At 38.1% G+C, this 163,689-nt stretch carries 163 protein-coding genes and 2 pseudogenes; 58 read left to right on the top strand and 107 right to left on the bottom strand.

Annotation, left to right across the window (positions count from 1 at the left end; translation table 11 throughout):
• Positions 1–665 precede the first annotated feature (665 nt).
• Together FCJ93_RS12370 and bshB2 are read left to right on the top strand one after the other, a co-directional pair.
• Positions 666–1,013 (top strand): YojF family protein, encoded by a 348-nt coding sequence (locus FCJ93_RS12370; protein WP_095312533.1) that lies wholly within the window; start codon positions 666–668, stop codon positions 1,011–1,013.
• A gap of 81 nt (positions 1,014–1,094) precedes the next feature.
• Complete coding sequence (bshB2, locus tag FCJ93_RS12365) at positions 1,095–1,763, top strand: bacillithiol biosynthesis deacetylase BshB2 (RefSeq protein WP_095312529.1); 669 nt, start codon at positions 1,095–1,097, stop codon at positions 1,761–1,763.
• 42 nt (positions 1,764–1,805) lie between these two features.
• On the opposite strand, the gene FCJ93_RS12360 is transcribed toward bshB2, so the two are convergent.
• From FCJ93_RS12360 to FCJ93_RS12310, 11 genes are all read right to left on the bottom strand, one after another.
• On the bottom strand, positions 1,806–2,258 hold the full coding sequence (locus FCJ93_RS12360) for an SRPBCC family protein (protein ID WP_095312526.1): 453 nt from the start codon (positions 2,256–2,258) through the stop codon (positions 1,806–1,808).
• A 235-nt stretch (positions 2,259–2,493) separates the two neighbouring features.
• Positions 2,494–3,117: a pyridoxamine 5'-phosphate oxidase family protein gene (locus FCJ93_RS12355; RefSeq protein WP_137743813.1), complete on the bottom strand. Its 624-nt coding sequence runs from the start codon at positions 3,115–3,117 to the stop codon at positions 2,494–2,496.
• Positions 3,118–3,139: 22 nt separating this feature from the next.
• A complete protein-coding gene (locus tag FCJ93_RS12350; RefSeq protein ID WP_170211298.1) occupies positions 3,140–4,762 on the bottom strand; it encodes an amidohydrolase in 1,623 nt (540 codons plus the stop codon).
• A gap of 132 nt (positions 4,763–4,894) precedes the next feature.
• The gene (locus FCJ93_RS12345) at positions 4,895–6,289 is read right to left on the bottom strand and encodes a M14 family zinc carboxypeptidase (RefSeq protein WP_235879470.1); all 1,395 of its coding nucleotides are present in this window, start codon (positions 6,287–6,289) and stop codon (positions 4,895–4,897) included.
• Between the two features lie 28 nt (positions 6,290–6,317).
• Positions 6,318–7,907 (bottom strand): ABC transporter substrate-binding protein, encoded by a 1,590-nt coding sequence (locus FCJ93_RS12340; protein ID WP_137743811.1) that lies wholly within the window; start codon positions 7,905–7,907, stop codon positions 6,318–6,320.
• A 126-nt stretch (positions 7,908–8,033) separates the two neighbouring features.
• Positions 8,034–9,026, bottom strand: a complete 993-nt coding sequence (locus FCJ93_RS12335; RefSeq protein WP_137743810.1) for an oligopeptide/dipeptide ABC transporter ATP-binding protein — start codon at positions 9,024–9,026, stop codon at positions 8,034–8,036.
• On the bottom strand, positions 9,004–9,990 hold the full coding sequence (locus FCJ93_RS12330) for an ABC transporter ATP-binding protein (RefSeq protein WP_137743809.1): 987 nt from the start codon (positions 9,988–9,990) through the stop codon (positions 9,004–9,006). The genes FCJ93_RS12335 and FCJ93_RS12330 overlap by 23 nt, the downstream gene beginning before the upstream one ends.
• A 12-nt stretch (positions 9,991–10,002) precedes the next feature.
• The gene (locus tag FCJ93_RS12325) at positions 10,003–10,863 is read right to left on the bottom strand and encodes an ABC transporter permease (protein WP_211344115.1); all 861 of its coding nucleotides are present in this window, start codon (positions 10,861–10,863) and stop codon (positions 10,003–10,005) included.
• A gap of 10 nt (positions 10,864–10,873) precedes the next feature.
• Positions 10,874–11,842 (bottom strand): ABC transporter permease, encoded by a 969-nt coding sequence (locus FCJ93_RS12320; RefSeq protein WP_137743808.1) that lies wholly within the window; start codon positions 11,840–11,842, stop codon positions 10,874–10,876.
• An 87-nt stretch (positions 11,843–11,929) separates the two neighbouring features.
• Positions 11,930–12,664, bottom strand: coding sequence for an IclR family transcriptional regulator (locus tag FCJ93_RS12315; protein WP_095312505.1), 735 nt, complete (start codon positions 12,662–12,664; stop codon positions 11,930–11,932).
• 570 nt (positions 12,665–13,234) lie between these two features.
• Entirely contained in the window at positions 13,235–13,957 is a 723-nt protein-coding gene (locus FCJ93_RS12310) for a Crp/Fnr family transcriptional regulator (protein ID WP_095312502.1), read from the bottom strand.
• A gap of 232 nt (positions 13,958–14,189) precedes the next feature.
• On the opposite strand from FCJ93_RS12310, the gene FCJ93_RS12305 reads away from it, so the two are divergent.
• The 10 genes from FCJ93_RS12305 (at position 14,190) to FCJ93_RS12260 (ending at position 23,704) form a co-directional block, all read left to right on the top strand.
• Positions 14,190–14,639 carry a c-type cytochrome gene (locus FCJ93_RS12305; RefSeq protein ID WP_137743807.1) on the top strand — a complete coding sequence of 150 codons (450 nt, stop codon included), beginning with the start codon at positions 14,190–14,192 and terminating at the stop codon, positions 14,637–14,639.
• Positions 14,640–14,755: 116 nt separating this feature from the next.
• Positions 14,756–16,630: a Sec-dependent nitrous-oxide reductase gene (gene nosZ / locus FCJ93_RS12300; RefSeq protein ID WP_095312496.1), complete on the top strand. Its 1,875-nt coding sequence runs from the start codon at positions 14,756–14,758 to the stop codon at positions 16,628–16,630.
• Positions 16,631–16,875: 245 nt separating this feature from the next.
• Complete coding sequence (locus tag FCJ93_RS12295) at positions 16,876–17,442, top strand: hypothetical protein (RefSeq protein WP_095312493.1); 567 nt, start codon at positions 16,876–16,878, stop codon at positions 17,440–17,442.
• The gene (gene nosD, locus FCJ93_RS12290; protein WP_137743806.1) at positions 17,439–18,755 is read left to right on the top strand and encodes a nitrous oxide reductase family maturation protein NosD; all 1,317 of its coding nucleotides are present in this window, start codon (positions 17,439–17,441) and stop codon (positions 18,753–18,755) included. The genes FCJ93_RS12295 and nosD overlap by 4 nt, the downstream gene beginning before the upstream one ends.
• A gap of 14 nt (positions 18,756–18,769) precedes the next feature.
• Positions 18,770–19,567, top strand: a complete 798-nt coding sequence (locus FCJ93_RS12285; protein WP_095312487.1) for an ABC transporter permease — start codon at positions 18,770–18,772, stop codon at positions 19,565–19,567.
• Complete coding sequence (locus FCJ93_RS12280) at positions 19,564–20,229, top strand: ABC transporter ATP-binding protein (RefSeq protein ID WP_137743805.1); 666 nt, start codon at positions 19,564–19,566, stop codon at positions 20,227–20,229. The genes FCJ93_RS12285 and FCJ93_RS12280 overlap by 4 nt, the downstream gene beginning before the upstream one ends.
• A complete protein-coding gene (locus FCJ93_RS12275; RefSeq protein ID WP_235879469.1) occupies positions 20,226–21,122 on the top strand; it encodes a FixH family protein in 897 nt (298 codons plus the stop codon). The genes FCJ93_RS12280 and FCJ93_RS12275 overlap by 4 nt, the downstream gene beginning before the upstream one ends.
• A 122-nt stretch (positions 21,123–21,244) precedes the next feature.
• Positions 21,245–21,976 carry an ABC transporter ATP-binding protein gene (locus tag FCJ93_RS12270; RefSeq protein WP_095312478.1) on the top strand — a complete coding sequence of 244 codons (732 nt, stop codon included), beginning with the start codon at positions 21,245–21,247 and terminating at the stop codon, positions 21,974–21,976.
• A complete protein-coding gene (locus tag FCJ93_RS12265) occupies positions 21,973–22,998 on the top strand; it encodes an ABC transporter permease (protein ID WP_095312476.1) in 1,026 nt (341 codons plus the stop codon). Before FCJ93_RS12270 ends, FCJ93_RS12265 begins: the two co-directional genes overlap by 4 nt.
• A 55-nt stretch (positions 22,999–23,053) precedes the next feature.
• A complete protein-coding gene (locus tag FCJ93_RS12260) occupies positions 23,054–23,704 on the top strand; it encodes a TetR/AcrR family transcriptional regulator (RefSeq protein WP_095312474.1) in 651 nt (216 codons plus the stop codon).
• 281 nt (positions 23,705–23,985) lie between these two features.
• Here FCJ93_RS12260 and FCJ93_RS12255 read toward each other — a convergent pair whose 3' ends face one another.
• From FCJ93_RS12255 to FCJ93_RS12245, 3 genes are all read right to left on the bottom strand, one after another.
• The gene (locus tag FCJ93_RS12255; RefSeq protein WP_137743803.1) at positions 23,986–25,062 is read right to left on the bottom strand and encodes a PQQ-dependent sugar dehydrogenase; all 1,077 of its coding nucleotides are present in this window, start codon (positions 25,060–25,062) and stop codon (positions 23,986–23,988) included.
• Positions 25,063–25,195: 133 nt separating this feature from the next.
• Positions 25,196–26,047, bottom strand: a complete 852-nt coding sequence (locus FCJ93_RS12250) for a Cof-type HAD-IIB family hydrolase (RefSeq protein WP_095312468.1) — start codon at positions 26,045–26,047, stop codon at positions 25,196–25,198.
• A 20-nt stretch (positions 26,048–26,067) separates the two neighbouring features.
• Positions 26,068–26,730: a DNA alkylation repair protein gene (locus FCJ93_RS12245; protein WP_095312465.1), complete on the bottom strand. Its 663-nt coding sequence runs from the start codon at positions 26,728–26,730 to the stop codon at positions 26,068–26,070.
• 142 nt (positions 26,731–26,872) lie between these two features.
• On the opposite strand from FCJ93_RS12245, the gene FCJ93_RS12240 reads away from it, so the two are divergent.
• Genes FCJ93_RS12240 through FCJ93_RS12230 form a run of 3 tightly spaced genes read left to right on the top strand, consistent with a single transcriptional unit; the run spans position 26,873 to position 30,145 of the window.
• On the top strand, positions 26,873–27,649 hold the full coding sequence (locus tag FCJ93_RS12240; RefSeq protein ID WP_170211297.1) for a MerR family transcriptional regulator: 777 nt from the start codon (positions 26,873–26,875) through the stop codon (positions 27,647–27,649).
• The gene (locus tag FCJ93_RS12235; protein WP_095312459.1) at positions 27,618–29,411 is read left to right on the top strand and encodes an ABC transporter ATP-binding protein; all 1,794 of its coding nucleotides are present in this window, start codon (positions 27,618–27,620) and stop codon (positions 29,409–29,411) included. The genes FCJ93_RS12240 and FCJ93_RS12235 overlap by 32 nt, the downstream gene beginning before the upstream one ends.
• Entirely contained in the window at positions 29,411–30,145 is a 735-nt protein-coding gene (locus FCJ93_RS12230) for a CPBP family intramembrane glutamic endopeptidase (RefSeq protein WP_095312456.1), read from the top strand. The genes FCJ93_RS12235 and FCJ93_RS12230 overlap by 1 nt, the downstream gene beginning before the upstream one ends.
• Positions 30,146–30,194: 49 nt before the next feature.
• Here the strand turns inward: FCJ93_RS12230 and FCJ93_RS12225 are convergent, their stop codons facing one another.
• From FCJ93_RS12225 to FCJ93_RS12185, 9 genes are all read right to left on the bottom strand, one after another.
• Positions 30,195–31,199, bottom strand: a complete 1,005-nt coding sequence (locus FCJ93_RS12225) for an ABC transporter ATP-binding protein (RefSeq protein WP_095312453.1) — start codon at positions 31,197–31,199, stop codon at positions 30,195–30,197.
• A gap of 14 nt (positions 31,200–31,213) precedes the next feature.
• Positions 31,214–32,020 carry an ABC transporter permease gene (locus FCJ93_RS12220; protein ID WP_095312449.1) on the bottom strand — a complete coding sequence of 269 codons (807 nt, stop codon included), beginning with the start codon at positions 32,018–32,020 and terminating at the stop codon, positions 31,214–31,216.
• A gap of 4 nt (positions 32,021–32,024) precedes the next feature.
• Complete coding sequence (locus FCJ93_RS12215) at positions 32,025–32,828, bottom strand: ABC transporter permease (protein WP_095312567.1); 804 nt, start codon at positions 32,826–32,828, stop codon at positions 32,025–32,027.
• A 158-nt stretch (positions 32,829–32,986) separates the two neighbouring features.
• Positions 32,987–34,078, bottom strand: a complete 1,092-nt coding sequence (locus tag FCJ93_RS12210) for a PRK06851 family protein (protein ID WP_137743802.1) — start codon at positions 34,076–34,078, stop codon at positions 32,987–32,989.
• Positions 34,079–34,155: 77 nt separating this feature from the next.
• Entirely contained in the window at positions 34,156–34,635 is a 480-nt protein-coding gene (gene ybaK / locus FCJ93_RS12205; protein WP_137743801.1) for a Cys-tRNA(Pro) deacylase, read from the bottom strand.
• 38 nt (positions 34,636–34,673) lie between these two features.
• On the bottom strand, positions 34,674–35,570 hold the full coding sequence (locus FCJ93_RS12200) for an NAD(P)/FAD-dependent oxidoreductase (RefSeq protein WP_095312443.1): 897 nt from the start codon (positions 35,568–35,570) through the stop codon (positions 34,674–34,676).
• 65 nt (positions 35,571–35,635) lie between these two features.
• Positions 35,636–37,369: an ABC transporter ATP-binding protein gene (locus FCJ93_RS12195; RefSeq protein ID WP_137743820.1), complete on the bottom strand. Its 1,734-nt coding sequence runs from the start codon at positions 37,367–37,369 to the stop codon at positions 35,636–35,638.
• Positions 37,370–37,382: 13 nt separating this feature from the next.
• On the bottom strand, positions 37,383–39,104 hold the full coding sequence (locus FCJ93_RS12190) for an ABC transporter ATP-binding protein (RefSeq protein WP_137743800.1): 1,722 nt from the start codon (positions 39,102–39,104) through the stop codon (positions 37,383–37,385).
• Between the two features lie 405 nt (positions 39,105–39,509).
• Complete coding sequence (locus FCJ93_RS12185; RefSeq protein WP_095312435.1) at positions 39,510–39,839, bottom strand: MerR family transcriptional regulator; 330 nt, start codon at positions 39,837–39,839, stop codon at positions 39,510–39,512.
• 243 nt (positions 39,840–40,082) lie between these two features.
• Here FCJ93_RS12185 and fbpA point away from each other — a divergent pair, with 243 nt between their 5' ends.
• The 5 genes from fbpA (at position 40,083) to FCJ93_RS12165 (ending at position 45,688) form a co-directional block, all read left to right on the top strand.
• Positions 40,083–40,256 carry a Fur-regulated basic protein FbpA gene (fbpA, locus tag FCJ93_RS12180; RefSeq protein ID WP_137743799.1) on the top strand — a complete coding sequence of 58 codons (174 nt, stop codon included), beginning with the start codon at positions 40,083–40,085 and terminating at the stop codon, positions 40,254–40,256.
• Complete coding sequence (locus FCJ93_RS24995; protein WP_170211296.1) at positions 40,246–40,398, top strand: hypothetical protein; 153 nt, start codon at positions 40,246–40,248, stop codon at positions 40,396–40,398. The genes fbpA and FCJ93_RS24995 overlap by 11 nt, the downstream gene beginning before the upstream one ends.
• Before the next feature lie 924 nt (positions 40,399–41,322).
• The gene (locus FCJ93_RS12175; protein WP_095312561.1) at positions 41,323–42,498 is read left to right on the top strand and encodes an MFS transporter; all 1,176 of its coding nucleotides are present in this window, start codon (positions 41,323–41,325) and stop codon (positions 42,496–42,498) included.
• Positions 42,499–42,754: 256 nt separating this feature from the next.
• The gene (locus FCJ93_RS12170; RefSeq protein ID WP_095312432.1) at positions 42,755–43,330 is read left to right on the top strand and encodes a TetR/AcrR family transcriptional regulator; all 576 of its coding nucleotides are present in this window, start codon (positions 42,755–42,757) and stop codon (positions 43,328–43,330) included.
• Positions 43,331–43,567: 237 nt separating this feature from the next.
• Positions 43,568–45,688, top strand: coding sequence for an MMPL family transporter (locus FCJ93_RS12165; RefSeq protein WP_137743798.1), 2,121 nt, complete (start codon positions 43,568–43,570; stop codon positions 45,686–45,688).
• A 56-nt stretch (positions 45,689–45,744) separates the two neighbouring features.
• On the opposite strand, the gene msrA is transcribed toward FCJ93_RS12165, so the two are convergent.
• From msrA to FCJ93_RS12150, 3 genes are read right to left on the bottom strand one after another with little or no spacing between them, the layout of a single operon-like run.
• On the bottom strand, positions 45,745–46,701 hold the full coding sequence (msrA, locus tag FCJ93_RS12160; protein ID WP_137743797.1) for a peptide-methionine (S)-S-oxide reductase MsrA: 957 nt from the start codon (positions 46,699–46,701) through the stop codon (positions 45,745–45,747).
• Positions 46,702–46,712: 11 nt separating this feature from the next.
• Positions 46,713–47,618 (bottom strand): aminoglycoside phosphotransferase family protein, encoded by a 906-nt coding sequence (locus FCJ93_RS12155; RefSeq protein WP_137743796.1) that lies wholly within the window; start codon positions 47,616–47,618, stop codon positions 46,713–46,715.
• A 13-nt stretch (positions 47,619–47,631) separates the two neighbouring features.
• Positions 47,632–49,011 (bottom strand): sigma-54 interaction domain-containing protein, encoded by a 1,380-nt coding sequence (locus FCJ93_RS12150; protein ID WP_137743795.1) that lies wholly within the window; start codon positions 49,009–49,011, stop codon positions 47,632–47,634.
• Between the two features lie 597 nt (positions 49,012–49,608).
• Between FCJ93_RS12150 and FCJ93_RS12145 the strand changes: the two genes are divergently transcribed.
• Both FCJ93_RS12145 and putP read left to right on the top strand, forming a co-directional pair.
• Positions 49,609–50,532 carry a proline dehydrogenase family protein gene (locus FCJ93_RS12145; protein ID WP_095312415.1) on the top strand — a complete coding sequence of 308 codons (924 nt, stop codon included), beginning with the start codon at positions 49,609–49,611 and terminating at the stop codon, positions 50,530–50,532.
• A gap of 278 nt (positions 50,533–50,810) precedes the next feature.
• Positions 50,811–52,292: a sodium/proline symporter PutP gene (gene putP / locus FCJ93_RS12140; RefSeq protein ID WP_095312412.1), complete on the top strand. Its 1,482-nt coding sequence runs from the start codon at positions 50,811–50,813 to the stop codon at positions 52,290–52,292.
• A 565-nt stretch (positions 52,293–52,857) separates the two neighbouring features.
• On the opposite strand, the gene FCJ93_RS12135 is transcribed toward putP, so the two are convergent.
• From FCJ93_RS12135 to FCJ93_RS12095, 9 genes are all read right to left on the bottom strand, one after another.
• Positions 52,858–54,606: a methyl-accepting chemotaxis protein gene (locus tag FCJ93_RS12135; RefSeq protein WP_211344114.1), complete on the bottom strand. Its 1,749-nt coding sequence runs from the start codon at positions 54,604–54,606 to the stop codon at positions 52,858–52,860.
• Positions 54,607–54,942: 336 nt separating this feature from the next.
• Positions 54,943–55,239, bottom strand: a complete 297-nt coding sequence (locus FCJ93_RS12130; protein WP_170943631.1) for a ferredoxin family protein — start codon at positions 55,237–55,239, stop codon at positions 54,943–54,945.
• Complete coding sequence (locus tag FCJ93_RS12125) at positions 55,239–56,534, bottom strand: FAD-dependent oxidoreductase (RefSeq protein ID WP_095312407.1); 1,296 nt, start codon at positions 56,532–56,534, stop codon at positions 55,239–55,241. The genes FCJ93_RS12130 and FCJ93_RS12125 overlap by 1 nt, the downstream gene beginning before the upstream one ends.
• On the bottom strand, positions 56,527–57,552 hold the full coding sequence (locus FCJ93_RS12120) for an electron transfer flavoprotein subunit alpha/FixB family protein (RefSeq protein ID WP_137743794.1): 1,026 nt from the start codon (positions 57,550–57,552) through the stop codon (positions 56,527–56,529). The genes FCJ93_RS12125 and FCJ93_RS12120 overlap by 8 nt, the downstream gene beginning before the upstream one ends.
• Positions 57,552–58,379 carry an electron transfer flavoprotein subunit beta/FixA family protein gene (locus FCJ93_RS12115; RefSeq protein WP_137743793.1) on the bottom strand — a complete coding sequence of 276 codons (828 nt, stop codon included), beginning with the start codon at positions 58,377–58,379 and terminating at the stop codon, positions 57,552–57,554. The genes FCJ93_RS12120 and FCJ93_RS12115 overlap by 1 nt, the downstream gene beginning before the upstream one ends.
• 257 nt (positions 58,380–58,636) lie before the next feature.
• Positions 58,637–59,353, bottom strand: coding sequence for a trehalose operon repressor (gene treR, locus FCJ93_RS12110; RefSeq protein WP_095312398.1), 717 nt, complete (start codon positions 59,351–59,353; stop codon positions 58,637–58,639).
• Between the two features lie 16 nt (positions 59,354–59,369).
• Positions 59,370–61,088: an alpha,alpha-phosphotrehalase gene (gene treC, locus FCJ93_RS12105; RefSeq protein WP_328592002.1), complete on the bottom strand. Its 1,719-nt coding sequence runs from the start codon at positions 61,086–61,088 to the stop codon at positions 59,370–59,372.
• 126 nt (positions 61,089–61,214) lie between these two features.
• The gene (treP, locus tag FCJ93_RS12100; protein WP_095312395.1) at positions 61,215–62,642 is read right to left on the bottom strand and encodes a PTS system trehalose-specific EIIBC component; all 1,428 of its coding nucleotides are present in this window, start codon (positions 62,640–62,642) and stop codon (positions 61,215–61,217) included.
• Positions 62,643–62,775: 133 nt separating this feature from the next.
• Complete coding sequence (locus FCJ93_RS12095; RefSeq protein WP_235879468.1) at positions 62,776–63,561, bottom strand: SDR family oxidoreductase; 786 nt, start codon at positions 63,559–63,561, stop codon at positions 62,776–62,778.
• 349 nt (positions 63,562–63,910) lie between these two features.
• On the opposite strand from FCJ93_RS12095, the gene FCJ93_RS12090 reads away from it, so the two are divergent.
• On the top strand, positions 63,911–64,303 hold the full coding sequence (locus FCJ93_RS12090; RefSeq protein ID WP_095312380.1) for a winged helix-turn-helix domain-containing protein: 393 nt from the start codon (positions 63,911–63,913) through the stop codon (positions 64,301–64,303).
• A 38-nt stretch (positions 64,304–64,341) separates the two neighbouring features.
• Here the strand turns inward: FCJ93_RS12090 and FCJ93_RS12085 are convergent, their stop codons facing one another.
• Positions 64,342–65,790 carry an aminotransferase class V-fold PLP-dependent enzyme gene (locus tag FCJ93_RS12085; protein WP_095312377.1) on the bottom strand — a complete coding sequence of 483 codons (1,449 nt, stop codon included), beginning with the start codon at positions 65,788–65,790 and terminating at the stop codon, positions 64,342–64,344.
• 74 nt (positions 65,791–65,864) lie between these two features.
• The gene (locus FCJ93_RS12080; protein WP_137743792.1) at positions 65,865–66,089 is read right to left on the bottom strand and encodes a cytochrome b family protein; all 225 of its coding nucleotides are present in this window, start codon (positions 66,087–66,089) and stop codon (positions 65,865–65,867) included.
• Positions 66,090–66,234: 145 nt separating this feature from the next.
• On the opposite strand from FCJ93_RS12080, the gene FCJ93_RS25255 reads away from it, so the two are divergent.
• On the top strand, positions 66,235–66,675 hold the full coding sequence (locus FCJ93_RS25255; protein ID WP_211344113.1) for a hypothetical protein: 441 nt from the start codon (positions 66,235–66,237) through the stop codon (positions 66,673–66,675).
• 259 nt (positions 66,676–66,934) lie between these two features.
• Positions 66,935–67,399 (top strand): hypothetical protein, encoded by a 465-nt coding sequence (locus FCJ93_RS12070; RefSeq protein WP_137743791.1) that lies wholly within the window; start codon positions 66,935–66,937, stop codon positions 67,397–67,399.
• A 6-nt stretch (positions 67,400–67,405) separates the two neighbouring features.
• On the opposite strand, the gene FCJ93_RS12065 is transcribed toward FCJ93_RS12070, so the two are convergent.
• Entirely contained in the window at positions 67,406–68,311 is a 906-nt protein-coding gene (locus FCJ93_RS12065) for a helix-turn-helix transcriptional regulator (protein WP_095312362.1), read from the bottom strand.
• A 76-nt stretch (positions 68,312–68,387) separates the two neighbouring features.
• Between FCJ93_RS12065 and FCJ93_RS12060 the strand changes: the two genes are divergently transcribed.
• From FCJ93_RS12060 to FCJ93_RS12040, 5 genes and pseudogenes are all read left to right on the top strand, one after another.
• Positions 68,388–68,843, top strand: a complete 456-nt coding sequence (locus FCJ93_RS12060) for a VOC family protein (protein WP_095312386.1) — start codon at positions 68,388–68,390, stop codon at positions 68,841–68,843.
• Positions 68,844–69,038: 195 nt separating this feature from the next.
• Positions 69,039–69,359, top strand: a complete 321-nt coding sequence (locus tag FCJ93_RS12055) for an ArsR/SmtB family transcription factor (RefSeq protein WP_095312359.1) — start codon at positions 69,039–69,041, stop codon at positions 69,357–69,359.
• Positions 69,360–69,363: 4 nt separating this feature from the next.
• Positions 69,364–69,754, top strand: a pseudogene (locus FCJ93_RS12050) (SRPBCC family protein).
• A 74-nt stretch (positions 69,755–69,828) separates the two neighbouring features.
• Positions 69,829–70,194 (top strand): iron chaperone, encoded by a 366-nt coding sequence (locus FCJ93_RS12045; protein WP_095312357.1) that lies wholly within the window; start codon positions 69,829–69,831, stop codon positions 70,192–70,194.
• Between the two features lie 33 nt (positions 70,195–70,227).
• Positions 70,228–70,938, top strand: a complete 711-nt coding sequence (locus tag FCJ93_RS12040; RefSeq protein ID WP_095312355.1) for an FAD-dependent oxidoreductase — start codon at positions 70,228–70,230, stop codon at positions 70,936–70,938.
• Between the two features lie 218 nt (positions 70,939–71,156).
• Here the strand turns inward: FCJ93_RS12040 and rpmG are convergent, their stop codons facing one another.
• Positions 71,157–71,306 (bottom strand): 50S ribosomal protein L33, encoded by a 150-nt coding sequence (gene rpmG, locus FCJ93_RS12035; RefSeq protein WP_095312352.1) that lies wholly within the window; start codon positions 71,304–71,306, stop codon positions 71,157–71,159.
• 16 nt (positions 71,307–71,322) lie between these two features.
• Entirely contained in the window at positions 71,323–72,507 is a 1,185-nt protein-coding gene (locus FCJ93_RS12030; protein ID WP_095312350.1) for a GTP-binding protein, read from the bottom strand.
• Between the two features lie 317 nt (positions 72,508–72,824).
• On the opposite strand from FCJ93_RS12030, the gene FCJ93_RS12025 reads away from it, so the two are divergent.
• The gene (locus tag FCJ93_RS12025; RefSeq protein WP_095312348.1) at positions 72,825–73,541 is read left to right on the top strand and encodes a 3-ketoacyl-ACP reductase; all 717 of its coding nucleotides are present in this window, start codon (positions 72,825–72,827) and stop codon (positions 73,539–73,541) included.
• Positions 73,542–73,619: 78 nt separating this feature from the next.
• Here the strand turns inward: FCJ93_RS12025 and ytvI are convergent, their stop codons facing one another.
• The 7 genes from ytvI to FCJ93_RS11990 all read right to left on the bottom strand — a co-directional run bounded on the left by ytvI (position 73,620) and on the right by FCJ93_RS11990 (position 80,309).
• A complete protein-coding gene (gene ytvI, locus FCJ93_RS12020; RefSeq protein WP_225310645.1) occupies positions 73,620–74,699 on the bottom strand; it encodes a sporulation integral membrane protein YtvI in 1,080 nt (359 codons plus the stop codon).
• Between the two features lie 616 nt (positions 74,700–75,315).
• Positions 75,316–76,605 carry an NCS2 family permease gene (locus tag FCJ93_RS12015; protein WP_095312345.1) on the bottom strand — a complete coding sequence of 430 codons (1,290 nt, stop codon included), beginning with the start codon at positions 76,603–76,605 and terminating at the stop codon, positions 75,316–75,318.
• Positions 76,606–76,801: 196 nt separating this feature from the next.
• Complete coding sequence (locus FCJ93_RS12010) at positions 76,802–77,296, bottom strand: PTS sugar transporter subunit IIA (RefSeq protein ID WP_095312342.1); 495 nt, start codon at positions 77,294–77,296, stop codon at positions 76,802–76,804.
• 41 nt (positions 77,297–77,337) lie between these two features.
• On the bottom strand, positions 77,338–77,790 hold the full coding sequence (locus FCJ93_RS12005) for a hypothetical protein (RefSeq protein ID WP_137743790.1): 453 nt from the start codon (positions 77,788–77,790) through the stop codon (positions 77,338–77,340).
• Positions 77,791–77,867: 77 nt separating this feature from the next.
• Positions 77,868–78,200 carry a zinc ribbon domain-containing protein YjdM gene (locus tag FCJ93_RS12000; RefSeq protein WP_137743789.1) on the bottom strand — a complete coding sequence of 111 codons (333 nt, stop codon included), beginning with the start codon at positions 78,198–78,200 and terminating at the stop codon, positions 77,868–77,870.
• A gap of 110 nt (positions 78,201–78,310) precedes the next feature.
• The gene (locus FCJ93_RS11995; protein ID WP_137743788.1) at positions 78,311–79,627 is read right to left on the bottom strand and encodes a sensor histidine kinase; all 1,317 of its coding nucleotides are present in this window, start codon (positions 79,625–79,627) and stop codon (positions 78,311–78,313) included.
• Position 79,628: 1 nt separating this feature from the next.
• Positions 79,629–80,309, bottom strand: a complete 681-nt coding sequence (locus FCJ93_RS11990; protein WP_095312331.1) for a response regulator transcription factor — start codon at positions 80,307–80,309, stop codon at positions 79,629–79,631.
• Between the two features lie 178 nt (positions 80,310–80,487).
• Here FCJ93_RS11990 and FCJ93_RS11985 point away from each other — a divergent pair, with 178 nt between their 5' ends.
• Genes FCJ93_RS11985 through FCJ93_RS11975 form a run of 3 tightly spaced genes read left to right on the top strand, consistent with a single transcriptional unit; the run spans position 80,488 to position 82,575 of the window.
• Complete coding sequence (locus FCJ93_RS11985) at positions 80,488–81,492, top strand: DJ-1/PfpI family protein (protein WP_137743787.1); 1,005 nt, start codon at positions 80,488–80,490, stop codon at positions 81,490–81,492.
• Between the two features lie 12 nt (positions 81,493–81,504).
• Complete coding sequence (locus FCJ93_RS11980) at positions 81,505–81,939, top strand: hypothetical protein (RefSeq protein ID WP_095312326.1); 435 nt, start codon at positions 81,505–81,507, stop codon at positions 81,937–81,939.
• Between the two features lie 21 nt (positions 81,940–81,960).
• Positions 81,961–82,575, top strand: a complete 615-nt coding sequence (locus FCJ93_RS11975) for a DUF2306 domain-containing protein (RefSeq protein WP_095312323.1) — start codon at positions 81,961–81,963, stop codon at positions 82,573–82,575.
• 133 nt (positions 82,576–82,708) lie between these two features.
• Here the strand turns inward: FCJ93_RS11975 and FCJ93_RS11970 are convergent, their stop codons facing one another.
• Together FCJ93_RS11970 and sda are read right to left on the bottom strand one after the other, a co-directional pair.
• The gene (locus FCJ93_RS11970; protein ID WP_137743786.1) at positions 82,709–83,119 is read right to left on the bottom strand and encodes a hypothetical protein; all 411 of its coding nucleotides are present in this window, start codon (positions 83,117–83,119) and stop codon (positions 82,709–82,711) included.
• Between the two features lie 263 nt (positions 83,120–83,382).
• Positions 83,383–83,529, bottom strand: a complete 147-nt coding sequence (gene sda / locus FCJ93_RS11965; protein ID WP_095312317.1) for a sporulation histidine kinase inhibitor Sda — start codon at positions 83,527–83,529, stop codon at positions 83,383–83,385.
• 181 nt (positions 83,530–83,710) lie between these two features.
• Between sda and FCJ93_RS11960 the strand changes: the two genes are divergently transcribed.
• Positions 83,711–83,950, top strand: coding sequence for a helix-turn-helix domain-containing protein (locus tag FCJ93_RS11960; RefSeq protein WP_095312314.1), 240 nt, complete (start codon positions 83,711–83,713; stop codon positions 83,948–83,950).
• Positions 83,951–84,026: 76 nt separating this feature from the next.
• Here the strand turns inward: FCJ93_RS11960 and FCJ93_RS11955 are convergent, their stop codons facing one another.
• The 11 genes from FCJ93_RS11955 to FCJ93_RS11905 all read right to left on the bottom strand — a co-directional run bounded on the left by FCJ93_RS11955 (position 84,027) and on the right by FCJ93_RS11905 (position 94,073).
• The gene (locus FCJ93_RS11955; RefSeq protein ID WP_095312311.1) at positions 84,027–84,812 is read right to left on the bottom strand and encodes an HAD-IIA family hydrolase; all 786 of its coding nucleotides are present in this window, start codon (positions 84,810–84,812) and stop codon (positions 84,027–84,029) included.
• Between the two features lie 18 nt (positions 84,813–84,830).
• Positions 84,831–85,628, bottom strand: coding sequence for a sugar phosphate isomerase/epimerase family protein (locus FCJ93_RS11950; RefSeq protein ID WP_137743785.1), 798 nt, complete (start codon positions 85,626–85,628; stop codon positions 84,831–84,833).
• On the bottom strand, positions 85,621–86,751 hold the full coding sequence (locus FCJ93_RS11945) for an ABC transporter ATP-binding protein (RefSeq protein WP_137743784.1): 1,131 nt from the start codon (positions 86,749–86,751) through the stop codon (positions 85,621–85,623). Before FCJ93_RS11945 ends, FCJ93_RS11950 begins: the two co-directional genes overlap by 8 nt.
• Before the next feature lie 12 nt (positions 86,752–86,763).
• Positions 86,764–87,588, bottom strand: a complete 825-nt coding sequence (locus FCJ93_RS11940; RefSeq protein ID WP_137743783.1) for a carbohydrate ABC transporter permease — start codon at positions 87,586–87,588, stop codon at positions 86,764–86,766.
• Positions 87,578–88,486, bottom strand: coding sequence for a carbohydrate ABC transporter permease (locus tag FCJ93_RS11935; protein WP_095312300.1), 909 nt, complete (start codon positions 88,484–88,486; stop codon positions 87,578–87,580). The genes FCJ93_RS11940 and FCJ93_RS11935 overlap by 11 nt, the downstream gene beginning before the upstream one ends.
• Before the next feature lie 64 nt (positions 88,487–88,550).
• Positions 88,551–89,852 carry an ABC transporter substrate-binding protein gene (locus FCJ93_RS11930; protein ID WP_095312297.1) on the bottom strand — a complete coding sequence of 434 codons (1,302 nt, stop codon included), beginning with the start codon at positions 89,850–89,852 and terminating at the stop codon, positions 88,551–88,553.
• Between the two features lie 234 nt (positions 89,853–90,086).
• Complete coding sequence (locus FCJ93_RS11925; protein WP_235879467.1) at positions 90,087–90,701, bottom strand: glycerol-3-phosphate responsive antiterminator; 615 nt, start codon at positions 90,699–90,701, stop codon at positions 90,087–90,089.
• A gap of 247 nt (positions 90,702–90,948) precedes the next feature.
• Entirely contained in the window at positions 90,949–91,680 is a 732-nt protein-coding gene (locus FCJ93_RS11920) for an ABC transporter permease (protein ID WP_095312294.1), read from the bottom strand.
• Complete coding sequence (locus tag FCJ93_RS11915) at positions 91,677–92,612, bottom strand: ABC transporter ATP-binding protein (RefSeq protein ID WP_137743782.1); 936 nt, start codon at positions 92,610–92,612, stop codon at positions 91,677–91,679. Before FCJ93_RS11915 ends, FCJ93_RS11920 begins: the two co-directional genes overlap by 4 nt.
• A complete protein-coding gene (locus FCJ93_RS11910; RefSeq protein WP_095312288.1) occupies positions 92,602–93,354 on the bottom strand; it encodes a MerR family transcriptional regulator in 753 nt (250 codons plus the stop codon). The genes FCJ93_RS11915 and FCJ93_RS11910 overlap by 11 nt, the downstream gene beginning before the upstream one ends.
• A 113-nt stretch (positions 93,355–93,467) precedes the next feature.
• Positions 93,468–94,073, bottom strand: a complete 606-nt coding sequence (locus FCJ93_RS11905; RefSeq protein ID WP_137743781.1) for a LysE/ArgO family amino acid transporter — start codon at positions 94,071–94,073, stop codon at positions 93,468–93,470.
• 125 nt (positions 94,074–94,198) lie between these two features.
• Here FCJ93_RS11905 and pdxR point away from each other — a divergent pair, with 125 nt between their 5' ends.
• Positions 94,199–95,659, top strand: a complete 1,461-nt coding sequence (gene pdxR / locus FCJ93_RS11900; RefSeq protein WP_137743780.1) for a MocR-like pyridoxine biosynthesis transcription factor PdxR — start codon at positions 94,199–94,201, stop codon at positions 95,657–95,659.
• A gap of 107 nt (positions 95,660–95,766) precedes the next feature.
• Here the strand turns inward: pdxR and FCJ93_RS11895 are convergent, their stop codons facing one another.
• The 3 genes from FCJ93_RS11895 to FCJ93_RS11885 are packed head-to-tail and all read right to left on the bottom strand — an operon-like array spanning position 95,767 to position 97,688.
• Positions 95,767–96,249 carry a methylated-DNA--[protein]-cysteine S-methyltransferase gene (locus FCJ93_RS11895; RefSeq protein ID WP_137743779.1) on the bottom strand — a complete coding sequence of 161 codons (483 nt, stop codon included), beginning with the start codon at positions 96,247–96,249 and terminating at the stop codon, positions 95,767–95,769.
• On the bottom strand, positions 96,242–97,150 hold the full coding sequence (locus tag FCJ93_RS11890) for a DNA-3-methyladenine glycosylase family protein (RefSeq protein WP_095312277.1): 909 nt from the start codon (positions 97,148–97,150) through the stop codon (positions 96,242–96,244). Before FCJ93_RS11890 ends, FCJ93_RS11895 begins: the two co-directional genes overlap by 8 nt.
• Complete coding sequence (locus tag FCJ93_RS11885) at positions 97,134–97,688, bottom strand: bifunctional transcriptional activator/DNA repair enzyme AdaA (protein ID WP_170943627.1); 555 nt, start codon at positions 97,686–97,688, stop codon at positions 97,134–97,136. Before FCJ93_RS11885 ends, FCJ93_RS11890 begins: the two co-directional genes overlap by 17 nt.
• Positions 97,689–98,264: 576 nt before the next feature.
• Here FCJ93_RS11885 and FCJ93_RS11880 point away from each other — a divergent pair.
• Both FCJ93_RS11880 and FCJ93_RS11875 read left to right on the top strand, forming a co-directional pair.
• Positions 98,265–98,519 carry a hypothetical protein gene (locus FCJ93_RS11880; protein ID WP_095312272.1) on the top strand — a complete coding sequence of 85 codons (255 nt, stop codon included), beginning with the start codon at positions 98,265–98,267 and terminating at the stop codon, positions 98,517–98,519.
• On the top strand, positions 98,512–98,922 hold the full coding sequence (locus FCJ93_RS11875) for a hypothetical protein (RefSeq protein ID WP_095312269.1): 411 nt from the start codon (positions 98,512–98,514) through the stop codon (positions 98,920–98,922). Before FCJ93_RS11880 ends, FCJ93_RS11875 begins: the two co-directional genes overlap by 8 nt.
• A gap of 91 nt (positions 98,923–99,013) precedes the next feature.
• On the opposite strand, the gene yeiL is transcribed toward FCJ93_RS11875, so the two are convergent.
• The gene (yeiL, locus tag FCJ93_RS11870) at positions 99,014–99,685 is read right to left on the bottom strand and encodes a transcriptional regulator YeiL (protein ID WP_095312266.1); all 672 of its coding nucleotides are present in this window, start codon (positions 99,683–99,685) and stop codon (positions 99,014–99,016) included.
• A gap of 81 nt (positions 99,686–99,766) precedes the next feature.
• Here yeiL and FCJ93_RS11865 point away from each other — a divergent pair, with 81 nt between their 5' ends.
• Positions 99,767–100,939, top strand: a complete 1,173-nt coding sequence (locus tag FCJ93_RS11865) for an MFS transporter (RefSeq protein ID WP_095312264.1) — start codon at positions 99,767–99,769, stop codon at positions 100,937–100,939.
• 1,734 nt (positions 100,940–102,673) lie between these two features.
• Here the strand turns inward: FCJ93_RS11865 and FCJ93_RS11860 are convergent.
• The 4 genes from FCJ93_RS11860 to FCJ93_RS11845 form a co-directional block, all read right to left on the bottom strand.
• The gene (locus tag FCJ93_RS11860; RefSeq protein ID WP_095314017.1) at positions 102,674–103,309 is read right to left on the bottom strand and encodes an ABC transporter permease; all 636 of its coding nucleotides are present in this window, start codon (positions 103,307–103,309) and stop codon (positions 102,674–102,676) included.
• Position 103,310: 1 nt separating this feature from the next.
• On the bottom strand, positions 103,311–104,444 hold the full coding sequence (locus FCJ93_RS11855; RefSeq protein ID WP_137743778.1) for an ABC transporter ATP-binding protein: 1,134 nt from the start codon (positions 104,442–104,444) through the stop codon (positions 103,311–103,313).
• Between the two features lie 95 nt (positions 104,445–104,539).
• On the bottom strand, positions 104,540–105,445 hold the full coding sequence (locus tag FCJ93_RS11850; protein WP_137743777.1) for a glycine betaine ABC transporter substrate-binding protein: 906 nt from the start codon (positions 105,443–105,445) through the stop codon (positions 104,540–104,542).
• A 66-nt stretch (positions 105,446–105,511) separates the two neighbouring features.
• Entirely contained in the window at positions 105,512–106,351 is an 840-nt protein-coding gene (locus FCJ93_RS11845) for a tyrosine-type recombinase/integrase (RefSeq protein ID WP_137743776.1), read from the bottom strand.
• Positions 106,352–106,800: 449 nt separating this feature from the next.
• Here FCJ93_RS11845 and FCJ93_RS11840 point away from each other — a divergent pair, with 449 nt between their 5' ends.
• The 6 genes from FCJ93_RS11840 to FCJ93_RS11815 all read left to right on the top strand — a co-directional run bounded on the left by FCJ93_RS11840 (position 106,801) and on the right by FCJ93_RS11815 (position 112,218).
• Positions 106,801–107,871 carry an iron-siderophore ABC transporter substrate-binding protein gene (locus FCJ93_RS11840; protein ID WP_137743775.1) on the top strand — a complete coding sequence of 357 codons (1,071 nt, stop codon included), beginning with the start codon at positions 106,801–106,803 and terminating at the stop codon, positions 107,869–107,871.
• Positions 107,864–108,904: a FecCD family ABC transporter permease gene (locus FCJ93_RS11835; protein ID WP_137743774.1), complete on the top strand. Its 1,041-nt coding sequence runs from the start codon at positions 107,864–107,866 to the stop codon at positions 108,902–108,904. The genes FCJ93_RS11840 and FCJ93_RS11835 overlap by 8 nt, the downstream gene beginning before the upstream one ends.
• On the top strand, positions 108,901–109,932 hold the full coding sequence (locus FCJ93_RS11830; RefSeq protein ID WP_137743773.1) for a FecCD family ABC transporter permease: 1,032 nt from the start codon (positions 108,901–108,903) through the stop codon (positions 109,930–109,932). Before FCJ93_RS11835 ends, FCJ93_RS11830 begins: the two co-directional genes overlap by 4 nt.
• Positions 109,932–110,741: an ABC transporter ATP-binding protein gene (locus tag FCJ93_RS11825; RefSeq protein ID WP_137743772.1), complete on the top strand. Its 810-nt coding sequence runs from the start codon at positions 109,932–109,934 to the stop codon at positions 110,739–110,741. The genes FCJ93_RS11830 and FCJ93_RS11825 overlap by 1 nt, the downstream gene beginning before the upstream one ends.
• A gap of 391 nt (positions 110,742–111,132) precedes the next feature.
• Positions 111,133–111,717 carry a DedA family protein gene (locus FCJ93_RS11820; protein WP_095313997.1) on the top strand — a complete coding sequence of 195 codons (585 nt, stop codon included), beginning with the start codon at positions 111,133–111,135 and terminating at the stop codon, positions 111,715–111,717.
• A gap of 120 nt (positions 111,718–111,837) precedes the next feature.
• Positions 111,838–112,218 carry a VOC family protein gene (locus FCJ93_RS11815; protein WP_095313994.1) on the top strand — a complete coding sequence of 127 codons (381 nt, stop codon included), beginning with the start codon at positions 111,838–111,840 and terminating at the stop codon, positions 112,216–112,218.
• Between the two features lie 101 nt (positions 112,219–112,319).
• On the opposite strand, the gene FCJ93_RS11810 is transcribed toward FCJ93_RS11815, so the two are convergent.
• From FCJ93_RS11810 to nagA, 3 genes are read right to left on the bottom strand one after another with little or no spacing between them, the layout of a single operon-like run.
• Positions 112,320–112,955 (bottom strand): copper homeostasis protein CutC, encoded by a 636-nt coding sequence (locus tag FCJ93_RS11810; RefSeq protein ID WP_456238954.1) that lies wholly within the window; start codon positions 112,953–112,955, stop codon positions 112,320–112,322.
• Between the two features lie 9 nt (positions 112,956–112,964).
• Positions 112,965–113,693, bottom strand: coding sequence for a glucosamine-6-phosphate deaminase (gene nagB, locus FCJ93_RS11805; protein WP_095314028.1), 729 nt, complete (start codon positions 113,691–113,693; stop codon positions 112,965–112,967).
• Between the two features lie 2 nt (positions 113,694–113,695).
• Positions 113,696–114,862, bottom strand: coding sequence for an N-acetylglucosamine-6-phosphate deacetylase (gene nagA / locus FCJ93_RS11800; protein WP_137743815.1), 1,167 nt, complete (start codon positions 114,860–114,862; stop codon positions 113,696–113,698).
• Positions 114,863–114,986: 124 nt separating this feature from the next.
• On the opposite strand from nagA, the gene FCJ93_RS11795 reads away from it, so the two are divergent.
• Entirely contained in the window at positions 114,987–115,718 is a 732-nt protein-coding gene (locus FCJ93_RS11795; protein ID WP_095313988.1) for a GntR family transcriptional regulator, read from the top strand.
• Between the two features lie 56 nt (positions 115,719–115,774).
• Here FCJ93_RS11795 and nagE read toward each other — a convergent pair whose 3' ends face one another.
• The 3 genes from nagE to FCJ93_RS11780 form a co-directional block, all read right to left on the bottom strand.
• A complete protein-coding gene (gene nagE, locus FCJ93_RS11790) occupies positions 115,775–117,226 on the bottom strand; it encodes an N-acetylglucosamine-specific PTS transporter subunit IIBC (RefSeq protein WP_095313986.1) in 1,452 nt (483 codons plus the stop codon).
• 684 nt (positions 117,227–117,910) lie between these two features.
• Complete coding sequence (locus FCJ93_RS11785; RefSeq protein WP_095313984.1) at positions 117,911–118,780, bottom strand: hypothetical protein; 870 nt, start codon at positions 118,778–118,780, stop codon at positions 117,911–117,913.
• Between the two features lie 128 nt (positions 118,781–118,908).
• Positions 118,909–119,871 carry a helix-turn-helix transcriptional regulator gene (locus FCJ93_RS11780; RefSeq protein WP_137743771.1) on the bottom strand — a complete coding sequence of 321 codons (963 nt, stop codon included), beginning with the start codon at positions 119,869–119,871 and terminating at the stop codon, positions 118,909–118,911.
• A gap of 107 nt (positions 119,872–119,978) precedes the next feature.
• On the opposite strand from FCJ93_RS11780, the gene FCJ93_RS11775 reads away from it, so the two are divergent.
• Complete coding sequence (locus FCJ93_RS11775) at positions 119,979–120,461, top strand: GyrI-like domain-containing protein (protein WP_095313978.1); 483 nt, start codon at positions 119,979–119,981, stop codon at positions 120,459–120,461.
• A 14-nt stretch (positions 120,462–120,475) separates the two neighbouring features.
• The gene (locus tag FCJ93_RS11770) at positions 120,476–120,940 is read left to right on the top strand and encodes a phage tail protein (RefSeq protein ID WP_137743770.1); all 465 of its coding nucleotides are present in this window, start codon (positions 120,476–120,478) and stop codon (positions 120,938–120,940) included.
• A gap of 63 nt (positions 120,941–121,003) precedes the next feature.
• Here FCJ93_RS11770 and hmpA read toward each other — a convergent pair whose 3' ends face one another.
• Complete coding sequence (hmpA, locus tag FCJ93_RS11765) at positions 121,004–122,221, bottom strand: NO-inducible flavohemoprotein (protein ID WP_137743769.1); 1,218 nt, start codon at positions 122,219–122,221, stop codon at positions 121,004–121,006.
• 250 nt (positions 122,222–122,471) lie between these two features.
• Here hmpA and FCJ93_RS11760 point away from each other — a divergent pair, with 250 nt between their 5' ends.
• Entirely contained in the window at positions 122,472–122,906 is a 435-nt protein-coding gene (locus FCJ93_RS11760) for an RrF2 family transcriptional regulator (protein ID WP_095313970.1), read from the top strand.
• 210 nt (positions 122,907–123,116) lie between these two features.
• Entirely contained in the window at positions 123,117–123,947 is an 831-nt protein-coding gene (locus tag FCJ93_RS11755) for a helix-turn-helix domain-containing protein (RefSeq protein WP_235879466.1), read from the top strand.
• 17 nt (positions 123,948–123,964) lie between these two features.
• On the opposite strand, the gene FCJ93_RS11750 is transcribed toward FCJ93_RS11755, so the two are convergent.
• From FCJ93_RS11750 to FCJ93_RS11730, 5 genes are all read right to left on the bottom strand, one after another.
• A complete protein-coding gene (locus FCJ93_RS11750) occupies positions 123,965–125,275 on the bottom strand; it encodes an NtaA/DmoA family FMN-dependent monooxygenase (RefSeq protein ID WP_137743768.1) in 1,311 nt (436 codons plus the stop codon).
• Positions 125,276–125,283: 8 nt separating this feature from the next.
• A complete protein-coding gene (locus tag FCJ93_RS11745) occupies positions 125,284–126,072 on the bottom strand; it encodes an ABC transporter ATP-binding protein (protein WP_095313964.1) in 789 nt (262 codons plus the stop codon).
• 15 nt (positions 126,073–126,087) lie between these two features.
• Positions 126,088–127,116 carry a FecCD family ABC transporter permease gene (locus tag FCJ93_RS11740; protein WP_137743767.1) on the bottom strand — a complete coding sequence of 343 codons (1,029 nt, stop codon included), beginning with the start codon at positions 127,114–127,116 and terminating at the stop codon, positions 126,088–126,090.
• Positions 127,109–128,116 (bottom strand): FecCD family ABC transporter permease, encoded by a 1,008-nt coding sequence (locus FCJ93_RS11735; RefSeq protein ID WP_408014796.1) that lies wholly within the window; start codon positions 128,114–128,116, stop codon positions 127,109–127,111. The genes FCJ93_RS11740 and FCJ93_RS11735 overlap by 8 nt, the downstream gene beginning before the upstream one ends.
• Positions 128,117–128,188: 72 nt before the next feature.
• On the bottom strand, positions 128,189–129,166 hold the full coding sequence (locus tag FCJ93_RS11730; protein WP_137743766.1) for an ABC transporter substrate-binding protein: 978 nt from the start codon (positions 129,164–129,166) through the stop codon (positions 128,189–128,191).
• A 316-nt stretch (positions 129,167–129,482) separates the two neighbouring features.
• Between FCJ93_RS11730 and FCJ93_RS11725 the strand changes: the two genes are divergently transcribed.
• Positions 129,483–130,241 carry an alpha/beta hydrolase gene (locus FCJ93_RS11725; protein WP_095313956.1) on the top strand — a complete coding sequence of 253 codons (759 nt, stop codon included), beginning with the start codon at positions 129,483–129,485 and terminating at the stop codon, positions 130,239–130,241.
• 436 nt (positions 130,242–130,677) lie between these two features.
• Here FCJ93_RS11725 and FCJ93_RS11720 read toward each other — a convergent pair whose 3' ends face one another.
• From FCJ93_RS11720 to FCJ93_RS11710, 3 genes are read right to left on the bottom strand one after another with little or no spacing between them, the layout of a single operon-like run.
• Positions 130,678–131,523 (bottom strand): PRD domain-containing protein, encoded by an 846-nt coding sequence (locus FCJ93_RS11720; protein WP_095313954.1) that lies wholly within the window; start codon positions 131,521–131,523, stop codon positions 130,678–130,680.
• 21 nt (positions 131,524–131,544) lie between these two features.
• Positions 131,545–132,948, bottom strand: coding sequence for a glycoside hydrolase family 1 protein (locus tag FCJ93_RS11715; RefSeq protein WP_095313952.1), 1,404 nt, complete (start codon positions 132,946–132,948; stop codon positions 131,545–131,547).
• 11 nt (positions 132,949–132,959) lie between these two features.
• Positions 132,960–134,843: a beta-glucoside-specific PTS transporter subunit IIABC gene (locus FCJ93_RS11710; protein WP_095313950.1), complete on the bottom strand. Its 1,884-nt coding sequence runs from the start codon at positions 134,841–134,843 to the stop codon at positions 132,960–132,962.
• 522 nt (positions 134,844–135,365) lie between these two features.
• Here FCJ93_RS11710 and FCJ93_RS11705 point away from each other — a divergent pair.
• Together FCJ93_RS11705 and FCJ93_RS11695 are read left to right on the top strand one after the other, a co-directional pair.
• Positions 135,366–136,550, top strand: a complete 1,185-nt coding sequence (locus FCJ93_RS11705) for an MFS transporter (protein ID WP_095313948.1) — start codon at positions 135,366–135,368, stop codon at positions 136,548–136,550.
• A gap of 533 nt (positions 136,551–137,083) precedes the next feature.
• On the top strand, positions 137,084–137,707 hold the full coding sequence (locus FCJ93_RS11695; protein ID WP_095313945.1) for an alpha/beta fold hydrolase: 624 nt from the start codon (positions 137,084–137,086) through the stop codon (positions 137,705–137,707).
• An 887-nt stretch (positions 137,708–138,594) separates the two neighbouring features.
• Here the strand turns inward: FCJ93_RS11695 and FCJ93_RS11690 are convergent.
• Together FCJ93_RS11690 and FCJ93_RS11685 are read right to left on the bottom strand one after the other, a co-directional pair.
• Complete coding sequence (locus tag FCJ93_RS11690; protein WP_137743765.1) at positions 138,595–138,774, bottom strand: hypothetical protein; 180 nt, start codon at positions 138,772–138,774, stop codon at positions 138,595–138,597.
• A 220-nt stretch (positions 138,775–138,994) separates the two neighbouring features.
• Complete coding sequence (locus tag FCJ93_RS11685) at positions 138,995–140,056, bottom strand: saccharopine dehydrogenase NADP-binding domain-containing protein (RefSeq protein ID WP_137743764.1); 1,062 nt, start codon at positions 140,054–140,056, stop codon at positions 138,995–138,997.
• Positions 140,057–140,200: 144 nt separating this feature from the next.
• Between FCJ93_RS11685 and FCJ93_RS25890 the strand changes: the two are divergent.
• Positions 140,201–140,475, top strand: a pseudogene (locus tag FCJ93_RS25890) (IS3 family transposase); the annotation flags it as partial.
• Positions 140,476–140,481: 6 nt separating this feature from the next.
• Here FCJ93_RS25890 and FCJ93_RS11680 read toward each other — a convergent pair.
• Positions 140,482–141,090: a hypothetical protein gene (locus FCJ93_RS11680; protein WP_137743763.1), complete on the bottom strand. Its 609-nt coding sequence runs from the start codon at positions 141,088–141,090 to the stop codon at positions 140,482–140,484.
• Complete coding sequence (locus tag FCJ93_RS11675) at positions 141,080–141,934, bottom strand: hypothetical protein (protein ID WP_137743762.1); 855 nt, start codon at positions 141,932–141,934, stop codon at positions 141,080–141,082. The genes FCJ93_RS11680 and FCJ93_RS11675 overlap by 11 nt, the downstream gene beginning before the upstream one ends.
• Before the next feature lie 292 nt (positions 141,935–142,226).
• On the opposite strand from FCJ93_RS11675, the gene FCJ93_RS25660 reads away from it, so the two are divergent.
• From FCJ93_RS25660 to FCJ93_RS11660, 4 genes are all read left to right on the top strand, one after another.
• Positions 142,227–142,469, top strand: coding sequence for a ParA family protein (locus FCJ93_RS25660; RefSeq protein ID WP_211344112.1), 243 nt, complete (start codon positions 142,227–142,229; stop codon positions 142,467–142,469).
• On the top strand, positions 142,447–143,268 hold the full coding sequence (locus FCJ93_RS11670; RefSeq protein WP_211344111.1) for a ParA family protein: 822 nt from the start codon (positions 142,447–142,449) through the stop codon (positions 143,266–143,268). The genes FCJ93_RS25660 and FCJ93_RS11670 overlap by 23 nt, the downstream gene beginning before the upstream one ends.
• Positions 143,265–143,897 (top strand): HEPN domain-containing protein, encoded by a 633-nt coding sequence (locus FCJ93_RS11665; protein ID WP_137743761.1) that lies wholly within the window; start codon positions 143,265–143,267, stop codon positions 143,895–143,897. The genes FCJ93_RS11670 and FCJ93_RS11665 overlap by 4 nt, the downstream gene beginning before the upstream one ends.
• 359 nt (positions 143,898–144,256) lie before the next feature.
• Positions 144,257–145,377 (top strand): IS3 family transposase gene (locus tag FCJ93_RS11660; protein ID WP_137743760.1). Its coding sequence is split into 2 segments (ribosomal slippage): positions 144,257–144,506 and positions 144,506–145,377, totalling 1,122 coding nucleotides; the frame shifts between segments, so codons are not numbered across the junction.
• 151 nt (positions 145,378–145,528) lie between these two features.
• On the opposite strand, the gene FCJ93_RS11655 is transcribed toward FCJ93_RS11660, so the two are convergent.
• The 20 genes from FCJ93_RS11655 to FCJ93_RS11565 all read right to left on the bottom strand — a co-directional run.
• Positions 145,529–146,452 carry a hypothetical protein gene (locus FCJ93_RS11655; protein ID WP_137743759.1) on the bottom strand — a complete coding sequence of 308 codons (924 nt, stop codon included), beginning with the start codon at positions 146,450–146,452 and terminating at the stop codon, positions 145,529–145,531.
• A 146-nt stretch (positions 146,453–146,598) separates the two neighbouring features.
• On the bottom strand, positions 146,599–147,222 hold the full coding sequence (locus FCJ93_RS11650; RefSeq protein ID WP_137743758.1) for an EcsC family protein: 624 nt from the start codon (positions 147,220–147,222) through the stop codon (positions 146,599–146,601).
• A 201-nt stretch (positions 147,223–147,423) separates the two neighbouring features.
• Positions 147,424–147,783, bottom strand: coding sequence for a hypothetical protein (locus FCJ93_RS11645; RefSeq protein ID WP_137743757.1), 360 nt, complete (start codon positions 147,781–147,783; stop codon positions 147,424–147,426).
• 296 nt (positions 147,784–148,079) lie between these two features.
• Entirely contained in the window at positions 148,080–148,364 is a 285-nt protein-coding gene (locus FCJ93_RS11640; RefSeq protein ID WP_137743756.1) for a hypothetical protein, read from the bottom strand.
• A gap of 652 nt (positions 148,365–149,016) precedes the next feature.
• Entirely contained in the window at positions 149,017–149,307 is a 291-nt protein-coding gene (locus FCJ93_RS11635) for a hypothetical protein (protein ID WP_137743755.1), read from the bottom strand.
• Between the two features lie 106 nt (positions 149,308–149,413).
• Entirely contained in the window at positions 149,414–151,099 is a 1,686-nt protein-coding gene (locus FCJ93_RS11630) for a recombinase family protein (protein ID WP_137743754.1), read from the bottom strand.
• On the bottom strand, positions 151,062–151,211 hold the full coding sequence (locus FCJ93_RS24990; RefSeq protein ID WP_170211295.1) for a hypothetical protein: 150 nt from the start codon (positions 151,209–151,211) through the stop codon (positions 151,062–151,064). The genes FCJ93_RS11630 and FCJ93_RS24990 overlap by 38 nt, the downstream gene beginning before the upstream one ends.
• A 164-nt stretch (positions 151,212–151,375) precedes the next feature.
• Positions 151,376–153,250 (bottom strand): DNA primase family protein, encoded by a 1,875-nt coding sequence (locus FCJ93_RS11625; protein WP_235879465.1) that lies wholly within the window; start codon positions 153,248–153,250, stop codon positions 151,376–151,378.
• The gene (locus tag FCJ93_RS11620; protein WP_137743753.1) at positions 153,250–153,768 is read right to left on the bottom strand and encodes a hypothetical protein; all 519 of its coding nucleotides are present in this window, start codon (positions 153,766–153,768) and stop codon (positions 153,250–153,252) included. The genes FCJ93_RS11625 and FCJ93_RS11620 overlap by 1 nt, the downstream gene beginning before the upstream one ends.
• Before the next feature lie 119 nt (positions 153,769–153,887).
• Positions 153,888–154,805, bottom strand: a complete 918-nt coding sequence (locus FCJ93_RS11615; protein WP_137743752.1) for a hypothetical protein — start codon at positions 154,803–154,805, stop codon at positions 153,888–153,890.
• Between the two features lie 105 nt (positions 154,806–154,910).
• Positions 154,911–155,219 carry a DUF960 family protein gene (locus tag FCJ93_RS11610; protein WP_170211294.1) on the bottom strand — a complete coding sequence of 103 codons (309 nt, stop codon included), beginning with the start codon at positions 155,217–155,219 and terminating at the stop codon, positions 154,911–154,913.
• 1 nt (position 155,220) lies between these two features.
• Positions 155,221–155,526, bottom strand: a complete 306-nt coding sequence (locus FCJ93_RS11605; RefSeq protein ID WP_137743750.1) for a hypothetical protein — start codon at positions 155,524–155,526, stop codon at positions 155,221–155,223.
• Between the two features lie 33 nt (positions 155,527–155,559).
• Entirely contained in the window at positions 155,560–156,069 is a 510-nt protein-coding gene (locus FCJ93_RS11600) for a DUF1643 domain-containing protein (protein WP_137743749.1), read from the bottom strand.
• Between the two features lie 15 nt (positions 156,070–156,084).
• A complete protein-coding gene (radC, locus tag FCJ93_RS11595) occupies positions 156,085–156,534 on the bottom strand; it encodes a RadC family protein (protein ID WP_137743748.1) in 450 nt (149 codons plus the stop codon).
• 77 nt (positions 156,535–156,611) lie between these two features.
• On the bottom strand, positions 156,612–157,019 hold the full coding sequence (locus FCJ93_RS11590; RefSeq protein ID WP_137743747.1) for a hypothetical protein: 408 nt from the start codon (positions 157,017–157,019) through the stop codon (positions 156,612–156,614).
• Positions 157,020–157,092: 73 nt separating this feature from the next.
• Positions 157,093–160,851 carry a helix-turn-helix domain-containing protein gene (locus FCJ93_RS11585; protein WP_137743746.1) on the bottom strand — a complete coding sequence of 1,253 codons (3,759 nt, stop codon included), beginning with the start codon at positions 160,849–160,851 and terminating at the stop codon, positions 157,093–157,095.
• A 185-nt stretch (positions 160,852–161,036) separates the two neighbouring features.
• On the bottom strand, positions 161,037–161,516 hold the full coding sequence (gene rlmH, locus FCJ93_RS11580) for a 23S rRNA (pseudouridine(1915)-N(3))-methyltransferase RlmH (RefSeq protein WP_137743745.1): 480 nt from the start codon (positions 161,514–161,516) through the stop codon (positions 161,037–161,039).
• An 80-nt stretch (positions 161,517–161,596) separates the two neighbouring features.
• Entirely contained in the window at positions 161,597–161,755 is a 159-nt protein-coding gene (locus FCJ93_RS11575) for a CxxH/CxxC protein (protein ID WP_137743744.1), read from the bottom strand.
• Positions 161,756–162,067: 312 nt separating this feature from the next.
• Positions 162,068–163,285 carry a S1C family serine protease gene (locus FCJ93_RS11570; RefSeq protein ID WP_137743743.1) on the bottom strand — a complete coding sequence of 406 codons (1,218 nt, stop codon included), beginning with the start codon at positions 163,283–163,285 and terminating at the stop codon, positions 162,068–162,070.
• 314 nt (positions 163,286–163,599) lie between these two features.
• Positions 163,600–163,689: IS3 family transposase (locus FCJ93_RS11565; RefSeq protein ID WP_137743742.1), on the bottom strand; the 90-nt coding region annotated here is incomplete at its 5' end.

Below are 163,689 nucleotides of genomic sequence, written 5' to 3'. Positions count from 1 at the left end.
GAAGTCTTACTCGCTTTGCCCGTTCTGTCCGATTACAACTCTTATTCGGACTGAAGTCTTGCTCGTTGCACTCGTTCTGTCCGATTACAACTCTTATTCGGACTGAAGTCTTGATCGCTTTGCCCGTTCTGTCCGATTACAACTCTTATTCGGACTGAAGTCTTGCTCGTTGCACTCGTTCTGTCCGATTACAACTCTTATTCGGACTGAAGTCTTGATCGCTTTACCCGTTCTGTCTGAAAACCTCTCATTGGGGCCACTGCTCCGTGGAGGCTCACCGCCCCCGGAAAGCAAGCGCTTGGAGCTGAAATTAACGTATTTTAACCGCAATTCCATCCAAAATGCCAAAAGACAGCGAGAGTACTCTCGATGCCTTTGTTGAAAAGCTGAGAGCATCCAAGAGGCTGCTCTTTTTTTGATTCGGATTTTTGGAAGAAAGCTGCACTAAAAAGTAACACACTGGCAATGATGCCTCAGCTTCGCGCCATTCATCACCATATCTTTGTAATGACATTCAAAACAACTGCAATAAACACCAGAATTCCCAACCTATAAGAACCCTTTTTAAGTAGATTGATCATGGTTGTAAGCCAACTATTTCTTTTTTGCCATCAATTTTAGTAGAATGAATGTACGCTTGGATGTTTTAAAGGAGGTATTCTACATTGGAAGCAGTGAATACGGAAATTGTACAAAAAGAACTTAATCGCTTAGCTAATCAAGAAGTATATATCCATCTTGAAACGACTAATGGTGCATATGCAACCCACCATGATGAATCTTTTTTTTCATCAGGTGCTTACATTCGTAACGCAAAGTTAGTTTACACGCTTGGAAAAATTACAGGGCCGAATCCATATCGTGTAGGATTAAAACTGGATATTGGCTGGGTGTATGCCGAGGGAATCACTCATTATGAAATGGATGAAAAAGGAAGATTGCTTCTAGCCGGTCATGATTTTCAAGGCAAGCTCGCTGTTGCCTTAGAGATTAGCCAAACACCATTTGAATAGTTGAAAATGGAGCTGGCATAAAATTAGAACGACTGAAAATAACTCACTATAAAGTTATAGTATGGAAGGAGAAGATCTTTAATGGAAAAAGAACGGCATGTATTAGTTATTTTCCCTCATCCAGACGATGAGGCATTTGGTGTTTCAGGTACGATCGCCAGTCATATTAGCAATGGTACACCGGTCACTTATGCTTGCCTGACGTTAGGTGAAATGGGGAGAAACATGGGAAATCCTCCTTTCTGTAATCGGGAAACACTTCCACAAATACGAAAGCAGGAGCTGCAAAATGCCGCACAAACATTAGGAATCACTGACTTAAGAATGCTTGGCTATCGAGATAAAACCGTTGAGTTCGAAGATCAAGAGAAATTGATCAATGACTTTAGTTCAATCATTGCTGAAGTCAATCCTTCGCTTATTATTAGTTTTTACCCTGGATATTCTGTCCATCCAGACCATGATGCAACAGGGGCCGCTGTCGTTGAAACCGTAAAGCGAATGGCAAAAGAGAAAAGACCGAAATTAAATTTAGTGGCATTCTCAAAGAACTGTGTTGAGGAGTTAGGGGAACCAGATATTATTCATGATGTTCATCCTTTTATTTCAACAAAGCTTGCGACAATTAAAGCGCATCGTTCCCAGACCCAATTAATGGTCGCCGATGCCGAGAAAAAACTGAAGCAAAACGACCCACAAATTATTGCGTGGCTACAAAACGAGCGCTTCTGGAGCTACAAAATAGATTAAGTCAGGAGATCAGTAAGGGATCGTGTAAAGAGTCCGACCTTTTTACTCAGTCCCTTCTTTCTTTCCTTCGACTTCTTCCTTTAAATATCGCAGCAAATAACCATCTTCCTGTTTAAGGATTTTCACAAGTGCACGCCTTGAGAAAAAGCTGAACAGCCCTTTTATTTTTACATCGGCTTCAAACTGAGCTTGTGTCCCTTCTTCAATCGCTTCAAATAAGTATTTATACGTAATCGTGATGGCACCTGCCACACTTTCCGTTGTATAAACTCGATTGGGCTCATACTCAATAATTTCAATTTCCGCTTTTGTCTCTCTTCCGCGAACATTTCTTGTTTCTAATAGTTTCGTCCCTTTTTTAATCGGACCCTCTGTCAATTTTTCTAACTTCACCACATTAGGCATGATATCTGTAATATTTTCCAACGTTATTAAATACTCAAATACTTCCGCTACAGGTCTCTCAATGATAATACTTGATTGGAAATCCGCCATAACACAACCTCATCTTTCAAAAAGTGATAGGATTATCGTCTCAAAAGCTACAAGTATTAGTCAAGAGTCAAAAAGTTTTAAAATTCTTGGCTTTGTTATGTATCGGTGTTCATTTTTAGATCACTTTCTATATCCTTTTAGCTTAACTAAAAGACGAGGATGTCCGAAAAACTTAGCATTTCCTGCAGGAGTCGTCCTCTTAAGTAATTTGCCCAATACTCATATGTACTTCAGACTAATAAAGTTCTTTATAGTCCTCTTTTAACATTTCTTCTAAATCCTCTGATAAATAATCGGATAACTTAGTGTGATCACGTAGCATATTTGCCGCGGATGGTAACTTCGCTTTACTATGCCATGATGAAGAATCCCATAGCCTAGATCTTTTAAATGCTTTGGCACAATGGATAAAACACTCGTTCACCTCGACAGCAACAGCTAACATGGGGGTTTTCCCATTTACAGCCATTTGCTTAAGCAACTCCTCATCCTTCACTATAAAAGCTTTTCCGTTGACCCGCAACGTTTCTCCTAATCCTGGAATAAAAAATAAGAGCCCCACCTTTGGATTGCTAATTATGTTTGAGAGCGAATCCACCCTCTTGTTACCCGGCCTTAAATAATTCTTGTTTAAAACCAATACAAAACCCGGACTGTCTCCCCTTGGTGATACATCACAAAACCCCGACTTATCAGCTGTCGACATTGTCAAAAAAGGCGATAAAGAGATGAACGTACGACAATGTTCATCCAAATAACGGACAACTTTTTTGGTTACAATTTCACTTGGATAACCAACTAACGCTCGTAATTCTTCTTCTGATCCTATCATTTTATTAAATGGTACTTCTCGACGCATTCATTTCCCTCCTTTCCTATTTTCACCCGCTGGCTTTAGTGAGCTCCTCTAAAGAAAAGATTTTTTCCCCTCCAGAATATGTTTCCAAAACCTTTATTTCATCTATCTCTTCGGGATGAACAGTCAAAATATCCTTATCCAACACAATGAAATCAGCAAAATAACCAGGCTTTAATTGCCCTATCTTCGGAACACGAATAATTTGTTGAGCATATTTCGTATACAAAAGGACAGCTTCTTCTATCGTAACTCTTTCATTTCGGTTAAATTCCAATCCAGTGTAGGTTTTTCTTGTAACAGCAGATTTAATCCCAATGAATGGATCAGAAGGATCTGGCCACGAAGTAGCCGGTGCATCTGATGAAAATGAAAAGGTCACTCCATGTTCTAACATTGTTTTAAAAGGGTAAGACTTTTCAACCCTACTAACTCCTAGATTATTCAAATAACTATCATATTCAGCGAAAAGAAAGATAGGTTGAGTAACAAATCCTATACCTGCATTTTGCGCCTTTTTTAATGTCTCAATTGTCGGAAAAGATCCGTGCTCAATTCTTATAGAAGGAGCATCCTGAATCCACATTTCTTGATTGGCAAATGTATCTACAATAAGTTTAATTGCCTTTTCCCCCATCGCATGTACGACCAATTGAATTCCTTGTTTTTTGGCAAAATCAGCCGCTTGTAAAAGTTCCTCTTCGGTAGTAATGGCTAAACCAGTATTATTCCCATCACCTAAATATGGTTGCTCTACCCATGCTGTTTTTCCAGAAATACTTCCATCTGCGAATAATTTAACACCACCAATATGGATGGGCTCAAGAGAATCCAATTGGGTCTTAGGAAGTGTTGTTACATGTTGTAAATCCTCCCAAATATAATAAAGAACCGTTCTTTGTTTATATCCGAGGCTTGTCGCTGTTTTGTATAAATCATAATAATCAATTGGAGAGTTTTTGGACATCATATCGGTAACCGTCGTTATCCCTTGTGAGGATAGCTTACAGCTTAACTTCGTAAGTAATTGTGCATTTTCTGCAAGCGTTAAGTCAGAAATAATATCATAAAATAGATACCTTGCTTTTTCCCTTAATATTCCGTTTATTTCTCCTCTAGCATCAACATCAATTTGCCCTCCTATAGGGGATGTTGTATACCTATCAATCCCAGCAAGCTTTAAGGCAAAACTATTCACAATAATTATATGTGAGCAGGCTCTAGTAATAATAACTGGTATATCTGGTGCGACCCTATCTAAATCCCAACGGGTAATCTCTCTTTGTTCTCTTAATTTTGCTTCATCAAATCCCCACCCTCGAATCCATTCATCTTTTTTATTCTCTTTTATAACCTCATATTTCTTTCTTATTTCATATAGTAATTGTTCAATTGAATTGATGAGCGGAGGACCACAATAAATTTGCTGCTCTACCTCTGCCAATAATAATGGATGCATATGAGCATCTATAAAGCCAGGAAGCACTCTTCTCCCTTGAAGGTCTATCAACTTCTTTCCCTCTTTTTTAACATCACGCTGATTTCCAACCCATACTATTTTTCCTGATTTTACGACCATTGCGCTTGCATAAAGCTGTTCTGTATTTGAGGTAAAAATTTGACCATTATAGTAAAGCTCCTCCACCATTCTCATCCTCCTAAGGAAAGATAGGAATCACTATTCCATGTTAGTAGTGTTATAGATTCATCAGCAAGTTTCCATGATTTTCCCTTTCTTGCCTTGTTTCCTAAAAAGCAAGAAAGGTCGTTATCATTTCCCTTATTTATTTTTGTTTATATGGCTTGCAACAATCAGGCCACTCTCAACTTGAATGCGAACAAGCCTCTGAATGGAGATAACCGAATAATTCAATTCATTTTCAAGTTCTTTACAATACTCCTCTAACCACTTTGCCCCCTGTCTAAGATTTTTTTTTAGTTTTTCAATTGCTTCGAGATCTATATTTTCTTCTTTCTCAAGCTGAGCAATTTCGTAATCATACGTACGAACGGATAAACCTAGTGACAACCCATTATAAAATTTCGCTGTGTAAAGATTATCAAAAATCTGAGCTATCTTTGCAGGCTGTTCAAATTCTAAACTACTTGATGCCCAATTCTTTTTTGCTTCACTACTCTCTTCTTGATGGACAATGATTTGATCAACCAGCTTTACAAAAGGATTCCTATCTGTCAAATATGGACGGACTTCATTTAAATATTCCTTTAATTGAGCGTAGTGATTTTTATTCATTTCGATATTCTTTAAGAGCGCCTCTTTACGGGTGATATCACCTTCACTCAAATTTTGCACACGTTCGTCAAAAAAGTATGGCAACTCTGTGAGCAAAGTAACACAATCAGCTTTTGTTGATGCATAGTCAGCACTTGAAGTCCCAGAATGAATAGTCGGAGCCTTGCCTGTGAATTTTTCCGTATAATCGTATGACTGCGCAACACCCATAATTTGATATACGGCTGGCGAGAATTCTCTAATATAAGGTGCTTCTGGTTCTCCTAAACTCAGCGCGACACCCTGTTTAATCGCCGAGTTACGTAAATCCTCATAAATTTCCGGAATATCTTTAGAAATATACCAGTAGGCTCCTCCAAACCCAGCGTTATGCAATGAATACATAAACTCAGGTTTTATTTCATCTATGATATTCATAAGGGCTTGCGTTTCCGGAAGTGGGTCATGAAAATGCAATTCTTTATAATCTACCGGAAATGTCCATTCCACTTGTTCAAACCCGACAGGTCTAAAAAAATGTTTAGTATAGTTATAAATATTAAACGGCCCCTTAAACCACCCTTCATTCAGTCTCGCACCATCGGGATCAATACATTTGATAATATACCAAGTAAACCCAAGTGCCTCCCGTAGATTGTCGTCCTCTGCCAAAGCACGGGAAAAATATTCCATAGTCATAGCACCAATCGGCTCATTGGGGTGAGGACAAGCAAAACATAAAGCATTTTTCTTTCCGTTCCCTATTTTAATGCATTCTATTGAGTGTCCATTTCGAGATTTTCCTGCTTCAAATACCGTAACAATATCGGGGAATTCTTCAGCCAATTGTCTTGTACTTTCATCCATTTCGTCTACCGTTAAGAAAACTTTGTAATCTGGCACCCTATCAACAACAGATTGAATATTTATCGTGTTATTCATCAAACAAATCCCCTTTACCAACTTTATTTTATTTTTCAATCTTGACATAGTTGTATTCAGAGAACCCAGTGGATTGAATCGCTTCATCAGAAGATGGATCCCCTTTTACATATGAATGCACTGGAGAATAACCCACCCACTCAGATATTGGATAAATTGGTAAATCCTCTGCCAAAATACGCTGAATATCTTGATAGATAGGTGCTCTCTCCTCCTCTGTCACCAATTGGGCTCCTTTGACAAGAAGCTCGTCTAATTCAGTGTTTTTATATAGAGATAAATTGTTGGAGCCTTCCGAGCTTATTCTCGGAGATATTGAGCCTACATCAGGTCCTTGATAGCCACCTAACATACTCATTTCAAAATCCGCATTATCTTTTACTTTTTGCTGCCATGTCGCATATTCTAAAATATTTAATTCTACATTGATACCTACTTGTCTAAGTTGATCTTTAATAACTGTTCCCATATCCGCATTCGAACCTGATTCAAACACGTCAAAAGTTATGTTCAAATAATTTCCATTTTTGTCTGGAGTATATCCGGCCTGCTCTAATAACTCTTTTGCCTTTTCTGGATTATATTCTGGAATTTTATATTCATCTGTTATTGCCCAATTATAAACAGGTGATAAGAAGTGCTCTGCCACTTGTCCATCGCCTTTCTGGGCCTTTGACACAATTTCCACGTTATTTAACGCATAGGCTATTGCTTGACGAACCTCCAATTGATTAAATGGCTCCTTTTCAAAATTAAACACTAAGTATTGTCGAGAAGGCCATACCTTAGATTCCCCTTCAATATTAGGATCATTTTTCATTTTCTCAATTTCAGAACTTGGAGGAGAACCTCCAAATATATCTACTTCACCATTATAAAAAGCCTGTACCAATGTATTTGGATCAGGGATAATCGAAAAAACTAACCTATCTACATAAGGTACTTGCCCAAAATATTCATTATTTCGCTCTAAAGTAACATTCACACTTGTTGTGTACTCAGAAAACTTAAATGGTCCAGTCCCGATCGGTTCAATATTTGTCCCAGAATCCCAATTTTCTCCACTATAGACATGCTCAGGCAGAATAAAAGTGGCATACCAAGCTAGATACCCTAAAAATGTAGCATCTGGTTTAGATAATTTTATTACGACCGTATTGTCATCTGGAGTACTAACCTCTTCCATACTCTTTAAGTTTGAAACTGCGTAGCCATTATTATTTTTAATTGAATCCAAGGTGAATTTAACATCAGCTGAAGTAAAGTCTTTTCCGTCATGCCATTTTACATTTTCATTTAGATGGAAGGTAATTTCAGTTCCATCATCATTAAACTCCCATCTTTCTGCTAAATCCGGAATGATTTCTTGGTTATTATTTAGTTTCACTAATCGGCTAAAAACATTCTGAGCGATTGGATATAGGAAGTCATCTGCTCGTGCATCTGGATTGAACGTTTGCGGGTCTCCAGCGAGACCGACAATTAATGTGTCGCCTCCACTCAAACCACTTTCAGAATCACCTTCGTTCCCTTGCGTTTCACTTACTCCACCACTACAACCAGCAATAATCCCAACAAAAAATACGAAGCTTATAAGTAGTAAAAGTCCCTTCTTCATTCATCAAAACTCCTTTTATCTGTATTTGGATGGAGAAACGCAATTTTATCACCTCTCTCCAGTTCCAACTGCTATTTTGAATTATTTTAAATATAATCTGATTTATTAAAGAAAGCTTGGCCCAACCTATTCATTGATATAAGGACAACTGACATAATGGCCATTACCAATATGTGTTGACTCTGGGTCTTCATGGTTACAAGATTCCCTGCTTTGATAACACCTTGGAGCAAACCTACAGCCTGGGCCAATATTAATTGGTGTGGGAGGTTCTCCCGCGATATGAATAATTTGTTGATTTTCAAAGGAGTCTAACTGAACGGAGTTGGAAATTAACGCACGTGTGTACGGATGCTGGGGATTATGCATGACCTCATCAGTAGGACCAGTCTCCACAATACGTCCTAAATACATTACTGCAACTCTATCGGAAATATATCGGGTCGTTGTAATATCATGACTGATAAATACCATAGCTGTATTTTCCTGTTTACATAAGTCTGCGAGCATGTTGATAATATCTGCTCTAATTGATACATCTAACATCGAAACTGGCTCATCAGCAACGACAAACATTGGTTCAAGCAGCATTGAACGCAGGATTGAAATACGTTGCAATTGTCCACCTGATAATTCATGTGGATATCGGTGCAAGTATTCTGTCGCCGGTTTTAGCCCTCCCTTTTCTAGCAAATCGATGCACATGGCAAGTCGTTCATTTTTGCTTTCACCGATATGATGTAATTTCATCGTACTGATAAGAACCTTAGCAATTGTATATCTAGGATCAAAAGTATCAAATGGGTTTTGGAAAATCATTTGAGCTGTTCTTCGAAATGCCAGAGGGTCTTGTTTAAATAGATTTTGAGAAGGAACTCCATTAATGCTTATTGAACCTGACGTCGGCTCCTCCAGTTTTACTAAAATTCTCCCTAAAGTCGATTTACCACAGCCGCTTTCGCCAATAACGCCTAAAATCTCTCCTTTATTTAATGAGAAACTTACACCATCAACCGATTTGATATCCTGATTTCTTTGTCTTTTTCCTCTTTGCTTGTAATACTTGTATATATTTTCTACGGAAATAGCTTTTTCTTCAGCTGTGATTAACGTTTGCATGTTCCATACCTCCCACAAGGTGGCAAGCCACTCGATGATTACCAGATAAAAGCTCTTCAGTTGGTTTTACTTGATAGCAAATGTCTGTTGCAAATTCACAACGACTAGCAAATATGCAGCCTTGAACAGGAACACTTAAATCTGGTAAAGCTCCTGCAATCCCTCGTATGTTTTTCTTTTCTCCTTTAAAAGTAGGAATAGACTTTAGAAGGCCTTGTGTATAGGGATGTAAAGGATTAACTAAAACGTCTTTTACGTACCCAAACTCCAATATATTCCCTGCATACATAACTGCTACTTTCTTACAAGCTGAAGCTACCACTGACATATCATGCGTGATCATAATGCGAGTTAGGTTCAGCTCCTTTTCAAGCTCTTTTATCTCAGATAAAATTTGACCTTGAGTTACCACATCTAATGCCGTTGTTGCTTCATCTAAAATTAGCAATTTAGGATTGTGCATTAAGCTCAGTGCAATTGATACTCTCTGCATCATCCCTCCTGACAGTTCATGAGGATAAAGATCATATACTCGTGACGGTAGATTCACCATTTCTAGTAATGAAATTATCTTCTCTTTAAGCTTTTTTTTGGAAATCTTGCTTTCATGTATTCTATAAATATCAGACATCTGAGTTCCGATTTTATGGACTGGGCTGAGAGCATTCATTGATTTCTGAAACACAACAGCCAAATCCCTCCATCTTATCTTCCTTATTTGTTCGTCTGTACATTGAAATAAATGTTTCCCGTCTAAAATAACTTCCCCTTCTATTCTGGCAATTCTTTTTGGTAATAATTGCAATATTGCCATTGCTAATGTAGATTTACCTGATCCCGACTCCCCCACAATACCTATGGAATCCTGTTCCTCAACAGAAAGTGAAATATTGTGAACAGCTCTTGTAATCTTATCTTTTGTATGGAAGGTTACTGTGAGGTTTTCAATTTCTAAAATGGACATATTGCTCACCACCTAATTTTGATCATGAAGCTTTGGACTAAGCACTCGATTAAGCCCGTCGCCAATTAAATAAAATGATAGTACAGTGAGTACAACGACGATTCCTGCAAAAGTCGATATCCACCAAGCAGATGTCATATATTCACGGCCGTTATAAATAATTTGCCCCCAGCTGACTACATTGGGGTCTCCAAGCCCTAAAAAGCTGAGACTTGCCTCCGTAAGAATTGCTCCAGAAATGATCATGGTTGTATTAGCAATAATGGGAAATATTCCATTCGGAATAATATGTTTTAATAGAATTGTCCATTTCTTTTCTCCAATAGAATAGGCCCCCATAATGAATGTCCTTTCTCTTAATGACATAGCCTGCGCTCTCATAAGACGTGCATTACCGACCCAGCTTGTTAAGCCGATAATAAGCATGACGTTTATGAGACTGCTTCCAAACAGTGCAACAACGATCAAAATCAGGAAAAAAGTCGGCATCATCAAAAATATATTGTTTATTTCCGTTAGCAGTCTATCTATTTTTCCTCCGAAAAAACCAGCTATACCGCCTAGCAATGTTCCAATAACCCCTGAAATGAGCGCAGCCACAATTCCAATCATTAACGAAGTGCGAGTTCCATAAATTATCATGCTAAACACATCACGCCCTAGTCCATCTGTACCAAGGTAATGGGTTGAACTTGGTGCGGCTATCATCTCATCCCCCAATGAATATGGATCATGCGTTGCGAAAACAGGAGCAAATATTGAAACAATTAATAATAGAACTAATAGAATAACCCCTACTTTTAGTTGTTTAATGTCATTAATTTTGTTTATGGACTTTTTGAAAATATTTTGATTATTCCTCTTGATCTCCAAATATACCACCTCACTTACTGTATCTTATTCTAGGGTCAATAAAAGCATATAGAACATCAACTACAATCATCGTCACAGCCACCGATATTGAAAGCACGAGATAAATTCCCATCAATAGCGGATAATCTCTTCGCGAAATTGCATTCAGCATGAAACTTCCCATCCCTGGCCATGAGAATACAATTTCAATAATAGCTACCCCAGTAATCATGTATGCAATCGTAATTCCAAAAACAGTAATGGTCGGTAAAATTGAATTTTTCAATACGTATTTATTGAATATTCTGCCTTCACTCATTCCAGTTGCTCTAAGAGTTGTTACAAAATCCTCTGACATAACCTGAATAACAGAAGAACGAGTGATTCTAAAGAAGTATGGAATACTAAGCAATGTTAGTGTAGTGGCAGGAAGAAACATATGGTGCAAAACATCTATGTAGTATGCGATTCCCGAATGATTTGCACGTAAATCAACCATCCCTGAAGTTGGAAAAATTCCCAACCAAGAGGCGAATAGTAAAATAAACATCATTCCCAACCAAAAACTCGGCATGGAATCGAATAGATAAGATAAACCAGAAAGCAAGTTGTCCAATTTTGAACCGGGTCGTCGGGCACAATATATACCTAATAAGGTACCTATTAGCAAAGCCAATATCGCTGTTGTAAGCGTGAGCATAAGGGTAGGACCTATCCTTTCCCCAATCATTTCACTTACAGGACGCCCGCTCAAAATAGACTCTCCTAAATCTCCACCGGCAAGTGTTCGAAGATATGTTAGAAATTGAACACCCACAGAATCATTTAAACCGTATTTCTCTCTTAATGCCTCTTCCATCTCTGGTGAAGGACTATCTTGCCCTGACAAAATACTGATAGGATCTCCTGGAGCGAGCTGTATCAGCATAAAGTTAAGGAAAATAGCAACAAAAATAATTAGTATTCCTGTAAAGCTCCTACGAATAATAAAACTCCCCACACCATTACCCCCTTTAGCCAATTCAGATAAGAAATGTACTTATTTTTCCGTTGTACGGAAAGTGTTTCCATTTTTATAGCAAATTTTTTATCCACCCAATCGAGCAGATATTTCATCAGCACATCGAATTACAGCATTGCTTAATTCGGCTACTCTTTTTTCACTTAAATCATGACTAAGAAGTCCAATACTAATGGCCCCTGCCACTTGATTATCGAACTCTTTTATTACAGCAGCGATTGAGACGGTTCCCTCTGTTTTCTCTGCAACACTAATACTATATCCTGCACTCCTTATTTGTTTTAAGGCTTCTAAAAATTCCCTTCTCTCCTCTTTAGTCTGCAATAATTTAGTTAGTATCTCTTCTACCTTAGAGGAAGCCATATGTGCCAGCATTACTTTATTGGGAGCACCAATATTCATTGGAATGCGTTCTCCAAGGTTTTCAACAATCCGCACCTTCATAGGACTATCAATTCGTTCAATTGGAAAAGAAAAATAATCATCTGGGATACTAAGATAAACGCTTTCTTTAACTTCATAAGAAAGCCTCTCCATAATCGGCCTTGCAATTGTTCTTAAATCCATTTTTTCTAGTTGCAGCAAGCCTATTTCTAACCACCTTGGTCCGATTAAATATCTTTTAGTATCAATTGATTGCGTGATTAGTTTATGCTCTATTAAAGTACCAATCAGCCTGTGCGTCGTACTTAATGGCAATTTCAAATTCTCCGCAATTTCGCTAATTTGCCAACCTTTTTTGCTATTGTCAGAGAGTAAAAGATAAACAATTTCTAATGCTCGGTTTACCGATCTTGTCATTTTTAACCACCATATCAGTTTCTTGTATTTTTAAAATATTTCAAATTTTATAAAATAATATCATTAAAAATCTTTGAAATCAATTAAAAATTTTCTAATAATTCAAAAATATTCATGACTTGGAGTTCGGCTTATTAAGTAATCTCCTACAACTTCCCTATTAATAAAATCTCTTACTTAATAACATAACTCTATTAATTACAATCATTCTATTTCAATTAAGTTCATCTGTCTTACAATTTGTCAGGTCATCTGACACAGTTTTTTGGAGCTTTACCATCTCCATTACGCTTGAGCTTTATTTTTGAAATGATTTTCATTTATAAAAAAAACGAATAATAACAAGCTGTTTGACAGTCGCTTGCTTTATTCGCATTTCCCCTTAACCAAATTATCTAAGCAGTGGGAGCCCGGGCGTGATGAACACTCATCGAGACTTAGGTAAATATTATTTCAAGATAATGTTCATCTTTATTTTCCAAAGGAAAAGCAGCGTTCCCTTAATCGAGCTTCTTGCACTGAAGTTTATGCTATTTATGATGTCTCCATTTCTTCAGCTGCCTAATGTTCCTACATTAATTTATTGTTATAAACTGCACAGAACTTACACCAATCAGTAATAATGATATGCTTTTGTTTTATATCGATTAAGCCCTCTTTTCTTAGCTTTGAAAAAACGCGACTTACACTTTCTCTTGATGTGCCTATCAGAGTGGAAAATTCCTGAATTGTTAACGGAAGCTCAATGTACATTCGATTACATCGATTGGCCCCAAATTTCTCTGCTAATCGCTCGAGCATTTTCATCGTTTTCGTGTAAACATCAAGAAGGGCAATGTCTCTCATTATCGACGTAAGATCCCGGAGAGTCTCACCCATATATCGAATCATTTGGACTGCCAACTCTGGATTTAATAATAATTCTTGTTCAAAATCCTCTGTGCTAAGAAAATAGATTTCACCAGGCTTAATCATCGTTCCTGTTGCTGGATAGGTGAGATCGCCATAATTAAATAAGCATGCCTCAGCAAAAATATCCCCTTTTTTCTTCATACAAACAATAAGTTCGTTCCCTTGTTCATTTTGTTTTGTAAGCTTCACCATACCTGAATGGACGAAAAATACTCCCCTAGCTCTTTCATATTCAGATATTATTTTATCACCCTTATTAAATGACATCTTCTTGATTCGCTTATCAATTATTTGCAAAGACTGTGGCGGCAGATCTTTAAATACCTCTACTTTACTTAAAAACTCATGAATGGCGGAAACCTCCATGCTCTGATTTTCCATCTCAAATCCCCCTTTCAGATTTACTCCTATTCTAGAGAATCCAATTCAACAAGAATGTGTAAAATATCACATTTTTTCTCTTATTTCCCGTGATATTAAAGATCTTTCATTGGAGTTTCACAAAACCTTCACAAAGAGACTTCTTTCATGTGAAGTGAATCACACCTGACAATATCCCTAACAGCTAGGATGAATTTGTGATGAAATACTACTTTGCAAAGGGGGAGAACTTTTGAAGACATCCATTATTCACTTTGTCATAAGCGCCATCATCGGCCTTGGCCTAGGTTATCTTGTGTTTGATGTAATCTTAGACAGCGGTGGTAAAGATACTGAGATAACACAAGAACAAACTGCTGATCAGACTGCTACTGTAAACGAGGAGGACCATGAAACCAAAACATCCGATGTTGAAAACGTTTCCAATGAGGAGAGCATTCTTCAAGCAAAAGGCTGCATTGGCTGCCACGCTGTGGAAGGGCTGAAGCTTCAAGGTGGAGCAACCGGTCCGGACTTGTCCAAAGCCTATAATGAAGTTGAAGGTAAGCATGGTAAGCCGCTTCAAGAATTTTTAAAAGAGCCAACCTCTGCCGTCATGTCATCCGTGATCGGCGGGAATCCTTTATCTGCTGAAGAAATTGACCAAATTGTCAAGGAGTTAAAAAAAGCGGCAGAACAATAATTTTTGACATTCTGTAATTATCTGTACCTTAATCAAAAAAATGCTTTATAGAACGAATTTCATTTTTGATGAAAACAGCGCACCGAAACGACTCATAAAAAGGAAGGTGTTTTACCATGAAGAAATGGATACCTGCTGCATCCGGGCTAGCCGCCGGTTTCTTAGCGGCAACGGTATTTTTCGCTGACTTCTCAACTGGTCCCAGCGGCTCCGCAACCTCTGACTCAGCTAATAAAACGAATGCAGAGAAGGTCTATGTCCCATTTGGGGAAAAAGACGAATACTATTTATTTGCGTCCGGTGGACATTCTGGGCAAATGTTCATTTACGGAGTTCCATCCATGCGCCACATCCGCACAGTCCCGGTTTTTTCACCAGATTCTGCGACTGGATACGGTTTTGATAACCACACGAAAGAGTTAATGGGAGATTATTCGTGGGGAGATCTCCATCATCCCGCTTTCTCAGAAACCGAGGGAGATTATGATGGAAAGTATATGTTCGCCACCGATGTCGCCAATAGTCGTGCTGCCGTCATGGATTTAAAAACGTTTACTGTAAAAGATATTATGAAAGTTCCGAATACCTCTGGCCCGCACTGTGCCGCTTTTGTCACGCAAAACACTGAGTATATGTTCCTTCCAACTCGTTTTTCTGTGCCGATTGGAAGTGAATATGCAGACCTTGATAACTATAGTGAACAATACCATGGTGTCATGTCTGCTGTAACATTTGATGAAGAGAAAGAAAAGCTGGATATTGCCTATCAAGTAGCCTTGCCACCATGGTCCTATGACTTATCTGACGCTGGTAAAAAGATGTCTGCCGATTGGGCAGTTATGACGACGTACAATACGGAAGAAGCAACAACAAACCTAGAAATTAATGCTTCTCAAGCAGATCGTGATTACATCGTATTGTTCAATTGGAAGGAGCTTGAACAGAAAATTGCCACTGGAGAATATGACGAAGTGACAGGCCAAAAAATGATCTTTCCTGAAAAGCATAAAGGTGGCATTTACCTAGTTCCTGTTGCGAAATCGCCTCATGGGGTAGACGTTACACCAGATGGGGAACACTTCATTGCTTCGGGTAAGCTTGCTCCAGCGATGACGGTTTTCTCCTTTGAAAAAGCTTTTGCAGCGATTGAAAACGGTGAATTTGACGGAGAACGTAACGGAATCCCTATTCTCAAATATGAATCTGTTATGGAACGAGAAGTTAATCCTGAAAACGCTCTTGGTCCGCTTCACACTCAATTTGATGATGAAGGGATGGCTTATACTACCATGTTTATTTCATCTGAAATTGTTAAATGGGATCCAGCTACAGGAGAAACATTAGATCGGGTTCCTGTTCAATATTCTCCGGGACACTCAGTTGCCGCTGAAGGAGATACTGTCGCGCCAGATGGTAAATATATTATTGCCCTTAACAAAATTGCAAAAGACAGCTATTTATCAGTAGGGCCATCACATCCAGAATCCATGCAGCTAATCGATTTAACAGGGGACAAAATGGAAGTGATCCAATCGGCACCTGTCAACCCTGAACCACATTATGCGCAAATGATTAAGGCGGATAAAATCAATACGATTACCGTATATGATAAGGACGAAAGCAATCCAAATGCTATTTATAACCAAGAAGATGCAAAAATCGTCCGTAAAGGCAATGAAGTTCACGTCTATGGGATCGCCATGCGTTCCAAATTTATCTTTGATGCCAACGCGAAACGGCCGGACGTGATTGAAGTAAATGAGGGAGATAAAGTCGTTATTCATCTCACAAATATAGACTTTGACCAGGATATCACGCATGGCTTCGCGATTAATCAATATGATTTCAATATGGAGGTTCAACCTGGACAAACAAATACGATTGAATTCACAGCAGATAAAGCAGGAACATATCCACTTTATTGTACGAATTTCTGCTCTGCCCTGCATCAAGAAATGTCAGGCTATTTCCTCGTAAAGCCGAAAAACTGAAAAAAACGATAATATTTGTTTAATTCCGTTTTTTAGTAAAATCTTTATGTTGGTAAAACGATTCTTGGCTCATTTCGTGTGAAGCATTGATTTCACTCGCCTTCACTTATACTGAAAAGTCAGGGAGAAAATGAGCCGATAACCAATACTGACATATAACAAAGCCTTAGACAAAGAAGGGGCAGCATTTAAACGTTCAGCGCCCCTTTTATAAAATGGGTAGTCACTAGAAAGAAGTGTTTGCAATGAAAGGAAAACAGCTTTCTCGATTCTCATCATTCTTAATGATTATCTCTGCCATATTAGTCATGTTAGCCCTGTTCTTCCCATGGTGGAGAATGGAATTTTTCGCTCCTCAATACCCCGAGGGACTGAATATTATTGTTTATCCTGATCACCTTGAAGGGGAACTGGAGCAAATTAACGGATTGAATCATTATATTGGCATGGCCCAATTCAATGAAGAAAGCTTCCCAGAATTAAATTATCTTCCTTATCTCATTGGCGGGCTTTCCATACTCGTACTACTTGGAGCCTTTATTCGTAAAAAAGCTTATTTAATAAGCCTTATTGCTAGTTTTCTTATTGGTGGTGCAATCGGTGTATGGGATTTATGGGCAGCACTTAAGGAGTATGGAACCAACTTAGATCCAATGGCTCCAATTGAAATGGAACCATTTGTCCCGCCGATCATTGGAGAAAATGTCGTCGCCAACTTTACAACCTATAGCCTGTTAGGAACGGGTGCTTATTTAGTCATTGCAGCCTTTATTTTGCTGCTGATTCCTTTATGGAAGGATCGAAAACAATGAAAAAGCTGACGTTCTTATTCTTCATCATGTCCATCATTCTCCTTGCTGCTCCGCATTCAAGCTTGGCGAAAGATGATCTGCAACAAATGATCGATGCCTTGCACAACGGAGACATACTGGAGCTAGAAGATAAGACGTACGAAGGAAATATTACCATCAATAAATCAATAGAATTAATTGGAAAAGAAGGAACCGTTATAAGTGGTGATGGAAGTGGAAATGTCATTTCTATCGAAGCACCTAATGTAAAGATTCGCAATATGACCGTGTTAGGCAGCAGCATGAATCGCAATAGCTCTGAGGAATACGCAGGAATTAAGGTTTACTCTAATCATAATGTGATTGATTCAGTAACGATTAAGCATTCCTTTCACGGTATTTATTTAAGTCAAGCCCATCATAATCTGATTGAGAATAGCCTCATTACAGGATTAGGCAAAGGGGAGATTGCCAATCAAGGAAACGGGCTTCATATCTATTACGCAAACGATAATATTCTACAAAACAACGTGGTCAAAGGTTCTAGAGATGGCATGTTCTTTGATTATGCCAACCGCAATGAAATTCTTTATAATTCCATAAGCGAAACACGCTATGGTCTGCACTATATGTATTCTGATGATAATTTTTTTGAAGGGAATACGTTTACGATGAATACCGGTGGCGCCGCCATTATGCATTCCAACGGAATTAAGCTTGAGCAAAATGAATTTATTTTTAACTATGGACATAAATCCTTCGGCCTCCTGTTATTATCGTCCAGAGACACAATCATTCAAGATAACACCTTTTTTCTCAATCAGAGAGGATTATATATCGATCAGGCAACAGGGAGTTTAGTAAAAAACAACCGAATTATTAAGAACCAAATCGGGATCGAAATATGGGCAAGTTCAAACGAGCAAATTTTTACCTTAAATGAAATTAATGAAAATACCATTCCTGTTGCCAGCCTTGGTGGGGAAGGAAGAAATAGCTGGAGTGAAAATGGCATTGGCAATAACTGGGGGCGCTCATTTCCTATGATCGATTTAGATCAAGACGGGATCGGTGATGAAGAGGTGCGCTATCAATCTTCACTCCATCAACTAATAGAAGATCAAGAACTAGTTTATCTCTTTTTACAAAGTCCTGCTATCGCTGTTTATGAGAAGCTGAATCAGTTTCTCCATAAAGAGAAAACGATGTTTACCGATCCTTATCCGCTCGTGACAAAGCATGAAAGGAAACAAGCGTCGCTCATTCTCATCGGGGTGCTAGCCATCTCATCCAACCTATATATTTATCGCCACTACAAAAAGAGACTATTATAAGGGAGACATCCACTATGCATTATATTTGGAAAGAATGGAAGGAAAACATAAAAGGAAAAGGGCTTTGGCTGGCCTTTGCGCTCATTGTTCTCGTTTCAGTTAGTTTATTGTTCCGTTCCTCTGCTCTTTCCTTTGATCAAGGATTCTATATTCACTTGATTAATTTATTTGATGCATTCGTCTATTTCATCCCGATATTATGCCTTTTTTTAGGGGCCTTTTCCCTATTTCAGGAAAAAGAACAAAAAACATTGATCATGCTCTTAACAAGGGGAGAGCACTTTACTGGCTTTCTATGTAAAAAAAGCGTGGCAATTCAATCAGTGTTATTAGGGCCGATTGCTCTATGGCTCTTTCTCTACTTGATTCCGTTAAAATTTTATTTTCAAATAGATGGCCCTGCCTACCTTGCATTCTTGTTCACTATCACAAGTCTTATTCTCGTCTTCACCCAGTTTGGAGTCTTCGTTGGGAGCATCAGCCGCTCCAGAATGCAAATTGTTGGCTTCGTGATCGCCATCTGGTTCTACTTTTTCTTCTTACACGATTTTCTCTTACTATCATGGTTAAGTAACGTTACCTATGATAATGTGAAACTCTTTTCTAGCTTTTATTTCCTAAACCCGTTGCAAGCCGCAAGAATTTACCTTGAATCAGCATTCGGCGTCTATTCCTTTGAGCATATGTCAAAGCTCCTTCAATCATTCATGTGGTTAAAGCCGTCTTTATTTTTAATCGGCAATGTTGTACTCGGACTACTGCTCTCGTTTGGAGCTGGAGTTGCTTTTAAACGAAAGGAGGGCTCACAATGATTGAAGTTGCCAATCTCTATCAATCGTTCGGAAAGAGAACAGTCCTTCAAGATATTCACTTAAAAATAGAAAAAAATGAAATATGTGCTCTCGTTGGTCGAAACGGGGCTGGGAAATCAACTTTTATTAATAGTCTTCTCGGAATTCTTCCTGTCAAAAAGGGGACAATCAAAATCAATGGCAAGGAAAAAAGAGATATAAGCAGCGAAATCGCTTATCTTCCAGAAAAATTTTTGCTTTATCCTTCTTTAACTGGACTGGACAATATGCGTTTTTTTGCCAGAAGCATTTCCCAGACCTACGATGAGAAACGAATGGAAGAGCTCTTACAATCCGTCAATCTTTGGGAGGAGCGTCATACGATTATCGAGGGGTATTCAAAGGGAATGCTGCAGCGACTTGGACTCGCAGTGACGCTCTATCAAGATTCACAAATCCTCGTCTTGGACGAACCGACAAGCGGTCTTGATCCAATTGGTAGAAAAGAAATTTTGGAAACGTTAAGGTCTTTGCAAAATAAAACGATTTTAGTATCTTCCCACCATTTAGATGAAATTAAACAGCTATGTTCACACGTCGCTTTTTTAGAAAATCAGCAAATCAGTAAATACACAGTTGCAGACTTTCTACTAACACAAAAATTAGGAGAGAATGGATCATGAAAAAATTTTTATTCGCCTTAGCCAGTTTGCTTTTCTTACTGACTGCCTGCAATAAAGATTCTGTCGCTGTCGAGGTCGAAAAGGATTTATATTATGAAAAAGATGCAGACTCCGAGCTTGTCATTAAAATTACTGATGACAATGAACCTGTTTCCGGCCTCAAGGTCAATGCCGTGCTCGCGATGAGTGACATGGACCATGGGCAGATAGAAGCAGACTTTAAAGAAATCGGAGAAGGTATTTATTCGTCAGAGGTCAAATTGCCGATGGCCGGAAAATGGGAGATTGTTTTCACGTTTGACCATAATGGGAAATCTGTTGAAAAAGTAATCACATACGATGTGAAAGAGCCAAGTGGAATCGCTAAAATCAACGGTGAATGGATTACAAATGAAGATCTAGAATTTTATCAGTTTATCAACGAACTGCACATTGCCATTAACCGCGAACAGGATAAAGCAAAGTATGAAGGCGACGAATTAGAAGAAGCGTTAGCTTATTGGGACGGGCAAGAGAAGCTAAATCAAGATCGAAATCAGCTACTAACCCAGATTATCCGCCTCCGTTCCATGGCTCTGCTTGCTCTTGAAAAAGGCCATGAGGCAACGCAAAAGGAAGTAACCGAGCAAGTCAAACAGGTACGCACTCAATATGAAGCAGTCCCCGTTGCCAAGAAAATGATTCAAGAATTTGGAGAAGAGAAATTCTGGAACAAAGAACAACAACAATATGAACTCATTGTTCTCTCGCAAAAGGTTCAAAACGATTTGATTGCTCAAGTACGAAAAGAAAATCCCGATGTCAACGAGCAGGAGATCCTTTATCTTGCCCAAAAACAATACGAAGAACTTCTTGTTTCTCAAGTTAATTCATTAACAATTGAACTGTTATAAATCCTGAGCTTAATCGGGATTTATTTTTTTGCAAAATGAGTGATTACTCACTTCACAAATCTCCTTTTATGCTTTATGATGTAAGTGAGTGATTACTCACTTTTTGAAAAGGAGTGAATATAATGAATACAAATGAAGTGATCGTGTCTATCCAGAATGTATCGAAGGCTTTTGGTAAGCAGGAAGTGTTGAACGATATTTCTTTAAATGTTTACAAAGGGGAGATCTTCGGGCTATTAGGTCCATCTGGTGCTGGTAAAACAACATTAGTGAAAATGCTAACTGGATTAGATTTGCCGAATCGGGGAGAAAACCATCTTTTCCAAGAAAAAATGCCTTCCTTAAAGCTCATTGAAAAGATTGGCTACATGGCGCAATCAGACGCTTTATACGGAGAATTAACTGCGAAGGAAAATCTTGAATTTTTCGGTGCTCTTTTCGGTTTAAATGGAAAAGCATTGCAAAGTAGAATTAGCAAAGTGATGGACGTTGTTGAGTTAAGCGACCATTTAAACAAAACCGTCCACCATTATTCCGGGGGAATGAAGCGAAGATTATCGCTTGCAACTGCTTTGCTCCATGAACCGGAACTGTTAATTCTTGATGAACCAACTGTAGGAATTGATCCTGTTTTGCGCATGAGTATTTGGAGGGCCTTTTACGAATTAAATGAAAAGGGCGTGTCGATTATTGTTACGACGCATGTTATGGGGGAAGCGGAAAAATGTCACCGTCTAGCAATGCTTCGCGATGGTCGACTAATCGCTGTTGGCACGCCCGAGCAATTAAAAGCAGACACCGATTCCTCTTCCATTGAAGAAGCATTTCTAGCATATGGAGGTGTAAAGGCGTGAGAGTAAGAGCACTCGTAATCCGGATTTTAAGACAAATTATTCGTGATAAAAGAACGCTTGGACTACTAATTTTTGCTCCAATTCTTATTTTAACGATGCTTCATCTTGTTTTTAACGGTGATGATTATGTGCCAAAGGTCGGGTTGGTTGATATTCCTGAAGCTTTTGAAGAACAGCTAGATTTAGACGATGCGGACATTACAAAATACACAAATATCGAATCCGCCAACAAAGATACTGAAAAGCAATTGCTCGATGGCTATATCACATTTGAAAACACTAGCCCTTCCATTGTCCTTGAAGGCAGTGATCCAAATGTCAATGGCGCTACGATAAAGTGGCTGCAAAAGGCTCTTGCTCCTTTACAGTCAAGCGACGCAAATGAGCTAGATATTGAGTTTATTCACGGTTCGGAAGATATGAGCCAGTTTGATTATTTTGGTCCAGTTTTATTAGGATTTTTTATATTTTTCTTCGTCTTTTTAATTGCCGGTGTTTCTTTTTTAAGAGAACGAACCACTGGTACACTAGAGCGACTACTATCTAGTCCGTTACGAAAATGGGAAATTGTCGTTGGTTATATTATCGGGTTCGGGATTTTCACATTACTTCAGGCAACAATTATAGCGGCCTATGCTATTTATGTGTTGGGGATGCTTATGGAAGGGAGCTTTATATATGTTCTTCTGATTACGTTAACACTTTCCTTAACAGCATTAACGTTAGGAATATTACTATCTGCATTCGCTAATAATGAGCTGCAAATGATTCAATTTATTCCCATTGTTGTCGTCCCGCAAATCTTTTTTTCAGGACTATTCAATTTAGAGACGATCTCTCCATGGTTAAATTGGATTGGTCCACTGACACCGCTCTATTACGCAGCCGATGCTCTGCGGAATGTGATGGTCAGAGGATACGGATGGGGTGATATCTATATAAACCTTTTTGTGCTCCTCGGTTTTTCAGCATTATTTATATTCTTGAATATATCCGCTTTACAGAGATACCGAAAGATTTAGCATCTTGTCTTATAATCCATTACAATAAGAATATCAAGTATTGAAGGAGTTTATCATGAACGGTCCAGATAATCTTATTGAGGAAATTTTTGAACATAGCGACGAGCTTACGGAGAAACAAAAAAAAATCATTCTTGCTGCTATTCAGGCATTTGCGGAAAAAGGGTATGCCTCTACCTCGACAAGTGAAATAGCGAAAAACGCTGGAGTTGCAGAAGGAACTATTTTCCGCCATTATAAAACGAAAAAAGATTTACTCTATTCGATCATCGAACCAATGCTGGAAAAATTTATAGCTCCCTTTGTCCTAAAAGATATGGAAAAGGTTCTAAACCAAAAGCATGCTACATTTGAAGATTTTTTGAGAGCAATGATTGAAAACCGTATCAAATTCCTATCTAAAAATATGCTTTTGTTAAAAATTTTTATTCAGGAGATCCCTTTTCAACCCGAATTAAAAAATCTGTTTAAAGAGCATATCGGTACAAAAGTCATTGCGCGTTTTACACAAGTTGTTGAGTATTACCAAGCAAAAGGGGAAATACTCGTGGCCCCTCCCTTTAATATCATTCGATTTATAGCATCTACCATATTTGGTTACCTTATCTTTCGCAATCTTCTGTTACCAGAACTTGACTGGGATGATAAAGCGGAAATCGAACAGACGATTCAAATGATTATGCATGGGATTTCAACACAAAAATAAGCTTAAAAAGAGAGTTGACCGAAAAGTTCCATCTAACAAAGCAAGGAAGATAAATTTGCTAGTTATCTCCCTTGCTTTCCCTGGTCATATAAAGAAATTCGAAACAATCGAACAGCCTTTAATGAGCGGCTTTTTTCATTATTTTAAAGAAAATTGTTTTCTCTTCTTAATCTAAAAAGAATGCTCATTATTCAATAATGTCCCACTGCTTCATCTTCGAAACTTACGACATATCCTTTTTTGCAAAATAGTCTCCGATCGTTTTATAGGTACCTCTTCCTTTAAATTTCACTAAGCTCAACCTTATATAAGCGATCATCATTTTCTTCGGGAGTACCACGACCATCCGTATTATTGGATACAAAGTAAAGGACTCCATCCTCAATCAAAATATCACGAATTCTCCCTAGCCCTGTGATTACCTCATTCGTCTCACCTGTCTCAAGATTGAACTCTCTTACAGCGTTTCCTCTTAAGGTTGCAACATAAAGCCTTCCTTCATAATAGGCTATTCCTGACGGTGCCCAGGTCATCTCTGCTCCGGATTGAAAAAGAGGTGATTCTATACCTGTCTGCTCTTCTTCTCCGATCACCATCGGCCACCCATAATTTCCAAAAGGTTTAATTAAGTTGATTTCATCATGTGCTGAAGGACCGTGTTCACTAGCATACATCGTGCCATCACTAGCCCATGCCAAACCTTGAGGGTTACGATGGCCGTAACTATATACATAGGAGTCAGCAAGAGGATTATCTTCAGGGATAGAGCCATCTAAATTGAGCCGCAAAATTTTTCCACCTAACGACTTCACATCTTGGGCAATATCTGGATCTGTTGCAGCGTCTCCTGTCGTCGCGTACAACTTTTGATCTGGTCCTAGCTTTAAACGTCCTCCATGGTGATATTGCCCACTTGGTATTCCGTCAAGAAATAACTCTTCTTCCTTCCACACCTCGTCCACAAGCTTTAGCGTAACAATTCGATTAAACTGCCCATGCTCGTCCGTATAGGTATAGTAGGCATAAGCGCGATTCGTGTTAGCAAAATCTGGGGCTAGGACAAATCCGAGCAAGCCTGCCTCCGCTGCTGTTGCTAACGTCTTCTCCAGCTCCACCTTTTGTCTTGATTGCCTATCTCCTTCAATTTTCATGACCGTTCCGTTTCGTTCACTGATATAAAACGTTTGCCCCATCTTATTAATGGACCACGGAACTTGGAGGTTTTCAGCAACTACCTCCCTGCCCGTAGCCGTAACTGCTGCCTCCCCCATTTCATCTTCATCTATTGTTTCACGCTCATTTCCCCCAGAGCATGCAGCCAAAAACAAAACGGTTAACAGCAGGAATCCTTTCTTCATCGCACTCCTCCTTATTTTATCAAGACCTTTACAAGATTAACCTAAAACACAACACCGCGATTTAAGCTCTCTTTTTGAACTTTTTTACTACCCAGTTTATAACTATTAGCGTCAAGCACATTTTACAGAAAAACTAATTTATAGCATCCCAGATCGCTTTTGCTACGCCACTTTCCTCATTTGTAGCTGTGACAAAATGGCATTGAGCTTTAATATAGTCGTCCGCATTTCCCATGGCCACCGCTCTTCCAACCCTTTGAAACATCGATAAATCATTGTAATTGTCACCGATCGCCATCGTCTCCGTTAGCAAGATGCCTTTTTCTCTTGTAAAACGATCTAAAGCAATTCCTTTTTGCGCTTCAACCCCGTTAATCTCTAAATTTTCTTTCCCTGAAGAACTTAAAGCAATTCCCTCAATTTCTTTTAGCTGTTCTTCTACCTTTTGCAGTTGCTCCGGATCAAAAGAGAGAGCTAATAGTTTATAAAGATGATAATCTTCCTGTTCAAAAATAAAATCGGCGCTCTCTACTGCTTTTATAAAATTCATTCTTTCTTGTAAAATTTCTTCTATTTTTTCAACCTCTATTTTCTCAAGTTTGTTAGCAGTATACTCTTTAAAATGGCGGATGCCTCTTTCCTTATCGGCTGTATAAATTCCTTTACTTGTAAAAAATTCAACGTAAATATTGCTATCAGAAAGAACCTTTAATGCATCCTTTGCAATCTCCTTCTTAAGAGGATTATCAGCAACAATTTCTCCCTCTGGTGAACGCACCTCCGCCCCGTTGGCACAAATCACCGGACAATTAATCCCTGCCTCCTTTAGTAAATAAATCGCCTCTGGATAGGAGCGGCCTGTAGCAATGACTACTTCCACACCTTTATCTTGTGCCGCCTTAATTGCTGTCATATTCTCTTCCGTAATTTCATGATCCTTCGTTAATAATGTTCCATCCATATCAATTGCTACGCATTTAATCATTGTTGTATCACCCTTTATCTTTATATGTATTTACTTCCTTCGCGGACGCTCAAATTGGATAGGGGCACCTTTTCAATTATTTGCTTGACAGACTGTGGGTTCGTCTTCGAGTATTCCCTTAAGGCCCATCCAATTGCCTTTCGAATAAAAAAATCCTGCTCTCCAGCATTTTGTTCAATATACTGCAAAAGCAGCTCTTCATTTGTTCGTTCCTTATATTTTAGTTGAAATAATATGGCGGTTCTTCTTAACCAAATATTATTGTTTTTTGCCCAATGGTCAATTTTTGCCGGGATTACTTCAGGATGTTTAGCAGCTATATATCCAACAAGCTTAGGAGCAATGGTGTCGACCGTATCCCACCACGATTTAGTTGTAATCAGCTTTTCTAACAATTCAAGGTGGGTTGGCCCCAGCTTTTTCCTTATACTCTCCAAATAAAATAACGCCGCATACTGGTACTCTCTTTCGTCTTTCTCCCAAAGGGCAAGAACAAAATCTTGCTGTAGCGGTTTCTGTAAAATGGCGGATGCCTGAAAAAACTCTTTTAGAAGTTTTTTGCGCTCAGGTGTTTTTATGCCAAGATAGGAAAACTGGTTTCGCATATACTTTTCCATTGGAACTGCCATTTCTTTATTACGATGTCCGACAAATATTGTCTCAAGCTCATTGATATAGTTCAAATTTGCTCCCCCTCAATCTTGTCCTCCTTTTTCATTGTAAGAGTTTCGAGGAAGATAATCCAATAATTGAGAGAAATTTAACATTAAACTTGCAGCTAACGTTACGTTAGGACTTATGATAGTAATAGATAGGAGGATGGCAATGAATACATTTTCAATTGGGGAATTCGCCAAAAAGACCGGTTTAACAGTAAGAACTTTACATTATTACGATGAAATTGGAATTCTTAAACCTTCACATGTTTCCGATAAAGGAAAGAGAATTTACACCGCAGAAAATTTTATTACATTGCATAAAATCATTACCTTGAAATTTCTAGGCTATTCGCTCGAAGAAATTAAAATGTTCCTAAAATCCGAAAAATGGGATTTAAAGGACTCCCTTTCCATACAAAAAAAAGCAATGGTGAAGCAAAAGGAACAACTGGAACAGGTCATTAGAGCATTAGATCATGCTATATATATTGTAGATCGCCATGGTGAACTAGATTCATCCATATTTATTACATTAATTAATGATATTCACATGGAAAAAGAACATAAAAAATTGCTAAAGGGAGTCCTTGACGAACAAAAAGTAGAACAAATTTTTAGTATCGACGAAAAAAGACATCTGGAAATCAACACAAATACAGTTGGATTATTAACGGAGCTGAAGGAACTTTATGGTACAGATCCTAAATCCGCAAAAGTACAACTACTAATCGAAAAACTAATCGATTTAATTGCAGAATTGACAGGAGGAGATCTTCACTTTCTAGAGGAGGTTGGTAATGTTGAGATCAACGATGAGGACTGGGCGATTCCATTCCCTTTTTCAAAAGATGTTGAGGAGTGGATTTCCAAAGGGATCGAAATAAATCTACAGAAAAGAGGAATCACCATAAATGAAAGAAAAAAAGGAACAAATGAATGCTAATCACTTGAAAGCTTTTTGGAGGTTAATCAAGAGCTCCAACCCACCAAAAGGGATCTTTATTCTTGCCTTAGCTTTAGGGTTACTTGAAACGGCAGCAGGACTCGTGCTTCCCTTATTCACGAGATCGTTAGTCGATCAATTGGCACAATCCGCGCTTGAAATTTCACTGATTGTCCTATTGGGTGCTGCTTTTATCGTTCAAACGATTTCATCTGGATTTTCCTATTATTTTATGACCTACATCGGAGAATCAATCGTTGCTTCGATACGGAAGCGGCTGTGGGGGCATATTATCCATTTGCCGATCCCTTATTTTGATGAACATCAATCAGGTGCAACGATGAGCCGTGTCTCTCAGGATACAAATACGGTGAAAACCTTAATCACCCAGCATTTAATTACGTTTGTTTCCGGAGTCATCTCCATTATCGGTGCAGTCACAATTTTATTCATTATTGATTGGAAAATGACGCTAATTATGATCATTTCTGTCCCTATTGCCATCCTCGTGATCATGCCACTCGGACAAAAGATGTACAAAGTCTCCAAGGCAACACAGGATGAAATGGCCACCTTTACGGCCAATTTAGGTCGCGTACTGGCTGATATTCGCCTCGTCAAAGCCTATCATGCAGAAGAGGGTGAAAAAGCAAAAGGGGAGCAAGGAATTCGCCACCTTTTTCAATATGGATTAAAGGAAGCACGTATACTTGCTGTTATTTCTCCGTTCATGACTTTTATTATGATGGTAGTACTTGTCGTACTAATCGGATATGGCGGAGTCCGCGTTGCCTCTGGAGCCTTGTCCGCAGGCTCTCTTGTCGCAATCATCATATATATGTTTCAAATCGTTGTCCCATTTAGTCAAATGGCCACCTTTTTTACCGCTTTCCAAAAAGCAATGGGCGCAACTGAACGTATTCAAGAAATCCTCTCTATTCATCAGGAACCAACAACAACAGGTGTTGCAGTGGGACAAGAAGCAGAACCACTCATCTTTCAAAATGTCTCTTTTTCATATAAAAAGAACGAACCGATTTTAAAAAATATTTCCTTCGTCGCCCCACCTGGGAAAACAACAGCATTTGTCGGGCCAAGCGGAAGCGGGAAGACTACCATATTTGCTTTATTGGAGCGTTTTTATTTAACCGCAGAGGGAGAAATTCGTTTGGGCAACAAACCCATTCAGCTCTTTGATTTACACTCGTGGCGAAGCCAAATTGGCTATGTCTCTCAGGAAAGTCCCATTATGTCTGGAACGATACGAGATAATATAATTTATGGGCTGGCACAGGAGGTCTCCGATGATGAAGTGCTCCACGCCGCCAAACAGGCAAATGCGGCAGAATTTATTGAACGCCTCCCGAACGGGTTTCAAACAGAGGTGGGAGAAAGAGGCATCAAACTATCCGGAGGTCAAAGACAGCGGATTGCCATTGCAAGGGCATTGATCAAAGACCCTAAAATTCTCCTTCTTGATGAAGCCACTTCCAACCTTGACAGCGCTTCCGAAGAACTTGTGCAAAATGCACTGAATCATCTTATGAAAGGGAGGACAACACTCGTTATCGCTCATCGCCTTTCAACCGTTGTCGAGGCGGAGCAAATCATCGTTTTGGAACAAGGTGAAATCACAGGGATTGGAACCCATAATAAACTTCTACATGCTCATAACCTATACAAAAAGTTAGCTGAACAGCAATTAAGAAATGAATCACTAACTTCTGAAGTCGGAAAAGAATTTAGGGAGAATGATGATTGATGGAATTTAACTATTGGTTGCTTATCCTCTTTGCAATCCTTTATGAGCCCATTATCGGCTATTTTGCTTTCAAAAAATTTATACTTGACGTCAGAGAAAATCAACGTGTAAGGTTGAAGTTTTATCAGCAGACCATGCTTGGTCTTTGGATTCCTACAATTTTCATAGTACTGCTAGCTCTGTTTACAGAATTATCTTTTCAAGATATCGGGTTATCTTTTCCAACCATTAACACGGACAGCTTAGGACCATTCATCACCTATTCTGTATTTGTCTTAGCAATACTCTATTTGATCGGACTCCTATATTATTCTATCGGTTATCAATTAAGTGAAAAGATTAGAGCTAAATTAGAAGAAGCAAAACAAAAAGAATGGGATAATGTCGGTTTTTCAGAGATTTTGCCCATTACGAGTAAAGAGAAAAAGAGATGGAATTATGTTTCATTAACTGCAGGAATTACTGAAGAAGTAATATATAGAGGCTTTTTAATCTTTGCTTTCTCTTATTTATTTCCTGATTTTTCGATTTGGTTCGTCCTATTATTATCTTCATTATTATTTGGTTTAGCACATACCTATCAAGGTGTTAGAGGAGTGTTGCAAACCACAATGGTAGGTGTCTTTTTTTCAATTCTTTATATAGGAATTGGCTCCATACTGCCACTTATGCTCCTTCATTTCTTGATCGACTACGTAGCAAAATTAGGAGACAGACCTAAACCCATTAACTAATCACCACTGAAATGCCTGGCGCATTTACTATCGCCAGGCATGCATGCTATTATCCTTTCACGGTTTGCTTTTCGATAAAGCCCTCCTGATAAATTCGACTAATAATCGATTCTATATCTGGTTCTTCTACCGTTAAATCTTTAATATTATGCGTTTGCGAGATTTGTGTAATCAAGTCAGATGCGGAGACTTCATTTCGATTAAAGCGAAGCCAATAACGATTGCCCTCCTGCTTACATAGCTCCCCGCCTTTAATATGAAAGGAACTATTTGCATCCTCTAAATCGACGACAAGTGTTCTCATTTTTCCAAACCGTTCTTTTACCGCAAGTATGTCCCCATCGTATACCTTTTGCCCATGATCAATCAGAACCATTCGTTGACAAAGCTTTTCGATGTCCTCCATATCATGAGTTGTTAAGATAACCGTCACTTCCTTTTCCTTATTAATCTCCTGAATAAACGTCCTCATCTTCTCTTTGGCCACAACATCGAGGCCGATCGTTGGCTCATCCAAAAATAGAATGGGAGGATCATGAAGTAAGGACGCGGCAATATCCGCTCGCATTCTTTGACCCAGTGACAATTGCCGTACAGGTGTATTGATAAATTCATCAAGACCCAGAATCTCTTGAAAGATACTCATATTTTCCTTATACCGTTGATCCGTTACCCGATAAATGGCCTTCAAAAGCTCAAATGATTCAATCGTTGGAAGATCCCACCATAGCTGAGTCCGCTGGCCAAAGACAACACCGATGCTTTTCGCATTTTCTTGGCGATTTTCATACGGAACGATTCCGTTCACAGTCACTTGCCCAGCAGATGGTACCAATATTCCCGTAAGCATTTTAATCGTTGTTGACTTGCCTGCTCCATTTGGCCCGATATAACCGACCATTTCCCCCTTTTCAATCGAAAAGCTGATATCTTTTACCGCTTCTTTTTTTACAAATTCCCTTTTAACCAAGCTCTTTAACGCACCAACTAGCCCCGTTTCACGCTTGGCAATCATAAATTCCTTTTGCAGGTTGTTCACTTCAATAATTGACATCTTCTCACGTCCTTCTATGAGCCAGTACTCTTATATCTGCTTAATCCTAACATCCAAATAAAATAGGCAAGACCAAAGAACAGCACACCGACAAGCGGGGAAAAATAGCCCATGTAATCTGGGAAATAAGGAGTTTCCTTATTTAAAATAACCGTTGTCGGAAAGTAATTTACAAAGCCAAACGGAATGACAAATGCTGTTATCCATTGGATAAACTTTGGATATATGGCCAATGGATAATAGGTTAAATTTCGCGCCGGAAACATGGCAACCCAATAAAATTGCTCCGACTTCGTCGTCCAAAATGCAAATGCCGAAATGATGACAAGGAGTCCCCCTTGAATCAACACACCGCCAACGATCGCCCCGAGTAAAAAAAGCAACTTGCCCAAAGTCCATTCAAGCTGTAGCTGAAAGCTGACAATCACGAACACAACGATACTAAACAGAAACTGCCCGAATGAGGCAATATCAAATTTCATCGCCATAAAATGAAAGAATGGATTAAGCGGTCGGACAAGAAAGCGGTCAAATGTGCCATTCAAAATATATGTATCAAGACTGCGAAAATGAAAAAAAAGGATGATGCAAAATCCCCATGAGAGAATGGACAACGCGAATAAAAAAAGCATCTCAAAAAAGTTCCAATCTCCTAATGTTTGAAATTGATAGAGCATGACCCACATCGTGACAGCCGTTCCTGTATAGGCCGTAATCATCCCGATGATCCGCATCACGAAGGCAAAGCGATACTGAAGCTGGGCTCTAATCCCCGCGGAGACAAGTTTAAAATAAAGTTTTATATATTTTGCGATTGTCATCTCTTTATCCTCCTTGAACAACCACTTTATGGGATGCCCGATTCCAGACCATTCTTAAAACAAGGTAACATACGAATAACCAAAATAATTGAAGCCCTAAAGAGGTGAAAACCTCTCCCCCAGTCGTCTCCCCGATAAAAATCGAAATCGGCATAAAGAAAATGGCTTGGAAGGGCAAATAAACAGCGATTGTTTCCAGCCAGCTTGGGAAAAACCAAAGAGGAATAACTGAACCAGAAAGCAAGGACATCGCAAAATAAAAGATATCTTCTATTCCTCCTGTTTCCACTAGAAAAAAGGTTAACAATCCGAATGTCATTTCTACACAGTAGCGAATTAAAAAGCCGATACATGCAGAAATGATAAAGTAGACCCAAGTCAGCCAATTGGTCGGCAAAGCTAAGTCTAAAAAGTAAAAAATGACAAGATATAATGGCAATAACGCGGTGATCATATAAAAGGCGACACTACCAAAATCGGCAAATAAATACCTTAATGGCACATCAAACGGCCTCATTAATTCCAATGAAATATCTCCCGTTCTTACCTTTTCTTGAATCTCCCATAACGGAGTCCCAGCCTCATTCACTCCATCTAAAAATTGACTCACCACTATGTAAGTTAGCATCGCTGTAAAGGTGACTCCACCAGCCTCATCCCGTCCCGCATAAAGAGCTGTCCAAATCGAGCCCCACATTAATAAAAATATAATATTGGAGCCTGTCCGTGACCAAACCTCAAAACGATAAACTGATGAGCGAAGAAAAGCCTTTTTTGTAAATGTCCAATACATACTCCAACTGCTCATTCCCTGCACCCCGTAAATAATTTTGATTTTTAAGACTATTTCATATTCTAACATATTCATATAAAAAATGGCTATCCATCATGAGATAGCCATTCCAGAGTGAAGACAAAGCTCAAAAATATTAGACGGCAGTTACCTTCAGGCTGATTGAATTACCTTTATTTTACAATCCTCTTGATTTCCGCATTGATCCTGTCTTTGTAAGTGTCGACGATCGCAAAGTCCATAGCAGCTATATAAATGCTCTCCAGTTCATCTCTTAATCCCTTAGCTTGAGCTAAATAAGAAATCGCCTGCTTCATCTTCTCTTGATAGCTTTGCGAATAATGCTTAATTTTTTCAGCAAAAATTTCATCTGTTCCCATCTCGATTATCGTCCCATATAAATCAATAATTTCATCCCCTTCACGGGATGGGAAATATTCATGGGGTGCCGTACTGTCAAAGATGGCAATCCCAAGCTCGCGAAAAATTAACATATCAAGACTATGTGGATCAAAACCGCAATGATAAATCTCCACATCAATGCCTTTTGACTCTGCTTCCGCTGCTAATTTCTTTAACATGGTTGATTTCCCAGAACCAGGTCGCCCTTTTATAAAAAAACGGCGGGCAATATCCTCAGTCAGATTTGGAACAAAATCCACGGCTCCTTCAGGGGTAGCTGCGCCTAGGAAACGATGCTTCACATCGGAGTGTTTATTTAACGCCGCATCGTTAAAAAATAAGTCTGCCAGCTTGTCAGTTAGTTTGTTAGCCTTTTCAAAATCCATGTTGCTAATATAAATTTTCTCCCAGTCATCATGAATTTTTAACGCTTCTTCAAACGTTTCATAAGCAGAACGGAAAGCTAATTGAATCCTACTGTTGAGATCGACGATTCTCTCTTTCTTTAAAGCTAGCCTTTCTGAATCCCACGCCTCACCAAGATTGACGTATTCTTCAACGACACCCGGCACTTTCGGTTCAATGATGTGGGGAGCCGTTCCATCGACAACTCCTATTTTAAGCTCTCGAATGATTACACCATCAATTGAATGAGGATCAGAGGAACAATGCAGAAATTCTAGATCAAACCCCTTTTCTAGCCATTTAGCTCCAATGTTTTTCATTAATGTTGATTTTCCAGTACCTGGACCACCTTTTAAAATAAATACTCTCTCTAGCCCTGCCAGGCACTCCTCAAATAAGCTGAAAAATCCGCGAGCCGTATTTCCACCTGCGAAGTAATGTTTGATCTTCCCAGCCACATAAACACATCCTTTTGATTTCTTCAGGATATTTATATGCAAAAGCAAAATAATGGGTGAGTGCCTATCTCAAAGCTTTATTCTTTAATGAGCGGAGCTAGCTTCGCCCCTGTTATCAATTGTAAATCACTTGCTTTCAGTTCCATCTGGATACCAATTTTCCCAGCACTCACAACGATCGTTTCAAGTGTAGACGCACTTTCGTGAATAAAGGTTGGATACGTTTTTTTCATCCCTACTGGCGAACAGCCGCCTCTAATATACCCTGTCCATTTTTGAATATCCTTCACGGCAATCATTTCAACCCTTTTCTCTCCCGTTGCCTTGGCAGCTTTTTTTAAATCAAGTTCCTCTGCTACAGGAATGATAAAGATATAGATTTCCTTGCTTGCTCCTTGGGTGACCAATGTTTTAAAAACGCTTGCTGGCTCTTTGCCAATCTTTCCGGCAACGGAAATGCCATCTATTTTCCCATCTTTGTTCTCATAGGTCAAAAGCTCATATGCAATTTTTTTCTTATCTAATATCCGCATGGCATTCGTTTTATTTACCTTCACTGCTATAACCTTCTTTTCTCCCATTTGCTTCTGTCATCTCAAGCTTCCAACAGCGACTTATGAATCCATATTGCCGCCTGCGAGCCCTCCCCTAACGCAATCGTTACTTGCTCGGAGTGTGCGACAACATCACCAGCCGCCCATACATGTTTAACATTGCTCATTTTCGTACGCGGATCAACCACAATATGTTTGTTCTCTAATAATTCTACACCAAGCTGCTTTGCTAGCTGAGATTTCACTTCATTCGCTCCAAAAGCAATGAACCCATGATTAGCTGTCAGCTTAACTCCATTTTGCAATACAACTCCTTGAAATTGCTCCCCCTCTACCAAACATTCCACAATCGGGCTTGCATAATAATCAATTTCTTCCTCCTGAAGCTTTTGAAGAAGCTTACCCTCTACCGGTCTTTGTTCATGATTAATATAGCTTAACTGTTTCGTCCAATAAGATAATGTTAAGGCCATATTAGCGCCAACATTTCCAGAACCAAGCACGAGCGCGATCTGATCCTTTATTTCATAGCCGTCACAATCCGGGCATACGTAAACACTTGAACCAAGACATGGAATTAACGAAGGCAAGGGTGGCAGTCGATCCATCACACCAGTGGCAAGCAAAAGCCTTTTTCCAAGGAAGCTATCGCCATTTTCAGTTCGAATATCGAAAACTTCTTCTTTCTTACTCACTGCCTCTACTTTACCAAGGACAAACTGTACTCCCAAACCTTCAGCTTGTTTCCTTCCGACCTTACGCAGATGCTCTCCGCTTACGCCATCTGGGTATCCTAATAGATTATGATACCTTCTACATAATGTAGAACGGCCAACCCCAGCATCAATGACCAGCACATGATGCCGGTATCTTCCCAATTGTATCGCTGCCTGCAAGCCTGCAATTCCTCCACCGATAATGACACAATCATATCTCAAGAAAAAATCTCCTTTCGGACAAGGTTACTTTATAGCTTCCCCGAGAGAAGATTGAATATGTCTACCTACATAACTCCTTTTTGCCGCTGCGTTTGCACCAAATCAGCATAGAAGCCATTTTGCTTCATAAGCTCCTGATCTGTTCCTTTTTCAATCACCATGCCAGCTTTTAATACAAGAATTAAATCGGCATGTTGGATCGTATTTAAGCGATGCGCAATGACAAATGTAGTTCTTCCCCGCATAAGCTTGCTCAAGGCTTCTGAAATTTTCATTTCCGTAATTGTATCAATGCTGCTTGTTGCTTCATCAAGAATAAGGAGACGAGGGTCGGCAAGCATCGCTCTTGCAATTGAAAGGAGCTGCTTTTGCCCCTGGCTTAAATCGCTTCCTTCTGAAGTTAATACCGTATCATAACCTTTCGAAAGCTTCATGATGAAATCATGGGCATTGGCCTGCTTCGCTGCCTCTTCTACCTCCTCATCCGTTGCATCAAGCTTCCCATAACGGATATTCTCTCTCACAGTTGTCCGAAACAGGACAGAATCCTGAAGAACGAAAGCCATATGTCTTCGCAAACTTTTTCTTGTGATATTTTTAATGTCCGTGCCATCGACATATATCGTTCCTTCATCAGCATCATAAAAACGAGACAATAAAGAAAGAACGGTTGTTTTCCCTGCACCAGTTGGACCAACGAGGGCCACCATTTGCCCTGGATAAACATGGAATGAAACGCTATTCAGTGTGGCTACTTCATTCTCATAGGAAAAAGAGACCTGATCAAAAACGATATCTCCTGTTAAAGTAGAAATTGATTTTGCCCGTTGTTCATTTTTTTCTTCACTCTCTTCATCCATAATTTGAAAAACCCGTTCCGCTCCCGCAACAGCAGAAAGAATCATATTAAATTGATTCGCCAAATCGTTTAAAGGGCGAGTAAATTGTCTCGAGTACGTCGTAAAAGTGACGATCACCCCGATCGAAACCGCCCCTTTTAGCGCTAAAATCCCTCCGATTCCAACAATGATCGTAAAGCTGATATTATTTAGCATGTTCATCAGCTTTGGGATGAAGCCCGAATAAGCTTGCGCCCAATAGCTGGACATTCGAAGAGCCTCATTTTTGCTCTCAAATTCAGCAATGACCCTTCTCTCCTGAGAATACATCTTTATTATTTTTTGACCAGAGATCGTTTCTTCAATAAAACCGTTCATATCTCCAATATTTCTTTGCTGAGCCTTGAAATATCTCCCTGTTCGTTTTGTAATCCATTTCATTCCAGCAAATAACACCGGGACAATCAGCAAAGTTAACACCGTTAATAAGGGACTTAGCCATAGCATCATTACGATCGTTCCCATTAACGTTAATGTACTTGTCACTACTTGAATAACAGCACCGTTAAGCGTTCTGCTGACATTCTCCATATCATTTGTTAAGCGGCTCATCAATTCTCCATGCTGACGCTTTTGAAAGAAAGAAAGCGGCAGTCTTTGGAGATGGGCAAATAATTGATTTCTCATAAAGAAAACGACATTTTGAGCTATGCCAATCATCCAATAGTTTTGGAAAAAGACAGCAACAGACTGAAGGAGATAGACAAGCATTAGCCAGATGAGCATATGCAGCAACTCACTTCCAGTCCAACCCGCGAGAACACCATCTACAGCAAGTCCCATTAAATAAGGACCTGCTAAGGAAAGAACAGAACTAATCATTATCATTGTCAAAACAAGAAGAAAGAGACCCTTTTCCTTTGCAAAATAACGCCACATTCTTCGTAAAGTACCGTTCATATTATGAGCTTTTTTACCCAACACAACCAGCCTCCTTTCCCTCTGACTGTGATGAATAAATCTTTTGATAATAGCTGTTTTCTCTTAAAAGATCGTGATGGCTTCCCTTTGCCACAAGCTCACCTTCATGAATAAGAAGAATCGAATCCGCTTCCTTTACGGAACTAACTTTTTGAGCTATAAGCAGAATAGTACAGGACTGTTTTTTTAACGTACTAAGAATGCTCGCTTCCGTGCGCGCATCCAACGCGCTTGTACTATCATCTAACAACAATATGCTAGGTTTTCTAACAAGGGCTCTCGCGATCGAAAGCCTCTGTTTCTGCCCACCGGAAAAATTAACTCCTCGCTGACCGATAAGAGTATCATAACCATCTGGCAACTTCATAATAAATTCGTGAATTTCCGCCTGTTTCGCTGCCTCCATCACTTCTTCTAAACTAGCATCCTCTTTTCCCCACAGAATATTCTCCTTGATCGTTCCAGAAAACAAATGGGCTTCTTGCGGAACTAAACCAATTTGTTGACGAAGATTTTCCACATTCCGCAATTTTATATTTTTTTGATCTATATAAATTCTTCCTGATGTTACCTCATATAATCTTGGAATCAACTGAAACAGCGACGATTTCCCAGATCCTGTTTCGCCGAGAATTCCAATTGTTTCTCCAGCTTTGACGGAAAAAGAAAGCCCCTTTAACACCAAGTCATCTCCATAGCGAAAAGAGACGTTATCAAAGTCAATCTCGCCGGCGATCTTTTCACAAACAGCAGACTGATGCTTCCCTTCCTCTGTTTCTTCCTCAAGAACATCCGTAATCCTTGACGAGGAAGCTTTCGCCCGAGAATAATTCATCATTAAAAAGGAAAATACCGTAAAGGAAAACATAATTCGTGTAGCATAATTAATAATGGCAACTATTTCCCCTGCTTGTGCAGTACCAATCCCCAGCTCCTTATGACCAAGCCAGAGCATGAGAAGCATCGCCCCATTCATTCCCAGCATCAAAATCGGCATCGTTAGCTCCATTATCCGCAATGCTTTTTTATTGTCCCCCATTAAAGAGGAATTCACTTCCTTGAAGCGCTTCTCTTCATATGTTTCTCTAGTAAACGCTTTTACTAGACGAATCCCTAATAAATTCTCACGAATGACACGATTCAATGAATCTAGTTTCCTTTGAACACGTTGAAATAGCACAACACCCTTTTTCAACAACCAAAGCGTAATCAACAACAAAACCGGTACAGTTATTAGCAAAATATGAGCAAGCTTTACATTCACCATATAAGCCATAATGATTCCGCCGATGATAAACAAAGGAGCTCTCAGCGCAATTCTTAGACCCATAAAAATAAAGTTTTGAATTTGCGTAACATCATTCGTTAATCTTGTAATCAATGAAGACGTTGGGAATTTTTGAAATTGCTGAAACGCAAATTCCTGCACCTTTTGAAAAAGCTCCTTACGTATACCATATCCCACTCCTTGACTGACCTGCGCCGCATAAAAAGAATTAATGATTCCGCCAATAAAGGCTAGCAAAGAGGTACCAAGCAACACACTTCCCCATAAATAGACGATGCTGAGGTCCCCAGCGACAATTCCATCATCAATGATAATGGCCATAATAACTGGCTGGTACAATTCTACCGCAAGCTCCAGGATAGTAAAAAAAAGGGCAATCAACATCGCTAATTTATATGGTTGAATAAATTTAAACAATAACTTCATCTGTCTTCCCCCGTACATTCTCGCTGTAAAAGAAACCCTATAAAAGGAATCCGCTAGCATCTTCGATTTACCAATTTTACCAAAAATTCATTATTTTCGATACCATTCGATTCCCTAAATTTTTATGAAAACAAAAAAGAGCTCTCCCTTTATAAAGAGATAAGCAAAAGAGAAGCCCATACCTCAAATCACAAAACGGAAAATTGCATTTACAGCGATAGATGTACGGCAGCGTTTAAAATTCTTGCTATTAAGCAACCATTCACCTGTAACCCTATTTAAAATATCCTGAAAAAATTAAACGACTCTCTTGATGTAAAGAAAATTCACATACCGGCTACGCACCCTTTTCTCTCTCGCCTCAGTATCTTTTTAAAAGCCACCGGAAACTCATTCACCACCTAACTAATTTTTTCCTTTCTGAATTCCAAATCTAGCATTAATTTGCCCTCGCAGCATTTGGTTACGAATTTTTGCATCCTCCTTTTTCTTATTTTTCAGCATCTCCTGCCTAATTTCATAAGTTCGTACACCTTCATCCCTCTTGTTGGCAATATCAATTAATCGTTCCACGTCCGAAAAAGAATACTTGCGATTCCCTCGTTCAGTTCTTTCTGGAAAGATAAGCTTTCTTTCTTCATAATATCTGATTTGCCTTTCCGATAAACCCGTCAACTCACTAACAACACCGATTGTAATAACCTTCCTATTCTTATATAAAGGGTCTTCCCTCATCCCTTCACCCCTCGATTTTTTTGTTTATTTCAATTATATACCGGCTTTCGAAAAACCTTTAGTATTATGTAAGATTTTCTTACATAAAAATAAAAACTCTGTAAGATTTTTTAACAAAACAAGTGATTTAATACGCGAATCTTCATACAATGTCTCTATACAGAAAGAAAATAGTTAAAAAAGAGGATGAAAAAGAGGTCATTGAGAAAACCAACGGAAAAATATAATGAAGGGTGAGCGCTCATGCCAGTACTGAGAAATGCGGTACGTAAGAGAAGAGAGTATGTTATATCAGTGTTAACGAGAATCGGAGCCTTCAGGCAAGAGGATCTTCAATTATTAACATTAACAGAGCTTGAAGTTGAATATAAAAAGCTAGTCAATAAAAAGAAGGGAGTAACCAAAAATGGCCAATAAAGAAGATGTCATTGATTTAGCTAAAAAAATTGTTGAATTAGATATATTACGGGATCAAATTTATGAGAACTTTGCCGAGGCTGCAGGAGCACGTGCTGATGAACTGCTTCGCAAAGTGCAGAACAGTCAAAAGGTGGTGTGAAATAAACAAATGTTAATTAGGAAAAGACAGTTTTTATGATAATTCCAGCTTGTCAACAAAAGGCATAGAGAAACCTTTTGTTGACTTTTGTCATTTAGGAACTGCCATAACTTCATAGATTTTCGCTTCAGACGCTTGCTTTCCGAGGATTGTTCTCAAAGCCTCCTCGTCGCTGGTGCTCCTGAGGGCTCTCGGGGTACGCTATTCCCACGGGGAGTCCGCTCCAGTCAACCAGCTGCATTCTTTTAAGCAAGTTACCGATCTTGTCCATTTATTTAATTTTTGCACTTCCCAGCCCACGCTTTTCTTTTGTATCAGCCAAATCTCTTTCAACTGATGCTTTACGACACATATTTATTTCTTCTATCTCTTTATGTGACGGGAGTGTTCAACTTCTCCTACATAGTCCCCAAATATGGTTTGTTTGATTTTCGATTATTTTTACTTTTTGCCAATAAAGGACCAATTGAAAATATACTGTCGATTTCCTACCTTCGCTATGGTATAGGATAATCTCTTCCCATGTGGGAAGAGATAGCAAGTTATGCTCATATTTACGCACACTTCCCTCCCTTTTTTTGGTCGAATATATAAGATGCGGACAAGGCAAAGAAAAAAGGTAACACTTGCAGGCAAACTAAAATCGGTTTTGCTGAAATAAGTATTTTTGCAATTGATCCAAGAGTTTTTCGAGTACCGCCTTCATACTAAAGAGAACCTTATTAGCCTTCTATAATACTGAATTCAAGATACCATCTTGCTCAAACTAGTTTCTATTTTTTTCTGCACCTAAAAGTGTTCACAATTGAATTTCTTTTTTTCACCTTTACAATGGTATAATTTATGTTTGTAGGATTGTTTATTTAACATTACTGCCACGAACAACGTTCAGTTGAAAACAGAAAGCTCGGAGTGAAAATGAATTTGGAATCAAAAAAATCATTGCCTATTTTATTTATCGTTATGTTCCTTGTCATGGTCGGATTTGGCATTATTATTCCCGTGCTACCTTTTTATGCGGAGAATATCGGGGCCTCGCCCACTGAACTAGGTTTATTGATGGCTGTCTACTCCATTATGCAGCTTCTATTTGCACCGATGTGGGGGCGTCTCTCCGATCGTATCGGTCGTAAACCAGTCATCATGATTGGCATATTAGGTTTGTCCATTTCTTTTTTTCTAATGGCTATTTCCGAACAGCTTTGGATGCTTTTCTTGGCTAGAATCCTCGGCGGTTTTCTATCTTCAGCTAATATGCCAACTGTCATGGCGTATGTAGCGGATATTACAACTGAAGAGGATAGAGGAAAAGGAATGGGAATCATCGGCGCAGCTACTGGGCTTGGGTTCATTTTTGGACCGGCTATCGGCGGCATCTTTTCTGAAATTGCCTTAAGTCTCCCATTCTTTATTGCTGGTGCCTCTTCGCTCTTTACTTTCTTTTTAGTCATCTTTGTCTTGAAAGAATCACTGCTTATTGAGAATCGCAGGATGAACTCAAAGCGAAAAGCTCCATGGAAAGAAGCGATTAAAAGCCCTGTTTCCACGCTCTTCTATTTACAACTTTTTGTCTCTATTTCACTTGCAGGATTAGAAGCAACTTTTGCCTATTTCGCAGCACAAAAAGCTGACTTAGATGCCGTAAAGCTTGGCTATATTTTCATGATTATGGGACTTGCTCAAGCATTTGTCCAAGGTGGGTTAATTGGAAGGATGACGAAAAAATTCGGAGAAGGATTCGTCATCCAACTCGGAATTATCATTTCTGGAATTGGCTTTGGCCTTATTCTCCTATCCAATTCATTTTGGACGTCCGCTCTTTATTTGACCATTTTCGGTATCGGGAATGGGTTAATCCGACCTGGAGTATCTTCACTGCTTACGAAGAAATCAGGCACTGGTCACGGAAGTACAACCGGGATGCTTTCCTCTTTTGATTCTCTTGGCAGAATCATTGGTCCACCTTTAGGTGGGTGGCTCTTTTCGATCTCCATCGGACTTCCCTTTGTGATCGGCATTGGTTTATCTGTTGTCGCGCTCTTTATGTTTTTCGTCTACACAAGCAAGCAAAAGAGCATCATTATGGAAGAACAGGGATAATCAAAAAAAGCTATGGGAGGAACCGTTTAGAACGACTTTTTCACATAGCTTTTTAAGTATCTTCCACGCCTTTTCGTCGGTAAATCTGTTGATTTTATGGTTAGTTCCAACCCTTATTCTTTTTATTCAAAATTTAGTGCCCTTCTAATGTCCTTTCTTTCAATAATGGGAAACCTACAGTATTAGTACTTTACTGATAACTGAAGTTTGTTAGACTTCGACTCTTGCATTATAATAATGGCTAGGGGGTGACCCAATGGCACGCGACCGCAAATTCTCCACAGAAGATTTATACCATGCCACAAAACAAATTTTGCTTGAGCAGGGCTATGATGGCTTTAATTTTGGCCTTTTAGCGGAAAAATTGAATATTTCAAGAGGAGCCATTTATAAATACTTTGATAATCGCGAGGAACTCATCGTCCACTTTATGCGACACGAAATGAAAATTTTTCTGACAGACTTAAAAGATGTTGAGCAATTTCCATCTTTTGACGAAAAATTAACGTTTTTATTAGAGCTTATTTTTAAAAATCCTGCTGTTCCAAGATTAATCGAAATTGGACAACGTCTTCCAATTCATGAGAATCTAAAAATGAAAGAAGATTTCTTCAAGTTGGAGGACCTTCGCCTTAAGATGTATCAGCAACTCCAAAAATTTATCGATCTCGGAAGACAGGAAAAAAAGCTGAATCCGTCGGTACCCGATACATTGATTCTAGGATTTATCTTCCAGTCCATTATGATCCCTAATCATTTTGAAATCCCTCAATCAAAATGGGTTCAATCCATAAAAGAGATCCTTTGTCATGGAATATTAAATCATCATTAATTGACAGACTTTAAAGATAATGATAAGTAACACAAGTGTTACTATCAATTTACCTAAAGTGACACTTGTGTTACTTTAGACAAGAAGGCTTCCTTATATGTCGGTTTTTGCTCATTTTCTCTCTGGACCTTTAAACTGTGCTTTAAGATATGGGAAACCAAAATTTCACACGAAATGAGCTCAAAAATGTTGATCAACAATACGGTTTAACAAAACATTTTAGAAAGGAAGAAAACAATGAAAACATTCATACAGGCCGTCACCAATCGCGTTACAACGAAAAAAGGTATGTGGATCACCTTAACCCTTTGGCTCATCGCTACGATTGCCTTGACTTTATTTGCACCGAGCGTACATGATCATCAAGTCTCAAACATAGATACTCTTCCTGATGACGCAAATTCCGTTGTCGCCCAAGAGAAAATAACACAGTATTTTAAAAATGGTGAAGGAGTACCCGCCATTTTCGTTTTCCAGTCAAAAAACAAAAGCGAGAATGTAAACCTTTCAGACCTGACTAACTTATTAGACATGATTGGAAACGAACAAATTCCCGGGCTCCAACAGATTGTACCGTTATCAGCTCTGCCTCCTCAAGCAACGGCTGAATTTTTTTCAGAGGATAAAACAACTGCCTTAATTCCTCTGACCTTTGATTCTTCTTTAGAGACAAAAGAAATGCAAAAGTCGATTGCACATATTAATCAAATCGTAAAGGATTCATCTGAGCTTACTCTTTATGTAACAGGACCAGCCGGAATTGCAGCTGATACCCTTGATTTATTTTCCCGTGCTGATTTAGTTCTGATCTTTTCAACAATCGGAATCATTTTAGTTTTATTAATCGTTATCTATCGTTCACCTTTATTAGCCTTAATCCCATTACTCGGAGCCGTGTTTGTCTATCAAATTGTGATACAGTCGCTTGGAATCATGGGCAAAGGCGGACTCGACATTAGCAGTCAAACGATCTCGATTATGTCGATTCTTTTGTTTGCCGCAGTAATTGATTATTCTTTATTTGTCTTCTCTCGTTACCGCGAGGAATTGAAAACCTATAACAACAAATATGACGCCATGCAGGCAGCCATGAAAGAAACAGGTATGCCCGTGTTCTTCTCGGGTGGAACCGTACTTGCCGCCATGCTTGTGTTATTTTTTGCACAATCAGGGGACTATCGTAACTTTGCCCCAACCTTTGCTACAACCATGGTCATTATCATGATTGCATCGATAACGTTAATCCCAGCTTTATTTACGTTATTTGGCAGAAAATCATTTTGGCCTAAAATCCCTAAAGTGGGTGAAACAAACACTCACTCACACTCTTTTTGGGGAAAAGTCAGCCAAATTGTGACAAATAAGCCAAAGCTCTCTGTGGCAGCTATTAGTCTCATTCTTCTTATCTCCGCCAGTAATATGTTCAACTTAAAATATGAATTCGACACAATGAAATCATTCCCAGACGATATGCCTTCGCGTCAGGGCTACGAAATTCTAGAAGATAAGTTCGAAAAAGGGGAGCTTGCACCAACAGCTGTTTTATTTGAATCAACGAGCCCATTAACAACCGAACAAATAGATGTATTAAAAAACATACTGGCGGAGCAAGAGCTTGTCAGCAATATCCGAGTCAATGGGATAACAGACGACAAGACGGCCGTTCATTATAACCTGACATTTGAAGGAAACCCCTATGCGATCAAGACGATGAACACTTTGGAAAAAATGATCGAGAAAAGCAACGAATTCATCTCTGACAGCCAATTAACAGGGAAGCTTTATTTTGCTGGTGAGACTGCGGCAAAAGTTGATGACAGAAAAATCAATGATCGCGATGTCATCCTCATTGTTTTGTTGGAAACCATTCTTATCTTTGTCATGCTCATCTTCTTAACAAAATCAGTGAAAATGCCGCTTTATATGATGGGCACTATTTTGATTTCCTTCCTTGCCGCTTTAGGACTCGGAACATTTTTGAGCAACCTATTGTTTGATATCAGTTCAATCAGCGATCGCGTCCCGCTTTATTCATTTGTCTTTTTAGTTGCATTAGGGATTGACTATAATATCATTCTTGTATCAAGGTTCCAAGAAGAACGAAAGAAGCATTCCGTTCGAGAAGCTGTAAAAATTGCGGTAGCCAACACAGGTGGGGTCATTTCATCAGCCGGGTTAATCCTTGCGGCAACTTTTGCCGTCTTAATGACCCAACCAATTGAACTTCTATTTGTTTTTGGCTTCATCGTTGCTGTCGGCATCTTATTGGATACGTTCTTGATTCGCGGGATATTATTACCTGGATTAATCGTATTGTTGGAGAAGGATAAAGCGAAAAGCAGACCATCTGAATTTTGAACAATAAACAAGGTCAACCTCCGTTTTCTAGTTGACCTTGTTATTACTACCTAGTTTTACTCAAAAAGCTTAATATATTGGCCGTATCCTTCTTCGAAAAGCCTATCTTTCGGAATAAATTTCAATGCGGCTGAGTTTATGCAATACCTCGCTCGGTCAGGCCCTGGGCCATCATCAAAGACATGACCGAGATGGGAATCGGAAGTTTTCGAGCGGACTTCAATTCTCCTCAAACCATGGGATGTATCCAACTTTTCTTCCAATTCCACGCGACGGATTGGCTTCGTAAAGCTGGGCCCGCCGCAGCCTGCATCATATTTGTCAAGGGAACTAAATAAAGGTTCTCCCGAAATAATATCAACATAGATTCCATCCTCTTCCAAATCCCAATATTCATTTTGAAACGGGGGCTCTGTCCCATTGTTTCTCGTCACTTCATACTGAATCGGGGTTAAGAGCTTGCGGAGCTCTTCAGCTGACGGACCCTTCTTCCAATTTTCACGAATAAATTGCCCACGCCCAGAACCCTCTTTATATAAATTATAATGAAATGGATTCTTTTTATAATAACCTTGATGCTTCTCTTCTGCTTGATAAAAAGGACTTGCTGGTAAAATAGCCGTGACGATAGGTTTGGAAAAACGTCCGCTAGCTTCAAGCTTTTCCTTCGATTTCTCCGCAGCAATTCTCTGTTTTTCATGATGGTAAAATATCGCAGTACGATAAGAAGAGCCACGATCGTTAAATTGACCTCCTTCATCGGTTGGATCGATTTGTTGCCAATAAATCTCTAGTAATTTTTCATAAGGCATTACCGTCGAATCGAAGGTAATTTGGACAGCTTCATAATGTCCTGTCGTTTCAGAGCACACTTCCTCATAGGTTGGATTCTCTTTATGGCCGCCTGTGTAGCCTGAGATCACGTCTTTAATTCCTGGGTGCTCGTCAAACGGAGAAACCATACACCAAAAACAGCCCCCTGCAAAGGTTGCCTTTTCCCAATGTTCCATCATACCCATCCTCCTTACATTCTTAACCACTCATGAAACCACCATGTATATTGATAAGTTTGCTTCCAGCTCCGATCGCCTTCTTCCATACTCCAAAAGGCTGACAATGCCGTCATCGCTAGTCCCGCTTTTAATAGTCGCTTACGCTCAAATGACAAGCCGCGAGACAGTACTTCCACTCTCTCCCATAACACCCGCTTCGGATCTTCCTTTTCCTGTAGATGATTCATTAAAAATGAAACAACATCAAAATAAGGATCCCCGATGATTCCCTTCGGGTCAATCGCGATCCACCCTTTCTCCTCTGAAAAAAGAATATTTTCATGATGGAGATCGCCATGAAGCAGTTGCAAACCCTCGGTTGTATCGGTCATTTCCTTAAAAAACTGCTCAGCTAATTGCAAAATCTCTTCTGAAAATTGGCCAGTTTGGTACTCTTGCATTTTTCTGCATCTCGGAAGCTGGGAAGCCCATTGATGAATCATAGGAAAGTGAGCCCCCTTTGGAGCTTGGCGACGCAGAGCTTTCCAAACGTTCATAAATTGCTCTAGCACTTGTTCTTCGTCCTCTAGCTCTGCAAGCATCGTCCCTGGTGCTACTTTTTCCAAGAGAATGACGCCGTTCTCCACATCTGCCTTCAATAGCCTGCAGCAGCCGTTTCCATCATAAAGCTGCAATGCTCTCATTTCATTTTCCAATTCACGACTCGAAAGTGACACTTTTAAAATAGTTGGCACACCGTTTTCATCTAACACATTTAACACATAATTATAAGATAAATTAGAAACCGGTCCCAATGAGATTAGATTCCATCTTGCTAAGTAACCATTGACACGCTCTTCAAGAGTATCTAACCAGCGTGCTCCTTCTTCTTTAAAGGCTCGTGTCATTTTTTTCCGAAATGAATCTGGAATATACATTTGTTCACTCCCATCATTTTTCAAATACAATTCCGTACTTTCTCATCTTTTTGTATAGGGTCGCCCGCGACATGCCAAGTCTTTTTGCCGTGATGCTTTTGTTGCCAAATGTACTTTGCAAAGTCTCCAAAATCCGTTCCTTTTCCAATTTTTCTTTCTCTGCTGCAAGGGATGCCACTTGGAAATCAAGATGTACGGAAGGCTCCTTCCCAACATGAAGTACTTGATATAGATCTGTCTCCGTAATTTCACCGCTTTCGTTTAACACGACGAGCCTTTCCATTAAATTTCGCAGCTCGCGAATATTACCTGGCCAATCATAATCAAGCAATATCGCCAAAGCGTTCTGCTCAATTGTATAGTCTTGTTTTTGATATTTATAGGAAAACTCCTCAAGGAAATCATAAACGAGTAACGGAATATCCTCTTTTCTTGCCCGTAAAGGTGGAATGTTTACGGAGAACACGTTTAAGCGATAGTATAAATCTGAACGGAAAGTTCCTTCAGCAACCATCTTTTCCAAAATTCGGTTCGTGGCGGCAATCACTCTAATATCAACCTGTTTCGGAGTTAAACCTCCAATTCGATAAACTTCTCTATCCTGCAAAACCCTCAGTAGCTTTACTTGCATATCAAGAGGGAGCTCGCCTACTTCATCTAAAAAGAGAGTTCCTCCGTTTGCCAGTTCCAATTTCCCTGGCTTTCCTCCTCTTGATGCCCCCGTATAGGCACCTGACTCATAACCAAAGAGCTCGCTTTCAAACAATGCATTCGGAATCGCTCCGCAATTGATCGGAATAAATGGTTTTTCCTTTCTACTGCTTTTCTCATGAATGGCATGGGCAAATAACTCTTTCCCAACACCGCTCTCGCCGCTAATCAGAATCGTCGCATCTGATTTTGCCATTTTCTTCGCTTGATGGATCAACTGTTGGATTGAACTGTGAACGCCTTTTACTTTTGCAAACGGATCATCATGCTGTTGGTTCATATGCTGCCTTAACTGCTGTAATTCCTTCGATGCCGATGATAGTTTTTCATTTAAATGAATCGTCGACGTAATATCTTTTTCAATCGACAAACTGCCCATAATTTCATTTTCTTCATTGTAAAGCAGGGTCGTACTAATAAGCACATGCTTGTCAGGTCTTGGCATATGGTAGACATCCCGGACAGGCTTACCTGTTGCCAAAACCTTTAAGTGCATCACATCTTCTTGCTGAAAAAAATCACGGATGTTTCTTCCAATAATTTCTTCTTTTTTAATCTGGTACGTTCTTTCAGCCGCCTCGTTCCAGTAGACTAATTCTCCCTTTGTATTAACAACTGAAATCGCTTCCTCCAACGAAGACAATATTGCCTGCAACGTTTGTAGAGCAAACCGAGCTTCCATGTATATCAACCCACCTTTTATTGAGTACTGTTTAAGACTAAACCTCTATTTTGTATAAAAAAAATACAATTATAAACACTTTTGTTAACCAAACAATACAATCTCATAAACAACATGTAAAGAATATTTTATAATTAAATTAATTTCTTGATCACGTACTTTGAATTAATAACTTTGTTATATATTGGTGTTACTTTTGGGCTCATTTTCTCTCTGATCCCATGAAACACTAGAAGAAATCTTATTTTCTCCTATTGTTTCATGGGATTAGAGGACCTTTCAGCATAACTGGAAGGCGTGTGAAACCAAGGTTTCACACGAAATGAGCCCAAAAATCATGTATTGTTTAATAAAACCAAATTAAAAAATAAAAATACAGAAGCTCCCTCCTTATTTAAGCTTTATGAAGCACGAACTACTAGCATATTCACTTGAAGAATTGTTCGTTTTTATTCAGTCTTTGTACATTGTGAAATGTACTCAAGTAACTATTTTTAATGTTGGCATGTTTTTTGCATTGTTATAAAAAACAGCATTCATTCTTGAGCAAGGAATTGCTTAGTTTTTTGGAAACTATATATAATGGGGGAAATTTGTATGTTTTCAACAATTTCTAAAAATTTTTTTCTCTATGTATCTCAGCATAAAGGGTTGAATAAAGCAGCTCGAAAGTGGGGGCTGAAGTTCGGTGCAGCGCAAGTAGTAGCGGGCGTAACGATCGATCATGCCATTCAAACTGTGAAAGAACTTAATGACAAAGGCATTTTATGTACATTGGATCATTTAGGAGAGTTTGTTAATAGCACCGAGGAGGCATTGCAGGCTACCGAATACAACGTCCGTACGCTAGAGGCGATTGGAAAAGCGGGGGTAAACAGCCATTTATCTGTAAAAATGACCCAGCTTGGACTTGATATCGATCGGGAGTTTTGTGTAAAGAATATGTGCCAAATTCTTGATGCCGCCAAAAGAACGAACAATTTTGTAAGGATTGATATGGAAGATTATGCTCATTGTCAAATAACATTAGATATTTTACGGGAACTCCGAGAAGTGTACGGTTTTGATAATGTCGGTACGGTTATTCAAGCTTACTTATACCGTGCCCACAATGACGTGAAAGACTTAAAGGGGATATCTCTCCGTCTCGTAAAAGGAGCCTACAAAGAAGAACCAGCGGTTGCTTATCAAGATAAAAAAGAAATTGACGAAAATTACATGAAGATTATTAAAGAGCATTTGCAAAGCGGCAGTTACACTGCCATCGCTTCACATGACCACCGTATTATCGCAAAAGTTAAAAAATTTGCTGAGGATAATGATATTCCGCGCACCCAATTTGAATTCCAAATGCTCTATGGATTTCGCGAAGAGCTTCAGGAAAGTCTTGTGAAAGAAGGCTATAAGATGCGTGTTTATGTTCCATTCGGTGATGATTGGTTCGGTTATTTTATGCGCCGCTTAGCAGAAAGACCACAGAATGTCGGATTTGCATTAAGAGGATTTTTCTCAAAAAAATAAACATTTTTATCAGCAAAAGGACAATCACCTCAGATTGTCCTTTTTTATTGGATCATTTTATGTAAACCCCGTCTTGCTCACACCTTCCCGCTCTGTTTAAAAGTAGTGTTAACTCCATGAAAAGCCCTAAGCCAAGCAATTTGTTTAGCACAGCTAAAAAAATAGTATAATGATTCGTCTAGATTACATATCTATTAATAATGCTAAACATTTTGGTTTGTTTATTTCAAAATGAAATAATATTTTATCGCCATAACGAATTACAAGGGGGAAAGTTCATGGATTATTCTGTACTAATTACGATTGTAATCTATATGTTTGGAATGCTTTGGATTGGTTATTATGCCTATAAAAGGACTTCCGATTTAACTGATTACATGCTTGGCGGACGAACACTAGGTCCGGCGGTTACAGCACTAAGTGCCGGAGCTTCTGATATGAGCGGTTGGCTGTTATTAGGACTCCCAGGAGCTATTTATGCAACAGGGCTCAGCGGTTCATGGATTGCAATCGGACTCACACTCGGTGCATGGGCAAACTGGATCTATGTAGCACCCCGTCTTAGAATCTTTACAGAGAAAGCCAATAACTCTATTACGATTCCTGCTTTCTTGGAAAACCGTTTTGACGATCGCTCCAAAATTCTACGAATCATTTCTGGCCTGGTCATTTTAATTTTTTTTACCTTTTATGTTTCGTCAGGCATGGTCTCCGGTGGCGTATTATTCCAAAGCATGTTTGGCTTAAACTATACGACAGGCCTCTGGATTGTTGCTGCCGTTGTCGTTGCCTATACATTATTCGGTGGGTTCCTAGCTGTAAGCTTAACTGACTTTGTCCAAGGGCTCATCATGTTAATTGCCCTCATTCTCGTACCTCTTGTTACGTGGATTCATGTAAGTGGAGATGGCCCAATTGAGACAGTTCGTACTATCAATCCAGCTTTTCTCGATATTTTTCAAGGCACAAGTTTTTTGGGGATTGTTTCCTTGTTCGCATGGGGTCTTGGTTATTTTGGCCAGCCACATATTATCGTTCGCTTTATGGCGATTAAATCTGTTAAAGAAATTAAAAAGGCAAGGCGTATCGGAATGGGCTGGATGATCTTCTCCATGCTTGGCGCCATCACTACAGGCTTTCTTGGCATCACATATTTCACGACAAAAGGCGAAGCATTAAAGGATGCGGAAACAGTCTTCATTGTATTAGGAGACGTGTTGTTCCATCCTATTATTACCGGTTTCTTAATTGCTGCGATTCTTGCTGCTATTATGAGTACGATTTCATCGCAATTATTAGTTTCTTCTAGCTCGCTAACAGAAGATATTTATAAAACTTTCCTCAAGCGCTCAGCCACTGACAAAGAACTAGTACTCATCGGAAGATTTTCAGTACTTATCGTATCCCTCGTGGCATTTGCCATCTCATGGGAAAAGAACTCAACCATTCTTGAGCTTGTTGGGTATGCTTGGGCAGGCTTCGGGGCTGCTTTCGGTCCTCTTATTTTATTTAGCCTCTATTGGAGAAGAATGACGAAATGGGGGGCGTTAGCTGGAATGATAGTCGGAGCAGCAACGGTAATCACTTGGGCCAACCTCGGATTATCCGAGGTTCTCTATGAAATGATTCCCGGCTTTGCCTTTAGCTCTCTTGCCATCTTTGTTGTTAGTTTATTCACTAAGCCACATAATTCTGTCGTTGAAAAATTTAATGAATTTGAAATTGAAATGAAGAACAACGCCTCTTCCATACAGTCTTAAAGCAATGGGAATGTCCAACAAGCGAAAATTTTTTGGCCTCGGCTGTTTTGGCGGAGATTCTTCCGAATGGATTCAGCCGAGACAACCTCGGATGTAGCGATGAAAAATAACGAATAGGAAATTCATGAGGAAGATACTCTGTTATAAAACCATTTTCTTTAAAAGGCAGCCGTAAGAAAGGCCGACAGAAAAACTCTACTCTGGCTTGACCGCAGTGGTTTTGCATTTATGATACGAGGTTGATGATCAGCTAAATCGCATGAGCTATTTTTTCGACCACCTAACTGAATTGTGAAAAATTTGCATAAAATTGCGGGGATTTACTGGTTGATTGCGAGGTTTTTTAAAGTTAACTGCGGATTTCCCTTGCATTACGATAGCTCACAAAAAAAGCTGTTTAAGAAGTCATGGTAACTTTCTCATTTTGGGTACGTCGAGTTCGTAAGTTGTAGCATGAGCTCAATATCTGGAAAGTAGCAGGTATTCGCCAGCTACTTTCAAAGTATCCATCGAGAGAAACTCCACTTCCATTATTTTAGAGACTTATCGGACAGCCCCGAAAATTTTATGCTTTAGTGCTTGATTGCCCTTCAAATTGAAATCTGTTTGCCATTTCAGTGAGAGTTTGTGACAATTGATGGAGTTTCTTGCCAATTTGATTGGTGTTCTCAATTTGCTCGATTTGATCGTCACTAACAGAAAGCATTTCCTCTGAACTTGCTAGCGTCTCCTGTGAGATGGAAGTAAAGCTTACAGTTGCTTGCTCAAGCTTAGGTAAAAAACCTGCCAATTGCGATAATTCTTGTTTCATTCCTTGTAATCGGCTGCTCTCCTCACCAATCTCCTTCATTAGTTCATCGAAAGAATCTCTTGAAGCACTCGCCATTTTCAAGTTCATATTAATCTTAGTTAGCATTTGTTCAAATTCTTTCGTTGCACCAATTGTAATATTCTCCATTTTTCCAATCGCATTAGCGATGTCCTCTGTCGCCTTCGAAGATTGCTCTGCCAATTTTCGAACTTCCTGAGCGACAACTGCAAACCCTTTTCCTGCATCTCCTGCCCTCACCGCTTCAATCGATGCATTAAGTGCCAGCAATTTTGTTTGCTCCGATATGCCACTCACTAAACCGACAAGCTTTGTAATCGAACTTGAAAATTGTTTTACTTCCGTAATCGTACCAGTCAAATGCTCAAAATCTTCCTCAAACTGATAGATCATCGAAATGAGTTCCTTAATATTTACCTCTCCGTCTTCGGCGGTTTGATTCATTTTATTAGAACTGGCAAAAATCGCTTCCATTTTCACAATCATCGCTTCTATTAATTGTTTCATATCTTTGAAGCTATTGGCATTGTCCTCTGAACTGCTAGCAGTTTGCTCTGCACCATGCCTTACTAAATCGATGGCGGAGATGAGATGATGACTAGAATCAAGAGTTTGTTCAGACGATTTCATTAAATCGCCACCCGTTTGTGCAAGTTCCTTTGTCGTCATCTGCAGTTCGCGGATAATGCCGCTCATATGTTCAATCATAGAATGGTAGCTTTTTTGCAAAGAGGTTATTTCGGGAACGGTCGTTTTGATTCCACTGGTCATTTTGAATGTACCGCCACGCACCTCTCGCATAGTATTGCGGAGAATATTAAGCGGCTTTGTTACGGTGCGAACGAGTAATAGAATAATGACGGTCGCTACTAACACACTGATCCCAATCCCAATAAGGGTAACATAAACCATCTTTTGAACAGGCTGCAAATAAGCGCTTGTTGGAATCAACATCACGTAGATTCCTCCAATCTCCTCCAACTGCCGAAAAGTAATCGTATATTCCTTATTATTAATTGACCTATGCAAGACCCCATCTTCTAGTTCTGTTATCTCTTGTATTAGTTTTGGAGAAAGGTTAGGTAAGCTCTTTTCACTGACCTTAAACGGAATAGCTGTACCATCTGCTATGTACATAACCTCTGACTCAATGCCCTCTTTTTTAAGAACCTCCTGTTGAGAACGAACACTGCTGTCTAGCTGTTGCATGAAATAAGCATCATCACTAATATAGACAAATTTCAAGTTTTCAGCGATATAACCGATCAATTCTGTTTCCCTCTCTAATCGCTTTTCTATTGTATCCATTGTAATATCTTTCGCCTTCATATAGGATGTGAACCCAACTCCTACAACAGCAACAATTAATAATGAGACGAACAGCAGAAATATCCTCTTTCCCAACGTTAATTTTTGCAAAATTTTCGTACTCCACCCTTTCATCTTTTGCAAAGGATTTAATGCTTTAATCCTATATTTTTTCAAAAGGATTCCTCCTTGTACGCAACTATTTTCCTATAAAAATTATACCGTTCATTTGTAAATGCTATGTTAAGAGGAAAAGGGGTTTTCTAAAGTTCCTGTAAAAACACATGCGTTTTTTTTATGTTATGGACGGTTTTTTCGGAATTACGAGGGGTTTTTTCGGAATTAAACTGAATTTTACGGAATTACAGGGGATTTTTCCGGAATTAGACCGATTTTTTCCGGAATCGCAGCTATTTTTTCCGGAATTACATAATTCCAGAGGAATTTCACTGGCACATCTACAAAAGGCGCGTATAGAAAGCCGCTTCCTTATAAAAGTAGCGGCTTCGTTCATTATCCCAAGCGAAATACGATCCCGTGACCGCCTTTTGGGTATTCCCATTTAATATTTTGGTGAGGGCAACCTATCCGGCAGCTGCCACATTCATGACAGCCTTCGTAGCCAACATGCATGCGAATGTCCTCCCACTTATAAATCTCAGCTGGACAAAAAATTGTGCAAATTTTATCGGGGCATTTTGTTAAGCAAATTGATTCGTCCTTTACATGAAGATGGGATTTTGTATCAGCATTAAAACGAACAAGATATTGCTTCTCTTCAATCGTTTGATACTTCTTCTGTTCACTCATTACTTGACCACCTTCCACGCTCGATACATATCACGAGCCATTTTCATTTTTTCCTTGGGTGAGCCAAGATCCTTCCAGATTTTCTTTTGTTTTTCCCATTTTGATTGTCCATCAACCGTAAACATTTGACTAGCTGCTCTATTGAGCATCGGAATATATTGGTCAAAATAATGAGGATTTTGATCAAAATGATGGGTTGAATCCTTATACTTTTTCATATCCTGACCGACAAATCCGTCCAGTAATCGAACACGATAATGATCAAGCGTTTTTTCGGTGAAATCCCCTGCTTCTTTTGCTAAAAGAATCGTTTCCGCTGCCAATCTGCCTGATGTCATCGCCAAATTCGATCCTTCACGATGAATCGCATTGACTAATTGAGAGGCATCCCCAATGACAATAACCCCGTCACCGACAATCCTCCCCATCGAGTGATAGCCACCTTCCGGTATAAGGTGAGCCAAGTATTCCTGTGGCTCGCTCCCTTGAATAAGGGTGCGAATCATCGGATGAGACTTGACATATTCGAGAAGCTCGTATGGTTTAATTTTGTGTTTAATTAAGCCTGATAAAAGCGTGCCGACGCCGATGCTTAAAGTATCTTTATTCGTATAAAGAAATCCGGTACCTAGAATCCCCTTTGTCGCATCCCCAAACAATTCAATCGTGCAACCCTGATTGTCTTCCAAATTAAAGCGATCCTCGATCACCTTTTTATCAAGCTTCAATATTTCCATCGTCGCCAACGCCACTTCATCTGGCCTGTATTCTTTATGAAAACCAAGTGACTGAGCTAGGAGGGAATTAACCCCATCTGCAAGAACGACCACATCAGCATACACATCCCCATTCGGGCGATCCGTGCGAACGCCCACGACTTTACCATTCTCAACAATACATTCGAGTACAACTGTTTCATTTATAAGGATTGCTCCTTGTTGTACAGCTTTATCGGCAAACCATTGGTCAAACTTCGCCCGTAAAACCGTGAAATTATTATAAGGTTCCTTTCCCCATTCCATCCCCTTATAGCTAAAGGTGACTGCTGATTCCTTATCCATCATCATAAATTTCTGTTCCACAATAGGGCGCTCGAGCGGAGCCTCCTTGTAGAATTCAGGAATAATATCCTCCATCATTTTCCGATAAAGCACTCCGCCCATAACATTTTTTGAACCTGGGTATTCCCCTCTTTCCAAAAGCAGGACATGCGCTCCTCCCTTTGCTAAATCATGAGCACATGAAATCCCGGCCGGCCCTGCTCCAACGACAATAGCATCAAATTTCTCAGACATGACTAACCCCCTCTCTCGACATTACCTCACTTAACTGTTCAATTAACATCGGCACAATCTCAAATGCATCCCCGACAATTCCGTAGTGACATGACTCGAAAATGGGCGCTTCCGGATCATTATTGATGGCGATAATGAGTCCTGAATTTTTCATTCCAACAATGTGCTGAATCGCTCCAGAAATGCCGAGTGCTATATAAATTTTCGGGGTTACCGTAACCCCCGTTTGCCCTATTTGATGGGCATGTTCAATCCAACCTGCTTCTACCACGTCTCGGCTCGCTCCAACAGCTCCACCTAGTGTCTCCGCCAATTGATGCACCAATTGAAACCCTTCCGCGCTCCCTAACCCCTTTCCACCAGCAACGATAATATCCGCTTCATCAATTCGCACCTTCTTTGTTGTTTCCTTCACAATCTCCAATACTTTTGTGCGAATATCCTCCTCACGCAATAAAATGCTCTCCTCTACAATCCTCCCTTCTCTTCCAGGCTCAGGAGGCAGCGCTTTCATTACTTTTGCCCGTACAGTTGCCATTTGCGGACGATACTTCTTACATAAAATGGTTGCCATAATATTCCCGCCAAAAGCTGGTCGACTTGCAAGCAATAGCCCAGTATCCTCCTCCACATCCAGCTCGGTTGTGTCTGCCGTCAAACCTGTTGGCAAATCCGTTGCTACTGCGCTCGCCAAATCCTTTCCCGTTGAAGTAGCACCATAAAGAATAATTTCCGGCTTATGTTTTGCTGAACAATCTAATAAAGCCTTCATATATGACTCTGTACGGTAATTTTTAAAAATGGGATCATCGTAAACGTAAGCAATATCTGCCCCATATTCAAAAATTGTTTTGGAAAGATGCTTAATATGTTCACCAATAATCACACCCGCGAGTTCAACGCCTCTTTTATCAGCCAGCTTTCTCCCCGCCCCTAGCAATTCTAGCGATACGGAAGCAACGGCACCATCCTTTTCCTCAATAAATACCCAAACACCTTGGTAATCTTGGAAATCCATTATGATTCCCCCTTTATCGTAAACAATTCTTTCTTCTTGAGCAGAATGGAAAGCAATTGTTCAACTTGCTCCTGCCGGTTTCCTTCTAGCATTGTACCGCCCTCAGGTTTTGGCGGTGCCCATACCTTTGAAACGATTGTTGGCGAGCCCTTCAACCCTAATTGTTTAATATCCACGTCTTCTAAATCATCAACAGACCAAATATATGGATTGTATTTTGCTGCCTTCAGCATATTTGGAAACGGGGCATATGGCACTTCATTAATGGTTTTTTCAACAGAAAATAAGCAAGGTAACGTTGATTGGACTACCTCGTAACCATCTTCCAATTTCCGATGAACGATCGCCTTTTTCTCTTCTTTATTTATCTCCACCACTTTGTTGACAGATGTAAGCGGAGGAATATCAAGGCGTCTCGCGATACCTGGTCCGACCTGCCCAGTATCACCATCAATCGACATTTTTCCGCAAATGATCAAATCTACTGGATTCTCTTTTGAAATTTTGTTTAACGCTTTCGTTAATGCATAGCTGGTCGCTAACGTATCAGCTCCCGCAAATCTCCGATCCGTTATCAAATAGCCTTCATCAGCACCTATTTCAATACATTTCTTAATCGCTTTAACTGCAGGAGGCGGCCCCATCGTTAAGACGGATACCTTTCCCCCATACCGCTCCCTTAAACGCACAGCTTCTTCTACTGCATGGGCGTCATACGGATTTAAAATTGCCGGTGCCGTTCTCCTGTCCATCGTGTTTGTTTTTGGGTTCATTTTAATAACTTTCGTATCTGGTACTTGCTTAATACATGCTACAATATGCAGCATTCCATTCCCCCCTCTTTTCACTTTTGCCATTGTTACAAAGTCATTTAAGCCTGTTTACTTTTACTATATTAAGTTGCAAGTGTATAAATTCGAATATTCCGATTTTTATTTATAAAAAGCTTTTTGAAACCAAGGTTTCACAAGAAAGAAGTCAACAATTAATACGACATAAAAAAAGAAGATTCTCTACTTCAATAAAGGATCAAAAGGACACTTTATTTTTGAGAGATCTTCATTTTAATCGTGCACTATTATTTTCATACGTGATTTCGTCTTGCAAAATCTACAAATCTAAATTTATCTGGACGATGTCGTGATTCTGTATATTGGAATAGACTAGCGTCGTCTAAATAGACATAATTTTTAATGATGACAACATTGTGGAAGCCATCCAGATCTAGCAGCCTTCTATCTTCCGACGTCGGCTCTTCAACGATGATTTCCTTTTTGGCAAAGCTTATATTTAGCTGTAAATCATTTTCAAGATATTCATAGATTGAGTTTTCACAAACTTCCCTTGTCAGCTCGGGAACAAATTTTTTATTTAAATAATCCTTATCTAAAATAACATTTTCTCCATCAATCTCGCGCACGCGAAAAACTTGCCAAACAAAGTCCTTGCTTGAAAGGGAGAGTTGGCTTTGTATATGCTGCTCCGGCCTAACTAACGACAGTTCATGAACGATGGTCCGGTGCTTTTTCCCCATTTTCGTTGTTAATTCCTTAAAGCTAGTCAGACCGGAAACAGGGAAATCGACCTTTTTACTTTTAATCACGATGGAGCCCTTTCCCCTAATCTTTTGTATATAGCCATTTTGTGATAACAGATTTAACGCCTTCCGAATGGTTTCCCTTGAAGTATTATAATGATCCTTCAACTCATGCTCTGAAGGCAAAAGAGAATTAAAGGCGAGTTCCCCCGCCTCTATCTTCTCTACAATATCGTTATGAATCATTAAATACTTATTTATCATGTTAAAAAACTCCAATTTACTTTTTTAAATAGTAGATAATCGATTCATACGGACGCAATGTAAATCCTTTCAGATCTTGTGATGAATCAGGATAGTTTGAAAGAAGGATTTCACTTGCGTAGCCCTCGATGTCCACATGCGCTGGTAACGTAAACTCAACGTCATTTGCATAGAAGTTATTTACCACCAATAATTTTTCCGCAGCATTTTCCCGTATATAAGCAAAAATAGCATCATGCTCCGGTAAAATCAATTGATAATTGCCATCTGTCACAATATCATAATCTTTTCTCAGTTGGATTAATTTTTGATAATGATAGAAAATCGAATTATCGTCCGCTAAAGCATTTTTCGCATTGATCTCCTTGTAATTGGCTGCCGTCCCAATCCACGGAGTGCCAGTTGTAAATCCAGCATGTTCACTGTCATCCCATTGAACAGGCGTTCTTGAATTATCCCGAGACTTTTGCTTAAGAATATCATAAATCTCTTGTTCTGATTTTCCGCTTGCCTTTAAAATTTGGAACATGTTTAATGATTCAATATCGCGATACTCGTCAATCTTATCAAAATTTGGATTGGTCATTCCAAATTCTTCTCCTTGATAAATATAAGGAGTCCCTTGCATCATATGCATGGTTGTCGCCAGCATTTTTGCTGATTCACGATGATACTCCTTGTCATTGCCGAAGCGGGAAACGATTCTCGGTTGGTCATGGTTGCACCAGAATAAAGCGTTCCAACCGCCCCCTTTATTCATCTCCACTTGCCATTCAGAGAGAATTTGCTTGAGCTTTAAAAAATCAAAATCAGCTTTTGTCCACTTTTCCCCATTCGGATAATCGACCTTCAGATGGTGGAAACTAAAGACCATGTCCAGTTCTTTACGCTCTGGATTTGTATACTTAATGCAATTTTCAATAGAGGTCGAAGACATTTCTCCCACTGTCATCATATCATATTTTGAAAATACCTCTGCATTCATTTCATGAAGATACTCATGAACTTTCGGCCCGTCTGTGTAAAACTTCCGCCCATCCCCAGGTAGTTCATCATTAAGAAATTGCTGATCCTTTGAAATGAGGTTAATCACATCTAAACGGAAGCCATCAACTCCCTTATCAAGCCAATACTTCATCATCTCATAGACAGCACTTCGAACTTTATTATTTTCCCAATTCAAATCTGCCTGTGTGACGTCAAACAAATGAAGATAATATTGGCCAGTTTGCTCGTCATATTGCCAGGCGTTGCCTCCAAACTTTGACTCCCAATTTGTCGGAGGCTCCCCATCTTTGCCATCTTTCCAAATATAAAAATCGCGATATTCATTCTCCTTGGAAGAGCGGGATTCAATAAACCATTGATGCTCAGTAGATGTATGATTGACGACAATATCCATAATAATTTTTATATCGCGTTTATGCGCCTCTGCTAAAAGCTGCTCTAAATCTCCCATCGTTCCATACGGCTCGTATATATGAAAGTAGTCACGAATATCGTAACCATTATCATTTTGCGGCGAATCATAAATCGGAGTAATCCACACAACATCGACACCGAGATTGGCCAGATAATCCAACTTTTGTATTATTCCCTGTATATCACCGACACCATTGCCGGTCGTATCACAAAAACTTTTCGGATAAATTTGATAAACAACTGCTTTTTTCCACCAAGGTTGAGTCAATCTACTCACCTGCCCTTTACCTTTTTTATTTGGTTTTGAGATCATTTAACTTGTCTCAAATCAAGATAATTTTTTCTAGTGGTTATCCCAATAGCAAAGAGCTAAATTTCCACAAATTTAATCTACACTGAATAGTAAAAGAGGAACAAGTAAATGTCCCTCTCCCTTATTTTATTTGCGATTAAAAGAAATTTTGCCTACATTAGCTCGAGCGAAGATAATAGTTAAAATGAATGGAATCACGATCGCTACAACCATCGCAATCGCAAAGGTTACCATATGCTGAGGTTGAATAGAAAGAATTCCTGGCAATCCGCCCACACCAATGGAGTTTGCCATCACATTGCTTCCTACTGAAATCACAGCCGCAACTGCTGACCCAATCATCGCTGCTAAGAATGGGAAGCCATATTTCAAGTTAATCCCAAACATTGCCGGCTCCGTTACCCCAAGATAACAAGAGATTGTCGCTGGGATCGAAACTTGCTTTTCTTCTTCATTCTTGCGATTAATGTAAATCATCGCTAAAACCGCAGAACCTTGGGCAATGTTTGATAAGGCAATCATCGGCCAAAGATTCGTGCCGTGAAATTCACTCATCAATTGAAGATCAATAGCATTTGTCATGTGATGCAACCCTGTAATAACTAACGGTGCATAGGCAAAACCAAATACCGCCGCAAACAACCAACCAAATGCAGAAGTTAAACCAGAATAGACAATATCAGAAATGAAAGCTCCGATTTGCCAACCGATTGGTCCAAGAACAGTATGAGCGATTAATACAGTTGGAACTAATGCAAAGAATGGAACAACAATCATAGAAATTGCATTTGGAACAATTTTCCTCAATTGCAATTCAAGATATGAAAGAAGTAAGCCTGCAAAAATTGCCGGTATAACTTGAGCCTGATAACCGATCATGTCAATTTGAGCAAATCCGAAATCCCAGAATGGAATTTCCACTGCGTCTGCTACCCCGTAAGCGTTTAAAAGTTGCGGTGACACGAGCGTAATTCCGAGTACAATTCCGAGTATTGGTGTAGCTCCCATTTTCCTTGCTACAGCCCATGTAATACCAACAGGGAGGAAGTGGAAAATTGCTTCCCCAATAAGCCATAAAAAGGCATGTGTTCCAGCCCAAAATTGAGAAATCTCAATTAATGACTTCGTTCCATCTTCAAACATTTTAATGTCACCGATTACATTTCGGAAACCAAGAATGAGACCCCCAACAACTATTGCTGGAATGAGTGGTGTGAAGATGTCTGCAAGATGAGCAATCATTCTTTGCAGGAAGTTCATATTTTGCTTAGCCGCTTCCTTTGCTTCATCCTTTGATGTATCACTTACTCCCGCTATTTTTGTAAATTCATTATAAAAGGATGATACTTCATTCCCAATGATCACTTGAAATTGCCCCGCCTGTGTAAACGTTCCTTTCACAAGGCTAATGGCTTCGATTTTTTCAACATTTGCTTTTTTCGGATCTTTTAATACAAAACGCATTCTTGTCGCACAGTGTGTCACAACAGAAATATTGTCGCTTCCACCAATATGCTCGAGTAGCTCTTGTGCCGGTTGAGTATATTTACTCATGTATTTCCCCCACTCTCAAAAATTTATTTGGACAACTTGTATATACATGTTATATGATTGCGTTTTCATCGTAACTTGTATATACATGTTTTGTCAACTACTTTTTTAAAATTTGTGATTGGGAGCTTTCTACTTATAAAAGGGACTCTGCACCATCAATATAGATTTCACTCCCGGTTATATGACTCGATTGGCTCGAAGCAAGAAATAAGACAAGATCGGCGACCTGTTCAGGCCTTCCAGCCCGATGCTCAAGCGGCTGATTTCCCTCCGGATATTGAATAGGAATCTCCACCTTTTTTAAATTGTCTTTTTCTTTCCACGTATTTTCACTTATATTGGTTTCTATCGCACCTGGACAGATCATATTGACTCTGATTTGGTACTCTGCCAGTTCGAGAGCAGCCATTTTCCCAAATCCCATTTGTCCGATTTTAGAAGTGCTGTAGGCAGACATACCTATATTCCTATAAACGCGGTTTCCATTAATAGAACTCGTAATAATGATGCTTCCTCCATTTGCTTTCATATGAGGGATTGCATATTTCACCGTTAAAAAAGTACTCGTTAAATTGTTGGAAAGCGTTAGTTCCCATTCCTTCGGGTCCAAATCCTCTATCGGTGTTACTACCCCATTTATTCCAGCATTAGCAAAAACTAAATCTACTCTCCCCCAATGGTGCATCAGTTGTTTATAACTGTTCTCCACTTCCTTAGGTGAAGAAACATTTGCCTCTAGAACGAGAGCCTCGCTGCCCGATTTTTCAATCTGACTTTTTACTTCTTCTATGTTCTCCTTATGTAAGTCAACTAAAGCAACTTTTGCTCCGTTTTCAGCTAACTTTAGTGCCGCCGCTTTCCCTATCCCAGAACCTGCTCCTGTCATAAAAGCGACTTGACCTTGAAGTAGTTTTTCCACGCAAGAGCCTCCTTTTACATTGATACTTTTACTATCTCCATTCCTGTTCATTTTAAAAATTTGCTGCATCTTTTCATTCAATAAAAGCGACCTTACGAGTAAATACTAAAATGAAATACTTAAAACAAAAGGTGTGTTGAAATTTGCTTACTTATTCATTTATTCTCGTATTTTGCCTGTTCTTATTGATCTTTAATAAACTCAATGCTCTTTCTTTAACAAAACTAATCCCGATATGGCTTTTTATCCTTCTTTTGCTCACTAGTTCTAAAAGTTCATACGAATGACAATTTATGATCTTTGCTCATGAGAAGGTCAGTGGTAGATTTATAGAGAAGGAGGAGTGGAAATGAGTGATAAACAATCTCTTAAAGTAAAATCTAAAATTTGGATCGAACTTAACAGCGAAGTTATTTTTGGACTTGGCCGCATTCGCTTATTTCGTGAAATTGAACGAACTGGTTCAATGAGTCAGGCTGCCGCTTTGCTAGGAATGTCATATCGAGCTGCTTGGGGGAAAGTAACGGCTACAGAAGAAAGATTGGCTATGCAGTTAGTCGAACGCCAGCAGGGAAATAGGAAAAAGGGAACTACCTTAACTCCTGCTGGGAAAGAGTTACTCCTTCAATACGAAATCTTTCAGAAAAAAGCTCAAGAGGCTGTAGATAACTTGTTTGAAGACCATCTTGGTGAACTGTTAAACCACCTTAAGCAGCATACAAATACGGAAAAAAAGATGTAGGGATGCAAAAACAATTGCTTCCCTACATCTTTTTAACTTCAAAATTCAAACAAATGATCGGAAAAAATGGGCTTCTCATCTATGTGATAAAAATCGTTCTTTTCCGAATACCGATAGTCCTTTTTATACTGATTTATATGAGCAACGATATCGCAAACCGCTTTCGCAAGATAGAGAACTTCTTTTTCTGTCATTATTGGATGAAGCGACACTCTGACCCAGCCTGGCTTTATAAAAAAATTTCCTTTATCAATTTCATTTGTTATCGCTAAAGAACGTTCTTTTCCAATTTGCAGTAAATAATGCCCGTATGTTCCTGCACAGGAACATCCTCCTCGTACTTGAATTCCATAGACATCATTTAATAATTTTACAATTAGTTGATGATGAACCTCTTCTACGTAAAATGATACAATCGGAAGCCTGTCCCATCTATGCTCTTCTAAAATAATAATTTTCTTGTTCTCTACTAAACGCTCAAGCAATAAGCGAATCAGTTTTTCATCCTGTGCCAACATGTACTCACTATCCATTTCTTCCTTTAGACGGATAGCTAAAGCTGCTTTGATTGCTTGTAAAAACCCAGGTGTTCCTCCATCCTCCCTATCCTCGATATTTGCCGTGTAAGATTTTCCACCCCATGGATTCGTCCATTGAACTGTGCCACCACCCGGACGATCAGGAACATTATTTTTATATAGATTATTCGATATAATCGCTACCCCCATTGAACCAGGGCCACCTAAAAACTTATGTGGTGAAAAGAAGATCCCATCTAGATGCTCAGACTGGTTTTGAGGATGCATATTAATTGATATATACGGAGCGGAAGCCGAAAAATCAACAAAACAAACGCCAGCATAGCGATGCATCACATCCGCCAGTTGATGATAAGGTGTCTGAACACCTGTGACATTTGAACAAGCGGTAAAAGCTCCGATTTTCATCGGTCTATCCGTATAATTCTTTATAACCTTTTCCAGCATTATAGGTGATACCTTCCCATCTGCATCAGGGGGAATCACAACCACATCAGCAACCGTCTCTTCCCAAGAAATATGATTGGAATGATGCTCCATATGCGTGATAAAAACGACTGGTTTTTGTATGTCACTGACCATCTCCGCATACTTTTCATGAAGTGTTAAACCTAAGATTCTTTGTACCTTATGTAATGCACTGGTCATGCCTGTCCCTTCAAAGAAAAGAAGATCACTTTCATAAGCGTTTACATGTTTTTTAATGATACTTTTTGCTTCCTTATACGCCCATGTCATCCTTTTTCCGGTTACATTCGTCTCCGTATGAGTATTGGCAACATAAGGACCAAACTGATAAAGAATTTTATCTTCTATCGGTTTATACAACCTTCCGCTAGCTGTCCAATCTGCATAGAGAATCCGTTTGTTTCCATAATGTGTTTGAAAAACTTGCTCATTTCCAATGGTATTTTCTCTAAAATGATGAAAGTGTTTTTCTAAATCCATCTTTTAATCCTTCCCAAACTCATTCTCACAGAAAAGCGAATCGTCCATATTCACGATTCGCTTTTCTTGTTAAGCTACACGGTGTAAGACTTCGACTCTGGCTGGAGTTGCTGTTCATTATGTTCATCTTGCTCTTGCACTTCGTTATACCAAATTTCATGATGATGCTCTGCATATTCCGAATCCATATATCCCGTTGCCATCGCATTAAAAGAGGCTCGTTCACTCGGATGAAATACAGTGAGATAAATATGTACACCAAAAAATAGTGTAATGATTAATGCAGATATATCGTGCACGACCAACATCATTATTTTTACAGTTTATCCCATACTATGGTTAAAACTGGATTAAGAAGGTTTTATATATGACAGCTCAGAATCAACATTCTCTTGCCAAAAATAGTATGTTTGGAGTACTCAATTAAAACAGCAAAATCCGTATATGGTCGCATGGTGGTCGGCTGTATTCTCTGGTTTTGGGCCTTACTTGCTTTGCCAATATTTAAGAGGCACCTTTTTAACATTAGCCGAGGTGATCCTCAATACATTGGCCCATATTAACGAAGGAATGATTTATTCCTTCTGTGGCCAATTTGAACTTGCCAAAGTAGTAATTGAACCTAAATGGGCTTTCGGGTACTTAACCATTTATTTAGTAGCAATCGCAGATAGCTACCGTTCGGCAATATATCAAAATAAGCTCCATCACCTTGCTGTTTTGGAATACAAGGGCATTCGTAGACTGCATATTTCCCCAATGGAAATTCAATATATTGAAAAGAAAAATCCAATCATTGGCGCTTTATACTCTTTCTTCCATCCTGGATTAGGCCAATTATACAATCATCGTTTTGGACTTGCCTTCTATGCCATGTTGTGGTGATGGATTTATGCAGCGCTTTCAAACTTGCACCATTCCCTTTGTTTGCTCTTGCAAGGCCATTTTGAAGAATCAATTGCCATACTTCATCCCCATTGGCTACTCTTTATGCCATCTGTATTATTTGCTTCTATTTACTTCTCATATCGAACAAGCATTGAGCACAACAAGCTTTTTCAAATAGAGCAGCGCTATTTGCTAAAAAATAGATACCAACAGGCTAAACTGCGAATATTTACGTAATCAGGTAGGTGCTTTTTACATGTTGATTATCGGTCTATTTAAACAATCAATCGAGTTAGAGCAGGCACTTGCTGAACTGGAAAAAATCATTTCAAGGGAACGTATACTGATTGCTTTCATGGACTCAGGTGAAAACAAAAATGATCTAAACAACCCCCACGCTTTTGAAGTAGGAATTTCATTTGGAACCGCAGGCGCTGTAATTGGAGCTTCCTGCGGATTTGTCTTAACATTAGGACCCATTCTCTGGGGGCTCTTCGGAACGGCCATTGGTTTTGCGCTCGGATTACTTGCTTATTCTCTCGTTAAAAACGGGAGAAAGAGACAGAAGCAAGCGGATAGAATGGATGAAGCAACCATTATTATACAATGTGAAGCAGAGCAAACGAGAAAAATTATTGTGCTCCTGCAAAAATATCAGGCTCTTTCGGTTGGACAAGTAGAGCTGCCACAAGAAACGGAAAACGAGAACAGCCATTCCTGATCCTTTTTATTTGTACAACTTCACTGTTTCCTCCAAAAAATTCACAAATTGAGCAATATAACTCTTTGGCTTCAAAATTTTAATTTTATTTCCAAATCCGGCTAAAAACTGGTAAGCATATTGACTCTCAGGCAATTCAATTGTCGTTATGTAACTTCTCGTATCCACTTTTGCAACTGCATTTTTCCCATATCTCTCAATAAATTGCTCCCTTACAGCAACATCAAGCAACAGCTGTACACTCACCAAATCTTGACGTTTGCTATCCTTTTCTTCCTTTACCTTCTTATCGGACCTTGGGACGAAAAAACCATCTTTTTTGAGATTTAAAATCCTTGTTAACTTAAATGTTCGATAATCTTCACGTTCTAAACTATAACCAAATAAATACCAATGCATCTCGTTTAAATGAATTTTATAGGGTTCTACAGATCTATATGTTGTGTGTCCATTTTGATCCACATAATCAAATTTTAATAACCAATGATTCTCAATCGCTTGACTGATAAACGAAATTTCTTCTTTGATTTCCTTTCTCCCTGGCCACTCGTAAAAAGTCAAATCCAGTTTTGGAGAGATATTTACGTTCGTCATTGCTGCGATTTTTTGAATCGTTGCTTGAATTTCGTTATTCGTGATTAACTGCTCAAACCCACCTAAAGCCACAAGAATATTTTCAATATCTTTGTGGTTTAATAGTCGTTTATCGAACTTGTATTCCTCCATTAACGCATATCCCCCTTCAGCACCATATTCGGCATAAATAGGGATGTTAGCATAACTTAATGCCTCCATATCACGCTGAATCGTTCGCTTCGACACATTAAAAAGGTGACTGAACTCTGATGCCGAAACCACTTCCTTCTGTAACAAGATCATCACGATCGAGATAAGTCTCTCAATTTTTTTCATACTTCCCTCCTATATACGACATACATATGTCGCCTATCTCCTATTATACTTCAATCATGAAAGGAGGAAATACATGATGAACACTATTGCGTATTTACAATTTGACGGAAAGGCAGCAGAAGCACTGGCCTTTTACGAGCAGGCACTACAAGTGACAAGCAGCAAAAAGGTGAAATTTGGTGCTTTTGGTCAAGATCCAAATTTTCCATTATCAGATGAAGAACAAAACATGATTATGGAATCTCGAATTGAATTTTCAGGGAATATTTTAATGCTCTCTGACGTACTGCCTTCTATGCAAGCTGTGACAGGCGAGGTAAAAAGAGGGAATAATGTTTTAATTAGTATTATCGATGCTGATCCTGAAATGAATCAACACTATTTCGAAAGTCTCTCCAAAGGTGGTACTGTAATCATGCCGTTATCTTCAACTCCATGGTCAGCAAGTTTTGGTTTGTTAGTCGATAAATTCGGTATAACGTGGAAATTTAATAGTGATGCGAGTAAATTTTTAAATAGTTTCGTTAATTAGAATTAACCCATACTTTGGCAATAGACATATAACAATCACTAAATATAAACTGGGAGATATTTAAGCAATACCTAAAAACACATAAAATACTAAATAACATAGAAAAAGTATAAATATCGTTATTGACTAGACACCGATCAGTGTCATATAATTATGACACTGATCGGTGTCTTTTTTTCAGAAAGGGGGATGATTTTGAATAAAACTCACCCAAAGCATGACATTTATGTAGCAATCGCAGATCCTACAAGAAGAAAAATAATACGTTTGTTGGCAGATGCAGATGAGTTACCTCTTCACGAATTAACTGCGCAATTTCAAATAGGTCGTACTGCAGTATCTAAACATTTAGCTATCCTTAAAGAAACTGATTTAGTAATTAACCGTAAATTAGGCAGAGAAACAAGATACCGGCTAAATGCAGCTCCTCTACAGGAAGTTAAGGATTGGTTATCTTTTTATGAGAAGTTTTGGAATGAAAGAGCTACTTTACTAAAAAAAATATTGGAGGAGTAAATGAATGGCTGATTTATCATTAGATTTTCAATTTAAGAGTACTATCAATAAGGTATGGAATGCCCTAACCACTTCGGAAATTCTGGCACAATGGGTTATGGACAATAATTTCAAGCCAATCGTAGGATACAAATGCCAGTTTCGCAACAAATGAAATAGACCTAATTGTAGATAGTGAAGTATTGATAGTGGACAAGCCTTATAAATTATCTTACACGTGGGTAGGTGGTTCCATTAATACTATAGTGACATGGACGTTAAAACAAGAGGGTGATACAACATACTTACACCTTGAACAGACTGGGTTCGAAGAAGAGGGTCGAGCATTCAATGGTGCTAAATATGGTTGGGCTTATAAAGTTGATGAACTTAAAAAAGTGCTAGCAGAGATGTAAAAATAACTCTGACGATATTTTAAAATATTCAACGCGACAGTGTGACCATAGCGTTAATTTTGGGAGGAAAAACGATGGATGATTTTTTAGCAGAAATTGATGACCCTTTTCACCGGGAAAGGACAGAGGAGATATTTACCTGGATAGAACAAAAATATCCAAATTTAAAGGCAGAAATCAAATGGAATCAGCAGATGTTTACTGATCATGGCACTTTCATAATCGGCTTTAGCGTTTCTAAAAAACATTTAGCCGTTGCACCAGAAAGTATAACTATAACTCATGTAGAGGATGATATTGTGAAGGCTGGATACGACTACACTAAGGAGTTAATTCGAATTCCTTGGAATAATAAACCAGTTGAATACTCACTTCTAGAGAAAATGATTGAGTTTAATATTTGGGACAAGGCAAACTGTTCGACTTTTTGGAGGAAATAAACGGCATTTCGAAGCTAGGAAGGAGTTGGTTGAATGAATTTCTTAAAGGATTCGTTGTCCATTTTCAAAAAGAGAGAAATACCTTTTTTAGAGTACTATAAAGAATCAGAAGACGTATATACTTTTCTATTTGAAAAAGAAAAGGATTTAACCTGGAAAGCTGGGCAACATGGGTTGTTTAATATAACTCATAAGAAAATTAAAAATCCTACACGACCTTTCACTTTGGTAACTACGCCATCTGAAGATATTGTTAAAATTACTACAAAAATTGATGAAAATCCAAGTGAATTTAAGAATGCACTGTTAGAACTGAAGCAGGGAATGAAAGTAAGTATGAATGGACCAGTTGGGGGCTTTTATTTAAAAGAGAACAATCCTTCACTCTTAATTGCCGGTGGAATTGGAATTACACCATTTAGAGCAATGTTAAAGCAGATAGAAGAAGAAGGAAATGGTAATCAGGAGCCGATACAACTACTCTATTTGGATAGTGAAAAGGCATTTTTGTTTAAAGATGAACTTGATAGCATTGCAAACAATGCTTCAATTACTATAACTTACATTGATTCAAGGGATAACTTATATCAGGAGATAGAAAGATTTTCAACCTTGTATAATAGTAAAGGTAAATACTTGATTGCAGGACCAACGTCAATGATACAATCAATTTCTACTTATTTACAAAATAATGGCACTCCAAAACGGAATATTAAAAAGGATGTCTTTTTCGGATATAAATAAGAATGGAGCAAGGAAAACCACGTTATCAATTTAAAGAGACAAGGCCAGAAATAGAGCACTAACGTAGAAGCGGCATAACATATTTTATATGACTAATATGTTATGCCTAATAATTTTAGCTCTTAATAAAAAATCTGCATTTGATTGCCTTTTCATTACCTACACATGTTATTTTATTCTGATAACTAGCAGCTTTTCTATAGATTCTGGCTCTTTCCTTATTTCGTTTCTCGATGCAAAGTATGTTTTTTTAATCTTGGCGAATATTTCATGAGTTCAATCCGATCAGGGTTATTTCTTTTGTTCTTCGTGGTAATGTAATTGCGATCTCCTGTTTCTGTGCATGCTAAAGTAATTTTGACTCTCATTTTTCTTCCTCCTTTATTAGTTAGCGATTGTGAATGCTGGAAGTGGATCGTCCAAATCGCTCCAATTCATGTTCATTTCTTCGTCAGTTAACAAGCAATCATCTAATGTCGATTCAATTTCTCTTTGGTTCATATCGATCCCGATCATGACGAGTTCGATGATCCGATCTCCAAATTTTTCATCCCATCTTTCCAATAGCTCAGGCTCCTCCTTGAGCATTTGTTCTCTTTCCGATTCAGAATAAGCCGCAATCCATTCACCTGCTCCCTGAATCATAATAGAAGGACCTGCTTGTGAAAGTAAGCCTGTTATATGATTGCGAGTGGCTAGCCAGAAAAAGCCCTTTGCCCGTACAATATCCTCTGGCCACTGTTCGAGCCATTTCATCCATCTTTCCGGATGAAAAGGTCTTTTTCTGCGATAAACGAAGGAAGAAATTCCATACTCTTCTGTCTCTGGAACGTGTTCCTCATTCAATTCTTTTATCCAGCCTGCTCCTTGACTTGCTTCCTCAAAATCAAATAGATTCGTATCTAAAATTTCATGTAAAGGCACCTGTGCTTGAATACTTTCCACTATTTTTGCGCCTGGATTTAATTTTTGAAGGACAGCTTTTAATTCTTGAACATCCTCTTTATCGACTAAATCAATTTTATTTAAAAGAAGCACATTAGCAAATTCAATTTGATCGATTAATAAATCAACGACCTCGCGCGTGTCCAGTTCATCGTTGGCTTGATTTCGCTCAAGCAAAGTTTCCCCTGAAGCAAAATCATGCCAAAAACGATTCGCATCGACAACCGTTACCATTGTATCCAACTTACATAATTCACTTAAATTGATCCCTAAGTTCTCATCAATATAAGTAAAGGTTTGAGCAACAGGAATTGGCTCTGAAATTCCAGAAGACTCGATTACGATGTAGTCAATATCACCTTGCTTCACAAGTTTTTCCACTTCAATGATCAAATCTTCCCTTAATGTACAGCAAATACAACCATTTTGAAGCTCCACTAACTTTTCATCGGTTCTAGAAAATCCTCCTTGCTTGATCATCGAGGCATCTATATTTACTTCACTCATATCATTGACGATAACGGCAATTTTTTTATTATCTCGATTAGCCAAAATATGATTTAGCAACGTTGTTTTTCCAGATCCTAAGTATCCGCTTAATACTGTTACTGGTATTTTTCCCATACTTTATTAGCACTCCTTTAGTTAATTCGTAATTATTACGATTTAAAATATAATGATAGCTCCTCCTTTTTACTTACTAAATCGTGAACATAAGTTTTCATAAAATGAGGGACAAAGCCAGATAGCAATCGTATTTAAATCGTAAAGATTACGATTTAAATAATAATACACCGATCTGTAAAGATCAAGTTTTTTCAATATATAGAGCGAATTAAAAAACTTATCACGACGCTGAGGTAAAAATTTTGCATTTTCATCCTCCTTCGTTTTTAATTACAAATGTAATGTTTTAAAAATCTTTGATAAGGGATGATGATATGATCTCACTAAAAGGAAAAACAGCTATCATTACCGGTGCAGGCAGAGGTATTGGACATGCAGTCGCCGTAGCATTAGCAAAAGAAGGTGTTAACTTAGGATTAATAGGCTTGACAATGTCCAATCTTGAGAAGGTTGCTGCCGAGCTTGAAACCTATGATATCAATATTTCCGCAGCAACAGCAGATGTTGCAGACCTTGAAGCGGTTAGCCATGCAGTTGAACATATCAAATCAGATCTTGGTCCCATTGATATCCTCATTAACAATGCTGGAACAGCTAAATTCGGAGGCTTCCTAGACTTGACACCAGAAGAATGGGAGAACATTATCCGCGTAAATGTAATGGGTGTCTACAATGTAACAAGAGCCGTTTTACCAGAGATGATCGAAAGAAAATCCGGTGATATCGTCAATATTTCTTCTACGGCTGGTCAAAAAGGTGCTCCTGTAACAAGTGCCTACAGCGCCTCTAAATTTGCTGTTTTAGGATTAAGCGAATCGCTAATGATGGAAGTGAGAAAGCATAATATCCGCGTCACAGCATTAACACCGAGCACCGTGGCCACTGATTTAGCAATTGAAACAAATCTCATTTCTGGAAACACTGAAAATGTGATGCAACCGGAGGATTTAGCTGATCTCCTTGTCGCAGGTTTAAAACTAAACCCAAGAGTATTCATCAAAACAGCAGGCTTATGGTCGACAAATCCGTAAATCATATAATCCCAACGTTAAAAGGGGCGATTCTTTACGAATGCCCCTTTTTTGTTATAAAGTTTGCCCATACATACCTCAAGTTTTTTCCTGTGTTTTCTTTAATGCAAAATCAAACAATCCTGAATCCTTTGCTGAACGGATGGCAATGTAAACAAAAGGGCCCAATATCAATCCCATGACACCAAAAAACACAAAACCGAAGTACATTGTTAGTACCGTTGGCAATGCATTAAGACCTATTGAATCACCCAGCACTTTCGGTTCAATGGCACGCCTTAGGATAAGAAGGATAACAGCAAGAACAATAAGTTGAATACCTGTATTCATATCTCCAATTATGGCAGCCAAGATCCCCCATGGAACAAGGATAAGTGCAGGACCAACGTAAAGTGGAATAATATCAACCACCCAAATTATAATTGACATAATCAGGGCAGCCCGCGGTGAAATAAATAGAAGACTAATATAGGTAATAAGGAAAACCCCAATACTAAGAACAAATTGTGCTTTCCAATACCCTAAAAAGACTTTGTTCATCTGCTGAGAAACAAAACGCAATTTGTCCGATGTCTCTGTTTTAAATAAGTTGTAAAATATGGTGACTAATTTCGGTAGATCTAAACTGATTAAGAAAAAAGTAATCAAATAAACAAGTGTCACAAATAACATATTAGGGATAGACTGTAGCCATATACCAAGAGAATTAATTAATTGTGTAGTAATTTGCGTTACGGTATTAATGAGGGCATCTGACTGTTTTTCTAACTCAATAATAATCAGGTGACCTTGTGGAATTTCTTCAACAAACTGATTAAATCGAACAATTAGATTATTAGTAAATTGTTGTATTTCTACTGCATATTCGGGTATATTAATGGACCACTCATATATGGAGCTTGCAACCTTAGTTAAGATAATGTACAAGCTAGCACCACATATGATAATAAAAGTTGAAAAAACAATTATAACCGGTAGCAATCTTTTTTCTGCCTTTAACTTTTGCTGAAGCCATTTAACAAAAGGCTCAAAAACAATGGCTGTTAAAAGAGCTAATAACACAGGTAAAAATGCAGAAAAATAAATATAAATAAAAACTCCTACTATCAATATAAATACTGTCATTAAAATTCGTTTAATAAGACTTTGTTTTGACAATCGTCAATCTTCCTCCCAATTCCCTTACTAAGCAGGTTAAGTTTTTCTTCCCTTATCCTCATCCTAATCTGTGTACAGACGAATGTAAATTTTAAGAATCCTTACTTACTCTAATTATATTACTATAAAAAGTTTTACTTTAACTAAAGTATTCCTTAACAAATTCAATATATTGATTATTGTGAAAAGAAATACAATTTTGTATATTTTTCATGGTATATTCTCCACAAGCAAGGATTGTTTATTGCTTATTGACCTATTGAAGTACTGACTGCCTATTTCCTCAACACAAGGAGCATCAATTTCCTTTAGTTGAAAAATTGCCAATCATTCTTCCATTTCCTTGTCTCCTTCTATTTTCCCATTTTCTATTGCGTTCTTCAACTCTGGAAAGATTTTTTTCATGCTCTCGGAATTACAGGCGAACATGTCCCCTTTTATTGATGGCTGGATTGCGTGAAAATTCATCTTTAATTTGCAAGATATACGAATTCATTGAAGAGTTTTTGAGGTTGATCTGTGGATCTCTCTTTTAATGATCGAAGCTTAAAAAGCAAGTGAAGAATAACGAGGTATTTAGCTTCACTTGCTTTAGTGTTTTGGAATTTTTCAGTCATTAACCAAATATATGAAATACAAAGTTAAAAAGAAATAGGCTAGCAATGACGTATAACGTAACGGAGACTTCTTTTGCTTTTCCAATTGCAATCTTTAAGATCGGATACAAAATAAAGCCAACAGCGATTCCATCTGCAATACTATAAGTGAAAGGAATCATCGCGATAATAAAAATCGCAGGAAAGCTTTCACTCAAATCTCCTAAATTCAGATTACGGATGTTTTGCAGCATTAATCCTCCAATAATAATTAGGATTGGTGCAACGGCACTATTCGGGATCAGCTTAATGACCGGAATAAAAAATGCTGAAAGAAGAAACAAAGCACCTGTTGTCACAGTTGTTAAGCCTGTTCTCCCGCCTGCAGCCATCCCTGCTGTACTTTCAACCGTTGCGACAGTTGGACTTGATCCAAACAAACCAGATAGAAAGACTGATATCGAATTAGCCTGAAATGCACGTGAAAATCGATCTGAACGGTTTATGAAAGAAACATGACCATGCACCAGTCCGATGTTTTCAAAGACGAGCACCATCGTTAAGGAAAAAACAGCAATCCAAAAGCCAAATGACAGGACATTATCAAAGGAAAAAGCTCCAACTACGGCGGTATAATCAGACAGTGAAAAAGTTTCTGCTTGCCCCTCTTCAAAATGAATTCCGCCAAATACCCAGGCTAAGGCTGTTCCTACTACGACTGTAATTAAGAAGTTCCCAGGAACATTGCGTAAAAACAATACAATTGCAATGAGGAACGTTAACATTGTTGCAAGTACCTGCGGTTCACCCAAATCACCTAATGCAATGATCGAGTTTGTTCCCTTTTCCACAATGCCGCCCTTTTCAAGTCCGATGAGCATAAGAAAGAATCCAAGTCCAATCGTAATAGCTTCTTTCAATGACTGAGGAATCGAGTCACTCAACGTTTTCGAAAACCGCGAGAAGGCCACGAGCATAAAAATCATTCCTGATACTAAGACAACAGCTAATGCTTCTTGCCATGACATGCCCATCGATTGGACAATTGTGTATGAAAATAAAGCATTCACACCCATCCCAGGAACGAGAAGAATCGGGACATTCGCCCAAAACCCCATTAAAAAGCAACCTGCAAAGGAAGTCACAATCGTTGCCATTATCGCTGCTTCCAGCGGAACTCCAGCTTCTGATAGAATAAGTGAATTGACCGCAATAATATAGACGATCGTAAAAAAGCTCACTATCCCCGCTAACAACTCTCTCTTAATCGTTGTCTCATTCTTTTCCAGCTGAAAAAATCGATTAAACATCTATAATACCTTACTATTCAATTAGCCCTCTCCCTACCCGCTCTCCCTAAAAAATAGGTGAGCCACAAACAGATATTGTAACAGAATTTACTGTTCCTGCCAACACTCACGCTTAAAGCAAAAAAACACTTCAACAGTAAAGGACATCCCATTGTTAAACATACAGCTAACAATGAGATGTCCTGGTTTTTAATTATTATTTACTTACTTCTACGACTAATAATTCATCTTGTCCTGCGCGAACAGACTGTTTATCATTTTTCGTAATCGACTGCATTTGATCTGTATTTGTGATTACGATCGGAATGATATCACTTGCTGCCTTTTCCCTTACTAATTCAGGATCAAAGGTGATTAGCTTGTCACCCGCTTTAACGGAATCCCCCGTTGCAACATGTGCTTCGAATCCTTCCCCATTCATCCCAACTGTTTCTAGTCCGATATGGATTAAAATTTCAACACCGTTCTTCGTTTGCAGTCCGACAGCATGCTTTGTCGGGAAAACTTGAACAACTTTTCCTTCAATTGGAGAAACCACTGTTCCATTCAAGGGCTTAATCGCAGCACCATCACCCATCATTTTTTGCGAAAACACCGGATCGGGTACTTCTGATAACGGGATAATTTCTCCATCAACAGGTGAATAGATTGTTACTTTCGTTTCTTTTTTACCAAATAATTTTGACAACATAGCATATAACCACCTTTCTGATAAGCGCTACTAAACGATTGCTATACAAAGAATATGAATCTTAATAAAAGAAATCCTGCAAATAGTGATAATGCGAGTAAAGCCAAGGCCACAGTTTTTTCAAGGGCTGTTAATGGCTGTGGCTCTGAAGCTCTCGGGAGTTTTCTTTTTGCTAACAAAGCAAGGATGAACATGACGATATTCCCTACGACCATTTGAGAAACAAGCAAATAAGTAAGGAAACGATCACCTCTTCCTTCTTTAACCCGCTCTTCCTTTGGAATGTGCTTAAGGAAATGACCCCATATCGGATTAATAAAAGCAACCAACATAAGTACAACATAGATAGGCTGTAAATTCAATAATCCTTTAATCGACTGTTCGTTTTCTTGTAACATCGTCAATAAATATATGACATAAAGAACAGGAATAAGAATTGATAAAACGAGGATCGCTGTATACCATTCATTTGTCCTAGTTTGCTGTAATTCCACTAATGTCTCGCTCCTTTTTCAAGCACAAACTTGAGGGCATTTCTGGTAAGTGCACAGTTGCCACTGTGCTCCTTATATTAGATCTTCTTCACAAATTCAGTTTTTAATTTCATTGCACCGAAACCGTCAATCTTGCAATCAATATCATGATCTCCATCGACTAAACGAATATTTTTTACTTTCGTTCCTTGCTTTAAGACGGATGAACTTCCTTTTACTTTTAAATCCTTAATCACTGTCACCGTATCCCCATCACGTAATACGTTGCCATTTGCATCCTTGTAAATCTTCTCTTCTTCCACTTCACTAGTCAGCGTCCATTCATGGGCGCACTCTGGGCATACGAGCAAAGCCCCATCCTCATACGTGTACTCTGAACTACAATTTGGGCAATTTGGTAAATGGCTCATCTATTCTCCCCCGCTATTGGATTTTTCCACATATAATTACTATAACAAAAAAGCTCTATTATTGAACCGAACTTTTTAGATTCAAGGAAACGTTAAGGAAAAAATCCATTTTAATTATTAAAAGGAAGCCAACCTGTTATTATCGCTCCGCCGCTCTCATGATTTGCTGCAACTAAATCTCCGCCATGCTGCCTCAAGATTCGTCTAGCAATAGCTAGCCCTAATCCAGTTCCTCCGGTAGCACGGTTTCTTGATGCTTCACCACGATAAAGCGGTTCAAATACACGTGCCAAATCTTCCGAAGTGAATCCTTCCCCTGTATCTTGAATTTTAAAAATCAAGTTATCATTATCTTTTTCACAGGTGACAACTATTTTCCCATACATAGGGGAATATCGCACCGCATTATCTAATAAATTATTCAGGGCACGTTCTAACAGATGTGCGTCCCCCTTCACAAAGCAAGCTTCTTCCAAATGAGACAAGTCGAACGAAATAGACTTGTTTTGCGCCTGCAGAACTACACTGTTAATAACTCTCTGCAAAAGCTGATTAAAATCAAGCTCTTTCTTATTCAGCTTTTCATCATGGTATTCAGACTTTGAAAATGCAAACAACTCCTCCACAAGCTGATCGAGCTGAGCTGATTTTTCCTTGCATACAGCTAAATACCTTGCCCGTTTTTCTTCAGTGTCCGCAATTCCACTTTCAAGACCATCTAAATAACCTCGCAAGGCAAACAATGGGGTCCGCAAGTCATGAGCCAATGCCGCGATCATAAAACGCCTTTCATCCTCCAGCTCCATTTGTTTTTGAAAGGAATCCTTCAACCCCTTTACCATCACATTAAACCCTTCATGCACCTCACTAATTTCGACAATTCGGGATGTTGGCAGTTGAATATCTAAATCACCTTCTGCAATTTGCCGTGAACCTTTGCTCATACTTTCTAACGGTTTAAGAATATACTTTCGCAGGAGAACGCCAACAAGCATAAATGCTGTAAGTAAACCGACAAAAGCTGCGATGATCTGCATTGTTCTTGAATCCGTTTGTGAGATCACAACTCGACCTAGAACCTCCCCTTCCTCAAGAATAGATAATTGTTCTGTTCTTAAAAAAGCCCGTTCTCGTTCCGTCCCTGTATGGAATACTAATTGACCTGCCCCCGACCATATGGAAACATCCAATTGGGATCCTTCCACTTGCTCTCTTAATTGCTCCTGCCATGAGGGCACCGTCCACATATCAACATTTTCTTCAATCATGCTCACTGCTGCTTCGATTTGCTCCAGTTGAGTATCATCGATTCTGAAAGTAAATGTACTCGTTACGAGAAAGTGAGCAACGACGTAAAACAGCCATGGAAGAGTGAGGATGAGTGCGAAGCAAAGCACTGTAAATTTACGAATACGGATCGTTTTCATTTTATTCCCCTTTAAAACAGTAGCCTATCCCCCAAACATTCTTGATAAACTGCGGAGCGTTCGGATTAGGCTCAATTTTTTCACGAAGACGACTAAGCTGGACGCGGACGGTATGTTTATCGCCAACCCCTTCCCAAAATCGCTCTAATAATTGCTCATAAGTAAAAACATGCTTAGGATGTTCGGCAAATAATCTTAGCAAATCATACTCTTTTGGCGTTAAAGAAACAGATTGTCCATCTAGCAATACTTCTCTTGTCGATAAGTCCAATGTAAGCCGGTCATAATCGATAACGTTTCTTTTAGGCTGAGAATGGGAACGTCTCAATACAGCCTTCACTCTTGCGACAATTTCTCCCGGTGAAGCTGTTTTAACAATGTAATCATCTCCTCCAAGCGCTAATCCGCGGATTTTATCGATATCATCGCTGCGAGCACTCAAAAAAAGAATGGGAACATCACTTTCTGCACGAATTTGTCTACAAAGCTCAAACCCACTTTGCCCCGGCATCATAATATCAAGGATAAGTGCGTGAATGGCATTTTCCTCTAGAACAACTAATGCTCGTTTTGCATCATGAGCGATTTTTACAGAGAATCCTTCATTTTCCAAAAAATCCCTCAAAAGTTCCACAATGCTTTTATCATCATCCACCACTAAAATGGTTTGTTTGGCCTCCACGCTTCCACCTTGCTTTCGCTACAACTAAAATTTACCTCTAGTTTACCATTTTACCCCTACAGAACAAGTAAGGCCGAAATGTTGTGATCGTTTTGTGACTTTTTTGTCCATTTATTTGTGACATCTTACCGCTATTCTATTTTATACACAGCCCAAAGTAAAAATGGAGGTAATGAATATGAACGTACAAATTGTATTATTTGATGGCTTTGATTTACTTGATGCCATCGCTCCTTTTGAGGTATTCACTGCCGCTGCCATGTACAGCCATGAAGATATTACAGTCAAGCTCGTATCAGCAGAAGGAAAAAGACTGGTCAGAAGCGGTGTTAATGACGTACCGCTTCAAGCCGTTGATAAACTGAATATACATGACCGAGGTATTATTGTCGTTCCAGGAGCTTCTGGTTCTATTAATCATTATGGTCCTGATTCCATCCCCGTAAAATTAAAAGAAGCTTCCGAAACCGCGTTAGGGAGCATGCTCAAGGAAGCAATGGACAACACGGAGATCCTTCTTTCCACTGTTTGTGGCGGCTCTCTTATTTTAGCCATAGCTGGTTTATTGACAGGCCGCCATGCGGTTACACATCATTTGGGAATGGAGCTTTTAAATGCCACCAATGCGATAGCTGTGAACGCACGGGTAGTAGACGACGGAGATCTTGTTACAAGCGGCGGCGTAACTTCCGGACTCGATCTTGCTCTCTATTTAGTTGAGCGCGGATGGGGACCTCGCATCGCACACGCAGTCGAGCAATTATTCGAATATGAACGCAGAGGAACCGTTTGGAAAAATGACGGAAACGCCCCTCAAGAAATTCATGATGAAAGTGTGAAAGAATCAGCAAGTTCCCATTCTCTCACTGCCACATCAGACGGCATTGAATTTGTAGGAAAATGGGACGCAACGATTAATACGCCTATTGGCAAGCTAGCTGTCTTATTTGATATAAAAAACAACGACGGGAAACTGACGGGTACGGGTAAACAAGGAGAAGATATCGTTCCTTTGGACGACGTTACCATAGAAGGGAATTCACTAAAATGGTCAATGAAAGTGTCCAAGCCGATGCGTCTTACACTAAAGTTCACTGTCTCAGTTGATGGCGATATCATATCTGGTGAAGCGAAGGCAGGCATGCTTCCTTCATCAAAATTAATCGGAGCGAGAATTTCATAAGGTGGTGATTTCATGTATGCTATTCTAGTATTTTTTCATGTGATAAGCGCAATATTTTTAGGCGTGTTTCTTACCTTTCCTATTATTATCAAGCGTCTTTTCTCTCAAACGGGCCAGGAATTAAAGACCGTCATTACGACTTTTTTAAGCTTTACCCGTGGTGGCCACTATGCCTTAGTTCTTATACTGATTACTGGAGGATGGATGACTATGGGCTATTCAACCTATCCCTCCACTGAGTGGGTTATCATTGCCACACTGCTGCTTGCCCTCATTGGCGCCATGATTGGAATGATCAACACTCTTTTGAAAAAAATACTTTCATCAGAACAGCCCGAGGAAATTTTAATAAACAATCGTGCAAAGCTGAAATGGTATGGGTGGTGTCTCTTTTTATTCATCTTAGCAGCGAGCTTCATCATGACAAATCGAGGTTTATTTGCATAAAGCCCATTGGAGGAATCGTTTATGAAAAAGTCAATTAAAATTGCTGTCGTTATCATCCCGATCTTATGGATTCTCCATACACTATCAAAAAACTTTATCGTTGATCCGAACTTCGAGACGTTTATATCTAGAAAAGAGGAAATGTTAACAAACCAAGACTTGTGGACATTCATGATACGGATCCATATTCTACTGGCAGTGCTCTCTCTTCTCACAGGACCATTGGGTGTTCTTAAAAAAATAAGGATAAAATCATTGTTCTTCCACCGTTGGAATGGTCGGCTTTACGTCATTTCCATCATCCTTAACTTTATTCCAGGTGTCTACGTTTCATTTTTTGCAACCGGTGGATGGCTGAGCACCTTAGGATTTCTTATCTTAAATATATTGTGGCTCGGTACAACCGTCTTAGGCTATTGGTATATTAAAGGCGGGAAAGTCACCCTTCATCGTCAATGGATGCTCCGAAGCTTCTTTCTTTCATTTGCCAATATGACGATTTATATTGTGGTCACGATTGCACATCATGTCATCCATATTCCTTATGGAACTTCATATACTTTAGCCGTCTGGCTCTGTTGGTTCCTTAATCTTATCGCTGCAGAGTTTGTTATAAGAAAGAACGTGTTTACTTAATGACTGCTGCTAATTTTTATAGAATCGGCAAACGCAGCGAGGCCAAAAGAGCAAAATGCCTGCGGAGCCATTGTTGGTTCCTGCAAAGCTACAACTACCAAAGGAGCTGTCCTTCGTGTTCAGCTCCTCCCTTTCAGACGAATATTTCATTTCCCTGTCCGGATTCGATTTTAGTCTTAATAGCCGTTCTCTTCGGTCCATTCTCTCGTCTTTTCTGCTCGTTCTGGTCCATTAGAACCTCGTTTCCGACTTTCCCTTCGTTTTCTCCGCTCGTTCCAGTCCAATAGAGCTTCGTTTCGCACTTTCTCTTCGTTCTCTCCGCTCGTTCCGGTCCAATAGAGCTTCGTTTCCGACTCTCCCTTCGTTTTCTCCGCTCGTTCCGGTCCAATAGAGCTTCGTTTCGGACTTTCCCTTCGTTTTCTCCACTCGTTCCGGTCCAATAGAACCTCGTTTCGGACTTTCCCTTCGTTCTCTCCGCTCGTTCCGGTCCAATAGAGCTTCGTTTCGGACTTTCCCTTCGTTTTCTCCGCTCGTTCCGGTCCAATGAGGACACTTCCTTAAATTCACTCCTCGTCACAAGCGCTTCCAAGAGAGTTCGTTCGCCCCTGCCGCTCCGTCTAAAATCAAATAAACTGTGATACTTGCTAGCATTCGATATTTCCCCTCATTAGCCGCATCGTGTTCTCCTCAATCGAGTGAACTATCGGTTCCATCACTGAGGAAAAAAGAGACCACCGCCTTAGCGGTGGACAAATTTTCAAATAAAGTTTTTTCTTAATTAACGAGCGCAAAGCTCAAATATTGACTTTATTTCTTTTTCAAATTTTCCTCAATCATAATGCCTCTTTGAACCATTTCTTTTTTTAAAATTTCAATAAATTCTTGATCAAGCTTTAGTTTTACTGCATGCTGATATGTTTGCATAATGTCCTCATTCTTTAACTCTGTAAACATATTCCCCTCCTAATCTATTATTTTTACAACATAATAATCCGGCGGATGTGGAAGAAAGAATAAATTCATCAAGTTTAATAAACTATATGTACGCTTATGCGTACATGATGTACCTTTATTATATTGTACGCTTAAGTGTACAGTCAACTTATGAATGAAATGAGTGGAAGGGTGGAAAATAGTGAAGAAAGTAGTCGTCCGCGTTAATGATTTGCTCCATAAATACAATATGTCCATCAGCGAACTACATATTCGCACGGGGATTCGCAGAGCAGCCTTGAGTGAGCTCGCTAACGGGAAACGTGAACGGATTCAATTTGAACATATTGAAAAAATTGCGAATACACTTTCCATAGAAGATATTCGAGATATCATCACATTAGTTGAAGTTCCTGGTGACTTTGAAGAATTGGAAAACTAAACAAGCAGTACACTTTATTAAAAAGCATAGTGAAGCGCAATTCACTCGGAATTGCGCTTGTTTAATACGAACAGATCTATTCTTTTAAAAAAAATTGGAGATTTTCTACTATATAATCAGGATAAATTTGTTCCTTCTTTATATCTGCCAATGTGGAGGTACCTGTTAAAACTAAACAGGTTCGGATATCATTCTCTTTTCCAAGCAGAATATCTGTTTCAAGGCGGTCACCGATAATTAGGCAACGATTCGTATTGATCTGCAATTTTTCAAGCACCTTTTCTGCATAAAATGAGGACGGTTTGCCCACAATTTGCTCATTCGACTTCCCAGAAGCCACCTTTATCGCACTGGCAATGGCCATTGTATCTGAAATAAAGCCTCCTGGAACTGGACATGCCGGATCAGGATTGGTCAAAACAAGTTTCGCTCCATTTCTCAATGCATTCATCGCTAAGTTAAGCTTTTGATAGGAAAAGGAGCGATCGAGCCCTACTAAAACATGTGTGGCTTCAAGCGGATTGTTCGTCGTTTTCAATTCGAACAGCTTAAATTCCTCTTCAATGGATTTTTCACCCACTATGTAAACAAGTGCATCAGGAGCCTGCTCTGTAAAATAAACTGCTGATAAAAAAGTCGCCGTGATCACCTCTTCAAGCTCGGCAGCCACTCCCATTTTTTTTAAACGCGTACAACACTCTGATCTTGTCATTGTTGGTGAATTCGTAATAAACATTATTTTTTTATTCGCTTTTCTTAAATGAGCGATTACGTTCTCTACCCCGGGTAGAAGCTCTTCACCAAGATAGATCGTCCCATCTAAATCAAAGCAAAATGCGTCAAATTCATCAATGTTAATCAACCTGCCACTCCACCTTTATTAAAACAAAACCTCTTTTTGTAAAATCTCTTTTCCCATGCGCAATTTATCTAATGATGTCATCGGGGCATACTCTAAAATCAATTGGCAATCATTCGCTACCTCTCGCATCGCAGAGAAGACTTCTGTCCATTGAATCGTCCCTTTGCCAATTGGCAGATGATCGTCGCCTATTCCGTGATTATCATGAATATGAATAGCAAGTAATCTATCTTTTGTGTCTTTGATCAGCTTTGGTATGTCCCATTGATTTAAGTGGGCATGACCAATATCGATTAAATATCCGGCCGTTTCCTCGATTGGGTCTAAAAATCTTGTAAACTCTTCTTGAGTAAATAGCGAGCTGCCGTTATAGCCAACATTTTCAACGACAATCTTCACATTTAAAGGCTTAGCAATTTGACAAAGGCTGCGAATATATTCCGCTGCTCGCGCTTGTGCTTTCTTTTTATTAAACACTGGTGAAAAACAAAAACCTGGATGGATCACGGCATGGTCCGCTTCGATCATACCGGCAAACTCAATCGCCTTTTTATATTGTAAAAACGAGGCTTCACGAATGGCCTGATTTTCACTTGTTAGATTAATATCCCAAGCAGGGGGATGAACCGTATAACCAACTGGCAATGCCTTTAATTGTGGTGCTAGCTCTGAAAAGAGAGACTCCATCTCATCCCATTTCTCTCCATCCATTAACAGCTCCACCTTATCTGCACCATTCTCAATTAATCCCTCTACATTTTTAATTATGTCGTTTGTAATTAACGGTAAATCGGAAAAACAAATTTCCTTATTCATGAATCAGCACCCTTTCTAATGTCGTTTCTTCCTGATCTAGTTCAGCCGGATAACCAATCGAATTCGTCGTTTCGCAATTAAAAAGATGAATATGGTTCATGAAAGGTTTTAAATACACCGTTTCACCTTGAGACCAATATTTACTCTCGCTTAGAGCGATCACTTCATCCCCTTGAAGGTCGACATACACACCGTAGCTATTGCCTTGATTTTCAACATATTTAACAGTACCTTTAAGCGTATTTTTATTGGCCGTTTTATTGATTTCCAGATGTTCCGGTCGAATTCCAAAGGCAACTTTGCTTGTTTTGCTTTGTTCAACTTGCTTGACCCACATCGGTGACAATTGGAAAGACTGATTACCGAACATTATTTTCCCATCCAAGTAGGTCACTTCTACCACGTTAGTCGGTGGTGAACCAATAAATTTAGCTGTAAAGATATTGGCCGGTCGATGATAAACGTTTTCCGGAGTATCCAGCATTTGCAATTTACCCTCGTTCATTAAGGCAATCCGATCGCCCACTGTCATCGCTTCAATTTGGTCATGGGTAACATAGACAATCGTTTGTCTATACAGCTCGTGAATTTTAACCAATTCTTTTCTTGCTGAAACACGTAATTGTGCATCTAAATTCGATAACGGCTCGTCTAATAAAAAATAGTTCGATTTTTTTACAACAGCTCTGGCTAAAGCAACGCGTTGTCTTTGGCCGCCTGACAAATCTTTTGGCAACCGATTTTCATAGCCTTCGAGCTTTAACATTTTCAAGGCTGCATCCAAACGATTCCTGGTTTCACTCCTGGGAACTTTTTGAACCCTTAATCCATAAGTAATATTATCAACGACATTCATGTGGGGATATAACGCATAATTCTGAAAGACCATTGCAACATCCCGCTTTCCGCTTGGAACATCATTTACTACTCTGTCATTCATATATAATTCGCCAGAAGTAATCTCTTCTAGACCTGCAATCATTCGTAATGTTGTGGACTTCCCACAGCCGGAAGGGCCTAAAAGAATTAATCTTTCCCCTTCCTTTATGGTAAAATTCAAGCCTTTTACCACTTCTGTTTTCCCATATGATTTCCATACATTTTCAAAGCGAATTTCCTTCATTTTCATCCCCCGCTATTTTATTCCTGAAGAAGTAAACGTCCCGACAATATATCTTTGAAAAGCCAAATACAATGCTAACGGAATGATCATTGTGATGACGGACACTGCCATCGCTACAGTAAAGTTCGTTCCTCCCTCTGAACTGATATACATTTGCAATGCTAAAGGTAGCGTGAAGTTGTCTGTCGTCTTTAAAATCAACACTGGCCAAACGTATTCATTCCACGAACTAATAAAGAACCAAATCCCTGTTGACGTTACCGCTGGTTTAATGAGCGGAAGGACAATATCTCTCATAATTTGAACATGACTTAAATTGTCTAGCTGAGCTACCTCGATTAATGACATGGGGATTGTTTTCATCGACTGCCTCATTAAAAAAATCCCAAGTGCATCAGCAAGCTGCGGCAAAATGACTCCCCAGATACTATCCGTTAAACCAATCTTAGAAATAATTAAATAGTTTGGAATCATTGTCACTGTAAATGGGATAAAGATCGTACTAATCAACAGAAAATACAAAACCGTTTTACCTCTAAATTGAAAATAAACAAAAGCATATGCTGCTAAAAACGATGTAATCACTTTAAAGATTGTGACAACTGCAGCAATGATAAAAGTGTTTACCGTAATCTGAATCGCTGGCAAGCTATTAAAAAAGATTTGATAGTTTTCTAATGTAGGTTGAATAGGAATGATATTTAATACATTATTATAAGCATCCTGCAATGATTTAAATGAGGAGCCCACGGCAAAAATAATCGGGAATATCAAAATAAAGATCGTTGCGATAAAAATAAGATGCCAAGGTATCGACACGAAGCGATTAATTTTCATAATAGATACCTCTTTCAACAAACTTAATTTCGATGAATAAAAGAACAAGAAAGATGACCATTGTTAAAATAGACAATGCCGCTGAATGACCTGTGCGGTACAGTACGAATGCTTCATGATAAGCATGATAGATAGCGTTTGAACTGGCATAATTCGGACCACCTTGGGTAATGACCTTTATCGGTGTAAATACATACTGGAGTCCCTGTACAATCGTAATAATAAACACATAAATTCCTGTTGCACTGCTCATTGGAAGCACGATTTGAAAGAAGATTCTCCATAGGGGCACCTGATCCAAACGGGCCGCCTCAATTAACTCTCGGGAAATTCCGTTGATGGAAGCGTATAGAACGATGAAATTGTAGCCAAATACTTTCCATGAAGTGATCAAGCTTAGCACGAATATGACCCAGCCATCCATCTTGCTCCAAATCGGCATTTCTAGCCCAAACCAGCCTAGAATAATAGCAACTGGCCCTGAAACAGGATTCAAAATCCATGTAAATAAAATCGATCCTACTACTAATGAAATAAAGGCGGGCATAAACAACGCCCCTTTATAGAAGCCTTTAAATCGTTTCAAAACCATATCAATAACAAAGGCAAAAACGTATGGGACCACACAATTTAAAACAAGCAAGATAGCAATATAGATAAATGTGTTGCCAAAAATGTTATAAGACTTCGGATCAGTTAGGATATCTATATAGTTCTGCAAACCGACAAATTCTTTTGTAGGACTGATCATATTCCAATCAAAGAAGCTTAAATAAATGGTGTAAATAAACGGCCAAAACATAAAGAAAGCAAATATTAGCAGGGACGGAAATAATAAAAAATAAGCTTTCCAATTCTCTCTATTGAATCTTTTTACACCTGTTGTAAGAGCACTCATTTTTCCTATCCTCCAACCTTTCATGATAAAGAAGCCGGTTTAGGCTCCCTTACCATATCCTCGATCACTGTAATAATTCGTTAATTTGTTGTTCTGTTGCCTTTAAACCTTCTTCAACTGAAATACTTCCCCCAAGAATCTGGTCGCGAACATCGAGCAACAGCTGTTCTGCCTGCAAGCCTGCATCCCCAGGGAATGATGTCCATGGAACAACGCCATCCATCTGTTCAATGGCTGCATTCATCATCTCATTTTCAGCCAAGAAATCTTTCAATCCGTTTTCTGCTTCGGCAACATCTTTACGCGGTGGCACGTATCCCGTACCCTCAGTCCATTTAGCCACCGATTCCACACTATAAAGAAACTTCATAAACTCCCAGCCAGCTTTCCTCTGCTCCTCATCCTTTGCTGTAATAGCTAACATCGCACCACCTGCTGGAAGCTTTGGAGATTTCCCTTCCCATGCTGGTGATTTTATCGCTGCCACATCAAATTGAGAGTTCGATTGGACATTTGAGCGCTGAGCAATAGTGGTATATAACATCGCTACATTTCCATCAATAAAGCTTTGAATCCCTTGATCCCAAGGCAGGTTCGGCGCTGATTGGTCTTCTAACACCATGTCTGCCCATAATTGATAAGCTTTTATCCCTTCTTCAGAGGCGAAAGTTGCTTTTCCATCCGTAATCATTTTCGCACCATTACTTTCTAATAAAGCTTGTGTTGCCCAGTTATCTGCAGGCTGTTGGATGTATACTCCAAATTTCCCTGTTTGCTCTTTAATCGTTTTGGAGAACTCCTTCACTTCTTCCCATGTCTTTGGACCGTTCTCGTCCAACCCTGCTTCTTTTAAAAGATCCCTGTTGATATATAGGACCGGTGTGCTTAATGAATAAGGGATCCCTATTTGTTCACCATCTGGACCTTGTGCTAAAGCTAAAACATTACTCAAGAAATAATCCTCTAAAAACGTTTTGTCCTCCGGGAAATACTGATCAATAATTGCTTGAGGTGATGAATATTCAAAGTTGTTAGCAAAGTAATTTAAAAAGGACCATCCTACCTGCACGATAGCCGGTGCTTTTCCAGCAGCAGCTTCTGCCTGAAGGTTTTGCATCAATCCCTTATACATATCTGGATTAAATTTAGCGATTACTTCCGTTGTCTCGCTCTGAGCATTAAACTCTTTTACCAATTCATCTACTGTTTTTCCACCTTGCGTCTCCGCGTTAACATGCCAATACTCAATAACTGTTTTCCCACCTTCATTTGAAGTCTTGTTAGCAGTTGTTTCTTCCTTTTTCCCACAAGCGGAAACAACAAGCAGGACTGCTACAAATGTGAATAAAATAACGAGCTTTTTCATCTTTTCCTTCTCCTTTTCGTCTAGTAAATTTTTTATTCGTACGAAATAAAAGCTTGTTCACAACCACCTCACAAAAACGCACGCAAAAAAGACCTCAAATAAAATGTATATATGAATCTATACATTTAATAAGAGGTCTCTCTGTTCGCACCGATTATCTATTCACTTGATATCTTCACTATAGAAAGAATTTATTAATAAGGTATTTATTTATCGTAAAATTTTTGTAAAATACTAAAATGATCTATTTTTAAAATTTAATTCCCACATTTCCGCATTAGAGGTTGTAATCGCCAAGGCTCCATTATTTAACGCCTCTTCTGCATGTTCAGACTGATTTAATAGACCACCTGTAATAATGGGCACAGGTGATACTTTTGCTAGTCTTCTTAAAAAATCCGGTGCCCTGCACGGCATGATCTCTATCATATCTGAAATAATTTGCTTTTGATTGGCGTCCTTTTCCAAATTTTTAAATACTTCTGTATCAATTAGAAAGACCCGTTGAATCACGAATAGTCCACTCAATTTTGCTTTTTTAATGATTGCTGATTTAGTCGTCACAATGGCGGTCGGCTTTACATTTCTCTTAATAAATTCAATTCCATCCCGATCCATTTGTAATCCTCCAATTTTGTCTACATGGAGGATGACAGGAAGACCATGGGATTGAATAAAATCGACATATCTTTTTACCGTTAATATCGTCCCCGTCATTAACAGCACTGCACTTAAATGCTCCTTATTTGCCAGCGCACGCTCGATGAATTTTGGCTCTTTGACAGCAGCCACCATTTTGTATTCTTCCAGTCTGCTTCTTAATACCATTCCTTCCTTTTTCTCTCCCATGCTCCTTGTCCTTTCTGTTTTATATAAACCTTGCTTGAACCTATGGTAGCATAAATTGTTTTTGATACACATACAAGGGAAAAAGTCAGTAATCATATCTGAAGCGGAAAATTCATATATTGTAAGTTTTATTTTATTAATTGATGTTCTCATCTTGCAGCAGCTTAATAGATAAAAGCAGAGTCCTATTGAAGCTGGACTCTGCCTTTCTTTTTGATTGCTGCCCTATCATGGATTCATTTTGCTATTAGCGTTTATTTAAAATAAAAATGGCTCCACCATATCCTAAAATACACCATATCAATAAATTAATGTAATTACCCAGACTTGCATCAAAAGTAGAAGCAGCCAAGGACGCCCGCATCACTTCTGCCATTGAGTAAATTGGCAAGAATTCGTGCAGCGCTTGAAGCCATTCCGGGAGTCTATCCATCGGATAATTGACCGGGGAGAACATCAATGAAAAAAATACAACAATTTGTGACACACTCAGCGACGCTACCGGCGATAACAAATATGAAAACCCATAGCCAACACCAATGGAGGTTAAAGCAATCATTAATAAAGCAGGAACGACTGTCCAAGATAGATCATATCCTGGATTAAACATAAGATGGGCAACAATCGTCGAAACAACAATTCCCGGAATGGTTATCAATAATCCAAGAATCGTGTCGGCCCCAAGAATAACAGAACGGTTGACTGGCCACGTGCGCATAAAGTTCAAGTATCCATCAGATTTAGCGCTGCCAATTTGCTGAGGCAAAATAACTAATCCTGAAAAGATGAGAATAATGGTTGGAGCTCCTGTTGTGAGAAAAAGAATGGTATCTGTATCGGGGCTTGGAATCATGTAAGTGAAGCCAATCACGATCCCTATTGAGATTAGTATTTGGATTAATGTCATAAAGATGAGAAAGCCAGCATTTCTGAAGAACTGAATTTGAAAGACGTACTTGTAGGCACTTAATCCATTCATGACACTCCCTCCGTCTTTTTGGAATTTAAAGCAATATAGGCATCCTCGATCGTTGTTGGTGAGATCGAATAATCAACAACCAGCCCCCCGTCCACTTGGTCAGTGATCCAGTCAATCGTTGGCGATATCCTGGATGGATCCATCGAAAACAATAAACGTGAACCATTTCGGCGTAAAGAATGCGCCCAATCTGGGACGCTAACTTCTTCTATTTCATTAACTAAACTTAGCTCGATCCGCACTTTATTACTTACTGAACCTTTTACCTCTCTCGGAGTTCCTTGCGCTAAAAATTTCCCGTGACTTATAATCGCTAAACGATCAACTGCTTTTTCTGCCTCAAGGACATTATGAGTAACGAGAATAACTGCCGTTCCTTGATCAGCTAAACTGCGGACTACTTGCCATAGATAACGCCTGCGCACAGGATCCACATCATTCGTCGGTTCATCCAATATGACTAATTGCCCTGGAACGACAACCGCCATGCAAAAAGCTGTAAGTCTTTGGGCACCTCCTGATAGCTTCACTCCTTCTACATTTGCCCACTCCGTCATATCCAACGCTTCGAATAGTTCATCAACCCGTTTCGGATTGAAACCTTTTCCCGCTCTCATTTTACCCATTAAAGTAACAGCCTGCTTTGGCGTTAATGAGCCTAAAGGAACTTGGGATTGCGGCTGTACTGAACAAATGGAACGAGCATGAGCTGGTGCTTTAAGTACGGATTTTCCTAAAAGAAGTATCTCTCCATGATCCGGGGTTAATAAACCAAGGATTTGATTGACTAATGTCGTTTTTCCAGCCCCATTTTGTCCAAGCAGCCCAAACACTTCTCCCTCATTGATCGTAAATGATAAGTGGTCATTCGCTATTTTCTCCTTACCTCTACTAGAGAAAGCTTTTGTTACATTCTCCACATTAAGAATCATCGTCTCTCTCCCTTTGCTGATTGTTAACGGTAAAAACACGTTCGATAAAATGGACTACATCTTTATCCATAGGATAAAAAACAATCCCCTCCTCCATGTTTTTCAATGCCCCCCACATACTCCCAAGTAAATTTTCATCACAATCAAACATTTTCTCTGCTTGATTTAGCCATCTTTCAGCTAATGCCCGCGCTTTATCTGAGGTTGGTTCAAGATCAAGATGATTCTTAATATCCTTGATGCACTCTATCCACTCTTGGATATCTTCTTTACTCATATTCGTTGCATTCATTTTCATTACTTTTTTCATTTCTTCTATATTCAAATATTCCTTATACTGCTCCAATGCCTTTTCCGGGTCTTGTTGGTACAGTTGAATAATACTAAAGATAATGGGCCAGCTTACTTCCCCTTCAAGTTCAATAGAATACAATATGCCATTAAGAGTATGCTCTAACACCTTTAATCGCTCTTGTTCCTTTTTCACCAAATTTAATTGCTGTTGGATTGACTGTTCCCAAGTCGGATTTGAATTCTCCACGATGACCTTGATTTTATCCAGTGAAAATCCCATGTATTTTAGTGCTAAAACACGTTCTAGTTTCATTAAATCATCGTCATTATATAAGCGATGGCCCCCACTCGTTTTAGCTGATGGTTTGATTAAACCAATTTCATCATAATAATCAAGCGTCCTCACCGTCACCCCCGTGTTCTTAGACAATTTTCCTATCGTATACATGACCCACCTCCCATTGTTTCCTTAAGTATAAAACCAAACGTAACGTTGTGTTCAAGAGTAAATTTTAAAAAACGCCAAGATCCTTTTGAGATACAATATGCTAGCAAAGCTATTTAAAATAAATTTAATATCAAATACACGGCCATCGTCCAAATAATAATTGCTGAAACTTGATTCACGCGCTTTAAAAGGACCTGATTATTCCTTAGTTGTCCAATTCCCCGACCTAATAAAGCCAAGGAAAAAAACCAAACCCAGGAAACAAAAATACAGGCCACCGTAAAAAGCCACTTCTCCTGACCTGAATAGGCAAGGGAACTTGTGCCAATCACCCCGATCGTATCCATAATCGCATGGGGATTGAGCAATGAAACGGATGCTGCGAAAGCAATTTGCCTTCGGGCGGAGAACTGTTTTTGACTGTCCCCCTTCTCTTCAGGAGCACTTCTCCACATAACAAATCCCATATATATTAAAAAGAAGAAGCCAATAATAAACAGTAAACTTCTTAACCACTCAAAATTTAGCACAACCACCGAAACACCTTGCACGGCTAAAAGAATAAGAATAGAATCACAGATTCCAGCTGTTATGATGGCTGGAGAAGCATGTATCAGTTTCTTATGAGCAGCCCCTTGATTAAATATAAAAATATTTTGAACTCCTAAAGGTAAAATTAGCCCGAACGCTAAAAGAGTACCGTGAATAATTGCTTGCACGCTATCGTTACCTCCTCTTTTTTCTCTAGAGTACTTCAACAATAGCTTTCTGTCTGCAACCAATTGGATGGTCTATAACCCAACCAATTTGTTAAAATGAAAGAAAGCAAGAGCGGAGGTTGCGTATGCGGGACATTCATTGGAAGCCAGACAAAAACTCTATTATACCGTTGCATCAGCAAATCTATGATTATTTAAAAGGAAAAATTATAAATGGGGAATGGACAGTCGGTACAAAAATCCCAACCCAAAGAAGCTTGGCACAACAGTTTGAAGTGAATCGAAGTACGATCGTTTACGCACTTGAAGGATTGATTGCTGATGGCCTGTTGCAATCAAAGGTAGGTAGTGGGTCGGAAGTTCTTAATAACACTTGGAGTCTCCTTACTTCAATGCCGCCTCCCGATTGGAAAAGCTATGTTAATTCAGGAATCTACAAGCCGAATATTGATATCATCCAAGAGATCAATCGCTCTGAAGCTGATCCAACTGTCATCCGATTGGGAACTGGCGAGCTGTCTCCCGAGCTATTGCCAAATGAGCAAATGCTAAAAATATTTCAAGATACCCAAAAGGAGAATCTATCTCTTGGCTATGTTGAACCTAAAGGGCGCTTTTCATTACGGCAAAAAGTGAGTGAATATTTACGAGCTAAAGGGATTGTCGCCTCCCCTGAATCCATTCTGATCGTTTCAGGCGGGCTACAAGCATTGCAATTAATCTCAATCGGGCTGCTAGAAAGGGGCGCTACGATTCTGCACGAGTCCCCCTCCTATTTAAACTCCGTGCACGTATTCCAATCGGCGGGAATGAATTTGCTAGGAGTACCGTTAGACCAAGAAGGGGTAAAATTTGAGAAAATTGATCAGCTGAAACGACAGCATCGCGCTGCTCTCTTATATACAATCCCAACCTTCCACAATCCAACAGGTATTGTTATGTCTGAACAAAGGCGGCAGGAATTATTAAAGGTCTGCCAAAAAGCAGCTCTTCCCATCATTGAGGATGACGTGTACAGTGATTTATGGTTCGATAGCCCGCCGCCACTGCCTTTAAAGTCACAGGATACTCAAGGAAATGTTTTATATATTGGTAGTGTCTCAAAGATATTGAGCCCTGGGCTGCGAATAGGCTGGATCGTCGGACCTGAACCTGTTATCGACCGTTTGGCTGATATTAAAATGCAAACTGATTACGGCTCAAGCTCCCTTTCCCAATACGCAGTAGAAAAATGGCTAAGCAATGGTTTGTTTACTGATTATGCAAAAAGAATAAGAACAAAACTAAGAAAAAGAAGAGATTTTACTGTACACATTCTAGAAAAATATTTTTCGAATTTCGCAACTTGGTCTATTCCAAAAGGGGGTTTTTACATCTGGCTCAAACTGACAACAAACGCATCCACTCGAAAACTATTCGAACTAGCACTTCGAGAGAAAATATTGCTGAATCCCGGACTAATCTACGATAAACTTGACGATGATCATCTGCGCATATCCTACTCATATGCTTCCTTTGAACAACTTGAAAGAGGACTCATTCGTTTATCAGAGCTTATTGCTCACCACACTCCAAAGTTACGGTAACTTCAGTAACTTTGGAGTGCTTCATCCAGCATCGCTGCGGTGCAAAGGAGAAATCGCCTTTTTAAAAAGGTTGGACAATGTCCTAATTCAAATTAAGTCAAGTAAGCTTATCTTACCTTTATCCCCATCTCATGCTTGAGAAGCCACTCTTTTCTCCATAAACCACCTGCGTAACCAGTCAAATTGCCATTTGAACCAACAATGCGATGACAAGGGACGACAATACTTAATTTATTTTGTCCGTTGGCACGTCCAACGGCTCTAACGGCGTTTTCCTTTCCAATTGAAACCGCAATATCTTTATAGGTAGCCGTTTCTCCATAGGGTATTTTAGTCAAAGCGGTCCACACTGTTTTTTGAAAATCAGTCCCTTTGCAAAGATAGGGAAAGGCAAAGTCTTGCCGGCTTCCACTAAAATATTGCTCAAGCTGATGAAAACAATCCAGTAATGGATTTGGAAGGTTATCATCGGCAAAATGTTCCAGTGTATCTTTTTCAGAAAACAAAATCGAGTAAATTCCTTCTTCATTGCCAAAAATCTCAATGATTCCAATTGGTGATTCGTAGTCTAATTGATATCGTTTACTCATATAAGGACCTCCACAAATAAAAGGTAGCATAGGCTTGCCACCCTTTCCAGTTCATTGCCATTTCCTCTATTTCCTCTATCGTCGGTTTTCTCTCCAGCGCCAATTGTTTCTTTAATGCTTGATGAAGACCAACATCAGCAAGAGGAAAAGCAGATGAATGATGAAAACACTTCATCATGACATAATCTGCCGTCCATGCTCCCACACCGCGAATATCCAACAGACGCTCATAAATTTCATGGGAATGCTCCGTCTGAAGCAATCTTTCTTTTGACAATTGCCCCGCTGCCATCAATTTCGCAATCCCAATGATATAATCAGCTTTCCTAGCGGTAAATTGAAGAGCTCTCAAATCTTCCACCTGCAATAATGCGACCGTCGAAACGTCAGGAAAAAGCCAGTACGTATATCCATTAATCTCATAGCTTTCTCCAAAATGTTCAACGAAACGCTTCTTTAATGTGTAAGCAAAGGTTAAGTTAATCTGTTGACCGATAATCGCCCAAGTCAATGCCTCAAAGAGCTCTGGAATCCCTATAATTCGCAAACCATTATATCTATCAATGAGCGGCTGCAAAATTTTATCCGTTCTTGCCATTTTATAAAATTCCTCTAGCGGTTTATCCAAATCAAACCACTCCCATATATATGAGACTGCGCCTTTAAGACTGCAATTCGACGGTGTCCCCATAGGGAACTCAACTTTAATGACATGCGGAAAATAGCTGATGTTTAACAAAATGACTTCTTCATCCACTTTTATCAATTTATACAGATGATCATCTTTTATTCGATGCGTCACTTCTTTATCCGATCTCCCTAGGAAAAACAAACACTCTTGAATGTTAAAATTAGGTGGTGGATAAATCTCAATAGATGAGCCTTTAATGATCCAGTTCATGATGACCATCCTTGACTGCGAGTGTACGAAATTCACTTGGTGAGAATTTCTTTAAACTGCGAAATGCTTTGTAAAAAGATGAAGAGCTTTGGAAGCCAACTTCATAGCAAATTTCAAGATTTGTTCGATCGGTTGTGGCGAGAAGATAAGCCGCCTTATCCACCCTAATTTTTTCCAAATAAGTTCTCGGAGTTTCCTGCGTTTCCTGTTTAAACACTCTTTCAAGATAATAAGCACTTAAGCCAGCATGCGCCGCTATATCTTGCAGCTCTAACTTTTGCTTATAATGATTAAGTAAAAACGCTTTAACGTTTTTTACTAATTCCACTTGTGGAGAATGGGCTGCTTCAGGCTGACATCTCTTACATGGCCGATAACCCGCCTTTTCTGCTTCCTTCATATCGTAAAAAAACTCCACATTTATTTTTTTCGGTTTTCTGGAACGGCAGGATGGACGACAATAGATTTTCGTCGTTTTTACCGCCGTAAAAAAGAGACCATCATATTTCCGATCACACGCCATGATCTTTTCCCACATCTCTTCAAAAGTAAGGTTGAGGCCTGACGTCAATATTTCCACCACCTTTTAAATACGATCTAATAAAGAACGGATTATACTTTTATATTGAAGCTTGCATGCGCTTAAACTATTGAACTTTATTTTAACAAGAGCAGACGTGCATTCTCGTCCTTATTCTTGCTCTTATGGTCTGAAAATGAGCAATTATTTTCATTTCTTAACTTAAGTCAATGAACTAAAATCACTCCTCATGATATACTCTCTTCAGCATCTACAGGAGAGTGATACAATAACAAAAAAATGTCCCTTCGGAAGCAACAAAGTAATTTCTAACACAGCCTTGTAGGACAGAATAACATTTATTCGCAACTTCTCCTTGCTTCAGAAGGATTGTATTTTTCTCATATGTCACTATAACCAGTTCCTGCAAGATCGCCTGTATTTCTTCCTCGTTTAAGGAGCAACTTACTCATTTTCATTACCTGACTCTAGTTTATCCTAGTCAATAAATAGATGAAATCAATTTCATACCAACGCACCTTTATTTGTAAGAATATGTTAAAATAAAGATTATTGGTTTAGGAGTGCTGGTCCATGTTGAGACGTATCATTGAATTACTTTTAACCTGCCTTATATTCTATCTCTATTTCAAAATTTTAGGCTTCATTTTTAATAGTTTTGTACCCTTTACCCCAACTACAGATTTCATTGCTCTAGTTTTAATCATTCTCCTTTTTCCTTTGTCCATTCTAACGGTATATGGAATGGCAAGAGTACTTCAAAAAAATAAATTGGCACCTATACAAACTCTGCCATTTTTAAGAAAGCGAGATGAGAGAGATGCTTAAAAATCTTCTATTTGCGCCAATTATTTTAGTTATTCTATTATCGGGCTGCGGGAGTAATGAAACGGTTCAAACTGAGAATCGAGAGGCTTTTTCAAATCACATTGAGACCAATACGGTCGAGGAAAGAAAGCTTGAGGGGTTGAAGAATGTAGAAAGAAAACTAGTAAACTTTCTCGTTGAACAATTAGATACGACAACAGATTCAGTTTCATTAGTCGCCTCTGAACTAGGTGAGGGAAAGTTATCTCTCTCTATCATTTTGGATTTAGAACAAAATGTTGATGAAGCGTCGATGCAAACATTACAAGAAATGATGATCAATATCATTGAAGAGGAGAAAAATGTAACTATTAATCAAAACGATATTGTCATTGTGGACGGTAATAACCAACCACTTAATTAGAAGGAGACACTATATTTCAATAATTTTCTGTATCGGTGATGACAAGCTGAGGACTGGGATCAGTGTGTAGGCTGATAAACTATGCACTCCTTTACCTATTTCCCAGCACATCAGCTAGCGCATGTAAGGAGGCATAGTCTTTAATATGATAAACCCTTCCATCCTTTTGCATGTAACCTTTCTCACAAAATTGCGTGAGGACATGCAATAAATGACGGTAAGAAACACCTAAATAATCACAGACGGCTACATGCTTTTCTTTATATACTCCTTCATCAGCTGTTTGCAGGATAAAATCAGCAAGCCGATTTTCAAGTGGAAAAGCGAGGCTTTGCGAATACTTCGCTGCCATTACCGAGGCCTTGACGCTGAGAAACTTCGTTAGTTCACGTAAAAATTTTGCATCCTCTAACAGCTGTCCTCGATAGCGATGGATCGGAAGCGCAAAACAAATCGTTTTCGTTGAGGCCTGAATCCCCTTTGTATAATAAACATCATTCAATAATTCCATTTCCCCAATATACTCATTAGCATTGATAAAATTAATCAATGATACCTTTCCATTTTGATGGGTGATATATATTTTCGCCTTTCCCCCAATAACATAAAAAAGAAAATCCGGTCTCATTCCTTCTTGAATGATCCATTCGTCCCGCTTATACTCACGTACTTCGATAAACTCTTCAACAGGAAAAGAGAATAAATGGGCGATAGAGTGCTGTTCCATAAAGTATTGTTTTTTCTTTCCTTTGTATATTTCCATTTTCCACCTCAAAAACATGAGATATCTCATATTATTACATCTTTATTCCATGATATCATGCAATCATGAAGGAGGATATACATGAATACACAACGCTGGATGAGTACACAATTTTTTACTTTTTTTATGACATGGGGGGTTTTCCTACCTTATTGGTCAGGATGGATGATTTATACAAAAGGAATTACCGTTTCCGAGGCAAGCTTAATCATGAGCTTTGGATTACTGGCAAGAGGGCTTTCTACCTTATTTGCTTTCCCTTATTTATCAGAAAGAGTCAGCAGCAAAACTTTATTGAATATTGCTGGAATTGGTACACTTGTAGCAATCCTCTGTTATATTCCGGCAGACTCCTTCACAAGCTTGCTTATGATAACAATTGTTTTGCATGTTTTTTATCCAACATTGATGCCAGCCCTTGATACTGCTGCTGGAATTCTTGTTCAAAGTAAACAGTTGAGGCATTACGGCAGAAGTCGCCAGTGGGGATCGATCGGATTTATCTCCATCGGAATGGTATTAACGATATTTACAGGGATTCTTGGCGATGAAGTGATTTATTGGGCACTATTGCTCGGAATAATGGGATTTGTCGCTCTCGGCTTTTTGAATGCACCTGTTATTTTAACTTCAAAGCCTAAAATCGAGCCGTCGCAAAAAGTGGGTCTGCTCCAATTATTTCGAATTAAACACTTTAGCTTAGTTCTCACAATTGTGATTTTATTGCAGGCCGCCCATGCTACCTATTACAACTATGGCTATATTTTCCTGCAAGACATTCATGCGCCTGTATACTTAATTGGTCTTATTCTAAATATTGCTGTCATTGCGGAAATCATCTTTTTTTCTATGGCAGATCGAAGCTTTGAAAAGTTTTCTGTCGGCTCTTTGCTGACCCTTTCAGCTATCGGTTCAACCTTGCGCTGGATATTAGTCTTTACATTTCCAAATGTCCTTGTCTTCTGTCTCGCTCAAACTTTGCATGCCTTCTCATTTGCAATGGGACATTATGCCTTTATGAAATACTTAATCAAAAATATCCCCCATGCTCAGATTCCAAAAGCACAGGGTGTCTATTCCGCGCTTGCTCTAAGCTGGAGTACAGCTGTTTTCACTGTATTCGGCGGCTTTTTATACGAGATCGAACCACGATATGCTTTTATCGGAATGATTGCTTGTACCATACCTGGACTGCTCATTGCACTTGTGTACAGGAAGTTGGAGCATAAAAAAGAAGTATTAGCATCCACATAATATTAAACAATACAGTTGATTATGCATTTGAGGCTTATTTTGGCTCTGACTCGACGAAACGAGGGAGAGGACAAGCTTTCTCCCAGCATTTCATCAAAGTCAGAGCTATCTTTTTTGCATAGCTTTAATGACGTGAGAAACTAAGATTCTTACGAAAAGAGCCAAAAATCAACAGAATCAAGAAGCATAGCATACTTTAGAAACTGAAGATTCCTTTCTTTAAACAAAGAAATAGCCATAACCTCATAATCCAATCTCATGACCACCTTGAATATTCTTATAAATTATATACCCTCTCATTATTACAGCAATTCTTTGATATATTATAAAAAATAATAACATCCAAGTTTATGAAGATTTCGTAATAATTTTAGATATTACTGGAAATTAATTGACAATCGTCTAAATATAATGGTAAAAATAACTAAACATACCAAATAAAAGAAGTGTTATAATGCTTTAGAAAACCTATCTTTTTTTAACTTCTCTCACCCTCATAATTAGCTTACTAGCCCTTACAGCAAGTTTTGCTTACTATTAACATATTAACACTCAAAAAAACAAATTTAATGCCCATATCAAACCACAAATTATGGATATTGTTAAAAAAATTTTGATTGGGAATTTACATGGTAAGTCCTTAAGGTATATTGCTCACATACCTTTGTACAAAAACTAAAAAGGAATCTAGCTATCCATGGTGATAGAGTAGTTGCTTTAAATGCGACTGTAGCATACTTTTTGAGTCCTCCCAGATGGGTAACTAGCTTATTGCTGCAGTAACTGGAATTGGTGTTTGGATTTTCGTTAGTAGAGATAAAAACAGAGGCATGATTTTAACTATTAACTATTTGTTCCGACTGCATGGTATTCTGCATGCTAAACAAAATTAAAAACAGAGGTCTTTTTGGCTCTGTTTTTTAATTTGTTATAGTGTTATCAATATATAAGTATAATAAAAAAGGAGGACTACATATGATAAAAAACAAAGTAGCCTTATTTTGGTTTATCATTGCTATTATACTGTTAAGCATAGGTATTATAAAATTTTTATAGATCTTTATTATTTAAAAACCTCCTCTTCTGTACTGCACCTCAAAAGTTAGAGTGCAAACTAACTTTTAGGGGTGCAGTTTTATGATTAAATAAAGTGAAAAATATTTTTCCACCTTGGTTGCAATTCCTTGTACTCTAATAGAATCTTGCAAATGATAATACATCTACTACATTCAAGGAAAGATCGGTTCATTCAAATGTAAAAATTGCTGCCAACAACGCTGTTTCCTTGGATGAACTTCGCATCCCGTTGGAATTACGGCTTTTCATTGATTAATTGTACTCCGGTTGAGAGGAATTGCGCTGATTTAGTTCTTGATTGCGCATGCATCAAGGATGATTGCGCCGCTTTCGCACTTGATTGCGCATAGATCGGAGACATTTGCGCCGTTTCAACACTTGATTGCGCATAAACCATCGCGAGCGAAGCAAATCGTTTTTTTTCGTTTCGGTGTTCAATGCGAACGAGCCCTTAACACCAACTTCGATGACATTACGTTTGGGGCAGTTTCTCCATTTGCGCAGGCTGACCTCGTTCATTCGCACAATGAATGCGGAATTTTTGAAGGTATGTAGATGCCCGTAAATGACCAAATAACCAAAAGCAAGGGAAGAAACAGTTCTCCCCTTGCTTTTTAGCGGTGTGGCCACAATAATATTTGTGCTTTGTGATAAAATTTAAGATTTCAGCCCTTTTGGCGTTACTTTGTCTTCGAGTTTCTTTAAAGCAAAATCAAAGACAATGGCTAATATGGCTGCCGGAATTGCACCAGCTAAAATCAAGTTTTTATCCATGACGTTTAGTCCTCTTGTGATTAAATCTCCAAGTCCGCCAGCGCCAATAAAGGTTGCAAGAGCGGCGACTCCTATCGTTAATACGGTTGCTGTGCGGATTCCCGCCATGAGGATAGGCAATGTCAATGGCAGTTCAACCATAAATAGGATTTGCCTTGACGTCATCCCCATGCCTTTTCCTGCATCAACTAAAGCAGGGTCCACTCCTAATATTCCCGTATACGTATTGCGTAAAATGGGGAGCAGTGCATAAAGAGTTAAGGCAATAATCGCTGGGACCTTTCCAATCCCAAATATAGGGAGCATAAATCCGAGCAATGCAAGGCTGGGGACAGTTTGAATAATGGCCGTTACGCCAATAATGGGTTCGGCCAATTTTTTATATCTTGTTAAAATGATTCCAAGTGGAACAGCGATTGCGATCGCAATCATCATCGCAATTCCCGCTAAAAAAATATGTTCCTGAAAAGCAGTCCAAATATCCGATTTACGATTAATAAATGTATTGATTAAATCCATATTATTGATTCCCTCCACTACTATGATTCCACTCCGCAAGCCCTCTCATCATACTGGAGCGAGTAACGACTCCGATTAGCTTATTTTCCTCCAACACCGGTATCGTTCCGATATCACTGCCGTGGAAAAGCTCCGCCACATCTGTTACGACGGCATCAGCACTCAGCGTCTTGATATCTGTTTGCATAATATCGGCCACTGTTAAACTCTCATTTTTATAGTTTTCATCAAGCTTCTTAAGAGAAACGGCACCATAAAAGGTTTTTCGCTTATCAGTAATAAATAAACTATCTACTTTCTTCTCTTTCATCAGACGAAACGCTTCTGCTAACCCGCGCCTTGGCGAAGTTGTAACCACATTGAAATGCATGAGATCGGTTACCGATGGGATCATGGACGTTCCTTGGTTCAATCGTTCTTCACCTATAAATCCCTTTACAAACTCATTGGCAGGATGGCGCAAAATTTTATCTGGAGTGTCGATCTGAACAATTTCCCCTTTTTTCATGATGGCAATTCGATTGGCAATTTTAATGGCTTCGTCCATATCATGGGTTACAAAAACAATCGTTTTCTGAATCTCCTCCTGCAAACTGACGATATCATCCTGAAGCTGTTCTCGGCTTATCGGATCAAGCGCACTGAACGGCTCATCCATCAAAATAATTTCAGGCTCTGCCGCAAGTGCACGAATTACACCGATTCTCTGCTGCTGCCCGCCGCTTAGCTCAGACGGAAAACGATGTTTAAAAGTGGAAGGATCTAAACCAACTAAATCCAATAGTTCATCTACTCTCTTGCTATATCTTGCTTCATCCCATTTTTTCAACCTTGGAACGAGCGCAATATTTTCTTCAATCGTCATATGGGGAAATAGACCAATCTGCTGAATAACATAGCCAATATTTCTTCTTAGCTCAACTGGGTCCATCTTTGAAATATCTTCTCCGTTAATAAAAATCTTCCCTGCCGTCGGTTCGTTCAACCTATTTATCATTCTCATCGTCGTCGTTTTTCCGCAACCACTTGGACCGATGAGCGTGACTAATTCGCCCTTATGAATCTCTAAATTTATATCATTTAATGCCATGAAATTATCCTCGTATTTCTTTGTAACATGTTCAAATTTAATCATATCGATCCCTCTCTGCTTTTGATTTTCACATGATTTTTTTGATAAAAGAAGCTGTGTACATTAGTCACACAGCCTTTAGCTTCATGAGCAATCGATTATTCGATTAAGCCTTCTTCTTTTAAAAATTCAATTGCAATATCCTTTGGCTCTTTTCCCTCTAAATTAACTTGGCCATTTAACTCTCTCATTCTTTCATCTGTCAAAGTGCCTGCCAACTCATTAATAACGTCTTCAAGTCCTTCATTTGCATCCAATACTTCCTGGCGCACAATTGGTGCAGCGTAATATGGCGGGAAGAACTCCTGATCGTCCTCTAAAATCGCCAATTCATATTGATCGATTCGCGCATCTGTTGAAAAAGCTGTAATGATATCAATCTCTCCATCTTTAGCAGCCGTATATTGCAAATCAGGATCAATATTTCTCTTTACACCGAAATCAAACTGATACGCCTCCGCTAATGCATCAAATCCATCTCCTCTTTCAAAGAACTCTGGATCTGCCCCGAATGATAGCTCTGGTGCAACTGCAGTCAAATCAGAATATGTCTGCAATCCCAATTCGTCGGCAAGCTCTTCTCTTAACCCTAAAGCATACGTATTATTAAATCCTAGCGGTTCCAGCCAAGCTATATTAAACTCCTCAGCATATCCTTTCTTTGTTGCCTCAAAAATTTCGTCAGGGCTTTGATTAGGTTCATATTCATTATTTAGAACGTTTAAATAGCCTGTTCCTGTATACTCTACATACATGTCAATGTCGCCTTTTTTCATCGCTTCTTGTAATACGAACACTCCACCTAACGCTTCTTTTACTTCAACATCCAAATCCGTCTTTGCCTTCAAGTACTCTGCCATAATATGGCTAAGAATAATTTGCTCTGTAAATTCTTTCCCTGAAATGACAATCTTGCCTGGTTCAGCCTCTCCAGATTTATTCCCGCAAGCAGCAAGCGCAAACATAAGAAGTGCTGTAAATACAATCGTTATGATTTTTTTCATTGTTGTTCCTCCTAAGTTTCCTTATTTCTAGGCAAAGCTTTTGCCTAGCCTATAGGTTTATTGATATCAACAATCAAATGTGAAATATTTGTAGCTAGTAGTAATGGATTTATGACCTGCATATTGTTTTACCTGTTCCACCGTAAAACCAATTTCAACTAATCTTCTACAGTACGTATTTCTTAATAAATGCGAGGTAATTGGAAACCCTAATTTTTCACTATACACTTCAAGGACAAATTGAATAGCGCGTGGCTGCATCTTCCCAGAGCGTTCCGTCACAAATAAAAATGGACTATTTAAATACACTTCTTTTCCAGTAGAACTTCTAACATGAATCCAAGTAAATACTTTTTCAGCCACTTTTTGAGCTAACGGGACTTCTCTGGATAAAACTCCATCGTGAATAACTTGAATGGTATTTTTCGTGACTGCTTCAGTTTGTAAATGACTCAATTCTTCAATTCGCAAACCTGAATACAGCAGCACATAGATAAGAGCTTCATTGCGGGCTTTTTTGAAAGGGTTTTTCTCAAGGGTTAAAATTTGTAGAAGTTTCGATTCTTCTTCGGCAGTGAGCCATTTAATGGGGGTGTTTCTTTTATCTTCATATAGGCGAAGATTTTCTGGTATATTCATTTGAATGTAATGGTTTTTAGTAGCCCATACTAAAAATGTACGTAATACAGAAATCAACTTATTAATAGTGGCAACCTTATAACCTTTTCCAACTAAATGTTCCCGAAATTGAAAAACATCATTTTCTGTAAGTTGCGCCAGCTTTTTTTGCTTAGCCTCAAGCCACGTATTAAACTGCTTCATCACATGAACATACATCTTTGTTGTACTTGCTTCCTTTTCTCTTCTTTTTAAATCATCTTCATAGTGCCTCAATATTTCCTTCATACATCACACCTTCCAGAAAAGATTCAGCAGATGAACGTAAATTCTATGATGAAAGTGATTCTATGATGAATATTATAGTGTTTAACGTGATGTTAACTCAAACTGCAAATTTTCGAAAAATTCCCATCATGTCATCATAATTGAGAGTGAGCTAAAGTTAAACACTTCATTCTTACATATCCTTGTGAATCCTGAAACATCCTCCCAGATGCTAGCAATCTGAAAATCTAGTTAAAAAATCCAATGAAGAAATTTTCGCAATTTTTTCATTGACTCTCTTCTTGAGAATGATTATCATTGAAGTTGAAAATCATTCTCAAAAAAATAAGGAGTGTCCCTATACTAGCAATCTACATATTGGTTTATCCAAATACGAGATGCCCTCGATAAATGGATTGGGCTTCTAAAATGAACGAATGAATACAAAACATTTAAGAAGGATGAAAAAAATGAGATTAAATCGAAAATGGTCATTATTAAGCGTATTAATCATTTCAGCACTATTCATGATCGTACTAGCTGGCTGTTCGTCTGAGCAAGCAACAACATCTGAAAATACTGATACTGAAAAAACAGAAACACCTTCTTCTGAGGAAGAAAATACTGAATACCCAATTGTCATTGAACATGCCTTTGGAAAAACAGTGATTGAAAGCAAACCCGAAAGAGTAGCAACGGTGCAATGGGCAAACCATGATGTTGTGCTTGCCCTTGGAGTAGTGCCAGTGGGATTCTCCGCTGCAAATTATGGCGTTCAAGATGACAGCGGGCTATTGCCATGGACGGCTGAAAAGCTGAAAGAGCTTGGTGTTGACGATCCAAATGTTTTTCAAGATACAGACGGTCTTGATTTTGAGGCAATTTCAGACGCAAATCCAGATGTTATTTTAGCAGCCTACTCAGGTATTACTCAGGAAGACTACAATATTTTAAATGAAATCGCTCCGGTTGTTCCGTACCAAACGGCACCTTGGCTTACCACATGGCGTGAACAAGTCCTTTTAAATGCAACAGGTATGGGCATGAAAGCAGAAGGTGAACAATTAATTAAAGATACAGAAGAGCTCATTCAAGAAAAAGCGGATCAGTATCCACAAATCAAAGGGAAAAAAGTTGCATGGGTCAACTTCTCAGCTCAAGACATGTCCAAGCTGCATGCCTATACACCTACTGACCCACGCGGTTCCTTCCTAATCGAGTTAGGAATGGAGTATCCTGAAAGTGTTACAAGTGAGATTGCTGATCCTTCAAGTTATTCATTAAATATAAGTGCGGAAAATGCAGACATATTGAACGATGCCGATATTATTATCGGTTACGGGGATGAAAGTTTATATGAAGCAGTTAAAGCCGATCCTTTGCTTGGAAAAATCCCCGCTATTGAAAGAGGCTCCGTTGTATTTATTGGAGCGAGTACACCTTTAGCAGCGTCAGGCAACCCAAACCCGCTTTCAATCGCCTATACGATTGACGAATATTTAGAATTAATTGCAGGAGCTATTGAAAAGTTAAATGACTAGTTCATCTGTTTCAAAAAACAAACCGCTTTATTCACATATTCCGAGGAATTTTCCAATGGTACTGAGCCTTTGTCTTATTTTGCTTGGAATATGTGTAATCGCGTCGCTCGTGCTCGGATCTCGAACGGTCGGTTTAGATGAGCTCATCGCTGGTTTATTTCAACCGGATGTAGACTCTTATGGAGCAAACGTCGTTCGACAAAGAATTGCCCGAACCGTGTTCAGTGTCTTTTGCGGTGCCGCACTCGGTGTTTCAGGAGCGCTTATGCAGGCTGTCACCCGCAATCCCATTGCCGATCCAAGTATACTCGGGGTCAATACAGGCGCAGCACTATTTGTTGTTTGTGGAATTGCGTTCTTAAACATTAGTACAGCGAATCAATATATTTGGTTAGCGATCGTTGGAGCTATGATTACCGCCGTTTTCGTCTACGGAATTGGCTCTATGGGGCGTGGAGGTGCCACGCCTCTTAAGCTTGTCTTAGCTGGGGCGGCGACAAGCGCTGCCCTTTCTTCTCTAGTGAGCGCCATTATCATTCCTCGTTCTTATGTCATGGATCAATTTAGGTTTTGGCAAGTAGGGAGCGTTGGTTCAGCCAATTGGAACGCGATCACTACATTCATCCCCTTTTTGATCTTCGGACTGCTGATCGGAATCCTAGCTGCGTCAGCCCTTAATGCCCTAGCATTAGGCGATGATGTAGCAACAGGACTAGGAGTTCGGACAGGAACATTAAGAATGATTGCAGCCCTTGCTGGAGTTCTTTTATGTGGAGCAACTACTGCATTAGCAGGGCCAATCGGATTTGTCGGACTTTTGTCCACCCACATCATCCGCCTTATTCTCGGTCCTGACTTGCGTTTCGTTATACCGATGGCCGCTCTTTCAGGTGCGATCATTTTAACGATATCAGATGTATTTGGGAGACTGATCGGCAGCCCAGGTGAGCTTGAAGTCGGTGTTGTAACTGCCTTTATTGGGGCTCCGTTACTCATTATTATTGCTATGAAAGCGAAAGTGCGTTCATTATGAAAAATAACTCTGTTGAATTTATTATGTCAGGTCGGCGCCAGAGACGGCGCCGATGGATTCTTGTCACAGCCTTATTGGCAGTGCTTGCCTTTATCCTTAGCTGTACCATGCTTTTATTGGGAAATACAATCTATCCTGTCCAGGATGTGATCCGATCACTATCAGGTGAACAGATTAAAGGAGTTTCTTTTGCGGTCAATACGATTCGTTTGCCACGTATGCTGGCAGGCCTGTTTGCCGGATTTGCTTTCGGGATCGGTGGACACATCTTTCAAACAATGCTGCGAAACCCGCTTGCGAATCCGAATGTAATCGGAATCACTTCCGGCTCCAGCGCGGCTGCTGTTTTTTGCATCCTTATCCTTCATACGAGTAACACAGTCGTTTCCATTGTATCGGTGATCGCTGGTCTTGCCACTGTTATTGTCATTTATCTATTATCTAAAGGGAAAACATTTTCAATTGGACGTCTCATCTTAGTAGGAATCGGAATACAGGCTATGCTTGATGCCTTTATATCCTACCTCCTGCTAAAAGGTGCCCAACAGGATATACCGGCAGCAATTAGATGGCTCAGCGGAAGTTTAAATGGTTCTCAAATGCATGAGCTTCCACCTCTCGTGCTAACCGTTTTTATTTGTACCCCGATAGTATTCGTGTTAGGAAAACATTTAAGTCTATTAGAATTAGGAGAACAGTCGGCCACAACGCTTGGAGTGAATACCGACAGAGCCCGCATTTTGCTAATTGTCAGCTCTGTCTGTATGATCGCTCTTGCAACTGCGACCACGGGCCCAATCGCCTTTGTCGCTTTCCTTTCGGGACCGATTGCAAAAAGACTGGTGGGCGTTGGCTTTTCAAACATGATTCCCGCGGGGCTTGTTGGCGTTAATTTGGTTTTGGCAGCAGATCTGATCGGTCAATTTGCTTTTGAAGTTAGATTCCCTGTTGGCATCATCACTGGAATACTCGGAGCGCCGTACTTGATCTACTTGCTAATCCGAATGAATCGAAAGGGAGATTTATAATGAAACCGACACATCTTTTTCAGGCTGAGCAAATCGTGGCAGGTTATGAAAATAAGACCGTTATTCATGAAGTAAGCCTTGCGATTCCCAGCAATAAAATTAGCGTTATTATTGGTGCTAATGCCTGTGGAAAATCCACACTTCTAAAAACATTAGCAAGGTTAATTAAACCGTCCTCTGGAAAAATCACGCTTGATGGAAGGCCAATTGGAAAAATTCCTTCAAAGGAGCTGGCTCGAATAGTCGGACTGCTGCCGCAATCTCCTATTGTTCCCGAGGGCATTTCAGTTGCAGATTTAGTTGGGCGTGGGCGATTTCCACATCAATCATTGCTTAGTGGATGGACAAAGAAAGATTATGAGGCCGTCGCTGAAGCAATGGAAATCATGAATATTACTGATCTCGCCAATCGAAATATTGATGAACTTTCAGGGGGTCAAAGGCAGCGTGTATGGATTGCCATGGCATTAGCACAGCAAACAGATATATTATTCCTTGATGAACCAACAACCTTTTTAGATATTACCTACCAGGTTGAAATTCTTGACCTGCTCACAGACCTAAATCGCAAATACGGAACGACCATCGTCATGGTTCTTCATGATATCAACCTTTCTGCACGATATGCAGACCATATTTTCGCGATGCACCAAGGACATCTTGTCGCAGAGGGAGAGCCGACAAGGGTGATTACTGACACTTTAATTAAGGATATTTTCGGACTGAACTGTACAGTAATAGCAGATCCAATTTCAGGCTCTCCATCCGTTGTGCCAATCGGAAGATATCATGATAATAGAGGAAAGTAACGCAGCTCTCACCTCTACTAAATGCTGATTAAGGACTATCAACATAAAAAAGCAGGTGAAAAAAAATACCTATTTTTCTCCACCTGCTTTTTCTTCTTTTAATAGATGCCCACAAGTTAACTTCAAAATTCCTTTATTAATTGGGATTGTTTCTGTCTATTCTTTTTATTTTTTATCTAACAAATATCACATTAACATCTATTAGTGAACCTTACCAAAACAATTAACTGATCTTCCTTTTTAAGTGCAAAAGAAAAAAGCTGATTAATTTTAATTAAAATTAATGTTATTATCATAATATTAATTGAGTTAATCTATTATAAATTAGGATTTGGGTGTCTCCGTTCTGAAAACTCCCAATTTTTGACCCTATAGAGAAACGGAGGATAATATGTTTGATTTAGGAACCTTCATAGAGCATTACGGATACACTGCAATTTTTATTACTCTTATTTTAGGGATCGTCGGTCTGCCCTTGCCTGATGAAATTCTACTTACTTATGTAGGATATAATGTATTTTTAGGAACATTGTCACTAAAATATTCACTTATTACTGCCATGGTTGGAGCCATTATGGGAATTTCCGTTAGCTATCTACTGGGACTCAAGCTTGGACTACCTTTCATAAAACGATTTGGACCAAAACTCAACATAACTGAAACAAGGATTGAGTGGGCTCAAAATAGCTTTAAGGCATATGGAGGTTTTTTCCTCATCGTAGGCTATTTTTTACCTGGAGTTAGGCATATCACTGCCTATCTAGCGGGGATGTCCACTTATCGCTATTTTTCCTTTGCACTATTCGCCTCTATTGGGGCCATTATATGGACGAGTAGTTTTATCCTTTTAGGAGTATTTTTAGGTAATAATTGGACGATTGTTGGTAATGTTTTCCATCAAACTTCTAAAATAATTTGGATAGCATTATTGGCATTACTGATATACTTCTATATACGAGCAAACAGAGCGAAATAACAATTTATAGTTGTAAAACAGAAGTACAAGTATCGAGTTCAGTGGTTACGGATGTTGCCCCTTGATCATGTAGTTGGTAGCACCCCTACTATAATCATAAATTATCGGAGTGAATGTGGAATGAAAATTGAACATATAGCAATATGGGTGAATGATTTGGAAGGTATGAAAAAGTTTTATGAAACTTATTTTAATTGTCAATCAAACACTAAATATCACAATCGAGAAAAGAAATTTGAATCCTATTTTCTAACTTTTGAGTCAGGTGCACGATTAGAAATCATGCGTAAAGAAGGAATAAACCAGCATGCTAAAGGGGAAAAAATGGGATGGGCACATATCGCGATTTCCTTGGGGAGTAAAGAAGCAGTTAATCACATAACAGCGAAATTAAAAAGTGATGGTTATCCTACTGTTAACGGTCCCCGTGTAACTGGTGACGGGTACTATGAAAGTGTTGTAGAAGATCCTGAAGGTAATTTAATTGAATTGACTGTTTAATTGATAAATCGATCGTAACTCTTAATAATCGGTTCATGAATAGCAGTGATAGGACAAAAAGCGAAAATAAGCAAGCGTATAAAAGCTTACTTATTTTCGTTTCAACCGACAATTCTCGTTCCATGTACTTCGTCAACTGATAACAAATCGGTTATCGCTCGTAAATTTTCATTTGTGATTCCGCCGCCAGGGAGAATAATGATTCTATTAGCGGCATAATCAATGTATTCCTGAATTCTCGTGACATTGTCTTCTATTTTAGATGTGCCTGAACCACCATGGGTCAAAATCCGTTTGACACCATGTTCAGCCAACCAATCAATTGCTTTAAATTGATGATCGGACAGAATTTGATCAAAGGCCATATGAAAGGTAATATCTACTCCTTGAGCTACCTCTATTAACGAAAGCATCGCCTCTTCATCAATCCAGCTTGCTTCATTTAAACAGCCAAAGACGACCCCATCAGTGCCTAGCTGCTTAAGATGGAGCAGATCCTGCTTCATAATGTCCACTTCTTCATTACTATAAATGAAATTTCCGCCCCTTGGCCGAACCATGCTCATGACCTTTACGTTTTTACGGTGACAGTAACGGATCGCAGTAGCGGCAACACCCGCACTCACCGTAGTGCCGCCAACCGCAAGATTATCGCATAGTTCAATCCGCTCTGCCCCTCTCGCGATCACTTCCGGAACGTTCGTAAAATTCTCCACACAAGCTTCTCTAATCATCATCCATCCACCTTATTTAGCCAGCACCATGGCGCCCTCATCAACAATAACCGTGACATTCGGATGGTTACGTAAAATCGATGCTGGAAAATCCTCAGAAATATCCCCATCAGTCAACCGGGCTATTGCCTCCGCTTTTTGTTCACCAGAAACAAGCAACAGGATTTCTTTGCTTTCCATAATCGTTGCAATTCCCATCGTTAAGGCTTGCGTCGGTACATCATCCAACGTTGGGAAAAATCTCGAATTTGCTTCACGAGTAGAAGCTTCCAATTCAACAACATGGGTCCTACTGCTAAACGGGGTTCCCGGCTCATTAAAACCAATATGACCATTGATCCCCATTCCTAAAATTTGCAAATCAATTTTTCCTGCCTGTCGGATTTGCTTCTCGTACCTTTGACATTCTGCTTCAAGATCAGCAGCAGCCCCGTTTGGCAGATGAACACGTTCAAGCTTAATATCGACATGATTAAATAACTTTTCCTTCATATAGCGATAGTAACTATTCACATCTTCTCGATCCAGGCCGACATATTCATCTAAATTAAAGGTTGTCACATCTTGAAAAGAAACCTTTCCCTCGTTAAACTTCTCAATGATTTTTTGATACAACCCCTCAGGAGTCGAACCTGTTGCCAAACCAAGAACAGGGTTCTTGATACGATTTATCGTTTCAATCATAATAGAGCAAGCTCTCTCACTCATAGCTTGATAATCGTTTACTTTAATGAATTCCATCATTACTCTTCTCCTTTATAAGCAATTTCTCCACGGCAAATGGTATACTTTATCGTCAATTGATCGTCGACAAGTAATAGATCTGCATCCTTGTCCAAAGCAATGCTTCCTTTACGGTCAAAAATCCCCACTTGTTTAGCAGGATTAATAGAGGCCATTTTTACGATATCACCAAGTTCAACTCCAGCAATCGCGAGCATGTTTGCCGCACCATCCCGCATGGATACGATACTTCCTGCCAACGTTCCGTCTTCAAGAACAGCGCGATCCTCTGTTACTTTCACAGGCTGTCCACCAAGCTCATAATCACCAGCAGGCAATCCTTTCGCTCTCATCGCATCCGTAATTAATATGAGTCTGTCACTGCCAACATTTTGATAAACCAGCTCCAACATCTCAGGTGCAACATGGATCCCGTCAGGAATGACCTCGGCATGCAGATCCCTTAACTGAAATGCCGCACCCACCGCACCAATATCACGATGATGAATGCCGTTCATCGCATTGCATAAATGGGTCAATTGCTGAACCCCTTGTGCGACTGCCTTCTGAATTCCAGCAAATCCAGCATCTGTATGTCCGGCTGACACATTAACCCCTATTTCACTTAATGCTTTAATAAAGCAGCCCTCTTGATCCAGTTCAGGTGCCATCGTAATGGTACGAATTTGATTTCCTGAAAGCTTTTGCCAACGATTAAACTGGCTCAAATTAGGATCTGTAATATACTGCACTGGCTGTGCTCCCGCTTTAGCTTTATTCACATACGGCCCTTCCAAATGAACACCAATAACTTCTGCATGTCCCGGCTTATTTGAATAACGAGCTACATTTTCCAATGCTCTTTCAATATTTTCAGGAGATTGGGTAATGGTCGTTGCCAAAAAACTCGTCGTACCTTCCTTCGGTAAAAGAACTGCCATATCATCCAATGCTTTTTCCGTTGCATCCATCACATCAGCACCATTTGCTCCGTGAATATGAGCGTCAATAAAGCCTGGAATTAAATTCAGATTCGTACCATCAATGACATGAACATCATGAGCGATGTTAGCAACAGGTCTTTCTTCTATCTTTTTAATTTGCCCATTTTCCACCCATACAGCACCACAATTTACAATTTTGTTTTCCAAAAAAATCTTTGCATGATTAATTAATAAATAATGCATGTTCAAGCTGCTCACCCTTTCAAAATAAGTATAGTTGTCTATACCAGATGACATATATACACGCTTTCATTCTTTTGATAAAATTTATAATGTCTTACTTTCCACCTAAGGAGGGGATTTTCCCTTGATTAATAAACAATCTCATATACCTATATATTATCAATTAGAAGAAGAAATAAAAAGCATGATCCACACAAAACAATTAAAAGCTGGCGATCTTTTACCATCTGAACGAGAATATGCGGAAAAATATGCGATAAGTCGAATGACCGTACGACAAGCTATCAATAATTTAGTTAAAGAAGGTCTTGTTTATCGTGAAAAAGGAAAAGGCACATTTGTTGCTGATAAAAAATTTGAACAGGATTTGTCCGGTCTCACTAGCTTCAGTGAAGATATGAGAAACCGTGGACTCAGCCCTTCCAACAAATTAATTAGCTTTGACTTTATCAAAGCCGATGAACAGCTTGCTTCAACTCTTTCGATTTCTCCAACTGACTTAGTTTGCAAAATTAAACGCATTCGCTTAGCTGATAATGAACCAGTTGCTTTAGAAACGATATATACACCGAAAACAATCGTTGGTGAGATGAACTACCAAGAGTTCTCCCATTCTTTCTATGACTACTTAGAAAAAAAGCTCCATTTTAAAATTGGCTTCGGTTATCAAACCATTGAGGCCTCGCTTGCCAGCGATGAAGAGGCAACACATTTAAAGATTAAAAAAGACAGTCCTGTTTTAGTGATGGAACGCACCTCATTTTTACAAAACGAAGAACAAACTCCAATCGAATTTGTCACATCTACGTATCGGGCAGATAAATATAAGTTCAAAATGAAAATGAAACGTGATTAATTTAGTTTTCCCTACGAAGGAGGCTAGTATCCAAATTAGATACTAGCCTTTTTTTGTTAATTCTCTTTGCGAATTTTTTTCACTTCTTCAGCAACGGCTTGCACCTGCGTCCCAACAATAACTTGGATACTGTGCTTCCCGACTACTTTTATTCCCGGAACACCTGTTGTTTTAATTTTATTCTGATCGACAGCTTCAACATCTTTTACTTCAACACGCAGGCGCGTTGCACAATTATCAACTGAAACAACGTTGCTGTCTCCACCAAGACCTTCGTAAATCGTTTCCGCCATCAGTCCAAAACGATCCTTTGAACCAGCTTCGGCAATTTCTTCATTGACCACGACATCATCATCTTCACGTCCCGGTGTTTTTAAGTTAAATTTCACAATCAGGAAGCGGAAAATCACATAATAAATAACAGCAAATACTAGACCTTGAAGAACAAGCATTAATGGCTTATTTGCCAACGGCAGCTGTGAGCTTAATACAAAGTCAATTAATCCGGCACTAAAGCCAAATCCAGCTGTCCATTGGAATGTTGCTGCTACAAATAAAGAAATTCCCGTTAACAGCGCATGCACGACATAAAGCGCTGGAGCTAAGAACATGAATGAAAATTCAAGTGGCTCTGTCACCCCTGTTAAAAATGCGGCAATTCCTCCCGCCATTAATAGTGATGCGGCTTGCTTTTTCCGCTTTGTTTTTGCCGTATGATACATCGCAAGTGCCGCTGCAGGGAGACCAAACATCATGATTGGGAAGAACCCAGCCTGGTATCTTCCGGTAATTCCCAATTCACCAGTACCAGCCCAGAAGTTTTTAATATCATTAATCCCCGCAACGTCAAACCAAAATACGTTGTTTAAAGCGTGGTGCAGCCCTGTTGGAATTAATAATCGGTTGAAGAATCCGTATACTCCTGCACCGATTGCTCCTAAACTACTAATCGCTTCCCCGAAGGATAGGAGTCCAGAATAAACGACTGGCCACACAAATAACATCACCATCGAAACTACTAGCATGACAAGAGATGTTAAAATCGGAACCAATCTCTTTCCACTAAAGAACGCTAAAGCATCAGGCAATTTCGTATTACTAAAACGATTGTAAAGAGCTGCTGAAATACAACCAGATAAAATACCAATAAAGACATTCTCAATTCCATTGAAAGCGATATTCACTTCTTCAACTGGAATATGCCTTAAATTCGCAACCGAATCGGTGGAAAGTAATTTGGTAATAACAAGATAGCCGACTAAACCACTGATTGCAGCCGCACCATCCTTTGCCTTTGTCATTCCAATGGCAACCCCAACAGCAAAAAGGATCGGGATAAAGTCTAAAATCGATGAACCTGCACCGATGAAAAAGGCAGCAACGGGATTTCCAGCACCCCAGCCTTCATGGTCAATGGCGTAACCGATCCCCATTAAAAGAGCAGCAGCAGGCAGTACCGCTACCGGAAGCATGAGAGACTTACCAAGATTTTGAAAATAGTTCTTCATAGTTATAAACCTCCTTTTACTTATTTTGTACACACGAATCGATTCACAATACGCTTTAGGTGAACAGAAAAATAATTGCAAAGTCCGTTTGAATGCGTTTCCAAACCGATTTCTCGAATCGATTATAGCATTAACAAATATAGTTGTCTATACCACTAGTCTAGTATGTTTCATTAGTGCATGTGATCTTAACAAGCTCCTTTCATTATATTCATTTGTCCTATCAATCATTCTTTTTCAAATACTAGTTATTTTTTCAGTTAAGAACCATTCTGCGATTATTTCCTGGAAATAATGAAGCAAAATAATAACAACTCCTTGTAAATATTTTTGCATTTGAACTTTTTTTACTCTTAAACTCTAAATTTTTCTAAAAAACTCGGGAGTTATTCAATTAGTAGTAGACTACTTTTACTTTTCTAACAAGCATCATCATTAATCCCGAAATTTATCGACATAAAAAGCTAATTTACACTATAATTGATTGAAGTAAATTATCCTTTTATTGGAACGTACCAACTAAACTGATTATTGTGCTTCTTTATTAAGACTAACACCTCCTTCTTGTGAGACTTTTTCAATAATATGTTCTACTAGTTCGTGAATTGATTTATTATCGTAACAGCCTTACACAGTACAAAATTGATTGACAATTAGGAACCACGCTTGCGAAAGAATGAGCCATTAGGCACCATTGCCTGCCACACCCCTACTTTCATATAATTTATCAAGAATGTATGTAAATAAATACATTGCCCCTATTGAAATGGTTGTGGAAATCAAAAACCATCCTTCTTTATAAATGATTAAATCAAAGTGCAGACCCAGCCAATGTCCGATATATAGGAATACCATGAGCGCAATCTTCCAGTGCCAGCGAATATTTGAAAAATAAACAAGCATGATGATTACACCAAGCACAAGCATATATAGGCTTGATAAAAAAATTAAACTATGTTGTTTGTCAGGAAATATATTTTCACTGAATCTTTGAATACCCGTTAATCTCAGAACCCAAACAATCGTATTTTGGTGCAGCGTCAACAGTCCGAGGAAAATATACACATATAGTAACCACCCCTTCAGTCGAGTAAAACATAGGCGATAAGCCTGCTTCGCTACCCAAAAAAAGAACAGCAAAAATAAAACAGTCATCCACGTGTGGTACCAGTTTTGCTTATATAACCCTAAAGCAAGAAACAATTCTTCAATCGAACCATAGATTAGTGCAAACACAATATACCAGTAGTATTTTAAATGAAAGACGGCGAGCAGCAATGCCGATGCCGACACTGAAAATTGCGAAAAAAGGTTTCCGGCGATTGAATCGTCGGGCGGAGAGTCTGGAATGAGCATTGGATAATACGTATATGCTCTTAAAAGAGATAAAATAATCATTTCAAAGAAAAAGGTCATTCCACTAATAGTAAGATATAAAGCCAAGACGGTAGGTCGCTTTTTTACATTTAACAAGATGATAATTAATTCTATCATCGTCGTAATTCCAAGCAAAATAAACCAAATGGTATGACTCCAAAAAGCGGTACCCAACATTCAGAACGCTCCTCTTCCAGCAAAGCTAGTTTGGATCTATCATGCTCTTCTTTTTGGTAAATTATTACCATTTATCAAACAGATGACTCCTCTTCTCAATTCAATCATTCGAAATGTGCATTATACTCCTATGGACACAATAAGGACAGCCTTTCTTGCATTCTTTGAATAATTTCCTCCGGTGCTTCCTTAATTTTGAGATCACTCCCAAGAAAAAGGAGCCAATTCACCATTTCTGCCAATTCCTCTGAATGATTAACATTAACATAAGTCTTTAAAAGTGCTGTCGTTTGATAAGGATTTGTATAGGATATGGAGACTTTTAAAGGGTGGTATTTTTTGAACTGCATAATGGCCTCAGGCCCAAACTCAAGGACAAGATTGGTGCTCGCATCACCCCTTTTTATTTTGTCAAAAATAGCTTTCTTGCTCATTCTCTTTTTCCCAGGGAGTAAGGTTACTTCAGTAAGATTGTCAACAGGGAAGACCCGCTTTTTCTCTTTCTCTAAATCAAAACCATCAATAAACCAGAGACTTTTTTCCCGAAAAAGATGGAGGAGATAAATCGAATAAGACTTTTCTTCCTTTTCCTCTTTAAGTGAAAGCAATAAATAGCTATCCAAAAGAATCGTTTGAATAAGTTTTTCTAACATTGGGTGCGGTAGATCTGACAAATCAAGCAAGTCAGGATTATGAGGGTTAGTTCCTTCAAATAGTAAAACTTGATTTAAGTGAACGAGCGTCTCCTGCTGATTTTCTGAGATAAGTCCAAGTAGTTTTTCAGTTAAAGACTGACGACTTTTAAGATATGGCAATTGCTGATTTCTTGTTGCCATAAAGGCGATAAACAGAGCTTTAATCTCATCATTTGTGAAGCGGACATTGGGCAAAACTGAATTATTCATAACCGAATAACCTCCATCCCTGCCAACTTCAGCTACTATCGGCATTCCCATCGCTTCAATTTCTTTTATATCTCTAATCGCTGTCGAACGGGAAATATTAAATTCTCGCATGATTTCAGAAATGGTAAAGTGGGCACGATTATTAATATAGCGCATAATAATATTAATTCGTTCAACCTTTTTCATCGAAAACTCCTAAACAGTGTCATTTTTTGATATGATTTATGGCTATTATAAACTTATCAAGTGCAAAGACCAATCACTTGATAAATAAAAAAAAGGTGGTTTTAAATATGGCAGAGTACACAATTGAAGAAAAAGATAGCTTTACCGTTTTAGGCTTAGGAACAGAACTTAAGAGTGATTATACAGACTATGCTGGCATCAACAAGGAAAAGTCGGAATTTTGGCAGACGGTTAAAAAGGATGGCCGACTTGAAACTTTAAAAGAACTTGCCACGAATGACTACATTTTTGTCGTGAACGAGGCAGTAAACAATAAAATGATGCATTATGCCGGAGTCATGACAGAAGCCACTTTACCAGATGAAGAAGCTAGAGTGATCCAATTCCCTAAGGGAGAATACCTAATTGTGAAAGGGGAAGCGGAGACAGATGAGCAATTAAGCCAATTGCTTACTGGCATTGCCTTTGGTCAAGCTTTGCCAGAGGCAGATGATTTTGCCTATGTCGGGGGTCCAAATACCACGGTTGTAATGGGGCAACGAAACGATTTCGTATTTGGTGAAATGTGGATCCCTGTTATTCGAAAATAAAGGAGGGAGATGTAATGACCTATGTTGTTGATTTTAAAAATGTGTCAACAGTTGGCTTAGAATCTTCACCAGTAGTGGATGCTCTAGCCGGATTACGTGCAAATGAAGCCCGCTATTTTATGAACAAATATAAGCATGAATTTACAGTTGTTCCAGCCTGCGAGAGTCAGGACACCATTGCGTATGTCAACCATATATTGAAAGAAGAACGCAATATTGAGTTTGCAGCTAAACCGCTAGAAACATCTCGTTTCCAAGTAGAAAATATTAAATGGGCTTTCGTCTTTTTTGAAGATGGGCTTGAGGTCAATGTCATGTATAATGTCGATGATCCGAAAAAACGCGCTGTTGGTTTTAAGCTCTCTGAAGGAATGGAAGTACCGAAGGAATTAGAAGGAAAGTTTAAGTTTGCCAGACAAAAATCCAAACTAGCCGGAACAATTCGCGGTTCGTTCTTTGTTATTAAAGGGCAATATTAAAGCCTGTGATCCGATATTTGTTCAATCAGGACATTCTAAGTTCCTGATTGAACAAAAGAATTTTTAAATATCTAACTTCATTGAAGGTCCAAAGAACTCATAATGAATCTGCTCTTCGTGTATACCAAGTTCCTTTAGACCACGAAGGATTGCTTGTAAAAATGGAACTGGACCGCAAAGATAGTACTCCGCACTATCCACTACGGCATTTTCCTTTAACCACTCCGTATTAATATAACCTTCTTTTTTAAAATGTTTATTCAATCGGTCTGTTTCAGAAGGGTTTTCATAGATGAATGAAAGATGGTAATTTGTCATTCGTTCCGCTAATTCTAGTAATTCCTCTTTGAAAGCCTGTTGCTCTCCATTCTTTGATGCATGAATGAATGTAACATAACGGGTCGGCTCATGGTCTGCAATGCTGTTCACCATGCTGATAAATGGGGTAATACCAACACCCCCACTAATAAAAACAACTGGTGCAGAGCTTGCTCCCTTTAGAGTGAATTCTCCCGCAGGTGCCGTCATTTCAATAACATCCCCATTATGAATATGATCATGGAGATAATTGGATACCTTTCCTTCCGGCTTATTAGGTTCCGCTTCGCGTTTTACAGAAATACGGAAATATTCCTTATTTGGGGCAGCGGATAAACTATATTGGCGATTGACTAAATAAGGCTCACCAGGAATTTGAAGGCGGACGGTAATGTATTGTCCCGATTCAAACACAGGAACTGCTGATTGATCAGCCGGAGCTAAATAGAAAGATGTAATGACCTCGCTTTCCTTGACTTTATCGATCACCTTAAACGGTTTGAAATCGCTCCAACCATTTGTCTGTAATGCTGCTTGTTCATACAGCTCTTTTTCTATATTAATAAATACCGAGGAGATCACTCCATATGCATCAGCCCATGCATTGATAATTTCTTCCGTTGCTGCAGCACTAAGAACTTCCTCGATAGCTCTTAGAAGATGTTCTCCAACAATCGGATAATGTTCAGGCTTTACACCAAGGCTACGATGTTTTTCTGCAATCTGTCTAACAACAGGAGAAATCACCTCCAGTCGATCTATATATTGAGCTGCAGCAAGAACGGCATTTGCTAAAGCCGTTTGTTGGCGGCCTTGATTTTGGTTTGCATGATTGAAAATATTCAACAATTCAGGATGCTCGTTAAATAAATTTTTATAGAATACTGTCGTAATTTCAACACCGTGAACTTCTAATACCGGTACTGTGAATTTAATGATATCGATCGTTTTTTGAGCTAACATTGTGTAACGACTCCTTTTTTGTTTAAGATATATTTAAAATACATCTTTTATGATAAAAGCAAATACATCTCAAAGCAATATTTTAAATACATCTTTTAAGTTTACAATTTGAAATTTGCTGCCAGTCATATATTCTATAAACAAGGCTTTGTTAAACCATATTGTTTCATGTGAAACCAAGATTCCCTGAGAAAATGATTCTCATTTACAAAGCCATAAACAAAAGGAAGCAATGTGAGGAGAAAAAATAATGCGTTTAACTAGTTACTCTGACTATTCTTTTAGGGTTCTCATTTATTTAGGCACAAAGGATCGCGAGAAACTAATAAAAATTACTGAAATCGCAGATGCATTTTCTATTTCAAAAAATCATCTAATGAAGATTATTCATCATTTAGGAAAAATGGGATATATCGAAACCATTCGCGGCAGAGGCGGAGGCGTTCGACTAGCAAAGTCCCCCTCCGAAATAAATGTTGGGGAGCTGATTCGCCAGACAGAAGAAGATTTTCATATTGTTGAATGTTTTGATCGCAAAAATAGTCAATGTGTCATTACACCAGTGTGTTCACTTAAACATATTTTTCAGAACGCTTTAGAACAATTTTTAAAAGAGTTGGATCGCTATACGCTTGAGGATGTTGTGAATAACAATATTATGTTGAAAGATTATTTTTCTTCTTAAAAATTGAAAATCACAGTTGAGAGAGAAAAATGACCTCGATAAACAATATTCATTGTAGTGCTTTCATTATCGCCATAACTGGCTCTGTAAAGTAAAGACAGTTTGATCATTTCCTGACATACAATCTTAAAAACAAACTCTTTTTAACACTCCTAAATATTGATATAATTATTAATAATGATTATCATTATCGTTTAAGGTTGAAAAGAGGTGAATGCATTGGCTATTAAAACAAATGAGTTAATCGAGTATTTCGCAACCTCCTCGATTCAATTTAGAAACGCTTTTAAAAGCACATTACCTGCTGGAAAAATAGATACAAATCGAAAAACGGATTCTCAAACTTGCGGACTGATTATTCCACTTGAAGGTGAAGCCCGCTTCTCCTTAAATGGCGTTCCTTATTATATTGATAAGAATACGATCGTCCATGCCGGAGCAGGGATGGATATTGAAATTAAAACCTTTGAAGAAGATTGGACGTACGTTGTTATCCACTATCATTTAATTGATGCTGAGGATAAATTTAGTACCTTTGCCAACAAACACTTCTCAATCGAAATTGATCATATGGAGGAAATTGTAGAAATTGTTCAACTATTATTGAACAAAAATATGAATCCTGATTATTTCTCCCAGTTTGAATTAAAGGTTCTGTTCATGAATTTACTCCAATCCATTTTAAATGGTGCGAGAAATAGCCAATACAACTTTACCTTACAGCAGGTAACCAAAATATTAGATTACTTCCACACACATTATGAGGAAGAAATTAGCATTCGTGAAGTAGCCGACATGTTTGAGATTGATCGCAGAAGGATAGCTTACCTCTTTGAAAAAATCACAGGTTTAACTCCGATCCAATACTTAACAAAATACCGAATCTCCAAAGCGAAGGAATTGCTTACCGTTAGTGAACTCACCGTCTCTGAGATTTCTGAAGCTGTCGGATATCAGGATAATTTTTATTTCAGTAGGGTTTTTAAAAGTTTAACAGGGACATCCCCCAGTCAATATAGAAAGGACCATCAAAGGCTGTAAAGAGTAGCGAAATAGCGCTACTTCTTCACTTTTTCGTGCAAATGCTCACTTAAGGTATTGCCACTATATTCCTTTCTAAAGAGCCCTTTTTCTACTAAAAGAGGAACTACCTTTTCTAAAAATAAATTCAAAGATTGGACAGATCCCCCTGGCAAGGCGATCACTCCATCAAGTGCACCATGCCGGTACCATCTTATTATTTCTTCAACCGCATCAGCGGGTGTTCCAATGACGACCCAGTGGGCCGAGCCAATGACTTCAGGTTTAGAAAGCAACGTCTGAAGAGTTGGCTCTTCATTGATGATGATTCGTCTTAGTAAGTCTGCATGCGTTCGGCTGCGGACGTTCTCCATCACTTCAGGAATGTCTTTAGCAGTGATGCGGGATTGGAGCGATAGATGACTAAGATCCACACCTAAAATACGCTGAACCGCAGCTAATCTTTGTTCATTCGTTAAATGGGCATAAGCGTCTTGATAAAGTTGCTGCGCCTCCTCACGAGTCTCTCCTAAAAAGAAATGCATGCCAGGCAACACACGAATCGCTCTTGAATCACGTCCATGTTTATGAGCCCTTGTATGTAAATCACGTCTTAATTCAATTGCTGATTCCAAATCTGGTGTGGCAGCAAAGCAGGCATCTGCCACAAAAGAAGCAAAATTTCTCCCTAAATCGGAAGCACCTGCTTGAAATAATGGAATGGACGTTGAATCAAAAGCAGGGACATTCAATGGACCTTCTACATGATAAAACTCGCCCTTATGGTGAATGGGAAAAATCATTTCTTGATCGGCAAATTGTCCAGATTCCCGATTTATTGTTAGCGCCTCATTTGGATAACTGGCCCAAAGCTTACGTACTACCTCAGTAAATTCTAGTGCCCTTTCGTATCTTTCTTTTGAAGAAGGCATCTCACCTTTTCCAAAGTTGCCGCTTCCCTCAATCGAAGTGACAATATTCCAGCCTACCCGCCCTTCGCTCATCCAGTTTAGCGATTGCAGCTGCCGAGCAACCGTAAAAGGTTCACTAAACGTCGTAGACATTGTCGCGACAAGACCAATTTTCTCTGTCTCTCTGGCAATCGAAGCCAACATGACAATGGGGTCTAAACATGTGTGCCCTGGCGATTTATCGGCCATTTCTTTATTGAAAAAAAGACTATCCGGTTTAAACACAAAATCCAGTTTCGCTGCTTCAGCCCTTTGCGCCAGCTCAAGATAATATTGACTTGAAAACAGCTGTTCAGCTTTACTATCCGCACGCCTCCACCCTTCCCCGTTCAACCATGTTGGAGAAAGTGTTAAGCCGATACACAAAGACATATTCATTCTCCTTCCTACTCTTGCGGTAATACGTCATAAGATACACATACCGGAATATCTTCATCCTCGATAATAGTAGCGGTAATTTGAAATACATCCTTTAAAACCGGCGCTGTCATAATCTCTCTCGGTGTTCCAGTTGCCAACACCTTTCCGCTCCTCATGGCAATGATGGTATCCGAAAAGCGAGAAGCCTGATTAATATCATGCAGCACCATCACGATTGTACAGCCGTGTTCTTCATTCAGTTTCTTGACTATTTTCAGCACTTCAATTTGATGAGCCATATCTAAATAGGTCGTAGGCTCATCAAGCAAAAGAATCTCTGTTTTTTGTGCCAATGCCATCGCCAGCCATACCCGCTGCCTTTGTCCACCTGATAATTGAGCTAATTCACGCGCTTCAAATTCCGTCGTTTGCGTCACTTCCATTGCCCAGTCAATCATTTCCCTATCTTGCTTGGACAGCCGATTCACATTTTTGCGATGGGGATAGCGACCATATGAGATTAATTCTCCAACAGTTAGCTGAGGTGGTGCAGAAGGAGATTGGGATAAAATCGCCAGCCGTTTGGCAATTTCCTTCGTTGAGAGTGCTTGCATATCCTGCTCTTGAAGGAATACATGTCCCTTCTCTTTTTTCAATATCCGCCCCATTGTTTTAAGAAGCGTTGATTTGCCACAACCATTTGGACCGATGATTGTCGTGATTCTGCCATATTCAATAGAGGCATTTAAATTTTCAAAAATGATGTTTCGTTCATATCCTGCCGTTAATTCTTCCATCCGAAAAGCAGTCAGCATTCTATCTTCCTCCTTTTAACGTGCTTTCACTAATAAATATAAGAAGTACGGAATCCCAATAATGGAAACGACGATGCCAACGGCTAACTCTGATGGGGCGAATAAAGTTTTTCCAATAAAATCAGAAAAAACGAGCAAAGCAGCACCAATTAACGCACTTACCGGTACTACGAAGCGATGTTTAATCCCCACTAACTGCCGGGCAATATGGGGAGCCATCAATCCGATAAAGCCAATGCTCCCTGAAACTGATACACAGGCACTAACTAAGCCAACGCTGGCCAAAAGGAGAAGAATTTTTTCTTTTTCCAAATGAATCCCTAAGCTGACAATGGTATTATCCTCAAGCTGAAAATAATCCAGTAAATAAGACTTTCGATAGATGTAAATGCCAAGAATAATAATCCAAGGGAGCATCGAGACAATAAAGATCCAATTTGCATTATAAATTGCACCAGCCTGCCAAAGTGCGGCAGATTCGAAGTCTTTCTCGTTCATTTTTAATGAAAGATACAAGGACAATGCCCCAAACCCACTATTAATGGCAATCCCTGTTAAAAGCAGCCGTTGTACATCTAAACGGCCATGCTTATAGGAAAGAACGAATATAATGGCTGCCGCTATCGTTCCACCAATTAACCCGAATATTGGCATCATCATAATGTTGAGCCATTCTGATCCATCTGTACGGACTGCTTGAAACTGAAAGAAGAACAAGAAGAAGACAACCGCCGCTCCTGCTCCAGCATTAATCCCTAGAATTCCAGGGTCGGCTAGGTCATTTTTCGTAATCCCTTGAAGAACGCAGCCCGCTAACGCTAAACCAATACCTACTAAGATCGCAATCATAATTCGTGGAAGACGCAGTTCGAAAATGACAAGTCTAAATTTTTCATTATCTACCAAACCAAACAAGGTTTTAATAACTTCCACGACGCTCATATCAAACATGCCATTGGTGACATGCAAATAAAATCCGATAAAAATGATAGTAAAGGTGACGATGACGGTAAAAACGAATCGATTCCGCTTTGGTTTAGGCATGCCTATCACCTCCACGAGATCGAATTAAATAAAGAAAGAATGGAATTCCGATAAAAGCCGTTACGACCCCAATTGGCGTTTCAAAAGGATAGTTAATGAAACGACTGACTAAATCACACAGACTAAGGAAAAAAGCACCCACTAAGAGTGAACAGGGAATGATAGAACGATAGTCCACTCCAACTAAAAATCTTACAATATGAGGAATAACCAATCCTACAAAAGCAATTTTTCCGACGAGTGCCACTGCCGTTCCTGTTAAAAGAACAACAGAGAACATCGATAAATAACGAATAAGCTTTGTTTTTTGCCCGAGCCCTACGGCAATATCCTCCCCTAAAGAGGCTACCGTGATGGCACGTGCACAAATTAGAGCAATTAATATGCCGACTAAACCAAATGGCACCGAGAGAAGAAGCATACCCGTATCAACAGTATGAATTTTTGTATTATACCAAGCAGCAACAGTTTGCGAGACTTGGAAATACATCGCAACCGCAGAAGCAACACTGCTTAAAAAAGTTCCGATGACAGTCCCGATGATCGCGAGCCTGACCGGCGACAGACCGTTTTTAATCGCCGCTCCAAAGCCAAATACTAAACCTGCTCCCAAAGCCGAGCCAATAATGGAGAGAATCATCATTTCATAGTTGGCCAATCCAGGCGCCATGACCAACGCCAACGTAATCACAAAAGCGGAACCATCGTTCACGCCCATTAACGAAGGCGATGCAAGATAATTTCGCGTAATCCCTTGCATAATCGCGCCGGCAACAGCTAAAAATGCGCCAACAACAAGAACAGCAATTGCCCGAGGAATTCTACTCGTCCGGATAATCTGATGATCCGCATTGCTTTGATCAAAATGGAGCAGTGCCTGCCAAATCGTTTCAAGCCCGATCTCTTTTGTTCCATATGAAACAGAAATTATCATTGTGGCGATAATCAATAATGGAGTTATGAACATAATCATATTTCGAATATTAGCTGTCTGATTCACTCTTTTGCACCTATCTTCTAACGTGCAGATTGGAAGCGAAGACGATGCTTGCTTCCAATTTTGCAGCTTCCATTATTTCAATAAATTTTCTTCGAGGACATCTAAAAATCTAGTTTTCGACCACGCGGTTCCACCTTCAGCTAATGGTGCAATCGTATTCACATATACCTCTCCGTTTTGCGATGCTTTTAAACTTTTAAAAATTGCATTATTTTGCAGGTCATCCAATGCTTTTGGAGCATCTGCATTTTCCGTCTCTGCAAATTGCAAAAAGATAATATCTGGATCAACATCTGATAAGGTCTCTAATGATATTTCTGCTTGTGCTTCCGCTTTTGCCACAACATCTGGAACTGTTAACCCTAAATCCTGATAAAGAATCGGGTTAAAATAGACATTCTCCGGATAGACATACATTTGCCCAGCGCGAATACGGATCATCAGCACAGATTGATCACTTACATCTGAATTGGCAATCTTCTCTTTGGTATCTGCTACTTTTTGCTCATAATCAGCAATCAGTTTTTCCGCTTCAGCTGTCTTGTTCGTTAATGCTGCTAACGCCAAGAGATTATCTTTCCAGTTGGCTGAGATGTGAGAGTATGGGAGAGTTGTGGCTAATTTATTCATTTGCGTCATGACATCTTCGCCCCATTTGGACGTTCCAATAATCGCATCAGGCTCTAATGAAAGAATCGCCTCTGCACTCGGAGCTCTTTTATCTCCTATCAATGCCGCTCCTTCAAGCTCATTTAAATATTCTGGAATCCTCCCTCCTACTTCTAATACACCGACTGGCTTAATCCCAAGCGCGACCGAATCTTCCATCGATTCAAAGCTGGCAGCGACAATATTTTCAACAGGATTTGGGAATGCATACTCTGTCCCCAAATAATTTATCTTAATTTCCTTTGCTTCCTCCACTTCAGATTTCGTTGCTGTTTCAACCGGTTTTTCCTCTGTTTTTTTACTACTTTCTTCTGATGTATTACAAGCAGCCAAAGAAAAGGTCACTAATGTGGCCACTCCATATTTCCAAAATCTCTTCATATATTTCCCTCCAGCATTTAATTGATATTGATTCTCATTACTGATCCCATCCTACCAAACTGCAATAGGGAAATGAATAGATATTTGCGTATGAAAGAATGGACTTTTTTATACCAATAAATTGGTAATTTCATAATAGTTTCCTATAATTTAAACAATTATTTTATATTTCTTTTTATATAAAATGGATTTTTTTCAGGACTCCTCATTCATTTTTATATATTTATTACATTGGAAATTGCTGAAGAGAATTGTATGATGGCGAAGGAACGATTGAAGATAGTTGATAAATTTGGTTGTAAAGGAGATTGATTTCGTGCAAAACAAAGATATTCAATTTGATTACGATTCGAAATTCACCCATTATCAATATACCATTGAAGTATATGTGCCAAATGAAACTCCTCCAAAATCGGGGTTTCCGATCGTCTATTTGTTAGATGGACAATCGTATTTTCAATTTGCTAAATATGCTGTTAAGCTGCAATCGGCTAATACAGCAAAAACGAAAGTTGAACCTAGCATCGTGGTGGGGATTTGCCATGATGAACAAGACATGAGGCAACGAAGATTCTATGAATTTACTGCACCAGCAGAGCATTATCTTTTCCCCGAGCATGCGAAAGGAAAAAAGATGAATCTCGGTCACCATGGCGGCGCCCCCCTCTTCCAAAAATTTATGAAAGAAGAACTCAAGCCTGCGATCGAAAAGAAATTTGCTGTAAATAAAAATAAGCAGACTCTATTTGGCCATTCTTTGGCGGGATACTATACGATTTGGTGCTATTTAACGCACTGCCATGATTTTCAAACCTACATCGCGATAAGCCCATCGATTTGGTGGAATGGAAAAGAATTATTTGACTATTTGGAGAAAGCAAATCCAGATGATTTGCAGAAATTATTCATAGCCGTAGGTGAACACGAGGGATTCATGGTCGAGGATGCTAAAGAATTCTACAAAGAATTGCCCGCTCTTTCAAAGGAACTATTTATTGCTTCAGAGGAAAATCACGCTTCCGTTGTACCTGCAACCATTAGTCGGGCATTGCGGTTTAAGGGCGGAGAAACTTAACTGCTGCATTCGTGCAGCAGTTAAGTTTAAAAACAGCAAGTGCATAAGCAGTTGACTGATTATCTTATACGGAAACAGAACTATCAACGGGACTTTGCAATCTTAGGCACACGTAATAGTTAGTCGAAAACAGACCTTGATGCAACATTCATGGGAATGAAAGATGATTATATGAAGAATGGTCAATTGAAAGCACCATTAAATCAATTTTGAAATTAGAATGACTTAATATAAGTTGACTGTAAAACAGTTGTTTCAAACAATTCTACAGAAAACTACCGTTTTTTTCCCAAGCCCCTTTTCTATTTGTCGCTAAAGCCTAAAATGGAAATGAGAAAAAGTGTAAAATCAGACTAGACGTTTACAAAAAGGGCTGATTTCAAAATGTCATTTTTTAACGACATTTTGAATCAGCCTTCTAATTCGGTAAATTTCCTTATTTTTGGTTACCACCCAATATACGATGAATATGGATGATTAGATAAGTTTTCTCCTGCCCGGATAAGTCAATTGCATATTTTTGTTTGACAAATCGTGTAATACTCTCAATAATTTCGCTTTCTTTGGACATAGATTGACTCAATTGGTCGTATAGAATATCAGACTCAGAATCCTCAAAAGTTTGTTTTTTGACTATTCTCTCTGCGAAAAATTTCAGATGAGTAATGAATCTTGAGTAAGAAAGGCTATCCTTTTCAAAATAGGTGTTTGCTTTTCTAAGTACAATTGCCTCAAGATGGTCAATCAACTTTACAATCTGAACTTCCTGATTATATGATTCTGAATTTAAGCGCGCATTCACAAAATGCAGTCCGATTGCGGAAGCTTCACTTTCAGGTAGTTCTATACCCATTGTTTGATTGATAAGGTTCACCGCATATTTTCCAATCGCATATTCCTTTTGATGATATTTAACTACTTCAATATAGTTAAACTTCTCACCTATTATTCCCTCGGAAAAACGATTGGCAACAAAGGCAATATGGTCGGACAAGGATAAATATAAGTAATCCATGACTTCAATTCCGTGTTCTTTAGTCGCATAATCAATGATTTCTTTTACAATATTAAAGTAAGTATCATCCAACTCGCTTGCCAACTGTATAAAGTTTCGAAGAATAGTTTTATCTTTCAGGATAAACGTCTTCTCTACCTCAGACTCTTGTATTTCATGGCCAATTGATTTCTTATATCCTATTCCTTTTCCCATTAAAATACATTCATTTCCTGAATCGTTAACCGCTAATATCAACGAATTGTTCATAACTTTTAGGATTTGCATGGCCATCCCATTCCTTAGATGTTAGTTTAATCCATTGTTTTTAATTACATTTTGATACCAGAAGAAGCTGTCCTTCTTAATTCGACGCAACTCTTTTAGATCAAAATCATCTCTGTCTACATACACTAAACCATATCGCTTCATAAATCCTTGACGGGAACTTAACAAATCCATAACAGACCACGGACAGTATCCAAATAACTCCACACCATCTGAAATAGCGTCATTACAAGCAGCTATATGATTTTTTAAGTATTCAATACGATAATCATCATGCACTTTTCCATCCTCTGTCAACTGATCGCCTGTTCCTAAACCATTCTCTGTAATAATCATCGGCAGACGATATTTTTCGTAATAATCGTTCAGTACAAGTCTTAAGCCCATCGGATCTACTTGAATACCGTAATCTGTTACTACCAGATTTGGATTCTTTTCAATCTTAAAGTATCCATATAAGTTAAAATCTATATCATTTTCTTTCGTTCCAAATGGATGAGCTTCATCTACAGGTAGATAGCTTGCTACCAATGTGCGATAATAATTCAATGCAATAAAGTCTGGTTTTGCTGCCTTCAGTATTTCTTCATCTTCTGGCTTTGTCTCTGGATAAATGTCACATTTCTTAAGGTATTCTTTATAGTATCCTGGGTAATCGCCGAAACAATACATTTCCAGGGCATAGTTTGTTTTGAAATTGTCATTCATTCTTGCCGCCCATACGTCCTCTGGACGGTTTGAACTAGGATATGTCATAGTAGAGGACACGGCCGGACCAATTTTTGCATCTGGCAGCATTTCATGACAAGCATTTGTCGCAAGAGCATGAGCCACAAACATATGATAATCCATCTGTGCTCTCACTTTCTCAACCTGATCGCTTGGCACATCATACATATTCATTCGTATATTAACTCGAATCATTAGATTTTGCTCATTATGGACCTGCCAATGCTTAACACGGTCACCAAATGCCTCAAAGCAAATTTTTGCATATCTTTCAAATGCATAAACAGAATCGCGGCTTTCCCAGCCATTGTACTTGTCAACAAGTGCAAATGGAAGATCGAAGTGATATAGAGTCACAAATGGAATAATATCATTTTCTAATAAGAAATCAATCACATTATTGTAAAAGTCAATTCCCTTTTGATTCACCTCACCGTCGCCATCGGGAATAATTCTAGCCCATGAAATGGAGAAGCGGTATGTTTTTAATCCTAATTCTTTCATTAAAAGAATGTCTTCTTTATAGTTATGATAAAAATCACTGGCTACTTTCGTATCTGCTTGTACATCTGCTTTTTGAAATGCATTGTAATCAGCTACGGTTTTTCCTTTACCATCTTTGTCCCAGGCTCCTTCAATTTGGAAGGCCGAGGAGGAAGCTCCCCACCAAAAGTCTTTTTTAAAATGGTTTTTCATATTTGACACTCCTATGCTTTTAGTAAAATTAACTCATCATGAATGGTTGATTTTTCGTTCTCTACAAAAGAAACGTTTTGGTATTGTGTGGAATTCGTAATAATCAACGGTGTGCTGAGATCATATCCTTTAGCTTCAATTGCTTTTATATCAAATGAAACTATTTTGGTTCCTTTGCTGATCTCATCGCCTGCCTTTACATGAGCTTCAAATCCTTCTCCTTTAAGCTCCACCGTATTTAATCCAATATGAATTAACATTTCTACCCCGTTTTCCAATTGTAAACCGATAGCGTGTAACGTTGGATAGAGGATAGACACTTTACAATTCATTGGTGCAACGACTTCACCAACCTCTGGATAAATGGCAATTCCTTCTCCCAATGCCCCCGAAGAAAACACCTCATCTTTGACCTGAGCTAAAGGGATAATACTACCTTGAATCGGTGAAGGTATGCTCGTTTCAGCCTCTGTCTTTACTGAATCAGGAACGATTCTATCTGTTTTTTTGGGAGTCTCATCAACAGTGCCTTCTTCAGGAATGTCTTTAAAACCAAACAACATAGTCATAGCCGCTGCCCCAAAGAAAGCAATCGCAATCCCAATTATGTAACATAAAAATGCCTTTGTTCCCGCTTCAATATAAACTGGTATCGTTAAAACCCCTTGGTTAGCAAAGGCTGTACCATAGGATCCACCCCATCCCATTAATGCCCCGCCTAACGCTCCACTGATAACCGCATAAATCATTGGTTTTTTCAGTCTTAAGTTAACGCCGTATATGGCGGGTTCTGTCACTCCAAAAAGTGCAGTAACAGTTGAAGTGGCAGCTAATGTTTTCAACTTTTTATTTTTTGTTTTCAAGAAAACCCCTGCAGCTGCTCCTGCTTGTGAGAAGTTCGCTGCTCCTGCAAACGCTAGAAGATTCTGTTGACCAGTTCGTGCAACATCATTAATCCCGATTGGTACGATTGCCTTATGGGCTCCAAAGATGACAAGAACACACCAGATTCCCCCTATAAAAGCACCTAACAACGTTGGACTAATATCCATAATGACGTAATACAGCCAATTTATAAAGTTTCCTAGGTATATCCCAATAGGTCCAAAAACAATCAAAGTCGCAGGTACCATTACTAATAATGTGAATGTTGGGACCATAATAATCTTTAAAACTTCAGGTGTAATACGTTCAAAATAGCGTTGAACATAGGCCATAATAAATACTGCAATGATGATTGGGATAACAGTTGATGTGTAATTCGCTTGGGTGACACTAATTCCAAATAAAGTGACAGAAGCTTCTCCTGACATTAATGTAACGATGTCAGGGTAACACAGTGTTGCTGCTAATACCATCGCAATGATTTCATTTGTCTTAAACACTTTTGCTGCTGCATACCCGATAATTATCGGGAAAAAATAAAACACTGCACTTGATGCTGCATTCAAAATAATATACGTATTGTATTCCTTAATATCAACACCCCAATAGGAGGTGGCAATCATTACTGCAAGAGCTAAGATCCCTTTGAGCATACCTGATGCGGCAATTGCAGGGATAATTGGTGTGAAAATTGCTGTAACAATACTTAAAATTCTGTTTCCAATAGAACTTTTTTCTTCCTCTTTACCTTGAGTCTCCTTTAATTCACCTAACTGCTGTATGATGTGGTCATGTACTTCTTCCACTTTATTTCCAATAACAACCTGGAATTGTCCACTACTCTCCACAACAGAGATGACCTCATCCATCTTATTTAGATTCTCTTTATTGGCCTTCTTTGGGTCATTTAGGATAAATCGCAAACGTGTATAGCAATGGGTTAAACTTGATACATTTTCTTTTCCTCCGACATTCGTCAAAATGTCTTTTGCAACCTGTTGATAATTCATATTCTTTGCTCCTTCTGCTCCTTCGTTAGGATTGGTCCGCTGGCCAACGGATAGGAGGAACACACATTGACATAAAAAAAAGATCAAACATACACAAATAATCCATGGAAAATACATAAATTCTCCCTTGGTTATTTGGTGTACATTTGATCTTGCCTGCATTATCAGTAACACGTCAAAATGTATTCCGCTGTTTAACTTTGTTTTTAAATTAACACGCTTTCATTTTTATTGCAAGCCCTTTTTTTATTCTCCTATTCAGATTATAAAACAAAAAAGATATACTTGTACAAATTTTTATTTTAGGATATTATACTGCATTAAAGAATCTAGTTGCCTGGAATTATTGAACATTGGTTGTTTATTATATGCCCTGATACATTAAAAAAATTAGTGAATCTAAGCTCAAAAAAAGAAAGTTATGCTCTTCTTCATACCCAAAATTAGCCACTTCAGTATATATCTTCTTTGTATTTAAATTTACTTTCTAAACATATAAAAACGAAAGGAGATCATGGAAAAATGGAAAATACGCACAGGAACCAAACATCACTCATTTTATGGATTGTGCTGTTTTTTTGGTTCGCTCAATATGTCTATGTTCCTTATCAAACTACATATCTACTTCTAGCGCATATTTCTAGTAATTTGGTTGGTACAATTATCGGTGCATATGGTATTTCACAACTTGTGCTTCGGCTTCCTGTGGGTATTCTTGCTGATCTTAGCAGCAATCATAAACTTTTTATCATTTTGGGCTCCTTTTTTGCTGGTGCTGCTTCTTTATTTCGTATTTTGTTACCTGATGATATTGGCTTTTTAATTGCAAATATTTTATCAGGTACAGCAAGCGCAACCTGGATTTCCTTTATGATCTTGTATATGAGCTTTTTTACAAAAGGAGATCAAACTCGTGCAACCAGTAAAATTATAATGGCTAACAATTCAGGTATGTTACTTGGCTTTGTCACTAGTACTTTCTTGTATGATATTGTCGGCATGATGGTGATTTGCGCCTTCAGTTTAGGAGCTGGTCTTATTGCATGTGTACTTTCCTTTTTCCTCCATGCAACAAAACCATCCATACAACCTAAAATAGGTGTAATAGAGTTATTACAGGTAATAAAAGATAAAAATTTATTACTTTATTCATGTTTAGCGTTAGTACAGCAAGGTGTGCAAATGGCTACAACCATGTCCTTTACAAACCAAATCATCCAGGATCTTGGCGCAACAAATATGGTAATTGGATTTTCCTCCATCATCTATATGCTCTCTGCCGTTTTATTTGCCAAGCTAGCCTCAACCAGATTTCTTGAGCTACTAACAAAAAAACAGTGGATATACTCTAGCTTTTTATTACTGGGCATTTACTGTTTAATGGTTCCTCAAACGGGGTCCATATTTATTGTTTGTTTCTTACAATTAATTCCTGGAATGGGTACGGGTATATTGTTCTCTCTTCTAAATTCTGAGGCAATCAAATCTATTCCCCAGCAAAAACGATCAACAGCAATGGGCTTTTTCCAGGCAATCTATGCCTTAGGTATGACTACTTTTCCAATAATCAGCGGCAGCATTTATGAGCATCTATCCATGAAAGCCGCGTTTCTATTTTTAGCTGGAACTTGTTTTATTGCCTTCTCTGTTTCCTTGATATACTCTCGTAAGGAAGAAAGCAGATCCCTTAAAAAAAAGGTGTCTTAGCTGGAACTATCCATTTGTCTTTGAAAAGGAACATTTTTTTATGCCCTTTTAATATGTGAAAGAGTAAACAAATAAACATTGACAGTCCAATGCACCCAATTGGAGTGTATCCAAAAATTATAAATGCAGAAACTAAGAACCTAGTATAAATGCCCAACCTCACGAGCAATACGAACCTTATAATTAGTTTAGAAAAGTCCATTGAAAACTTCATTCTTATGGTACGGAGCACCGTAACGTTACCTTTTCGGTGCTGGAATATTGGGTTGGCTCATCATTTTAATCTGTGACATATTAATGGATTGGTCTCTATATATTTTTCTAAAACCGATTAATAAAGTTGAAAGTTGTTAAAGTACTCGTATGCTAGCTAACACTCAAGGTTCTAATAAATATATCGATTTCATCATGCTGTAAAACCACGAATTAAACAACATAAATAAATGATAGAACTTTTCTTAGAGAGGCTTAAAAAAATTTAAGCGAGGATGTTAGTATACATTCTATCCGAATATAAATGGGGGACATTTTTTATGAGATATATTTTTTTACATGGACTTGGACAAGATTCATCTAGCTGGGATCATACCATTTCTTTTCTTTCAAGACACCGCCCTATAGATTGCCCTGATTTACCTGAGCTGCTACAGCAAAAAGAAGTAACCTACAACCATCTATATGCTAGCTTTGTAGAATATTGCGCTGAAATTGACGAACCGTTACATCTCTGTGGTTTGTCATTAGGTGGCATTCTAGCCTTAAATTATGCGATAAAATACCCTGAAAGAGTAAGCTCTTTAGTGTTAATTGGCGTACAACATAAAATGCCTAAAATATTATTAAAATTCCAAAATATGATCTTTCGGCTTATCCCCAACTCTGCCTTTCAACAAATGGGATTTACGAAGCAAGACTTTATTCAGCTTACAAATTCAATGTCTACTTTAAACTTCAGCAAAGGCTTACATAATATTTCTTGTAAAGCCTTGATTGTTTGCGGAAAGAACGATCATGCAAACAAAAAAGCCTCTAAGGAATTAACAGCGTTGATTCCAACAGCAAAACTTCAATTTATCACAAAGGCAGGTCATGAAGTAAATACACAAGCACCACGAGAATTAGCTGAAATGATAGAAGCTTTTTATGGGGGAAAGTAGGTGTAAACTGTGAAAAAAAATACTAGAATAATTTAAGATTGAATCTAATGGAAAATTTCAGGTTCCATTTTATACCTTTGATTCAAAAATACAAACCTTTCTCTTAAAAATCAAATGACTAAAATAGCTATAGACTTATCAAAGCATTGAATACTTAATAGTACTTATACTGACCTTTTTAATCTCCAACCACTTTACAATAAATAATTAAATTCGCCGTTGCCGTCTTTTTGAAATTTAAATGTTTCCCCATTATATTGGAACTCACCCTCAATACTATTTTTAGTTTGTTGAGTTATATTCCTTATTCTCATTTGTCAAACTTGCTTCTGTATTAGCTATAGCTGGAGTAGCAACAATAGAGAGCATTAGTGAAAAAGTTAAAAATATTAAAATTTCCTTCGTATAGTTATTTTTTACAAATGCTGTAAAGCGATCTTTCTAATATTTCATATTATGTTATTATTTTCAATATACTTAAATAACTTTTTAGAGGAGATAATAAATGAAACTGCTAAAATTTATCACAATGCTTCTAGTCATTATCTGTATCATGATTTCATTTCTAAAAAGCCACTTTGGGGTTTTAGCATTCTTTTTTCTCGGTATTTTCTTATTGATAAGAAGCAAAATGGAAGCAAGTAAGTGGGGGTTCCTATTCAGTAGTTTGCTTTGTATTTTTAGCCTTTGGTTTTTCATTACACTTGTGTTGTCAGGGAAATATTAAGGATTTTTGTCAAAAGCTTGGGTCCCTTTAAATTTAAAAAGAAATTCAGAGAAGAAACATATAGAAATTAACGGCAATACCATTTTTCCTTCATTTAACCTACCCTAAAAAGCGCAGACCTGCTTACCTTTGGCCTGCCCTTTCTTCTCATATTTTCTCACTAAGCCTCAAAAAGGACCATTTCTCGCTTTCGATTTGTGAATGTGGCCACCTTCGTCACCCCTCTGTTCATGAGCATCGCTTGAATGTCATCTCCATAAATTCCCATAACCTGTGGGAAGTGAGAATCAGAAAAGGTTGAAAAAGGAACTTGTTCTTCTACTAAAATATCAAGTAGCATCGCACTTGGACACATTTCCTTAACCTGATAACGGTAGGTAATAAAGACCAGGATTTATTTCCGTCGCCGCGTCGCTTTCCTTTAGCTCCTTTGCTAAATGGCGAAGGGGATTATCAAACCCCAGCCATTATAAGAAAAAATCTTTCATTAAACCAAATAAATTTATCTTTCATATAAAGATGAAAAGAGTGATCAAAATTTACGATTGCAATAAAAATTTTTATTGATTAACTTCCTTTATTTGAATATCTGGGCAATTTATGACAGACAGTATTTCTTCTAAACTTGTTAGTTCAAAAGGACAAATGATCCCTTTTACTTCAGTTTTCAGGGCAATTTTTGCTAATGAAGCAGTCACCATCGCGGTTGTATGATAATCAGAGAAGGTAGCTAAAGATAATATTCTTACCCGCTCTTTGTTATCAACCACTCCCTTTACTTCCACAGTAAGAAAAGCATTTTCATTCTTATTAGGATTATGCCTTATGACCTTAGAAAGAAAATTATTATTCACTTTATTAATCATTTCCATAAAACCCATTTTTCTTATCATAGAAACCAGCTTATTAAAGGCATTAACATTCCAAGAAGTCCAATAATTTATCGGGGCAGTTGTTAATTTTCCTCTTAACAATAGCTTTTCTGAATGGTCTATTAACCTGACCTCTTTTTCTCTAAAATGATTAAGAAAATACATTCTTCTTTTTTTTGTAAAGCCAGATACAGTTTTACTTTGAAAGGAAACTGGTTGGTCAATTATCTTTAACATATCTAAAATTCCAGATATTCCTGCTTTCGCATTCGTACTTTGTAATAAACCAACGTTTATCTCTGTTACCTCTTGGAAATCCGAAATAGCTTCCTTAATCATTAAGCCTGATAAACCAGGGAAAAATCCAGACATTATTACAGAACCTATATTATTATTTTCTGCACTTTGATTTAGCTCATATACTTTCTCAGCAAAATCATAAAACGGTGTAACATCTATACATAATATTTTATTCTCAATACACTTTTTTTGAATGTGAGGATTTCTCTGTTTTACTGCTACGACTACAATATCCACATTCTTTATTACTTGTTTAATATTTTCTTCATTATCAACATCTAAACATTGAAACTGAACGTTACTGTTAAAAAAAGCTGCTAACTTCTTACCTCTTTCATTTTTATAATCCGTTACTATTAATTTTATTTGATTTTCAAATACTCTCAGTAACTCCATGCAAACTAACTTACCAAGAACACCAGATGCTCCAACAACCATCATTTTTTTCATGATTTAAACCTCTCTCTATTAAACCTTTCCTAAATTTTAACATGTACTCTTTGAATTTCATGTAAAAAACTTTCGTACTAATCTGGAATTTAACAATTTTCCTTTCATCTTAAATTTAACTTTTTTAACAGATTTTAGGTCTGACACTATCGGATGGAGAAGTATCATAAAAGACTTCAATCAAGAAGAATTGTTCAAGTATATTCCGTAAAGGAAACTGTTACGACAACTCTATCATGAAGAAGTTCTTTAGGATTATGAAATCTGAATTCTTATACTAAAAGGAATTTGAAAGTGTGGTGCATTTAAAAAAAGCTAGAAAAATATATCGAATATCAAAACACGAAAGGATGAAGACAAAATTAAAAATGAGATCGGTGCAATACCGAACTCATTTTACCCAAGGTCGCCTGAAATAACCGTGTCTAACTTTCAGGGGGTTTTCTTCTTGGTTCACATTTATCATCACTGCCATTTATTTTCAATTTTGGCTCAATTTTACCTAGAGTATCATCTAATCTTACCTTTTCAAAACCTAATCTCAGGATGGTCTTGACAAGTGATACTGAATTTAACAATGCATAGAAAAACAGAAAAATATATAAGTAAAAAATGAAAATTAACATTAGTAGAAAAAAATCATCCTCTAAGCTAGTAGAAACAACCAGATACATTCCAATGGATAAGATCGCATGCCAACTCCATAACACACTAGATAAATAAAATGGAAAAAAGAAACGAATATATAAATTTTTCCTATTCAAAAAAAACAGAAAGTTATTGTTGCTCACAGATAGAATAATCGCAAAACCTGATATGACAATAGCCATCATAGCTATATCCGCTGCTATCAAAACTTTAGAAATTTCTAAAATTATGCCCTTTAAATGGAGACTGTCTATATAAAACATCAAATAAAACAAAAATGTTGGAATCATTAGAGAAATGTAAAACTCATGACAGAAAATTAATTTAGAAAAACCATAAACCTTAAGCATTTCTTTAAACTTATATTTATTTTTTTCAATACTCATTTTTTGCTGCTCCTAAGTGTTGATCAATCGCTCTTTTTAAAAATGTTAAGTAATTTCTAGTGAATTCGTCAATTTTGTCATCTCCAGATTGAATTGACTCATATAACAACTCTTGCTTAGATAATATTTGTCTATTTTCATTATTTCTATCTTTGCCTCTAACATCAAAATGTCCATAACCTGCTAGAGTCATATTCACAGGTTTTCTAAATAACTTAGACTCTGGATTGAGTCCTGACTCATGTGCTATATATTCATGTACAGCTTCTCTTGATTTTAGATTCTTTAATTCTTCATCAAGGTCATTAAATTCTTCATCATCATCCCAATTTGCTGGTATTAAATGAAATTTAGCATAATTTATTTTTTTTAGATTCTTTAATTCCTTTTTTAAATCACTTGCATTAGGCAATAATTCATATTTTAATTCTCCTAATTCAAATGCATTTCTTTCTATCATTTGTGTGAAGACTTCAATAAATTGGTTTCTTGAAATCCTCCCTTTTCTCTCTTCAAAAACTACAATTTCATTTTGGTAATCAAAAAGAAAATTTGACCACTTTGCAACATTTTCAACACTATTCTTTGTAATTTGTACAACATTAGTGTCAACTATACTAGTAATCTCATCTTTAGCTCTTAGAACTCTTCCAGCAATCATTAATTTTTCATCAATTTCCAAAGGAGTTACATCGATAAAGTTCCATAACGATTTATACTTACTAAAAAATTTCTCTGATGTTGCAATTCCTTTTTTAAAGTGAGCTTTTGTTATGTTTAACGGATATGAAAATAGATTTTGATTAATACTTAACTTGGCAGCATATAGATGATGTTTCCTCAAAATACAATTCCTCCAATAAAATCTTACTTTTGAAAGAATTCGACATTTAAATTTATTTTCCTCCATATTTCCCATTTAAGTTACAATTAAAACAGACTATTCGATAAAATTTGATAACAAGTTCCCAGTTAATCATAGTTATGTGTTCTTAACATGTCTTTCGCAAAAAACTCTTTTGCAATTTGTTAAACCTTATTCAGTTGTGAATCGTTCTACGTAATTATTCTTAAAGAAATTTTGTCAAAATCTCTACTTTTGATATACTATAGAAAAAATTAAAGGAAGTGTTCATTTGGACAATACGACATTTAAAACTATATCTGTTTTTAATCATAAAGGCGGCGTTAGTAAAACTACCACCACATACAATATTGGTTGGAAATTAGCAACAAAAGGATTCAAAGTACTACTAGTTGATGGAGACCCACAATGTAACTTAACAGGATTAATACTAAAAGATAATTTTGAAGATTATTACACAACAGGCAGCTCGAAACTATTTAATATAAAGGATGCTGTCAGACCAGCTTTTTGAAGGAACCCCACACCCTATTCAAGCAATAAATTGCTATTCTCCTAGTGAGAATCCAAATTTATATTTAATACCAGGTCATATGGATTTATCAGAATATGACCCTGCCTTAAGTTTGTCGTTAAATAGTAATAATGCTATAACAACACTTCAAAATTTGCCTGGTTCTTTTTTTGAACTTATCCGATTGTGTTCAGAAAAGTATTCAATTGATATTGTATTAATAGATATGAATCCAGGCCTGAGTGCAATTAATCAAACCTTTTTTATTTCTTCAGACGCATTTATTATCCCAACAAATCCAGATCCGTTTTCATTAATGGCTCTTAATACAATGCAAAAAGTTTTACCTCGTTGGAAACAATGGTCATTAAATTCTGCTCCATTTTTTGAAACTGCAACTTATCCGTTGCCACAAAAAGAACAAAAATTTATTGGAGAAATTATTCAAAGGTTTAATCTTAGAAATAACAAACCTGCTGCAGCTTATAATGACAAAATTTTAGAAATACAAAACTTTATAGAAGAAGTTTTTGTACCTAAACTTAAAACATTTAATATGGTTGCAGATATTAACAAAGCCAAAAGTAAAGGCTATACAGACTCATATTGTTTAGCTCAAATACCAGAATTCGGGGCCCTTTTACAACGGTCCCATGAACATGGTGTACCAATATTCGCTTTAAAAGATTCTCAAATGGGTACTACAGGTAGAGTAAAAGCAAGTATGATAGACAAACAACATGAACTAGATATACTATTTGAAAATCTCACAAATTCTATTATTGAGACATTAAAATGAACTCAGCTCTTAAGCAATTTAATTTTTTAATACGCGACACACGTCAAATTTCAAATGTATATCAACACTTTAATCTACCAAGTTTAGACGATTTATTAAGATGGCAATGGACACAAACCGTATCCGCCCTTGATAAATATATTCATGATGTTATCAAATTAGGACTGATCAAAACTTACAATAAACAAATTATACCTACTAAAAGTTTTTCAAATTTTCTTATCCCAATTTCTATACTAGATGATCCTTTACTAACTTCTAACGCATTTGAACAGTTTGTAATACAAAAATTATCGTATAATTCTTATCAAACTCCCGAAAAAATTAATGAAGGCCTTTCTTTAATCTGGTCCGAAGAACATAAGTGGCAAACTATTGCAGAAAGTATGGGAAGAGATAGAAAATTTATAACAAACAAATTAAATTTAATTGCTCAGAGACGTAATCAAATAGTTCATCAAGGAGATTATCCTTCTTATAATTTAGAAAAAGAATCCTTGACATTATTAGAAGTTAATGATGTTATCAATTTTATAGAACAGTTAGTAAACATTATACACATCAATCTACAGAATGATTTTGCTGTTAGAGTGTTAAATCAACACCAACAAAATTTGGCAATGGTATAACACCATCCTACTCTTTCTCCCCACTTTTTATGTACGGTTCAACTTAACGTTGGAAAGGGTAAACTAATATAAAAAAGGAGTAGACCATAGTAATTTCGTCTACTCCTTTTACCTTTTATTTAAACTTTACTAGTGATTTGCTATTTTTAAAGATTGGATACTACTAGCATTAAACCTCCAGTGTTAGCTTCAATATCGATACTTTAATCGCCATCACTTTTAGCTTCCGTTTACGTTTTCTATCTATTACGATTTATAGACTGTTTGTATTCAAACCTCATTTTGGATAGGCTACACTTAGTTGGACAGAATTTTTAAGGTCAAGTAGACTACAGATAATATAAGTGAGGAGAATCTACATGGCCAAAAGAGAACGCCGAACATTTACTGAAGATTTCAAACGACAGATCGTGCAATTGTACCAAAATGGAAAATCGAGAAAAGAGATTATTCGTGAATATGACCTTACTCCTTCTTCTTTAGATAAGTGGGTGAGTCAGAGCCAAAATTCAGGTTCTTTTAAGGAGAAAGACAATCTAACAAATGATCAAAAAGAATTGATGGAACTCCGGAAAAGAAATAAACAACTAGAAATGGAAAATGATATTTTAAAGCAAGCCGCGCTGATACTAGGACGAAAGTAATTGTAATCAAGAATAATCAACACAAATACTCGATATCAGCAATATGCAAAGTCCTACAAATCTCTAGAAGTGTCTATTATTATGAAGCAAAAGAAAGAAGAGCAGAGGATCCCGTTGTCTCTGATGTGGTTGATATCTTTCACGCAAGCCGTCAAAACTATGGAACACGAAAAATCAAAGTAGAATTAAAAAAGCGTGGTCTTATCGTTTCCAGACGAAGAATCGGCCGCATCATGCAGGAGCAGGGCCTTGTTTCTGCCTACACAACCGCTCAATTTAAACCACATACGAAAACCTGTAATGAATCAGAACAGAAAAATGAATTGAATCGTGAGTTCGCCCAGAAACAAGAGATGAGCGCAATCGTAAGCGATTTAACGTACGTAAGAGTTAATCAAAAATGGAAATACGTATGTGTCTTTGTCGATCTCTTTAATCGAGAAATTGTTGGTTTTAGTACAGGACCAAATAAAGATGCACTACTCGTATATCGTGCGCTAGCTTCTATCAAGGTCGATCTAAATAAGATACAGCTATTTCATACAGATCGTGGAAATGAATTTAAAAACCAATTGATTGATGATGCTTTAAAGACATTTAATATTCAAAGATCCTTAAGTATGAAGGGCTGCCCGTATGATAATGCAGTAGCAGAGGCAACATTCAAAATCATCAAAACAGAGTTTGTGAAAGGCAGGCATTTTAATGGTTTAGATGAACTAACAAGGGAATTACAAGACTATGTTCACTGGTTTAATAGCATACGAATTCATGGGACCCTTGGATATGAAAGCCCAATTGATTATAAGCAAAGACACCTTAAAAAAATTGTCTAGTTTTGTGTTGACAATCCATTACGTAGTATAAGTATAATTTCTAAAGTGCTATCTAAGAAAGAATATTTTTAAATATCAATTTCAAACTTTCGCTTTACTATCACTTATGGTACGGTTCACCGTAACGTATCTAAATGAGGTTTTTCAAAATTTAAAAAGCAACTTCATCCAAATCATCTACTGTTTCATTTTCAAAGGTTGACCAATCTTTTAATTCAGGGGTATTAGCCAAGTCTACACTTGTCCAAACTAAATCTTGTACCCTGCCAGGAATAAATATTGACTGCTGATTACTTTCATTATTTCTTACTACAAACTTAGCTTCTCTGCCATACTCTCCATTCCATCGAAGAAATGTATAGCCTGTTTTGGGAATTTCCTTGACGTCCTTATTCAACACATTTACTAACCTTTCGATAGCTTTTTCCATTAGGTAAGTTTCAGTTCTCCATCTTCGAGGGTGCGATAACCTTCCACTATTATCCCTTGCATAAACAAGCTTATTTTTTACAACAGGATTTTCTGACCATGCTGTTAGATTTAATACCTGAGTTTGAAAAACCTTATCTACAAATCCCATAATGATGAAATCCACCTTTGAGCAGGCATTTACAAATTCATACTCATCATTGGCTACTGGTTCAATTAGATGATTTACATTAAAAAGTTCTTCCTTTTGTATTATTTGAAGAGCTTTTTGATGCTTTTCTTCTACATTTTCCTTTTTTGATTCCACAATATTAGAAATATTGAATATCCTTACAACACCATTAGGTTCACCTAAACTTGTCCTTTTAAACCCCTCCCGTATTATATGAATTATATTTTGCATGGTTAAATCAGGTTTATCCAGTGCTTCGAATACATTATAAGACGTATATCCTTTCTCAAAATCTTCCCATTCCTTACTATCCCGAAACTTAAATGAACCAGGATTAGTCATAATAGTCATTCCTATTGTTCGAGATGAGTTTCCAAATTGAATTGCTGTGTCTTGTCGGACTAAAAATATTTCATCATTTTTAACAAATCTAATCATTCGAGCAAATACTTTTTCTGGATATTTTAGTGGCATCGTTAACCTCCAGCTCATTTTCTAAGAATACATTCACATAATTATTAGTAAGTTAGCAATATACCTAACCTATACTTTAACAGCATAGGTCTTGTGATTTAGTTGTTTTCAATTGAAATATCCTCTTTAAACTTCCTCTATATTTATTAAGAAAAAACCTTCTTAGCTGTCTTCCCTATAGTATTAGTACCGATACCATCGACAGCTCCACCAATAATTCCTCCTACTAGAGGAACAGCCTTTCCTAAATTAACAATGCCCTTTTGTCCAAATTTAGTTACAAGTCTAATGCCTACTGCCTTATTAATTGCTTTTATTACCTCTCCAGGTATTTTTTTTATGGCTTCTTTAGCAAGTGCTGTACCTAATTTCATGCCAGCTTGTTTTAAAATATCTGAAGCAGCTTGCCCAGTTAAACATACAAATACAAAAGTTTTAACTTGGTCATCCTTTAAGTCATAACCTCTCATATACGCAATTGCGGCAATCATTCTAACTTGCACATACATTACAGATGCAACATTTGCTGGAATAGTTACAGGTAAAGTAATTAGTCCTCCTAATCCTGTTAGAAATCCACTTGTTGCACCTTTGGCATTTTGCCAGCGAATCAAACCATCTATCGCTTTTTCAACTGATGAATGCTTGTTTAAATAACTTTGTGCCAACTCTACTGCAGTTTCTGTTCCTGGCAACCCATTAACTGCCTTTTCATATGCCCAGTCTAAAACTTTTGTCATCTTACTTTCAGTTAAACTAGTTGTTGACATGTTAAACTCCCCTATTGTGAAATTAATATATTTTTAGAAAAATAGGATAAATTAAATCATTATTTTACCACAATAGGTAATTATTCCAATATTTATAGTAGATTAATCCAAATCAACTCCTATAATATTCCTAAAGTTTTAGAGGAGAGATTTAAGAAGTTTAATTTCCAAAGTCTTATCACTAACAATAATAGGATAAATTCAACTGCATATATCTTTCAATTTCTCAATAATTAAACCACCAAAGTTTTCTTCCATACAATAAAATAGCTGGATTTCACCAGCATTTCTAACCCCAAATCTATACAACGATAATTGCCCTTCAGATATTCTTTCAACAAATTCAATCTCCAAAGGTTCCTGTAAGATAAATTCCACTTCTTCATCGCTCTGAAGAATAGCCATAGATTGGCTATTCTCAAGCGTGAAATTCTCTATATCTTCATTCGCATTATAATATTCATACAAATCCATGAATTCTTTTTCAAGGTAACATAGTAGTTCAAATGGTATTATTCCTTGCAATTGAAATAAATCTTGTCTTTTAAGTATCAACTCCATTTGATTTCCCTCTCTTTCCGAAACAGTAAATATTCCACTGTTAAACAAGTGACAATACCAAGCACAGAACCGAATGCAAAATACTTCATGTTATTAACCTCCTTAATTTTGAGATAAGTTTTTTTTGACAAATAAATAAATTGAAACACCAAATATAAATCCCGCCTTGAATAAATCTATTGGCATCCTTGTAGACGGACACTCCTTTCTATAAAAATTGGACATTAAAAAAGAGACGGCATCTATTGAGTTCCAATCTCTTAATCTATTAAGTATTTGGTTTTTTCCCTAGTAATCTAAAGGCTAATCGAATGTACAAGTTCTCCATTTTTTAATAGTCCAATGACTATATTATTTACACCTCGCTCATCCTGTATTAAAAACACAATATTTTTCGTTCCTCCTTCATAAAAGAACACGTTACACTTAAGATAATTAATACCTGTTGGAATAGTCTCTTTTACAGCATGACTTTTTAAGTCTGTACGGTGGATGACGTTACTATCCATAAACCAGTCCTTCTGTACTAATTTAGGATGATAATCATGTAGGTACTGCCAAAATACATCAATAATATTCAATATTGTCACTCCTTAATTATTTTTCTTACTTGATAAGTAGTTAAAGGGTATCAATTCCTTAAATTTCAAAATAAATAGAAAAAGGAGAAGAGAAATCGCCATCATCAGACGATTTCTCCTCTCCTTTGTTTTGGTACTCTAGCATCGTTAAATCTTCGAATTCCATTATTAGCGATTTCTATAAACTGTTACCATGCAAGACGCTGATTTACCTTGAGCATTTGTTGCTGTTATTATTGCAGTGCCTCCGTAGCTTTTGTTTCAACTCTAATAACTCTGATAAACATCGAATTCTTTTCATATTATTAGCCTCCAATTATTTTTGAGTATGTTCTGTTAACACACTGACAACAATTCCAATAACAGTTCCTAATAAGAAATATGGCATTATAATCACCTCTTTTCGTTCTTTTAATCCCTTATTCTTAGAATCTTTTAAGCTCGTAAATTACTATCCTTAAAGCCTTTTTTAGCAAGTGCATAAATAGATAATCCAAACACCACTCCTGCTTTAAATAAATCAATCGGTGACATGCACTCACCTCCTTTACTGTAAAATCACGCACGAAAAAAGAGACGACAACCTTTTAGAGCCAACCCCTCCGACTTGTAATCATATTTAGTTGCCCTGTATATCTACCTGCCAGTGAATTCACACGAAGCTTATAGGCTTAATAAGTTCACCATCTTTCAAAAGACCAATTCCTATATCCTGTAGACCCTGTTTATCCTGTAATAAGTAAACAAAATTCGATGAACCGCCATCATAGTAGAATATCCAACATGTCAGTTCTTCTGTAAATTCACCGGGTATAGTCGACTTAACAGCCTCATTTTTGATATTCGCTGCAGATAGGACTCTAACATCCGCTATCCAATCCTTTCCCGCTAAATGCGGATGATGTTCATCAATGTAGTTCCTAAACAGCCTGATAACGCTCATATGTCCTTTGCTCCTTCTTATTTATTTGATATAGGAAAAACGACTTTCGTGCTTTTAGTGTGAAACACCCCTAAAAATGGGAATTCGTTACATTTACTCACCTCCTTTAAATTGCAAATACAACAGAAAAAGGAGGAGAGAACTCATCAGCAATAGATGAATTCTCTCCTCCGTTAATGTCGAAGTGTTTAATAACCTCCTTATTCAGTTGAATTTGTATTGTATCAATTTTCCTGTTATCTGAAATCGTAATTTGGTTAATTAATAGATGCAGCAGCCGCTTACGTTGTTCAGGTGTCAAAGCCTCTTTATAAGCAATCATGAAATTCTGCATTACTTGTTTTACTAGCTCAAAATTTACCTTGTGGTATCCACCTTGCCTCATTTGTTCCTCAATAGGGGCTATACGTTCCTCTAACCGCTCTATTTCACCATTTAGGTTGGCTAGTCTTGTAATAAGGTCATCTTTACCAAGCACACCATCCTCATATAAACCTAGAATTTTATTCTTTTTTGATTGCATAGTAGTTAATGATTTTTTTAGTATTTCATACTCTTTCTGCAGCGGTGTAATGCCATCTTTATTTTTTCGATTGATACTTTCCACTATCCTTTGAACTAATACATCATTATTGGCTAAACTCGCCAACTTTTCAAGAACATACTTTTCAGCATACTCTGTTCTGACTCCGTTTGAGCGACATACAGCTGTCCCCTTATTTTTCCATGCCCCACAAACGTAATATTCTAATACTCGTTTAGTTCCATCCTTGTTGGTATTGGTTGTTCTCCCTAATACCATTCCCGCACCACATACAGGACATTTCAAGATACCTGTAAGGGGAAAATCACCACTATGGATTCTATTGGGTTTACCCGTGCGGCTTTTCATAATACTTTTAGCTTTTTCCCACATTGTTTCTGTAATAATCGGTGTATGACGCCCTTTTACAATAATGGGGTCTGGATTAATATTATTTCTTCTCTTTTCGTTCCAATCTCTTCTGACGTTGTATCTAATGTAGCCAGCATAAATGGGGTTACACAAAATAGTCTTTATACCATTAATAGAAAATTCCTTATTTTTCTTGGTTCGATAACCCTCCTTATTCAATCGATTGGCAATGGATTTATAGCCATTTCCCTGTGTGTATAATTCAAATATTTTTCTAACTGTTTGAGCCTCTTCTTCATTAATTACTAATTTTGAGATTTTCCTTTTCCTATTGTCACTAGGAACCGTCACAATATCATATCCAAGAACTTGTCCACCGTTCCATGACCCTTCTCTTGCTCTTGCTAACATCCCCATTTTGACATTTTCGGCAATGTTTGCTCGTTCAAATTCCGCAATCGCAGCCATCATTTGAAATTGTAATCTCCCCGATGCCGTTTCCGTTTCGTATCGTTCTGTATAAGAACGGAAGCCAATATTTTTATTTTGCAACCTATCAACAATGCTTAGAAGGTCAGAACTTTTTCTTGAAAGCCGATTCATTTTCCAAACTAATACAATATCAAAAGCCTTCTGATTAGCATCATGGAGTAATTGTTGGATAGCAGGTCTGCCTTTAATATTTTTACCGCTTATTCCTCGGTCAACGTATTCATTATAAATAGTATATCCTTCACGCTTACACCATTCTCTTAAGAGATTAATTTGCTCATCAATACTGTAACCCTCCTCAGCCTGTTCAACTGTTGATACACGGGCATATAAAGCCGCCCGTTTCTGAACTCCTGTTTGATTAAGGTCAAGCTGGTCGAACAGATTTATTGCATGATTCTGCATTTTTTTCTCCTCCTGTTTGTTTTGAATTAGTAGTCAAATAGTTTTTGACCATTTCCGCTAAGATGTCAATTAGAGTTTGATAGTTGTATTCCGATGTTTCTTCCATGTTCATGCTATTTATCCTCTCATCTGATTAATAATATATATTTAAACTTTTTTATGATGCTAAAAAGGGGGGAGGGGTGGTTTGTAAAATGGAAACTTTTTTCGGCTAAATTAGATATATATAATTTCTTTCCCATTTCATTTTTACTTTTATATGCCCCCCCAGTCCCCCTAAAATGAAACAATGTCATTATTTAAAAATGGATGTTGAGTATCATCAAATCCTACAATTTCCAATCCATCATAATAAAAAGTTCCTTTCACTTTCTTTTTCACAATTGGAATACCCTTATTATCAAGAATAATTTTGAAATTCCGCCAGAAGATTTGTTTTGATTTTGTTCCCTTGTCATCAATCCCCTGTAGTTGTAGCCACTGTAAATATCTTTGGTGAAATTCAGATTGCCTCGTTCTCTTTCCTTGTTTAATTCGTACATGTTCAAGGAAGAACTCCATGACAGGGTTTTGTTCGGAGTAATAGGCTTGATGGCATTGTTCAATGGCTTGGCTACGGCTAAACTGGTAATTATTTTTTCTCAACCGCTTTAGCCCTTCAATCGCCCAATTCAATATTCCAGGAAGCTCTTTTAATAATTCCTGTGTAAGATTTACATTCCGTTCATGCGGCTTAAATGTCCGATTAAAGGGTACAATCATTAGCTTTCTAAAATAACCATTTGTCACATCCATTGAATCGGGTAAGGTATTGACGACAAAGACAAGTTTGCAATGTGGTTTATAGCTTATGGCAGGATGGTATTTGATGTTAATGGTAATCGTGTCACCACTAACGATAGCTTTAAAATTTTCCGTCTTTAGTGCCTTACCGCCCATTTCATTTTCAGCAGCAATATTTACTGTTTTATTGATTAGACCTTCAAGACCAAACTGTTGACCAAATTCAGACAACGGTATGTTACTCACATTCTCTTTACCTATCAACTGAGTAATGATAGATATTAATACACTCTTGCCATTTGCACCGCTACCGCAAAAAAAGAATGCTTTTTCCGCTTTTGTTTCAGCAGACAAAAGATAGCCTATGATTTCTTGGAGAACACGAATGAGTTCCTCATCATCTAATGTAATTTCCTTTAGGAACCGCATAAAAGATGGGGCAACAGCGTTAGAATCAAATTCAATTGGCAATTGCACTGTCGATAAATAGCTTGGATGATGGGGAAGCAACTCAAATCTTTCCAAACTCAACATCCCATTTTTTAGATTGATAAAGTTCCAGTTGGAGTTCATATCATCAACGGTGACTGACTCCCGCAACAATGCCTTGACCACTTCATTCTCAGACTTACTATTCCAACTATTCCAAAGCCCTTCGTGCATAAGAGTTCGAATAACTTTCCCTAGTTCAACTTCCGACAATTCCTCATAAACACCTTTCTTATTGTAGAGAAAAAGTCTCCCATCTTTTGTTGACCGAACATGACATCGACTAATGAAATGCTTGACAAAGGCATTGGCATTAAATGAGTAACTTTTCTTTTTTTCATTGTAGATAAAGCCATGCGCTTCGGCTTTACTTATCTTGATAATCTGCTGTAGTTCCATTAGCAGTTCATTAGAAATCATTGCTTCATCAACCCGTTCCGCTGATTCATATAACTGTACAGATTCTTGTTGTGGAGTTTGATTGAAATGGTAAAGCAAAGCAATAAAATAATTTGGACTTTCTCTGGCAGAAATCATATCTAATGCAGTTACCAATCTTGAACGACATTCATTTGTATAAATGCCTTCGAGTAATTTTTTTGTATTCGTACTTGTTTCTAGCAATCTAACCTTATGAGGTTTATAAGGAGAGATATACGATGATATTTCCCCCTGTAAACCTTTTTGAAAGTCAACATTATAAACCGAATCAGAGTGTTTTTCGATTGCTTTTGAACTTCTAGCTGTATTTGGTTGCTTCATGGATGCTTCTTCATTTTTGCTTATCTCTTTTTTGGCTTCTAGACTTTTGTAATTTTCGACTTTATTATCTTCATTAGGTTTATTTTTTACTGGACGTCTTACTTTTCTTAGTACCATTACGCAGCAATCTCCTTATATACATCGAATAAAGAACAGTTAATAATTTCAATTGACTCTTTATCCTCTGCTCCAAAACACTTTGAATTAAATTCTGGAAAGAAGTTTACTAGGTCATTGTCAACACTTCTTACCGAGTCCTCTGGGTCATCATCAAAAAATCCATCTTGGATGTATAGGTCTTGTATGGGTGCCTTATTTAAAAACTCAGCAAATTCAAGTAACAACCCCACATACTGTCCTCGGTTCATAACCATCTGATATCGATATGCCTTTGGGTACCAATCGATTTCAATCATGTTATCGTGAATAAAGATGCGATTTGGTCTTACACTTAGCTTAGCCAAGTCTTTTGTAACTTTTTTCACTTGACGTTCAACCCCATCATTGGAAGTTCCTTTAGGAATTGATACACAAGCTGATAATCGGTAAATGGCATTTACGCCATCATAGTGGTCGCTACGGGCTTGTGTTAAAGCACTGATTGCAATTTGAAAGTTATCTTTGATTTTTATCATTTAATGATTCCTCCTATTTTTAGTTGCTATCGTTTCTACGTTGTTAAGAATACCTGATTAGCCCCAAAATAAAATACGGTTGAATCGGGATTAAAAAAATCCGATTCAACCGTTGATTTTTAAAGGCTATTTTTTTCAATTGTATCTAGTTCCACAGCAAATTTTTTTGTAAGTGTCTCTTTTATAAAAGATAAAACCTCTTCATTTTGCTTCTTCTCCATTACTTGTTCCCAATATGTATCAGTAAAGTATTTGCTGACGTTGTAATTATATTCAATATCATCTTTTAATTTGCCTAGTGCTTTAATTGATTGGATAATTGCTATTTCCTGCGGTTGAACTCCTTCAATGCTTTCAAGGGCATACATAACCTCAGCAATTGCATCTATCAGCTTAATGGATAAACTTTTTTGGTTACTTTTTAATAACTCTGGATAAGCACACTTTGCTAATATTTGTCCTATAATTGAATCAAATTCACCTTCTAACATTCCTGATTTTTTAATAATGGTTTCAATCTCTTGAATATTTAACTGTATTTTTTCATAATCAAAATTTTTTTTAAAAAATATTAAAAGCCAATCTTTTGTTATGTTTTTGCTCCATTGATAATACTTTAAATTCCCTAAACAATTGTAAGCTTCTAATAACCACTTTTTATTGGCTTCAATGACTTTTTCTGATGGTGGGTTATCTGTTTCCATATAAGATTCAATAGTCTTTTTCATTGAGTCATATCTTTTGCGGGAAACAGAACGTAACATTATTGTAAGTATTGTAAATTCCTCTATGCTCCAGAGTTCTTCTGAATATGTAGGCAATTCTCCTTTGAAACTTTTTATATTATTGAACCTGTCTAGATGATTCTTTGCCTCTATAGAAAGGCTTTCATCAGCAAAAATAATATTAATTACTGTTGAGAGTAAAGAAAGGCTTTGTATTAAATGGCTTCCCATTAAACTAAAAGCATCACTATTTTCTTTAATATCTTTAATGGAACAGCCAAAAAGGATATTTGTTGAGTATTTCTTCTCCATTACATCATCTCCTTGCAAAAAAAATAGGAGAGGCAGCTTTCTGCCAACACCTATCTGATTAATATTATAAGCAATTTTGCGAGAAAAATAAGTATAATGTTATGACTAATAATCACTTGGAAACAACATTGTTTGCTTATCTGGTTCATCAATTATCCAAACAGTGGTATTTTTTATGTTCATCGTACCCTTATCCATTATTAATTCTTCCTTAATGGTTGGTTGTTCCTGACGATTAATGATTTTTATTTTATTGCCAATATTAACTATTTCAAAAACCTGTAAATAATCCATTTTATCTTTCCTTTTAACCGCTATTGAATCTAATAGCTCCCACAGGAGAGCTTGCATTTCTATATTCAATTCTTCATTAATAGCCCTTGTCATGTAGCGTGGTTTATGTTGCTCATTCATTTTATCCTTCACCCTCATTTAAAAGTTTCTCATACACCCTTACACCATCTTTAAGGCAAACTAAAAAGAGTGGATTATTGGTATCTGCCTCTAAAGCAACACCAATAATCCACTCTGATTCGTTATTGTATATATATGTGTGAAATAAAACTGGATTCGGTAATATTTGCAGCACATCCTCTGAAATGAGTTCCTCGTCTAGTTCCTCGTGATATAGAATTACTGTTTCCTCTCCTAACGCAGTTGATTCAACAACCACACCAAATTTCTTTACCATAAAATCTTTCAATTGCTTAATACCAAACATGGCGTAACTCCTTTCAAATATAATATTATTGGTTCACATTGCGGCGGCGTCATACGGTACTAATTTCCACCGATTTTTTAAGGCAGGGTAGAGAGGATGGAAACCTTTCCGACCAAAATTCGCCTCTATTTGAAGAATGTTTGCTTTCTTGTCTAGCAATATAGCTAAAATCATGTTTAACCGTTCAACAGCTTTTTTGTTTGTCTCTACTCCTTTTCCGACCGCAATAATGACATCATCTACTCTTGGAATGGCTTCTTGAATACATTTCAAATTTTCAATAACAGACTCTTTCGTTTCATCTCTAACAATAGATGGAAAAAGATTTACAATTTCTACAACACCGTAATCCAATTTAGAAAGGTTATTAGTGACATACATTGTTGTTTGGTCTTGCACAATTTCATCTGTTTGACCTGCATTTTTCATGATAACAAGTGCTTTTTTCTTGTTCTTATCCCACTCTTTTCTAACAAGATACTTGTTTTTCATTTCGTCATCATAAATGACTTCTGTTTTTACCATGCTTTTAGTTGTTTTCACTGTTACTTACTCCTTTCAGATATAGCCTTTTTCTTTTAATGAAGTGAAGGAATCTTCGCCAACGATAATATGGTCGATTACATCTATGCCAATAATTTTCCCCGCTTCTACAAGCCTTTTAGTGACCTCTATATCTTCTTTGCTTGGTTCGGACATCCCTGATGGGTGATTATGTCCCACTATTATCGAAGCAGCATTTGAAAGAATTGCAGACTTCATTACCTCCCTGGGATGAACAAGGCTGGCATTCAGACTGCCAATGTGACATACATTAATTGATACTGGCTGATTCTTCGTGTCAAGTGAAGCGACAATGAAATGCTCGCGGTCTTTTTCTTCTAAGAACAGTTTTAAAAGTCTATATCCATCTTCCGGCGACCTTACCGACCTTTCTTTGTATAGTAAACTTGACTCCTTTACTAATTTTAGTGAAACAATGTTAATTCTTTTTGCACTGGCGACCATTGTTTTCCTCCTCTAAGATACATTTTTCATTCAAAGCTATAATATATATTTAAATTTTTAATGAATACATCGTGGAACTACTCATTTAATTCATTTCTCTGTAAAAACAATTGCATCTTGAAAAAGTCCAATATATCTTTATCCATAATCTTTTCCTCAATCAAAATGTCCACAATCTTTTCATCTGAATTTATCTTATATAAATACACTTTTTCTTTTTCAAAATATTTAAGGAAACTAGGAATTGTGCCTAAAATACCACTAAATTTAGATTCGAATACAAGGAAGTCCATATTTTTCAAATTGTCGCCCTTCTCAAAAATCACTATTTTCGTAAAGTTTGTGAGGACATCAATACTTTTATTTATGGCAATCCTTTTATGGTTATCCCAAAATACAGCTGATAAAGTTGATATTAAATTTTCTTCAACCATTCCTGAACTGGCCAAGATATTTAAATCCTTAAAACTTTGTATTATTCTCAAATTTTTAACCCCCCATTGAGAAATTGCAATAAAAAAGGGTTGAAAGCCATATTTGCTTTCAACCCTTTTTCATTCAATCTAAATCTTCCAAGTATTTGGTAATTAGTGCATTTAATTTTCGATTTACTTCTAATTCGTCCAAAGTTCCTTCATGTGCCTGCTTTGAGAGATTAGACAAAGCGACATGAACTTCATTTTCCTTGTCGTACTTTACAATACGAATTGGCAAATCTGTTTTAAAAGACCTTGAGTCAGAAGAATCAATTATATATTTCGTTGCAATATCAGAATTCATAACCGCACAAATATAATGAGCCTCGTCTTCCGTGATAAAATTCCCCTCATTATCTTGTGCAATAGAGCAAGCATGGTCCAAGAGAAGATACATTTTTTCTTCCCCCCATGGGGTTATACCATTTTTTATTACAGTTGAAACCCACTTTGTATTATTCCTGAAAGCCACCCTTACAGGTGCAAATGTATAAGGGCCAACACGAGTTATGCTATAAAATTCTCCTTTTTTCCCCTGTACCCTTTGATTATAATCCGTCTTTGCAATATTATCACGGACAGAATCATAATAATCGAGAAGACTTTTTGATTCTGATTCCAGCTCCTTCCTTGGAATTGGCCTTTTTAAATCAGACGGCTTATATGGGAACGGTGCTACAAATTTTACATTTTCTAAGCCAAATCGGACAATGTTCGGTCCCTCAATAACAGGATGTAGGAATTTCGTATCCATTAGCACTTGCCGAATAGGAACTTTTCGTTCAGACTTCTTATTTTGGTAGTTTTGAACCCAAATTTTATTTTTGGTTGTTCCAACCTTTTCATCCAGTACCTCGAAGATAACACCCTCTTTAGGATATAAACCTAACCCTACACGCCCTTTATATTCACTTTGTCCCGCAATTAATTTCATTTTGGGAATATCACCAATGTTTCGGATGTCTGTAAAGGTGAAGTTGTTATAGTGCTCCGAAGCCATATACGCTACCTTTTCCAAAGGTACAAATTTATTTTCTATCGCCTTGAAGTTTTTATATTTTTTTTCAAAAATATTTTCACCTCTGCGTTTTTCATACATTAGGACAGGTATAAGTTCTTTTTGGGGCTCTTCGCTTTTCTTAAAGTAGTATGTCAGGAATTTTTCTGTTACTGGTTTAAATGGGTCCCCTGATTTCGACCAGTCTATGAATTCATCATATAATAATTTGCCACTCCGAACTTGAACCAGTTCCCTAAACCCAGCATACGTTTGTTGAAATGCAATTGATTTTGGCATAAGGAATCCCATCAAACCGTCAGAATCCAGCCAATTATCAGCAACAACATTTGCGATAAGGGCACATAAATTTAGGTTTATCCCGCCAGTGAAGTTATCACCTGAAAATACATGCTGTTCAATAGAAGCTCGTTTTAAAATTTCCCTATAGCCGTCAGGAAGAGCCTTCCAATCAATCCATGGAGGATTCGATGCAATTAAGTTGAATTTCCCATCTACCATAGTGCTTAGAACACTAAAAATTGTTCTAATCCAGGCTCTACTCCACCCTTTTTGCATTAAGGAAACTGTATTTTCAACGAATTCCTCAACTGAGAATTGTATTTCCTCATTGGTATATTCACATAGACCCAATAACTTTTCAATTAATTTTGAAGTTTCAACTTCCTCTGTTTCGAAAATTTCCTCTTCAAACTTTTGGGTCACAGAAATAAAATCAGGGTGTACAAAGACCATTTTTGGTAACCTAAAGTAAAGGGATGTCCTTTCGTCCACATTTATTTCATATGAAATAAATTCTGTCCCTTCAATATTCGCCATTTTAGGTACTAAGGCTGCGTCACCTAATTTTATTGGAAATACTATCTGGGGCAGCTCATTTTCGACATCAATATACCTTGCAATCGCAATAAAATAGTTAATACGGCATGTTAATACAGCAAGTGGGTTAATATCGTAACCGTAAATCCTATTTAACACGCTTTTTAATATAAGCGAATTATCTTTGTCGGCCTCTTCTTTAAGGACATATTCAATCATTTTCATCACAAATGTACCGGAGCCGCAACAAGGGTCGAGCCCCCTCCAAAGTGGATTTACTTTCCGAACTTCATCTAATTTCCGGAAAACCACATGGTCTGCAAGCCAATCTGGTGTATAATACTCCCCAAGTGAGTGGCGAACCTCTTTTGGAATAATTGATTCATATAAAACCTTAAAGAAGTCATGCACATTTTCCCTGTTAAATAATCTTTGACCAGGGTCGTATTCTGATAAAATCTCGATACACTTTATTAGGCAAGCATAAATATCTTCATTCCAAATTCCCTCATGTAAGTACCATGAAAAGAAATCCCCTTCTAAAAGATTTAGTATACCGACCTGCTTGAAAATTTCTCCAGATTCAATTGCGCTTAATCCACTTCTTAAACCAAGTGAATCTAGTCGGGATAGTTCATCAAATTTCAAAGAAAAGTTGGAGCTTTTGAAGAATATTTCGGTTGTAACATTATAAGCTATTAACTTAATAAGGATGACGTAAGCAGTATGCAAACAAAATAATGCTTTTGTCTCATCAATCTTTTCTTTGGAGATTCCAAAATAGTCAGCAAGGATGGTCTTTCTATCCTTAATACTCTTAGTGTTATTGTCGTTATGTCCTCCTAATTTAAAGATTTTCTCCCATTCATTTTCATATTTTGTTTCTCCAATTTTTTGATTGAGGACAAGTTTTTTATAAAGAGTCTTTGCCATGTCGATTGTTACCTGATTAGATGAGTCAATGCTAAAATCAGTAACTAATCCCTTAGCAGTTAATTCCTTTCTCCCTAATGAAAGGTAGACCTTTATTAACTCCTTTAATGTTTTTAAGCCAAAATTTTGCACCGGAGAAACAATTTTATTTCCACTTGAATACGAAATAAAAACAATTTTCCTTCCGTCAGTAAGAACCCCAAAATATTTATCGATGTGTTCCTCTTCATTTCGAGAAATATTCTTTAGATATTCATCTAACTGGTTTTTGTTTTTCTCCAAATCATCCATGATGTCCTGCTTATATTCAGTAATAACATTATAAAATCGTGAATCTGCACGCTTTTTCTGCTTAAGCCGATACCTTAGCGATTTTTCTTCGCTATCAGCATTAACAATTACAGATTCCTCTCGGATAGGCGCATAGTCTTCTCCAAAATATTGCATTATTTCTGCAATCTTACTTTCAACCCTCGAAGCAATAGTCGCTTCTGAATTTGCTTTATTACAACTATCCACAATTTGTGTTGCAATAGATTTTAGTTTTTCCTCAAAATCCTTGGATTCAATTAAAGCAGAATGAACCTCCTTAATTAAATCTGGATTAGTCGGAAGGCCGGATTGCGATGTTACTATATTCTTTGGACCCTCCGATATTTTTACTAAAAGCTTTTCTTTATCAGCATCAAGATTTAAAGTTTCCAATTTAAACTTACAAACAGGACATAAAGCGGCAGCCTTTTTAAAATTAAGATTTCCTGGCTCTAATTGATAAACAGTTAAATAAGGAACATCTTTGAACTCCTCCGGAACACTTTCTTCACATAGCTCGCAAGTATTTTTGGCTCTTCTCAATACCCGCTTTTCTACATCACTATTACCTTCAAGCTCTTCGTTTATCAAAGATGTTAATTCTACGTTAAAAAAGTCAGCAATTTTTTTCATGTGGGCTATAGTAGGCGATTTCGTCGCATTCTCATAGGAACGAATTGTATTAGCACTAATCCCTACCTTTTCCGCCAACTCCTTTTGTGACAGATTTTTATTCTCCCGCAGTTCTTTTAAGTTCAATCAAACCCACTCCTTCTTTGTGCGCCAATTTCAATCGTTTCATTTATTATATGCGCACAAAAATAAAGAGTCAACAATTTTATTGCGCAATGATTTAAAATTATTAATTTTATAATGCGCAATAAAATAGCCCCTCCTAAAAAAGAGAGGACTGTTATTTTGTTATAAATTTGAAAAAACCTCATTTACTTATGGTACGGTTCCCCCCTCATAATCCGAAACGCCCGATAGATCTGCTCCACTAAAACCAAGCGCATCAATTGGTGGGGAAAGGTCATTTTTGAGAATGATAGTTTTTCGTCTGATCGCTGCAACACCTGCTGGCTCAAGCCGAGCGAGCCGCCGATGACGAAGGCGATTTTGCTTTTGCCGTAGGTGGCCAGTTTGTCTAGTGTGTCGGCCAGTTCTTCTGAGGATTTTTGCTTTCCTTCAATTGCTAAGGCGATGACGTATGTATCGGGGTGGAGCTTGGCCAGGATGCGTTCTCCTTCTTTCTCCTTTACTTGCAGCATTTCATTTTCACTTAAAACTTCAGGCGCTTTTTCATCGGCTACTTCAACGATTTCAACCTTTGCGTAAGCTGACATTCTTTTTAAGTATTCGTCAATTCCTTGCTTTAAATATTTTTCTTTTAGTTTTCCGACGGTAATGATTGAGATATTCACAGCTAATCCTCACTTTACGAACAAGATATCCACATTGTTTATCCACATATCCACATTTTCTATCCACATCTTGTATGAGATCACGCGTTCGCCACCATATATACAGCATGTTTTTGACAATATTCACAGGTTGTTGATAACTTTTCATCGTCAATTTTATTTAATATCGGAAACGTCTCAAAGTCGTCTACAATCGTATCTATCGCGATTTCTACGTGTTCTTCGCAGCAATATATCATCGGATTTATTCTCCATTCTAATAAAAATAATATTTTAAATTGTGGATAAATTGTTATTCAGCATTTATCCACAATTATTTTACCATTTTTTTCGTTCCTTGTTTCTGATAAAGCCAAAATCACGATTTATCCCACTTGTTAAAAAAACTTGTTCGGCTTATTTCGTATGAAAACGAAGGTCTCACACGTCTTGCAGTTATGCCACAAATTAACTCTGCTATACATAATAAGGCTTTAACAATAGCAAGCTCCGGCCTTTAAACACGAAAAAAAGCAGGGTTGCCCCTGCTTTTATCGTAACAATCTTGATGATTATAATGTGTCTCCAGCCAGCTTCATGGTCGTTTCCTGAAGCTTTCCATCGCGGTAAAATTTAATTTCTAACGTATCTCCCACGTTCTTCTGCGTATAAAGGTGCTTCCTTAAATCGATTGTATCCTTAATTTCTTCCCCATCCATTTCGACGATTACATCGAGTTCTTTTAAACCTGCTTGAGCTGCTGGAGAATTTGGTTCAACGCGCATAACCGCTACACCATTCGTTACATCATTCGGGAGCTTTAATGCTTCCTTTTGATAGTAAGATGGGATTTCGTTGACGGATTGGAGTTCAATCCCCATATATGGCCGATTTACTTGCCCGTGTTTCTCTAAATCATCAATGATCGGAATGGCATAATTAATCGGAATCGCTAGACCAATGCCTTCAACGGCACTTTCAGCAATTTTCATTGAATTGATGCCAATGACTTGACCGGCGATATTGATAAGAGCGCCACCGCTGTTACCTGGATTAATCGCAGCATCCGTTTGCAATACTTCCGCCTGCCAGTCGACAATCCCATCCTGATTGATATCAACAGGAATTGCTCTCTCTAAGCCGGAAATGATCCCTTGTGTGACAGAGCCGGAAAAGATGGCACCTAACGGATTGCCAATCGCAATAACAGGCTCACCTGTGCGCAAGGAGTCTGAATCACCAAACTCGGCAATGGTCTCAATCTCGCTGCCATCGACCTCTAATACAGCTAAGTCAGTCCACACATCACTACCTCTTAGCGTTGCCGGGATTTTAGTCCCATCGTTTAAGGAAATTTCCAAAGAGGAGGCACCCTCAATGACATGATGGTTTGTAACAACATAGGCTTTGCCATTTTCCTTTTTATAAATAACCCCTGAACCTGTTCCGGCTTCTTGTCCGTCTGACGTATTGCCATGCCAAAAGCTTGTTTGCTGGATGTTCGAAATTCCGACTACCGCATCTGCTGCCTTATCAACCGCCTTCGTAATATCGCTCTCCACATTCACAGCAACATTCTGCGTTTCAATCGCACTTTTCTCCTCTCCGCCAGTCTGCTGAGATGGTGACACATCGTAAGGGAGAACATGATAATCCACCAGTTTCGGAAAGGCTAGAATGACAAGGAATCCCCCAAGTACAACACCTAGTAGGCTCGCTAAAAAGTAGCCCCCTCTGTTTCCTTTCTGCTTTTTATAACGACTTTCATAATCTTGGTCGTAATAACCCATATTCTTCACCATTCCTTTCATAAGAACGATCGCTAAAAGTTATTCTTCCTATATATACCTAATTATAATCTTACAAGAACAAAAAACTAATCATAAGCATTTAAATTCCTCTCCCTTTTAAATTTGTTCATAAATTAGCCGCAATTTAATGCATGCTTCATACTGAACGGAGGGAACCTGTTGTTACTGGCCGTGCAAGAAGCATATTAGGCTTTGGCTGCTGGCAAAAGACTTAAAAATACACTCCCATAACTGTACCCTAGTCAATAAAAAAAGCGTGGAGAGGTGGTGACCCCACAAAGTTAGAGTTTTTATTAAGCAGCTGATTGGCTGGTTTGAGTTCGGTATTGTATTGGACTTAAACCAGCCAATTTTACTTTTATACGCTTATTATTGTAGTAATC

Origin of the sequence: Robertmurraya siralis, assembly GCF_005502275.1 — a bacterium.
Taxonomy (GTDB): Bacteria; Bacillota; Bacilli; order Bacillales; family Cytobacillaceae; genus Robertmurraya; species Robertmurraya siralis.
This window is presented reverse-complemented; position numbering and strand designations above follow the sequence as displayed.

Coding starts and splice junctions, on each gene's coding strand:
- FCJ93_RS11860 (WP_095314017.1), bottom strand. CDS start 103,309: ATGGATTTAATCAATACATTTATTAATCGTAAATCGGATATTTGGACT.
- FCJ93_RS12125 (WP_095312407.1), bottom strand. CDS start 56,534: ATGTCTGAGAAATTTGATGCTATTGTCGTTGGAGCAGGGCCGGCCGGG.
- FCJ93_RS11740 (WP_137743767.1), bottom strand. CDS start 127,116: ATGCCTAAACCAAAGCGGAATCGATTCGTTTTTACCGTCATCGTCACC.
- FCJ93_RS12225 (WP_095312453.1), bottom strand. CDS start 31,199: ATGTCAATTATTGAAGTGAACAACCTGCAAAAGGAATTTATGATTGCC.
- FCJ93_RS12070 (WP_137743791.1), top strand. CDS start 66,935: ATGTTGATTATCGGTCTATTTAAACAATCAATCGAGTTAGAGCAGGCA.
- FCJ93_RS12215 (WP_095312567.1), bottom strand. CDS start 32,828: ATGAGCAGTTGGAGTATGTATTGGACATTTACAAAAAAGGCTTTTCTT.
- FCJ93_RS12260 (WP_095312474.1), top strand. CDS start 23,054: ATGAACGGTCCAGATAATCTTATTGAGGAAATTTTTGAACATAGCGAC.
- FCJ93_RS11645 (WP_137743757.1), bottom strand. CDS start 147,783: ATGGAGTTGATACTTAAAAGACAAGATTTATTTCAATTGCAAGGAATA.
- FCJ93_RS12090 (WP_095312380.1), top strand. CDS start 63,911: ATGAGTGATAAACAATCTCTTAAAGTAAAATCTAAAATTTGGATCGAA.
- FCJ93_RS11665 (WP_137743761.1), top strand. CDS start 143,265: ATGAACTCAGCTCTTAAGCAATTTAATTTTTTAATACGCGACACACGT.
- FCJ93_RS11750 (WP_137743768.1), bottom strand. CDS start 125,275: ATGAATATGTCTTTGTGTATCGGCTTAACACTTTCTCCAACATGGTTG.
- FCJ93_RS11670 (WP_211344111.1), top strand. CDS start 142,447: ATGCTGTCAGACCAGCTTTTTGAAGGAACCCCACACCCTATTCAAGCA.
- FCJ93_RS12340 (WP_137743811.1), bottom strand. CDS start 7,907: ATGAAGAAGGGACTTTTACTACTTATAAGCTTCGTATTTTTTGTTGGG.
- FCJ93_RS12065 (WP_095312362.1), bottom strand. CDS start 68,311: ATGAAAAAAATTGAGAGACTTATCTCGATCGTGATGATCTTGTTACAG.
- FCJ93_RS11975 (WP_095312323.1), top strand. CDS start 81,961: ATGAAAAAGTCAATTAAAATTGCTGTCGTTATCATCCCGATCTTATGG.
- FCJ93_RS12335 (WP_137743810.1), bottom strand. CDS start 9,026: ATGCAAACGTTAATCACAGCTGAAGAAAAAGCTATTTCCGTAGAAAAT.
- nagE (WP_095313986.1), bottom strand. CDS start 117,226: ATGAAGAACTATTTTCAAAATCTTGGTAAGTCTCTCATGCTTCCGGTA.
- hmpA (WP_137743769.1), bottom strand. CDS start 122,221: ATGTTAGCTCAAAAAACGATCGATATCATTAAATTCACAGTACCGGTA.
- FCJ93_RS11820 (WP_095313997.1), top strand. CDS start 111,133: ATGTTTGATTTAGGAACCTTCATAGAGCATTACGGATACACTGCAATT.
- fbpA (WP_137743799.1), top strand. CDS start 40,083: ATGCCAGTACTGAGAAATGCGGTACGTAAGAGAAGAGAGTATGTTATA.
- sda (WP_095312317.1), bottom strand. CDS start 83,529: ATGTTTACAGAGTTAAAGAATGAGGACATTATGCAAACATATCAGCAT.
- FCJ93_RS12250 (WP_095312468.1), bottom strand. CDS start 26,047: ATGATTAAATGCGTAGCAATTGATATGGATGGAACATTATTAACGAAG.
- FCJ93_RS11980 (WP_095312326.1), top strand. CDS start 81,505: ATGTATGCTATTCTAGTATTTTTTCATGTGATAAGCGCAATATTTTTA.
- bshB2 (WP_095312529.1), top strand. CDS start 1,095: ATGGAAAAAGAACGGCATGTATTAGTTATTTTCCCTCATCCAGACGAT.
- FCJ93_RS11605 (WP_137743750.1), bottom strand. CDS start 155,526: ATGTTTGGTATTAAGCAATTGAAAGATTTTATGGTAAAGAAATTTGGT.
- radC (WP_137743748.1), bottom strand. CDS start 156,534: ATGGTCGCCAGTGCAAAAAGAATTAACATTGTTTCACTAAAATTAGTA.
- FCJ93_RS11995 (WP_137743788.1), bottom strand. CDS start 79,627: ATGAAAACGATCCGTATTCGTAAATTTACAGTGCTTTGCTTCGCACTC.
- FCJ93_RS11780 (WP_137743771.1), bottom strand. CDS start 119,871: ATGAAAAAGGTTGAACGAATTAATATTATTATGCGCTATATTAATAAT.
- FCJ93_RS12025 (WP_095312348.1), top strand. CDS start 72,825: ATGATCTCACTAAAAGGAAAAACAGCTATCATTACCGGTGCAGGCAGA.
- FCJ93_RS11615 (WP_137743752.1), bottom strand. CDS start 154,805: ATGGAGAAGAAATACTCAACAAATATCCTTTTTGGCTGTTCCATTAAA.
- FCJ93_RS11920 (WP_095312294.1), bottom strand. CDS start 91,680: ATGAATGGATTAAGTGCCTACAAGTACGTCTTTCAAATTCAGTTCTTC.
- FCJ93_RS12120 (WP_137743794.1), bottom strand. CDS start 57,552: ATGGATTTCCAAGATTACCAAGGTGTTTGGGTATTTATTGAGGAAAAG.
- FCJ93_RS11835 (WP_137743774.1), top strand. CDS start 107,864: ATGACTAGTTCATCTGTTTCAAAAAACAAACCGCTTTATTCACATATT.
- treP (WP_095312395.1), bottom strand. CDS start 62,642: ATGAGTAAATATACTCAACCGGCACAAGAGCTACTCGAGCATATTGGT.
- FCJ93_RS11775 (WP_095313978.1), top strand. CDS start 119,979: ATGGCAGAGTACACAATTGAAGAAAAAGATAGCTTTACCGTTTTAGGC.
- FCJ93_RS11760 (WP_095313970.1), top strand. CDS start 122,472: ATGCGTTTAACTAGTTACTCTGACTATTCTTTTAGGGTTCTCATTTAT.
- FCJ93_RS11730 (WP_137743766.1), bottom strand. CDS start 129,166: ATGAAGAGATTTTGGAAATATGGAGTGGCCACATTAGTGACCTTTTCT.
- FCJ93_RS12255 (WP_137743803.1), bottom strand. CDS start 25,062: ATGAAGAAAGGATTCCTGCTGTTAACCGTTTTGTTTTTGGCTGCATGC.
- FCJ93_RS11625 (WP_235879465.1), bottom strand. CDS start 153,250: ATGGTACTAAGAAAAGTAAGACGTCCAGTAAAAAATAAACCTAATGAA.
- FCJ93_RS12270 (WP_095312478.1), top strand. CDS start 21,245: ATGAATACAAATGAAGTGATCGTGTCTATCCAGAATGTATCGAAGGCT.
- nagA (WP_137743815.1), bottom strand. CDS start 114,862: ATGCATTATTTATTAATTAATCATGCAAAGATTTTTTTGGAAAACAAA.
- nosZ (WP_095312496.1), top strand. CDS start 14,756: ATGAAGAAATGGATACCTGCTGCATCCGGGCTAGCCGCCGGTTTCTTA.
- FCJ93_RS11685 (WP_137743764.1), bottom strand. CDS start 140,056: ATGAAAAAAATGATGGTTGTTGGAGCATCTGGTGTTCTTGGTAAGTTA.
- nagB (WP_095314028.1), bottom strand. CDS start 113,693: ATGGAATTCATTAAAGTAAACGATTATCAAGCTATGAGTGAGAGAGCT.
- FCJ93_RS12360 (WP_095312526.1), bottom strand. CDS start 2,258: ATGGCGGATTTCCAATCAAGTATTATCATTGAGAGACCTGTAGCGGAA.
- FCJ93_RS12185 (WP_095312435.1), bottom strand. CDS start 39,839: ATGAGGGAAGACCCTTTATATAAGAATAGGAAGGTTATTACAATCGGT.
- FCJ93_RS11695 (WP_095313945.1), top strand. CDS start 137,084: ATGAGATATATTTTTTTACATGGACTTGGACAAGATTCATCTAGCTGG.
- FCJ93_RS12275 (WP_235879469.1), top strand. CDS start 20,226: ATGAAAAAATTTTTATTCGCCTTAGCCAGTTTGCTTTTCTTACTGACT.
- FCJ93_RS12155 (WP_137743796.1), bottom strand. CDS start 47,618: ATGTATATTCCAGATTCATTTCGGAAAAAAATGACACGAGCCTTTAAA.
- putP (WP_095312412.1), top strand. CDS start 50,811: ATGGATTATTCTGTACTAATTACGATTGTAATCTATATGTTTGGAATG.
- FCJ93_RS12355 (WP_137743813.1), bottom strand. CDS start 3,117: ATGCGTCGAGAAGTACCATTTAATAAAATGATAGGATCAGAAGAAGAA.
- FCJ93_RS12285 (WP_095312487.1), top strand. CDS start 18,770: ATGCATTATATTTGGAAAGAATGGAAGGAAAACATAAAAGGAAAAGGG.
- FCJ93_RS11895 (WP_137743779.1), bottom strand. CDS start 96,249: ATGAGTAAACGATATCAATTAGACTACGAATCACCAATTGGAATCATT.
- FCJ93_RS11865 (WP_095312264.1), top strand. CDS start 99,767: ATGAATACACAACGCTGGATGAGTACACAATTTTTTACTTTTTTTATG.
- FCJ93_RS12190 (WP_137743800.1), bottom strand. CDS start 39,104: ATGAAGTTATTGTTTAAATTTATTCAACCATATAAATTAGCGATGTTG.
- yeiL (WP_095312266.1), bottom strand. CDS start 99,685: ATGGAAATATACAAAGGAAAGAAAAAACAATACTTTATGGAACAGCAC.
- FCJ93_RS12150 (WP_137743795.1), bottom strand. CDS start 49,011: ATGGAAGCTCGGTTTGCTCTACAAACGTTGCAGGCAATATTGTCTTCG.
- FCJ93_RS11945 (WP_137743784.1), bottom strand. CDS start 86,751: ATGAAGGAAATTCGCTTTGAAAATGTATGGAAATCATATGGGAAAACA.
- FCJ93_RS25255 (WP_211344113.1), top strand. CDS start 66,235: ATGGTCGCATGGTGGTCGGCTGTATTCTCTGGTTTTGGGCCTTACTTG.
- FCJ93_RS12045 (WP_095312357.1), top strand. CDS start 69,829: ATGGATGATTTTTTAGCAGAAATTGATGACCCTTTTCACCGGGAAAGG.
- FCJ93_RS11925 (WP_235879467.1), bottom strand. CDS start 90,701: ATGGGAGAGAAAAAGGAAGGAATGGTATTAAGAAGCAGACTGGAAGAA.
- FCJ93_RS11690 (WP_137743765.1), bottom strand. CDS start 138,774: ATGCTACTTGATATTTTAGTAGAAGAACAAGTTCCTTTTTCAACCTTT.
- FCJ93_RS11845 (WP_137743776.1), bottom strand. CDS start 106,351: ATGAAGGAAATATTGAGGCACTATGAAGATGATTTAAAAAGAAGAGAA.
- FCJ93_RS12060 (WP_095312386.1), top strand. CDS start 68,388: ATGAACACTATTGCGTATTTACAATTTGACGGAAAGGCAGCAGAAGCA.
- FCJ93_RS11635 (WP_137743755.1), bottom strand. CDS start 149,307: ATGAGCGTTATCAGGCTGTTTAGGAACTACATTGATGAACATCATCCG.
- FCJ93_RS11650 (WP_137743758.1), bottom strand. CDS start 147,222: ATGTCAACAACTAGTTTAACTGAAAGTAAGATGACAAAAGTTTTAGAC.
- FCJ93_RS11890 (WP_095312277.1), bottom strand. CDS start 97,150: ATGAACTGGATCATTAAAGGCTCATCTATTGAGATTTATCCACCACCT.
- FCJ93_RS11680 (WP_137743763.1), bottom strand. CDS start 141,090: ATGAGTATTGAAAAAAATAAATATAAGTTTAAAGAAATGCTTAAGGTT.
- FCJ93_RS24990 (WP_170211295.1), bottom strand. CDS start 151,211: ATGAACATGGAAGAAACATCGGAATACAACTATCAAACTCTAATTGAC.
- FCJ93_RS11930 (WP_095312297.1), bottom strand. CDS start 89,852: ATGAAAAAGCTCGTTATTTTATTCACATTTGTAGCAGTCCTGCTTGTT.
- FCJ93_RS12165 (WP_137743798.1), top strand. CDS start 43,568: ATGAAAACATTCATACAGGCCGTCACCAATCGCGTTACAACGAAAAAA.
- FCJ93_RS11705 (WP_095313948.1), top strand. CDS start 135,366: ATGGAAAATACGCACAGGAACCAAACATCACTCATTTTATGGATTGTG.
- FCJ93_RS11840 (WP_137743775.1), top strand. CDS start 106,801: ATGAGATTAAATCGAAAATGGTCATTATTAAGCGTATTAATCATTTCA.
- FCJ93_RS11610 (WP_170211294.1), bottom strand. CDS start 155,219: ATGAATGAGCAACATAAACCACGCTACATGACAAGGGCTATTAATGAA.
- FCJ93_RS12040 (WP_095312355.1), top strand. CDS start 70,228: ATGAATTTCTTAAAGGATTCGTTGTCCATTTTCAAAAAGAGAGAAATA.
- FCJ93_RS11935 (WP_095312300.1), bottom strand. CDS start 88,486: ATGAGTGCTCTTACAACAGGTGTAAAAAGATTCAATAGAGAGAATTGG.
- FCJ93_RS11785 (WP_095313984.1), bottom strand. CDS start 118,780: ATGTTGGGTACCGCTTTTTGGAGTCATACCATTTGGTTTATTTTGCTT.
- FCJ93_RS11715 (WP_095313952.1), bottom strand. CDS start 132,948: ATGAAAAACCATTTTAAAAAAGACTTTTGGTGGGGAGCTTCCTCCTCG.
- FCJ93_RS12240 (WP_170211297.1), top strand. CDS start 26,873: ATGAATACATTTTCAATTGGGGAATTCGCCAAAAAGACCGGTTTAACA.
- FCJ93_RS12170 (WP_095312432.1), top strand. CDS start 42,755: ATGGCACGCGACCGCAAATTCTCCACAGAAGATTTATACCATGCCACA.
- msrA (WP_137743797.1), bottom strand. CDS start 46,701: ATGATGGAACATTGGGAAAAGGCAACCTTTGCAGGGGGCTGTTTTTGG.
- FCJ93_RS12010 (WP_095312342.1), bottom strand. CDS start 77,296: ATGTTGTCAAAATTATTTGGTAAAAAAGAAACGAAAGTAACAATCTAT.
- FCJ93_RS11875 (WP_095312269.1), top strand. CDS start 98,512: ATGCTTAAAAATCTTCTATTTGCGCCAATTATTTTAGTTATTCTATTA.
- FCJ93_RS12345 (WP_235879470.1), bottom strand. CDS start 6,289: ATGAATAACACGATAAATATTCAATCTGTTGTTGATAGGGTGCCAGAT.
- FCJ93_RS12310 (WP_095312502.1), bottom strand. CDS start 13,957: ATGGAAAATCAGAGCATGGAGGTTTCCGCCATTCATGAGTTTTTAAGT.
- treR (WP_095312398.1), bottom strand. CDS start 59,353: ATGATAAATAAGTATTTAATGATTCATAACGATATTGTAGAGAAGATA.
- pdxR (WP_137743780.1), top strand. CDS start 94,199: ATGCGGGACATTCATTGGAAGCCAGACAAAAACTCTATTATACCGTTG.
- FCJ93_RS11815 (WP_095313994.1), top strand. CDS start 111,838: ATGAAAATTGAACATATAGCAATATGGGTGAATGATTTGGAAGGTATG.
- FCJ93_RS11985 (WP_137743787.1), top strand. CDS start 80,488: ATGAACGTACAAATTGTATTATTTGATGGCTTTGATTTACTTGATGCC.
- FCJ93_RS12000 (WP_137743789.1), bottom strand. CDS start 78,200: ATGAGCCATTTACCAAATTGCCCAAATTGTAGTTCAGAGTACACGTAT.
- FCJ93_RS12115 (WP_137743793.1), bottom strand. CDS start 58,379: ATGCTGCATATTGTAGCATGTATTAAGCAAGTACCAGATACGAAAGTT.
- FCJ93_RS12330 (WP_137743809.1), bottom strand. CDS start 9,990: ATGTCCATTTTAGAAATTGAAAACCTCACAGTAACCTTCCATACAAAA.
- FCJ93_RS12315 (WP_095312505.1), bottom strand. CDS start 12,664: ATGACAAGATCGGTAAACCGAGCATTAGAAATTGTTTATCTTTTACTC.
- FCJ93_RS11885 (WP_170943627.1), bottom strand. CDS start 97,688: ATGTGGGAAAAGATCATGGCGTGTGATCGGAAATATGATGGTCTCTTT.
- FCJ93_RS12030 (WP_095312350.1), bottom strand. CDS start 72,507: ATGGGAAAAATACCAGTAACAGTATTAAGCGGATACTTAGGATCTGGA.
- FCJ93_RS12195 (WP_137743820.1), bottom strand. CDS start 37,369: ATGAACGGTACTTTACGAAGAATGTGGCGTTATTTTGCAAAGGAAAAG.
- FCJ93_RS11710 (WP_095313950.1), bottom strand. CDS start 134,843: ATGAATTATCAACAGGTTGCAAAAGACATTTTGACGAATGTCGGAGGA.
- FCJ93_RS11825 (WP_137743772.1), top strand. CDS start 109,932: ATGAAACCGACACATCTTTTTCAGGCTGAGCAAATCGTGGCAGGTTAT.
- FCJ93_RS11830 (WP_137743773.1), top strand. CDS start 108,901: ATGAAAAATAACTCTGTTGAATTTATTATGTCAGGTCGGCGCCAGAGA.
- FCJ93_RS24995 (WP_170211296.1), top strand. CDS start 40,246: ATGGCCAATAAAGAAGATGTCATTGATTTAGCTAAAAAAATTGTTGAA.
- FCJ93_RS11630 (WP_137743754.1), bottom strand. CDS start 151,099: ATGCAGAATCATGCAATAAATCTGTTCGACCAGCTTGACCTTAATCAA.
- nosD (WP_137743806.1), top strand. CDS start 17,439: ATGAAAAAGCTGACGTTCTTATTCTTCATCATGTCCATCATTCTCCTT.
- FCJ93_RS12085 (WP_095312377.1), bottom strand. CDS start 65,790: ATGGATTTAGAAAAACACTTTCATCATTTTAGAGAAAATACCATTGGA.
- FCJ93_RS11770 (WP_137743770.1), top strand. CDS start 120,476: ATGACCTATGTTGTTGATTTTAAAAATGTGTCAACAGTTGGCTTAGAA.
- FCJ93_RS11910 (WP_095312288.1), bottom strand. CDS start 93,354: ATGTATACGATAGGAAAATTGTCTAAGAACACGGGGGTGACGGTGAGG.
- FCJ93_RS11855 (WP_137743778.1), bottom strand. CDS start 104,444: ATGATTAAATTTGAACATGTTACAAAGAAATACGAGGATAATTTCATG.
- FCJ93_RS12145 (WP_095312415.1), top strand. CDS start 49,609: ATGTTTTCAACAATTTCTAAAAATTTTTTTCTCTATGTATCTCAGCAT.
- FCJ93_RS12230 (WP_095312456.1), top strand. CDS start 29,411: ATGGAATTTAACTATTGGTTGCTTATCCTCTTTGCAATCCTTTATGAG.
- FCJ93_RS11880 (WP_095312272.1), top strand. CDS start 98,265: ATGTTGAGACGTATCATTGAATTACTTTTAACCTGCCTTATATTCTAT.
- FCJ93_RS12130 (WP_170943631.1), bottom strand. CDS start 55,239: ATGAGTGAACAGAAGAAGTATCAAACGATTGAAGAGAAGCAATATCTT.
- FCJ93_RS11575 (WP_137743744.1), bottom strand. CDS start 161,755: ATGATATATTGCTGCGAAGAACACGTAGAAATCGCGATAGATACGATT.
- FCJ93_RS11850 (WP_137743777.1), bottom strand. CDS start 105,445: ATGAAAAAAATCATAACGATTGTATTTACAGCACTTCTTATGTTTGCG.
- FCJ93_RS11570 (WP_137743743.1), bottom strand. CDS start 163,285: ATGGGTTATTACGACCAAGATTATGAAAGTCGTTATAAAAAGCAGAAA.
- FCJ93_RS11940 (WP_137743783.1), bottom strand. CDS start 87,588: ATGAAAATTAATCGCTTCGTGTCGATACCTTGGCATCTTATTTTTATC.
- FCJ93_RS11745 (WP_095313964.1), bottom strand. CDS start 126,072: ATGCTGACTGCTTTTCGGATGGAAGAATTAACGGCAGGATATGAACGA.
- FCJ93_RS12295 (WP_095312493.1), top strand. CDS start 16,876: ATGAAAGGAAAACAGCTTTCTCGATTCTCATCATTCTTAATGATTATC.
- FCJ93_RS11810 (WP_456238954.1), bottom strand. CDS start 112,955: ATGATGATTAGAGAAGCTTGTGTGGAGAATTTTACGAACGTTCCGGAA.
- FCJ93_RS11720 (WP_095313954.1), bottom strand. CDS start 131,523: ATGCAAATCCTAAAAGTTATGAACAATTCGTTGATATTAGCGGTTAAC.
- FCJ93_RS11655 (WP_137743759.1), bottom strand. CDS start 146,452: ATGCCACTAAAATATCCAGAAAAAGTATTTGCTCGAATGATTAGATTT.
- FCJ93_RS12015 (WP_095312345.1), bottom strand. CDS start 76,605: ATGTTTAATCGATTTTTTCAGCTGGAAAAGAATGAGACAACGATTAAG.
- FCJ93_RS12235 (WP_095312459.1), top strand. CDS start 27,618: ATGAAAGAAAAAAAGGAACAAATGAATGCTAATCACTTGAAAGCTTTT.
- FCJ93_RS11950 (WP_137743785.1), bottom strand. CDS start 85,628: ATGAATAAGGAAATTTGTTTTTCCGATTTACCGTTAATTACAAACGAC.
- FCJ93_RS12220 (WP_095312449.1), bottom strand. CDS start 32,020: ATGACAATCGCAAAATATATAAAACTTTATTTTAAACTTGTCTCCGCG.
- FCJ93_RS11620 (WP_137743753.1), bottom strand. CDS start 153,768: ATGATAAAAATCAAAGATAACTTTCAAATTGCAATCAGTGCTTTAACA.
- treC (WP_328592002.1), bottom strand. CDS start 61,088: ATGATCTCAAAACCAAATAAAAAAGGTAAAGGGCAGGTGAGTAGATTG.
- rpmG (WP_095312352.1), bottom strand. CDS start 71,306: ATGAGAGTCAAAATTACTTTAGCATGCACAGAAACAGGAGATCGCAAT.
- FCJ93_RS12350 (WP_170211298.1), bottom strand. CDS start 4,762: ATGGTGGAGGAGCTTTACTATAATGGTCAAATTTTTACCTCAAATACA.
- FCJ93_RS11915 (WP_137743782.1), bottom strand. CDS start 92,612: ATGATTCTTAATGTGGAGAATGTAACAAAAGCTTTCTCTAGTAGAGGT.
- FCJ93_RS12280 (WP_137743805.1), top strand. CDS start 19,564: ATGATTGAAGTTGCCAATCTCTATCAATCGTTCGGAAAGAGAACAGTC.